Source organism: Arthrobacter sp. sptzw32 (genome assembly GCF_059089735.1).
In genome coordinates, this window is record NZ_JBNHEZ010000003.1 from 287,162 (window position 1) to 515,337 (window position 228,176).

At 64.6% G+C, this 228,176-nt stretch carries 206 protein-coding genes, 1 tRNA gene, 6 pseudogenes and 1 riboswitch (1 of these 214 cut by a window edge); of the genes and pseudogenes, 86 read left to right on the plus strand and 127 right to left on the minus strand.

The genetic code is table 11. From position 1 onward, the window contains the following. Positions 1-21 precede the first annotated feature (21 nt). Positions 22-375, minus strand: coding sequence for a hypothetical protein (locus tag AC5RVN_RS07845; RefSeq protein WP_494041047.1), 354 nt, complete (start codon positions 373-375; stop codon positions 22-24). Positions 376-472: 97 nt separating this feature from the next. Further along, a complete protein-coding gene (mca, locus tag AC5RVN_RS07850; RefSeq protein WP_494041048.1) occupies positions 473-1,378 on the minus strand; it encodes a mycothiol conjugate amidase Mca in 906 nt (301 codons plus the stop codon). A 133-nt stretch (positions 1,379-1,511) separates the two neighbouring features. Between mca and AC5RVN_RS07855 the strand changes: the two genes are divergently transcribed. Together AC5RVN_RS07855 and greA are read left to right on the plus strand one after the other, a co-directional pair. Then, a complete protein-coding gene (locus tag AC5RVN_RS07855; protein WP_494041049.1) occupies positions 1,512-1,979 on the plus strand; it encodes a DUF4307 domain-containing protein in 468 nt (155 codons plus the stop codon). A 142-nt stretch (positions 1,980-2,121) separates the two neighbouring features. After that, entirely contained in the window at positions 2,122-2,616 is a 495-nt protein-coding gene (gene greA / locus AC5RVN_RS07860; protein ID WP_494041050.1) for a transcription elongation factor GreA, read from the plus strand. 68 nt (positions 2,617-2,684) lie between these two features. Here the strand turns inward: greA and AC5RVN_RS07865 are convergent, their stop codons facing one another. Genes AC5RVN_RS07865 through AC5RVN_RS07880 form a run of 4 tightly spaced genes read right to left on the minus strand, consistent with a single transcriptional unit; the run spans position 2,685 to position 6,895 of the window. Continuing rightward, on the minus strand, positions 2,685-3,305 hold the full coding sequence (locus AC5RVN_RS07865; protein WP_494041051.1) for a rhomboid family intramembrane serine protease: 621 nt from the start codon (positions 3,303-3,305) through the stop codon (positions 2,685-2,687). A 7-nt stretch (positions 3,306-3,312) separates the two neighbouring features. Next, positions 3,313-4,551 carry a threonine ammonia-lyase gene (gene ilvA, locus AC5RVN_RS07870; protein WP_494041052.1) on the minus strand — a complete coding sequence of 413 codons (1,239 nt, stop codon included), beginning with the start codon at positions 4,549-4,551 and terminating at the stop codon, positions 3,313-3,315. Between the two features lie 3 nt (positions 4,552-4,554). Next, positions 4,555-5,898 carry an AI-2E family transporter gene (locus tag AC5RVN_RS07875; RefSeq protein ID WP_494041053.1) on the minus strand — a complete coding sequence of 448 codons (1,344 nt, stop codon included), beginning with the start codon at positions 5,896-5,898 and terminating at the stop codon, positions 4,555-4,557. Between the two features lie 37 nt (positions 5,899-5,935). After that, a complete protein-coding gene (locus tag AC5RVN_RS07880) occupies positions 5,936-6,895 on the minus strand; it encodes an aldose 1-epimerase family protein (protein WP_494041054.1) in 960 nt (319 codons plus the stop codon). Positions 6,896-7,027: 132 nt separating this feature from the next. Here AC5RVN_RS07880 and galT point away from each other — a divergent pair, with 132 nt between their 5' ends. Together galT and galK are read left to right on the plus strand one after the other, a co-directional pair. Continuing rightward, positions 7,028-8,188, plus strand: coding sequence for a galactose-1-phosphate uridylyltransferase (galT, locus tag AC5RVN_RS07885; RefSeq protein ID WP_494104609.1), 1,161 nt, complete (start codon positions 7,028-7,030; stop codon positions 8,186-8,188). Continuing rightward, positions 8,185-9,372 (plus strand): galactokinase, encoded by a 1,188-nt coding sequence (gene galK, locus AC5RVN_RS07890; protein ID WP_494137553.1) that lies wholly within the window; start codon positions 8,185-8,187, stop codon positions 9,370-9,372. Before galT ends, galK begins: the two co-directional genes overlap by 4 nt. Positions 9,373-9,470: 98 nt before the next feature. On the opposite strand, the gene AC5RVN_RS07895 is transcribed toward galK, so the two are convergent. Continuing rightward, positions 9,471-10,382, minus strand: coding sequence for a Bax inhibitor-1/YccA family protein (locus AC5RVN_RS07895; RefSeq protein WP_494137554.1), 912 nt, complete (start codon positions 10,380-10,382; stop codon positions 9,471-9,473). Positions 10,383-10,876: 494 nt separating this feature from the next. Between AC5RVN_RS07895 and AC5RVN_RS07900 the strand changes: the two genes are divergently transcribed. From AC5RVN_RS07900 to AC5RVN_RS07915, 4 genes are read left to right on the plus strand one after another with little or no spacing between them, the layout of a single operon-like run. Further along, entirely contained in the window at positions 10,877-12,160 is a 1,284-nt protein-coding gene (locus AC5RVN_RS07900) for a branched-chain amino acid ABC transporter permease (protein WP_494041058.1), read from the plus strand. A gap of 9 nt (positions 12,161-12,169) precedes the next feature. After that, entirely contained in the window at positions 12,170-13,138 is a 969-nt protein-coding gene (locus AC5RVN_RS07905) for a branched-chain amino acid ABC transporter permease (protein ID WP_494041059.1), read from the plus strand. Beyond that, positions 13,135-14,229 carry an ABC transporter ATP-binding protein gene (locus AC5RVN_RS07910; RefSeq protein WP_494137555.1) on the plus strand — a complete coding sequence of 365 codons (1,095 nt, stop codon included), beginning with the start codon at positions 13,135-13,137 and terminating at the stop codon, positions 14,227-14,229. Before AC5RVN_RS07905 ends, AC5RVN_RS07910 begins: the two co-directional genes overlap by 4 nt. Then, positions 14,226-14,999 (plus strand): ABC transporter ATP-binding protein, encoded by a 774-nt coding sequence (locus AC5RVN_RS07915; protein WP_494041061.1) that lies wholly within the window; start codon positions 14,226-14,228, stop codon positions 14,997-14,999. Before AC5RVN_RS07910 ends, AC5RVN_RS07915 begins: the two co-directional genes overlap by 4 nt. 65 nt (positions 15,000-15,064) lie before the next feature. Here AC5RVN_RS07915 and AC5RVN_RS07920 read toward each other — a convergent pair whose 3' ends face one another. From AC5RVN_RS07920 to AC5RVN_RS08035, 24 genes are all read right to left on the minus strand, one after another. Next, positions 15,065-16,417: an ABC transporter substrate-binding protein gene (locus AC5RVN_RS07920; RefSeq protein WP_494137556.1), complete on the minus strand. Its 1,353-nt coding sequence runs from the start codon at positions 16,415-16,417 to the stop codon at positions 15,065-15,067. Between the two features lie 217 nt (positions 16,418-16,634). Then, positions 16,635-16,708 (minus strand) — tRNA-Leu (locus AC5RVN_RS07925). A gap of 20 nt (positions 16,709-16,728) precedes the next feature. Continuing rightward, complete coding sequence (locus tag AC5RVN_RS07930; RefSeq protein WP_494041063.1) at positions 16,729-17,691, minus strand: N-acetyltransferase; 963 nt, start codon at positions 17,689-17,691, stop codon at positions 16,729-16,731. Between the two features lie 142 nt (positions 17,692-17,833). Next, complete coding sequence (locus AC5RVN_RS07935; protein WP_494137557.1) at positions 17,834-19,309, minus strand: NAD(P)/FAD-dependent oxidoreductase; 1,476 nt, start codon at positions 19,307-19,309, stop codon at positions 17,834-17,836. A 58-nt stretch (positions 19,310-19,367) separates the two neighbouring features. After that, positions 19,368-20,732, minus strand: coding sequence for a S8 family serine peptidase (locus AC5RVN_RS07940; RefSeq protein WP_494137558.1), 1,365 nt, complete (start codon positions 20,730-20,732; stop codon positions 19,368-19,370). Between the two features lie 27 nt (positions 20,733-20,759). After that, entirely contained in the window at positions 20,760-21,707 is a 948-nt protein-coding gene (locus AC5RVN_RS07945; protein ID WP_494137559.1) for a Ppx/GppA phosphatase family protein, read from the minus strand. After that, positions 21,704-22,375, minus strand: a complete 672-nt coding sequence (locus AC5RVN_RS07950; protein WP_494137560.1) for a DUF501 domain-containing protein — start codon at positions 22,373-22,375, stop codon at positions 21,704-21,706. Before AC5RVN_RS07950 ends, AC5RVN_RS07945 begins: the two co-directional genes overlap by 4 nt. A 28-nt stretch (positions 22,376-22,403) precedes the next feature. Further along, a complete protein-coding gene (locus AC5RVN_RS07955) occupies positions 22,404-23,102 on the minus strand; it encodes an FtsB family cell division protein (protein WP_494137561.1) in 699 nt (232 codons plus the stop codon). A 124-nt stretch (positions 23,103-23,226) separates the two neighbouring features. After that, entirely contained in the window at positions 23,227-24,507 is a 1,281-nt protein-coding gene (eno, locus tag AC5RVN_RS07960) for a phosphopyruvate hydratase (RefSeq protein WP_494137562.1), read from the minus strand. A 133-nt stretch (positions 24,508-24,640) separates the two neighbouring features. Further along, on the minus strand, positions 24,641-25,246 hold the full coding sequence (locus tag AC5RVN_RS07965; RefSeq protein ID WP_494137708.1) for a MazG nucleotide pyrophosphohydrolase domain-containing protein: 606 nt from the start codon (positions 25,244-25,246) through the stop codon (positions 24,641-24,643). Between the two features lie 88 nt (positions 25,247-25,334). Beyond that, positions 25,335-26,471 (minus strand): adenosine deaminase, encoded by a 1,137-nt coding sequence (locus tag AC5RVN_RS07970; protein WP_494137563.1) that lies wholly within the window; start codon positions 26,469-26,471, stop codon positions 25,335-25,337. Between the two features lie 40 nt (positions 26,472-26,511). After that, positions 26,512-27,240, minus strand: a complete 729-nt coding sequence (locus AC5RVN_RS07975; protein WP_494041070.1) for a DedA family protein — start codon at positions 27,238-27,240, stop codon at positions 26,512-26,514. A 126-nt stretch (positions 27,241-27,366) separates the two neighbouring features. After that, entirely contained in the window at positions 27,367-27,996 is a 630-nt protein-coding gene (locus AC5RVN_RS07980; RefSeq protein ID WP_494041071.1) for a DedA family protein, read from the minus strand. A gap of 6 nt (positions 27,997-28,002) precedes the next feature. Next, complete coding sequence (locus tag AC5RVN_RS07985; RefSeq protein WP_494041342.1) at positions 28,003-29,313, minus strand: thymidine phosphorylase; 1,311 nt, start codon at positions 29,311-29,313, stop codon at positions 28,003-28,005. A 17-nt stretch (positions 29,314-29,330) separates the two neighbouring features. Further along, positions 29,331-29,759, minus strand: a complete 429-nt coding sequence (locus tag AC5RVN_RS07990) for a cytidine deaminase (protein WP_494041072.1) — start codon at positions 29,757-29,759, stop codon at positions 29,331-29,333. Continuing rightward, positions 29,746-31,071, minus strand: a complete 1,326-nt coding sequence (locus AC5RVN_RS07995) for an ABC transporter permease (protein WP_494041073.1) — start codon at positions 31,069-31,071, stop codon at positions 29,746-29,748. Before AC5RVN_RS07995 ends, AC5RVN_RS07990 begins: the two co-directional genes overlap by 14 nt. After that, complete coding sequence (locus AC5RVN_RS08000; protein ID WP_494041074.1) at positions 31,068-32,441, minus strand: ABC transporter permease; 1,374 nt, start codon at positions 32,439-32,441, stop codon at positions 31,068-31,070. Before AC5RVN_RS08000 ends, AC5RVN_RS07995 begins: the two co-directional genes overlap by 4 nt. Continuing rightward, entirely contained in the window at positions 32,434-34,014 is a 1,581-nt protein-coding gene (locus tag AC5RVN_RS08005; RefSeq protein ID WP_494137564.1) for an ABC transporter ATP-binding protein, read from the minus strand. The genes AC5RVN_RS08000 and AC5RVN_RS08005 overlap by 8 nt, the downstream gene beginning before the upstream one ends. A 180-nt stretch (positions 34,015-34,194) precedes the next feature. After that, positions 34,195-35,301 carry a BMP family lipoprotein gene (locus tag AC5RVN_RS08010; RefSeq protein WP_494137565.1) on the minus strand — a complete coding sequence of 369 codons (1,107 nt, stop codon included), beginning with the start codon at positions 35,299-35,301 and terminating at the stop codon, positions 34,195-34,197. A gap of 249 nt (positions 35,302-35,550) precedes the next feature. After that, on the minus strand, positions 35,551-36,582 hold the full coding sequence (locus AC5RVN_RS08015) for an NADP-dependent oxidoreductase (protein WP_494137566.1): 1,032 nt from the start codon (positions 36,580-36,582) through the stop codon (positions 35,551-35,553). After that, the gene (locus tag AC5RVN_RS08020) at positions 36,579-37,007 is read right to left on the minus strand and encodes an organic hydroperoxide resistance protein (protein WP_494041078.1); all 429 of its coding nucleotides are present in this window, start codon (positions 37,005-37,007) and stop codon (positions 36,579-36,581) included. The genes AC5RVN_RS08015 and AC5RVN_RS08020 overlap by 4 nt, the downstream gene beginning before the upstream one ends. 48 nt (positions 37,008-37,055) lie before the next feature. After that, on the minus strand, positions 37,056-37,490 hold the full coding sequence (locus AC5RVN_RS08025; protein WP_494137567.1) for a MarR family winged helix-turn-helix transcriptional regulator: 435 nt from the start codon (positions 37,488-37,490) through the stop codon (positions 37,056-37,058). 119 nt (positions 37,491-37,609) lie between these two features. Beyond that, positions 37,610-38,809 carry an amidohydrolase gene (locus AC5RVN_RS08030; RefSeq protein WP_494137568.1) on the minus strand — a complete coding sequence of 400 codons (1,200 nt, stop codon included), beginning with the start codon at positions 38,807-38,809 and terminating at the stop codon, positions 37,610-37,612. Between the two features lie 86 nt (positions 38,810-38,895). Beyond that, positions 38,896-40,029, minus strand: coding sequence for a mannose-1-phosphate guanylyltransferase (locus AC5RVN_RS08035; protein ID WP_494041081.1), 1,134 nt, complete (start codon positions 40,027-40,029; stop codon positions 38,896-38,898). A 264-nt stretch (positions 40,030-40,293) separates the two neighbouring features. On the opposite strand from AC5RVN_RS08035, the gene sdhC reads away from it, so the two are divergent. From sdhC to AC5RVN_RS08060, 5 genes are all read left to right on the plus strand, one after another. Continuing rightward, positions 40,294-40,674, plus strand: coding sequence for a succinate dehydrogenase, cytochrome b556 subunit (sdhC, locus tag AC5RVN_RS08040; protein ID WP_015936418.1), 381 nt, complete (start codon positions 40,294-40,296; stop codon positions 40,672-40,674). Positions 40,675-40,677: 3 nt separating this feature from the next. Beyond that, positions 40,678-41,139, plus strand: a complete 462-nt coding sequence (locus AC5RVN_RS08045; protein ID WP_050055919.1) for a succinate dehydrogenase hydrophobic membrane anchor subunit — start codon at positions 40,678-40,680, stop codon at positions 41,137-41,139. 108 nt (positions 41,140-41,247) lie between these two features. Continuing rightward, positions 41,248-43,059, plus strand: a complete 1,812-nt coding sequence (gene sdhA, locus AC5RVN_RS08050; protein WP_494137569.1) for a succinate dehydrogenase flavoprotein subunit — start codon at positions 41,248-41,250, stop codon at positions 43,057-43,059. 1 nt (position 43,060) lies between these two features. Continuing rightward, positions 43,061-43,843, plus strand: coding sequence for a succinate dehydrogenase iron-sulfur subunit (locus AC5RVN_RS08055; RefSeq protein ID WP_494104592.1), 783 nt, complete (start codon positions 43,061-43,063; stop codon positions 43,841-43,843). A 153-nt stretch (positions 43,844-43,996) separates the two neighbouring features. Next, positions 43,997-44,767 carry an alpha/beta hydrolase family protein gene (locus AC5RVN_RS08060; protein ID WP_494041084.1) on the plus strand — a complete coding sequence of 257 codons (771 nt, stop codon included), beginning with the start codon at positions 43,997-43,999 and terminating at the stop codon, positions 44,765-44,767. Here the strand turns inward: AC5RVN_RS08060 and AC5RVN_RS08065 are convergent. The 10 genes from AC5RVN_RS08065 to glyA form a co-directional block, all read right to left on the minus strand. Further along, positions 44,724-45,794, minus strand: a complete 1,071-nt coding sequence (locus AC5RVN_RS08065; protein WP_494041343.1) for a YihY/virulence factor BrkB family protein — start codon at positions 45,792-45,794, stop codon at positions 44,724-44,726. The two genes, AC5RVN_RS08060 and AC5RVN_RS08065, sit on opposite strands and share 44 nt — an antisense overlap. A gap of 37 nt (positions 45,795-45,831) precedes the next feature. After that, positions 45,832-46,497 (minus strand): 2'-5' RNA ligase family protein, encoded by a 666-nt coding sequence (locus AC5RVN_RS08070; RefSeq protein ID WP_494137570.1) that lies wholly within the window; start codon positions 46,495-46,497, stop codon positions 45,832-45,834. Between the two features lie 61 nt (positions 46,498-46,558). Beyond that, positions 46,559-47,602, minus strand: a complete 1,044-nt coding sequence (trpS, locus tag AC5RVN_RS08075; RefSeq protein WP_494137571.1) for a tryptophan--tRNA ligase — start codon at positions 47,600-47,602, stop codon at positions 46,559-46,561. 19 nt (positions 47,603-47,621) lie between these two features. Next, positions 47,622-48,455: an exodeoxyribonuclease III gene (locus tag AC5RVN_RS08080; RefSeq protein WP_494041087.1), complete on the minus strand. Its 834-nt coding sequence runs from the start codon at positions 48,453-48,455 to the stop codon at positions 47,622-47,624. Positions 48,456-48,465: 10 nt separating this feature from the next. Beyond that, the gene (locus tag AC5RVN_RS08085) at positions 48,466-49,026 is read right to left on the minus strand and encodes a hypothetical protein (protein ID WP_494041088.1); all 561 of its coding nucleotides are present in this window, start codon (positions 49,024-49,026) and stop codon (positions 48,466-48,468) included. Positions 49,027-49,157: 131 nt separating this feature from the next. Next, positions 49,158-49,991 (minus strand): ABC transporter permease, encoded by an 834-nt coding sequence (locus AC5RVN_RS08090; RefSeq protein ID WP_494137572.1) that lies wholly within the window; start codon positions 49,989-49,991, stop codon positions 49,158-49,160. Further along, the gene (locus AC5RVN_RS08095) at positions 49,988-50,857 is read right to left on the minus strand and encodes an ABC transporter permease (protein WP_494137573.1); all 870 of its coding nucleotides are present in this window, start codon (positions 50,855-50,857) and stop codon (positions 49,988-49,990) included. Before AC5RVN_RS08095 ends, AC5RVN_RS08090 begins: the two co-directional genes overlap by 4 nt. Next, positions 50,850-51,851, minus strand: a complete 1,002-nt coding sequence (locus AC5RVN_RS08100; protein WP_494137574.1) for an ABC transporter ATP-binding protein — start codon at positions 51,849-51,851, stop codon at positions 50,850-50,852. Before AC5RVN_RS08100 ends, AC5RVN_RS08095 begins: the two co-directional genes overlap by 8 nt. A 124-nt stretch (positions 51,852-51,975) precedes the next feature. After that, positions 51,976-52,881, minus strand: coding sequence for a bifunctional methylenetetrahydrofolate dehydrogenase/methenyltetrahydrofolate cyclohydrolase (locus tag AC5RVN_RS08105; protein ID WP_494041092.1), 906 nt, complete (start codon positions 52,879-52,881; stop codon positions 51,976-51,978). Between the two features lie 4 nt (positions 52,882-52,885). After that, complete coding sequence (glyA, locus tag AC5RVN_RS08110; protein ID WP_494041093.1) at positions 52,886-54,184, minus strand: serine hydroxymethyltransferase; 1,299 nt, start codon at positions 54,182-54,184, stop codon at positions 52,886-52,888. A gap of 145 nt (positions 54,185-54,329) precedes the next feature. Next, positions 54,330-54,415, minus strand: a riboswitch (ZMP/ZTP riboswitch). A 43-nt stretch (positions 54,416-54,458) separates the two neighbouring features. Here glyA and purU point away from each other — a divergent pair. Further along, entirely contained in the window at positions 54,459-55,319 is an 861-nt protein-coding gene (gene purU, locus AC5RVN_RS08115) for a formyltetrahydrofolate deformylase (RefSeq protein WP_494137575.1), read from the plus strand. A 100-nt stretch (positions 55,320-55,419) separates the two neighbouring features. Continuing rightward, a complete protein-coding gene (locus AC5RVN_RS08120) occupies positions 55,420-55,938 on the plus strand; it encodes a gamma carbonic anhydrase family protein (RefSeq protein WP_494137576.1) in 519 nt (172 codons plus the stop codon). Position 55,939: 1 nt separating this feature from the next. Here AC5RVN_RS08120 and AC5RVN_RS08125 read toward each other — a convergent pair whose 3' ends face one another. Further along, positions 55,940-57,673 (minus strand): flavin monoamine oxidase family protein, encoded by a 1,734-nt coding sequence (locus AC5RVN_RS08125; RefSeq protein WP_494137577.1) that lies wholly within the window; start codon positions 57,671-57,673, stop codon positions 55,940-55,942. Beyond that, on the minus strand, positions 57,670-59,202 hold the full coding sequence (locus AC5RVN_RS08130; protein WP_494104583.1) for an amino acid permease: 1,533 nt from the start codon (positions 59,200-59,202) through the stop codon (positions 57,670-57,672). Before AC5RVN_RS08130 ends, AC5RVN_RS08125 begins: the two co-directional genes overlap by 4 nt. Before the next feature lie 110 nt (positions 59,203-59,312). On the opposite strand from AC5RVN_RS08130, the gene AC5RVN_RS08135 reads away from it, so the two are divergent. Then, on the plus strand, positions 59,313-60,950 hold the full coding sequence (locus AC5RVN_RS08135) for a PucR family transcriptional regulator (RefSeq protein ID WP_494137578.1): 1,638 nt from the start codon (positions 59,313-59,315) through the stop codon (positions 60,948-60,950). Here AC5RVN_RS08135 and AC5RVN_RS08140 read toward each other — a convergent pair. Next, positions 60,929-61,723, minus strand: coding sequence for a nitrilase-related carbon-nitrogen hydrolase (locus tag AC5RVN_RS08140; RefSeq protein WP_494137579.1), 795 nt, complete (start codon positions 61,721-61,723; stop codon positions 60,929-60,931). The genes AC5RVN_RS08135 and AC5RVN_RS08140 overlap by 22 nt on opposite strands. A gap of 203 nt (positions 61,724-61,926) precedes the next feature. Between AC5RVN_RS08140 and AC5RVN_RS08145 the strand changes: the two genes are divergently transcribed. The 7 genes from AC5RVN_RS08145 (at position 61,927) to AC5RVN_RS08175 (ending at position 70,449) form a co-directional block, all read left to right on the plus strand. Beyond that, entirely contained in the window at positions 61,927-63,117 is a 1,191-nt protein-coding gene (locus AC5RVN_RS08145) for an ROK family transcriptional regulator (RefSeq protein ID WP_494104580.1), read from the plus strand. A gap of 132 nt (positions 63,118-63,249) precedes the next feature. After that, positions 63,250-64,806, plus strand: coding sequence for a multiple monosaccharide ABC transporter ATP-binding protein (gene mmsA / locus AC5RVN_RS08150; protein ID WP_494104579.1), 1,557 nt, complete (start codon positions 63,250-63,252; stop codon positions 64,804-64,806). Positions 64,807-64,850: 44 nt separating this feature from the next. Beyond that, positions 64,851-66,137, plus strand: a complete 1,287-nt coding sequence (mmsB, locus tag AC5RVN_RS08155; RefSeq protein WP_494041102.1) for a multiple monosaccharide ABC transporter permease — start codon at positions 64,851-64,853, stop codon at positions 66,135-66,137. 46 nt (positions 66,138-66,183) lie between these two features. Beyond that, the gene (locus AC5RVN_RS08160; protein WP_494041103.1) at positions 66,184-67,281 is read left to right on the plus strand and encodes a substrate-binding domain-containing protein; all 1,098 of its coding nucleotides are present in this window, start codon (positions 66,184-66,186) and stop codon (positions 67,279-67,281) included. 106 nt (positions 67,282-67,387) lie between these two features. Continuing rightward, positions 67,388-68,482: a Gfo/Idh/MocA family protein gene (locus AC5RVN_RS08165; protein ID WP_494137580.1), complete on the plus strand. Its 1,095-nt coding sequence runs from the start codon at positions 67,388-67,390 to the stop codon at positions 68,480-68,482. A gap of 186 nt (positions 68,483-68,668) precedes the next feature. Then, a complete protein-coding gene (locus AC5RVN_RS08170; RefSeq protein WP_494137581.1) occupies positions 68,669-69,892 on the plus strand; it encodes a serine/threonine-protein kinase in 1,224 nt (407 codons plus the stop codon). Further along, complete coding sequence (locus tag AC5RVN_RS08175) at positions 69,889-70,449, plus strand: FIMAH domain-containing protein (RefSeq protein WP_494137582.1); 561 nt, start codon at positions 69,889-69,891, stop codon at positions 70,447-70,449. The genes AC5RVN_RS08170 and AC5RVN_RS08175 overlap by 4 nt, the downstream gene beginning before the upstream one ends. Before the next feature lie 151 nt (positions 70,450-70,600). Here AC5RVN_RS08175 and AC5RVN_RS08180 read toward each other — a convergent pair whose 3' ends face one another. Continuing rightward, a complete protein-coding gene (locus AC5RVN_RS08180) occupies positions 70,601-72,820 on the minus strand; it encodes an NADP-dependent isocitrate dehydrogenase (RefSeq protein ID WP_494137583.1) in 2,220 nt (739 codons plus the stop codon). 334 nt (positions 72,821-73,154) lie between these two features. Here AC5RVN_RS08180 and AC5RVN_RS08185 point away from each other — a divergent pair, with 334 nt between their 5' ends. After that, positions 73,155-74,156, plus strand: coding sequence for a trypsin-like serine peptidase (locus AC5RVN_RS08185; protein WP_494137584.1), 1,002 nt, complete (start codon positions 73,155-73,157; stop codon positions 74,154-74,156). 99 nt (positions 74,157-74,255) lie between these two features. Here the strand turns inward: AC5RVN_RS08185 and purH are convergent, their stop codons facing one another. Continuing rightward, complete coding sequence (gene purH, locus AC5RVN_RS08190; protein ID WP_494137585.1) at positions 74,256-75,956, minus strand: bifunctional phosphoribosylaminoimidazolecarboxamide formyltransferase/IMP cyclohydrolase; 1,701 nt, start codon at positions 75,954-75,956, stop codon at positions 74,256-74,258. Between the two features lie 152 nt (positions 75,957-76,108). On the opposite strand from purH, the gene AC5RVN_RS08195 reads away from it, so the two are divergent. Continuing rightward, positions 76,109-77,461, plus strand: coding sequence for an MFS transporter (locus AC5RVN_RS08195; protein WP_494137586.1), 1,353 nt, complete (start codon positions 76,109-76,111; stop codon positions 77,459-77,461). 83 nt (positions 77,462-77,544) lie between these two features. On the opposite strand, the gene AC5RVN_RS08200 is transcribed toward AC5RVN_RS08195, so the two are convergent. Both AC5RVN_RS08200 and purN read right to left on the minus strand, forming a co-directional pair. Beyond that, the gene (locus AC5RVN_RS08200) at positions 77,545-78,291 is read right to left on the minus strand and encodes a putative endonuclease domain-containing protein (RefSeq protein ID WP_494137587.1); all 747 of its coding nucleotides are present in this window, start codon (positions 78,289-78,291) and stop codon (positions 77,545-77,547) included. A gap of 320 nt (positions 78,292-78,611) precedes the next feature. Further along, positions 78,612-79,196: a phosphoribosylglycinamide formyltransferase gene (gene purN, locus AC5RVN_RS08205; RefSeq protein ID WP_494104572.1), complete on the minus strand. Its 585-nt coding sequence runs from the start codon at positions 79,194-79,196 to the stop codon at positions 78,612-78,614. A gap of 39 nt (positions 79,197-79,235) precedes the next feature. Between purN and AC5RVN_RS08210 the strand changes: the two genes are divergently transcribed. Then, the gene (locus tag AC5RVN_RS08210) at positions 79,236-79,667 is read left to right on the plus strand and encodes a hypothetical protein (RefSeq protein ID WP_494137588.1); all 432 of its coding nucleotides are present in this window, start codon (positions 79,236-79,238) and stop codon (positions 79,665-79,667) included. Between the two features lie 27 nt (positions 79,668-79,694). On the opposite strand, the gene AC5RVN_RS08215 is transcribed toward AC5RVN_RS08210, so the two are convergent. After that, positions 79,695-81,008, minus strand: a complete 1,314-nt coding sequence (locus AC5RVN_RS08215; RefSeq protein WP_494137709.1) for a cell division protein PerM — start codon at positions 81,006-81,008, stop codon at positions 79,695-79,697. Between the two features lie 155 nt (positions 81,009-81,163). Between AC5RVN_RS08215 and AC5RVN_RS08220 the strand changes: the two genes are divergently transcribed. Continuing rightward, positions 81,164-81,625 carry a DUF4383 domain-containing protein gene (locus AC5RVN_RS08220; protein ID WP_494104570.1) on the plus strand — a complete coding sequence of 154 codons (462 nt, stop codon included), beginning with the start codon at positions 81,164-81,166 and terminating at the stop codon, positions 81,623-81,625. Positions 81,626-81,904: 279 nt separating this feature from the next. Here AC5RVN_RS08220 and AC5RVN_RS08225 read toward each other — a convergent pair whose 3' ends face one another. From AC5RVN_RS08225 to AC5RVN_RS08250, 6 genes are all read right to left on the minus strand, one after another. Further along, complete coding sequence (locus AC5RVN_RS08225; protein WP_494041116.1) at positions 81,905-82,765, minus strand: DUF2382 domain-containing protein; 861 nt, start codon at positions 82,763-82,765, stop codon at positions 81,905-81,907. Between the two features lie 229 nt (positions 82,766-82,994). Beyond that, complete coding sequence (locus AC5RVN_RS08230; RefSeq protein WP_494104569.1) at positions 82,995-84,446, minus strand: arabinose isomerase; 1,452 nt, start codon at positions 84,444-84,446, stop codon at positions 82,995-82,997. Positions 84,447-84,540: 94 nt separating this feature from the next. Next, entirely contained in the window at positions 84,541-85,599 is a 1,059-nt protein-coding gene (rhaS, locus tag AC5RVN_RS08235; protein ID WP_494137589.1) for a rhamnose ABC transporter substrate-binding protein, read from the minus strand. Then, complete coding sequence (locus AC5RVN_RS08240) at positions 85,596-86,720, minus strand: ABC transporter permease (protein WP_494137590.1); 1,125 nt, start codon at positions 86,718-86,720, stop codon at positions 85,596-85,598. Before AC5RVN_RS08240 ends, rhaS begins: the two co-directional genes overlap by 4 nt. After that, positions 86,713-87,762 carry an ABC transporter permease gene (locus AC5RVN_RS08245; RefSeq protein WP_494041120.1) on the minus strand — a complete coding sequence of 350 codons (1,050 nt, stop codon included), beginning with the start codon at positions 87,760-87,762 and terminating at the stop codon, positions 86,713-86,715. Before AC5RVN_RS08245 ends, AC5RVN_RS08240 begins: the two co-directional genes overlap by 8 nt. After that, on the minus strand, positions 87,759-89,309 hold the full coding sequence (locus AC5RVN_RS08250; protein ID WP_494104565.1) for a sugar ABC transporter ATP-binding protein: 1,551 nt from the start codon (positions 89,307-89,309) through the stop codon (positions 87,759-87,761). The genes AC5RVN_RS08245 and AC5RVN_RS08250 overlap by 4 nt, the downstream gene beginning before the upstream one ends. A gap of 236 nt (positions 89,310-89,545) precedes the next feature. On the opposite strand from AC5RVN_RS08250, the gene AC5RVN_RS08255 reads away from it, so the two are divergent. After that, the gene (locus AC5RVN_RS08255; protein WP_494137591.1) at positions 89,546-90,718 is read left to right on the plus strand and encodes a glycosyltransferase family 4 protein; all 1,173 of its coding nucleotides are present in this window, start codon (positions 89,546-89,548) and stop codon (positions 90,716-90,718) included. Further along, positions 90,715-92,094, plus strand: a complete 1,380-nt coding sequence (locus AC5RVN_RS08260; RefSeq protein WP_494137592.1) for a UDP-glucose dehydrogenase family protein — start codon at positions 90,715-90,717, stop codon at positions 92,092-92,094. Before AC5RVN_RS08255 ends, AC5RVN_RS08260 begins: the two co-directional genes overlap by 4 nt. Before the next feature lie 70 nt (positions 92,095-92,164). Here AC5RVN_RS08260 and AC5RVN_RS08265 read toward each other — a convergent pair whose 3' ends face one another. Continuing rightward, positions 92,165-93,031: an HAD hydrolase family protein gene (locus AC5RVN_RS08265; RefSeq protein ID WP_494137593.1), complete on the minus strand. Its 867-nt coding sequence runs from the start codon at positions 93,029-93,031 to the stop codon at positions 92,165-92,167. Between the two features lie 225 nt (positions 93,032-93,256). Between AC5RVN_RS08265 and AC5RVN_RS08270 the strand changes: the two genes are divergently transcribed. Continuing rightward, positions 93,257-93,526 carry a GlsB/YeaQ/YmgE family stress response membrane protein gene (locus tag AC5RVN_RS08270; RefSeq protein ID WP_494041125.1) on the plus strand — a complete coding sequence of 90 codons (270 nt, stop codon included), beginning with the start codon at positions 93,257-93,259 and terminating at the stop codon, positions 93,524-93,526. A gap of 268 nt (positions 93,527-93,794) precedes the next feature. Here the strand turns inward: AC5RVN_RS08270 and AC5RVN_RS08275 are convergent, their stop codons facing one another. Further along, positions 93,795-94,253 (minus strand): hypothetical protein, encoded by a 459-nt coding sequence (locus AC5RVN_RS08275; protein WP_494137594.1) that lies wholly within the window; start codon positions 94,251-94,253, stop codon positions 93,795-93,797. 233 nt (positions 94,254-94,486) lie between these two features. Between AC5RVN_RS08275 and AC5RVN_RS08280 the strand changes: the two genes are divergently transcribed. Next, positions 94,487-95,038, plus strand: coding sequence for a dihydrofolate reductase family protein (locus tag AC5RVN_RS08280; RefSeq protein WP_494041127.1), 552 nt, complete (start codon positions 94,487-94,489; stop codon positions 95,036-95,038). On the opposite strand, the gene mmuM is transcribed toward AC5RVN_RS08280, so the two are convergent. Beyond that, positions 95,035-96,015 carry a homocysteine S-methyltransferase gene (mmuM, locus tag AC5RVN_RS08285; RefSeq protein ID WP_494137595.1) on the minus strand — a complete coding sequence of 327 codons (981 nt, stop codon included), beginning with the start codon at positions 96,013-96,015 and terminating at the stop codon, positions 95,035-95,037. The genes AC5RVN_RS08280 and mmuM overlap by 4 nt on opposite strands. 100 nt (positions 96,016-96,115) lie before the next feature. Between mmuM and AC5RVN_RS08290 the strand changes: the two genes are divergently transcribed. The 3 genes from AC5RVN_RS08290 to AC5RVN_RS08300 are packed head-to-tail and all read left to right on the plus strand — an operon-like array spanning position 96,116 to position 98,134. Continuing rightward, positions 96,116-96,559, plus strand: a complete 444-nt coding sequence (locus AC5RVN_RS08290) for a hypothetical protein (protein WP_494041129.1) — start codon at positions 96,116-96,118, stop codon at positions 96,557-96,559. Continuing rightward, entirely contained in the window at positions 96,556-97,311 is a 756-nt protein-coding gene (locus tag AC5RVN_RS08295) for a cyclase family protein (RefSeq protein ID WP_494137596.1), read from the plus strand. The genes AC5RVN_RS08290 and AC5RVN_RS08295 overlap by 4 nt, the downstream gene beginning before the upstream one ends. Positions 97,312-97,366: 55 nt before the next feature. Then, positions 97,367-98,134, plus strand: a complete 768-nt coding sequence (locus AC5RVN_RS08300; RefSeq protein ID WP_494137597.1) for an IclR family transcriptional regulator — start codon at positions 97,367-97,369, stop codon at positions 98,132-98,134. Here the strand turns inward: AC5RVN_RS08300 and AC5RVN_RS08305 are convergent. The 4 genes from AC5RVN_RS08305 to AC5RVN_RS08320 form a co-directional block, all read right to left on the minus strand. After that, complete coding sequence (locus tag AC5RVN_RS08305) at positions 98,131-98,895, minus strand: IclR family transcriptional regulator (RefSeq protein ID WP_494137710.1); 765 nt, start codon at positions 98,893-98,895, stop codon at positions 98,131-98,133. The genes AC5RVN_RS08300 and AC5RVN_RS08305 overlap by 4 nt on opposite strands. A gap of 143 nt (positions 98,896-99,038) precedes the next feature. After that, positions 99,039-100,478: an amino acid permease gene (locus AC5RVN_RS08310; protein ID WP_494137598.1), complete on the minus strand. Its 1,440-nt coding sequence runs from the start codon at positions 100,476-100,478 to the stop codon at positions 99,039-99,041. Between the two features lie 256 nt (positions 100,479-100,734). Further along, positions 100,735-101,355, minus strand: a complete 621-nt coding sequence (locus AC5RVN_RS08315) for an FMN-binding negative transcriptional regulator (RefSeq protein ID WP_494137599.1) — start codon at positions 101,353-101,355, stop codon at positions 100,735-100,737. Between the two features lie 17 nt (positions 101,356-101,372). Continuing rightward, positions 101,373-102,308 carry a DMT family transporter gene (locus AC5RVN_RS08320; protein ID WP_494137600.1) on the minus strand — a complete coding sequence of 312 codons (936 nt, stop codon included), beginning with the start codon at positions 102,306-102,308 and terminating at the stop codon, positions 101,373-101,375. Here AC5RVN_RS08320 and AC5RVN_RS08325 point away from each other — a divergent pair. Then, on the plus strand, positions 102,307-103,716 hold the full coding sequence (locus AC5RVN_RS08325; protein WP_494137601.1) for an aminotransferase-like domain-containing protein: 1,410 nt from the start codon (positions 102,307-102,309) through the stop codon (positions 103,714-103,716). The two genes, AC5RVN_RS08320 and AC5RVN_RS08325, sit on opposite strands and share 2 nt — an antisense overlap. Here the strand turns inward: AC5RVN_RS08325 and AC5RVN_RS08330 are convergent. Beyond that, positions 103,713-104,531 (minus strand): SDR family NAD(P)-dependent oxidoreductase, encoded by an 819-nt coding sequence (locus AC5RVN_RS08330; protein ID WP_494137602.1) that lies wholly within the window; start codon positions 104,529-104,531, stop codon positions 103,713-103,715. The genes AC5RVN_RS08325 and AC5RVN_RS08330 overlap by 4 nt on opposite strands. Before the next feature lie 176 nt (positions 104,532-104,707). On the opposite strand from AC5RVN_RS08330, the gene AC5RVN_RS08335 reads away from it, so the two are divergent. The 3 genes from AC5RVN_RS08335 to AC5RVN_RS08345 are packed head-to-tail and all read left to right on the plus strand — an operon-like array spanning position 104,708 to position 106,969. Then, positions 104,708-105,787 (plus strand): permease, encoded by a 1,080-nt coding sequence (locus tag AC5RVN_RS08335; protein WP_494137603.1) that lies wholly within the window; start codon positions 104,708-104,710, stop codon positions 105,785-105,787. Then, positions 105,780-106,532 carry a TIGR03943 family putative permease subunit gene (locus AC5RVN_RS08340; RefSeq protein WP_494137604.1) on the plus strand — a complete coding sequence of 251 codons (753 nt, stop codon included), beginning with the start codon at positions 105,780-105,782 and terminating at the stop codon, positions 106,530-106,532. The genes AC5RVN_RS08335 and AC5RVN_RS08340 overlap by 8 nt, the downstream gene beginning before the upstream one ends. A 50-nt stretch (positions 106,533-106,582) precedes the next feature. Continuing rightward, on the plus strand, positions 106,583-106,969 hold the full coding sequence (locus tag AC5RVN_RS08345; protein WP_494137605.1) for a TfoX/Sxy family protein: 387 nt from the start codon (positions 106,583-106,585) through the stop codon (positions 106,967-106,969). A 128-nt stretch (positions 106,970-107,097) separates the two neighbouring features. On the opposite strand, the gene AC5RVN_RS08350 is transcribed toward AC5RVN_RS08345, so the two are convergent. Continuing rightward, complete coding sequence (locus AC5RVN_RS08350; RefSeq protein ID WP_494137606.1) at positions 107,098-108,501, minus strand: GntP family permease; 1,404 nt, start codon at positions 108,499-108,501, stop codon at positions 107,098-107,100. 48 nt (positions 108,502-108,549) lie between these two features. Next, a complete protein-coding gene (locus AC5RVN_RS08355; protein ID WP_494137607.1) occupies positions 108,550-109,086 on the minus strand; it encodes a gluconokinase in 537 nt (178 codons plus the stop codon). A 189-nt stretch (positions 109,087-109,275) separates the two neighbouring features. On the opposite strand from AC5RVN_RS08355, the gene AC5RVN_RS08360 reads away from it, so the two are divergent. Beyond that, positions 109,276-110,010, plus strand: coding sequence for a FadR/GntR family transcriptional regulator (locus AC5RVN_RS08360; RefSeq protein WP_494137608.1), 735 nt, complete (start codon positions 109,276-109,278; stop codon positions 110,008-110,010). Between the two features lie 166 nt (positions 110,011-110,176). After that, positions 110,177-110,509: a hypothetical protein gene (locus AC5RVN_RS08365; protein WP_494137609.1), complete on the plus strand. Its 333-nt coding sequence runs from the start codon at positions 110,177-110,179 to the stop codon at positions 110,507-110,509. 76 nt (positions 110,510-110,585) lie between these two features. Here the strand turns inward: AC5RVN_RS08365 and AC5RVN_RS08370 are convergent, their stop codons facing one another. Continuing rightward, positions 110,586-110,789 (minus strand): cold-shock protein, encoded by a 204-nt coding sequence (locus AC5RVN_RS08370; protein WP_056738746.1) that lies wholly within the window; start codon positions 110,787-110,789, stop codon positions 110,586-110,588. Between the two features lie 185 nt (positions 110,790-110,974). Then, a complete protein-coding gene (locus tag AC5RVN_RS08375; RefSeq protein WP_494137610.1) occupies positions 110,975-111,799 on the minus strand; it encodes an alpha/beta fold hydrolase in 825 nt (274 codons plus the stop codon). A 210-nt stretch (positions 111,800-112,009) separates the two neighbouring features. Between AC5RVN_RS08375 and AC5RVN_RS08380 the strand changes: the two genes are divergently transcribed. The 3 genes and pseudogenes from AC5RVN_RS08380 to AC5RVN_RS08390 all read left to right on the plus strand — a co-directional run. Beyond that, entirely contained in the window at positions 112,010-113,143 is a 1,134-nt protein-coding gene (locus tag AC5RVN_RS08380; protein ID WP_494137611.1) for a hypothetical protein, read from the plus strand. 173 nt (positions 113,144-113,316) lie between these two features. Next, complete coding sequence (locus AC5RVN_RS08385) at positions 113,317-113,769, plus strand: DUF4383 domain-containing protein (RefSeq protein ID WP_494104541.1); 453 nt, start codon at positions 113,317-113,319, stop codon at positions 113,767-113,769. A gap of 287 nt (positions 113,770-114,056) precedes the next feature. Further along, positions 114,057-114,269 (plus strand): annotated as a pseudogene (locus AC5RVN_RS08390) (DeoR/GlpR family DNA-binding transcription regulator); the annotation flags it as partial. 71 nt (positions 114,270-114,340) lie between these two features. On the opposite strand, the gene AC5RVN_RS08395 reads toward AC5RVN_RS08390, so the two are convergent. The 3 genes from AC5RVN_RS08395 to AC5RVN_RS08405 form a co-directional block, all read right to left on the minus strand. Continuing rightward, on the minus strand, positions 114,341-116,557 hold the full coding sequence (locus tag AC5RVN_RS08395; protein ID WP_494137612.1) for a catalase: 2,217 nt from the start codon (positions 116,555-116,557) through the stop codon (positions 114,341-114,343). Positions 116,558-116,731: 174 nt separating this feature from the next. After that, positions 116,732-117,403, minus strand: a complete 672-nt coding sequence (locus AC5RVN_RS08400; RefSeq protein WP_494137613.1) for an aspartate/glutamate racemase family protein — start codon at positions 117,401-117,403, stop codon at positions 116,732-116,734. Positions 117,404-117,445: 42 nt separating this feature from the next. After that, positions 117,446-117,820, minus strand: coding sequence for a VOC family protein (locus AC5RVN_RS08405; RefSeq protein ID WP_494137614.1), 375 nt, complete (start codon positions 117,818-117,820; stop codon positions 117,446-117,448). 264 nt (positions 117,821-118,084) lie between these two features. On the opposite strand from AC5RVN_RS08405, the gene AC5RVN_RS08410 reads away from it, so the two are divergent. Continuing rightward, on the plus strand, positions 118,085-118,660 hold the full coding sequence (locus AC5RVN_RS08410) for an HNH endonuclease (protein ID WP_494137615.1): 576 nt from the start codon (positions 118,085-118,087) through the stop codon (positions 118,658-118,660). A gap of 97 nt (positions 118,661-118,757) precedes the next feature. Here AC5RVN_RS08410 and AC5RVN_RS08415 read toward each other — a convergent pair whose 3' ends face one another. Beyond that, a complete protein-coding gene (locus AC5RVN_RS08415; protein ID WP_494137616.1) occupies positions 118,758-119,450 on the minus strand; it encodes a hypothetical protein in 693 nt (230 codons plus the stop codon). A gap of 179 nt (positions 119,451-119,629) precedes the next feature. Further along, positions 119,630-120,871: a S8 family peptidase gene (locus AC5RVN_RS08420; RefSeq protein WP_494137617.1), complete on the minus strand. Its 1,242-nt coding sequence runs from the start codon at positions 120,869-120,871 to the stop codon at positions 119,630-119,632. A gap of 193 nt (positions 120,872-121,064) precedes the next feature. Between AC5RVN_RS08420 and AC5RVN_RS08425 the strand changes: the two genes are divergently transcribed. From AC5RVN_RS08425 to AC5RVN_RS08435, 3 genes are all read left to right on the plus strand, one after another. Beyond that, positions 121,065-121,790 (plus strand): hemerythrin domain-containing protein, encoded by a 726-nt coding sequence (locus AC5RVN_RS08425; protein WP_494137618.1) that lies wholly within the window; start codon positions 121,065-121,067, stop codon positions 121,788-121,790. Positions 121,791-121,850: 60 nt separating this feature from the next. Beyond that, on the plus strand, positions 121,851-122,618 hold the full coding sequence (locus AC5RVN_RS08430; RefSeq protein ID WP_494137619.1) for a VldE C-terminal domain-containing protein: 768 nt from the start codon (positions 121,851-121,853) through the stop codon (positions 122,616-122,618). 124 nt (positions 122,619-122,742) lie between these two features. Beyond that, positions 122,743-123,525 carry a GntR family transcriptional regulator gene (locus tag AC5RVN_RS08435; RefSeq protein ID WP_494137620.1) on the plus strand — a complete coding sequence of 261 codons (783 nt, stop codon included), beginning with the start codon at positions 122,743-122,745 and terminating at the stop codon, positions 123,523-123,525. A gap of 143 nt (positions 123,526-123,668) precedes the next feature. Here AC5RVN_RS08435 and AC5RVN_RS08440 read toward each other — a convergent pair whose 3' ends face one another. From AC5RVN_RS08440 to AC5RVN_RS08450, 3 genes are all read right to left on the minus strand, one after another. Then, positions 123,669-124,088: a hypothetical protein gene (locus AC5RVN_RS08440; RefSeq protein WP_494137621.1), complete on the minus strand. Its 420-nt coding sequence runs from the start codon at positions 124,086-124,088 to the stop codon at positions 123,669-123,671. A 102-nt stretch (positions 124,089-124,190) separates the two neighbouring features. After that, positions 124,191-125,174 carry a nucleoside hydrolase gene (locus AC5RVN_RS08445; protein WP_494137622.1) on the minus strand — a complete coding sequence of 328 codons (984 nt, stop codon included), beginning with the start codon at positions 125,172-125,174 and terminating at the stop codon, positions 124,191-124,193. Positions 125,175-125,200: 26 nt separating this feature from the next. Continuing rightward, positions 125,201-126,514, minus strand: a complete 1,314-nt coding sequence (locus tag AC5RVN_RS08450; protein WP_494137623.1) for an MFS transporter — start codon at positions 126,512-126,514, stop codon at positions 125,201-125,203. A 165-nt stretch (positions 126,515-126,679) separates the two neighbouring features. Between AC5RVN_RS08450 and AC5RVN_RS08455 the strand changes: the two are divergent. From AC5RVN_RS08455 to AC5RVN_RS08465, 3 genes and pseudogenes are all read left to right on the plus strand, one after another. Beyond that, positions 126,680-127,494 (plus strand): annotated as a pseudogene (locus AC5RVN_RS08455) (PfkB family carbohydrate kinase). Then, positions 127,491-127,856 (plus strand): GNAT family N-acetyltransferase, encoded by a 366-nt coding sequence (locus AC5RVN_RS08460; RefSeq protein ID WP_494137624.1) that lies wholly within the window; start codon positions 127,491-127,493, stop codon positions 127,854-127,856. Before AC5RVN_RS08455 ends, AC5RVN_RS08460 begins: the two are co-directional and overlap by 4 nt. A gap of 275 nt (positions 127,857-128,131) precedes the next feature. Beyond that, positions 128,132-128,379: pseudogene (locus AC5RVN_RS08465) on the plus strand (DeoR family transcriptional regulator); the annotation flags it as partial. Between the two features lie 214 nt (positions 128,380-128,593). Here the strand turns inward: AC5RVN_RS08465 and AC5RVN_RS08470 are convergent. From AC5RVN_RS08470 to AC5RVN_RS08490, 5 genes are all read right to left on the minus strand, one after another. Then, positions 128,594-129,577 (minus strand): SIR2 family protein, encoded by a 984-nt coding sequence (locus tag AC5RVN_RS08470; protein ID WP_494137625.1) that lies wholly within the window; start codon positions 129,575-129,577, stop codon positions 128,594-128,596. 64 nt (positions 129,578-129,641) lie between these two features. Further along, the gene (locus AC5RVN_RS08475; protein ID WP_494137626.1) at positions 129,642-132,779 is read right to left on the minus strand and encodes a type I restriction endonuclease subunit R; all 3,138 of its coding nucleotides are present in this window, start codon (positions 132,777-132,779) and stop codon (positions 129,642-129,644) included. Beyond that, on the minus strand, positions 132,776-133,864 hold the full coding sequence (locus AC5RVN_RS08480; protein ID WP_494137627.1) for a restriction endonuclease subunit S: 1,089 nt from the start codon (positions 133,862-133,864) through the stop codon (positions 132,776-132,778). Before AC5RVN_RS08480 ends, AC5RVN_RS08475 begins: the two co-directional genes overlap by 4 nt. Then, positions 133,851-135,455 carry a class I SAM-dependent DNA methyltransferase gene (locus AC5RVN_RS08485; protein WP_494137628.1) on the minus strand — a complete coding sequence of 535 codons (1,605 nt, stop codon included), beginning with the start codon at positions 135,453-135,455 and terminating at the stop codon, positions 133,851-133,853. Before AC5RVN_RS08485 ends, AC5RVN_RS08480 begins: the two co-directional genes overlap by 14 nt. 355 nt (positions 135,456-135,810) lie before the next feature. After that, positions 135,811-138,969 carry a DEAD/DEAH box helicase gene (locus tag AC5RVN_RS08490; protein ID WP_494137629.1) on the minus strand — a complete coding sequence of 1,053 codons (3,159 nt, stop codon included), beginning with the start codon at positions 138,967-138,969 and terminating at the stop codon, positions 135,811-135,813. Positions 138,970-139,174: 205 nt separating this feature from the next. Between AC5RVN_RS08490 and AC5RVN_RS08495 the strand changes: the two genes are divergently transcribed. Beyond that, the gene (locus tag AC5RVN_RS08495) at positions 139,175-139,399 is read left to right on the plus strand and encodes a restriction endonuclease (RefSeq protein ID WP_494137630.1); all 225 of its coding nucleotides are present in this window, start codon (positions 139,175-139,177) and stop codon (positions 139,397-139,399) included. Positions 139,400-139,597: 198 nt separating this feature from the next. Here the strand turns inward: AC5RVN_RS08495 and AC5RVN_RS08500 are convergent, their stop codons facing one another. Next, complete coding sequence (locus tag AC5RVN_RS08500) at positions 139,598-142,015, minus strand: hypothetical protein (RefSeq protein WP_494137631.1); 2,418 nt, start codon at positions 142,013-142,015, stop codon at positions 139,598-139,600. Between the two features lie 475 nt (positions 142,016-142,490). Beyond that, a complete protein-coding gene (locus AC5RVN_RS08505; RefSeq protein WP_494137632.1) occupies positions 142,491-143,942 on the minus strand; it encodes a Shedu anti-phage system protein SduA domain-containing protein in 1,452 nt (483 codons plus the stop codon). Between the two features lie 163 nt (positions 143,943-144,105). Between AC5RVN_RS08505 and AC5RVN_RS08510 the strand changes: the two genes are divergently transcribed. The 4 genes and pseudogenes from AC5RVN_RS08510 to AC5RVN_RS08525 form a co-directional block, all read left to right on the plus strand. Continuing rightward, positions 144,106-145,737, plus strand: a complete 1,632-nt coding sequence (locus AC5RVN_RS08510; RefSeq protein WP_494137633.1) for a competence protein CoiA family protein — start codon at positions 144,106-144,108, stop codon at positions 145,735-145,737. Between the two features lie 58 nt (positions 145,738-145,795). Beyond that, positions 145,796-146,269, plus strand: a complete 474-nt coding sequence (locus AC5RVN_RS08515) for an 8-oxoguanine DNA glycosylase OGG fold protein (RefSeq protein ID WP_494137634.1) — start codon at positions 145,796-145,798, stop codon at positions 146,267-146,269. Beyond that, positions 146,169-146,501 (plus strand): annotated as a pseudogene (locus AC5RVN_RS08520) (8-oxoguanine DNA glycosylase OGG fold protein); the annotation flags it as partial. The gene AC5RVN_RS08515 and the pseudogene AC5RVN_RS08520, both read left to right, overlap by 101 nt. A 622-nt stretch (positions 146,502-147,123) precedes the next feature. Next, positions 147,124-147,219: pseudogene (locus AC5RVN_RS08525) on the plus strand (DUF4357 domain-containing protein); the annotation flags it as partial. A 35-nt stretch (positions 147,220-147,254) separates the two neighbouring features. On the opposite strand, the pseudogene AC5RVN_RS08530 reads toward AC5RVN_RS08525, so the two are convergent. Together AC5RVN_RS08530 and AC5RVN_RS08535 are read right to left on the minus strand one after the other, a co-directional pair. Further along, positions 147,255-148,006 (minus strand): annotated as a pseudogene (locus AC5RVN_RS08530) (nitrilase-related carbon-nitrogen hydrolase). A gap of 79 nt (positions 148,007-148,085) precedes the next feature. Then, on the minus strand, positions 148,086-150,233 hold the full coding sequence (locus tag AC5RVN_RS08535; RefSeq protein WP_494137635.1) for a GmrSD restriction endonuclease domain-containing protein: 2,148 nt from the start codon (positions 150,231-150,233) through the stop codon (positions 148,086-148,088). 816 nt (positions 150,234-151,049) lie between these two features. Between AC5RVN_RS08535 and AC5RVN_RS08540 the strand changes: the two genes are divergently transcribed. Then, positions 151,050-151,814, plus strand: a complete 765-nt coding sequence (locus AC5RVN_RS08540; protein ID WP_494137636.1) for a hypothetical protein — start codon at positions 151,050-151,052, stop codon at positions 151,812-151,814. A 29-nt stretch (positions 151,815-151,843) separates the two neighbouring features. Here the strand turns inward: AC5RVN_RS08540 and AC5RVN_RS08545 are convergent, their stop codons facing one another. The 4 genes from AC5RVN_RS08545 to AC5RVN_RS08560 form a co-directional block, all read right to left on the minus strand. Next, positions 151,844-152,347, minus strand: a complete 504-nt coding sequence (locus AC5RVN_RS08545; protein ID WP_494137637.1) for an 8-oxoguanine DNA glycosylase OGG fold protein — start codon at positions 152,345-152,347, stop codon at positions 151,844-151,846. 361 nt (positions 152,348-152,708) lie between these two features. Further along, entirely contained in the window at positions 152,709-153,488 is a 780-nt protein-coding gene (locus AC5RVN_RS08550; RefSeq protein WP_494137638.1) for a carbon-nitrogen hydrolase family protein, read from the minus strand. Positions 153,489-153,537: 49 nt separating this feature from the next. Then, positions 153,538-154,887 (minus strand): APC family permease, encoded by a 1,350-nt coding sequence (locus AC5RVN_RS08555; protein ID WP_494137639.1) that lies wholly within the window; start codon positions 154,885-154,887, stop codon positions 153,538-153,540. 9 nt (positions 154,888-154,896) lie between these two features. Beyond that, positions 154,897-155,775 carry a carbon-nitrogen hydrolase family protein gene (locus AC5RVN_RS08560; RefSeq protein WP_494137640.1) on the minus strand — a complete coding sequence of 293 codons (879 nt, stop codon included), beginning with the start codon at positions 155,773-155,775 and terminating at the stop codon, positions 154,897-154,899. A gap of 96 nt (positions 155,776-155,871) precedes the next feature. Between AC5RVN_RS08560 and AC5RVN_RS08565 the strand changes: the two genes are divergently transcribed. Then, on the plus strand, positions 155,872-156,621 hold the full coding sequence (locus tag AC5RVN_RS08565) for a FadR/GntR family transcriptional regulator (protein ID WP_494137641.1): 750 nt from the start codon (positions 155,872-155,874) through the stop codon (positions 156,619-156,621). 107 nt (positions 156,622-156,728) lie between these two features. Continuing rightward, entirely contained in the window at positions 156,729-157,451 is a 723-nt protein-coding gene (locus tag AC5RVN_RS08570) for a hypothetical protein (protein ID WP_494137642.1), read from the plus strand. 105 nt (positions 157,452-157,556) lie between these two features. On the opposite strand, the gene AC5RVN_RS08575 is transcribed toward AC5RVN_RS08570, so the two are convergent. Next, positions 157,557-158,213 carry a DUF8548 family protein gene (locus AC5RVN_RS08575; protein ID WP_494137643.1) on the minus strand — a complete coding sequence of 219 codons (657 nt, stop codon included), beginning with the start codon at positions 158,211-158,213 and terminating at the stop codon, positions 157,557-157,559. 2 nt (positions 158,214-158,215) lie between these two features. Beyond that, positions 158,216-158,545 carry a DUF4234 domain-containing protein gene (locus AC5RVN_RS08580; protein WP_494137644.1) on the minus strand — a complete coding sequence of 110 codons (330 nt, stop codon included), beginning with the start codon at positions 158,543-158,545 and terminating at the stop codon, positions 158,216-158,218. Positions 158,546-158,908: 363 nt separating this feature from the next. Here AC5RVN_RS08580 and AC5RVN_RS08585 point away from each other — a divergent pair, with 363 nt between their 5' ends. The 4 genes from AC5RVN_RS08585 to AC5RVN_RS08600 all read left to right on the plus strand — a co-directional run bounded on the left by AC5RVN_RS08585 (position 158,909) and on the right by AC5RVN_RS08600 (position 162,628). Continuing rightward, positions 158,909-160,549: an AAA family ATPase gene (locus AC5RVN_RS08585; protein ID WP_494137645.1), complete on the plus strand. Its 1,641-nt coding sequence runs from the start codon at positions 158,909-158,911 to the stop codon at positions 160,547-160,549. Positions 160,550-160,552: 3 nt separating this feature from the next. Further along, the gene (locus AC5RVN_RS08590; RefSeq protein WP_494137646.1) at positions 160,553-160,981 is read left to right on the plus strand and encodes a hypothetical protein; all 429 of its coding nucleotides are present in this window, start codon (positions 160,553-160,555) and stop codon (positions 160,979-160,981) included. 217 nt (positions 160,982-161,198) lie between these two features. Next, on the plus strand, positions 161,199-162,005 hold the full coding sequence (locus AC5RVN_RS08595; protein ID WP_494137647.1) for a ComEA family DNA-binding protein: 807 nt from the start codon (positions 161,199-161,201) through the stop codon (positions 162,003-162,005). Beyond that, positions 162,002-162,628, plus strand: coding sequence for a 4Fe-4S single cluster domain-containing protein (locus AC5RVN_RS08600; RefSeq protein ID WP_494137648.1), 627 nt, complete (start codon positions 162,002-162,004; stop codon positions 162,626-162,628). The genes AC5RVN_RS08595 and AC5RVN_RS08600 overlap by 4 nt, the downstream gene beginning before the upstream one ends. A 105-nt stretch (positions 162,629-162,733) precedes the next feature. On the opposite strand, the gene AC5RVN_RS08605 is transcribed toward AC5RVN_RS08600, so the two are convergent. Together AC5RVN_RS08605 and hisC are read right to left on the minus strand one after the other, a co-directional pair. Then, a complete protein-coding gene (locus AC5RVN_RS08605; RefSeq protein WP_494137649.1) occupies positions 162,734-164,146 on the minus strand; it encodes an amino acid permease in 1,413 nt (470 codons plus the stop codon). A gap of 54 nt (positions 164,147-164,200) precedes the next feature. Further along, complete coding sequence (gene hisC / locus AC5RVN_RS08610) at positions 164,201-165,298, minus strand: histidinol-phosphate transaminase (RefSeq protein ID WP_494137650.1); 1,098 nt, start codon at positions 165,296-165,298, stop codon at positions 164,201-164,203. Positions 165,299-165,391: 93 nt separating this feature from the next. On the opposite strand from hisC, the gene AC5RVN_RS08615 reads away from it, so the two are divergent. Together AC5RVN_RS08615 and AC5RVN_RS08620 are read left to right on the plus strand one after the other, a co-directional pair. Then, positions 165,392-165,895, plus strand: coding sequence for an Lrp/AsnC family transcriptional regulator (locus AC5RVN_RS08615; protein ID WP_494137651.1), 504 nt, complete (start codon positions 165,392-165,394; stop codon positions 165,893-165,895). A 120-nt stretch (positions 165,896-166,015) separates the two neighbouring features. After that, on the plus strand, positions 166,016-167,674 hold the full coding sequence (locus AC5RVN_RS08620) for a thiamine pyrophosphate-binding protein (protein ID WP_494137652.1): 1,659 nt from the start codon (positions 166,016-166,018) through the stop codon (positions 167,672-167,674). Between the two features lie 100 nt (positions 167,675-167,774). Here AC5RVN_RS08620 and AC5RVN_RS08625 read toward each other — a convergent pair whose 3' ends face one another. Next, the gene (locus AC5RVN_RS08625) at positions 167,775-168,491 is read right to left on the minus strand and encodes an excalibur calcium-binding domain-containing protein (RefSeq protein ID WP_494137653.1); all 717 of its coding nucleotides are present in this window, start codon (positions 168,489-168,491) and stop codon (positions 167,775-167,777) included. Between the two features lie 67 nt (positions 168,492-168,558). Beyond that, positions 168,559-169,974 carry a GmrSD restriction endonuclease domain-containing protein gene (locus tag AC5RVN_RS08630; protein ID WP_494137654.1) on the minus strand — a complete coding sequence of 472 codons (1,416 nt, stop codon included), beginning with the start codon at positions 169,972-169,974 and terminating at the stop codon, positions 168,559-168,561. A gap of 273 nt (positions 169,975-170,247) precedes the next feature. On the opposite strand from AC5RVN_RS08630, the gene AC5RVN_RS08635 reads away from it, so the two are divergent. After that, complete coding sequence (locus AC5RVN_RS08635) at positions 170,248-171,177, plus strand: NADP-dependent oxidoreductase (protein ID WP_494137655.1); 930 nt, start codon at positions 170,248-170,250, stop codon at positions 171,175-171,177. Positions 171,178-171,270: 93 nt separating this feature from the next. Here AC5RVN_RS08635 and ppsA read toward each other — a convergent pair whose 3' ends face one another. From ppsA to AC5RVN_RS08655, 4 genes are all read right to left on the minus strand, one after another. Beyond that, positions 171,271-173,688, minus strand: coding sequence for a phosphoenolpyruvate synthase (gene ppsA / locus AC5RVN_RS08640; RefSeq protein ID WP_494137656.1), 2,418 nt, complete (start codon positions 173,686-173,688; stop codon positions 171,271-171,273). Between the two features lie 145 nt (positions 173,689-173,833). Next, positions 173,834-174,652, minus strand: a complete 819-nt coding sequence (locus AC5RVN_RS08645; RefSeq protein WP_494137657.1) for a pyruvate, water dikinase regulatory protein — start codon at positions 174,650-174,652, stop codon at positions 173,834-173,836. Positions 174,653-174,697: 45 nt separating this feature from the next. Then, positions 174,698-175,105 (minus strand): nuclear transport factor 2 family protein, encoded by a 408-nt coding sequence (locus AC5RVN_RS08650; RefSeq protein WP_494137658.1) that lies wholly within the window; start codon positions 175,103-175,105, stop codon positions 174,698-174,700. Then, on the minus strand, positions 175,105-175,770 hold the full coding sequence (locus tag AC5RVN_RS08655; protein ID WP_494137659.1) for a dihydrofolate reductase family protein: 666 nt from the start codon (positions 175,768-175,770) through the stop codon (positions 175,105-175,107). The genes AC5RVN_RS08650 and AC5RVN_RS08655 overlap by 1 nt, the downstream gene beginning before the upstream one ends. An 86-nt stretch (positions 175,771-175,856) precedes the next feature. Here AC5RVN_RS08655 and AC5RVN_RS08660 point away from each other — a divergent pair, with 86 nt between their 5' ends. Continuing rightward, positions 175,857-176,696 (plus strand): alpha/beta fold hydrolase, encoded by an 840-nt coding sequence (locus AC5RVN_RS08660; protein ID WP_494137660.1) that lies wholly within the window; start codon positions 175,857-175,859, stop codon positions 176,694-176,696. A gap of 42 nt (positions 176,697-176,738) precedes the next feature. On the opposite strand, the gene AC5RVN_RS08665 is transcribed toward AC5RVN_RS08660, so the two are convergent. The 6 genes from AC5RVN_RS08665 to map all read right to left on the minus strand — a co-directional run bounded on the left by AC5RVN_RS08665 (position 176,739) and on the right by map (position 183,393). After that, positions 176,739-176,873, minus strand: coding sequence for a hypothetical protein (locus tag AC5RVN_RS08665; RefSeq protein ID WP_494137661.1), 135 nt, complete (start codon positions 176,871-176,873; stop codon positions 176,739-176,741). Positions 176,874-176,916: 43 nt separating this feature from the next. Next, positions 176,917-177,687, minus strand: coding sequence for a type 1 glutamine amidotransferase domain-containing protein (locus AC5RVN_RS08670; RefSeq protein WP_494137662.1), 771 nt, complete (start codon positions 177,685-177,687; stop codon positions 176,917-176,919). A gap of 74 nt (positions 177,688-177,761) precedes the next feature. After that, on the minus strand, positions 177,762-178,745 hold the full coding sequence (locus AC5RVN_RS08675; RefSeq protein WP_494137663.1) for an NAD-dependent epimerase/dehydratase family protein: 984 nt from the start codon (positions 178,743-178,745) through the stop codon (positions 177,762-177,764). Continuing rightward, complete coding sequence (locus tag AC5RVN_RS08680; RefSeq protein ID WP_494137664.1) at positions 178,742-181,408, minus strand: alpha/beta fold hydrolase; 2,667 nt, start codon at positions 181,406-181,408, stop codon at positions 178,742-178,744. The genes AC5RVN_RS08675 and AC5RVN_RS08680 overlap by 4 nt, the downstream gene beginning before the upstream one ends. Then, complete coding sequence (locus tag AC5RVN_RS08685; RefSeq protein WP_494104723.1) at positions 181,402-182,424, minus strand: 3-oxoacyl-ACP synthase III; 1,023 nt, start codon at positions 182,422-182,424, stop codon at positions 181,402-181,404. The genes AC5RVN_RS08680 and AC5RVN_RS08685 overlap by 7 nt, the downstream gene beginning before the upstream one ends. Positions 182,425-182,610: 186 nt before the next feature. Then, positions 182,611-183,393 (minus strand): type I methionyl aminopeptidase, encoded by a 783-nt coding sequence (gene map, locus AC5RVN_RS08690; RefSeq protein ID WP_494137665.1) that lies wholly within the window; start codon positions 183,391-183,393, stop codon positions 182,611-182,613. Between the two features lie 43 nt (positions 183,394-183,436). Here map and AC5RVN_RS08695 point away from each other — a divergent pair, with 43 nt between their 5' ends. Together AC5RVN_RS08695 and AC5RVN_RS08700 are read left to right on the plus strand one after the other, a co-directional pair. Further along, positions 183,437-183,739 (plus strand): helix-turn-helix domain-containing protein, encoded by a 303-nt coding sequence (locus AC5RVN_RS08695; RefSeq protein ID WP_494137666.1) that lies wholly within the window; start codon positions 183,437-183,439, stop codon positions 183,737-183,739. Positions 183,740-183,760: 21 nt separating this feature from the next. Beyond that, positions 183,761-186,412 carry a PEP/pyruvate-binding domain-containing protein gene (locus tag AC5RVN_RS08700; protein ID WP_494137667.1) on the plus strand — a complete coding sequence of 884 codons (2,652 nt, stop codon included), beginning with the start codon at positions 183,761-183,763 and terminating at the stop codon, positions 186,410-186,412. A 10-nt stretch (positions 186,413-186,422) separates the two neighbouring features. On the opposite strand, the gene AC5RVN_RS08705 is transcribed toward AC5RVN_RS08700, so the two are convergent. Next, on the minus strand, positions 186,423-186,926 hold the full coding sequence (locus AC5RVN_RS08705) for a mycothiol transferase (protein WP_494137668.1): 504 nt from the start codon (positions 186,924-186,926) through the stop codon (positions 186,423-186,425). Positions 186,927-187,015: 89 nt separating this feature from the next. Here AC5RVN_RS08705 and AC5RVN_RS08710 point away from each other — a divergent pair, with 89 nt between their 5' ends. After that, complete coding sequence (locus AC5RVN_RS08710; RefSeq protein WP_494137669.1) at positions 187,016-188,020, plus strand: bile acid:sodium symporter family protein; 1,005 nt, start codon at positions 187,016-187,018, stop codon at positions 188,018-188,020. Between the two features lie 124 nt (positions 188,021-188,144). Continuing rightward, complete coding sequence (locus tag AC5RVN_RS08715) at positions 188,145-189,713, plus strand: serine hydrolase domain-containing protein (protein WP_494137670.1); 1,569 nt, start codon at positions 188,145-188,147, stop codon at positions 189,711-189,713. Positions 189,714-189,735: 22 nt separating this feature from the next. Here AC5RVN_RS08715 and AC5RVN_RS08720 read toward each other — a convergent pair whose 3' ends face one another. After that, entirely contained in the window at positions 189,736-190,002 is a 267-nt protein-coding gene (locus AC5RVN_RS08720; RefSeq protein ID WP_494041216.1) for a hypothetical protein, read from the minus strand. A gap of 193 nt (positions 190,003-190,195) precedes the next feature. On the opposite strand from AC5RVN_RS08720, the gene AC5RVN_RS08725 reads away from it, so the two are divergent. After that, entirely contained in the window at positions 190,196-191,434 is a 1,239-nt protein-coding gene (locus tag AC5RVN_RS08725; RefSeq protein ID WP_494137671.1) for an MFS transporter, read from the plus strand. A 138-nt stretch (positions 191,435-191,572) separates the two neighbouring features. Continuing rightward, positions 191,573-192,643: a glycerophosphodiester phosphodiesterase family protein gene (locus AC5RVN_RS08730; protein WP_494137672.1), complete on the plus strand. Its 1,071-nt coding sequence runs from the start codon at positions 191,573-191,575 to the stop codon at positions 192,641-192,643. Between the two features lie 65 nt (positions 192,644-192,708). On the opposite strand, the gene AC5RVN_RS08735 is transcribed toward AC5RVN_RS08730, so the two are convergent. After that, the gene (locus AC5RVN_RS08735; RefSeq protein WP_494137673.1) at positions 192,709-193,152 is read right to left on the minus strand and encodes a VOC family protein; all 444 of its coding nucleotides are present in this window, start codon (positions 193,150-193,152) and stop codon (positions 192,709-192,711) included. A gap of 40 nt (positions 193,153-193,192) precedes the next feature. Beyond that, a complete protein-coding gene (locus AC5RVN_RS08740) occupies positions 193,193-193,690 on the minus strand; it encodes a hypothetical protein (protein WP_494137674.1) in 498 nt (165 codons plus the stop codon). A 113-nt stretch (positions 193,691-193,803) separates the two neighbouring features. On the opposite strand from AC5RVN_RS08740, the gene AC5RVN_RS08745 reads away from it, so the two are divergent. Beyond that, positions 193,804-194,658 (plus strand): alpha/beta fold hydrolase, encoded by an 855-nt coding sequence (locus AC5RVN_RS08745; protein WP_494137675.1) that lies wholly within the window; start codon positions 193,804-193,806, stop codon positions 194,656-194,658. Between the two features lie 12 nt (positions 194,659-194,670). On the opposite strand, the gene AC5RVN_RS08750 is transcribed toward AC5RVN_RS08745, so the two are convergent. Next, the gene (locus AC5RVN_RS08750; RefSeq protein ID WP_494041221.1) at positions 194,671-195,849 is read right to left on the minus strand and encodes a Vgb family protein; all 1,179 of its coding nucleotides are present in this window, start codon (positions 195,847-195,849) and stop codon (positions 194,671-194,673) included. Between the two features lie 130 nt (positions 195,850-195,979). On the opposite strand from AC5RVN_RS08750, the gene AC5RVN_RS08755 reads away from it, so the two are divergent. After that, positions 195,980-197,296, plus strand: coding sequence for a hemolysin family protein (locus AC5RVN_RS08755; RefSeq protein WP_494137676.1), 1,317 nt, complete (start codon positions 195,980-195,982; stop codon positions 197,294-197,296). 24 nt (positions 197,297-197,320) lie between these two features. Here the strand turns inward: AC5RVN_RS08755 and AC5RVN_RS08760 are convergent, their stop codons facing one another. The 3 genes from AC5RVN_RS08760 to AC5RVN_RS08770 form a co-directional block, all read right to left on the minus strand. Continuing rightward, on the minus strand, positions 197,321-198,940 hold the full coding sequence (locus AC5RVN_RS08760; RefSeq protein WP_494137677.1) for an ABC transporter permease: 1,620 nt from the start codon (positions 198,938-198,940) through the stop codon (positions 197,321-197,323). Next, on the minus strand, positions 198,940-199,866 hold the full coding sequence (locus tag AC5RVN_RS08765; protein ID WP_494041224.1) for an ABC transporter ATP-binding protein: 927 nt from the start codon (positions 199,864-199,866) through the stop codon (positions 198,940-198,942). The genes AC5RVN_RS08760 and AC5RVN_RS08765 overlap by 1 nt, the downstream gene beginning before the upstream one ends. A gap of 191 nt (positions 199,867-200,057) precedes the next feature. Beyond that, entirely contained in the window at positions 200,058-201,107 is a 1,050-nt protein-coding gene (locus tag AC5RVN_RS08770; protein ID WP_494137678.1) for a helix-turn-helix transcriptional regulator, read from the minus strand. Positions 201,108-201,227: 120 nt separating this feature from the next. On the opposite strand from AC5RVN_RS08770, the gene AC5RVN_RS08775 reads away from it, so the two are divergent. Then, on the plus strand, positions 201,228-201,626 hold the full coding sequence (locus AC5RVN_RS08775; protein WP_494137679.1) for a DUF1304 domain-containing protein: 399 nt from the start codon (positions 201,228-201,230) through the stop codon (positions 201,624-201,626). Between the two features lie 148 nt (positions 201,627-201,774). Here AC5RVN_RS08775 and AC5RVN_RS08780 read toward each other — a convergent pair whose 3' ends face one another. Beyond that, complete coding sequence (locus tag AC5RVN_RS08780) at positions 201,775-202,155, minus strand: VOC family protein (protein ID WP_494137680.1); 381 nt, start codon at positions 202,153-202,155, stop codon at positions 201,775-201,777. A gap of 309 nt (positions 202,156-202,464) precedes the next feature. On the opposite strand from AC5RVN_RS08780, the gene AC5RVN_RS08785 reads away from it, so the two are divergent. Next, on the plus strand, positions 202,465-203,079 hold the full coding sequence (locus tag AC5RVN_RS08785; protein ID WP_494137681.1) for a TMEM175 family protein: 615 nt from the start codon (positions 202,465-202,467) through the stop codon (positions 203,077-203,079). Positions 203,080-203,156: 77 nt separating this feature from the next. Here the strand turns inward: AC5RVN_RS08785 and AC5RVN_RS08790 are convergent, their stop codons facing one another. From AC5RVN_RS08790 to AC5RVN_RS08800, 3 genes are all read right to left on the minus strand, one after another. Further along, positions 203,157-203,336: a hypothetical protein gene (locus AC5RVN_RS08790; RefSeq protein ID WP_494041229.1), complete on the minus strand. Its 180-nt coding sequence runs from the start codon at positions 203,334-203,336 to the stop codon at positions 203,157-203,159. Between the two features lie 136 nt (positions 203,337-203,472). Next, entirely contained in the window at positions 203,473-204,009 is a 537-nt protein-coding gene (locus AC5RVN_RS08795) for a proteasome activator (RefSeq protein ID WP_494137682.1), read from the minus strand. Positions 204,010-204,216: 207 nt separating this feature from the next. Continuing rightward, positions 204,217-204,561, minus strand: a complete 345-nt coding sequence (locus AC5RVN_RS08800) for an iron chaperone (protein WP_494137683.1) — start codon at positions 204,559-204,561, stop codon at positions 204,217-204,219. A gap of 145 nt (positions 204,562-204,706) precedes the next feature. Here AC5RVN_RS08800 and AC5RVN_RS08805 point away from each other — a divergent pair, with 145 nt between their 5' ends. The 3 genes from AC5RVN_RS08805 to AC5RVN_RS08815 all read left to right on the plus strand — a co-directional run bounded on the left by AC5RVN_RS08805 (position 204,707) and on the right by AC5RVN_RS08815 (position 206,985). Next, positions 204,707-205,102 carry a DUF1801 domain-containing protein gene (locus AC5RVN_RS08805; protein ID WP_494041232.1) on the plus strand — a complete coding sequence of 132 codons (396 nt, stop codon included), beginning with the start codon at positions 204,707-204,709 and terminating at the stop codon, positions 205,100-205,102. 249 nt (positions 205,103-205,351) lie between these two features. Continuing rightward, positions 205,352-205,729 carry a MarR family transcriptional regulator gene (locus tag AC5RVN_RS08810; protein ID WP_494137711.1) on the plus strand — a complete coding sequence of 126 codons (378 nt, stop codon included), beginning with the start codon at positions 205,352-205,354 and terminating at the stop codon, positions 205,727-205,729. Then, a complete protein-coding gene (locus tag AC5RVN_RS08815) occupies positions 205,726-206,985 on the plus strand; it encodes an MFS transporter (protein WP_494137684.1) in 1,260 nt (419 codons plus the stop codon). The genes AC5RVN_RS08810 and AC5RVN_RS08815 overlap by 4 nt, the downstream gene beginning before the upstream one ends. Positions 206,986-207,035: 50 nt before the next feature. Here AC5RVN_RS08815 and AC5RVN_RS08820 read toward each other — a convergent pair whose 3' ends face one another. Together AC5RVN_RS08820 and AC5RVN_RS08825 are read right to left on the minus strand one after the other, a co-directional pair. Then, on the minus strand, positions 207,036-207,359 hold the full coding sequence (locus AC5RVN_RS08820) for a hypothetical protein (RefSeq protein ID WP_494137685.1): 324 nt from the start codon (positions 207,357-207,359) through the stop codon (positions 207,036-207,038). Between the two features lie 59 nt (positions 207,360-207,418). Further along, positions 207,419-208,357, minus strand: coding sequence for a 2-hydroxyacid dehydrogenase (locus AC5RVN_RS08825; RefSeq protein WP_494137686.1), 939 nt, complete (start codon positions 208,355-208,357; stop codon positions 207,419-207,421). A 178-nt stretch (positions 208,358-208,535) separates the two neighbouring features. Between AC5RVN_RS08825 and AC5RVN_RS08830 the strand changes: the two genes are divergently transcribed. Further along, complete coding sequence (locus tag AC5RVN_RS08830; protein ID WP_494137687.1) at positions 208,536-209,771, plus strand: mechanosensitive ion channel family protein; 1,236 nt, start codon at positions 208,536-208,538, stop codon at positions 209,769-209,771. Positions 209,772-209,815: 44 nt separating this feature from the next. Beyond that, complete coding sequence (locus tag AC5RVN_RS08835; protein WP_494137688.1) at positions 209,816-210,568, plus strand: ArsR/SmtB family transcription factor; 753 nt, start codon at positions 209,816-209,818, stop codon at positions 210,566-210,568. 72 nt (positions 210,569-210,640) lie between these two features. Here the strand turns inward: AC5RVN_RS08835 and AC5RVN_RS08840 are convergent, their stop codons facing one another. The 5 genes from AC5RVN_RS08840 to fdhA form a co-directional block, all read right to left on the minus strand. After that, positions 210,641-210,826, minus strand: coding sequence for a hypothetical protein (locus AC5RVN_RS08840; protein WP_494104471.1), 186 nt, complete (start codon positions 210,824-210,826; stop codon positions 210,641-210,643). Positions 210,827-210,877: 51 nt separating this feature from the next. Continuing rightward, positions 210,878-212,239 (minus strand): MFS transporter, encoded by a 1,362-nt coding sequence (locus AC5RVN_RS08845; RefSeq protein WP_494137689.1) that lies wholly within the window; start codon positions 212,237-212,239, stop codon positions 210,878-210,880. Between the two features lie 57 nt (positions 212,240-212,296). Next, positions 212,297-213,205 carry a serine hydrolase gene (locus tag AC5RVN_RS08850; RefSeq protein ID WP_494041240.1) on the minus strand — a complete coding sequence of 303 codons (909 nt, stop codon included), beginning with the start codon at positions 213,203-213,205 and terminating at the stop codon, positions 212,297-212,299. A gap of 110 nt (positions 213,206-213,315) precedes the next feature. Next, positions 213,316-213,666, minus strand: a complete 351-nt coding sequence (locus tag AC5RVN_RS08855; RefSeq protein WP_494137690.1) for a GNAT family N-acetyltransferase — start codon at positions 213,664-213,666, stop codon at positions 213,316-213,318. A 110-nt stretch (positions 213,667-213,776) separates the two neighbouring features. Further along, entirely contained in the window at positions 213,777-214,994 is a 1,218-nt protein-coding gene (gene fdhA / locus AC5RVN_RS08860; RefSeq protein WP_494104468.1) for a formaldehyde dehydrogenase, glutathione-independent, read from the minus strand. Positions 214,995-215,307: 313 nt separating this feature from the next. On the opposite strand from fdhA, the gene AC5RVN_RS08865 reads away from it, so the two are divergent. Next, entirely contained in the window at positions 215,308-215,637 is a 330-nt protein-coding gene (locus tag AC5RVN_RS08865; RefSeq protein WP_494041243.1) for a DUF6457 domain-containing protein, read from the plus strand. Between the two features lie 22 nt (positions 215,638-215,659). On the opposite strand, the gene AC5RVN_RS08870 is transcribed toward AC5RVN_RS08865, so the two are convergent. Then, positions 215,660-217,987, minus strand: coding sequence for an FdhF/YdeP family oxidoreductase (locus AC5RVN_RS08870; protein WP_494137691.1), 2,328 nt, complete (start codon positions 217,985-217,987; stop codon positions 215,660-215,662). Between the two features lie 244 nt (positions 217,988-218,231). Between AC5RVN_RS08870 and AC5RVN_RS08875 the strand changes: the two genes are divergently transcribed. From AC5RVN_RS08875 to AC5RVN_RS08885, 3 genes are all read left to right on the plus strand, one after another. After that, positions 218,232-219,935: a RecQ family ATP-dependent DNA helicase gene (locus tag AC5RVN_RS08875; protein WP_494137692.1), complete on the plus strand. Its 1,704-nt coding sequence runs from the start codon at positions 218,232-218,234 to the stop codon at positions 219,933-219,935. A 53-nt stretch (positions 219,936-219,988) separates the two neighbouring features. After that, positions 219,989-221,188: a TerC family protein gene (locus AC5RVN_RS08880; protein WP_494137693.1), complete on the plus strand. Its 1,200-nt coding sequence runs from the start codon at positions 219,989-219,991 to the stop codon at positions 221,186-221,188. A 107-nt stretch (positions 221,189-221,295) separates the two neighbouring features. Beyond that, entirely contained in the window at positions 221,296-224,979 is a 3,684-nt protein-coding gene (locus AC5RVN_RS08885; RefSeq protein WP_494137694.1) for a TM0106 family RecB-like putative nuclease, read from the plus strand. On the opposite strand, the gene AC5RVN_RS08890 is transcribed toward AC5RVN_RS08885, so the two are convergent. The 3 genes from AC5RVN_RS08890 to AC5RVN_RS08900 all read right to left on the minus strand — a co-directional run bounded on the left by AC5RVN_RS08890 (position 224,966) and on the right by AC5RVN_RS08900 (position 227,638). Further along, positions 224,966-225,286, minus strand: coding sequence for an acylphosphatase (locus AC5RVN_RS08890; RefSeq protein ID WP_494041248.1), 321 nt, complete (start codon positions 225,284-225,286; stop codon positions 224,966-224,968). The two genes, AC5RVN_RS08885 and AC5RVN_RS08890, sit on opposite strands and share 14 nt — an antisense overlap. Positions 225,287-225,390: 104 nt before the next feature. Then, positions 225,391-226,314: a pullulanase X25 domain-containing protein gene (locus tag AC5RVN_RS08895; RefSeq protein ID WP_494041249.1), complete on the minus strand. Its 924-nt coding sequence runs from the start codon at positions 226,312-226,314 to the stop codon at positions 225,391-225,393. Between the two features lie 262 nt (positions 226,315-226,576). Continuing rightward, positions 226,577-227,638: an adenosine deaminase gene (locus AC5RVN_RS08900; RefSeq protein WP_494041250.1), complete on the minus strand. Its 1,062-nt coding sequence runs from the start codon at positions 227,636-227,638 to the stop codon at positions 226,577-226,579. Positions 227,639-227,686: 48 nt separating this feature from the next. Here AC5RVN_RS08900 and uvrA point away from each other — a divergent pair, with 48 nt between their 5' ends. After that, positions 227,687-228,176 carry the start of an excinuclease ABC subunit UvrA gene (uvrA, locus tag AC5RVN_RS08905; protein WP_494137695.1) on the plus strand. 2,078 nt of this gene lie beyond the right edge of the window, so only the first 490 of its 2,568 coding nucleotides appear in the window; it begins with the start codon at positions 227,687-227,689; its stop codon lies beyond the right edge, outside the window.

Here is a 228,176-nt window from a genome sequence, read left to right on the forward strand (position 1 = left end):
AGCGGGCAGCCCCTGCTGCCTCTAGTGCCGGCGTTTTCCCGGGTCGGCTTCCGCTCCGCCGTCGGTCGGGCCCGGGAAAGGCCCCCCTGCAGCAGGACCTGCCACCCCCGGGCCTGCCTCTGCGGCTTCGGCCGCTTCAACGTCAGCGGCGGCTGCTGCGGCAATGCGCTCCTCCTCCACCTGGGCCCGGTAGCGGACCCGCCTGATCCGGCGGACCATGTCCACAATCAGCAAAGCAGTGGCCACCACAAAAAACGCCGTCATGATGAATCCCAGCAGACCCGGTGTGACCTGGTCCTCGGAGATCCCCTCACGCAGGGAAGGTGTGGGCAGGGGCGAGGGGGTGGTAGCCAGGCTGAGGAGCAGACGTTGCACGTTGAAAACCTTCTGTGGAGCGATGTCAGCAGGCAGCAGATACGGCGGCCCGAATCCGGGCACCTCTTCTACGCGGCATAGAAATTGCCTGCCGGTTCTATCTTAGCCCTGCGAAGAGGTCCTTCTCGGGGAGCTCTGACGGCACCCTGGACTTGATCAGCGAGTAGTCCTCCCAAGGCCACGCCCGGCGCTGCATCTCAGGGGATACGGCAAAGAAGAACCCCAACGGGTCCACCTGCGTGCGGTGGGCCCGCAACGCGTCGTCGCGCACTTCAAAAAAGTCCCCGCAATCAATCTGCGTGGTGGTGGGATGGGGTGCCGGCGGCGGGGTGTGGCCCTCGGCGTCCGACTCCAGCCACGCGGCGAGCCGCTCGGCGTAAGGGGACTGCAGTCCCGCTTCCTCCAGGGCGAAGTGCAGGGCACGGAACCGCTCCGGGCTGAAAGCCCGGTCGTAGTACAGCTTGCCCGGTTCCCAGGGCTCGCCGGCTTCCGGATAACGCGCTGGATCACCGGCAGCCTCGAAGGCCTCAACGGCAACCCGGTGGGCCATGATGTGGTCCGGATGCGGATATCCGCCATTTTCGTCATAGCTGAGGATGACGTGTGGCTTGAAGGAGCGCACCAGCCGGACCAGCGGGGCGGCTGCCTGGTGAAGCGGCAGGGTGGCGAAGGACCCGGCCGGCAGCGGCGGGAGGGGTTCCCCTTCGGGCAGGCCCGAATCCACGAAGCCCAGCCACTGCTGCTTGATGCCCAAAATCCGGGCAGCGCTTTCCATTTCCAGGCGCCGGGCGCCGGCCATGTCCCGTTTGGGATGGGGCTCACCTTCCACTGCCGGGTTCTGGATGTCCCCCCGTGAACCGTCCGTGCAGGTGGCAACCATAACGTCCACCCCCGACGCTGCGTACATGGCCATGGTCGCGGCACCCTTGCTGGACTCGTCGTCGGGGTGGGCATGGACGGCGAGCAGCCGGAGCGGCGCGTGGGAGTTGCTGGACGCTGTCATTGAAAGGACGGCTCCTTATTCTTACTTGCGGCTTGATCGCTGCTGAACGGTTCACTGTACGGGCGGGCGCTTGGGATCCTGCTGCCCCGGTTGGCCGGGAAGGCTCCGGCGGAAGGGGCACTAAACTGGTCTGGTGACTTCTCCGGAACAGTCGGCCCATTCCGAGCCCGCGAACACTAGCCTAGCCAATCGTTATGGTGCTAAGAAGCGGCGGCTCTCCCCTGCCGCCAAGCGCATTGGCGGAGGCGTTGCACTGGCCGCCGGCATCGGTTTTATGGCCTGGGTTTCCACGTCGAATTCCTTGAATGACGTCAGCTTCAAGGACATCGGCTACGTCACCACGGACGCCACGCTCGCCGAAGTGGACTTCCAGGTGACCAGGGAACACGGGATATCCGTGAAGTGCGCCGTCAAGGCCCTGGATTCGAAATACGCCGTGGTGGGGTGGAAGGTCGTGGACATTCCTCCCTCGGAACCTGATGGAACAGCCGACGGCGGACGTACAGTTTCGCAGCGGGTGCCGGTCAGGACTGAGTCACTGTCCGTGTCCGGCGTGGTGGACAGCTGCTGGATTCCCGGGGAGTCCGGCGCGAAGATGTGATGCGCGCCGCTTGCTCGTTGGGATAAATCCACTGGGTTGACTACAATGGAGCAATACCTTTACCCCGCTGAGCTGGTTGCTGTTCCACAAGTGGCCACCGTGGCGGGGTCTTTTGCATGTAAGACCATTAGAGGAGAAGTCCGTGTCTACCACCAACAGCGCAGCAGCAGCCTGGCTTACCCGGGAAGCTTTTGACCGCCTGAAGGCAGAGCTGGACCACCTTTCCGGCGCTGGCCGGGCGGAGATCGTCCAGAAGATCGAGGCAGCCCGGCAAGAGGGTGACCTCAAGGAAAACGGCGGCTACCACGCGGCAAAGGAAGAGCAGGGCAAGATCGAGGCCCGCATCCGCCAGCTCACCGCCCTGCTTCGGGACGCCCACGTCGGCGAGGCCCCGGCCGACGACGGAATTGTGGAGCCCGGAATGATTGTTGTGGCCAGGATCGCCGGGGACGAAGAGACCTTCCTCCTCGGCTCCCGGGAAATCGCAGGCGATTCCGATCTCGATGTGTTCAGCGAGAAGTCGCCGCTGGGTGCGGCCATCCTGGGCCACAAGGAAGGCGACAGCCTGAGCTATACAGCACCTAACGGCAAGGACATCAAAGTCGAGATCCTTTCGGCCAAGCCATACGCCGCGTAGTCGTCAGCCTGACATGAATGCTGGCCGCCCCAAACGGGCGGCCAGCATTTTGTTTTAAGGCCCCGGCTTCAAGCCCGGCTGCCTGCTGATCCTTTGCGCGGTCTTAGCAGCAGGGCGGCCACCACCCCGCCGGCAGCACCGCCAAGGTGGGCCTGCCAGGAGACGTATCCCGCAACGAAGGGCAGCAGTCCCAACAGGATGCTGCCGTAGCCCATGAACAGGACAACGGCAAGCAGGATCTGCCGCCAGCTGTGGTTGAAGAACCCACGAACCAGCAGGAAGGCGAACAGTCCGAATACCAGGCCGGATGCCCCCACGGTGATGCCGCCGTTCCCGATCAGCCAGACCGTGACCCCGGACCCGAGCCAACTGAAGGCCAGTGCTGTCAGGAAGACCCGGAGCCCGGAAAGAAACACCAGGAAGCCGAAAATGATCAGCGGCAGGCTGTTGGACAGCAGGTGGTTCAGGTTGGCATGCAGGAGCGGGAACGTGAAGATGTCCAGCAGCCCGTCCGCGCTCCGTGGGCGCAGGCCGAACGTCCGGTTAAGCGAGCGCAGCATCAGAGCGTTGAACAGTTCGATGGCGAACAACAAGGCAACGAAGCCGCCGAGCACCAGCAAGCCGCCTTTTGCCCGGGCGGCAATGGTCTGCCGTTCCCCATAGCCTCCGCTGCCCATCAGTCCGGCCATGTTTCTCCTAATGCACCACGATGGGCTGGAAACCCTCGGCGCGGAGTGCGCTGAGGACCTGCTCCCCGTGCTGGTGGCCCTTAGTTTCCAGGTTCACGGTGATCGAGACGTCACCCATGCTGATGGACCCGCCCACCCGCGTGTGGTCCAGACCTGTGACGTTGGCGTCGTTCTCGGCAATGATCCGGGCAATGGTTGCAAGGGAACCCGGACGGTCGTCCAGCATCATGCGGACGGTCATGTAGCGCCCCGCAGCGGAGAGGCCACGCTGGATGACTTTGAGCATCAGCATCGGGTCGATGTTGCCGCCGGAGAGGACCACGGCGGTAGTCCCCGGATTTTCGATCTTGCCGTCCATGAGGGCAGCCACACCCACAGCGCCGGCAGGCTCAACCACCATCTTTGCCCGCTCCAGCAGGAAAATCAGCGCCCGTGCCAGGGAATCTTCGCTGACCGTGACGACGTCATCCACGAGCTCGCGGATGATGCTGAAGGGAAGCTGCCCCGGGCGGCCCACGGCAATGCCGTCGGCCATGGTGGACACCTTCTTCAACGGCACGAGCGCATCAGCAGCCAATGAGGGCGGGTACGCCGCGGCGTTCTCCGCCTGCACGCCGATGATGCGGATCTCCCGGCCCAGTTCCCTGGCCCGGGCTTTGATGGCGACGGCGACACCCGCCAGGAGTCCGCCGCCCCCAACGCCCATGAGGACGGTGTCAACGTTGGGCACCTGTTCCAGGATTTCGAGCCCCAGCGTGCCTTGGCCCGCGACGACGTCCACATTGTCGAACGGGTGGACGAAGACGGTGCCGGTCTCGTCGCTGTACCGCTGTGCTTCTGCGAGCGCTTCGTCGACGTTGTGCCCGTGCAGGATGACTTCTGCCCCGTGTCCGCGGGTGGCAGCGAGTTTGGGCAGTGCCACGCCCAGCGGCATGTAGATCCTGGCTTTGATGCCCAGGCTCTTGGCAGCTACGGCGACACCCTGGGCGTGGTTGCCTGCGGAGGCAGCCACAACGCCCCGCTTTTTTTCTTCCCCGGACAAACGAGCCATGCGCACGTAGGCGCCGCGGACCTTGAACGACCCTGCCCGCTGCAGGTTTTCGCACTTGAGGTAGACATCGCCGCCAATAATGGCGCCCAGTGCCCGGGATGATTCCACCGGCGTCCGCGCAATAATCCCATCGAGCAACTTCTGCGCCTCCAGGACATCGTCCAGCGTGACGGGAAGGGTTTCAAGGATGTTCACGGACTAATCTCCTCTGGATTTCGGTCCCGGCGCCGCGTCCTTGGGACGGGCGTCAGGTTGTTCTGCTTCGGTGCTGGCTGCGGCGTCCTTGCCGCCCTTAAGGGCGTCCGGCGGGTCAACACGCGTAATGGTGTTGTCCGGGCCGGCGCCGGCAGTCACCAGGCTTTCAGGCGTTGCCAGCACCTGTTCATGTTCCCACGTTCTGGCTGCTATGTAGCGAACGGCAGAATTTGCGACGGCGAGGACCGGCACTGAGAACAGCGCGCCAGGAATTCCTGCGAGGTAGGAGCCGGCCGCTACGGACAGGATCACAGCTACTGGATGCAAGGCAACGGCCTTGCCCATCACCAGGGGCTGGAGGATGTGGCTTTCCAGTTGCTGCACCAGCAGCACTATGCCGAGCATGATCAGGGCGTTGATGGGGCCGTTGGCGACCAAAGCCAGCAGTACTGCGATGGCGCCGGTAACCAGTGCACCCACGATGGGGATAAACGAACCGATGAACACCAGCACACTCAGGGGCAGGGCAAGGGGGACGCCGATGATGGCCGCACCCACGCCGATGCCCACTGCATCGACAAAGGCGACGAACATCTGGATGCGCGCATAGCTCACCATTGACGTCCAGCCCTTCCGCCCCGCACCGAAGGTCGCCGCCCGCGCCTTCCGCGGCAGCAGCCGGACGAGGAAGGCCCAGATCCGGTCGCCTTCGAGCAGGAAAAAGATGAGGACGAAGAGAGCGAGCACCAGTCCGGCCGCGAAATGCCCGGCGGTACTGCCAAAGGACAGGGCACCGCTGAGGATGCTGCTGGTGTTGTCCTGGAGAGCGGTACTGGCTTCCTGCAGGTACTTGTCGATCTGGTCGGCCGTCAGGTGGAGGGGTCCTTCGGACAACCAGTTCTGGATCTGCCTGATGCCGGTCAGCGCTTCGGACCAAAGCTCACCGAAGCCGGCAACGAGCTGCCTGCCCACCAGCGCCAGTGATCCGCCGATCAGGCCGAGGAAACCAACCACAGTGATGGCCACGGCAGCGCCGGCGGGCACTTTGCTCAGTTTCAGCCAGCTCACAACCGGGCTCAGGAGCCCGGCCAGGAGAGCGGCCACCATCACCGGGATGATGAGGAAACTGATCCCCCGCAGCAGCCATACCAGCACACCACCGACAAGGAGGATGAGCCCCACACGCCACGCCCAGGACGCGGCGATGCGCACCCCATAGGGAATGTCCTGGTCCAGTTCGCGGTCCGTGAGGACCCGCAGTGGCGTAGTTCCGGTTGCCGGTGCAGCAAGTGGTTGCCGCAGCGGGGTTTGAGGGTCGGGCGAAACGGGATCCTCGGCTGGCGTCATAGCCTAATAATTCACCAGCCGCGGGCTAATGGGAAACTTAGCCGCCGGCGGCCGGGCGGTAGTCGATGCCCCAGGACATAGTGAAGGATTCGCCCGGCTGAACCCAACGGAGGCCGTCGCCGGAGTTAAAGGCGTTGGCCGGACCGGTCATCGGTTCAACTGCCACCGCCCGCCTGCGCCCCGGGTACTGGGTGCTGACATAGATGTGGACGTACTGGCAGGACTCGTCCTGCCAGAGGCTCACCTCACGGCCATCGGGCGCCGCCAGGACATGCCGGGCCTTGCCGTCCTCGAAGCGCAGTCCGGTAAGGGCAACGTCCACGCTGAGCGGCGCAATGCGCCGGCCGTCCCGGAAATCGGTCTCGCCCTGGACGGGAGCGCTGCTGCGCGGAATGAGGCGCTCGTCGGCCAGCAGTTGCGTGTCAGCGGAGACGGTCAGCACCAACTCCTCGATATCGGCGTCCCCCAGCCGCAGGTACGGGTGTGCCCCCAGGACGAACGGCGCAGGTGCCTTGGCATCATTAGCCAGGGTCTGGCGGACCACCAGGCCGAGATCCTCGGTGAGAAAGTACTGCACACGGTGCCGCGCCAGGAACGGATAACCATGCTGGGGAAAAATGGTGGCTTCAAGGGTTACCGAATGCTCGGCCTCGTCAACCAGTGCATAGGAGGCGTTGCGAAGGAGGCCGTGGCTGGCGTTGTGGCGGGCCACTTCCGTGATGGCCAGCTGCTGCTTTTTGCCGTCAAGGAACCATTGCCCGTCTTCCACCCGGTTGGCCCAGGGAGCCAGCGTAATCCCGCATCCCCCGGGCGGGATCTCATAGTCGCCGTAAGACTCCGTGAGCTGGACCCCCGCCCTGCTGAACAGGCGAAGCCCGGCGGCCAGTTCGGTAACCACTGCGAGGGCGTCTCCCCGCCGGAGTTCATACTGCCGGCCGGTGGCATATGCCCGGTAGCCTGAAGCGGCACTGGTTTCGAGGGGTGATTCGGTAGTCATGTGCAATACCGTACAGCTCGTCCGTTGCTCCCGCACCCGCGAGAAATGTTCTGTTTTGTTTGCTTCTATTCTTTTTTGAGCGTCCTATGACAGAATGAAACCAGTTGCAGCTACGCCATAAGGACGGGATCCATGACGGGAATCACCAGCACCAGGCTCTCCGATGGGAGGGAGCTGATCTACTTTGACGACGCGCACGCTCCCAAAGCGCGGACCGCGGACACCATCATGGACCACCGCGGTCTGCCTCCGCGGGGCGAACCCGGCGAGGTCCGTTTCGATGCGCTCACCGGCGAATGGGTCGCGATTGCCGCCCACCGACAAAGCCGGACCCATTTGCCGCCCGCGGACCAGTGCCCGATTTGCCCCACAACCGCCGGCAATCCTTCGGAGATACCGGCTGACGACTACGACGTCGTGGTGTTTGAAAACCGTTTTCCATCGTTGGGCCCTGCTCTGGGGGCGGTCCCGGCGGAAGGGGCCTGGGGAACAACGGGACCGGCTTACGGCCGCTGCGAAGTGGTGGCGTTCACCCCGGCCCATGCCGGGTCCTTCAGCGGCCTGAGCGAAGCGCGCTCCCGCACTGTCATTGAGGCATGGGCGCAGCGCACTGAAGCCCTGAGCACGCTTCCCGGAATCAGACAGGTTTTCCCCTTCGAAAACCGGGGCGCCGACATCGGTGTAACCCTCCACCATCCCCACGGCCAAATTTATGCTTACCCGTTTGTCACTCCGCGCGCGGGTGTCCTGGGAGCCGCTGCCCGAAGGTTCTATGATGCGGCGGACGGCCGAAAGACCCTCACGGGCTCGCTGCTGCGCTCCGAACGCGAGGACGGCAGCCGGATGGTCGTGGAAGGAGAGAACTTCAGCGCCTACGTTCCCTTCGCTGCCCGCTGGCCGCTTGAAATCCATCTGGTTCCCCACCGCCAGGTGCCCGACCTGGCGGCGCTGAGCGGGGAGGAAAGGGATGAACTGGCCCACGTCTACCTTGACCTGCTCAAACGGCTGGACGCGCTGTACCCCACACCCACTCCCTACATTTCCGCGTGGCATCAGGCCCCGCTGGACTCACTGTTGCGTCCCGCCAGCTATCTTCACCTCCAGCTGACCTCGCCGCGGCGCGCCGCCGACAAGCTGAAGTTCCTCGCCGGTTCTGAGGCTGCCATGGGCGCCTTCATCAATGACACCACCCCGGAAAGCGTGGCCGAGCGCCTTCGCGGCGTTACTGTTCCAGCTTCACCACCCTCCCCCGCTGCCTTCCAGGCTGCCCTGCCCGAAGGAGCGTCCGCTTGAGCGCCGCATCTGACCCCTTGTCCACTCCGGAAGCCGCCGGAGCCGGGGAGCTGGCCACCCGTTTCGGCCGGGAGTTCGGCGGGGTTCCCGACGGCGTCTGGCAGGCGCCGGGACGCGTGAACCTGATCGGGGAGCATACGGACTACAACGAGGGGTTTGTCCTGCCCTTCGCGATTGACCGGACCGCCCGCGTGGCGGTCGCGGTCCGCCGCGACAGTTCCGTGCGTCTGTTGTCCACCTACGGCGACCAGGGCGTGGTGACCACCTCGCTGGATGCCCTGCAGCCCGGTTCGGCCAAGGGCTGGACCAAGTATCCGCTGGGCGTCATGTGGGCGCTTCGCCAGCGGGGCATCGATGTGCCCGGCGTTGACCTGCTGCTGGACTCAAATGTCCCGCTCGGCGCCGGACTGTCCTCCTCCCACGCGATCGAATGCGCCGTCATCTCTGCCCTGAACGACCTGACGGGGGCAGGGCTGCAGGCGGAGGACATGGTCCTGGCCACCCACCGGGCCGAGAACGACTTCGTTGGGGCGCCCACCGGGATCATGGACCAGTCCGCCTCGTTGCGCGGGTCGAAGGGCCACGCCGTCTTCCTGGACTGCAGGGACCAGACCGTCAGCCTGGTTCCGTTCGAGACGGAACCGGCGGACCTGGTCATGCTGGTCATCGACACCAAGGTGTCGCATTCGCACGCCGACGGCGGATACGCCTCGCGCCGTGCGTCCTGCGAGCTGGGCGCCGAGGCCCTCGGCGTCAAGGCGTTGCGCGACGTGCAGGTGGGCAGACTCGAGGAAGCAGCGGGACTTATGGACGAAGTGACGTTCCGCCGGGTGCGCCACGTGGTCACCGAGAATGACCGTGTCCTCCAGACTGTGGACCTCCTTTCGGACCAGGGGCCGGCGGCCATCGGATCCCTCCTGGACGCAAGCCACGCTTCAATGCGCGACGACTTCGAAATCTCCTGCCCCGAACTGGACCTGGCGGTAGAGGCCTCCCGCGCCAATGGGGCCCTTGGCGCCCGGATGACCGGCGGCGGGTTCGGCGGCGCTGCCATTGCCCTGACTCCGGCGGGGGCGGAACAAAAGGTGCGCGACGCCGTGGTCGAAGCCTTCGCTGGCGCCGGTTTCGCTGTGCCGGACATCTTCACGGTGACCCCGGCAGACGGCGCCCTGCGGATCGCTTAAACCTCGTACAAACAGTTGGGGGCCCTACCTTTCGGTAGGGCCCCCAACTGGTTTCGGGCTAATGCACCGGATCAAGCGGCAGATTGCCGCTTAGGCGGTTAGTCGTCCCCGCGGAGGATGGCCAGCAGGCGGATGATTTCCACATACAGCCACACGAGGGTGACGGTGAGGCCGAACGCGGCGGTCCAGGAGAAGCGCTGCGGGGCGCCGCTGCGGACGCCCGCCTCGATGCTGGTGAAGTCCATAACCAAAGAGAAGGCCGCGAGACCGATGGCCAGGATGCCGATGGCGATGCCGATGATGCCGCTTCGCAGCCCGAACGGTTCCGTGGTCAGACCCGTTACCATCATGACGAGGTTCACCACGGAGAACAGCGCGTAGCCAACGATTGCGATCATAAAGAACTTCATGGCCTTTGGCGTGGCCCGGACCTTGCCGCTCTTGAAAAGGAGGAGCGTCACGGTAAAGACGGACAGCGTGCCGAGCACAGCCTGAAGCCCCACACCCGGGTACATGGTGTCCAGGACGCGGGTGAGGCCGCCGAGGAAGAGTCCTTCAAGGCCGGCATAGGCAAGAATCAGTGCCGGAGAGGGCTGCTTCTTGAAGGTGTTGACCAGCGCCAGCACGAAGCCGCCCAGTGCGCCCACGATCATTAGGAGCGAAGCAAGGCCCATGCTCACGAACATGGTTACGGCTGCACCGACGAGCAGCACTCCGAGACAGGCCGCCGTCTTGACGATGACGTCGTCGAACGTCATCCGTCCGATATCCGCCGGACCCGCTGCAGGCTGGTTGTACATCTGCTGCAGCTGGGCGTCAGTCATGGGCTGCTGTCCGTAGCCCTGCTGGCCATAAGGAGCCTGGCCGTACGGCTGCTGGCCGTAGGGAACCTGGCCATACGGCTGCCGGCCGTAGGGGGCCTGGCCATAGGGAGCCTGCGGGACAGGCGGTGCCTGGGTGGCTCCACGGAAGCTTTTTCCGTTGAAGATCGGGTTGCCGCCAAGTGCCATTGCGGGATTCCTCCAATAGGGATGTGTTGTGAACCTTATGGTTTACGCTACCAATTTTCACGTGTTCGCACCGCTAAAAGTTCCCTAGGCCGGCGGGTGCAACCCAACTGTGACGTCATCCGCCGCCCATGGTGCCGCACCGGCGTGTTCTGCCTCCGTGCTGCCGGCAAGGAAACACCTCTGCTCAACAAAGGTTTTCCAACCCTTCCCCACCGCTCGGGCTCCCCAACCAAGCCCAGTTGTTACCTGATCGCTATCCTGACGCCGCTGATCACGGCATTTACAGGTACTTTCGGGCTGTAGCATAAGCCAAGCAGGGTGACGGACCTCACATACGTGACGGGTGCAAGGCCTTATGGCATCATCCCAGCCCTGCATCCGTTCGCAGCGGCTGCAATGGCGCAGCCGAGACCGCCCCCCAAGTGGAGGTTTTTAATTTGAGAAGTACATCCCAAGGCCTGCCCGGCCGAGGACGCCGCAGGTTGCTGAGACTGATGGGAGCCATCAGCGCATCCATCCTGGCAATCCTCCTCGTGGCGGCCCCGGCATCCCAGGCCACTTCCCCCTCGCCGACACCATCCCCGTCGAATCAAACCTTCCAAAACAACATCAGCGGCTTCCTCCGGGATGATACCCGCGCTCCCCTGGCTGACGTAACCATCACCGCCAAGAGCGGTGACTTCACCGGCACCGCCAAGTCGTCCGCGAACGGGTCCTGGAGCATCGGCGTGCCGGAGCAGGGCACCTACACCGTGGAACTGGACGAATCCACCCTGCCGGAGGGCATCACTCTTGCCGAGGGCCAGGAAAATCCCCGCGAGGTCACCTTCAGCCAGACTTCCAACCTCTCGGTGATCTTTGCGTTCGGCAAAGGCATTGTGGTCCAGGAGCAGGACTTCGGGCAGAACCTCCTCAACCGCCTCGTCGCCGGCCTGAGCTTTGGCCTGCTCCTGGCACTGGCATCCGTAGGACTGTCACTCATCTTCGGCACGACGGGCCTGACAAACTTCGCCCACGGTGAGATGGTCACCCTCGGCGCCGTGCTGGTGTTTGCCTTCAACGCAATCGGACTTCCCTTCTGGCTGGCCGTCATCCTCTCACTGCTGGGCGGCGCGTTGTTCGGCTATGTCCAGGACCGCGGCCTGTGGCGGCCGCTGCGCCGCCGTGGCACGAGCCTGGTGCCGATGATGATCGTCAGCATCGGTCTCGCCCTTGCTGTCCGGTACGTCATCCAGTTTTTCTTCGGCGGCGCCACCCAGCAGCTGCCGTACGCCCAAAGCCCGGAAATCCAGCTCGGCCCGGTGTCCATCTCGCCCAATAACCTGTGGTCTCTAGGGATTAGCGCCGTGGTGATCGCCTTGATCGGCATCGTCCTGCTGAAAACGCGGCTGGGCAAAGCCACCCGTGCAGTAGCGGACAACCCCGCCCTCGCAGCTGCTTCAGGCATCGACGTCGACGGCGTGATCCGGCTCGTCTGGATCACCGGCGGCATGCTTGCCGCTCTTGGCGGCATCCTCTGGGCCTACTACCGCCCGGGCGTCACTTTCGACATGGGCTCGGCGATCCTGCTGCTGATCTTCGCCGGCGTCACCCTCGGCGGCCTTGGGACCGTCTTTGGTGCCCTGATCGGTTCGATCATTGTGGGCATCTTCGTGGAGCTGACCACCGTGTTTGGCCTCGCTGCCGACCTCAAGTACGTGGGAGCCCTGTTCATTATGATCGTTGTCCTCTTGTTCCGGCCGCAGGGAATCCTGGGCCGACGCGAGCGCGTGGGTTAGGAGACAGCCATGGACTTTGGATTTATTCTTGCCAGCGCCGCCGCGGAGATTTTCAGCCCGACGACGGCGGCCTACGCCCTGGCCGCGCTCGGCCTCGCCGTCCACTTCGGCTACTCCGGGCTGCTTAACTTCGGCCAAGCGGGTTTCATGGCCGTCGGGGCCTACGGCTTCGCGATCTCAACCCTTACCTTTGGCGTCCCGTTTTTTGTGGGCCTGCTGATCGCCGTCGTCGCCTCCGCCATCTTCGCGCTGCTGCTGGGCATCCCCACGCTGCGGCTGCGGGCCGACTACCTCGCCATCGTCACCATTGCAGCGGCAGAAATTGTCCGGTACATCGTGACCACCAACCAGCTCACTTCGGTCACCGGGTCCGCCAACGGCCTGGCAGCCTTCGAAGGAGGGTTCTACTCCATGAACCCCTTCCCTGAAGGCTCCTATTTCGGGATGAACAGCCGCGACTTCTTCATCCGCGTGGTGGCATGGGCGCTGGTCATCCTGTGCTGCACGCTCGTATGGCTGCTCATGCGCAGCCCCTGGGGCCGGGTACTCAAAGGCATCCGCGAAGACGAAAACGCCGTACGCTCACTGGGCAAGAACGTTTACGCCTACAAGATGCAGGCCCTCATTATCGGTGGTGTGCTGGGCGCCCTCGCCGGCATGGTCTTCACCCTCCCCCGCGGATCGGTGCAGCCGGCAAACTACGGAACGGAACTGACGTTCTTCCTCTACACCTGCCTCCTGCTCGGCGGCATGGCCACCGTCCTCGGGCCCGTGATTGGCGCCATGATTTTCTGGGTGGTCCTTTCCCTGACCCAGGGCATCCTGTACGGCCTGATCGAGTCTGGAGCCGTCACGTGGCTGAACACTGTTCAGGCGGGCCAGCTGCGGTACATCCTGGTTGGCATAGCCCTCATGCTGTTGATGATCTTCAGGCCGCAGGGCGTCTTCGGAAACAAAAAGGAGCTGGCGTTCGCATGAGCAAGCACAGCGAAAAAACCACCACCACCGGTGCCGTCGAATATGACTACATGACCGATACCCGTCCCATAGCCGCCGGTGAAACCGGCCCCGGCTGCAAGAAGCGGGACCCTATCGTCGTCGCCGAGAACGTGACCCGGAGCTTTGGCGGCATCAATGCAGTGGACGTCGACTACCTGGAGATTCCCCGCCATAAGATCACGGCCCTGATCGGTCCCAACGGAGCCGGCAAGACCACTTTGTTCAACCTGCTGACCGGTTTCGATACGCCGAACAGCGGCAAATGGCAGTTCGAAGGCCAAAGCCTGGCCGGGGTGTCCCCCTACAAGGTTGCCCGGATGGGGATGGTGCGCACGTTCCAGCTCACCAAGGTCATGGGCAAGCTCACGGTCATGGAGAACATGCGGTTGGGAGCGGCGAACCAGCCCGGTGAGAGCCTCGCCAAGGCACTCTTCAAAGGCATCTGGGGCGGCCGGGAGAAACAGATCACCCAAGAGGCGAATGTCCTGCTGGAGAAATTCAAGCTCGACGCCAAGAAGGACGACTACGCCGCTTCCCTTTCCGGAGGCCAGCGCAAGCTCCTGGAGATGGCCCGGTCCCTAATGGTGCGGCCCAAACTGGTGATGCTTGATGAACCCATGGCAGGCGTCAACCCGGCGTTGACGCAGTCCCTGCTCGATCACATCAAGAACCTCAAAGCCGAGGGCATGACGGTATTGTTCGTTGAACACGACATGCACATGGTCCGGCACATTGCCGACTGGGTAGTGGTCATGGCCGAGGGCAAGGTGGTTGCGGAAGGACCGCCAGGGGAAGTGATGAAGAACCCCGCGGTCATCGACGCTTACCTCGGTGCGCACCATGACGTGGACCTGGGTGACTCCGAAGGCTTCAAGGAACTCGCGGCCGAACTGGTGGCCGACGAAGAATCCATTGTCGGAACAGAGAACGCGGGCATCATCTCCGTCGACGTTCTGGCCGCCGAGGGCAGCAACCCTGCCCGCAGCGGGGAAGGCCAGCCCCAGCGCGACGAACCCCACGGCCGCCACGGAAGCACCGAGACCGGCACCACAGAGAAGGACACCCAATGAGCAGCACCAGCGCGGCACCGGCCGCCCAGCCCGTGACGGAAGGCGACTCGGTGGTCAAGGTCACCGACCTGGTGGCCGGTTACCTCCCCGGGGTCAACATCCTGAACGGCTGCAGCATCGAGGCCCGCAAAGGCGAACTGATCGGCATCATCGGCCCCAACGGAGCCGGCAAGTCCACGCTGCTGAAAGCAATGTTTGGCCTGGTCAAGGTCCACTCGGGCACCGTGGTTGTCCGGGGCCAGGACATCACCGGGCTGAAGGCGAACAAGCTGGTGAGCCGTGGTGTAGGTTTCGTCCCGCAAACCAACAACGTGTTCGCCACCCTCACCATCGAGGAAAACCTGCAGATGGGCATGTTCCAGCGACCCAAGGACTTCGCCCAGCGGTTCGACTTCGTCACCAGCCTTTTTCCTGAGCTCGGGAAGCGCCGCGCCCAGCGCGCCGGATCCCTCTCAGGCGGCGAGCGGCAGATGGTGGCGATGGGACGGGCACTGATGATGGATCCGGCGGTGCTGTTGCTTGACGAGCCGTCCGCGGGACTTTCGCCCGTCAAGCAGGATGAAACCTTCCTGCGCGTCCACGAGATTAACCGGGCCGGCGTCTCGGTAATCATGGTGGAACAGAACGCCCGCCGTTGCCTTCAGATCTGCGACCGCGGCTACGTCCTGGACCAGGGCCGGGATGCCTACACCGGCACCGGCCGTGAACTGATGAAGGACCCGAAGGTCATCCAGCTCTACCTGGGCACGCTGGCCGATACCGTGGAGTAACGGCAAGCCAACAAAGAGCCCCTGTCCGGCAGGACAGGGGCTCTTTGTTGCTTACGAGTGGGGCATTACAGCTTGCCGAACTCCGACTGGAGGGGCTTGAGCTTGTTCTCATTGGTGTACTCGTAGATGCCGATGTAGGCCTCGGTGGGGTCACCGGCGTCCGAGAACGTTACGGGGCCGGACTGGCCGTCGTAATCGATATCCTTGCCTTCGCGAAGCAGGGTAACGCAGGAGGCGAAGCTGGTGCATTTCTCACCCGACTCCGAAACTGCCTTGAGCTGCTTGGAAATTTCAACACCACTGGTGCTGCCGGCTGCCTCGGATGCCAGTGCGATCAGGTTCACGGCGTCATAGGATTCGCCGCCGTAGGTGAAGTCCTTCAGCGCCGGATCGATTTCGAGCAGCTTCTTGGTGAAGCTTTCGTTGGCGAAGGTTCCCGGGAAGGTGCCATGGGCGCCTTCCATGGTGCCGGGCTGGAAGTCCTTGCTGTAGTCCGAGGTGTTGCCGTCCACCAGGAACATCTGGTTGGCCTTCACACCCTTGCCCGTCATTAGCGGCACGATGCTCTTGGCCTGGTCAAAGGTGATCAGGGCGATGGCATCCGGCTTTGCCGCAATAACTTTGTCCACCTGGCTGCTGAACTGGGTGTCGCCCTCGTTGAAGAGCTCCTCCGCCACCACCTTGCCGCCGGCCGACTCGAAAGCTGCCTTGATGTTGGTCGCCAGCCCTGTGCCGTAGGCGTCGTTCAGGACGATCATGCCCACGGTCTGGGCACCGCAGGTGGCCATGTAGTTGCCCAGGACCTTGCCTTGGAGGACATCCGAGGGTGCGGTGCGCCAGTACAGGCCCTTGTCGTCCCAGGTGGTGAAGTCCGGTGAAGTGTTGGCGGGTGAGAACTGGAGCACGCCGGCACCCGTGATCTGGTTTATGACCGTCTTGGAAACACCGGAGGAGGCTGCACCGATGATGGCGTTGACCCCTTGGCCGAGCAAGGCGGAGGTGGACTGGGTTGCGATATCCGTCTTGGTGTCGCCCGAGTCGCGGTGGATCACTTCCACAGGCTTGCCGAGGACGCCGCCGGCATCATTGACTTCCTTGACGCCGAGGTTGACACCGGCAATTTCAGGTGGGCCAAGGTACGCCAGCGAACCTGTGGTGGGCAGGAGGGAACCGAGTTTGAGTGGGGTTTCGGTTGTGCCTTTGGACGGCGGGACGGCGCCACCGGCGCCGGTCGCCTGGGCGGTGCTTCCGCCGGTGGAGCCGGGTGCCGGGCACGCAATTCCTGCCGCTGACCCGGTGGCGGTCTCGGACGCCGTGGGTGTGGACGAACCGCCGCAAGCCGTTGCCATAAAGGCGATGCCGATGCCAAGCGCTGTCAGCTTGGCAACGCGGGTTCCCGCCTGGGGGAATGAAGTCATTTACAAGCTCCTCGATCTAAAGGTGCGAACGGCCTTTGACACGAAAAATCAGGTGTTCCTGATTTAGTTTTCAAGCTAATGCATATGCACAGGGAAGATAAGTGAGAGAGGTCACATCCTTATAACAGTCGTTGCATATGTGGAATTAAACGGAAGAAGCCGCTCGCAGTGCGGACGGCTTCTTCTTCTGACGGCTGCTGCGGCCGGTTTCGCCACGTACCCCAGGTGGGACTCGAACCCACAACACGCGGATTTTAAGTCCGCTGCCTCTGCCAATTGGGCTACTGGGGCAACGGCTCAATGGTATCCCGTCAGAGGCGCGAGAACGGTGCGGCATACCGGAACGTCCCGCGGACGCCGCCCGGCCACAGTGCGAGCGGCAGCAACTGGAATTTGTCGCCCCATTCTTCCTCGGGCGGAAGCACGCCCAGCGATGCGGCCGGGACAAAGCCGAAGCGGGAGTAGTAGTCAGGGCTTCCGAGCAAGGCGATGCCGATCTCCCCCGCTGCGTTTGCCCTGGCGATGCTCTCCGTGATCAGGGCCGAACCAATGCCGTGCCTCTGGAGCCGCGGAGTGACTCCAATGGGGCCAAGGCCCAGGAGTTGCTGGCGGCCCACCCATCCGCGGGTGCTGATGACGTGCCCCACCACCTCGCCGTCAAGCACCGCCACCACACTGAGAGCCGGCAAGTACTCTTCGGCGTCAAAAAGCGCCCGGAGCACACTGACCTCCACCGGCTCCCCTTCCGCCGGCAGGCCGGTGGCAGGCGGGACGGCGAACGCCTCCGCTGTCAGTGCCAGGATCGCATCCCGGTCCTCCGGTGTCTCCCCGCGCAGCAGGAGTTCGGGACGCGGCATCTGCCCGCCCTCCCCCACCTGGGCGCTTTGCCCGGCGAGTTCCGACAGCACCTCAAGGGCACGGAGCGCATCGGCAACCGGCACGAGCAGGTGGTCATGGTGCAGGCCGGCAAGGACATTGCAGCTGATCCTGGCATCCGTGAGGGCCTTACTGACGGCCGCAGTGAGTCCCACGGCTTCCAGTGAGGAGTGGATCTGCAACGTGATCCAGGCGGCCACGAACCCGTAGGACAACCCTTCACGGTCCGCCAGCTCCCGGGGCAGAACCACGGCGAGGCCTTCAGCTTCCCGCACCGCAGCTTCGATCGCGGGCACGAGCGGCCGGTTGTGCGGCCACAGCACGTAGACGTACTCACCGGGGCGCTGGATTGGATGCATCCCGGACAACAGGGCCTGGAGGTTCTTCTCGCCAGTCATGCTGCCCAGTTTAGAAGCCCCACCCCCGGCGCTGCAGGCGTCCGCCGGGCTGGCGCTCAAGGCTGACGCTGCCGGGAAAACGCCAACGGCGGCCATCCCCCAAAGGGACAGCCGCCGTCGTGCGCGCTAGGGCAGGGCCGGCCTACTTGATGCTGGCCGGGACCGCTTCCGTCTTGGTGGTGGCGGTGGAACCCGAGCCGCGGGTTACCGGGGCAGGAGCGTCCGCAGCGGGCGCGGCAGCCGGCTTGGGGGCCGGGGTGGCCGCTGCCACGAAGGCACCGCGCGGGTTGTCCAGGTCCATCAGCTGTGTGGTGTCGCGGCCTGCGAAGAAGCTCAAAATCCAGTTAAGGATCACGCGGAACTTGCGCTCGAACGTGGGCATCGCCAGGCCGTGGTAGCCGCGGTGCGCCAGCCAGGCGAGACCGCCCTTGAGTCCGATGCTGCCAACAAGGTTGATGTTGGCAACACCCTTCCACTGACCGAAGCCTGCAACAGCACCGAGGTTCTTGTGCTTGTAGTCCTTCAGCGGCTTGTCCCAGCGGGAGGCCCACAGGTTCTTGGCGAGGCGCTTGGCCTGGCGGAGCGCGTGCTGGGCGTTGGGGACGCAGGTACCGTCCGGCAGGCCCTTGCCGGTGAGGTCCGGCACCGCGGCGATGTCGCCGGCTGCCCAGGCATTGTCGATGATGCCTTCATCGCCGGCCACGCGGAGGTCCGGGAGGACGCGGACGCGGCCGCGGGGCTCCAGCGGGAAGTCGGTGGAGCGGACAATGGGGTTGGCCTGCACGCCGGCGGTCCACACGAGGGTGTCCGTTTCGAACTCCTGGGCAGGGGTCTTGTCCGGCAGGTTGATGAGCTTAAGGCTGCCCTCGGCGTTGTCCAGGGAGGTGTTGAGGAGTACCTCGATGCCGCGGCTGCGGAGGTGCTCCACAACCCACTCCGCCTGCTTGGCGGTGACTTCGGGCATGATCCGGCCCATGGCTTCAACCAGGACGAAGCGGACTTCCTCCTGCTTGATGCGCGGGTTGTCCCGGACTGCGGCGCGGGCGAGGTCTTCCATCTCCGTGATGCACTCGATGCCGGCGAATCCGCCACCCACCACTACGAAGGTGAGGGCCTTGGCGCGGGCAGCGGGATCGGTCATGGTGGAGGCAACTTCAATGCGCTCCAGGACCTTGTTGCGGAGGGCAACAGCTTCCTCGATGGTCTTCAGGCCGATGCCCTTGTCCGCGAGGCCCTTGATGGGGAACGTACGGGTGATGGCACCTGCGGCCATGACGACGTCGAAGTAGGGCACCTCAAAGTGCGCGCCGCCGTCCGCGGGAGCCACCACGGCCGTGCGGTTGGTGTGGTCGATCGAGGTCACGCGGCCCTGGATCAGTTCGGTCTGCTTGAGGTGCTGGCGGTGGGAGACCACAGCGTGGCGCGCCTCGATGTTGCCGCCGGCCACCTCGGGCAGGAACGGCTGGTAGGTCATGTAGGGCAGTGGATCCACGAGGGTGACGATGCCACCGGCACTCGCGATCTTCTTCTGCAGTTTGAGTGCTACGTACAGGCCGACGTACCCGCCGCCGACGACGAGTACCCTGGGACGGTCCTGGAGCTCTGGGGTGGTTGCCATAGCACAAGGATACAGCAGTTTGTGAAAATCTTCACTAACTGCCCGGACGTTGCAATGTTCAGGTTTTCCGGCCGGAGTCCACCGTGTCCATCGCATCTGTGTCCGGTTCCTCCGCCGGCCCCGCCGGCCTTCCCGCCGCCCGGCGAAGCTGGATGACCGCCGCCGCGATGATCGCCACGAACAACAGGCTGAAACCGATCACGACGGCGCCGCCGAGTGCACTGTCCCGCCGGGAAGGCGGCTCGGCCGCAGGTACAGTTGCCTCCGGCAAGGTGGGCACTGCACTTGGTGCTTCAGTGGTGGGAAGCGGCGCGGGGGTGGCAAAGTTGCCACGCCGGTGGACACGGATCCATTCGGCGATGGAGCCGAGCGGGTTTGCCTCCGCCTCGGGCACGTCGTCCTTCAGGGCCGCCTCCGCGTTGAGCACCCCGTAGCCGTAGAGCGGGTCTCTGCCCGGAGCTCCGGCGTCCTTTGCGGTGGTAACAATCCGGTTGATGACCTGTTCGGCGCTCATAGCCGGCCATTTGGAACGGATCAGTGCCGCAACGCCGGCAACGATGGGCGTTGAGCCCGAGGTTCCCGCCCACTCGGCGTAGCTGCCTCCGGGCACCCCGCCCAGCAGGTTTTCCGCCGGCGCCGCGACGCCGATGCTGATGCCCTGGGAGGATGCGTCAACGCTGGCCGCACCCTTGCGGTCCAGGCCTGCGACCGTCAGGACGCCAGGGATGGTAGCCGGCGCGCCCACTTGAATGTTGCCGCCCACCCGGTTGCCGGCGGCGGCCACAATGACCACGTCTTTCTGCTCGGCGTAGAGGAAGGCCGCGTCCCAGCTTTGCGGCCACTGCGGAGTGGTGCTGCCCAGGGAGATGTTGATGACCCTCGCCCCGTTGTCTACCGCCCAGCGGACGGCTTCAGGGATCTGGTCCTGGTCGCTTTTGCCCGAAGGGTTCGGCGAGCCCAGCCAGGTGGAGACAGCGAGGATTTGGGCTTCGGGGGCCACACCCACGATTCCATCCGGGGGAAGGGCTGCGGGACCGGGCGACGGCGAGGCGGTGGCGTCGGCAGGCTGGTGGCCGCGTCCTGCAAGCATGGTGGCCACCAGTGTGCCGTGTTCCGTCTTGGAGCCCACGCCTTTCTGGCCGTTGGGCTGTCCGGAACCGGAGGCGTCATAGCCGCTAGCGACGGCTCCCTTGAGGTCCGGATGCTGGGCGTCAACCCCGCTGTCGATCACCGCCACCTTGACCCCGGCGCCCTTGGAGACCTCCCAGGCCTTGGTGATGCCGGACTCGGCGAGCCAGTACTGTTTGTCGCGCCATTCGTCGGCTTGTGCGGTTGGGGCAGTGGCGAGGCCAGCGGCGAGGCAACCGCCGGCAAGGACCAGGGCGAGCAGGGCTGCCCCGGCCCGTCCGAGCGGCAGCCTCATTACGGCAGTGTGGATCCGCATGGGCCGTCAGCCAATGCTCAGGGCTATGCCGTCGAGGATGTCGTGTTCGCTTGCTGTGGCTGTTGCAATGCGTCCGCCGGTTAGCCCGGCCAGCTGTTCGAGGATCCGGCCCCAAACCAGTCCCCCTGCGCCGATGACGTCCACCCGGCCCGGGTGCATGTAGGGCAGGGCGGCGCGGTCCGAACGCGTCATGGTCAGGAGGTCGGCCGCGGCCGCGCGGACGGTGTCCAGGGACAGCTCGGTGCCGTGGATGGCGTCCGGCGAATATTCCGGCAGGCGGAGGGCATGGGCGGTGATGGTGGTGATGGAACCGGCAACGCCGACGACGGCGGTGGCCCGTTCCAGGGGCACGTCCTGGCGGGCGCGGGCGATGGCTGCGTCCACGTCGGCTATCGCGGCGGCTATCTGTTCAGCGGTGGGCGGGTCCTGCCGCAGGTGCCGTTCGGTCAGGCGCACGCACCCGATGTCCACTGACCTGGCTGCGGTCACGCCGGCGGCCGTGCCGAGGACGAACTCGGTGCTTCCGCCGCCCAGGTCAATCACCAACACCTCCTGGCCATCAAGGACAGGCAGCACGCTGCTGGCTCCGGCAAAGGACAGCGCGGCTTCCTCGTCGCCGGAGATCACCTCAGGTTCCACGCCCAGCAGGTCCCGGACGCCGTCCACGAAGACGTCCCGGTTCTTCGCGTCCCGGCTCGCGGAGGTGGCAACAAAGCGCACCTTCCCGGCGCAGTGTTCCTGGATGAGGCGGGCGTAGTCAGCGGTGGCCGCAAACGTGCGTTCCAGGGCTTCCGGGGCCAACTCACCGGTGGCGTCCACCCCCTGGCCCAGCCGAACCACCCGCATCTCGCGCACGATGTCTTTGAGCCCGGCAGTTGGGTTGTTGCGGTCGATATCCGCGATCAGGAGGCGGATGGAGTTAGTACCGCAATCGATGGCGGCAACACGCGTCATTTCCCAGCTCCTGCGGTCCCGGAGGTCTTCCGGACGGGTGCGGGCCGGCCCACGATGTCCGGCAGGCCCTGCGGTCCGTGCCGGCTGAGGTCCCTGGACGGGGCTTCCCCGGTGGTGTCCCAGGCGCCGTCGCAGTAGCACCTGTCCGCGGTCCACCACTCGCTGATTGCACTGATGGCGCGGTCCCCCAGCGGATTCACTCCCGGACCGGCCGCGAGGGACTGGCCCACCAAAACATGCAGGCACTTGACGCGGGTGGGCATGCCGCCGGCGGAAATCCCGTCGATCTCGGGGACAGCTCCGATGCCGGAGCGTTCACCGATGGCCGCACGCGCAGCCAGGTAAGCCTCGTGGGCGGAGCGGTAGGCAGCGGCCAGGTCCTCGTCACCTGCCAGCTGCTCATTCATCTCGTTCATCACTCCGGCTGCTTCCAGCCGGGAAACCGCAGAGGTAATGACCGGATGGGTCAGATAGAAGGTGGTGGGAAACGGGGTCCCGTTGCCGAGCCGTGGAGCGGTGGCGGCCACCAGGGGGTTGCCGCAGACGCAGCGGGCGGGAATCTCGACGACGTCCCGGACCGGCCGGCCCAGCTGGCGGCTCAGTACTTCCAGGTCTCGTGCTGATGGCTGGCGGGATTCGTCCCGGGCGGCTGCCGTGTTAAGTTCCACTGTCGCGGGCCGTCCTTCCTTTTGCGGTTCAGTCTGTGGCCGCGCGCGTGATCGACTCCCACAGGGAATCCACCCACGGCAGATCGGCGGGGTCTTGTGCTGCTGCACCGGTCTGGCCGCTGTTGTCTCCGGCCGGCAAATCGCTGCCGAAGACCCAGTAGCCGGTTTCGCCCGGCATAACCATGTTAATGCGGTCGCGGGCCTGCTGTTTCACGTAGTTGGGGTCCTTCCAGCGGGAAACCTGCTGCCGCAGGCTGTCGCCTTCGGCCTCACGGGCGGCGATGTCCGCATTGAGGGCTTCGATTTCAGCCCTCTTGTCGAAGAAGATCTTGACGGTGGGCGCCAGCATGATGGTGATGGCAATCATGACCACTGCCAGCGCGAGCATCCGTCCGGAAAACGCCTTCGCTGGTACTGGCTGCTGGTTTTCACCTGTTTCAGTGCCGGCAGCCGGGGACTTGCTTCGGGCGCTGCTGCCCTTCCCGCTGCCGGCAGGCGCAGTTCCGCGGTGTGGCCCCGGGGCATCCCTGGAGCCGGATGTGTTGCCGCCCGCTGCCTTGCCTGGTCCAGGTGTTGCGGCTTTCGGCCCGGCGGCGCCGGTGGCGGGCATTTCCTTGGCGGAGCCGAAGGGCGCCCGAATGACGTCGGCGTCGGCCGTTTCCTGGCTCGACAGCGCTCCGGGACGGGAAGAGGCGACCTTTGGAACTTTGGGACGGCGGGTAGCCATGACACTCCTGAAACGCGCAGCCTGCCGGGGCCGCCACTAGCTGGGCTGAAACTAATACTGCCGAAACAACAACGGTGGCTATGGTCTTTCAACCATAGCCACCGCCTCGTCGGTTATGCGGCTACTAACCCTTGAAACGCGGGAAGGCGCTGCGGCCGGCGTAACGTGCGGCGTCATCGAGTTCCTCTTCGATGCGCAGCAGCTGGTTGTACTTGGCAACACGCTCGGAGCGGGCCGGGGCGCCGGTCTTGATCTGGCCGGCGTTGGTGGCCACCGAGATGTCGGCGATGGTGGTGTCCTCGGTTTCGCCGGAGCGGTGCGAGGTGATGGTGGTGTAGCCGGCGCGCTGGGCCAGGCTGACGGCGTCGAGCGTTTCGGTGAGCGAACCGATCTGGTTCACCTTGACCAGCAGGGAGTTGGCGGTCTTGGTGTCTATGCCGCGCTGCAGGATGGCCGGGTTGGTGACGAAGAGGTCATCACCCACCAGCTGGACCTTGTCGCCGATGGAGTCGGTGAGGGTCTTCCAGCCGTCCCAGTCGTTCTCGTCCAGCGGGTCTTCGATGGAAACCAGCGGGTAGTCGGACACGAGTTCCGTGTAGTAGGCGCTCATCTCGGCGGAGGTCAGTGCCTTGCCTTCGAACTGGTAGGCGCCGTCGGTGAAGAACTCGGAGGAGGCGACGTCCAGGGCCAGTGCGATGTCCTTGCCCGGGGTGTAGCCGGCGTTCTTGATGGCTTCCTGGATCAAGTCAAGTGCTGCCCGGTTGGAGGGCAGGTTCGGGGCGAAGCCGCCTTCGTCGCCCAGGCCGGTGGCGAGGCCCTTTTCCTTCAGGACGGCCTTGAGGGCGTGGTAGACCTCAACGCCCCACCGCAGGCCCTCGGAGAAGGTCTCGGCACCCAGCGGGACAACCATGAATTCCTGGATGTCGACGTCGGAGTCGGCGTGCGAGCCGCCGTTAAGGATGTTCATCAGCGGGACCGGAAGTACGTGCGCGTTCGGGCCGCCCAGGTACTTGTACAGCGGCAGGTCAGCGGAGGCGGCGGCTGCGTTGGCCACGGCGAGGGAAACGCCCAGGATGGCGTTGGCGCCCAGCTTGCCCTTGTTCGGCGTGCCGTCCAGGTCCAGCATGGCCTGGTCGATGCTGCGCTGGTCCGTGGCGTCGAAGCCGGTCAGGGCCGGTGCGATCTGGTCGATGATGGCGTCAACAGCCTTCTGGACGCCCTTGCCAAGGTAACGGCCCTTGTCGCCGTCACGCAGCTCAACGGCTTCGTGCTCGCCGGTGGAAGCACCGGAGGGGACTGCTGCGCGGCCGATCTGGCCGTCGGAGAGCAGTACTTCAACTTCTACTGTGGGGTTGCCGCGGGAATCGAGGATTTCGCGGGCGTGGATGGCATCGATAAGCGCCATGAATTTGCTCCTTATGGGCGATTAACGGGGAAAATACAGCTGAAAACTCGACGTACTCGTCACGGACCAGCGTAGTCGAGAGTGGTCCGGGTTACGGAAACCTATCCAGCCCCCGGACGTCATGATGGTGCGGTTATAACTCCTGCTGCTGCCCGGGGACGCGTTGCTGGTAGTTACGCACAGCACAGCGCAGGGCACGCTCGGCGTCCAACCCGCCGGCATGGGCGGACTGTACGACGGCGAGCAGCAGCTCGCCCAGCTCGTCCTCGGACGCGAAGGCGGGAACTTCCATGGATGGTTGAGCCTGTGGAAGCCCTGCCCTTGCAGCCCGGTTGATGGATTTTTGCGTCCGGGCCAGCGCGGGGAGCGCCAACGGGATGCCCTCGAACGGGTCATGCCGGCCCGGCCGCTCTGCCCGCTTCACCGCGTCCCACTTCTGCACGATCTCTTCAACCGTGGCCGGAAAGCTGTCCTGCAGGGAGCCGTCGGGGCGGAAGACATGCGGGTTCCGGCGGATCATCTTGGCGCTCAGGCCGCGTGCGACGTCCTCGAAGGTGAAGGATCCGCGCTCCTCGGCAAGCCGGGCGTGCAGCACCACCTGAAGCAGTACGTCGCCCAGCTCGCCGCGGAGTTCGGCGTCGTCAATGTCTTTGCCCGTCCCGGCCTCAATGGTTTCCGCCACCTCGTAGGCCTCCTCAAGGAGGTACTCCACCAGGGATTCATGGGTCAGCGCGCCCATCCACGGGCAGTGCTCGCGCAGGGCGGCAATCTGCCCCAGCAGCTCCCCCAGTGGCTCCCCGGTCGGGGCGCTGCCCGAATCCGGGCTGTCAGCCAAGGTTTGCGTAGGCGTCGTTGATGTACTCCACCAATGCTTCCTTTTCCTCAAGGGGCAGGAAGGATGCCTCGGCGGCGTTCAGGGTCAGCTCCAGCAGGTCATCGAGGTCGTAGTCGAAGGTTTCCACCAGGAGGTCGAACTCGTCGGTCAGGGTGACACCGCTCATCAGCCGGTTGTCGGTGTTGATGGTGACGTTGAAGCCGAGCTGGTAGAGCATGTCCAGCGGGTGGCTCTCGATGCCCTCGCCGAACCCGGCGATGGCACCGGTCTGAAGGTTGGACGACGGGCAGACCTCGAGGGCGATGCCACGGTCACGGACCCAGCTGGACAGGTCCCCGAGGGTCACCAGTCCGATGGTGTCCTCCGTCCCGTCATCGTCGTCGAACTCCACGGTGATGTCCTCGGCGATCCTGACGCCGTGGCCCAGCCGCAGCGCCCGGCCATCCACCAGGGCGGACTGGATGCTCTCCAGTCCGCCCGCCTCCCCGGCGTGCACCGTGGCCGGGAAGTTCTGCTGGGCGAGGTAGGTGAAGGCGTCCTTGAAGCGGGAGGGCAGGAAGCCGTCTTCGGCTCCGGCGATGTCGAAGCCCACTGCGCCCTTGTTGCGGTGGCGGACGGCGAGTTCGGCGATCTCCTGGCCACGGTCCGCGTGGCGCATGGCGGTGATCAGCTGGCCCACTTGGATTTCGCGGCCCGTCTCCCCCACGGCCTCGACTCCTGCCTCAAGGCCTTCCTGCACCGCTTCAACGGCTTCGTCCAGGGTGAGGCCCTTCTGCAGGTGCTGTTCGGGCGCCCACCGCACTTCGCCGTACACCACGCCGTCGTCAGCGAGGTCCTCGACGAACTCCTTGGCCACGCGGAAGAGCCCTTCAGCGGTCTGCATGACGGCAACAGTGTGGTCAAAGGTCTCTAGATAACGGACCAGGGATCCGGAGTCCGCGGACTCCCGGAACCATTGGCCGAGCGCGACGGGGTCAGTCGACGGGAGGGTGTGGCCGACTGCCTCGGCCAGTTCGATGATGGTGGCCGGACGGAGTCCTCCGTCCAGGTGGTCGTGAAGTGAAACCTTGGGCAGGTTCTTCAGGTCAAAATCGATGGCAGGGGCAGCGTCAACAATAGGCTCAGTCACGTACCCCACCTTAGGGTGGGCGGCAGTTCATTGCCAGCGGCTAGGTGGCCGCCGGTTCGCCCTCTCCTGCTGCCGGTGCCAGGGCGGCGGTGCCGCCGGCCTGGTTGTCCCGTGCCCCGTTGGGACCGCCGTCGAGCCACCCGTCCACTTCCTGGGCGTCGTTACGGGCGAGGTGCCTGTGCCACAACCTGAGCAGGTGGTCGATGAGGATCCCCAGCAGAATCGCGAACACCACCGCAATGCCCGCGCTGAGCAGGGGGTTGTGGTGCAGCCAGGGGAAGGAGCTGGCCAGCAGGCCGATGCCGATGGAATACCCAACCCAGGTGATGCAGGCAAAGGCGTCCAGCAGGAAGAAGCGGCGGTGGGAGAAGCCGGTGCTTCCGGCGACATAGTTGACGGCTACCCGGCCCCAGGGAATGTAACGGGCAGTGAAGACCAGCACGGCACCACGCTTGTCCAGCTCGTAGCGCGCCCAGCCGAAGGCCTTCTGCACCCTGGGCCGGCGCATCCACTTCCACCGGTTCAGCCCGATCTTGCGTCCGAGCATAAAGGCCATGTTGTCCCCGGCGATGGCGCCTATCAGTGCGGTGAGGCCGAGGATCCAGAGATTGGGTTCCCCGCTGTGCCGGGAGAATGCGGCGAGGGCCACGATGAGGGTCTCGCTGGGGACCACCATGGCGAAGCCGTCAACAAAGAAAAACAGGAGCAGGATTGGGTATATCCACCACTGACCAGCTGCATGGAGCACGGCCTCATTAATAAACTCCACGCGGTCTTGCTCCTATGCAAAATGGCACCGGCCGGAAGTGGCGCAGCCGAAGCGGAAATCGTTCCTAAGTGTCCCACGGCCGCGGCGCACTTCGCTACGCCCCGTCCTACCCGGACAACGGTTCAACTACGCTTCCGGTTCCTTCATCCGTTCCATCATGGGAGACCTGCGCCGGACCCTGTTGATGATGATGTCCACCACGATCCCGAGCGCCACCGCACAGATGATGGCGATGACGGCACCCAGGAGGTGGTTGTCTTCAAACCATTGGCCAAAGAACAGGCCGATTCCCACCGAATAGGCAGCCCAGAGGCTGGCCGACAGGACGGTCAGCCCCACGAAGCGCAGGTGCGGATAGCGTGTGACGCCGGCGGTGAGGTTTACCGCAACCCGCCCGATGGGGACGAACCGTGCCACGAGGATGAGCGAGGCGGGGCGCTTGCGCAGCTCCCGGCCCGCCCACCGGAAGGCACTTTGCATGCGGGGACCCCGCATCCAGGCCCAGCGCCGCGTGCCCACCCTGCGCCCGATCAGGTAGGCGATGTTGTCCCCCGAAAAGGCCCCCAGGGCAGCCACCATCATCAGGAGCCAGGGATTGGGAACATCTGCGGTGGCAGCGACCGCGGACAGGCCAACCACCACGGACTCGCTGGGGATGGGCGGGAAGAAGCCGTCAATGATGCAGCATGCCAGGACGAGGAGCAGCACCCAGGGCTGTCCGGCCGCGGCGAGAATGAAGTCATTGATGGCCTGCATGGGTCCCTATGCTATGCGGTCGATGATCAGGCGCTGTGCCGGCCGTGATCCCTCGGGCGCAATGACTACTGCGTTCTCCAGCGCTTCCTTGGCGCGGGCGAACCTTTCCGGGGTGTCGGTGAGCAGTGTCATCAGGGGCTCGCCCGCCCGGACCATGGCGCCCGGCTTGGCGTGCATCCGGACGCCGGCGCCTGCCTGCACCACGTCCTCCTTGCGGGCCCTCCCGGCGCCCAGGCGCCAGGCTGCCACGCCCACCGCAAGGGCATCGAGTTCCACCAGCACTCCGTCGGCCGGCGCGTAGACCACCTCGGATTCCCGGGCCACCGGAAGCTCGGCGCGGGGGTCGCCGCCCTGGGCCTCGATCATCCGGTTCCAGACGTCCATGGCGCGGCCGTCTTTCAGGGCAGCTGCGGGATCGGCGTCGTGGACCCCTGCAGCGGCGAGCATCTCCTCGGCGAGCCGGACCGTCAACTCCACCACGTCGTCGGGACCCCCGCCCGCCAGCACCTCGACGGACTCCTCCACCTCGATAGCGTTGCCCGCGGTCAGGCCCAGGGGGGAGCTCATGTTGGTGAGAAGGGCAACGGTGTTGACCCCTGCATCCTTGCCGAGCGCCACCATGGTTTCGGCAAGTTCGCGGGCAGTGGCCTCATCCTTCATAAAGGCGCCGCTTCCCACCTTCACGTCCAAAACCAGGGCTCCGGTCCCCTCGGCAATTTTTTTGCTCATGATGGACGAGGCGATGAGCGGGATGGCCTCAACGGTGCCGGTAACGTCGCGGAGGGCGTAAAGCTTCTTGTCCGCCGGGGCCAGGCCCGCGCCGGCCGCGCAGATGACGGCGCCCACGTCCTGCAGCTGGGCGAGCATTTCCTCATTGGTAAGCGAGGCCCGCCAGCCCGGGATGGCTTCCAGCTTGTCCAGCGTGCCGCCGGTGTGGCCGAGTCCGCGGCCGGAGAGCTGCGGGACGGCCACGCCGAAGACTGCCACCAGTGGCGCCAGGGGCAGGGTGATCTTGTCCCCGACGCCTCCGGTGGAATGCTTGTCGGAGGTGTACTTCAGCCCGCCGTCCGGGCGGCGCAGGCTGGAGAAGTCCATCCGCTCGCCTGAAGCGATCATTGCGGCCGTCCACCGCGCGATCTCACTGCGGTTCATGCCGTTGAGCAGGATGGCCATGTTGAGGGCGGCCATCTGCTCGTCCGCGATGACTCCCCGGGTGTAGGCGTCGATGGTCCAATCGATCTGTTCCGGGCTCAGTGCGCCCTTGTCCCGCTTTGTCCGGATGATGTCGACGGCGTCGAACGCCTCGGCCTTGTTGATCGCTGCGCGGTTGTCTGTCACCGGGTTTCCTCCAGGTGTTCGGGACCAAAGGCGTCTGGCAGCACCTGGTCCATGGTCTTGATGCCTTGGGTGGTCATGAGCTCCATGCCGGGGGCGCGGAATTCGTACAACAGCTGGCGGCAGCGCCCGCACGGCATCAGGACGTTGCCCCCGCCGTCCACACAATAGAAGGCGCGCAGCAGGCCGCCGCCGGTCATGTGCAGGTTGCCCACCAGCGCACATTCAGCGCAGAGCGTCAGCCCGTAGCTGGCGTTTTCCACGTTGCAGCCGCTGACGATCCTGCCGTCCTCGGTAAGGGCTGCCGCGCCCACCGGGAACTTCGAGTAAGGCGTGTACGCCTTGGCCATGGCGTCGACGGCGGCAGCCTCCAGTGCGGCCCAGTCCACGCCGCTTCCGGATCCCACGCCGCCGTCAACCCTTGACATAGGGAATACCGCTCGCTGCCGGGCCCCGGGATTTGCCTACCAGTCCGGCGACGGCGAGGACCGTTACCAGGTAGGGCAGCATGGCCATGAACTGGCTGGGCACCGGGGTGCCGATGATCGTGACGATACTCTGCAGGTTGTCTGCGAAGCCGAACAGGAGCGCGGCGAAGAACGCGCCGATGGGGTTCCACCGGCCAAAGATCAGCGCGGCCAGCGCGATGAAGCCGCGTCCGCCGGAGATTTCCTTGGTGAAGCTGTCGATCGCGACGAGGGTGAAGAAGGATCCGCCGATGCCGGCAATTGCCCCGCCAAGCGTGACGTTCCAGAAGCGGGTGGCATTTACGTTGATGCCCAGGGTGTCGGCCGCCTGTGGGTGCTCGCCCACAGCGCGGACCCGCAGGCCCCAGCGGGTCTTGAAGAGGCCTACCCAGACCACCAGGACCGCAACGTACATCAGGTATCCCACCACCGATTGGCGGAAAAGGATGGGCCCGATGATGGGGATGCTGGACAGGACGGGGATCTCGATGATGTCCAGCCCGGGAGGTGAGTTGAACTGCGCCTTGTTGGCCTGCATAACGGTGCTGAACAGGAAGCCCGTGACGCCGGAGACCAGGACGTTGAGCACCACGCCCACGATGATCTGGTTCACGAGGTACTTGATGCTGAACAGCGCCAGCACCATGGAAACCACTGCCCCGGCCACGGCGGCGGCAAGCAGCCCGATGAAGGGGTTCTGGGTCATGCTCGCCACGATGGCGGCAGTGAACGCGCCGCCCAGGAGCTGGCCCTCGATGGCGATGTTGACCACGCCCACCCGCTCACACAGGACGCCGGACAGGGAACCGAACACCAGCGGGACGGCGAGGGTGACGGACCCGGCGATGAGGCCTGCCAGCGAGATGCTCGGGGTACGCGCACCGCCCACCACCCAGATGAGGAAAGCGGCCACGAACAGGACGATGAAGGTGACGGTCAGCCAGCCGGGCGCGGGCCGGTCCTTGGTCTTGAGGTAGACCGCGTAGGCTGCCAGGCCCAGCAGGAGGACGGACAACACCATGCCGCCAGTGAACGCGTTCACCGCCAGGGCCGGCAGCTGGAAAAAGTCCTCGCCGGTGGAGATGCCGAAACTCGCGGTCTGGTTGGGCGCCATCAAACCGAAGAAAACCAGGGCGATCAGGCCGAAGACCGTGAGCAGGACGGGCGTCCTCCAGGTCACCGGTTTGGCGGAGACGGCGCTGGGGCCGGTGTCTTTCGGAGTGTGATCCGGCTGTGGTTGTCCCGGGCGGGGTGACGATACTTTTGTGCTCATGCGGCACCTCCGGTTGTGGCTGCCTGACGGGACTTGGCCGTGCGGGCAGGCTTCCTGCGGCGGGGGTTCAGGCCGAAGATTGCCCGGACCAGCGGCGGGGCCGCAATAAAGAGGACGATCAGGGACTGCACCACCAGGACGATGTCGATGGGGGTTCCGGTCTGGATCTGCATTTGGACCGCCCCGGCGCGGAAGGCGCCGAACAGCAGGCCGGCGGCAAAGGTTCCCCACGGCGTCGAACGCCCCAGGAGGGCCACCGTGATCGCGTCGAACCCATAGGTGGCGGCCACGCCGTCGGTGAGGACTTTTTCCGTTCCCGCCACCTGAGCGACGCCGGACATTCCCGCCAGTCCGCCCGCAATCGCCATCACCAGGATGGTGGAGCGGGAGACGTTGATGCCGGCCGTCTGGGCAGCCTTGGGGTTGGCGCCCACGGCACGGAACTCGAAGCCCACGGTGGACCGGTTCAGCAGCCACCACACCAGGACGGTGGCGGCGATGGCCAGGAGGAAACCAAGGTGCAGCCGGTACTGGGTGCCGAAAATCTGCGGGTATACGGCCGTGGGATCCAGGATGGGCGAGATGGGGTTTGTCTCCCCTGGCCGCTGGAAGGCCGGGGTGTTCAGCAGGTACCGCAGGAAGTACAGCGCGATGTAGTTGAACATGATGGTGAGAATGACCTCATGGGCGCCCGTCCGGGCTTTCAGCAGCCCCACCAGGCCTCCCCAGAAGGCACCGCCGATGATGCCGGCCACCAGGACCAGCAGCAGGTGCAGCCCCAGGGGCAGGTGCAGCGCGAAGCCCACCCAGGCGGCAAGGATGCCGGCCACAATGATCTGCCCCTGCCCGCCGATGTTGAAGAGTCCGGCACGGAACGCAAGTGCCACGCCAAGGCCGGCCGTGATGAGCGGCGTGGCAATGGTGAGTGTTTCCATGAACGGTGCGAACTGGGCCGCCACGCTGTTGCCGCGCGGGTTGAAGACCGAGCCCTGGAACAGGGCAATGTAGGAGCGGGTGGCAGCGTTCCACACGGCTGTCAGGAAGTCGGTGGGACGCGCGAAGAGGTAGGTGGACGTGGTGGCTACCTGTTTGTCAGTGCTGGCAATCAGGAGCCCGCCGATGATGAGCGCCAGCAGGACCGCGAGGACCGAAACCATGCCGCTGCCGGTAAAGATCTTCCGGAGCAGCGTCTCCGGACCGCCGGGAAGCTGTCCGCTTTGGGCAGTGGCCGGAACCGCCGAAGGTTCCATGGCGCCGCCCGCGGTATCAACGGATACGACGGCGGCTGTCTCCTCCTCAGCAGGGGTGGCCGGGTGGGCTTTGCTGCCGCCCGCTTCGGCAGCGTGTTTGGGGGGATGCTGCTCAGACAAGGTCGCCTCCTTCGGCGTCGGACGTGGAGGCCGTTGCGGCTGTGGGCGGGTGCCCCGCGGAGTGTGCGTGTTCCTCGGGCGGAATGCCTGCCATCATGAGGCCCAGGACATCCCGGCTGGTGCCGGCCGGGACCACGCCCACCAGCTTGCCCTTGTAGAGCACCGCGATGCGGTCCGCCAGTTCCATGACCTCGTCAAGCTCGGTGGAGATAATCATCACCGGTGTGCCCTGGTCCCGCTCGGCAACGATCCTGCGGTGGAGGAACTCGATGGAGCCCACGTCCACGCCGCGGGTGGGCTGCGAAGCGATGAACAGGCGCAGCGGCCGGGAGAGTTCGCGCGCCATCACCACTTTCTGCTGGTTGCCGCCGGAAAGCGTGCCTGCCGCGGCCGCGGCTGAGGGCGTCCGCACGTCGAACTCGCCGATGCGGGCCTTGGCGTTCTCCAGGATCTTCGCGGGGCTCATGCTAATGCCCTTGGCGAAGGGAGGCTTGTCGTAGAGGTCCAGGACCAGGTTTTCGGCCACCGAAAACGTGCCCACCAGTCCGTCCACCTTGCGGTCTTCCGGGACGAATCCGACGCCGGCGTGCAGGACTTCCTTGACGGACCTGCCCAGCAACTCCTTGCCGTCCAGCTTGATGGAGCCGAAGACCCGGTCCTGGAGGCCGAGGATGGCTTCGGTGAGTTCTGTCTGGCCGTTCCCCTGCACGCCTGCCACGGCCAGTATTTCCCCACGGGCAATGCTGAAGCTGAGCCCGTCCACCACGTGGTGGCCGTTGGGGGCGATGACCGTCAAATCCCGGACTTCGAAGGTCGTCTCCTTCGGCTGGGCGGGTGCCTTGTCCAGGTTCAGGCTGACGGCGCGTCCCACCATCATTGAGGCAAGCTCGGTTGTGGGGGCGGCGGGGTCCGCGGTCCCCACCACCTTGCCGCGCCTGATCACGGTGATGGTGTCCGAAACTTCCTTCACCTCCCGCAGCTTGTGGGAGATGAACACGATGGACGTGCCCGCGGCCCTGAGCTGGCGCATGATGTCCAGCAGTTCATCGGTCTCCTGGGGTGTCAGGACGGCAGTGGGTTCGTCGAGGATCAGGACCTTGGCGTTGCGGACCAGCGCCTTGATGATTTCGACGCGCTGCTGGACACCAACCGGCAGGTCCTCCACCAGGGCGTCCGGATCGACGTCAAAGCCGTACTGATCCGAGATTTCCTTGATCCGGCGGCGCGTCTCCTCCAGGTTGAGGAAGCCGGCAGCCTTGGTGGGTTCGGCACCGAGCGCCACGTTCTCGGCCACCGTGAAGACGGGGACCAGCATGAAGTGCTGGTGCACCATCCCGATCCCCGCCGCCATCGCATGGCCGGGTCCGCGGAAGGACACGGCCTTGTCATCAATGAGGATTTCGCCTTCGGACGGCTCATAAAGGCCGTACAGCACATTCATCAGCGTGGATTTTCCGGCCCCGTTTTCGCCCAGCAGACAGTGTATTTGTCCGGGTTCAACCACCACGTCGATGTGGTCGTTGGCGAGCAGGGTTCCGAAGCGTTTAGTGATCCCTCTGAGTTCAAGTTTCAAAACTCTGACCAATCTCGAAGCGTCCAGTGATTGACCGGACGGGATATGTGGCTGCAGCACCAGCCTAGTGGGTGCAGTCCTGGGATGAGCGGGCGGTGGCCCGAAAGCGGAAGGCCACAGCAAAAAGCGCCACCGCCCGGCCAGTCATTGACCAACCGGGGGTGGCGCTTCAGATGCGGGTCAGGCCTTGGGGCTGGCGGCGGACTCGACCTTCAGCTTGCCGTCAACGATGTCCTTCTTGATCTGGTCCAGCTCGCTCTTCAGCTCGGCGGGAACCTGGGATTCGAGGTCGTGGAACGGGGCCAGCTGCACACCTTCGTTGGCGAGGGTGCCCACGTACGGGGTGTTGTCGAAGTTGCCTTCCTTGTCCTCCTTGACCACGGTCTCCACGGCGTCGCCCATCTGCTTCATGACAGAGGACAGCATGATGTCCTTGTAGTCAGGGGCCGTGAGGTAGCCGTCGGAATCCACCCAGATCAGCTTGACGTCCTTGCCGGCGTCCTTGGCTTCCTTCAAGGCAGCACCGGCACCCTTGCCAACGGGCCCGGCCACCGGCATCACGATGTCGGCACCCTGGTCCAGGAAGTTCTGGGTGAGCTGCTTGCCCACATCCTGTTTCTCGAAGTCGCCGGTGAAGCTGCCGTCCTGGGCGTCCTTGTTCCAGCCAAGGAGCTTGACGTCCTTGCCCTTCTGCTCGTTGTAGTACTTCACGCCGTCGGCATAGCCGTCCATGAAGATGGTCACGGTGGGGATCTTGATGCCGCCGAAGGTGGCCACCGTTCCGGTCTTGGTGGTTCCGGCGGCAAGGTAGCCGGCGAGGAACGCAGCCTGGGCGGTGTCGTAGATGATTGGCTTGACGTTGGCAATCGGAGTCTCGTAGCCGAAGTCGACAATCGCGAAGTGGCTGTCCGGGTTGGCCTCAGCCTGCGCCTTTGTGGCGTCGCCGAGCAGGAAGCCAACGGTGACGGTGAGGTCGCATCCGGCCGTGACCATGGCGCGCAGGTTGGGCTCGAAGTCGTTGTTGGTCTTGGACTCCACCTGGTTGACCTTGATGCCGAGGTCGGTTTCAGCCTTCTTCAGGCCCTCGTAGGAGGACTGGTTGAAGGACTGGTCGTCGAAGCCACCGGAGTCGGAAACAATGCAGCCGGTGTAGTCGCTGGCGCCGGCCGTGGAGCCGCTGCCGGCTTCGGGGGGCGCGCCGCAGCCGGCCAGCACGAGCGCTGTGGCACCCACTGTAGCCAGGCCTGCAACGGAACCGCGCTTGAGGTGCGCACGCAGTGATGTCATCAAGATTCCTCCAGGATGAAGAGAGTGGCGCTACGGCTCGAATTCAATGAGTGTCCGTTTCTGCACTGAAATTCTGTTTTCACTGAGGTCCGCAGCACTGCGCCGGAGCGCACTGATGCCACTACTTTAGTGGCCTGCGCCACGTCCCAATAGCACAGCGGCTCCGGATCGAGGAGATTGTTGACAAGTTGTTACCAACCAGTAGGGGTGCCGCCTCCGGCGCGGCACCCCTTACTGAAGCCCGGCCTGTTACAGCGCGGGCTGGAGGCGGACCAGCATCTTGCCGGTGTTGGCCCCGTCAAGCAGGTCCATAAAGGCCTGCGGCGCATTTTCCAGCCCGTCAACGATGGTTTCGTCGTACTGCACGGTGCCGTCTGCCAGCCAGCCGGCCATCCTCCCGGCGAACTCAGCCGCGTGCTGGCGCTGGCCGCCCACCAGGAAGCCCTTGAGGGTGAGCTGCTTGCCGATGGCCAGCATCAGGTTGTGCGGAGCAGGAGTCGGCTTGGTTGAGTTGTACTGGGCGATGGCTCCGCACATTGCCACGCGGCCGCCAACGTTGAGGGCGGCCAAGGCTGCCTCAAGGTGCTCGCCGCCGACGTTATCGAAATAGACGTCGATGCCGCCGGGGCCGGCTGCTTCGTTCAACTGCCCTCGCACTGGGCCGTTGTGGTAATCGAAGGCGGCGTCAAAGCCGAGCTCAAGGAGCCGGGCCACTTTGGCTGGCGAGCCCGCGGATCCGATCACCCGCGAGGCACCCATCGCTTTGGCAATCTGGCCAACCAGTGAACCCACCGCTCCCGCGGCACCGGAGACGAACACCGCGTCACCCGCTTTGAATTCGGCCACCTTCAGCAGTCCGGCGTAGGCGGTCAGCCCTGTCATGCCCAGTGCACCGAGAAAGGCGGACGCCGGAGCAAGGGCTGTGCGGACCTGCTGTGCCGTACCTGCGTCCACCACTGCATACTCGCGCCAGCCCAGGTTGTGCACCACAACGTCCCCTTCCTGGTGTTCGGTGGAACGGGACGCGATCACCTCGCCTACGGCGCCGCCGTCGAGCGCTTTGTCCAGCGCGAAGGGCGCAGAGTAGGACTTAACGTCGTTCATGCGTCCCCGCATGTAGGGGTCGACGGACATGTAGAGATTCCGGACCAGGATCTGCCCCTCCTGGAGCCCGGGCAGCGGCGACTCGGCAAGCTCGAAGTTGCCGGCGTCGGGGCGGCCCACGGGACGGGAGGCCAGGCGGATTTCGCGGGTCTTTGCCGGAAGGGTTCCGAGGCTCATGCAGCGAATTCCATGATCCTGATGTCCACGCTGATGTTTCCCCGCGTGGCGTTGGAGTACGGGCAGATCTCATGGGCCTTGGCCACCAACGCCTCTGCGGTGGCAAGATCCAGCGCCGGCAGCGCAATCTCCAGCTCCGCGGCGAGGCCGAAGCCGGCGTCGTCCAGCTTGCCGAGGTGGACCTTGGCAGCCACCGCAGAGTCTGTCAGGTCGGCCCGTTCCTGGCGGCCCACCAGGCGGAGTGCGGAGTGGAAGCAGGCTGCGTAGCCGGCTGCGAAGAGTTGTTCGGGATTGGTGCCCTGGCCGTTTCCGCCCAGCTCCACGGGGCTGGACAGTGTGACGTCCAGCTTGCCGTCGTTGGTCCGCGCATTCCCGTCGCGCCCTTCGCCCGAGGCGAGTGCTTCTGCAGTGTAGAGAGGTTTCACGGTGATCCGTCCTGTCTTGGTGGTTGAAAAACGTGGCGGCTGATGCTGTCAGCGGCTGCGCTGGAGGGCGGCCGTCAAACGGCCCAGAGTGTTGTGGAGCTGATCCAGTTCCGCGGGCGTAAGACCTGCAGCCTCGGCCAGGCGCTTGGGGATGGCACCGGCCTTGCCGCTGAGCTCCCGCCCGGCGGCCGTCAGGTGGATGGCGACACGGCGCTCGTCTTCCCCGGACCTGTGGCGCTCCACCAGGCCCAGTGACTCCAGGCGCTTCAGCAGGGGCGAGAGAGTACCGGAATCCAGGCCGAGCTCCTGGCCCAGTTCCTTCACGCCGCGCGGTTCGTCCTCCCAGAGCACCAGCATGACCAGGTACTGGGGATAGGTCAGGCCGAGCTCTTCCAGGACGGGCCGGTAGACCGCGGTTGCTGCGCGGGACGCCGAGTAGAGCGCAAAGCACACTTGGCGGTCCAGCCGTGGAGCATCAGTCATGGAAGCAGCTTAGTGGGCAATTGAATTGTGCACAACTTAGTAGCGGGCGACATGGCAAGTGCCGGGCGGCCGGGCTGAGTGCGCGGATTGCGACTGCGCTTGCGCCTGCGCCTTGGTTTTTAGAGGTTGCGGATAGTGCGCAGCGCGGCAGCCGTGAGAACGCGGATGCCGAGGCCCAGCGCACGCTCGTCCAGGATGTAGTCGCCGCGGTGGAGGTCATATTCCTCGCCGCCGGGCGTCTTGGTGCCAAGGCGCATCATGGCGCCGGGCAGTTCGGCGAGGAACCAGGCGAAGTCCTCCCCGCCCATGGACTGCGGGGTAAGCACTACGGCGCTTTCGCCAATTTCCGCCCGCGCCGATGCTTCGATGATGGCCGTCTCGTGTTCGGAGTTGACTACCGGAGGCACTCCCCTGGTGTGCTCCAGGCGCACGTCAACACCGTAGGGGGCAGCTACCTGGTGCACCACCTCATCCAGCAGCTCCCCGGCGGCGTGCCACGCCTCGCGGTCCAGGCAGCGCATTGTCCCGGCCATATAGCCGGTCCCCGGGATGGCATTGGGCGCCGAGCCGGCGGAAATCTGGCCCCACACCACCGAGACCCCGCTCCGGACATCCACGCGGCGGGACAGGACGGCGGGAACATTGACGGCGATCTGGGCCAGGGCGAACACAAGGTCCTCGGTCAGGTGCGGACGGGACGTGTGGCCCCCGCGGCCGGAAAGTTCAATACGGATGGTGTCCGACGCCGAGGTGATGGCACCGATGCGGGTACCGATCTTGCCCGCTTCGATGCGGGGATCGCAGTGCAGGGCCAGGATCCTGGGTACGCCGTCCAGGACGCCCTGCTCGATGCACGAGTGGGCACCGCCGGGCATGGTTTCCTCCGCGGGCTGGAAGATGATGCGGACGGTGGCGCCCAGGGGCTCCTCCAGGTGCATCCGGTGCAGCACCAGGGCGATGCCCAGCATGGTGGTGGTGTGGACGTCATGGCCGCACGCGTGCGTGACGCCGTGGTTTTTCGAGGCAAAGGGCAGGCCGGTTTCCTCGATGATGGGCAAGGCATCGATATCGCCCCGCAGCGCGGTGGCGATTGGGCCTTCGCCCACGTCCACGGTGAGTCCGGTGCCCTCCAGGCGGCGCGGGTTCAGGCCGGCGGCCTCGAGCCGGTCTGCCAGCTTGTCCGTGGTCCGGAACTCCTTGAAGGACAGTTCCGGGTGCGCATGCAGGTCCCTGCGGAAGTCGATCAGTTCCGGCAGGAGCGGCTCAAGCCATGGAGCCACCAGTGCGGTGGGCTCGGCTTCCGTAGTGTAATTGCGCACTGGTTCACTCTAGCGAGGGACACCGGAATACGGGTTATCGCGGTCCCCGCGTTACATCCGGGAACCGCGATGCCGCAACAACCGCCTTAGAGAACGTCGGTATCCCCGCTGGCCTTGAGGGCGTCGACCGCCGCCTTGACCCGCTGCGAGTTGGCCATGGTGGTCACAAGCAGGGCATCCGGGGTGTCCACGATGACAACGTCCTCAATGCCGATGAGGGCAATCACGCGCTTAGTGTCGCTGACCACCACACCGCTGGAGTTCTCGGTGAAGACGCGGGCGCCCTCCCCCAGCACCGTGACATCGTCCACTTCCCGTGCGCTGTTCAGCCGGCCCACGGATGCAAAGTCACCGACGTCGTCCCAGCGGAAGGAACCGGGCACGACGGCGACGTCCCCGGCCTCGGCGGCAGGTTCGGCAACGGCGTAGTCAATGGCGATCTTGGGCAGCGTGGGCCACACGCGGGCCGTGACCTCATCCCGGGCAGGAGTGTCCCAGGCGCGCGCAATTTCCTGCAGTCCCTGGAACAGTTCGGGCTGGTTCGCTTCGAGGTGCTTGAGCAGCAAAGCAACCGGAGCGACGAACATGCCGGCATTCCATACGTAGTTGCCGCTGTCCACGTACTGCTGGGCCACTTCCTCGTTCGGCTTTTCAACGAACTCCACGACGTCCTGGGCGCTGGGTGCACCCTCGATGCGCAGGTCCTGGCCGGAGCGGATGTAGCCGAACCCGGTGGACGGGTGGGTGGGTTTGATGCCGATGGTCACAATCTTGCCTGCGGCGGCAGTGTGGATCGCCTCTTGCACCGCCTGCTGGAACAGGCTGTCCGGGCTGATCACCTGGTCCGCGGCAAAGGAGCCCATGATGGTGTCCGGATCGCGCTCATGGAGGATGGCAGCAGCAAGGCCGATCGCAGCCCCTGAATCCTTTGGCTCCGACTCCAGGACAAGGTCAGCATCCTGGACCTCGGGAAGCTGCCGGCATACCGCTTCGCGGTGGGCCTGGCCGGTAACAACCAGGACCCGGTGGCCCGCAAGCGGGTGCAGCCGGTCGTAGGTGGCGCGCAGCAGTGTGCTGCCTGAACCGGTGAGATCGTGCAGGAACTTGGGAGCTGCGGCTCGCGACAGGGGCCAAAGGCGGGTCCCCACTCCGCCTGCCGGGATCACCGCGATGAAGCGGTCAAGGGGTGAAACCGGGCTTGTCACTTTGTCTGTACTCATCAAGGCCTACTTTAGCCGACCCGCTTCCGGCGGCCCGTCCGGCTCCACAGCCCGCCCCACATAAGCACGGCGGGGAGATGAATGTGGTATTTGTCTCATAATTGGGGGGATTCCTTGCCGCCTGCGGGCACCAAGGCCTCCCTAAATTGAATAAGCTGGTGCCTGAGCCTAAATTTAGGCTCCGAGCTACGAGTGCTCTCGCAGCAGGCGTTCCCCCCGCGTGGATCCCATGCCAGCGCCGCTGTGTTGCAGGGAGGTTTATCAGTGCCGACAAAACCAGCTGGCACCTTGTACCGCGGCCGTGAAGGCATGTGGTCCTGGGTAGGACACCGAATCACCGGTGTAGTGATCTTTTTCTTCTTGTTGGTCCATGTCCTGGACACCTCCCTGGTGCGGGTGTCTCCGGAGGCCTACACCGCGGTGATCGGTGCTTACAAGAACCCGCTGATGGCCCTGGGTGAAACCGGCCTGGTTGCCGCCATCGTTTTCCACGCTTTCAACGGCCTGCGCATCATCGCGGTGGACTTCTGGAAGAAGGGCGCCAAGTACCAGCGCCAGATGCTTTGGGCAGTCCTTGGCCTTTGGGTAGTCACCATGGTCGCCTTCTCCATCCGCCACCTGTCCCTCGCGCTCGGAGGTCACTAAGCCATGTCCGCAACCATCGAGAGCCCGCGCAGCGGGCGCATTGCCCCCCAGTACCGCCGCACCGGTGGCAGCCGGGGCAACTTCGAAATGATCGCCTGGCTGTTCATGCGGCTCTCCGGGGTAGTGCTTGTAGTCCTCATCTTCGGCCACCTCTTCGTAAACCTCCTGGTGGGTGAAGGCATCCACGCCATCGACTTCGGTTTTGTTGCCGGCAAGTGGGCCGACCCGTTCTGGCAGTTCTGGGACCTCACCATGCTCTGGCTGGCCATGCTGCACGGCACCAACGGTGTCCGCACCATCATCAACGATTACGCGGAAAAGGATTCAACCCGCCGCTGGCTGAAGACCGTCCTCTACTCGGCCACTGTGGTCATCATCGTGCTGGGCACCCTGGTGATCTTCACCTTCGACCCGTGCCCCGTGGTTGACGGCGTTCCCCTGCCGGGCGGATTCTGCCCTGCCTAGTATCGGCGGCATCCCGGGCCCGCGGGTTTAACCGCGGGCCCTGTTTTGCGGAGCGGACAACGCCCGCCCCTTGTTTTATTGCGAATTTTGAGAGAAAGAGCGTCTGGTATGCAGGTCCATAAGTACGACGTCGTCATCGTCGGTGCCGGCGGCGCTGGCATGCGCGCCGCGATCGAATCCGGTCAACGCGCCCGCACAGCAGTACTGACCAAGCTCTACCCCACCCGCTCGCACACTGGTGCGGCGCAGGGTGGCATGTGTGCAGCCCTTGCAAATGTCGAGGAAGACAACTGGGAGTGGCACACGTTCGACACCGTCAAGGGCGGCGATTACCTGGTGGACCAGGACGCGGCAGAGGTCATGGCCAAGGAAGCCATCGACGCTGTGCTGGACCTGGAAAAGATGGGCCTGCCGTTCAACCGCACGCCGGAAGGACGGATCGACCAGCGCCGGTTCGGCGGCCACACCCGCGACCACGGCAAGGCCCCCGTCCGCAGGGCGTGCTACGCCGCGGACCGCACCGGCCACATGATCCTGCAGACGCTGTACCAAAACTGCGTCAAGCACAACGTCGAGTTCTACAACGAGTACTACGTCCTGGACCTGCTGACGGTGGAAGAGGACGCAGTCCGCGCGGACGGCACGCCGTACAAGCAGAAGCGCGTTGCCGGTGTGGTCTCCTACGACCTCGCATCAGGCGAGCTGCACGTCTTCCAGGCCAAGTCCGTGGTGTTCGCTTCCGGTGGCGCCGGCAAGGTCTTCAAGACCACCTCCAACGCCCACACCCTCACCGGTGACGGCATGGGCATCGCGTTCCGCCGCGGCATCCCCCTGGAGGACATGGAGTTTTTCCAGTTCCACCCGACCGGTCTCGCCGGCCTGGGCATCCTCCTGTCCGAAGCCGCCCGCGGTGAAGGGGCAATCCTGCGCAACTCCGAGGGTGAGCGCTTTATGGAGCGCTACGCCCCCACCATCAAGGACCTGGCGCCCCGTGACATCGTGGCCCGTTCCATGGCCAACGAGGTCCGCGAAGGCCGCGGCTGCGGCCCGAACAAGGACTACGTCCTCCTGGACCTCACGCACCTGGAACCGGCGCACATCGATGCCAAGCTTCCGGACATCACCGAGTTTGCCCGCACCTACCTCGGCGTGGAGCCCTACACGGAGCCAGTTCCCGTGTTCCCCACCGCGCACTACGCCATGGGCGGCATCCCCACCAACATCACCACCGAAGTCCTGCAGGACAACGACACCGTGGTTCCCGGCCTGTACGCAGCCGGCGAGGTTGCGTGCGTCTCCGTCCACGGCTCCAACCGGTTGGGCACCAACTCGCTGCTGGACATCAACGTGTTCGGCAAGCGTGCCGGTATCGCCGCGGCTGAGTACGCCAGGACGGCCGATTTTGTGGAACTGCCGGAGAACGCGGTGGCTTACACCACCGAACTGCTGGACATCGCCCGCAACGGCGTCGGCGAAGAAAAGGTGGCCGTGATCCGCAAGGAACTCCAGGACACCATGGACGCCAACATGCAGGTGTTCCGCACCGCGGAGACCCTGAACCAGGTGCTGCGCGACATCGCCTCCTTCGAGGAGCGGTACAAGCGCATTAACGTCCAGGACAAGGGCAAGCGCTTCAACCTTGACCTGCTTGAGGCCGTTGAACTCGGCTTCCTGCTGGAGCTTGCCAAGGTGATGACCGTGGCGGCCCTGCACCGCGAGGAGTCCCGCGGCGGACATTTCCGCGAGGACTTCCCGGAACGCAATGACGAGAAATTCATGAAGCACTCCATGGCGTACAAGGACGACCTCGCCCCGGCGGACGGAACGGTTGCAGCAGACGCTGCAGTAACGGCCGGCATCCGCCTGGACACCAAGCCGGTTGTCTTTACCCGCTACGAGCCGATGGTGAGGAAGTACTAAGATGACCGCTGAAACCGCTGAGCCAGCCTCAAAAATTGAACTGCCTGCCGGCGTTGGCGGTGGCGGGGAGATCCCTACGTTCGATGTGCACATGCGCGTGCGCCGCTACAACCCGGAAGTTTCCGGGGAAGCCACGTGGGATGACTTCCACCTCACCATGTACGGCACTGACCGAGTCCTCGACGCCCTGCACAAGGTCAAGTGGGAAATGGACGGCAGCCTGTCCTTCCGCCGCTCCTGCGCGCACGGCGTTTGCGGTTCGGATGCCATGCGCATCAACGGCCGCAACCGTCTCGCCTGCAAGACGCTCCTGAAGGACCTGGATACGTCCAAGCCCATCACCGTGGAGCCCATCAAGGGCTTGCCGGTTGAGAAGGACCTCATTGTGGACATGGAGCCGTTCTTCCAGTCCTACCGCGAGGTCATGCCGTTCCTCATCAACAAGGGCCACGAGCCCACCAAGGAACGCCTTCAGTCCGCCGAGGACCGTGAACGCTTCGATGACACCACCAAGTGCATCCTTTGCGCCGCGTGCACGTCCTCCTGTCCTGTGTTCTGGACCGACGGCCAGTACTTCGGACCGGCGGCGATTGTCAACGCGCACCGCTTCATCTTCGATTCACGCGACGACGCCGGCGACATGCGCCTTGAGATCCTCAATGACAAGGAAGGCGTGTGGCGCTGCCGCACCACCTTCAACTGCTCGGAAGCATGCCCCCGCGGCATCCAGGTGACCCAGGCCATCCAGGAAGTTAAGCAGGCCATCCTCTCCCGCAAGATCTGACTTAGGATCCAGCAGACGACGGCGCTGTCCCCCACCTGAGGGGTCAGCGCCGTCGTCGTTTCTCCCCACCCGCTCCCTGACCCCGCAAGCTCGGCCAGGGAACCCGGTGGCGTGGGCCCACAGCCATTCGTACCAAACCGAAAGGGGACGGGAGTGTCCCGCTCTGAAAAAGTTACCTTTGCAGGTTCCACCGGCGAAATGCTCTCCGGCATCATCGACGTCCCCGACGGACCGGTGAAAGGGTGGGGCGTCTTCTCCCACGGTTTCACGCTGGGCAAGGACGCGCCCTCCGCTTCACGAATGTGCAAGGCGCTGGCAGACAGCGGGGTGGGCATGCTGCGGTTCGACAACCTGGGCCTGGGCGGCTCGGCCGGCGAATGGTCCGCGGGTTCCTTCAGCCACAAGGTGGCCGACACGGTGAAGGCGGCGGAATTCATGCGCAGCGAGGGGAAGCAAATCTCCCTGCTGGTGGGGCACTCCTTTGGCGGCGCCGCCGTACTGGCTGCTGCGCGGGAAATCCCCGAGCTCGACGCCGTCGCTACCGTTGGCGCCCCCTTCTCGCCCAAGCACGTGGCGCACGTCTTCGACGCCGCCCTGGATAAGATCCTGAACGAAGGCAGCGCGGAAGTGGACCTCGGCGGGAAGCGCGTGGAGATCCGCAAGCATTTTGTGGATGACCTGGAGAACGCTGACCTGACCGACTGCATCAAGCAGCTTCACAAGCCGCTGATGGTGCTGCACTCCCCCACGGACAACACCGTGGGCATCGAAAATGCGAGCACCATCTTCCAGACGGCCCGGCACCCCCGGAACTTCGTGTCCCTTGAAGGCAGCGACCACCTCTTGACAGGGAAGGGACAGGCGGCACGGGCCGCCCGGATTATCGCTGCCTGGGCCGACCAGTACCTCGACGCCGGCCAGTAGCCGGGGCGGCACTGTCAGCCTGCACAAGTGCCTTGCCGGGCGAGACGGGCACCTTTCCGGGCTGGACCTGCCGGGATCCCCAGATGCCCTTCTCCTGCGCCGAAGGCTGGTGCCTGAGGTCGGCTTCCCGGACGGCGGCCCAGCCCGCCGAGACGAGGTAGACCTGGCTCACCAGGTTGAACCAGATCAGCAGGCCGATGATGATGGCGAACGGCGCCAGGATGGGATTGCGGCTGGCGCCGGCCAGCAGTTCGGTGCTGAAAATCTGAAGCACCCCGGTGCCGACTGCCGCCAGGATGGTCCCTTCCAGCAGCGCACGGCGTGAGAGCTTCAGTCCGGCGGCGAACCTGTACATGATGACAGCTGTTGCCCAGCTCAGCACCAGCGGCACGGAGATTTTGACAGACGTGGCCAGGGGCCCGGCCAAGGCGTCGCCGAGCCGCAGGACATCGGAGACCCATCCTGCAGCGGTTCCGAACACCAGGGAGGCGCCGGCACTGATCACCAGCGCCACCCCCAGCAACAGCAGCGTCCCTGCATCCCGCAGCTTCAGGAGGATGGGGTTGACCAGCAGCGGCGGCAGTTCCAGCACGCCGCGCAGGCCGTCACGGATACCGGAAATCCAGCGCAGCGAGGTGATAACGGTGACCAGCGAGCCGATTACCGCTGTCCAGCCCAGTCCGTCCGGATTCAGCATTTCCTGCGGATCCACCAGTCCCGGGCCGCCGTTCAGCTTCAGGAGCCCGGGAGCGCTGGAGGCGGCACTGCTGATGACGATGTCCAGGAGCGCGGGCTGTCCGCGCAGCACCAGTCCGGCAATGGAGAAGCCTGTGGTGAGAAGTCCGGTGATGGAAAAAAACATGTTGAAGCCGATGCCGGCGCTCATTAGCGGCCCGCGCTGCAGACTGTAGTGCCGGAACGCGCGCATCGGCCGGAGGGCGTTGAGCCTGGCTAGGATCCATTGGAACATGGCCATCAGTGCCGGGAAGGAGCCCCCGCCTGCCCTGCGGGCCTTGCCCCATTCCATCCGCTTCCGGATGACGGCGAGCTTCAGCCTGGCCTGTTCAGTGGGAAGTGGCTGTTCTTCCGCTTGCTTGGGCTGCTGCGCCCGGGGCGTCGTCCGCGGGTCCGGTGCCGGCGTCGTTGTCAGTTTCGGTCCCAAAGTCCAGCTCTTCCCGTAGCTGCCAGATGCCGTCAGCATCATGCTCGTAAAGTCCCATGCTAACTACGGGGAAGGTGGCCCTGTAGCTCTTCAGCACCGTTTCGGCTTCGTCGAGGCTTTCCGGGGCGACGTCGTGGGCGATGGTGACGTGCGGGTGGTAGGCGAAGGGCAGATCCCGCTGGAGCGGGCCCTGCTGGAGCTTTTCGTGCAGGTCCACGCAGTCCGAGAAACCGTCTTCCACGTTGATGTACACCACGGGTGAAACCGGACGGAACGACCCGGTGCCGGCGATGGTGACCATAAAGGGGCTTTGGTTCCGGGCCACTTCCCGGACATGCTCCCGCGTGGCTTCCCAGTCCTGCGTCGGAGTGGTGGTAACCAGCGTGATGTGGGCCGGGACCACGTCCGCGAGCGGGTCCCCGAAGGAGGCCCGCCAGCGCTGCAGCTCTTCAGCCACGTCCGGAGGGAAGCCCAGGATGACGCCCACGCTGACGTCTTCCGTGCGGTTGGTGGTGGCAATCCTCCCACCAGTGGCCTCCGCTGGGTCGCCTTGAGGGTTAGCGGACATTCCCGCCGCCTTTGCGGAGCGGGATCCTTCCCTTGCGGTGACTTTGCTGGACGGCATGGCGCTAGCGGACTCCTGCGAGGGAGAAGGACGGGAGGAAGCCCATGCGCTCGTAAACCTGGCCGAGGGTTACCGACGCAATTTCGCGGGCGCGCTCGGCGCCGAGCGCCAGCAGCCGGTCCAGTTCCGCCGGGTCTGACATCAGCTCGTTGGTCCGGTCACGGAGCGGGGTAACGAACTCCACCACCACCTCTGCGAGGTCTACCTTCAGGTGGCCGTACATCTTCCCCTGGTACTCGGTCTCGAGTTCCGCAACGGACTTGCCCGTCAGGGACGAGTAGATGGTCAGCAGGTTCGAGACACCGGGCTTTTCTTCGGTGTCGAACCGGATTTCCGTCCCGGCGTCGGTCACTGCGGACTTGATACGTTTGGCGGCGATCTTCGGATCCTCCAGCAGCTGGATTGCTCCGCTGGGCGACTCGCCGGTCTTGGACATCTTGGCGCTGGGGTTCTGGAGGTCGTAGATCTTGGCGCGTTCCTTGACGATCGTGGCCTCCGGCACTGTGAACGTGGGACCGAACCTTGTGTTGAAGCGCTGGGCCAGGTTCCGGGTCAGCTCCAGGTGCTGGCGCTGGTCCTCCCCCACCGGCACCAGGTCAGTCTGGTACAGCAGGATATCCGCGGCCATGAGGGTGGGATAGGCGAACAGTCCCAGGGTTGCGGCGTCGGCGCCGGACTTCTGCGTTTTGTCCTTGAACTGGGTCATGCGGGAGGCTTCACCGAAACCGGTGATGCAGTTCAACGCCCAGGCCAGCTGGGCGTGCTCGGGCACATGCGACTGGACAAAGAAGATGCTCTTGTCCGGATCAATGCCGGCGGCAATGTACTGGGCAGCGACAATGCGGGTGCGCCTGGCCAGCTCAGCGGGGTCGAAGTCCACGGTGATGGCGTGCAGGTCCGGGATGAAGAACACGGCGTCGTACTCCGCCTGCATGTCCACCCAGTTGCGGACCGCGCCGATGTAGTTGCCAAGATGCAGCGAATCCGCGGTGGGCTTGGCGCCGGAAAGGATGCGCTTTTTGGTTGCCGGGGAAGTCTGGCTAGTCATGGGGAGGAAACCTTCGGGCTCAGAGCTGGTAATCGACTACCAGCGGGGCATGGTCGGAGAAGCGGGTGTCCCACGAAGCGGCCCGGTCCACAACCGCCGAGATGGCGGCCGAAGCCAGTGCAGGGGTGGCCAGGTGGTAGTCGATGCGCCAGCCGGTGTCGTTGTCGAACGCCTTTCCGCGCTGCGACCACCAGGTATAGGGTCCGTCAACCTCGCCGGCCAGGTTGCGGTGGACGTCCTGCCAGCCGATCTCCTCGCCGAAGAACCGGTCAAAGTAGGCGCGTTCTTCGGGCAGGTGGCCCGCCTTCTTGACGTTGCCCTTGGAGTTCCGGATGTCCAAAGGCGTGTGGGCCACGTTGAGGTCCCCCACCACCAGGGCGTGGTCGCTGTGCTTGGTCAGTTCCGGCAAGCGGGTGCTCATGGCATCCAGGAACCGGAACTTGTCGTCCTGTTTGGCGGTGCCCACCTCGCCGGAGTGGACGTAGGCGCTGGCGACCGTGAGCTGGACCGGGCGCCCGGCGGCATCAGCGAACCGGAAGTCAGCCTCTACCCAGCGGCCGGCGGCGGCGAAATAGTCGTCACCGATGCCGTTCCGAGTGTCGAGGGGCTCTTCGCGGGAAGCGATTGCGACGCCGGCTCGGCCTTTGGCTTCAGCCTCGGCATGCAGGATGTGCCAACCGTCACCCAGCAGCTGCCGGACGATGGCGTCGGGCGCGCGGACTTCCTGCAGACAGAGGATGTCCACTTCGCGCGGCTCAAGCCACGCCGCCATGCCGTTTTTGTAAGCGGCACGAAGGCCGTTGACGTTAACGGATGCGATGCGAAGGTGGTCCTTCTTCAATGCCGAGATCACCCGCTCCACTCTAGTCGATGATGGTTCCGGTGACCGGCTCTCCGCCTCCGCCGGAGGACTTGATCATGTCCCTGGCATTCGTGGCTGTGATCTCAATGGTTTCAAGGGCCCGGTTGATGGTGTCCTGGTTGGCGGCCGCACCCTTGGCACGTTCCTCCTCCACCACGCGGATCTGCACCTGGACGATTTTGAAGGAGTGGTCCAGCTTGAGGTCCCGGACCTCTTCGGCCTGGCTCCGCTCGGCAACAACCCGGGTCCCGCCCTGGTCCACGTAGGAGGACGGTCCGCGTCCGGCGGCTGTGGTGAACGCGTTCTGGGCTTCGGTCAGCTTGGCTCCGGCTTTCTTGGCGGCCTTCTGGATACTGAAGACAACAAAGCATGCGAGCGCGAGCCAGAAGGCGGCGATGATGGCAACAACCCAGCCCACGACGTCGTTCTGGTTGGCGGCGAAGATCACTGCCACAACGAACGCGGTGACGAGGACCATCAGCCCCGGTCCGCTGATCCGGAACATGGAAAACCCGCCCCTGGCGGGTTTGGAGGATGATGTGGAGCTGCCCAGAGATTGCATGCACCCATTCTCTCAAACACCGGAGTATGCTTCCGCCGCCTTCCACCCCCGGCGAACACCCCCATCCAAGTAGCAGTAACTGTCGTTTTGAGGGCTAAAAACGACAGTTACTGCTACCTGGTTAGGCCCAGCTACTTCAGGAACAGCGCCCGCAGCCGCACGGTGGTCAGCAGCATTCCGACGGCGGTCATCACCAGGTAGTAGCCGATGTGGAAAGGCGTCGCCGGGGTGAAGATGCCAACGCTGATCTGGCGCAGCAGTTCCACCCCGTGCCACAGCGGCATGGCCTGGATCAGCCATTGGACCGCCTGCGGGTAGACGCTGAGCGGGTAGAACGTGGCGCTGAACAGGAACATGGGCAGCATGATGAAGTTGATCCAGTCCATCTGCTGGAACGTTTTCAGGAAGCTGGTGATCCCCATACCGATGCTGGCGAACCCGAAGGCGATCAGCACAGAGGCCGGAACCATCAGCAGCGCCCACGGCGTGGTGATCAACCCCATCACGCCCATCACCGCGGTGAACCCCATCGCGTAGAGAAGTCCGCGCAGAAGGGCCAGGAGAATCTCACCCAGTGCAACATCCAGCGGCCCCAGAGACGTGTACAGCATGCCCTGGTACAGCTTCGCGAAGTTCATCTTGAAAAAGACGTTCCAGGTTGAGTCGTAGACGGCGCCGTTCATGGCGGAGACTGCCAGCAGGGCCGGGGCAATGTACGCTGCGTAGCTGATCTGCCCGCCACCCGGACCCTGAACGGAACCCACAATGGCGCCCAGCCCCACTCCCATCGCGATCAGGAACAGGACCGGTTCAAAGAAGCCGGAAAGCATCACCAGCCAGTTGGTGCTCTTCGTAGCCAGCAGGCCGCGGGAAATCACCGCCCTGGCGTTGCGGGAATACAGCGGCCCGAACGTCCTGTTGCGGGCTATGTCCGCCGGGCTCTCCTTGTGCATGCCTGCGCTCATCGGCCCATCCTTGCCGCAAACTGCCGCCGCGTCAGGAACCAGCCAAGCACTGCCAGGCCCGCCAGCACCACGGCGTGCAGGAGAGTCAGCAGCGGCGGCTCCTGGTAACCGTAACTGAAGACACGGCCCAGCTCGGTGCCATGCCAGATTGGGGAGATCCAGCCAATCCACCGCACCATCACCGGGAGGCTGTCCAGCGGAAAGAAGGTGCCGGAGAACACGAAGAGCGGCATCACGATGAAACGCATCACCAGCGCGAACTGGCCCTTATCCTCGGTGATGGACGCCGCGTAGGCCATCAGCGGCAGCCCAAAGGAGAGCCCTGCCAGGGTGGCAACCAGGATGGTGGCCCAGCCCCAGCCGCCGGGCGCAGCACCGAAAAGGGCAACGGCCGCAAAATAGACGGCGGACTGCAGCAGGAACCGCAGGGTCACTGCCATGATGTGGCCGGCAGCTATCTGCTGGGGCGTCAGCGGCGAGGCGTGCGGGCCGTAGTACGTCCGGCGCCACTTGAAGCCGTCCATCACGGGAAAGGTGAATTCGTTCGCGGCCGTCATGACTGCTGCCGAGACTACAAGGGCCGGCGCCACGAACGTCACGTAACCCACACCCCCAAAGGCTCCCGCCCCCTGGGAGTCAACAAGTGTGGCCAGCCCCACGCCCATGGCAAACAGGTAGGCCACCGGGTGGCCCACGCTGTACATCATGATGGACCAGCTGTACCCCTTCATCACCCGGAGCACCTGTTCAGCGTAGTAGAAGGCGCCCCAGCGCCTCGCCTTCGCCGCCGCTGCCTCCGGGCTGTGCGCGCGGGCCGGCGCACCCGCCCGGCCTGCCCTTACCCCTGGCCCGGGCTTTTCACTCAACGAGGCTCCTGCCCGTGAGCCGGAGGAACACGTCTTCCAGCGATGACCTCCGGACCAGCGAGGTCAGCGGCCGCAGGCCGCGGGACGCTACCTGCTCGAGGGCGGCCTCGCCGTCGTGCGCGTAAATCAGCACCCGGTCCGGCAGCACCTCAAGCCGCTCCCCGATGCCGTCCAGCTCGGCGGAGATGGTGGCGTTCCGTTCGGATCCGAACCGCAGCTCAACCACCTCCCGGGTGGAGTGGCCGCGGATCAGCTGCGCCGGTGACCCCTCGGCCATGATCCGGCCCTTGTCCACCACGATGAGCCGGTCGCACAGCTGCTCGGCCTCATCCATGTAGTGGGTGGTGAGGATCAGCGTGACGCCCTGCTCCTTGAGCCGGAACAGCCGGTCCCAGAGGATGTGCCGGGCCTGCGGGTCCAGTCCGGTGGTGGGTTCGTCCAGCAGCAGGATCCGCGGTTCGTTAATCAGCGAGCGGGCGATGGTCAGCCGCCGCTTCATGCCTCCGGAAAGTGCATCCACCTTGGACTTTGCCTTGTCCGTCAGCTGGGCAAACTCCAGCAGCTCATCCGCCTTCGGTTTCAGGTAGCTCATGGGCAGCCCGAAGTAGCGCCCGTACACCAGCAGGTTGTCCCGGACGCGCAGTTCCTCGTCCAGGTTGTCCTGCTGCGGCACCACGCCCAGGTGCGCGCGTACTTCCGGCCCGTGGGAATCCGGATCCAGGCCCATGATGCGGAGGCTGCCGGAGGAGCGACGCGTGACCCCGCCGATCATCTTCATGGTGGTGGACTTGCCGGCGCCGTTGGGTCCCAGCAGGCCGAAGGACTCGCCCGCCGGGACGCTGAAGGAGATGCCGTCGACGGCGGTTACCTCGGCGTAGGTCTTGGTTAGGTTCTCCGCGGTGATGACGGTGCGGCGGGCTTCAGTGGGGTGTTCCGCGGCTGGTTCGACGGCGCCGGCGGCGGCGCTGGAGGAAACGCTGGCTTTGTTGTGCACCCTCCGCAGACTAGTAGAGCTGCCGGGCAGGTGAAAGGGGACTTTAACCTGCCCGGGTTAAAGTACGACGGCGGACCGCCCCCGGGTGCACAGGGAGCGGGCCGCCGTCGTTGAGAAGTCCGGACTACCCGGCGTTCGCTGCCTGGCGTTCCGCGGCTTCCACCACGTTGGTCATCAGCAGCGCCACGGTCATCGGGCCGACACCGCCGGGGTTGGGCGAGATCCAGCCCGCCACCTCGGCCGCGGCGGGCTCAATGTCGCCGTGGACCTTGCTCTTGCCCGTTTCGGGATCGGTTTCGCGGGTGACCCCGACGTCGAGCACTGCTGCGCCCGGCTTCACGTCCGCAGCCTTGACGACGTGCTTGGCACCCGCCGCGCCCACAATGACGTCGGCCTGCCGCAGCAGTTCCGAAAGGTTTTCCGTGCCGGTATGCGTCAGGGTCACGGTGGCGTTTACAGCGCGCCGCGTGAGCAGCAGGCCGATGGAACGCCCGATGGTGACTCCACGGCCCACCACCACCACATGCTTGCCGGCGAGGCTGTACCCGTTGCGTTCCAGCAGCTCGATGACGCCGCGGGGCGTGCACGGCAGCGGCGAGGTGATTTCGCCGTTGACGTTGAGCACCAGCCGGCCCAGGTTGGTGGGGTGCAGGCCGTCGGCATCCTTGGCGGGGTCGATGCGCTCAAGGATGGCGTCCGTGTCCAGGTGCTTGGGCAGCGGCAGCTGCACGATGTAACCGTGGCAGGCCGGGTCCGCATTGAGTTCGTCAATCAGGGTCTCAACCTGGGCCTGGGTGGCGTCCCCCGGAAGCTCACGCTGGATCGAGTTCATCCCGATCTCTTCGGACTGCTTGTGCTTCATCGACACATACAGCTGCGATGCCGGATCCGCGCCAACGAGCACGGTGGCGATGCCGGGTGTGACACCGCGGGACTTCAGGGCTGCGACGCGCTCGGTCAGCTCCGACTTGATGGCCGCCGCGGCTGCCTTGCCGTCAAGGATCCTCGCGGTCTGGGTGGTCTTAGTCATGGATTTACCACTCCTCGTGCGTCGGGTAGAGCGGGAAGTCGGCGGCCAGCTTGTCCACGCGGGACTGCAGGGCCTCGACGTCGGCACTGGTGCCGGCCTTCAGCGCGGTGGCGATGATTTCGGCCACCTCGGTGAACTCTGCAGCGCCGAAGCCCCTGGTGGCGAGGGCGGGGGTGCCGATCCGCAGGCCGGAGGTAACCATCGGCGGGCGGGGGTCGAACGGGACGGCGTTGCGGTTGACCGTGATGCCCACGGAGTGCAGGAGGTCTTCAGCCTGCTGGCCGTCCAGCTTTGAGTTGCGGAGGTCAACCAGGACCAGGTGCACGTCGGTGCCCCCGGTCAGGACGGAGACGCCGGCTTCAGCGACGTCGGCCTGGTTGAGGCGGTCGGCGATGATGCGGGCGCCTTCAAGGACGCGCTCCTGGCGCTCCTTGAATTCCTGGGTGCCGGCAATCTTGAAGGCGACTGCCTTGGCTGCGATGACGTGCATGAGCGGACCGCCCTGCTGGCCCGGGAAGACGTTGGAGTTGAGCTTCTTTGCCCACTCCTGCTTGGCCAGGATCACACCCGAGCGCGGACCGGCAAGGGTCTTGTGCACGGTGGAGGTGACGACGTCGGAGTAGGGCACCGGGCTCGGGTGCAGTCCGGCCGCAACGAGGCCGGCGAAGTGTGCCATGTCGGTCCAGAGCAGCGCGCCAACCTCATCGGCGATGGAGCGGAAGGCAGCGAAGTCAAGGTGGCGCGGGTAGGCGGACCAGCCGGCGATGATGACCTGGGGCTTCTCGGCGATGGCCTGCTCGCGGAGCTTGTCCATGTCCACGCGGAAGTTGTCTTCCTCCACCTGGTACGCAGCCACGTTGTAGAGCTTGCCGGAGAAGTTCAGCTTCATGCCATGGGTCAGGTGGCCGCCGTGGGCCAGTGACAAACCGAGGATCTTGTCGCCGGGGGTGATCATGGCGGACAGCGCGGCGGCGTTGGCCTGGGCGCCCGAGTGCGGCTGCACGTTGGCGTACTCGGCGCCGAAGAGGGCCTTGACCCTGTCGATGGCCAGCTGCTCGGCGACGTCGACGTACTCGCAGCCGCCGTAGTAGCGGCGGCCCGGGTAGCCCTCGGCGTACTTGTTGGTGAGTACCGAGCCCTGGGCTTCCATCACGGCGCGGGGGGCGAAGTTCTCGGAAGCAATCATCTCCAGGGTGCCGCGCTGGCGGCCGAGCTCCTGGTTCAGGACTGCTGCGATTTCGGGGTCGAGCTCAGCCAGCGGCTGGTTGCTCACGGCGGTTGTTGAGGTGGCTGTAGTAGTCACGAAGAACTCCTGGCTGGGGATACGGGCACTGCTTAGGTCAGGCTACCGGCTGGCGCACCTTCACAGTGCCTTATGACAGGGTGTGAAAGCGCGGGCATGGCGCTGCGGTACTGACGGGGTGCAGCCCCAATTCCGGCAAGACATGACCCTCGGCCCAGGCGTACGATCCGTGGTCTTCGTGATTGCCGCTCCCTGGTGGTTAGCCACCCAACGCCAGTTGCGACCCTTTCAGCGTACCAAATCCGGGCGCCACCGCGCGGGTAGGCTTGTAGGCGTGAGTGAAGAGCAGCTGAACCAAGCGTACGTAGTAACCCTGTCCTGCCCGGACCGCCCGGGAATCGTCCATGCGGTGACCGGCGCCCTGCTTGCGGCGGGGTGCAATATTACGGATTCGCAGCAGTACGGCAGCCCCGCCACGGGCAATTTCTTCATGCGGGTCGAGGTGACCACGGCGGTCCCCGCGTCAGAGCTTCGTGTTGCCTTGGAGCCGGTGGCAGAAACGTTCGGCATGCAGTGGAGCCTCAACACCGTGAGGCAAAAGGTCCGGACCCTGCTGATGGCCAGCACTGCGGCGCACTGCCTCAACGACCTCCTGTTCCAGCAGCGCTCCGGGACGCTGCCCATTGAGATTCCCGCCATCGTGTCCAATCATCAGGACTTGGCCGGGCTCGCCGGGTTTTACGGCATCCCGTTCCATCACATTCCTGTCACCAGGGACACCAAGGGCCAGGCGGAGGATAAGCTCCGGGCCATCATGGCTGAGCACGATATCGAACTCACGGTCCTGGCCCGCTACATGCAGATCCTCTCCGACGAGCTCTGCACGGACCTCACCGGCAAGGCCATCAACATCCACCACTCCTTCCTGCCGTCCTTCAAGGGCGCCAAGCCGTACCACCAGGCGCACGCCCGGGGTGTGAAGCTGATCGGCGCCACCGCCCACTACGTAACGGCTGCTTTGGACGAGGGCCCCATCATCGAGCAGGAAGTCATCCGGGTGGACCACGCCCGCACGCCGGAACAGTTCGTTCAGATGGGCCGCAACGTCGAGGGCCGCACTCTGGTCCAGGCAGTGCAGTGGCACGCAGAGCACCGGGTGCTGCTGGACGGCAACAGGACTGTCGTCTTCAACTGACGGCCGGGCCTCTGCGAGGTGTGCGCTGCGCCATTTGAACGCCCAAATCGACACATCGCACTACCCGGTTGGGCTGGGGCGGATGTCCTAGGCTTGGCGCATGGCTCCTCTTTACCCTTTCGCCGGCAATTCCCCGGCCATCCACGAATCCGCCTTCGTTGCCCCTACGGCCTCGATCATCGGCAACGCCACCCTGGCTGAGGATGCCAGCGCGTTCTACGGCGTTTCGGTCCGCGCCGACACCGCCGCGATCGCCGTCGGCGCGGGCAGCAACCTGCAGGACAACGTGGTGCTGCACGCGGACCCCGGCTTCCCCTGCACCGTGGGCGAACGCGTGAGCGTGGGGCACGCCGCCGTCGTGCATGGCTGCACGGTGGAAGACGACTGCCTGATTGGCATGGGCGCAACAGTGCTCAACGGGGCGGTGATCGGTTCCGGCTCGCTGGTGGCGGCCGGCGCCGTGGTGCTGGAGGGAACCGTCGTCCCGCCCCGCTCACTCGTGGCGGGCGTCCCGGGCAAGGTCCGGCGCGAACTTACGGATGAGGAGTACGACGGCGTCCGGGCCAACGCTGCCCGGTACGTCGAGCTCGCGGCGCAGCACCGGGAAATGCACGCTTGAATCAGTCCAGGCTGATGGGGCCGATCTCCTCGAGCAATTCGCCCGGCCCCGGATTGCCCGGCGCGGAGGAACCACCCAGATGGTTCACCACGCCCCATACGGCGTTGAGCCCGGTGGTCACAGCGCCTTCGGCCCAGCCTGCCGTGAACGAGACGTCGTCGCCTGCCAGGAAGATCCCCCGCTGGGATTCGGGCAGGGTGTCCTGTTTGAAGTGCGTGAACAGCCGCTGCTGGTAGCGGTAGTGCCCGGGCAGGTTGGCCTTGAACGCGCCCATGAAGTTCGGATCGGCCTCCCAGGAGACAGTGATCGGCTGGCCCACGATGTGCCCGGCGATGTCCACTCCCGGGTAGATCTGCTCCAGCGAGTGCAGCATCAGTTCAACGCGCTCGTCGGCGTCCAGCGCCAGCCACTTCAGGGCATCATCGTTCCAGGTGTAGGACAGCAGGATGACGGCAGGCTGGTCCGGTCCGTTGTCCAGGAGGTAGGTGGCGCGGTTGAGCCGGTCCGTGAGGGTCATGGAGAGTACCTCGTTGCCTGTGTCCGGATCGATGTCCTTCCAGAACGGCCGGTCCACCATGACAAAGGTTTTGGAGGACTGCATGTAGTGCGAGCGCTCGATGGCGGTCCAGAGTTCCGCTGGGAACAGGGCCTCCTCGGTGTGGATTCGGGTGGAGAGCAACCAGGACTGGCAAGTGGTCACCACTGCGGGGTAGCTGGCTTCACGGCCCCAGTGTTCACGGATCCGCAGGTTCCCGTCCGGGTCCCGGCTGATCCTGCCCACGGCGCCGCGCGGCGAGCCGGAGTGAAGTGACGCCAGCGAAGTGCCTTCCGGCCAGTGGGCCATGCCCGACGGCGCGTGCTGCCATAGTGCCTCAGGCAACCGCTGCGCTCCCCCGCGGATAAGCCGGTGCTGGTCGTCCGCGTCCGTGTACACCACCCGGAGGATTTCCAGGATGGAGTTGGGAAAGTCGGTGTCCCAGCCGCCGGTGCCGAAGCCCACCTGGCCAAAGGCCTCGCGGTGTGCGAAGCCGGCCTTTTTGAAGGACTCGCTGGCGGCGATGAAGCCGTAGAAGGTCTGCTCGTCCATCAGCGGCAGCAGCGCGTTCCACAGCTCCTTGATCCGTGCCGTGTCCCGGGAACGGATGGCCTGCTGCATCTCGGCAAACCGGGCGCCGTCATTTACGGCTGCCTTCCAGGCGTCCGCCACTTCGCGGAAGAACGGCGGAAGGTCACTCGGCTTTTCCGCATAGTGCTTTTGGCCGGCCAGCTCAATGACTGTGCTGGAGGTGGCCGGGGACAGCGGGTTGGGGAACTCTTCGGTTTCCAGGCCGAGCAGGTCCACGTAGTGGTAGAACGCCTTGCCGGATTCCGGGAAGCGCATGCCGCCGAGGTCGGCCACAACGCCGGGCGCGGCGGGAAAAGAAGCAGTGCGCAGGCGTCCGCCGATCCGGTCGGCCTCGTACACTACCGGCCGCAGCCCCAGCTTCATCAGCTCATACGCGGTGACCAGGCCGGAAAGGCCCGCTCCGATGACGGCCACTTCCGTGCCCAGCAGTTCGGGCGGCACGGAGCCCAGGCCCTCCGGGTGGGCCAGGTAGTGGTCGTAGCTGAACGGGAAGTCCGGGTTCAGCATGGTGATGGGTCCTGCGGGGGCGCCGCCGGGAGCGGGGGCTGCTGCCGGTGTGGCTGAGGTGCTGGACGGGTCTGAAGCCGGCAGTTCGGTGGCGATGGTCATGGAAGTTCCGCCTTGGTTGGTTCGGTGGTTGATTCTGTTGACAGCGCGCGGTACTCCTCGTTGCTGAGGGCAGCCACCCTTGAGTTCCGGCGTCCGTAACCGAAGTAGGCGGCCACGCCCACGAGCATCCAGAGGGCGAAGACAACCCAGGTGTCCGCGCCGAGGTTGGCCATGAGGTAGGCGCACATGGCAGCGCCCAGGATGGGTGTGAGCGGGAAGAGGGGCACGCGGAAGGTACGCTCCAGCTCCGGGCGCGCACGGCGCAGGTAGATGACGGCGACATTCACCAGGGCGAACGCAAACAAGGTGCCGATGCTGGTGGCATCCGCCAGCGCCCCCAGCGGTACGAGCCCGGCGGTCAGGGCGACGGCGGTTCCCACCAGGAGCGTCCCGGCCACGGGAGTGCCGGTGCGGCGGGAGACGCGGCTGAACACTTTTGGTATGAGCCCGTCACGGGACATCGACAGCAGGATGCGGGTTTGCCCGTAGAGCACTGTCAGGACAATGCTGGCGATGGCCAGCACGGCGCCCACCGCGAAGACCAGGGCAATCCAGGGCTGGCCGGTGGTCTCTTCGAGGATCTTCACCAGCGCGGCTTCTGTGCCGTCGAACCAGCCCCAGGGCCGGGCCCCGATGGCGGCAACCGCCACCAGGACGTAGATGGTGGTGACAATCAGCATGGACCACATGATGGCCCGGGGCAGGTCGCGCTTGGGGTTCCGCGCTTCCTCGCCCGCGGTGGACGCGGCATCGAAGCCGATGTAGGAGAAGAAGACGCGGGAAGCTGCGGCGGAGACACCGGCGGCGCCCATGGGCAGCAGCGGCTCAAAGTTGCCCGCATTGAAGGCTGTGAAAGCAACCGCGCAGAAGAACAGCAGGATGCCCACCTTCACCACCACGATGGAGGTGTTGATCCAGGCGCTTTCCTTGGCGCCGCGGACCAGAAGGATGGTTGCCAGCACCACAATGATCATGGCGGGGATGTTGACAACGCCGCCATCGCCGGGCGGCTGCGACACCGCATCCGGCAGGACGGAACCGAAGACAGCGAGGGTCTCGTTGACGTACTGTCCGGCGCCCACGGCGACGGCGGCCACTGACACGGCGTACTCCAGCACCAGGCACCAGCCGCAGATCCACGCCATCCCTTCGCCCATGGTGGCGTAGGTGTAGGAGTAGCTGGAACCGGCCACGGGCACCAGACCGGCCATCTCGGCGTAGGACACCGCGGACAGCAGCGCGGCCAGGCCTGCGATGGCGAACGAAATCCAAATAGCGGGGCCCGCGAGCGGAACCGATTCGCCCAGGATCACCAGGATGCCTGTACCCAGGGTTGCCCCGACGGAGATCATGGTCAGCTGCAGGACACCGAAGCTGCGGACCAGCCGCGGCCCACCGTCGTTGCTTTCGGCTTCGCTGACCATCTGCGCGATGGGCTTGCGGCGCAGCAGCTGGGCTCCCAGGGCGGGACGGGCCGCTGATCCGGGCGCGCCGCCCGGGGCCCGGCCGGAAAGTGTAGGCACAGTCATCGTTGACGTCCGTTCGTGTCGTTGGCTGGTTGAACTGGTTTTCCCCTCACCCAGACTAGGGGTGTGAGCCTCATCTCAAAGAGGTGCAAAGTGCCCTATAGTTTTCACCCATGAGACGTAATGCACCAGCCATCCATGGTAGCCCGGACCAGTTGGACGCCGTCACGCTGGGACAGTTCCTCGCAGCCCTGCCGGCAGCGGTGCGGGTGGTGCATGACGCCGGCAACGGCCAGGTGCCCCTGCGGTGGGTGGAACCAAGCGAGTTGGAGGACCCCACCCCGTACCTCCTGGACGGCGAGTTTGTCCTCACCGCCGGCCTGCCGTTCCGCGAAGGCGTCAACGCCGACGGCGGCTGGAGCCAAAGCACGGCCCGGGCGGAGGAGTATGTCCGCCGCCTGGTGAATGCCGGCGTCACAGCCCTGGGCTTCGGACTGGAGCCCTACTACGACGCGGTGCCGGACCACGTGGCGGCTGCCTGCCGGGAGCAGGGACTCACCCTGGTGGAGGTGCCTGCCAGCGTGCCCTTTGCCGCCCTGGGCCTGGAATTTTCCAAGCTCCTGGAGTCCGGCAACGCCCAGGTGTTCCGGCAGCTGGCGGAGACCAACCGCCACCTCATGCGGGCCGTACTTTCGGCCCGGCCGGAGCATGAGCTCCTGGCGGCACTGACCCAGCGCGTTCCCGTCTGGGCGGTCCTTTTTGGCGCCGACGGCCGCGTGCGCGCCAAAGCAGGTGCCGGCGTCGACCTCTCCCTGCTCCAGCCCCTGCTCAAAAAACTCCTCACCGGAAGCGGACCACGGGTGGAAACGGAAACGCTCGACTCCCCCGGCTCCGCACTGATTTTCGGCCATCCCCTCCGCAGCAGCAAGGATGCGACCTTGGGCAGCCTGATCCTGGGCGCGGACAAAGCACTGACCCCCGCACAAAACAGCGTGGTCTCGTCCGTCGTGGGGCTCCTGGAACTGCTGGTCCGCCAACGGACCAGCGGGTCCCTGGCACCCAGCCAGCTGGCCACTGCCCTGCTGCTGCACCCGGAGAGCCCGGGCGGGGGCAGCAGCCGGCAGCAGAACGTCTTGAAGGATCTGCTGGCGCAAAGCGTCTCGGGAACACGGTCCAGCCCGGTCCGGGTGGTCCAGGGCGTGCGGGTGGACAGCCTTCCGACGGCGGAGGACGGGCCCGTCCGGGAGCTGCTGCAGTGGCGCCGGATCTTCGACAGCAAAATGGTTGAGCTGACCGATTACGGCTTCGCGGCAGTTACGCGGCTGAAGGTGGATGACCAGCTGGTGGCCGAGGTGGAGCAGCTCGGCTGGCGCCTGGTGGTGGGTGAGCCCGCTGAGCTGTCCGGCCTGCCGGAGGCCTACCGCCGCGCCGCGTCGCTCCGGCCCCGGGTGCTGGCAACGGGCAAAAGCGTGCGAGTGGAGGAGGTCACCTGGTCCGTTGCCGGACTGCTGGGCAGGGAGGCCGGCAGCATGCTGGCTGCCCGGCTCCTGGCACCGATCCTTGAGTTGGAGCCTGAACGCCGGACGGCCCAGCTTCGGGTTCTGCGGTCCTGGCTTGCTGCCAACGGAAGCTGGGATGCCACGGCCAAGGACCTGGGACTGCACCGCAACAGCGTGCGGCGCCAAATTACCGCCATTGGGGAATTGCTGGACCTGGACCTCGGGCTTGCGCAGTCCCGGGCCGAGCTGTGGATTGCGCTGCAGTATGAGGACGATCCGGATCCCGGTTCTCAGGCACCCCAGGAACGGTAGACATCAGGGCGGCGTTCTTCAAGGTAGGGCACCTCGGTGCGTGCCTTTGCGGCAGCGCCTTCCTTCAACGCCGCGATAAGGAGCTGCGGCTCCCCGCCGGCCGCAGCCAGCAACCTGCCGTCCGGCCCGGTGATGACGCTGCCGCCAAGGAACCGGAAGCCTTCCTCCACCCCTGAATGGTTGGCGTAGGCAATGGTCATTTGGCTTTCCAGCGAGCGGGCCCGCAGCAACACTTGCGGGACGTCATCGAACCCGTGCCCCAGCGCAGTGGGCACGAGGAGCAGCTCGGCGCCGGCTACGGCCGCCGCCCGGACCGCTTCGGGGAATTCCACGTCGTAGCAGATGACCATCGAGGTGGGGATCCCGTTGAAGTCCACGACGGCGGGAGGCTGGGCGGCCGGGGTGAAGGCTGCACGCTCGTCAGGGCCAAAAAGGTGCACCTTTGCGTAACTGAGCAGGGTGCCGCCGTCGGCGTCCAGGAGGGTTGCACCTATGTGCCACTCCCCCTGCCCAGAGACTTCGGGAAGGCTGTAGACCAGTCCGATGCGGTGGCGGCGGGCGATGGCTTCGAATTGCCGGTGCAGGGCCGGCAGGCGGGCGGGGTCCAATTCACCGCGGACCCGGCGGGGCGCGTAGCCAACCGGGAAGAGCTCGGGGGTCACCAGCACTGCCGCGCCGGCAGCAGCAGCGGCCTCTGCGGCTGCCTCGATGGTGGCGCAGTTGGCGTCAACATCCATCACCACAGCATTGGCCTGCAGGAGTGCCAGCAACACGGCGCCGCCTTTCCATCGTCGGATCAGCCTCCACGGGAGGCCTTCGACTCCAGACTAGCTTCGACCTCAACCGGATTTGCGGGTCTTTTGCACCTCTTCGCACTCGATGGAGGGCAATTCGCCCAGCCGCCCCGGAGGCCACTCAAGCGCATCCATGCGTTAACTTCTTGACTACAAGAGTGCCATGAGGCAATCTTTCAAGCATGCCCGCAACTTCGCGCTCAACGAGGAGCAAGCCCAAAAATCCCGGCTCACAATCTGCCCTGCGGCAATTGAACCAGCAGCGGATCATCGAGTCGCTGATGGGCGGGCCTTCCACCCAGGCCGAACTGGCCCGGCAGACCGGGCTCTCCACCGCAACGGTGTCAAACATCGTCAGGATCATGCTCGATTCAGGCATGGCTTCAACTGAGCCCATCACCAGTTCCGGCCGCAGGGCACTCAACGTCAGGCTCAACAGCAATGGTGCAGTGGCAGTGGGAATCGACTTCGGGCGCAGGCATCTCCGGGTGGTGCTGGCTTCCCTGAGCTATCACGTCATTGCCGAGGAATCCGTCACGCTGCCGCTTGGCCACCAGGCCGAGGAAGGCATCCAGGCGGCAGTGGTCCTGCTCGACAAACTCCTGGACGAAAGCGGGGTGGCCCGGAACGCCGTGGTGGGTGCCGGCGTCGGAATTCCCGGACCAATCGACCGGCGCTCAGGCACAGTGGCCCAGGGCGCCATCCTTCCTGAGTGGGTGGGCATCAACATCCTCCAGCACCTGGAAGAACGGCTGAACATCCCCGTCTTCGTTGACAATGACGCCAATCTGGGCGCGTGGTCGGAGGTGACATGGGGCCAGCACACGGGGGTCAGCAACCTGCTGTTTTTGAAGATTGGCTCAGGCATTGGGGCAGGCCTCATCCTGAACGGCGCGCCCTACTACGGCAACGTCGGGATCACTGGCGAGATCGGCCATGCCACCATCCACGAACAGGGCCTGGTGTGCCGCTGCGGCAACCGCGGCTGCCTCGAGACAATAGCCTCCACCACCACCATGATCGAACTGCTGAGCCGCGGCGGGGACCGGCCACTGACGCCTGCAGATATCGTGCGCAAGGCCCTGGCCCGGGACTCGGCAACCCTCCGCGTCCTTGATGACGCAGGGCTCGCCGTCGGCCGTGCGCTCGGCAACGTCGCGAACCTGATCAACCCCGAAGTAATCGTGGTTGGCGGTCCGCTGGCAGGCCTGGGTGAGCTCTTCCTGGATCCCATCCGGAGGGGCCTGGTAAGGCATGCGGTTCCCGTCATCGGCGAGACAACAGCGCTGGCCATGTCCTCCCTGGGCGACCGTGCGGAGGCGCTCGGAGCGGCAGCGCTGGTGTTCCAGCACGCGGGAATCCGGAAGAACTAGACCGTTTCGTTATTCGGGATATGCGTTAAAGACTTGACGACAACCCGCGTGATCCAGTTTACTTTTGCATCAGACGGCCCTGCGCTTTGCCCGGCCGGACAAAGAAGTCATCGCATTGGAGGGTTAGGGCATATGACGTCCCAGACCACGCATTCGGACCCGATCATCCTCGAGATGCGGTCCATCACCAAGGAATTCCCCGGCGTTAAAGCGTTGGCCGATGTGAACCTGCGGGTGAAGGCCGGCGAGATCCACGCCATCTGCGGCGAGAACGGTGCAGGCAAGTCCACCCTGATGAAGGTTCTCTCGGGCGTATACCCCTACGGCAGCTACGACGGCGACATCGTCTACCAGGGCCAGGTGCAGCAGTTCCGCGACATCCGGGCCAGCGAGCACGCCGGCATCGTGATCATCCACCAGGAACTTGCGCTGATTCCGGAACTCTCCATCACGGAGAACATCTTCCTGGGCAACGAGCCCACCAAGCGCGGCGTCATCGACTGGGGCGAAGCCCGGCTGCGCTCCCTGGACCTGCTGGCCCGCGTCGGCCTACAGGAGGACCCGGACACCCCCATCAAGGAAATCGGCGTCGGCAAGCAGCAACTGGTAGAAATCGCCAAGGCCCTGAACAAGTCCGTCAAGATCCTCATCCTTGATGAACCCACGGCGGCCCTGAATGAGTCCGACTCCCAGCACCTGCTGGACCTGATGCTCGGCCTGAAGGCAAAGGGCATTACCAGCATCATCATCTCCCACAAGCTCAACGAGATTGAGCAGATCGCCGACTCCATCACCATCATCCGCGACGGCAAGTCGATCGAAACGCTGGACGTGAAAGCGGACGGCGTGGACGAGGATCGGATCATCAAGGGCATGGTGGGCCGGACCCTGGAATCCCGCTTCCCGGAGCACACCCCGAAAATCGGTGAGGTGTTCTTCGAGGTCAAGAACTGGACCGTGGGCCACCCGAACGTCCAGGACAGGCTGGTCTGCAAGAACTCAAGCTTCTTCGTCCGCCGCGGTGAGATCGTTGGCTTCGCCGGACTGATGGGCGCGGGCCGTACCGAACTTGCCAGGTCAGTGTTCGGCCGTTCCTACGGCCGGTTCATCAACGGCCAGATCTACAAGGACGGCCGTGAGATCACCCTGAAATCAGTCCGGCAGGCCATTGACGCCGGACTGGGATACGTCACCGAGGACCGCAAATCCCTGGGCCTGAACCTGCTGGACGACATCAAAACCACCACGGTGGCCGCCAACCTGCGGAAAATCAGCCACAACTCCGTGGTGGACCCGAACCAGGAGTTCACCGTGGCAGAGCAGTACCGCAAGTCACTGCGGACCAAGACCCCATCGGTGGAGGAAGGCGTAGCCAAACTCTCCGGCGGCAACCAGCAGAAAGTGGTCCTCGCCAAGTGGATGTTCACCGACCCCGACCTGCTGATCCTGGACGAACCGACCCGCGGCATTGACGTCGGCGCCAAATACGAGATCTACGGCATCATCCAGCAACTGGCCAACCAGGGGAAGGGAGTCATCGTCATTTCCTCGGAGCTGCCCGAGCTCCTGGGCCTTTCGGACCGTATCTACACAATTTTCGAAGGCGCCATCACCGGTGTCCTGGACAAAGACGAGGCCAGTCAGGAAAGCCTGATGAAACTGATGACCTCCGCCCGCAAAGCCGCCTGACCCCTGGACCAGCCCAGAACATTCCGGACACAAGGACTGACACAATGAACGCCCTCAAGAAGCTCTTTGGCGGAAACACCCGCCAATTCGGCATGATCTTCGCCCTCGTGGCACTGATCATCTTCTTCCAAATTGCCACCGACGGCCGGACCCTCACTCCCGGCAACGTCATCAACCTCTTCAACGGCAACTCCTACATCCTGATCCTGGCGATCGGTATGGTGCTGGTGATCATCGCCGGGCACATCGACCTTTCAGTCGGTTCCGTGGCCGCCTTTGTGGGAGTCACCGTGGCCCTGGCCATCCGTGACTGGGGAATCCCCTGGTACGCCGGCGTCCTCCTGGGCCTGGTGCTCGGTGCGGTGATCGGCGCCTGGCAGGGCTGGTGGACGGCCTACGTGGGCATACCGGCGTTTATCGTCACCCTTGCCGGCATGCTCCTGTTCCGCGGCTTCAACCAGTTCGTGGGCAAGTCCAACACCATTCCGGTCCCCAGCGACTTCCAGTACCTCGGCGCAGGCTACCTTCCCGAGGTGGGCCCGGACACCGGATTCAACAACCTGACCCTGCTGCTGGGCATCGCGGCCGCGGCATTCGTTGTATGGGGCGAACTGCGCTCCCGGGCCCGCGCAAAGGCACTGGGTGCTGAAGTTCCGGAAATGTGGGTCACCGCCCTGAAGCTGGTCCTGATCAGCGGCGCCATCCTTTACGCCACCTACCTGTTCGCCACCGGCCGCCCGGGCACTTCCTTCCCCATTCCCGGCCTGATCCTCGCGGTCCTGGTCCTGCTGTACGGTTTCATCTCCTCCCGCACCATCCTCGGCCGGCACGTCTACGCAGTGGGCGGCAACCGCCACGCTGCTGAACTCTCCGGTGTCCAGTCCAAGAAGGTCAACTTCCTGGTCATGATGAACATGTCCATCCTGGCCGGTTTGGCGGGCATGATCTTCGTGGGCCGTTCCACCGCCTCGGGCCCGTTCGACGGCGTGGGCTGGGAACTGGACGCCATCGCGGCCGTGTTCATCGGCGGCGCCGCAGTTACCGGCGGCGTGGGCACCGTGGTCGGGTCCATCATCGGTGGCCTGGTCATGGCCGTGCTGAACAACGGCCTGCAACTCCTCGGCGTCGGGGCGGACCTTACCCAGATCATCAAGGGCCTGGTGCTCCTGATTGCCGTCGCGTTCGATGTCTACAACAAGAGCCAGGGCAAGAAGTCGATCATCGGCATGCTGACGAGGAACTTCAACCGCCCCTCCGGCGGCGGCCCCAGCAACCCACTCCAGCCGGACGAGACCACCTCCACCAAGGAAGCGATCGCCAGGGAAGCCTGAGCGTTGGCCTGAACAGCGTTACACCAACACAGAAAGAGAACCAACAATGCGAATGATTGGTAAAGCAGGAAAGGCCGCAGCGGTTGCTGCCATCGCAGCACTGGCGCTGACGGGCTGCGGACGCTCCGAGCCCAGCACAGGCGGCGGAACCGAAGGCGCAGGAGGGTTCGAACAGAGCTCCTCCATCGGCGTCGCACTCCCCCAGAAGACCAGTGAAAACTGGGTCCTGGCGGAGAAGCTGTTCAATGACGGCCTCAACGGGGCGGGGTTCAAGGCTGACGTGCAGTTCGCCAACGGCGGCGTGTCCGAGCAGCAGAACCAGATCAGCGCCATGGTCACCAAGGGCGCCAAGGTCATCATCGTCGGCGCCATCGACGGCTCGCAGCTGGGCACCCAGCTGAAGCAGGCCAAGGATGCCGGCGCCACGGTCATCGCCTATGACCGCCTGCTGCTGAACACCGAGAACGTGGACTACTACGTGGCCTACGACAACTTCAAGGTGGGCGAGCTCCAGGGCCAGGCACTGCTGGACGGCCTCAAGGCCAAGAAGCCGGAGGGACCGTACAACATCGAACTGTTCGCCGGCTCCCCCGACGATGCCAACGCCAAGGTCTTCTTCGACGGCGCCATGAGTGTCCTGCAGCCGAAGATCGACGACGGCACCCTCAAGGTAGTGTCCGGGCAGACCAGCTTCGAACAGGCTGTGACCCAGGGCTGGAAGGCTGAGAACGCCCAGCGACGCGCTGATACGCTGCTCACCGGCAGCTACACCAACGAGTCACTGGACGGCGTCCTCTCCCCCAACGACACCCTGGCCCGCGCAGTCCTGACCTCGGTCAAGGCCGCCGGCAAGCCGACACCGGTCATCACCGGGCAGGACTCCGAAGTTGAGTCGGTCAAGTCCATCATGGCCGGCGAACAGTACTCCACCATCAACAAGGACACCCGGAAGCTCGTTGAGCACGCCATCACCATGGTGAAGGACCTCCAGGCCGGCAAGGAACTGGAGATCAACGACAAGGACTCCTACAACAACGGCGTCAAGACCGTTCCCGCATACCTGCTGGAGCCGGTCATCGTCACCGCTGAAAACGTGAAGACCGCCTACGCAGGCGACCCGGTCCTCGAACCGATCACCAAGTAAGCAGTTTGACCACTGAAAGGCCCGGTCCCGCGTTGCGGGGCCGGGCTTTTCGTTGCCTGCCCAACAACGCTCCCGGTTTCCAGCACCGCGGTGAGAGGATGGCACCATGAGTGCGCCTATCGCCAAGCCATGGTTGTCCACGCAGTCCGACCAGGATCCCCGTACCGCCACCGGGACTCCCCTCCGCTGGGGCGTTATCGCCACGGGCGGGATAGCAAGGTCGGTATCACAGGATCTTGCCTTGTTGACCGATGCCGAGCTCTATGCCGTCAGCTCGCGCGCGCAGGACACGGGCGACGCCTTCGCCGCCGCCTACGGGTTCGGCCGGGCATACGGGGACGACGCCGGGGCCCGCGGTTACGAACGCTTGCTCGCCGATGATGCGGTGGACGTGGTGTACGTGGCGACGCCGCACGCCCAGCACCATGAGATCGTGCTGGCTGCGCTCAACGCCGGCAAACACGTCCTCTGCGAAAAGGCCTTCACCATCAATGCCCGGGAGGCCGCCGAGCTGATCGAAGTGGCCCGAAGCCGGGACCTCTTCCTCATGGAGGCCGTGTGGAGCCGGTTTCTGCCGGCCATGCAGCGGGCCTTCGACATCGCAGCCTCCGGAGAAATCGGGGACATCCACTGGGTTACCGCGGACCTTGGCTTCCCCGCCCCCTACTCCCCCACCGCCAGGCTCTGGGCCAGGCAGGATGGCGGCGGCGCACTGCTCGACATCTCCGTTTACCCCCTGCTCTGGGCCCTGGGAACGCTCGGTTTTCCGCAGACAGTCAGCGCCACAGGACATGTAAATGACGACGGCGTAGACGCCCAGAATGCCTTGACCCTCGGCTACAACCACGGCGCACAGGTGCAGCTCACATCGTCGCTGCTCGCCCACGGCCCGCGCACAGCCACCGTCGCGGGCAGCAAAGGCTTCCTGCAGAGCATCGGATCCATCAACAATCCGCGGGAGCTGATCATTGGAACCGGCTGGGACGAACGCCGCGTTGAAACCTTCGATCCGGTGGGCCGCGGATACACCTACGAACTGCGCGAGGTAACGCGGTGCATCCAGCAGGGCCTCACCGAAAGCCCGGTGATGCCGCTGGAGGACACCTTGAACACCATGCGTCTGTTCGATGGAGTCCGGGCACAACTGGGGGTCAGCTACCCCAACGACGAACGGCTCGTGACCAAAGCGTCGTCAGCATAAAACGGCACCGCCGCCGATGAAGTGGCTCCGGACAGGCCGAATGCCCTGCCCCTGCCAACCTTTCCGGCATCAAGGCGGACCCCCGGCGTGTCGCAGAACATAAGCCGACAGCTAAGCGTCCGTTTACTCCACCGCCCGTATAATTTGATCTACGACAGTGCCGCAGCGCACCGGGAGGAACGGGTCATGGTGGCGGAATCGCCTAGCTCCATCAAGAATGAAGTGGTTGGCGGACGTTATCGGTTGGGCGAGGTTATTGGCCGCGGCGGGATGTCATCGGTTTACTGTGCCCGGGATGAAAACCTGGGACGCGACGTCGCCCTGAAGCTCTTTGCCCCGCAGGCTCCGGACGCCGATGAACTGAAGCGGCAGGAAGCGGAAATACAGCTTCTGGCCACGCTCAACCATCCCGGGCTCGTCACGCTTTTCGACGCCGGAATTGATGACCGGATCCCGGATGAGCCCAGGCCCTTCCTCACCATGGAACTCGTCGACGGGCAGGACCTGCGGGCCCGCATCCGGCACAGCCAGGTACCACTGGAGGAACTCGCAGTGATCGGCGCTGGTATCGCCGATGCGCTGGCGTATGTCCACGGCCTCGGGATCATCCACCGGGACATCAAGCCGGCCAATATCCTGCTGGTCCAGATCCGGCCCGGGGAGCCGCTGCGTCCCAAGCTCACAGATTTCGGCATTGCCCGGATCGCTGACTCCACCCGGCTGACGGCCACGGGAACAATGGTGGGCACTGCCGCCTACCTCAGCCCGGAACAAGCCCTGGGCCAGCCCCTGTCCTCCGCCTCTGACATCTACTCCTTTGGGCTTGTACTGCTTGAATGCATCAAGGGGACTGTGGAATACCCGGGCGGCGCCGTTGAATCTGCCGTGGCACGGCTGCACCGGGCGCCGGAGATCCCCGAGGACCTGCCGGCCGAGTGGGCTGACCTGATCCGCTCCATGACAGCCATCGAGCCACTTGAGCGCCCGGCCGCCGCGGACATCGAGACGTCCCTCAGGCAGGCACTGGTTTCGCCGGCGTCCACCCCGGGAGAGCTGATTCCCGAGACCACCAGGGTCCTGCCGGCAATGCCGTTCCACCCGCCCTCCATCACCGCTGAGGAGTCCGTGGATGAGCTCCGCGAGGCAGCCGGCCCCATAGAGCCGGCTCAAGCGGTCTCCCGCGCCGTCGGGGTTAACGGGAAACAGTCTAAGAAGGAGCGGACACCCGGGCCCCGGCGCGGACGGTTGTGGCTGGCAGTGCTCCTTGGCCTCGTGGTGGTGGCTGCAGCCGTAGCAGCAGCGCTCGCGAGCCTGTCCGCCCAGTCCGCGCCCGACGTCGTGCCCTATCCCACGGTGACCGGCGTCCTTGGCGAGCACCTGGAGGAACTCCAGAAGAGCGTGGAGCCGTGAGCTTGAAGCTGACGGCAAGGCATGTCCGGGTTGCCGCGGCGTGCACGGCGGCCGGGCTCCTGGCTGGCTGCAGTCCCAGCGACACCGGCCTGCAGGTTGCCGCTGCACGGCAACTCCAGGCACGGGTCCTGGAAGTGAGCGAGGCGTCCTCCAGGAATGATCCCGTAACCGCGGTCAAGGCACTGGAGGGCTTGGAAGCGGAGCTGGCCGCAGCCCACGGCAAGGGCCAAATTTCGGAGGAACGGCGCCAGACCATCACCACCGTCGCCGCGGCAGTCCGCGCCGACCTCGACGAGGCCATTGCGTCAGCGGCTAAGGCAGCGGAAGACGCGAAGATTACCGAGGACCTGGCGGCCGCCCCGGCTTCATCGCCGTCCCCCGGGACGCCCGCGCCGGCGCCGGCTCAGGCGCCCGAGCTTACCCAGGCCCCGGCGCCGGAACCGGCGCCCGAGCTTACCCAGGCCCCGGCGCCTGAGCCCGCTCCAGCCCCCGCGCCTGAAACCGGAAATGACAATGACAAAAAGGACAACGAGGGCAAGGGTAAAGACAAAGACTGATCGCTGGGCCTCTGCGCCCGACGGCGTCGCATGTGGTGCCGGCAACCGCCGGGCACACTGAGCCGCTGCCACACATGAAAGAGGCGGTGCACCGGGAACGAACCCCGGGGCACCGCCTCTTTTGTATTGGCAGTCCGTTGAAGCAGCCGCCCTAGCTCAGGGTGGCGAGAACCTTGTTCAGCGTCGCGGACGGGCGCATCACGGCGGAAGCCTTCGCGTCATCCGGGTTGTAGTAGCCCCCGATGTCCACCGGGGAGCCCTGGACCTCGGCCAGCTCGCCCACGATGGTTTCCTCCTTGGAGGAGAGCTCCTCGGCGACGGGGCCGAACGCGGCGGCCAGGTCGGCGTCGTCCGTCTGCTTGGCCAGTTCCTCGGCCCAGTAGCGGGCAAGGAAGTAGTGGCTGCCACGGTTGTCCAGTTCGCCTGCGCGGCGGCTGGGCGACTTGTTCTCCAACAGGAAAGTGCCGGTGGCACGGTCCAGGGTGTCGGCCAGGACCTGGGCCCGGGCGTTGCCCGTGGTGGTGGCCAGGTGTTCGAAGCTCACGGCCAGGGCCAGGAACTCACCCAGGCTGTCCCAGCGCAGGTGGTTTTCCTTGAGCAGCTGCTGGACGTGCTTCGGGGCGGATCCGCCGGCGCCGGTCTCGAAGAGCCCGCCGCCGTTCATCAGCGGAACAACGGAGAGCATTTTGGCGCTGGTGCCCAGCTCCAGGATGGGGAACAGGTCGGTGAGGTAATCGCGCAGGACGTTGCCGGAGACCGAGATGGTGTCCTCGCCCTTGCGGATGCGGTCCAGGGTGAACGCGATGGCCTTCACCGGGGACATGATCCGGATGTCCAGGCCCTCGGTGTCGTGCTCCTTCAGGTACTCGTTGACCTTGGTGATGAGGTTGGCGTCGTGCGGGCGTTCCTCGTCCAGCCAGAACACGGCCGGCGTCTGGGAGGCACGGGCACGGGTGACGGCCAGCTTGACCCAGTCTCGGATGGGCAGGTCCTTGGTCTGGCAGGCGCGCCAGATGTCACCCTCGGAAACCTGGTGTTCAATCAGGACGTTGCCGGAGCCGTCCACGATTTGAACGGTGCCGGCTTCCTGGATTTCGAAGGTCTTGTCGTGGCTGCCGTATTCCTCGGCTGCCTGGGCCATCAGACCCACGTTGGGTACGGTTCCCATGGTGGTGGGATCGTAGGCGCCGTTTGCACGGCAGTCGTCGAGGACCACCTGGTAGATGCCGGCGTAGGAGCTGTCCGGCAGCACCGCGAGGGTGTCCGCTTCCTTGCCGTCCGGGCCCCACATGTGGCCGGAGCTGCGGATCATGGCGGGCATGGAGGCGTCCACGATGACATCGCTGGGGACGTTGAGGGTGGTGATTCCCTTGTCCGAGTCCACCATGGCAAGGGCGGGACCCTCTTCGAGGCCCTTCTTGATGAGGGACTGGACGCCTTCACGGACGTCTTCCGGCAGGTCCTCAAGGCTGCTGAGGATGGCGGCCAGGCCGTTGTTCGGGCTGATTCCTGCGGCTGCGAGCTGCTTGCCGTAGGTATCAAAGAGCTCGGCGAAGTAGGCCTTGACCACGTGGCCGAAGATGATGGGGTCCGAGACCTTCATCATGGTGGCCTTGAGGTGGGCGGAGAACAGGATGCCCTCTTCCTTGGCGCGGGCAACCTGGGCCTTCAGGAACTCGTCCAGGGCGGCTGCGCGCATGACGGTACCGTCGATGACCTCGCCGGCCTGCACCGGGAAGGCCTTCTTCAGGACCTTGACCGGGCCGTCTTTCCGGACGAGCTGGATGGCGATGGTGCCCTCGGACTCGATGACAACGGACTTCTCGTTGGAGCGGAAGTCATCCTTGCCCATGGTGGCAACGTTGGTCTTCGAATCGGCGGTCCAGGCACCCATGGAGTGCGGGTTCTGGCGCGCGTAGTTCTTGACGGACAGGGGTGCGCGGCGGTCCGAGTTTCCCTCGCGCAGGACCGGGTTCACGGCGGAGCCCTTGATCTTGTCGTAGCGGGAGCGGACGGCAGTTTCCTCATCCGAGGACGGGTTGTCCGGGTAGTCCGGGAGGGCGTAGCCCTGGCCCTGCAGTTCGGCAATTGCTGCCTTCAATTGGGGGATGGAAGCGCTGATGTTGGGCAGCTTGATGATGTTGGCTTCCGGCGTCTTCGCCAGCTCACCGAGTTCAGCAAGGGCGTCACCGATCTGCTGCTCGGGCGTCAGGTAGTCACCGAAGACGGCGATGATGCGGCCGGCGAGCGAAATGTCGCGGGTCTCCACCTCCACACCTGCTGTCGAGGCGAACGCCTCGATGATGGGCAGGAACGAATAGGTAGCCAGCATCGGCGCTTCGTCGGTGTGGGTGTAGATGATCTTGGACATGCGCGGGCGTCTCCCTGTGGGTCGGCTTGGGTTGTGAAATTTGTTCAGTTTCACCATGTATAACCTACCCGAGGACAAGGGTTTGAACCCTACTGGAGCTTCTGGGTTACCCTGCCCGGGCGCAGGATTACAGCGATGGAAAACGTACGACGGCGTCCCGCACCCAGGTGCCCGCCCTGCCGAAATGTCCCAGCGCTTTCCCTCCCGCCGAAACCGGCCAGCCGGACCGCGTTGTGAGCTGGTCAAAGTACATTTACAAAAATTGACTGAGAGGATACATTCACATCGTCACTCTCGGCGCTTCCCACGTTTTCCCAGTTCAGACAGGACAACCATGACTCGCACAAGGTCCGCGGCCTTAGGCTTCCTGACCCTCTCGGCAGCCGCCGTTTTGGCACTCGGCGCAACGGGCGGAGCAAGCGCAGCACCTGCCGGTTCCGACAAAAAGGACACCACCGCCTCAGTGGGCGGGGCGCTTGAGAGCACGGGCGCTGCCGAGTACTGGACCGAAGAGCGGATGCGGAACGCGATCCCGGGTGAGGTGTTGGCAGCCAAGGCATTCGAACGCAGCAACCCCGCCAACCCCGATACTGTCGAAAAAGGCCAGGATAAGAAGCCGAAGCCGGCCAAGGGCAAGCTGACCATCGCTGTGCGTGAGGCCCCTGTTAAGCACGTTGGCAAGGTGTTTGTTTCCCTGGGCAGTGGCGACTACGTCTGCTCCGGCAACGCCCTGTCGTCAGCTAACGGAAGCGTTGTGGCCACTGCCGCGCACTGCCTCAGTGACGGTCCCAACTCGAAACCCACAAGGTTCGTCTTCGTCCCGGCATATGAGAACGGCCCGGCGCAGTACGGGGAATGGGTTGGAACGTCGTACCACCTGCCGAAAGAGTGGAACGAGACGGGCAGCATGAAGTACGACACCGGCTTCGTGGTGGTCACCCAGGACAAGAATCCTGAGCCCCTTACGGCGGTGGTGGGCGGTTCAGAGCCCCTCTTCGTCGGGCCCAGGGACGGCCTGACCATCAAGGCTTTCGGCTACCCGTCCTCCAAACCGTTCGACGGGCAGGCACTTTGGAGCTGTTCCGGAACCACCAGCCCGGATACCACCAACACCCAGTTTGAAAGCCGCGGCATTCCCTGCGACATGACCGGCGGCTCCTCCGGCGGGCCGTGGCTCGTCCAAGGCACCGACCCGTTTATAGCCGGGTACCAGAACTCAGTCAACAGCTACGGCTACAAGGGCGCCGGCGTTATGTACGGCCCGTACTGGGGGACGGAAATCCAGACGGCGTTCACCAGCGCCTCCCTTGCACCGGCCCTTGTTCCAGTCCCGTAGTACCTTCTCAAACAACGACGGCGCCTGGCCCCTTGGCGGGGACAGGCGCCGTCGTTGTTTATCCCACCGGGGCCCACGCCGTCATGGCGGCGGTGCGGCCTAGTGGAAGAAGTGTCGGGCTCCCGTGAAGTACATGGTGACGCCGGCCGCGTTCGCAGCAGCAATGACTTCCTCGTCGCGCACCGAACCGCCGGGCTGGACCACCGCGCGGACCCCGGCGTCGACCAGGATCTGCAGTCCGTCCGCAAACGGGAAGAAGGCGTCCGAGGCTGCAACGGCGCCGCGGGCTCGCTCGGGTGCTCCGCTCGCGCCTGAGCCTGCCGTCCCGACGTTGGTGGCACCGCCGGCTCCGTCGACGTCGGACTCCACCGTCACGCCCAGCGTGTTCGCCCGCTCGACGGCCAGGCGGCAGGAATCCAGGCGGTTGACCTGGCCCATGCCGATGCCCACGGCTGCGCCGTCCTGGGCCAGCAGGATGGCGTTGGACTTGGCGGCACGGCAGGCGGTCCAGGCGAAGGCAAGGTCTGCGAGGGTCTTCTCGTCCGCGGCTTCACCGGCGGCCAGGGTCCAGTTGGCGGGGTTGTCGCCGTCGGCATCCACCTTGTCAGTGACCTGGACCAGGACGCCGCCGGAAACCTGGCGGATCTCCGACGGGTAGCGGCCGTAACCTTCCGGCAGGGCAAGCAGGCGGATGTTCTTTTTCTTGGACAGGATCTCCACGGCTTCGGGTTCGAAACCAGGCGCAATGACAACCTCGGTGAAGATGTCCTTGACGGTGTTGGCCATGCCGGCGGTCACCGTGCGGTTGGCTGCGATGACGCCGCCGAACGCGGACACAGGGTCACAGGCGTGTGCTTTGGTGTGGGCATCGGCAATCGGATCAGCGGCATCCGCGGAACCGACGGCAACGCCGCAGGGGTTGGCGTGCTTGATGATGGCCACTGCCGGCTCGGCGAAATCGTAGGCGGCACGGAGGGCGGCGTCGGCGTCCACGAAGTTGTTGTAGCTCATGGCCTTGCCATGCAGCTGGTCAGCCTGCGCGATGCCCGCCGGAGCGGCCTTGTCCACGTAGAGCGCGGCCTGCTGGTGCGGGTTCTCGCCATAGCGAAGGACCTCGGAGCGTTCCAGGGAGAGGCCGGCGTAGGCGGGCCAATCAATCACTCCGTCGCCGTCTTCGTCCAGGAACTGGCTCGCGGTCCAGGTGGCCACGGCGTTGTCGTAGGAGGCCGTGTGGGCGAACGCCTTGGCGGCCAGCCGCCGTCGGGTGTTCAGGTCAAAGCCGCCCTCCGCGGCCGCGGTGACCACCTGGCCGTAGAAGGAAGGGTCCACCACGATGGCGACGGCAGCATGGTTCTTCGCCGCGGACCGCACCATGGCGGGGCCGCCGATATCGATCTGTTCGACCACGTCGTCCTGGGCAGCGCCGGATTTGACGGTTTCCACGAACGGGTAGAGGTTCACTACCACCAAATCGAAAGGCTCGATCTCCATGTTGACCAGCGTTTCCATGTGCGCCTCAACGCGGCGGTCGGCCAGGATGCCGCCGTGAACCCGCGGGTGCAGGGTCTTGACGCGGCCGTCCAGCATCTCCGGTGAACCGGTGACTTCCTCAACCTCCTGCACAGGGATGCCCGCGGCAGCAATCTTCTTGGCCGTGGACCCGGTGGATACCAGCTTCACTCCCGCGGCATGCAGGCCCTGGGCGAGCTCCTCCAGACCGGTCTTGTCGTAAACCGAGATCAGCGCCCGGCGGATGGGAACACGGTCAATGGATACGCGCTCATGCTGCGTGAAGCTCACAAATGTCTCCGTCTTATGTCGCGGAACAGTGCCGCGGTTGGTGGGGATAGGGCCAGTTTATCGCGAAGTGCACTTTGCCCCGCGTGAAGGCTCCGTGCACGCCGAAGTGTGAACGCCACCGGGCCCGGCTAGAGTTCTTTCAGGAGGCGGCGATGAATACTTACACCACTGTGCCGAGCGGCGAACAGGTGGTCCAGGAACTGCCCTGGCGATGGAAAGTCCAGGGCAGGATTTTTTTGATCGGGGGCCTCGGGTTCATGTTCGATGCCTGGGACGTGACCTTGAACGGCATCCTCATTCCGCTGCTTTCCAAGCACTGGGCACTCACCCCGGGCGAGGTGGCGTGGGTGGGGACGTCCAACCTGATCGGAATGGCTCTTGGCGCTTTCGTCTGGGGCACCATCGCGGACACCATCGGGCGGAAAAAGGCGTTTACTGCCACGCTGCTGATCTTTTCCCTCTTTACGGTGCTGGGCGCCTTCTCCCCCGACTTCATCTGGTTCTGCATTTTCCGGTTCATGGCCGGGTTCGGGTTGGGCGGCTGCATTCCGGTGGACTACGCCCTGGTGGGTGAGTTCACTCCCCGCAAACAGCGCGGCAAAGTGCTGACGGCCATGGACGGATGGTGGCCCGTAGGTGCCGCTTTGGCCGGCTTTGTGTCCGCCGGGCTCGTGGCCCTGTACGGCGACTGGCGGTTGACCATGCTGGTGATGGTGCTGCCGGCGCTCCTCGTCTTCTGGGTCCGCCGGAGCGTTCCGGAGTCCCCGCTGTTCCTGATCCGTAAGGGCCGGCGTGAGGAAGCGGCCAGGGTCATTGATGAGCTGGTGGCGGCTACCGGTGCGGAAGCCCGGGCCTACAGCCTCCCCGACGCCAAGGAGGTGCCGCGGCTTTCCGCCGGCAGCGCCTGGCACCAGCTGCGGCTCGTGTGGCAGTACAACTGGAAAATCACCGCTGCTGCCTGGTCACTGTTCTTCTCCATCCTGCTGGTGTACTACCTGTCCCTGACCTGGATGCCGCGCATTTTGATTGGTGCCGGCTTTGCCGAGTACAAGGCGTTCGTCACCACCGCGTCCATGGCCGCCGTCGGGCTCCTTGGCGTGATCGTGGCGGCCCTGCTGGTGGAGCGGGTGGGCCGCAAGTGGATCCTCGCCCTCACCGGGCCGCTGTCCGCACTGACCCTGGTGATCGTGGCCATCGTGGTGGACATCCCGACGGCGGCAGTGTTCTGGCTGCTGGTGTTCGGGTTCGTGGTGCAGGTGGCCATCCCGGTGCTCTACGCCTACGTCTCAGAGCTCTACCCCACTGAGCTGCGGGGAACGGGCTTTGGCTGGGCCTCCACGTTTTCGCGGCTCGGCGCGGGTTTTGGGCCGTTGATTTTCGCGAACTACTTCTGGCCGGAACTGGGCCTGGCCACATCCTTCGCCCTCGCGGGGGGCTTGGTGCTGCTGGCCGTTTTGTGGATGGCGTTCTTCTCCCCGGAAACCAAGCAGCGCCGCCTCGAATAACCCGCTCCCCTCCTCCCCCCTCCCCTCCCAACTGACTCGCAGTTGTTGTCGTTTTGAGCCCTGAAAACGACAGCAACTGCGAGCTACTTTTCCGGCCAGCCCCGGGCGACGAGTGCGCAGCGGACCTTGCGGACCGCGGCCTTCGCCTCGAGTTGCATGTGGCGCTTGGATATCCTCACCAGCAGCCAGCCGGCACGGCTGAAGTCCTCTTCGCGGGCAATGTCCCGGTCAATCTGCGCCGCCTCCGAGTGTCCCTCGCCGTCGTACTCCACTGCTACCTTCTGTTCCGGATAACTCAAGTCGCGTTGCCGTACGACGCCGGCACTCAGTTCCGTGGGTGTGTTCAGCAGGGGTTCGGGCAGGCTATTGTCCTCCAACGCAAGCCGGAGCCTCGTTTCCGGGGCGGAGTCTGAACCCACTTTCGCCTGGTCCAGCGCCACCCTGGCCTTCCTGATGCCCGGAGTTCCCTTGTGCCGGTCCAGCATGTCAGCCAGTTCTTCCCGGGTGGCGTATGGCTCCTTCCCGCCCTCAAAGTCGAGCCGCGGAATCCGGAGCAGGTGGTCCGCCACCACTGTCAGCTCCGTGATGCTCATTCGCCGCGAGCAGTCCAGCCAGGTTCGCAGCCTGCTGGTCACCAGCAGCCCGTTGACGGACACAATCTCGTCGTTGAAGAACTGTCCCACATGGCCCACTACGCCCCTGCGACGTGGAATGGCCATCGTGTCGGGCCGCGAGATGTGGATGAGCGGATCCGTTGCTGCGGGCAGAAACCCGGGAAACTGCCAGAACGTGAACGCTGTGGCATGGGACGCGGCTGAAAACTCCGTCACCCGCGAAAACGGACGGATGGCTTCCGGTGTGAACCGCTCAGCCGGAGCGGGTGTGTCATGAGGCTCCCGTATGCCACGGCTGGGTGAATACAGCGCCCGGTGCCGTAACGGCCTGAGGCTCACGCCGGCGTCGACTGCCTCCTGGAACGTGTGAAAGGTGCCAGGGCCAGCTGCTCGGGCAGGGGACGAGGGGTCTTCACCACTCAATGCTGGCACCCCTGCAGTGCCCTTCGGCGGTTGTCCACAGGCTAAAGCGTCACCCGGCCATCTGACTCGCAATACTTGTCGTTTTGCGGGCTCAAAACGACAACAAATGCGAGCTAGTTGGGGAGGCCGGAGCGGGGGGTTGCAGCGAAGGAGGCCAGGGTGGACACCAGCAGCCGGCGTTCCACCACCTTGATGCGCTCGTGCAGGCTTTCCTCGGTGTCTGACTCTTCGATGGCCACGGCCTCCTGGGCGATGATGGGGCCCGTGTCCACCCCGGCGTCCGCCCAATGCACGGTGCAGCCGGTCACCTTCACGCCATAGGCCATGGCGTCGCGCACGCCGTGGGCCCCGGGAAAGGACGGGAGAAGGGCGGGATGGGTGTTGAGGTATCTGCCGCCGAACGCGTCGATGAACCCCGGGCTCACAATCCGCATGAACCCCGAGGAAACCACCACATCGGGCTCGAACCCCGCGACGGCCTCGGTCAGGGCAGCGTTCCACTCAGCCCGGTCCGGGTAGGCTTTGAAGTCAACCACGAACGTCGGGATGCCGGCCGCCGCAGCCCGCTCCACCCCGAAAGTGCCTGGCCGGTCGGCACCGACGGCGGCGATCTCGATGTCCAGTTCCCCTGCCTTAACCGCGTCGATAACTGCCTGGAGGTTGGACCCGGTTCCGGAAACGAGGACGACGATACGCATGGCACTAGCTTATGGGCAGCCTCGCGTAGGCTGGAAAACATGAACAGCACACCGGAACCGGCTGGATGGCAGCGCACAAAACAGCCGCTCAGCGAGGCAGCGAAGGCCTCGCTTGCCAAGACTCATACTCTGTTCCGGATCTTCGTGGTGACGGTGCTGGGAGCGTTCTTCGTCTACCAGCTGGACGTCAACTACCTTTGGCTTACAGCACTCCTGACGGCCGCGAGCATTGCCCTTGGCGTGGTTCTGCTGGTCCGGGCAGCACGGTTGAAGGAGTCCCGGCTGGTCCTCATTGGTACGATTTCCGGCCTGGTGGTGTCCGCCATCATGGTGCTGCTGATTCTGGTCACATCGCTGTTCTTCAACGATATTAGTGAGTATCAGGCGTGTGTCGGACGGGCCCTGACGGATCAGGCGCAGTCGGCATGCCGCGTGCAGCTGGAAGAATCCTTGCCCTCGCAGCTCCCCTAGAGCCGCCTCCCTTGAAGGCAGCACGACCTATCGGACCAATTCAGCGTCCTGTTCCACTGCCGGTTGCTCACGTTCCAGCCAGGGTCCGGCCGCGTAGCCAATGACGACGCCGGCTCCCACCTCCGCCGCCACCCAGACTCCCGTCCATAAAGGGTCGGGTCCGATATCCGTGAGGCGTCCAATCCCCGCGGAGCCACGCGCCAGCCAGGCCAGAGCGGCAGTCAGCAACCCGGCCGCCAGTCCGCAAAGAATCCCGAGAACCAGGGTTGAAACGGCGGCCGTGAACCAGCGCACCCGGACCTTGATGGCAAGCCATTCGTCGAAGTGGTTCTCCCCTTCCCGGAGGAACCACCAGCCCGCCAGGACACCGGCCAGCACCGGGACGATCAAGGCAACAAACGCGTACTCCAGGGGACCGGACGGGATGGCGGCGAGCACCGGAATCGAAGGCAGCGGACCGACGGCGGTCCCCAGCGGGCCCACCTGGGAACCGGCGCCCATGGCAAAGCCGGAACCCGACGTCCAGGCCAGGGCAAAAACGACGAGGTTTGGCAGGAAGCCCAGCTGCGCGATGGTGAGTGCGGCACCTCCCACCGCGCCGGCGTCGAGCGCTTCGTACACCGCGACCACGAGGTTCCAGTGGATCAAAAGGTCAACGGCCAGCAGCACCGCGGCCAGTACCAGGGCAGAAAGCACCGCAACAAAACCGGCCTTCGCGGCCGAGGCGAGATAGGACCCGGCCCAGCGGGAGTGCTGGCTGGTGCGGGAAATCCAGTCCACCGCGTCGACGCCGATCAGCCGGCTCCAGGAGCCGGCCTCGCGCCGTGCGCCGACCACCATGCCCAGGGCGAAAGGAATAAGGGGGATGAACATTGCGTGCCACGCATTGATCCCGACGTCAGGCGTGCGGCAAATGAAGCCGGTCGCCGCTCCGAAGGCCGAGTACACCACCCAGGACCCGAGGAGTGCCTGCCACAGCTGGTCCGTATAGGAGGCACGGGCCAGCCGGCGGCCGGCGCGCCAGGCAAGCAGGAAAGGGATCAGGGTCAAACCAAGCGGAACGAGCGCGAGCAGTCCGGCACCGGAAGCGGCGGCGGACTCCGAACCAGCAGCAGTCAGTTCCAGGGGCACGCCATGGACCAGCAACCAGGACTGCCCGGCCAGGCGCGCCAGGAAATCGAAGGCTCCGTCCTGGAAACCGGCGGTAGCCCAGACAGCGAGGATTGGCGCCAGCACCACCAGTGCCGAGATGAAGGCTGCCTGGGCCGTTTCAACGGCGCCCTGCAGCCACAAGGGCATGGGAAGGCCACGGTTTCCGGTCTGATCAGCGCGCAGTTTCATCGATGTCCATGGTGTCACGGGCACGTGTCTTGGCCCGTGACCGACAGGCGCAACGCCGCGGCCGACTGGATGTTCAATGGGGCTCGTGCCGGCGCTTTTCGCAGTGGTCCGCCGTAAAATTGAAGCGTCCACTATTAGTGGTTGGAGGCAAGAAAATGACTACCGCATCCCACCATGCGCACGGCGTTCACTTTGGACGGGCAGACGTCCAGAACGTGGGCATGGGAGTGGGGATCGTTTTGATGCTGGTGGGCGTCCTGGGGTTCATCCCCGGCGTCACCACCCAGTACAGCGAACTGATGTTCCTCGGACCGGCTTCGCACGCCATGTTCCTCGGGCTGTTCCAGGTGTCCATGCTGCTCAACATTGTGCAGCTGGCCATCGGTGCAACCGGCTGGGCGATGTCCCGTACAGAACATGGAGCACGGAACTTCCTTCTGGGAGCGGGTGCGCTGTACATCGTCCTGGCCATTTTCGGGCTCATTGTCGGAGTCGATTCAGCGGCCAACTTCCTGTCGCTGAACGTGATGGACAACTGGACCCACCTGGTGCTGGGCGTTGCAATGATCGCTGCCGGCTGGCTGTTCTCGAGGAACATGACCGCCGACAGGAGGTAGCCCGGAATCCGTAACCCGGGAAACAGGAGCCGCGAATGAGAGAAGAACCCTAAGTTCTGAAGATATTCGTCCTACTGGCTGGTGCAGTCGCCGCTTTCCGGGCGGCTGCACCAGCATCTCCGCGGCCGGCAGGCACCAGCAGCAGGCCGACCCGGCACAAGAGAAATACCGCATGCACAACGACGCCGGAAGCCCCCAAGTGGACTCCCGGCGTCGTTTGCTGTGGCTGCCTGGCGCCGGTCCGTTCAGCGGCGCGTCAACAGTACTTTTATGCGGGGATCAGAGCCGCCGGTCGTCATCGCGGCGCAGGTCGCGGTCGATGCCGTCGCCGTCGGCTTCGATGTGCTCCTTGCGGACTTCCTCGTTGACCGTGACGTTCTCCTGGACAACGTCCTTGTCGAGGCGCACGCGCTCCACCGGGACCGTTTCCTTCTGAACCACGGGGCGTTCCTCGTGCAGGATCACTTCGTGTTCCTCTTCGCTGATGTCCGGGCCGTCGAGGGCCGCTCCGCGATTGGCGTCCGTGATGGGCTCGCGCTCCAGGCGGACTTCTTCACGCTGCACCGGGACGGTCGTGGTGACGTTTTCCGTGGTGACGTACTTCCGGAGCCTTGCCCTGCCGGCAGCCTGCCGCTCGGTGCCCACGCGGAGCTGTTCCTCTGAGCGGGTCATGGCGTCATCGGTGGTGGGGCCGGACGTGTCGTGGCCTACGGTGTCTCGGTCGGATGCGTAGCCTGCGGTCCCGGCGTTGGGAGTGCCGGCGTTCAGGTCTGCATCACCTTGCAGGTCCACATCGCCACGGGTGGTGTCCGAGTAGGTCCGGGCACCACGCTCGTAGTAGGTGTACAGCCGGTCCTCTTCCTCAGGGGTGAGGTGTCCGTCGACGTCGACGCGCGGGGCGTCCTTGACGTGTTCCTTGCTGTAGGGAACCACGAGGTCATCACCCTGGGTGTGGGCACCTTCAACGGGGACGAAGGACTGGGAAGTGCCGAAAAGTCCCGTCTTGACGGTGACCCATGTCGGCTCGCCCGTGTCGTCGTCCGCGTACAGCTGACCGATCGAGCCGATCTTCTCGCCGTCGGAACCGACGACGTTGCCGCCCTTGTGGAGCAGGCTTTCAATGTTTTCCCTGTTGAGCATGACGTCTCCTTGGATTTGTCGTTGCGCTGGGCATAGCTGGCCATGGATGTCCCGGCACCGGTTATCCCGGCACTCGGCCTCCGCCCTCTCTGCTGAAGGCTGTGCGCTAGCTGCCCCCCTACCGTAAGCATGCTTAGCATCAAAAGGGAAGTCTGCTTAGTAATTTATTTCGTGTTGGCCTCTGTAACCAGGACTGACCAGCACCTTTCCGGGCAAAAAGTCTGGCGCCTCATGGCAGCGACACATGCCGGTGTTCGAGTCCCAACAGCGAGGCCGCGGCCTTGATGTCCGCGGCCCGGTGCCCAAGGCACAGGGCCCAGTGGTGACCGATCCCGGTCTGGCTCCACCGGTCCACCCAGATCCCTGGATCCCCGCCGAAGTTCACGCGCGAAGTAGTGTTTCCGATGGCCAGCAGCGGACCCGGAACCACCGTCCCTTCCGACGTCACGAAAACGTACTTGCCATCCGGGTCCTGGCCCAGGCCGAGGGTGGTGACAGGACCGGGCTGGACGTCGAACTCGACCGAAACTCCCCACCCGCGCTTGCCGTGATAAACGCCCAGACCACGCAGGAGTGGATCCTTTGAGGAGACAGCCAGGTGTGCGGGGCCGTCATGCCCCATCTCCACCACGTTGTCGAAAAAGTTCAGGGCTTGGATCTCGGTGAAGGAACCGCCGGCGCCGATGGCTTGGGCAGCGAGCATGGCAATGGAGGTCCGCAGCTCGTACTCCCCTGCCATGGGAATTCCACGGGCCGTCAGGATCGAGGAGCCCAGGATCATGCCGGCGCCCAGCCGCTCATGCTGCTCCCCCGCGAGTCCGCGGTGGTAATAAGCAACAGAGTCCAGGTCAAAGTCTTCCACCAGCCGGTCCAGCCCGACTGAAACCCTGGCACCCCAGGCGAAGTCGTCGTCGTTGACGGACTCATCGAGGACGAACAGCTCACGGGCCAGGGAGAGCCGCTCGGACACCTCGGCGTCGGTCACGGCCTTCACCCGTTCCCGCAGGTCATCAAATTCGAGCACTTCCACGTGGGATCCGAAGCTCGTCGAGACGGTGGTGAGGTCGGTGGCGACGTCCAGCATGCCCGGATACAGGTGCCCCATCAATCCGTGCCGTGCGTTTCTGAGCCTGGCCCGGACGCCTGCTGCGTGGACCCACTGGTTGATCCGTTCCCAGGCCGAGTCCTGCTTCAAATGCCCCGAGACGGACCGAAAGTCGATCCCCGCCCGGCGGAAAACGTTAGCTACCTCAGGCACCGGGCATTGGCCGCAGTAGGCCAGCCATGCACCGGTGTCGAAATTTGCGTGGTCCATCGCTTCGGTGGGCTGAAGGTCGATGACCAGCACCGGGCTCCCGGAGCGCTGGGCTACGGGCAGAACCATGGAGGACGTCAGGTAGGTGGCGAGGAAGATGACGATCAGGTCGCAGTCAGCCTGCCGGAGCTTCTCCCCCGCCGTAACGGCCTGGGTGGCATCGGAGATGAAGCCCGCGTCCACCACCTCCGCGTCCAGCTCTCGAAAGCGGGAGGTGACGTACCGGGCTGAATCCTCAAGCTGGGGCAGGAGGTCCGGGAACTGGGGCCAGTACGCACCCAGTCCCCCGGATACCAGGCCGATCCGGGTGGGCCGCCGCCGGTGGGGCTCCAGCAGTTCCGCAGCGTTCCTTTTGGTGGGCGACATGGCAGCCTTCCCTTCCGGGGAATTTCTTGCTCAACACGAGGCCGCGGAACGCCGGGCGGGCCATGGGAGCCCGCCCGGTGTGCACCCCGCAGCGCTAGAAGTTGTACTGGTCGATGTTCTCGGTGTTGAAGACGGTTGGCGGGCCAACAATGACCACGCCGCCTTCTTCGATCGTCCGGTCGCCCAGTTCCCCGGCCGTGAACTTGTCGCCTGCGGCGCCGGTGATCTTCCCTTCCACGAGGGCCTTGCCGGCGAACGCCGCGACGTATCCGAGCTGGGCGGGATCCCAGAGGGCGAACTCCTTGACGGTGCCGTCCTTGACGAATGGTCGCATCTCGTTGGGCAGCCCCAGCCCGGTCAGCGCGACTTTGCCCTTGTAGGCCGAGGTGGAGAGGTACCTGGCCGTGGCGGCGATCCCCACGGTGGTGGGCGAAATGATGCCCTTCAGGTTCGGGTGTGCCTGCAGCAGGCCCTGGGCTTCCTGGAACGACTTGGTGTCGTCGTCATCGCCGTAAACCTTGGCCACCAGTTTGATGTCCTTGTAGGCAGGGTTCGATGCCAGGTCCTCCTCCATGAACTTGATCCACTCGTTCTGGTTGGTGGCGTTCGCCGTGGCGGAGAGGATGGCGATTTCGCCGGAGCCGCCAATCTGTTCGGCGATCAGCTTCGTTTGGATCAGGGCCACTTCCTTGGCTACCACCTGGCTGATGAAAACGTCACGGCAGTCAGGGTTGGCGTCCGAGTCGAAAGCGACAATCTTGGCACCGGCGGAACGGGCCTCGCCCAAGGCCGTACAGACGGCGTCGGGATCGTTGGCGGCGATAACGATGACGTTGGTGCCCGCCTGGGTTTCGGCGTTGATGAACGAGACCTGGCTGGACGCCGAGGCTTCCAGGGGACCCACCACCTGGGAGGAGGCGAAGCCCGCTTCCTGCGCGCCGTCCTTGCCGCCGCCGAGGACAACGTCCGTATATGGGTTGTTCAGCTGCTTGGGGATGAAGGTGATCTTTTGCTCCTCAACCGCGGCGGAGGTCTCCCCCGTGGTCCCCGTTCCGCCGCTGCATGCCGTCAGGGCCATGGCTGCCGCCGCCGTGACGGCCACCAGCGGGGCCAACCTCGGGCGGCTGCCTGTCTTTTTTCGGTTCAACATCATTGTTTTTCCTTTTCCCTTGTTTGGTCGTTGCTGGTGGCGGAGGTGCCCCGGCTGAAGCTCTGGCGGACCCGCCGGTTGTGCTGCCATTCCCGGACGGCGGAGCCTATGCTCGGCGCCACCACGGAGAAGATGAGCAGCAGGCCCGTCACGGTGATGAGGACGACGTCGGACACCCGCCCGAGCCGCAGTGCATAGTTCAGGCTGCCGATCAGCAGCACACCGGCGATCACGCCGGGTATGGTGCCCTTGCCACCGAAGATCGATACACCGCCGAGGAGCACGGCGGCGATGACGGCCAGTTCCAGCCCCGAGGCGTTGTCGCTCCGCGCACTGGTATAGCGCAGCGTCCAGTAGATTCCGGCCAGGGCTGAGACCGCACCGGAGGCCACGTACAGCCAGAATTTGCTGCGCGCCACGTTGATGCCCACGAAGTTGGCCGCTTCCTTGCTGTACCCCATGGCGTAGAGCCCCCGCCCAAAGGGCGTGAAGTGGAGCAGAACGCCGAAGATCACCATGATGAGTACGACGCCGATCATCACCGTGGGGATGCCGGTGGCACCGAGCTTGGAGGTGAAGAAGGCTGTCAGGGGGCGGGGGAAGTTGGCTACGGCATTGTCCCCGATGACTACCAGGGCAAGGCCGCGGAAGAGTGCCAGCGTGCCGATGGTGACCGCGAGCGAGGGCAGTCCCAGGACAGCGATCAGGAAGCCGTTGAACATTCCCGCGCCGATTCCGCCTAGCAGGCACAGCGCCAGCACCAGCCAGATGTCCAGTCCGGCCGCCCACAGCACGCCCATCAGGGCGCTCGTCAGCCCTGCGATGCTGGCCACCGAAAGGTCGATTTCGCCAGTGACGATGATGAGCGTCATGGGCATCGCGATCAGGAGGACGGGAATGACGTCCAGGAGCAGGAAGCCGGTGGTCACCGGTGAGGCGAAGCGCGGGATGGCGATTGCGGCGTATATCAGGAATGCCAGGAGTACGTAGATGGTGATGGCGTCACGGCTGGCAAGGATGCGGGCAGCGCCCGTTTTTCCCTTGGGTTCGGTGGCCAGCGGCTTGGTGCTGTCGGCAACGGGCGCAGCCGCAGTGGTGCTGCTGGGCGTAGTGGTCTCAGACATTCCGGGCCTCGCTTATCCGCAGTTTCCGGGCCGTCCGCAGGCTGGCCAGGCGGTCGATGACAATGGCCGTGAGGATCAGGATGCCCACGATGGCCTGCTGCCAGAACTTGTCCACCCGGAGCGCGGTCAGGGAGCTGGTGATGGTGGTCAGGAGCACGGCTCCGAGGGCCGCGCCGGCCACGGTTCCGCTGCCGCCGAAGATGGCCACGCCGCCCACCACCGCGGCTGCCACCACATCCAGTTCCATTCCCGTCCCGGTGGTTGCTCCGACGGAGTTGAAGCGGCTGGCGTAGAGCACTCCGGCCAGGCCGGCGAGCGCTCCGTTGGCGAGGAAGGCGAGGAATACGCGTTTGGACACCTTGATGCCGAGGACCTTCGCCGCTTCCGGGTCCGAGCCAATGGCGTAGAGGTCGCGGCCGGGACGGGTGCCGGCCATGTACACGGCCACCGCCGCCACCACTGCAATGGCAAGGAGGGTGATGATCGGAAAGCCGAGCACTGTGTCCACGGACAGTGCCCCGAATGCCTCCGGCCGGTCCCCGGCGAAGTACTGCTTGCCGCCGGCCCAGGCGTTGTTGAGCCCGCGGAACACGTAAAGGGTTCCCAGGGTGATCACCAGCGCCGGCACTTTGGCCACCGTGACCAGGAAGCCGTTGAACATGCCGAGCAGCGCGCCGAAGGCCATGCCCAGGAGCAGGACGGCCAGGATGGGAAGGTCCGGCATGGCGGCGAAAATTGAACCGGTGCCGAACGCCACCAGCCCCAGCATGGAGCCGACGGACAGGTCGATGTTCCGCGTGATGATGAGCAGGGTCTGTCCGGCTGCCAGGATGATGATGATGGTGGCGTTGAGCAGCAGGTCCTTGATTCCCTGCGGGGACAGGAACAGCGGGTTATTCAGGAAGGTGATAAGCACCAGCAGCGCCAGCGCAACCAGGACGGGGAGCTCACGCAGCCTCAGGAGCGGGCCGATCCCGCCGCTGCCGCCGCCGGTGCGGTCCGCCGTCGTGCCTTTCTCCTGGTGCTTGAGGGTTGAACTCATTCCGGAACTCCTGCCGTGGAGGTTGCCGCGTGCATTACCGATTCGGGGTCCGCATCTGCCCTGTCCAGCTGGGCGGTGATCCGGCCCTCCCGCATCACCAGGACGCGGTCTGCCATGCCAAGGACCTCGGGAAGCTCGGAGGAGATCATCAGGATGGCGATTCCGCGTCCGGCGAGATCGGAAATAAGCCGGTGGACTTCGCTTTTGGTGCCCACGTCGATGCCGCGGGTGGGCTCGTCGATGATGAGCAGCTTGGGATCGGTTGCCAGCCACTTGGCCAGCACCACCTTTTGCTGGTTGCCGCCGGAGAGTGTGGAGACGGCGTGCTCCTGGGAGCCGGCCTTGACCTGCAGGCGTTTGCTCCATTCCTTCGCCGCCGCACGTTCCTTGCCGCCGTTGATGAGCCCTGCCGTCGCGAACTTGTTCCGAAGGGTGAGCGTCACGTTCCGGGCAACCGACAGGTTCATCACCAGCCCCTGCTTGCGCCTGTCCTCCGGCACGAAGCCCAGCCCGGCGGCGATGGCCGCCTGGGGGTTGCGGGCCTTCAGCGGCTTGCCCTCCACAGAGACCTGTCCGGCGTCGTACGGGTCGATGCCGAACACCGCACGGGCCACCTCGGTCCGCCCGGCACCTACCAGGCCCGCCAGGGCAACGATTTCACCGGCCCGGACTTCGAAGCTGATGTCCCGGAATACCCCGGATCTGCTGAGGCCCTCGACTTTAAGTACTGTGTGTCCGATGTCCGCTTCGGCTTTGGGGAACAGCGTTCCGATGTCCCGGCCCACCATCTCGCGGACGATCTTTTCCACGGTGACCTCGGCAGTCCGGTGGGTTGCGATGTAGCGGCCGTCCCGCATCACGGTGATCCGGTCGCACAGGTCAAAAACCTCGTCAAAACGGTGTGAGATGAACAGGATGCCGGTTCCCTTGTCCCTCAGCCCGCGGGCCACTGCAAAGAGCCGGTCCACTTCCACCCCGCTGAGCGCCGCCGTGGGTTCGTCCATCACCAGCACCTTGGCCTCAAGCGAGATGGCCTTGGCAATTTCGATGATCTGCTGGTCCGCAATGGACAGCCCCTCCGCCACCCGGGAGGGATCGATGGGCACGCCCAACCGGTCGAACAGTTCGGCGGCCTGCCGCCGCATCTCGGCGCGGCTGATCAGCCGGGACCGCCCCTTGGGCTGCCGGCCGATGAAAATGTTTTCCGCCACGGTGAGGTCCGGGAACAGGGTGGGTTCCTGGTAGATGACGGAGATGCCGGCGGCCTTGCTCTCCGCCACGTTGCGGAAGTGGACAGGCTGACCGCTGAGCCGGAAATCCCCCGAGTCCGGATGGTAGAGGCCTGCGAGGATCTTCACCAGGGTGGACTTCCCGGCGCCGTTCTCGCCCACCAGCGCATGGATTTCCCCGGCGCGGATCTCCACTGTGCCGTCCGCGAGGGCCACGACTGGACCGAAGGTTTTGGCGGCGCCGGTCAGCGAGAGCACGGGTCCGCCTTGCTGGACGCCCGGTGCGTGCCCGGGAGGATTGCTGCGATCGTGCTGCATAAATTGAACCGCGTCTCTGAGGTCTTTGCTACAACAATGAATCGTTTCATAACGTTCAGGTGATTGAATCATAAAGCCGCTGAAACAGCACGGTCAATAGAGTTTGCCGCTGCCGCTGCATTCGTGACTCATCCGTGTTCCAACAGGTCCCCGGCGGTCCTGTTGTTTCCCCAACCTTTCCCGCGGCGTCACATCCGGTCCCCCGCGCGGCAACGCAGCCCGCCCACGGTGGAGGGGTGAGGATCGCGATAGTTGCTGAGTCATTCCTGCCGCTGATGAACGGCGTAACGCATTCCATCCTGCAGGTGCTGGAGCACCTCGAGGACCGGGGCGATGACGTCCTGGTCATCGCGCCCTCCACCCTGGACGGGGAAGCGCCGGCCCGTGTCCGGGGCGCCGAAATCCACCGGCTGCCGGCGGTTCCGCTGGCGGGCTATACGAACGTTCGGGTGGCGATGGGCGGTGTGTACCGGGTCAAGCGAATCCTTGCCGACTACGCACCGGACGTCGTCCACCTTGCCTCGCCGTTCGTCCTCGGCTGGCGGGCGGCACAGGCCGCGCGGCAGCTGGGCATCCCCACCGTTGCCATCTACCAAACCGAGGTTCCCAGCTATGCGGCGCGGTACGGGGTGCCGTTCCTGGAGAACTGGGCCTGGAACCGCGTGGAGAACATCCACCTGCTCGCCACCCGCACCCTGGTGCCCTCAACGTTCGCGCTGAACCAGTTGCGCGGCCGCGGCATCCCCAGGGTGGAGATGTGGCGCAGGGGCGTTGATACGGCGCGGTTTTCGCCGGAAAGGCGCGACGACGGCTGGCGGGCTTCCGTGGCCCCCGGCGGCGAGCGGATCATCGGCTACGTAGGGCGGCTGGCCGTGGAGAAGCAGGTGGAGGACCTGGCTGCCCTGGCCGGCATCCCCAACACGCTGCTGGTGGTTGTGGGCGACGGACCCCAGCGGGCGGCCCTGGAAGGCGCCTTGCCGGACGCCGTTTTCACCGGCTTCCTGGGCGGGGACGAATTGGCACGCGCTGTGGCGTCCTTCCACCTGTTCGTCCATCCCGGCGAATTGGAGACGTTCTGCCAGACCATCCAGGAGGCCATGGCATCGGGTGTGCCGGTGGTGGCCACGGGCCGCGGCGGGCCCTTGGACCTGGTGGAGAACTCCCGGACGGGCTGGCTCTACGAACCCGGGAACCTCGCCGGGATGCGCGCCCGTGTGGTGGACCTGATGGGCGACGACGCCAAGCGCCGCGCGTTCGCCGCGGCGGCCCACGCGTCGGTGCAGGACAAGACATGGCCGGCGCTTTGCGGACAGCTGGTCCGCCATTACGAGCAGGTCCTGGCGCTGGGACAACGCCCGCCAGGTTCCATAGCCGAGCCTGCGGCATCAGGGCGAGGGTGGGAATCATGAGAATATCCGTGATCGGCTGCGGCTACCTGGGCGCGGTGCACGCAGCCACGCTCGCATCAATGGGCCACACAGTGGTGGGCATCGACGTCGACCCCGGGAAGGTGGCGCAGCTGGCACGCGGCGCGGCACCGTTCCACGAACCCGGGCTGGACGAACTGCTGCAGGACGGCCTGGCCACCGGCCGGCTGACTTTCTCCACCGCAGCGGCCGCCGCAGGCGGCGCGCAGGTGCACTTCCTGTGTGTGGGTACTCCGCAGCACAAAACGTCCGACGCCGCTGACCTCACCTACCTGGTCTCCGCGGCGGAGGCGCTGCTCCCGCACCTGGCGGCAGGCGCCGTCGTCGTCGGAAAATCCACAGTGCCGGTGGGTACCGTGGACATGCTCCGCGGCATACTGGCCGCACGGCCGGACGTGCTGCTGGGCTGGAACCCCGAGTTCCTCCGGCAGGGCACCGCCGTGAAGGATTCACTGGTACCGGACCGGCTGGTCTACGGCGTGGACGGCGGCAGGGCCGGCGCGTTCAATGCCCGGACCGGGGCGCCCCTCGGCGTGACGGCCGCTCTGGACGCCGTCTACGAACCCCTGCTCGCCGCCGGGATCCCCCGCCTGGTCTGCAACTTCGCCACCGCGGAGCTGATTAAGTCGGCAGCGAACGCGTACCTGGCCACCAAAGTCAGCTTCATCAACGCCATGGCCGAACTCTGCGATGCATCGGGTGCGGACGTGGCGGAGCTGGGTGAGGCGATGGGCATGGACCCGCGGATCGGCGGGCGGTACCTGCATGCCGGGCTGGGGTTCGGCGGGGGCTGCCTGCCGAAGGACATCCGGAGCTTCCGTTCCCAGGCCTCGGCCCTCGGGGTTGCTGCCGTGGACGACTGGATGCGGCTGGTGGACAACGTGAACCTGGGCCAGCGGGAGCGGACTGCCAGCCTCGCTGCCGAGCTCTGCGGCGGAAGCCTGGCAGGGCGTTCCCTGACCGTGCTGGGCGCGTCATTCAAGCCGGACACGGACGACATCCGCGACTCCCCCGCCCTTGATGTTGCCGACCGCCTGGCAGCTGCCGGCGCACACGTGACCGTCACCGATCCCACGGCGGTCAACCAAGCCTGGCGGCGCTACCCGCGGCTCAGGTTTGAGGCTTCCACGGAGCGGGCGCTCGAGGGCGCCGAACTGGTGCTGCTCCTGACCGAATGGGACGAGTACCGGCGCCTGTCACCTGCCGTGGCGGGCAGGCTGGTACGACGCCGGGTGGTGCTGGATGCGCGGAATGCCTTGGACGCTGCCGCATGGCAGGCGGAAGGCTGGGTGCTGCGCGGACTGGGGACAGGAAGCGTGGAGGTGCCCGCTTTGGAGCGGGCCGTTCCCCAGCTTTAGCTCAGTAGCACAGCCCGGTTCAGGGGTCCCGGCGCAGGTCGTGAGGGCTGCCTGGCTTGGAGTTGTGAGCTCAGCCCAGGAGGCCGAGCTCGGCAAAGGCGAGCGCCACTCCGTTTCCGGACGGGCCGGGAGTAGTCCTGTCCGCCACTGCCAGCACGGCGGGATGGCCATCCTCGACGGCGATACCGGTTCCTGCGTACTCGAGCATCTCGATGTCATTGGCGCTGTCGCCGATGGCCACAATGTCCGCCCGGTCCAGGTCCAGGTGGGCTTCCACCGCCTGGATGCCCACCGCCTTGTGTGTGCCGGCCATGAAGATCTCGCCGGCGCGGTCGCCAAGCGCTGACAGGGAACCGGGGATCAGTCCCACGTCCGGGCCGAGACCGGCCATGAGTTCCGTCAGCGGCACGGGCGAGTCGAAGCACGAGATTTTGGCGAAGGACGCACCGCGCAGGTCGTCGCTGTACTGCATGGGCCCCAGGATGTCCTCGAGTGGATCAACGTCAGTACTCAGGACGCCATCGTGCCCGGACCGGCCAGCGAACACGGGGCCAAGCACCTGCCTGAGCCGCTGGTCCACGCCGGTGCGGCCGTACAGCGCCTCCGGTGCTTCCAGGATGTACGCTGCGTCCACGGCGTCGAGCGTTTGCACGATGAGGGCTGCCAGGCCGGGTTGAAACCGCGTGTCCTTGAGGACTTGCCCGTTGAGCTCCACCCGGGCGCCGGCGCCGGTGATGATGCCATCGAACCCAGTTTCCAGGATGTGGCCGGGGACCATGGACAGCGGCCGCCCGGTGCAGACGAAGACCAGATGGCCCAGCCCGCGTGCTGTGCGGACCGCCTCAACGTGTGCCTGGGGAGCCAATCCGTGGTCCGCGTAGGTGCCGTCGATATCGAGGAAGACGGCACGAGGCCGGAAGGACTGCTGCCTGGACATGCCGGAGCTCCTAGGTAGGTGGCGGGACAGTTCAACTCTATCGAAAGCCCGCCGGGTCCCCGACGGGCCGCTGGCCCCTCACCTGCTGAAACATGCATTCCCGCCAGCGAAACTGACAGCCATCCCGTGATATTTGAAGTCTTGAAGTGCAGTAGGCACACTGCTTGAATTATGGAACCGGAAATGGGGGCCCGGCACAACTTAACTAATTTAAGGAGTGACAACATGGGCATTCTAGGATTTCTCATTTTGGGCCTGATCGCCGGAGCTATTGCAAAGGCCATCCTCCCGGGCCGTCAGGGCGGAGGCTGGGTGATCACCCTGGTCCTCGGCGTCGTCGGCGCTATCCTGGGCGGTTGGATCGGCTCGCTGGTTTTCGGTGGCGGTCTGGCTGAATTCTTCGATATCCGCACCTGGCTCCTGGCAATTCTGGGGTCGATTATCGTCCTGCTGGTTTACGGGGCAGTCACCAACCGCAGCCACCGCCGCGTGTAACTTCCGAAACCAATTTTTTTCAAAGGGCCGGGCGCCGTTCTCCGCGTGCGGAGAACGGCGCTTTTGCTTGCCCTGGCGTCTGGAATGGCCTCCGGCACGAATACCGGCTGCAGGACCTGCCGGTGGACACGGTCACAATCGACAAGACCTTTGTGTCGATGGTCCGCACGGGCACGGAGAGGCTGCCTATCCTGCCCTGGGCAAATAGAGCCGGGCTTAGGCAAATAGAGCCGGGCTTAACAGGATGAAAGCGTCCCGGGAGCCCGGGCTAAGCTGCTTTCTTGGAGCCGGACTTCTTCTGGCCCGGGCTCTTCTGCATGGGCTTCTTGGCGGCGGGCTGCTGCTGGGCAGGCTGGTCCTGGACCGGCTGTTGCGGTGCAGTCTGGCGCTGTGCAGCGGGTTGGGCCGCGGCTTCAGCTACGTATTCCGGTTCCGCTGCCGGAGTTTGCTGACTGCCGGCTTCTGCCTGGACACCGGCTGCTTCCGCGGCCCGGTTGCGCTTCCACCGCCGGAGCAGGTCCGCGGCAGCCCAAGCGCCTGCCAGGGGGGTGAGGACCGCCGCGCCGTAGACGAAGAGTATCCAGGTGAGGGTTGTCAGCGGGGACTGGCTGTTGTTCAGGAGGGACAGGCCGCCCAGAAGCCCCACGGCCCAGAAAAGGACCACTGCGGTGAGCACCGCGGCGGCCGGGAAATACTGGTTGGACACGATTTTTTTCAGGGTTTCCATGCACTTCCTCCTGCCTGGCCGGGGCACGGCAAAAGCCGTTCAAAACCAGTATGGCGTTCCCCGGCCGGGAAACCCGGCAACACGCAGGGAGTGGTGACGAACCTAACGCCTGGCCGCCATACGCCTCCGCCCCGCGGCCCTCTTCCCTCCCGCCGGCGCACCTAATACGGTGGACCTGTCCGGCCACGCGGAGCCGGCGTGCCCGCACCATTGGTGCCATCCTGGAGGTCCTCATGCGCAAAGTCACTGCCGGTCTGTTCCACTCCGTGGACGGCGTGGTGTCCGATCCCTACAAGTTCCAGTTCGACAGCTTTGACGCCGAACTGGGTATTGGGATGACCCGGATGATGGAAACCGTGGACACTGTGGTGCTGGGCCGGGTGAGCTACCAGGAGTGGGCGGCCTACTGGCCGAACGCTTCGGTGGATGAGGACTTTGCGGCATTCATCAACCCCGTGGAAAAGTTCGTGGCATCCCGGACGCTGAAGGACCCGCTGGAATGGCAGAACTCGCAGCTGATGGACTCCCCGCTGGAGGAGTTCATAGCCAAGCTGAAGGAGCGCGACGGCGGCGAAATCGCCGTGTGCGGCAGCATCTCGGTGACGCGGCAGCTGTTGTTCGCCGGGCTGCTTGATTCCCTCACGCTGATGACCCACCCCGTGGTGGCCGGCAGTGGCCGCCGCCTCTTTGAGGACGGCGACCCCACCACGCGCCTTGTCCTTCAGGACCAGTACCGCACCAGCAAGGGCAACGTCATCAGCACCTACGGCCGGCTCGAAGGCTAAGCGGGCGGGATAGCAGCTGCGACAGCGACGATGTCGGCGGGCGTGGTCCGGCAGCAACCACCAATGATGCGGGCCCCGGCCTTCTGCCAGGCAGCAGTCCCCTCCGCCAGGGTGCGGGGCTGCGTCTTCTGGTCCGTTCCAGGACCCGATCCGGTGTTCCCGCTTGCTTCGGCAGGTCCCCAGGTCTTGGTCACGGGATCGTAGGCCTCCCCGGAGTTGGGATAGGCCACCAGCGGTTTGCCGGTGGCCTGGCCCAGCGCGGCCAGCGCGGGGCTGACCAGTCCCAGCGGCACGCAGTTCACGCCAATGGCTGCAATATGGGGCTGCGTGTCCAGGAGTCCGGCCACGGCTGCCAGCGGAGTGCCGTCACTGATGTGCGTCCCATCCTGCAGGGAGAAGGAAAACCAGGCTTCGACGTCGTATTCCTGGCTCAGGGCCAGGAGTGCCTCGGCTTCTGCGAACGAGGGCAGGGTTTCGCAGGCGAGGAAATCGACGCCTGCATCCACCAGCGCCGCTAAGCGGGGACGGTGGAAGTCCCGGAATTCGCGCGGTGTCAGGACATAGTCCCCGCGGTATTCCGAGCCGTCCGCGAGGTAGGCACCGTACGGGCCGACGGATCCGGCAATCAGCAAAGGTCCGTCTTCGGGGGCGGCGGCCAGATGCTCGCGGCTGGCCTCATCCGCCAACCTGACCGACAACGCCACCAGCTCCAACGCCTCCTGCTCCCCCATCCCCCGCCCGGCAAACCCCTGGGGCGTGGCCTGGTAGCTGGCCGTTGTCGCAATCCTGGCACCTGCTGCAAAGTAGTCGGCGTGGACGGCCTTGATCACTTGGGGTTGCTCAAGCAAAACCTTCGCCGACCACAAGGGATCGTCGAGGTTGCAGCCGCGGGCCTCCAGCTCGGTGGCCAGGGCGCCGTCGGCGGGCAGGTGCCTGCCTGATTCCAGCAGGGATGACAGCATCGCATTGACAGGCATGCAGTCATAATACGCATCTTCTTATGCTTGTAATGATTATTTCTTTCTGTCACGATGGCAGGCAACCGTCAGCCCGGCGGGAGGAAAAGAGGACAGGTTCTTGGACGTTCAACTTCATCCGGTACGCAAGCTGCGCGTGCATTGGCCCATCAGCGGCACCACCTTCGCGCAGCTCGCCAAAGGCAAAGCGAGCGCCTTCCGCGACGATCCCGGCATCGCGCATCTCCTTCAGGCTCTCGCGCAGTTCCAGGAGTTGGGCGACTTTGGCAGCTACAAGCATGTATTCGAATCCGGCCTGGGTTTCGAGGGCTTCACCACGTCCGAGGGCGCCAATCCGACATTAGGCCGCGTGGGCGAGCAGACCCTGTCTCCAACGTTTGTGTTCACTACCTACTTTGATGCCTCCCTGGAGGATGCCGCCGTGGAACGCTTCATGCGCCAGATCGTGGAGATCCACCCGTGGGAAGTACCCGTCATCGAACTCACCGGCCCGATCAGTGTGTCCAGCAGTGCACTGGCACCCCAGGGAGCTGCTGCATCATGACGGACACCACCATCACTGCTTCCCTGTGGGACAACCTGCAGCAGCTGCTCGCAGGCAGGCAGTTCGTCGACCTGACGCACGCCTTCCACCCCGGGCAGCCACACTTTGCCGCCTTCCCGGATGAGGAACGCGAAGCGCTCTTCGACCTGGAGAAGGGTGACGGGTTCACCGCGCACCGCTATTCGATCGTGGGCCAGTGGGGAACCCATGTGGACCCGCCCTCGCACTTCATCCGCGGCGGCAGGACCCTGGATCAAATCCCCGTCCGGGAGATGATCCTTCCGCTCGTGGTCCTGGACATCTCCGCGCGGGTGGCCGGCAACCCGGATGCCGTCCCTACCCTGAAGGACGTGCAGGACTGGGAAAACCGGAACGGCGCCATCCCCGCAGGCGCTTTTGTGGCCCTGCGCACCGGCTGGAGCAGCCGCTGGCCGGATCCGGACGCCATGGCCAACCGCGACAAGGACGGGTTGAGCCACACGCCAGGCTGGTCCTTTGAGGTGCTGTCCTTCCTGGTCAACGAGCGGTCGATTGCAGCCGTAGGCCATGAGCAGACGGACACAGACCCCGGCCTGGCCACCTCCCGGCAGGATTTCAGCCTGGAAACCTACGTCCTGGCACAGGACCGCTGGCAGATTGAACTGCTGGCCAACCTGGACGGGCTTCCGGAGTCCGGCGCCGCCATCATGGCAACCTGGGCCAAACCGCTGAGCGGCAGCGGCTTCCCGGCGCGTGTCATTGCCATCTGCTGAGTCCGCCCACCGCGGGCCGGCGGCGGGCCCGGACGCCCTCCACTAAACTCAGTCCATGCCTAAAACCTCCAGCATGGGCCGCGGAATCATGGCCGTCCTTGCTGTTGGCGCACGCCACGCAGCAGGACACCCCGGCGGGACAGTGGCAGACATCGCCGTGGACCTGGGCAAGGACCGCAGCCAAGTGTCTCGCAACCTGCGCAGCGCGGAGCAGGAGGGCTTCCTCACCCGCACCAGCCAGCGCACCTACACTCTGGACTGGTCCGTCCTCACCGATGCGCAACTGCTGACGGAACGCCGTTTACAGTCCGACGGCGGCAGTGCCCTGGAAGCGCTGGCCCGCCAAACTGACGAAGCATGCTTCCTCGGGGTCCTCAGTGGCGACAGCACGGTGACCATCGGCGAAAGCGTCCCGGCAAGCAGCAACCTGGTGGGCTCCTGGCTTGGCCGGCCCTACCCCGCCTACTGCAGCGACGCCGGGCAGGCAGTGCTGTGGGAAGCATCGGAGGCAGAGGTGCGGACTGTCTTCGCGGACGTCGACTTCGTGCGCCACGGCCCCAACACGCCCGCCGGCGTTGAAGACTTCCTGGCGCGCCGTGATGCCGCCATGGCACGGGGTTACACCATCGTGGACGAGGAGGCCGAACCGGGCCTCTACTCCCTGGCCGTCCCCATTCGGGATTTCAAGGGGGACGTGGTGGCGGCGCTGCAGATCGTGGGCATCAAGGAACGTCTGGAACCGCGCCGGGAGGCATGCGCGGCGGCTTTGGCCGCACAGGGACGGTGGCTCGAGAGCAGGCTCGGCCACCAGCCACAGGACTAGCCGGGCGCCGAAAAGGATCCGAGCCGTTCCGCTGCACTGGTGAGCGCCGCGCCGGCGTCGGTCCGGGAGCCGATCCTGGCCGGGCTTCCCAGCACGCTGAGCGAGGCCAGGATGGCACCGCCGGCGCCGCGGACGGGCACCGCGAATTCCACCACGTTGTGCTCGAATTCCTCCGCAGCCGAAATGTAGCCGGCGGCATGGTCCCGGACCATCCGGTCCCACACGCCAGAAGTGGAATGGGCAGCCCCCGGGCCACCGATGCCGACGTAATTGACGTCCTGGAGCAGGGCCTCCAGGGCGGGACGGTCATGGTCCCACAGCAGCGCCCGGCCGGCACCGGTGCACCATACCGGAGTCACCATGCCCGGCTTCACGAAGCTTCCGGGAACGGCATCGTTGCTTGAACTTCGAACCAGGATCACGCGGTAGCCGTCCCGGACCGAGAGCCGGGCCCGCAGCCCCAAAGAGGCCACCAGCGCCTCCAGCACTCTTTTCGCTTCCCTGACCCAGCCCGTATTCAGCGAGGCGGCGAGGGTGAAAAATCGTTGGCCGGTGCGGAACGGGCCGCGGTCCACGCGCTCGAGCAGCCCGAGGTCACACAACTCCTGGGTGAGCCGGGAGACGCGGCTTTGCTCCATGTCCAGCTCGGCCGCCAGCTGGGAAACCCCCAGCAGTTGCCGGCCCCGCTTCTCGCGGTCGGCCACCAGCCATACGATCCGGAGGCCCTGCGCCATTGACGACGCCTCAGCGGAAGGATCCACTCTCATTTGCCCTCCCCGCCGGAAACCTCGCCCTATTCTGCCACGGCAGCATCGTTCCAACAGGAACGCCGGAAAGAACGACGGCGGCCGGCGGGAAGGTGCCCATAGCCACCCGGCCCGGCAGCCGCCGTCGTCCGTTCCCCTTACTTGGCGGGCTGGGCCTTGCGTCCGTGCCGGAAGTGGAACCAGGCGTAACAGGCGGCCACGAAGGGGATGCCGAAGTAGAGCGCGGCGGCCTGGGTGGGGTCCAAAGCGATGCCTATTAGGGAGACGACGCACAGCGTGAAGGCGAGGATGGGTACCAGCGGGAACAGGGGGGCCTTGTAGGCGAGTGTGGCGACGTCCCCGCCGTTGCGGACGAAGGCGCGGCGATGGAAGAAGTGCGAGGCGGTGATGGACATCCATACCCCCACCACGGCGAAACCGGCCACTGACACCAGGACAAGGTAGACCGTCTCCGGGGCAACCACGCTGCTGATCAGCGAGGCGACGCCGCCCACCATGCTCACTGCGAGCGCGGTTAAGGGGATGCCGCGGCGCGTCAGCTTTTTGAAGGCGCGGGGCGCGTGGCCTTCGTCGGCGAGGGAGTAGAGCATACGGGCGCAGGAGAAAAGTCCGCTGTTTCCGGCGGAGAGGAGTGCGGTGATGATGACGAAGTTCATGATGTCGGCGGCGAACGGCAGGCCGATGGATGAAAAGACCGTCACGAACGGGCTCTCGTCCAGGCCCACCTCGGTGTACGGGATGGTGGCAGCAATAACGGCGATCGCGCCGACAAAGAAGATCAGCAGGCGGAGCACGGTAGTCCGCATGGCTTTGGGGATGCTGGTGGCGGGATCCTTGGTTTCCCCTGCTGCCACGCCGATGAGTTCGGAACCGGAAAAGGCGTAGAAGACGGCGAGGACGGTAACCAGGACGCCGGTGAAGCCGTTGGGGAACAGTCCTGCCTCCGTGGCGAAGTTCTCGAACAGGAACGGGTGCTCTCCCCCGCTGCTGAGCGGGCGGAAACCGAAGAGGGCTGCGCCGCCCAGTACGATGAGGCCGATGATGGCGGCCACTTTCACGATGGCGAACCAGAACTCGGACTCGCCGAAGAACTTTGAGGACACCGCGTTGAAGCCGAAGAGGATCGCGGCGAAAACCAGGCACCAGACCCAGACCTCGACGTCCGGGAACCACCGTTGCATGAGCAGCCCGGAAGCGGTGAACTCCGAACCGATGGCCACCGCCCAGCACAGCCAGTACAACCAGGCGGTAGCGAAACCGGTGGCAGGGCCGATGGAGCGGGCGGCGTAGATGTGGAACGCGCCGGAAACCGGGTAGGCGATGGCGAGTTCGCCCAGGCAGGCCATGACCAGGTACACCACGAACGCGCCCACCAGGTAGGCAATCACCGCGCCGAGCGGGCCAGCCTGGGAAATGGTGTAGCCGGAGCTGAGGAACAGGCCGGAGCCAATCACCCCGCCCATGGCGATCATCACCAGGTGGCGCGGGCCCATGGACCGGCGGAGCCCTGACTCCTGCCGTTGCCTTGCCAAACCGGCTGGCTGCTCATCCAGGGTTAGCGGAGCTGAGGGATCCACGGGCGTCTCCAATGCGGGGGTCGGGCGGTACGGGAGGGGGTGCGCGCAGTCCCCTGGTCCCGGCGCCGGGAAATGAAGGAATGCACGTTATCAGTGCTGAAAGTAGCACGAGCGCCGAATTTTTGGTCATCAGAGACATTGATTCATGCTTATATTGCACGCTGTTACTCCCAGCGACCGGCTTAGTGCATGCAGGACGGCGCCGCTCGCCCGCGATTCGGGGGCGGGCGAGCGGCGCCGCACTTCCCTACCGGGGTCAGCGGCGCACGCGTTCGACGGCTGCAGCGCTGGCTTCCTGGCCGCTCGCCCGAAGTCCTTCGACCACGCCCGCGACATCCAATGCGGAGCGGTTCTGGCTGAGCTTTTCCTTGGCCTCGATACGCGTGATCACCAGCTCGACGCCCACGATGGCGCGCAGCTGCCCTGCGATGAACGGCTCCGGGGCCTCGTCGACAGACCAGGGGTGTTCCCGGCCGTCCTCATGCAGCCGTGTCAGGCGGCGGACGTGGCGGCCCAGCCAGTCGACGTCGTCATGAATGATCAATTCGCCATAGACGTGGGCGGTTGAGTAGTTCCAGGTGGGCACCACGCGGCCGTGCTCGAGCTTGGAGGGGTACCACGACGGCGAGATGTAGCCATCCGTGCCCTCGATGATAGTGAGGGCTTCCCCCTTGGGCAGGCAGGAAAATTGCGGGTTGTTTCTCGCCGCGTGTGCGTGCAGTGCACCGCGCTCCCCCACGGAGGGCTCGTAGATGTAGGGCAGCATGGTCGCCAGCAGGCCCTGGTCCGTCATGGTGACCAGATTCGCCGCAGCGGGCCAGGTGAGGAGGTGCTGAACCGCGTCGGCGCCGGCTCCAAAGTGGGCGGGGATGTACATGATGTGGTCCTTTCGGTTCAGGAGATAGGGGCGGCCCGGCGGAACCGGACACGAACCGCGGCACCGGCGCACGCGATCACGGCCAGGCCGCCGAGGATGGTGGTCCAGGTCAGCGCCTCGCCCAGCAGGAGCGCGGCCCAGCAGATACTGAGAACGGGCTGGAGGAGCTGGATCTGGCTGACCCGTGCGATGGGTCCGATGGCGAGTCCGCGGTACCAGGCGAAGAAGCCGAGGAACATGCTGACGACGGCGAGGTAGGCGAACGCGGCCCACTCGGCAGGTGTGGCTGACGGCGGCTGGGCTGCAACCGAAAGGACGGCGAGGACCAGCATCAGCGGCAAGGCGAGGATGAGTGCCCAGGCGATTGTCTGCCAGGAGCCGAGTTCCCTGGCCAGCAGGCCGCCCTCGGCGTACCCGACGGCGGCGCAGATGACGGCGCCCAGCAGCAGCAGGTCTGCCCAGTGCAGGTGCCCGAACCCGCCGGACTGCAGGAACGCGAAGCTGATGGCTGCCAGCGAGCCGAGCATCATGACTGCCCAAAAAGCTGCGGGCGGGCGTTCCCGGGCGCGGAGCACGGCGGCCGTTGCCGTCGCAGCGGGCAGGAGTGCGATGACCACGGCGCCGTGCGCGGCTGAAACGGCAGTGAGGGCGTAGGAGGTGAGTAGCGGAAATCCGACGACGACGCCGCAGGCCACGAGTGCCAGCCTCGCCCAGGTGAAGGCGGACGGGAGTCCCTGCCGGGTCAACAAGAGGGCTGCGGCGGCGAGGGTTGCTGCGATGACAGCCCGGCCCGAGCCGATGAAAAGCGGGGATAGGCCGGCTACCGCCACGCGGGTGAAGGGCACCGTGAACGAGAAGGCCGCCACGCCCAGAAGTCCCCACCAGATTCCGGTCGGGGTGCTGGGCAGTATCACTGGCCGTTTTACGGCAGTAGCGCTACTCTGTTGTCTCATGAACAACGATAGCAGTTCCCGCATTGTTCTGGCATTAAGGCAGTGGATTTCCGCAGCCACCCCGGGTGCCCGGCTGCCGTCAACCCGGTCACTGGTGGCCGAGTACCAGGCGAGCCCCGTAACGGTGCAGAAGGCGCTACAAGCCTTGACGGTTCAGGGGCTGATTGAGAGCCGGCCCGGAGTGGGGACCTTCGTGCGGGCGGTCCGGACTGCCCGGCCGGCCGACTACGGCTGGCAGACGGCAGCTTTGGGGGCCCCGCCGTCGGCCCTGCCCTCCGCTTCCGGCACCATGCGGGATGTTCCCAACAGCGTCATCCCGTTCCACTCGGGATACCCTGACCGGGAGCTGCTGCCCGAGCGCCTTGTTCGCGCGGCCCTGGCGCGCGCCGCACGGGGTGATGCTGCGCTGTCGCGGCCGCCGGCGGCAGGCATGCCGGAACTGCAGCAGTGGTTCGCCCAGGAGCTGGGGTCGGCCACGCCGGTTGGGGTCTCTCCCCCGACGCCAAGCGACGTGATTGTGCTGCCGGGCAGCCAGAGCGGACTCAGTTCGATTTTCCGGGCGCTGGTGGGTGCGGGCCAGCCTCTGCTGATGGAGTCGCCCACGTACTGGGGCGCCATTTTGGCCGCGGCGCAGACGGGGGTCCGGGTTGTCCCGGTGCCCAGCGGGCCGGACGGCCCTGATCCTGTGGCTTTAGCCCGCGCCTTTGAGGAGACCGGCGCCCGGGCTTTCTACGCGCAGCCCAACTACGCGAATCCCACGGGAGCGCAGTGGGCTCCGGGGCGCGGCGAGGAGGTCCTCGAGGTGGTCCGCCGGCACGGCGCGTTCCTGGTGGAGGACGACTGGGCGCATGATTTCGGAATCACGTCCGATCCTGTCCCTGTGGCCACTCGGGACGACTCCGGGCATGTCATCTACGTCCGGTCCCTGACCAAGAGCGTTTCCACCGCCATCAGGATCGCCGCGGTCATTGCGCGCGGCCCGGCACGGGAACGGATCCTGGGCCAGCGGGCGGCGGAGTCGATGTACGTCAGCGGTCTGCTGCAGGCCGCGGCGCTGGACGTGGTGAGGCAGCCAGGGTGGCAGACCCACCTGCGGAGCCTCCGGCAGCAGCTGCAGTCGCGGCGGGACCTGCTGGTCACCAGCGTCCGGGAGCATGTTCCGCAGGCCCATGTCGAGCTGTTGCCCAAGGGCGGGCTGAACCTGTGGCTGCGGATGCCGGACGGGACGGACCTGCCGCGGCTGACGAGGGACTGTGAAGACGCAGGCGTGATGATTGCCGCCGGCACCGAATGGTTCCCGGCCGAGCCCGCCGGCCCGTTCGTGCGGCTGAACTACTCCGGCCCGAACCCTGGAGCGTATCCGGAGGGCGCCCGGATTATCGGTGAGGCGCTGGCCAAGCAGTCCTAAGCCTGCACCAGCTCTTCGCTCTTGTCCCACAGCCCGCGCGCCAGCTGGGCGTCGTATGCCTGCGGGTTGGCCTTGGCCAGGGCACGCTTGGTGTAGAAGGCGCCGGAGAACCAGTCCTTGCCGGGTGTGCCGTTGATGAGCCACAGCAGGGTGTCGGCGCCCTGGTCCGGGGTCAGCATGAACCGGTTGAGCACGGTCTTGTACGCGTGCCGGAAAGGGCTGGTGGACTCGGCCGCGAAGTTGGTGCGGACCACGCCCGGGTGGAACGCCGCCGTCGTAATGCCCTGGTTTCCGTAGCGGCGGTCCAGCTCTGCGGTGAACAGGATGTTGGCCAGTTTGCCCGTGCCGTAGGCGCGGTTGGTGGAGTAGCTGCGCTCCGCCGTCAGGTCGGACAGGTCGAGTCTGCCGAACCCGTTGGCGGCGCTGGAGGTGTTGATCACCTTGGCGTTGCTGGCCGTGAGCGTGTCCATCAGCAGCGTGGTGAGCAGGAACGGCGCGAGGTGGTTGATTTGAAACGTGGATTCGTTGCCGTCCACGGTGAGGGTGCGCCTGCCCATGATGCCGCCGGCGTTGTTGGCCAGGACGTCGATTCGGGGGTAGTCGGACTTCAGCTGGGCGGCCAGCGTGCGGACCTGCTCGAGCTCCGAGAAGTCGCTGACAAAGTAGTCCGCGTTAAGCTCCTTGGCGATGCTCCGGGTCTTCTCCTCGGACCGGCCGACGATCACCACCTGCTCCCCTGCCTCCACCAGCGTCCGGGCCGCTGCTGCGCCAATGCCGTCGCTGGCGCCGGTGATCACGATGGTGCGAGGAGTCAAGGGGTGTCCTTTGGTCGGGGAAGTTACAGGGCCCGGGGTGGAGCGACTGCCTTTGGCACAACGACGGCGGCACGCCCGGTGTTCCCTGCCCCACCTCGCCTGCCCGGGCAGGCTGCTTCCCCGTCATGTGAACCTTCCGTCTTGAATCCGGTAGGTGCGCCCACTAGCCTCGCTGCATGGGCCAGCCGCATCTTGGGCCAGAGAACTTGCCGGACCAGCTGGCACACCGGGGGCGTACGTCGTCGTCGGTGGAAGCCTTGCGCCTCGCCCAGGCAAAAACACGCCGCACGAACCTGGTACTGCTGGCCGTCATCCTGGTGACCGTGGCCTTCTTCTTCCGGACGCTGATGCCCTCCTCCACCGCCGGCATCGAAGGCGCGGCCCGGGACTTCTTCACGCTCTCCATCAGCGTGATCATCGAGTCGCTGCCGTTCCTCTTTCTCGGCATCCTGGTGTCCATCGTCGTCCAGGTCTGGCTGCCGGAAAACTTCCTGCTCCGCAGGCTTCCGGGGAACCCGATACTGCGCCGGGTCTGCCTCTCCGTCCTGGGCATGCTGATGCCGGTCTGCGAATGCGGCAACATCCCCATGGCCCGTGCCCTTATGACAAGGGGCCTGACGGTGGCTGAATCCATGACGTTCCTTTTCGCCGCACCCATCATCAACCCGGTCACGATCATCACCACCCACCAGGCGTTCGGCTGGGACAACAACATCCTCCTGGCCCGGATAGCGGGAGGCTTCCTCATCGCCAACCTCATCGGCTGGGTCTACAGCCGTCACCGCCGCCCCCAGGACCTGCTGACGCCGCGGTTCGAAGCCATGTGCGCCGCGGCGGACCACCACGAGCAGGGCGGAAAACTGGGCCGCAGCGTGACGCTGTTCGCCCGCGAGACCAACGCCATGATGCCCGCACTGTTCATCGGCGCCGGGCTCGCCGGCCTCATCCAGGTGGGTGCACCCCGCAACCTGCTGGTCGCTGTGGGGAATGATCCCGTATGGTCCGTGCTGGCGCTGATGCTGCTGGGTTTTGTGGTGGCCGTCTGTTCTACGGTGGACGCCTTCCTGATCCTTTCGTTCGGCTCCACGTTTATGCCCGGAGCCATCGTCGCGTTCCTCGTCTTCGGCCCCATGATCGACGTCCGGATGCTCGCTCTGCTGCGCACCACGTTCACGGCCAGAACGCTGCTGCAGCTCACCCTGCTGATAGCACTGTGCTCGGCAGTACTCGGATGGGCGGTGAACTTCCTTGCTTAGGGGCATCGCGGAACGGTCCGGCCTCACCCTGGGGGTCATTGGAATCACTTCCACCCTCTGGCTCGGGGCCACCGGCAAGCTCGAGCTTTACATCCATCCCCGCTACGTCGTCTTCACCATGGCCATGTCCCTCATTGCCGCGGTACTGGCAGTGGCGGCAATGGTCCTTCGGCGCGGCGGGCACTCCCATGACGACGGCGATGAGCACCTTCACGACGGCGGGCGGCGGCCCCTGCGTGTCGCCGGGAGCCTGTTCACGGTGTCCGCTGCCGTCGTCGGACTCCTGGTCCTGCCGCCATCGGCGCTGACCTCCGCCACGGCCAACCAGCGCGACCTCAACAGTTCGGGCACGCTCAGCCGCCACCAGACCACGCAGCTGATCAACGGTGATGAAAAGGACTTTGACGTCAGGGACTGGGCATCACTGCTCCGCCACGATGCAGAGCTCCAGTACCTCAACGGCAGGACCGCCAGCATCACCGGGTTCGTCACCATGGACAAAACCAATCCCGCTGCGGTGTTTTACGTGACGCGGTTTGTCACCACCTGCTGCACTGTGGACGCCCAGCCGGTGGGCGTTCCGGTGCACCGCCCCGGCTGGCAGAAGGACTACAAAACCGACACCTGGGTCACTGTCACGGGGACCTTCCGCCGCAACCCGGAACCGGACGCCAAGGTCCCCACCATCTTCGTCCCGGACGCCATCACCCCCACCAGCCAGCCGGACCGGCCTTACCTCCACTAGCCCGTCACGGCATATCCTGCACACACCAGCCAAGCCCGGGGAGGAACACCATGGAGATGCCAAAGGCTACGGACAAGGACAAGGAACGTTTCCGGTCATTGGTTCCGGACCACCCGGACGTCACCGTCAAGCCCATGTTCGGGAACCTGGGCGCCTTCGTGAACGGCAACATGTTCGCCGGGCTGTTCGGGCCCACCATCGGCATCAAGCTCTCCCCCGGGGACCGGGAGGAACTCGAAAGCGCCGAACGGACCGTCCCGTTCGGGCCCGCGGAGCGCCCCATGGACGGCTACACCGGCCTGCCGGAGATGTGGAACGAGGAAGGCGATGGTGATGACGCGCGGGCTAAAGCCTGGATCCACAAAGCGTTCGAGTACGTGGCGCAGCTTCCGCCGAAGGAGCCGAAGGTCTCAAAACCGCGGACAGCGGGCCGGTAGGGGCGAAGGACAGAAGGCGCACCGCCCGGAGTTGATTCCCGCGGCTGACTGCTTAAGACAAAACTCGCCGGTGACGTCCTGAAATAGCGTCTTTCAGGACGTCACCGGCGAGTCAGCGGCGGGGAAAGCTAGCCCGCCAGCCCGGCGAGCAGGAAGATCACCGCGGCGATGGCGAAGCCCATCACGCCGATGAGGGTTTCCATGACGGTCCAGGTCTTCAGCGTGGTCTTGACGTCCATGCCGAAGAAGCGGCCCACCAGCCAGAAGCCGGAGTCGTTGACGTGGGAGACCACCACGGAGCCGGCGGCCACCGCGATGACCAGGGAGGCCACCTGCATGCCGTTCAGTCCGGCCAAGGCCACGGCCGGGGCGATCAGGCCTGCGGTGGTGGTCAGTGCCACGGTGGCTGAACCCTGGGCGATGCGGAGGATGGCGGAAATGATGAAGCCGGCCAGGATGAGCGGGATGCCCAGGTTCCCCAGCACGTCAGCCAATGCCGCGCCGATGCCGGAGGTGCGGAGGACCCCGCCGAACATGCCGCCGGCGCCGGTGATCAGGATGACGGAGCAGACCGGGCCCAGGGACGATTCGAGCAGCTTCTCCAGCGCGCCGGCGTCTTTGCCGCGCTTGGCGCCCAGGACGAACATGGCCACGATCACGGCAATCAGCAGGGCCACCGGGGTTTCACCAATGGTGCGCAGCACCTGGTACCACTGCTCGTCCTTGACGCCTTCGGGCAGGACGTTGGACGAGGCCAACGTGTTCAGGCCGGTGTTCATGAAGATCAGGACCAGCGGCAGGAGCAGCAGTCCCACAATGGTGCGGAAGCGCGGCGGGTGCGATTCAGCGTCCGCGCTGGCGTGGCCCAGAATTTCCGGTACGGGCAGGACCAGCTTTCTGCCGGTGTAAAGGCCAAAAAGGTAGGCGGTGACGTACCAGGTGGGGATGGCAACGATGAGCCCGGCGATTGTTACCAGGCCAACGTTGGCGTCAAAGAACGCGGAGGCTGACACCGGGCCCGGGTGCGGCGGCAGGAAGATGTGCATGACGGAGAACGCGCCGGCAGCGGGCAGTCCATAGCGGAGCACTCCCCCGCCTAGGCGGTGGGCAACGGCGAAGACGACGGGCAGCATGACCACCAGGCCGGCGTCAAAGAAGATGGGGAATCCGAAGATCAGGGAGGCCAGGCCCAGTGCGAACGGGGCGCGTTTCTCGCCGAAGATGCCGATCAGGTAATCGGCCAGGACCTTGGCGCCCCCGCTGGTTTCGACGATGCGGCCCAGCATGGCACCGAGGCCCACGAGGAGAGCCACCGTGCCCAGCGTTGTGCCGAAGCCGTTGATCAGGACAGGCACCACCTGGTTGGCCGGGATGCCGGTGGCGAAGGCCGTGGCCAGGCTGACCACAATCAGGGCGAGCAGCGCGTGCATGCGCAGCTTGATGATCAGGAACAGCAGCACGGCGATCGCTGCCGCGGCGATGAGCAGCAGGGGCCCTGCGCCCATCGTTTGAGTCCATCCTTCGATGGTCATGATTCTCCTTTGAAACAGAACTTATGGGGTGTGAAAACTGGGAAAGTCTTAGGACGCGTCGTCTGCCGGGAGCTGCAGGGCGGCGGTGATGGTTTTGACCAGCTCTTCAGGGGACTTTGAGATGTCCAGCCGCAGGCTTCCGGCAGCCAGTTCGTCCTCGCTCAGCGGCTCGAGGGTGGCCAGCTGGCTGGGGAGGAGTGTGGGCGGCATGAAGTGGCCTTCCCGGCCCTGCATGCGCTGGCCAATAAGGTCCGCTTCGCCGTGCAAGTGGAGGAACAGGACGCGGCCTTCGGCTTTGGCCAGCAGTTGCCGGTAGCTTTGCTTCAGGGCGGAGCAGGTGAGGACGGTGCTCTGGCCGGCCTTCGCCTTGGCGGTCATCCAGTTCTGGATCTCCTGCAGCCACGGCCAGCGGTCTTCGTCCTGCAGCGGGGTGCCCTGGCTCATCTTCTGAATATTGGATTGCGGGTGGAATTCGTCCGCTTCCGCGCAGGCCCAGCCCAGTTGCCGGGACAGAGCTGCCGCGATGGTGGATTTGCCGGAACCGGCAACGCCCATCACCACCAGGTGCGTGGCGGGATACTGCATGTTTTACCTCCGAGAAGACGCCGTTGGCTTAGGAAAGCTGGTTAGCGCCATCCCATGGGAAGTGCGCGACTGGAGATAAGGTATCACCTTTTAGGGACATTGATACTACTTTTCAGTGTCACAAGTCATACCTTTGTCGGTCCTTCGGTATGCTGGTGGTGCGCCCAGGCGCAGAGAGAGGCAGGAAAGATGTCGACGGCGACACCCCAGGACGCGGATAACGCGCACGACGGCGGGGCCTCCCCCGCCATGCACGAACGCGTTCTGGAGGCTGTTGGCATAACCATCGCTTCCGGTGACCTTCCGCCAGGAGGCCGCCTCACGTTGGAGGGCCTTCAGCAGGAATACGGCATCTCCCGTACCGTCGCCAGGGACACCATGAAGGTCCTCGAATCCATGAACCTGGTTTATTCTCGCCGGCGAGTGGGCATCGTGGTGCAGGAGCGCCGGTTCTGGAACGTCTTTGATCCGAAGCTGGTGCGCTGGCGGCTTGCCTCTGACCGGCGCGAGCTGCAGTACAGCAGCCTCACTGAGCTGCGCATCGCCGTCGAACCCATTGCAGCAGCCGGCGCCGCACGCCGGGCGAGCGCGGCGGAACGGGCAAAGCTGACGTCCCTGGCCGCTGACTTGCGCCGCCTGGGTGAGGCCGGCGAGCTGGAGGCGTTCCTGGCGGCGGACATCGAGTTCCACTGCCTGCTGCTGGGGAGCTGTGGCAACGAGATGTTCCTGGCCCTGGAAGGCATGGTGGCCGAGGTGCTTACCAGCCGAACCAAGCAAGGGCTGATGCCGTTCAAACCACGGGATGAGGCCCTCCAGGCCCATGAAGACGTTGCTGCCGCAGTGGCCGGCGGGGACGCGGTCGCGGCTGAAAACGCAATGCACCATATTCTCGATGAGGTGCGGAACGCCATGGGACTGCGGTAGGCCCCGCCCAGCCAGGACCTTGTGCCTTCTTGCCCATATCTTGAGCGGGCTCCCAACCTATTTCCAGGCCCGCGCAACTAAAATCAAGCGACCCGGTGAGAGCAGTAAACCTCAAAAGTAGCGCCTGTGCTGCCGGCGATATTTAGGGGTGATCTGGATGCGATGGATGAAGGCAGCACAATCCTGGCTGTGGCTGGCGCTGACCTCCGCCTTCCTGCTCGGCTCGGTCTTTCTCACGCAGTTCTCGGCCGCTTCGGGCAGGGACCTCGATGAGGTGTGTGAGGCTGCTGGGCGCGTGTTGGACCGTAACTTCCGGCTGCTGCATCCCTATGACGGGAGCATGTACTTCCCGCTGCACAACAGATGCGACGCCGCGTACGACATCGTTCCTGCCTGGGTCAACCCTTCGATGTCGGCCCTGGCAGCCGTCGTGGCGCTGTCGTTGGCGGGTGCACTTCTCAGCCGGAGTATGCACGCCAGGAACGCACAGCCGGGTTAAACAAAAGCAGGACCGGTAGTGACCGGCCCTGCTTTACAAAACTTTCGAACCCGGAGGCCCCAGTTTCTCTAGGGAATTAGAGAGCCTGGATGTTGGTGGCCTGGGGACCCTTGGGGCCCTGCTCGGTTTCGAAGGAAACCTTCTGGTTCTCTTCGAGGGAGCGGAAGCCGGAGGAGTTGATCGCAGAGTAGTGTGCGAAAACGTCCTGTGAGGAGTCATCGGGGGAAATGAAGCCGAAGCCCTTTTCAGCGTTAAACCATTTGACGGTACCAGTAGCCATTATTTTTGTCCTTCGTGAAGGTGGAGGAAAAGTCCCGACTTTCGGGTCCTCCGGTGTGGGGTGTTCAAACCGCTACTTCAGAAGAACGCGGACTTTCGACCGCGCGTACTGCCTGAACTACCAACTGCATAAACACAACAACAGGATCAACACTACAGGAGATTTCGGACACCGATGACCACAGCTCAAGACTCCTGCTGCGGCCAGAACTCCAGGACGTTCCGAATGACCTCGCGGGGCGCTGTCAGGAGCGGGGCAACGTGACCGGCGCCGGTTACCTCTGCGAACCTGCCACCGGGCACAGACTGTGCTGCACGCTCCACTTCGGTGCGGTCCAGCAACGCGTCGTCGCGGCCGGCCAGCATGAGGACAGGTACCGTCAGCCGGGGCAGCACCGGGCGGAGGTCAGGCCGGTGCATCATCACCGACTGCATGGCCCAGTATTTCCCGCGCCTGTCACCGCGGTCGAAGGCTTTCCTCACCGCATCGGCAGCGGAGGGATTGGTCCTGGCAACGCCTTCACCGACGAGCGCCTCCACGAGGATCCTGCTGAACGGCCGCGGACCCACCGCCCGGTAGAGGTAGACGAGGAGCGCGTTCTGCCTGCGCTCGGACGTGGTCAGTGGATACGGCGGAGTACCGACGGTGGTCAGCGTCCGGCAGCGGGCCGGGAACGCATCGGCGAACACTATCCCCACGTGCCCGCCCCAGGCGTTACCCACCCAATCAACCGGGCCCGTGACGCGGAGCGCATTGAGCACCTGTGACGCCGCGGTGGCGCAGTCCTCGAGCGTGTACCGCCTGCGCGGGCCGGGGCTGTCGCCGTGGCCCGGGCCGTCGATGAGGAACAGTTCTCGCTGCGCGCCCAGGTCCTCCACCACGGCCTCGAACGTGCTGGAGTCGACGAACAGGCTGTGCCACAGGACTGCAGGAGGCCCGCCGCCCCTTCGCCGCACCGCAAGGGGCCCGAGGACGGTTTCAACAGTGACCGGGGAATCGTTGGTAACCATAACGGCCTCCAGGTCTTGCGCCGCTTCAACGTTGCGCTCCATACAGAAGCACTGTGCGATACAGACTCCTCCCGGCGCCTGTGGCCGTCAAGAAGGATTTGCCGCTTGCGGCTGAACCACCTTGCCGGTGAAGATGGCTTAGCGCACGAGGCGCGACCGGCCACGGGTGGGGGTTCCCTTTGCCGGCGTTGGCGCCCCAGAAAGCCTTCGTTGCTTCATTTTCCTTCCGCCAATTCGGCGGCGCACCGTCCGTCCCCGCGCGATGTCGCAAAGCTGGGTGAACTGCTGGACGACGACGTGTGGGCGTTCAGCAATTGCCGGGTGGATGCACCCGGCAGGCCGGTGGCCGAGATCGACTGGTTCTTCTACAACACCCGGTTGGGGACTCTGATGGTCAGCGAGTGGAAGGGCTTCCCCCAACGTGTGGCCTCGGCGACCGACACTGGGACCCGGTGGCTGCTTGAGGGCGGGCTGATGGTGGCCAACCCCATCGAGCAGGTATCAAAACAGCTCGACGCGTTGCGGACCGCCCTCCGCCTCGGCATCCTCCCCCAGCACTTTCCTGCCTTTGCTCCCCAGGAACTGAGGTTGATGCAGAGCGTTTATTCGCCACAAATTGATGATCAGACGGCGGTAGAGCGGATCCGGTGGGGGAAAGTTTATGGCGGCCTTCCGGAACTGGCGGCCGCAGTCTCGAACTGGACCAGCCCGGCACCCCTGCTCCTGCCAGACCCTGACGCGCAGCTTGGCCTGGCGAACGCGCTTTGCGCGCTGTTCCGCACCAGCATGCCTGCCGACGTGAAAACCAAACTCAGCCTTTCGAGGAAAAAGCCCGCTGCCGACGTCGTACGCCGAATCAGTGAGATCCATCGCGAGATCGCGGCGCTGCATGCCGAACTGGCCGACCTGACGCTGGAGGCAGCAACAGCCGTCAACTCCCGGCCAGCAGAACCAACACCGCAACCATGGGCACCGCCCCCAGCCGCAAAGCCTGCTGCCTCGAAGACAATGACCACGAAGGCGCCTGCCCTGACTGAGCACCAGCGGATGAACGCCCATCTGACCCGCAGCTTTCGGGACGTGAACGGAAGTGCAGAGGCTGCCGCAAAGGCGCTCGAACAAGCCTGGATCTCAGTGCTCAATGACCCGCTGCTGCATGGCGCGCCGGGGATCAGCGTCAGTATGTTCGGCTCCCTGGGCACGCCACTGGTAAAGCAGCACCACGGTTCGCTGTCGAAGGTGCTGGGAATGCAGCTGCGGAAATGGTGCGTCCTTCAGGCTGAAGCGGCTGGGATGAAGCCAAGGGACGTTGCCGGTAAGCCGTCCAACATTCGAGTGCGCTGAAGCATATGAATGCGGCAGCGGCCTCAAACACAGTGCAGACCAGCCATGAATCAAAAATTGTTTTAGCAAAGCAACCCATCCGATATGGGATGGGCCCCGAATAGCTGGCATGACCCCTTGGGTCGGAGGCATTCAGCCGATCCATAAATCCATAACGCATTCAGGAGATCACTATGGCAACACACACGAACACCGGCATGGCAACCCGCACCAACGTGCAAAAGGCGTCAATGGCTGTTGGGGCAGTGTTCCTGCTGGTCGGCATCCTGGGCTTCGTCCCGGGAATCACGGGCAACTACGACCAGCTGCACTTCGCCGGCCACCACTCCGAGGCCATGCTGCTGGGCATCTTCCAGGTTTCCGCCTTGCACAACATCGTCCACCTGCTCTTCGGCGTGGCCGGCATCGCTCTTGCCAAAACCGCGTCCGGAGCCCGTTCCTTCCTCCTCTACGGCGGCATCATCTACCTGGTCCTCTTCATCTACGGCCTGGTCATCCCGCAGGACACCGCCGGCAACTTCGTCCCGGTGAACGGGGCCGACAACATCCTGCACCTGCTGCTCGGCGTCGGCATGGTAGCCCTGGCCCTGATCCTCACCAAGGGCCACGCCAAAGCACGCGCTTAAGGCTCTCCCTTGGCGCTAACCCCGCCGAATAACCAGTGGCCCCGATCGGCAGCTTCCGCTGTCGATCGGGGCCACTGTCATGCTGCTGCCTCTCGCCGCGTAGCCCTGCCCCCTGGGTTCGCGGCAGACCTAAGAACCTCTGGTCCGGGTGCGGTCGCAGAGACGTCCGCACCCGGCGTAGGGTTCTCCGACGGCGGGTGCGGCATAAAGGAAACCCTCACCAGGTTCCGTCAACTCGGCCTGGCGCCCTGACCCTCCTACTCGCCGCGGGCAGTGGCCAAGTGGTTCGGCTCAAGGAGCTTATGGCCCGCCGCGGCCGAGAGGTCTATGTGCTGGCCGACTCGTCCAAGCTCGGCCTGCGGCCGTTTCATGCCTGGGCCCGCTTGGCCCTTCCTTGGACCCTGGTGACGGACGACGGCGCCGACCCCGAGCAGGTGCAAAAGTTCCGGGACGCCGGTGTAAAGGTTGAGGTGGCGCAGGTCGGCGGAGCGGCTGACTGACCGGAACACCGCGCCAGCTGCGCCGATGGGGAGGGTTCACCCCTGCCCATCGGCGCCTGTGCAGGTAGCCTCTAGGCTGAGGCTGCCGGGAACCGCTCCCACACCCGGTGTGCTGCCAGCAGCCCGGTCAATTCCCGGACCAGGGATTCAGGCTCCTTGCCCGAGACGATGCCCGGAGCATCAAGGGGCAGGCCCGCCGCCGCCAAAACCGCGGAATCGGCGCCCAGGGAGGCAATGGACTTGGCATGGCGGAATGCTTCAGTCAGCAGCAATACGGCCCGCGGGTCCAATGCATCCCCGGGGGCACCGGCTTTGGCGTCGAGCCCTGGTGCGGCGTCGGGAGCCGGAGCGGCAGCAGCAGCAACGATGACGGCGTCGAACTCGGTGGAGCGGGCGGTGAGGTAGGTCCGCTGCACAGGGACCCCGCCGTCGTCCTCTGATCCAAGGAAACCGCCCGCGGGGGCGATGACCAGGGGGACGATGCCCTCGGCGTCCAAGGCCTTCCGTGCTGCGTTTACGGCAGCAAGGTCGCTGTTCTCATCGGCCAGAATCCCGACAATCCGGCCGGCGACCGGCCAGCTCCCACCCACCTGCGACAAGGCAGGGCTGGGCTCGGACTCCGGGACCTGCTCAGTAGCCTGCGGAGCCGGAAGGCCCAGGCCTTTGGCCACCGCTGCGCACAGGCCCGCGTCCACATTGGCCAAAGCTGCCAACTGCCGCTCGCGGATGGACTTTTCGTAGCACTTGCCCAGCTCGAAGGTGTAGGCCTGGATCACGTGATCCTGCTCCACCGGGCTCAGGCTGCGGAAGAAGAGGCCCACCTGGCTGTAGTGGTCATCGAAGGATGCCGGGTTCTTCCGCTCCTTAATGGAGGTAGCCACTTCCTCCGGCACGTCGATGAAGGCGCCAAGATCCTGTCCCGCGAGGAACGGGCAGCCGCCGTCGAGCGAGTTCGGCTGGTAGGGAGCCACTCCCCCATGGACCGCCTGCTGGTGCATCCCGTCCCTCAGCATGTCGTTGACCGGGGCCTGCGGACGGTTGATGGGAATCTGGCCGAAGTTGGGTCCGCCCAGCCGGGAGATCTGGGTATCAAGGTAGGAGAAGAGGCGTACCTGGAGCAAAGGATCGTTGGTGACGTCGATTCCTGGGACGAGGTGGCCGGGGTGGAACGCCACCTGTTCGGTTTCGGCGAAGAAGTTGGTGGGGTTGGCGTTCAGGGTCATCACGCCGATGGGCTGGACCGGAGCGAGTTCTTCCGGTACGAACTTGGTGGGATCGAGCAGGTCGATCCCTTCGAACATTTGGTCCTCGGTGTCCGGGAACGTCTGCACGCCGAGCTCCCACTCGGGATAGGCGCCTGCTTCGATGGCGTCGGCCAGGTCCCGGCGGTGGAAGTCTGGATCCATGCCGTTGATGATTTGCGCTTCCTCCCACACCAACGAGTGGACGCCCTGCTTTGGCTTCCAGTGGAACTTCACCAACGTGGTTTGGCCTTCCGCGTTGATGAACCGGAAGGTGTGCACGCCGAAGCCTTCCATGGTCCGGTAGGAACGCGGGATGCCCCGGTCGGACATGTTCCACATCGTGTGCGCCTGGGCCTCGGTGTGCAGGGAAACGAAGTCCCAGAACGTGTCATGGGCGCTCTGCGCCTGGGGAATTTCCCGGTCCGGGTGCGGCTTGGCGGCGTGCACGATGTCCGGGAACTTGATGCCGTCCTGGACGAAGAAGACCGGGATGTTGTTGCCCACCAGGTCGTACGTGCCCTCGTCGGTGTAGAACTTGGTGGAAAAGCCCCTCGTGTCCCGGACGGTGTCGGCGGAGCCGCGGGAACCCAGCACTGTGGAGAAGCGCACGAAGACGGGCGTCTCCACGTCCTTGGCCAGGAAGCCTGCGCGGGTGATGTTGGCTGCAGTGCCGTAGGAGCGGAACACTCCATGGGCTCCTGCGCCGCGGGCGTGGACTACGCGCTCGGGAATGCGCTCGTGGTCAAAGTGCGTGATCTTTTCCCGCAGGTGGTGGTCCTGCAACAGAATAGGCCCGCGCGAACCAGCTTTCAGGGAGTGGTCCGTGTCCCGAAGGCGAAGCCCCTGGGCAGTGGTCAGGTACTGACCGGACTGGGCCCGCGCCGTGGCCGGTGCCCCGGTGGGGCTTCCCGTGGGAGAGACCGCCTCAGGTCCTCGCTGGTCCGGCTTTGGGGGCAGCGGCTCGCGTGGGGTTGTCGGTTCTTCCAGGCTGGCGGGCTCGCTTGCGGGGACTCCGGGGATCTGGATGTTGCTCTCTTCTGGCACGAATTTTTCTCCTCAGGATGGGCAAAACTGGCAGTCCTCGGGCAATGATCGAAAATACTAAGCGTGCTTAGCATGCTCTGCCAGCCTAGGAAAGGTTGCCCAGCACCACAAATTAGCCCGGGATTCGGACTACAGGCTCAGGGGTGAACGGATCACCCTTGCAGCGCCTCGCGCCTACCGAAGGGGTATGGCCGCCGCGAGCGCTACGACGGCGGAGCGGGGACTGGTCAGGACGGGAATCCCGAGGCCCTCAAGGAGGGCAGCAGCAGGTTCCATGCTTGCCTGCGCCAGGACGACGACGTCGGAGCGGCCTGCGAGCGCACGCGCACCTTCGGCGATTCTTAAGTGATAGGCCTCCGCCTCGCCTGCCATAAACGCTTCCCAGGCCCCGTCCACGACGCTTACCTCCACTGCCACCTCGGTTTCGGCGGCCGCGGCCTCCTGGCCGAGGACCCTGGTGGTCGGCTCCACGGTGCTGCTCAATGCCACGAGGACCCCGATCCGGGGGCCGAGGGTAACGGCCTGGCGAAGCATCGGCCGGTCGATCCTGAGCACTGCCAGGTTAGGGCCGGACAGACCTTCGGCGATCTCCCCAAGCGTGGAGCAGGTGCAGAGGACTACCGTGCAGCCGGCGTCGCGGAGCTGCGCAAGGTGGGCGGCCACGACGGCACGGACACCCTCCCCTGTCCCATCCGTCTTGGCAAGCTCCAGGGCGTCCGGGTCCACGCGGTGCACTGCACGCGCGGACGGCATAAGCTCGCGGGACAGGGCCTCGAACGTCGCCACGTGCACCTGCGACGTGTGGAGGAACCCCACGGGACCAGAAGCAGTTTGGGTTTCGGTCATGGAGCCCGACATTAACAGAACCTCGTCAGGGTTCGGCGATGGTCAGGGCTCAAGCCGCTTGCGCAGGAGGCAGAATTCGTTGCCTTCGGGATCGGACAGGACGTGCCACTGCTCGTTTCCTGTCTGCCCCACATCCGCCGGCCGGGCTCCCAGGGCAAGCAGGCGTTCCAGCTCGGCGTCCTGGTCCCGGTCCACCGGGTTGACATCGATGTGCAGGGGCAGCCGTCCGGCCCGCGGGTTGCTGCTGGGACTCAGGATGATGGTCGGCTGGAGGCCGCCGAACCCGGCGGGCGGGCCGATCTCGATCGCACCGTCCTCCCGGTCAAGCTCCACGTAGCCGAGGACGCCGCACCAAAACTGTGCGAGCAGTTCCGGATGGGTGCAGTTCAGGACCAGTTCACTGATGCGCGAAACCATGGGACCCAGTGTACGAAGGGCAGTGGCGGCGGGGAACCCGCGGAGAACAACGGCGGCGGCCCCTTCCGGAAGGGCCACCGGACGCGGTGGTGGAAACCACGACGGCGGGACTACCTTCCCCCGTCGTCTTCCTTTTGCTGGGGCACCGGAAAGCTCGGTAAAAACTGAGCAAAACCTGGGGCGGCAGCATGCTCCCGGCGGATACGCTTCCCCCTGGATATCCGGAGCCGCGCGCTTCCGGCGCACAGAAAATTGGGGGAATCAATGCAGGGACTAAGCCGTATTTACTGGACACGGCAGGGGCTTCGGCTGGCGTACGCGGCGGTGATGGTGTGGCTCGCCATCTCGGTGATGACCGCATTCATGCCCAAGGCAGCACCTGCCGCCGGCATACGGCCATCCTCCCCCGCGGAGGTATTGCGCGGCCTGGTCGAGGGCGTCGCCGCCGCGGTCACGCTCCCCGGTCTGGCCCTCGTCGTGATGTTCATCGTCGCCGCCGTCATCACCAGGCAGGACGTCCGGCGGCGGGACCCGGTACGGCGCTTTACCCGCGAACAGCGCCGCGAAGGGATGGCCAGGGCCGGCGGACGGTGCGAATTGGAGGCCGGGTTCGGGCGGCGCTGCGCCCGCCCCGCCGAGCATGGCGACCACTTCTACCCGTGGTCCAAGGGCGGCTCCACCAGCCTGCAGAACTTCGTCGCAGCCTGCGCCAGGTGCAACCGCGCCAAGCGTGCCAATATACCGTCGCCCAGCCAGCAGCAGCGGATGGAACGACGACGGCGGGACTACCTCCCGCCGTCGTCCTCCGTCAGCGTCGGCGAGCGGCAGCCGCTGCCCTGACAGGCTCACGACCGGCTAGGCCTGCCGGGTCGATGTGGGCGCCCCGGCTCCTCCGCCGCCGTGGATGGCTCGGCGGCCTGAGCAATCCGGACGACCCCTAGCCGGGGCTGGGCCCGGGGGTATGTGCTTTGTGCTGCCGGCCCTGGCGGGCGAAGTACGCGTAGACCACCAGGGCCACTCCCATCAGGACCATGACGGCCGGTATGACGAAGTCCAAGGGGATGAGCTGTGCCATGGACTGGAGCGCGAAGATGACTCCCAGCACCGCCAGGACGGCAGCCGGAATGAACGGCCACTTCATTCGCTCCATCCGGTCCGAGGTCCGCACCGGAAGCCTGGTCAGCACCCCAAAGGTTGCAGCCAGCCCCAGAAACAGGACGGCGGCAATTGCCGTGCCCTGCAAGACCTCGGAAAGGCTCACGACAACCGCCAGCGTGAACATGACACCGCACGGTATCAGCGCCCACCAGTTGGTCCGCTCGCGCAGGTAGATGGCCGCGAAACCTGCTCCCATGAAGAGGAACAGGAATGCTCCCACCGCGCTGCTGCCCGTGACCTGCGCCGCGGTTACCACCGCTGCAAGACCCAGGAACACCGAGCCCGGGATGGCGGCCCACCAGTTCTCCCGGTGGCGGGCGAATACAGTCAGGAATAAGGCCCCCACGGCGGCGAAGAGCAGCGCTGCGAAGAATGCGGCGCCTTCACCGAGGCCGAGCCGGTCCAGCAGCAACAGCACACCCAGCGCCATCAGGCCGATTCCTACGATGATGTTTGGATTTGCCGATTTCACCGTCTGCCTCCCGGAGTCCGGCAGGCGGCCCGTTCGCCGCCGTGCTTATTAAGGCTAGTCCCGGACCGGAACCTGAAATAGGGCGGAAAGCCCCCTCATTCTGACTCCACCAGATCCGTTGGATTGAGCCGGTTGGATTCGGGGGCGGGCCCTGGCCGCTCAGCTGCCGAGTCCTGGCACTACCGCAGGGCGTTGTTGGTGTTCACCCGGCCGTTGGCCCAGAAGGTGCCGGTCCCGGGAATCTGGTCGGCGGTCGATTGCACCTTTGCACGAACGGAGGTTGCCGTAGCACCAGGATTGACGCTCCAGACAAGGGCCGCTGTAGCGGACACGATCGCCGCGGACACGGAGGTTCCGTTGCCGACGTCGTATTTCTGTGACCGGTTGTTTGGCTTCTCCAACGTGAACGGGTGGTTCGGGAACGTGGAGTAGACGTTGACCCCGGGTGCTGCGATGTCCACCCAGCTGGCCCCGTAGGTTGAAAAGGCCGCTTTGGCATCCTTGTTGTCGGTGGCGGCGACCGCAATGACATTGGGGTAGCCGGCCGGGTAGATCTGCGCCTGGTTGCCACCGTTGCCGGCCGCTGCCACGAGCACCACGCCTTTGCTCCAGGCGTTGTTGACGGCAGCCTCGAGGGTCCGCGACGCCCGCACTCCGAGGCTCATGTTGATGACCTTCGCGCCGTTGCTGACCGCCCAGTTGATGCCGTTCGCCAGGCCGGAGCTGGAGCCCACGCCGCTGTCGTTGAGCACCTTGCCGGCCAGGATAGTGCATCCCGGACACACGCCGGCCACGCCGATGCCGTTGTTGGCAATGGCGGCCACTGTGCCTGTCATGTGCGTGCCGTGGCCGTAGATGTCGTCCGCACTCGTGGCTCCGCTGAAGTTCGCCCGGCCAACCACCTTGGAGGAGATGTCCTCGTGGTCAAGGTCCACGCCGGAGTCAAGGACGGCCACCTTGATGCCACTGCCCGTGGTGGCGGCCCATGCCTCCACAGCGTCGACATCAGCGTCCGGAGTGCCCGCTGCTATCGGGATATCACCCCGGGTATTGGTGAACGCCTGGCCATTGTTCTGCAGGGTGTACTGGCGGGGAAAATACTCGTCGGTCGTGGAGGTCGTGACCATGTGGTCCGGCTCGGCGTACTCCACCGCCGGGTTTCGGCTCAGGGCGTCGATCAGCTGGGGTTCCTTGCCGGCCGGTACTTTGATCAAGCGGGCGCCGGTGCTTCCGATGTCCGGGCCGTCGCTGAGGCCATGCTGGCGGAGGACTCCGGCTGCCCCGCCGTGGTCACGGAACTTGACCATGACCTGGCCGGCAGCCGGCGAAGGTTCAGGCGCGGCATTTCCGGGGCCTGCGAGAGTGACTGTGCCGAAACCGAGGATTGCCGCAGTGAAACCGGCAAGGAAGAGTCGTTTCATAGGGGCTATCTTCCGCGCACCCATACCCCCTGGATAGGGGTAAGAAACCCCCAAATTGTCGCTGGCCGATGTACCGGCGGCGAGCCCCGCCGTCGTAATTCCGGCGCCATTGTGCGGCTTTCGGCACAACGGTACGATTCTGGCGGGGAGAGGTCCTGGTCTGGAATGACGAGTGTTAGGGGCGGCCCTTCCGATGACTGACTTTTTCACCATGCAGCCCGGCGAAACCGCCGCTCCCCTGCCGCCGGGGCCTGTCCTGTGCACCGCGTCGGCGTCCATGCGGCGCATCCACCGCGTTTTCCTGTGGGCGTACGACGAGGCGCCGGGCCTGGTGCGCTCGGCCGCTGCGGGCGACACCGCCCGCGCCGCGTACGTGGGTGAAGTGCTGGGGAACTTCGACAAGCTGCTCCACATCCACCATGAGAGCGAGGACCTACTCATGTACCCGCAGCTGGCGGAGCGGGCACCGGGATGCGCCCTGCACATAGGCCAGATGCTCGAGCAGCACCGGCAGGTCACCCGGCGGCTCGAGGTCATCGCGCCGTTGCGGCTGCGCTGGATGACGACGGCGGACGGGGAGCAGGGCGCGGAACTCGCCGCGCTCTATGAAGACCTCGCGGCCGTCCTCAACGTGCACCTGCGCCGGGAGGTCACCGAGGTGATGCCCGCCGTCGAGAGGGTGATGACGGAGAGCGAAATGAAGGCAGCTGCGGAGCACGGGAGCAACCAGGTCAGCAACAAGTTCCTGGTGGGCTACCTCGGGATGGTGCTGGCAACGAACCCGCCCGAGGACCGGAAGGAACTGTTCAAGGAGATCCCCGCGCCGGCCCGCCTTGCCTACCGCCTGATCGGGCGCAGGATGTACCGGAAGCAGTACTCCGCGCTGTTCCCAGGACGCCCGGTCCCCGAGACCCTCTAGCTGAGCGGTGGTTTGAAATAATGGACGAGCCAGCATGTAGCAACCGAAGGGCACGTCACCATGACCCACCAGCAAAGACGTCGGGGCCAGCACCGTGCCCGCCGGCTGTTCTTGGGTCTTGTCCTGCTCGGAGCGCTCGCGTCCGTGGTGGCATTCCTCGGTCCCGGCTTACTTAATGGGTTGCGCACTGCAGACGGCTCGCTGGTGTTACGCCCGGAGTGCGTGGTCGAAACCTCTGAGGGCGAGGTGGGACTCGATCGTGACCAAGCGCAACGGGCCACCACAGCGGTGGCGCTCCTCTCCCGCGGAATGGCAGCCCCGGATACCACCGGCATCGACGCGGCGGTCTTACAGCGGTTGGCCGACGGGCCGCCCGGAGACGCCGGCCCTGTTCTGGCCTGCCGCGGGTCCGCGGCCAGTGATCTCCAGGAACAGCAGGCGAGTGCCACCGGTTTGACACCGCGTGCCGAGCAGTTGCGCGGGGCCATGACAGAAGTGTTCGGCGAGCAAAGCCTGGGCGGGTTCGCCCCGGGAGGCGTGGATCAGGGGCATGGAGCTGACTCGACGCACTACGATGGCCGGGCGATCGACATCTTCTTCCGCCCCGTCACCGAGGACAACCGGCGAGAGGGGTGGATACTCGCGCACTGGCTCGTTGCTCACGCCGAGGACCTGGACGTCCAGTACGTCATCTTCGACGACCGGTTCTGGAGCGCCCACAGCTCGAGTGAGCAATGGGGAGACTACGACGCACCCAAACCCGGCAACGAGATCCTCCGTCACCTCGACCACGTCCACGTGGATGTGCTGGGCGGAAGGACCGCCTAAGGGAGCTCGCTCGTGGCGGTTTGCAGCGCCCGCCAGGGTAAACGGGCGGCTTGTCCAACAAACGCATCAGACGTTGCACTAGGCTGGAAATCCCCGTACCAACCACCAACAAGCGAGGCTTAACGTGCACCAGGACGCCACCCGGTTCCTGTCCCAGCCGGTGGCCGCCCAGCCCGGCGCACCCCTCCGCGTCGCGGTTTACTCCCGGATTGCCGAAGCCATCCGCAACGGTCTCCTCACGCCCGGCTCCATGATCCCCACCGAAACCGAACTCGGCGCCGACATGAAAGTCAGCCGCACCGTGGTCCGGGAAGCCCTCATGCTGCTCGAGGAGGACGGCCTCATCAGGGCGCGGCGCGGCGTCGGGCGCTTCGTCTCGGACACGCTCCCCCGCATCGGCATCGAACGCATCCGCCCATTCGAGGAAGTGCTCGGCAGCCCCGGCCAGCAGCTCGAGGTCAAGCGCATCCAGGTGGTGCGCCAGCCCGCTTCCGAATTCGCCGCCCCCGGCGTCGGCGTCGAGCCCGGCACCGACTGCTGGCTCTGGGAATCAGTCCTGATCCGCGACGGCGAGGCTATCGCCCACCTGCAGGAAAACATCTCCACTCAACCCGTCAGCCTGGGCAAAACCGCCGCCGCGCCCCTGGAGATTAAGGACGACGGCGGTACCACCTTGCTTGCCGCGCTCAACACCCAGATGGGCCGGCTGCCCGGGCCGGGCGAGTGCCAGATCAGCCTCAGCCAGGTGGGCCCCAGCCGTGCGAAGCTGCTGGACCTGCGCCCGTCCGATCCCGTGCTGGTCCTCACCCAGTACGTTCGATACGGCAACCAGCCCTTCTACCTGGCCAAGTGCCTCATCGCAGCCCGTGCCGGGCACCTCTCGGTGATGCAGTCGCTGCAGTCCTAGAGTCCTACACATCGACGGCGTCCCTTGCATTGACCCTGGCTTTTGCCCAATAGGACTCTTGGCCGTTGTCATCTCGGCGGTTGATTCAACCTCTCCCCAGTTCTTCCGCGGCTGCGGAAGAACCACACCGCTTGGCCCAGAGGTCAATTGGTAGTGCCGATGTCCCTCTTGCGTCCACCCAACCCCAGCATGGCCATGGCAACAGACAGGACTAAGCCGGAGGCTATCAACGGGGTGGTTTCCTTGTTCGGGTGCCGGAAGGACTCCAGCGTGATCCGCTCCCATAGGATGCCAAGGCTGTAGAGGGCGCCCAGCCACCCGATCGCCTTTCGTACCCAACGCCGCGGCCTGGCAAGAAGCAGAACGATGCTTGCCGCATGGACCGCCAGCGTGTGCCATGGCGCTGCCAGCCCGCTGCCGGTGCCCCACATGTCACGAGCGACGTTCTCGGGCTTTCCCCGCCCAAAGGGAATGTCGTAAGGGATTTTGTCCCGGATCGCCTTCCGCGCGGCAACGAGTTGCACAATCAGCTGCACCAGCGAAACAGAGGCGAGGATTTTCATGACTGATCCTTCCAAGTTGCAGCCGGGAGGAAGAGCGTACCCCCGCCCCAAGGCCGAGGGCAACGCTTCTAGACGGTGTAAACCGGGCCGGTTTCGGCGGGCTCAACCACCAACAAGCTCGCCCACCGGCTGCATAGTCAGCAGCGTCTCCACCAGGTGCGGGGCGAAGTCCTCCTCGAGGGAAAGCACCACACGGCACCGCGCCCCCGCCACCGGAGGGTAACCCGCATACAGTCCCCGGAGGTCGCAGATGGTCTGGCCGCGGCCCGGCCCGTCAGAGGTGTCGACGGCGGCACGCACCACGGGGGCAACAGCAGCCTTAACAGCGCCAACAGCGAACGCCGCCGCCAAGGGATCGTGCATCGCGGAGCAGGGCCGGCCGTAAATGTCCTCGTAAAACCGGAAGTAGTAGCCCAGCATCTCCCCCAGCGCCTGGGCCACAAGCGAAGATGACGCCAGCAGCGCCTGCCGGTGCGTCTCCTCCAGGACAGACGTCATGGTCACGTCCAGCGGCACCAGGGTCACGTCCCAGTCGGCGGCCAGCACCAGGGCGGCGGCCTCGGGGTCGTTGAAGATGTTGGCCTCGGCCACCGGCGTGATGTTCCCCGGAGCCAAAGCAGCCCCGCCCATCACGGTCACCGACTCCACCAAGGACGGCAACGCAGGCTCCAGCCGGAGGGCCTCGGCGATGTTGGTCAGCGGCCCGATCGCGAGCACCTTCAAAGAACCAGGGTACGTACGCGCCAGCCGCACCAGCATCTCAGCCGCACTCTCGGACGCAACGGAAGCAGCCGCCGTCGTAAGCGTTACCCCGCCGATCCCGTTCTCGCCGTGCACCCACGGCGCCCCGCCGCCGAAGGAACCGGCAAGAGGGTCATGCGCACCAAGGGCCACCGGCACATCATCGGAGCCGGCAAGCGCCAGCAGGTCCAGGGTGTTGCGGGCACCAACGGCGGCACTGACGTTGCCGCTGACGGTCCCGATGCCCTTCACGCAAGCAAGAGGGGAGGCCAGCAGGTAGGCCAGGGCGAGGGCGTCGTCGATCCCGGTGTCGCAGTCCAGGTAGAACGGGGAGGGCGTGGTCATGGTGGTTCTCCTACAGTAGAAAGGGGTCAGACGTTCTCGCCCTTGGGGGCGGCTACGAAGAGGCTGACGAGGAACGCGGCGGCCGTGATGGCCACCGAGATCCAGAGGGCGGTGGCGTACCCGGCGGCGGTGGCCTGGGCGGCGAACGGCGCCACGAGGACGACGCCGAGGCTTGCCCCGATGCCGAAGGAGGCACCGTTGATGCCGGGCAGGGCGGCCGGGGCTTCCTTGGGTGAGAGGAGTACCGAGAGCCCGTTGATGGCGGTGAGGAAGAAGCCGTTGTAGAAGATGCCCAGGGCCGCGACGGCGATCAGCACCGCCGCCTGGTTGTCCGAGAAGGTGGCGGCGGCGATGGCGCAGGCCAAGCTTAGCCCCGTGCCGAACCGGAGGGTTTTGATCCAGCCGCGGTGGTCGGCCAGCCAGCCGGCCAGCGGGGCGGCGAAGACGCCGATGAGCGCGGCGGGGGTGAGGAACAGCAGCGCGGAGATAGAGGCGGTAAGCCCGAAGCCGCCGTCGGGGTCCTGGCTGAGCAGCACCACGGTGAAGTTGATGATGGCGAAAATGCCGGCCAGGGTGAGGACGGTGGTGGCGATGACTGGCCACACCTGGCGGGAGCGCAGGTGGTGGACGGCGATCAGCGGATGGCTGCGGCGTTTCTCGATAATCCAGAAGGCGGCGAAGGATGCGATGGTGCCGGCCAGCAGGGCGAGGGTGCTGGGTGCGGTCCAGCCGGCGGCCGAGCCGCCGGAGACGAAGTACGTGATGAAGATCAGGAACACGGACAGGGACCCGGCGCCCCACCAGTCCATGGCGCCGCGCACGCCCTGCGGCCGTCCGGCCGGGACGATTTTGATGATGCAGGCGGCGGCGATGGCGGTGAGGACCAGGACGACGACGAAGATGGACCGGAAGCCGAGGGTCTCGGCCATGAGCCCGCCCACGTAGCCGTCCACACCGCCCACTCCCCCGTTGATGGCGGCGATGATGCCCACGGAGGTGCCGAAGACTTTGGCGTGCAGGTTTTCGCTGAGCACGATGTAAGCAAGGGCGAAGACGGCGCTGGAGACGCCCTGCAGGAACCGGCCGGTGACCAGCAGCGGCAGGGTGGGGGCGGTGATGCAGAGGACGGTGCCGGCGCCCATGATCCCCAGGACCAGGAGCAGGGCGGCGCGGCGGCCGATGAAGTCGCTCCACCGGCCGATCACGGGCCCGGCGATGGCACCGGCCAGGAAGAACATGGACTGGACGGGGGCGGCGCTCTCGGCACCCTGGCCGAAGTCGGCGGCGATCTGCGGCAGTGCAGGGGTGACCATGCTGGCGTTGAGCTGGAAGGACAGCACGCCGAGCAGCAGGGTGGAGATCAGCAGGGCGGCGCGGCGGCCGGCAAATCTTGTTTCTTCGGGAAGTACGACGGCGGAGGCGGCTTCCGCGGAAGGCGCGGCGGCCGCCGGGGTTGGGGTGTCACATCAAACTCCTTTGTTCTGCAGGCTGGTCCTGCGCTTGGGATGTGCGCCACCGCCGAACGGCTCCCGACCGCGGGCGAAACCATTGGCGCAGCGGTGCTGTCCGAGCAGCCCGGCGGCAAGGGTGCGAACCAGGCCGCGGCCGCGGCAAGGCTGGGCGGCAGTGCCCGGATGATCGGCGCCGTGGGCGATGACGCACACGGGCAGCGGATGCTTGACGCGCTGGCGGCTGCCGGCGTGGACACCGCTGACGTGGCCGTCCTGCCGGAGCCGACCGGGACGGCGCTGATCGTGGTGGACCGCGACGGCGAGAACCAGATCGTGGTGTGCCCGGGCGCCAACTCGAACCTTTCCATGGACGGGGTGGAGTTCGGCCCCGAGGAGACGGTGCTGTGCCAGCTGGAGGTGGGCCTGCCCGTGGTGATGGAGGCCGCTCGGCGGCACACCGGCTTCTTTGTGCTGAACGTGGCGCCGGCCATGGACCTGCCGGCCGAGCTGCTGGAGCGCTGCAACCTGGTGATTGTCAACGAGAGCGAGTACGCCCTGATCCCCGCTTTGGCCTCGGCCAAGCTGGTGGCGGTGACGTACGGCGGGGACGGCTCGGCGATGTTCGAGCACGGACGGAAGGTGGCCGAAACTCCGTCTGCCGCGGTCACGGTGGCGAACACCGTAGGCGCCGGGATGCCTTCTGCGCCGCCCTGGTCCTGGCGCTGCAGCAGGGGCTGGACTACGCACGGGCGCTGGCAGTGGCCAACGCGGTTGGGGCGGATGCGGTGGGCGATCCATCATCGCAGCCGGATTTGGCACAGCTCGGTTACTACGTCGAGCGGACCGCTCTAACTGAGGGAGCGCGATGAGCATCTCGTTCAGGCGGGCGTCTCGGACGGACTTTCCGGAGGTCCGTCGCATTACGCGAGATGCCTACCTGCGGGCCGGGCACTTCACTGCGGACCATCCCTACATGAGCGTCTTGGAGGATGTGGAACACCGGGCCGAGCATGCGCAGGTGTGGGTGGCGGAGACTGCCGGGCGGGTGGTGGCAGCCGTGACCCTGACGTTCGCCGGCCAGCCGTACAGCGAAATCGCGGTGGACGGCGAGCTGGAGTTCCGGATGCTGGCGGTGGACCCCTTGCACCAGGGCAGCGGCCTGGGCTCTACGGTAGTCAGCCGGATAGTGGATCACGCCCGGTCCCTGCCTGGCATTAAAGCGATCCGGTGAGACTTTCACCGGTTTCAACCCGTAAAATCAGGGCCGCCGATGATGTGCTGACTGAGTTGATGTGGATGCCCTCGACACCGAGCAGCGCATCCGCGCGCATGCACCAGCGACCGCGGGAACACGACATAGAGGTATTCATGTCAGGGTCTCTTTTGTTATTGGTTTGCTTGGTCGCTACCAATTCAAAGAGGCCCTGACCTCTCTCCCACGGCACCACGCCGCACCTAAAAACCAGACGGCCACGGCGTCGACATCAGTCCGCCCTAACCACGCTCATCTGCGAAGGGCCCGAAATCTACCACCTCGCCGTGACCCCAGGCCTGGCCTCCGTGGAGGAACTCTCTCCGAGTTCGAGGTGACGGCGTCCACCATCCGCCGCGACCTGGCGCTGCTGAATTCGCAGGGCCGGCTGGCCCGCACCTATGGCGGGGCGATAGCCATGGGCGCGCACCCGGAAGCGTCACTGCGGCAGCGCACCGGCGAGGCAATCATCCTGCTCGACGCCGGCTCCACGGCAGGTGCAGATCTATGTCAGCTTCCCCGGAACAGCGCGTGAGGCGCTCGGTTTGCCGGAGAGGGGGCCGACGACGACCGGGTCTTCTACTGGAGACTGAGGTCAACCTGCACGGCATCAAGGGACTCAGATGGAGCATCTCCGTCCCCCGTCACCGGTTTCATGGTGGCGTTGGCAATCGACTTGGTTATATCAGTCGTGATAGCAGCGCTCTCACCGTGCCTTACTGAGCCGTCACAGATTCAGACACCCACCACATGATGTCGGCTAACAGTTCATGGGAACCGCTCTCGTTTGAGTACCAAATTGGGAAAATTCCGCGTTCATTCAGAAACAGTTCCCTTTCAGTCCTCCATTCCGGACCGACTCCCCCCGGCTCAGCGAGGAAGGCGGAGTGCCTCGGCATGGCTTCGCCTTTGTTTTGTTTGACTTCCCTGGCGATTTCCATCGTGCGGTCGGGACCGAGGCTGCACCCGAGAAACACAATCATGCTAGAAGAAAAAATATCAACGAGGTCACGGCGGACATCACCGGACACACCGTAATGCTGGTCGTACTCCTGCCGCAACAAGACCCTGAAGTTTGGTCGCGAATAGTGTCCGTGCAATTTGAGCAGCAGTCTCTCACGACCGGAATTACCCTCATGCGCCCATCCGGCCCAGCTTCCGCACCCCTCAATTACGCGAGCCCTTGAATCCAGCTGCCGCAGGCTCAAATCGGCGAGACTATCGAAATTAGTCGTGACGAGGCTTTCGGGAAAAACCGCTGTGACTAGAGAGAGTAGCTCTGACGGCGCCGTCAAGGCATCAAAGACATCAAGAGCCTCGTTGAAAGCACTGTCGCCTCGAACCTCCCGGATGTCCTCGGCAAGGTTCTCAAAGTCGTAGGCGGCGAGACGTCTCTCAATCTCAGATTCCCCGATATATCCCTGGGCTTCCTTCCGCAGGAAGTCAGCCCACGTGGGCGCACCACTGGCAGCGGACAGACCTGCCCCAATGAAGGGGACCACGCCTCCCTTAGAGATCCGGCTCACAAGATTGTTGAGACGGCGAATTGACGTATCAGACAGTTCTTGCACGATGCGCTGGTAGACCTCGTCGAGGTAACTGCCTCTCAATTCTTTGTAAATTTCTGGATCCAGACGAACTACTTCGCTCGGATCGAACGAATAGCCTCCCACCGTTACCCAGTCCTCGCGGTCCCTCACCCGACCTTCAAAGTACGAGTCCCTCGTATCCACCTGAGGCAATCCGCTAAGTGTCCTTGAGAAGTCAGCCAACTGATTCCGCCGCCATAGATTCGGCTTGTGCAAGGACTAACTGTGTCGCTCGTTCTTCCTGGTCCGGTGGGTAACCATGGCGCAAGAGCAACCGCTTGATAGTCGATCGCAGCTTCGCACGAATCTGCTCTTTCACAGCCCAGTCAGTCTTGGCATCCCGATGCACAATTTCAACTAGGTCGTGAGCGATCTTCTTGAGTGTGTCGTCACCGATTTCTAGCAGAGCACTGCGATTCGTACGGATAGCGTCATAGAAGGCAACCTCGTCCTCGTTCAAGCCGAGCTTCGTCCCGCGATCAGCTTCCTGCTTGAGTTTGTTAGCCAGCTCAACAAGTTCTGCCACAACCTGAGCCGCATCGAGGGTCCGATTTTGGTACCGGATCACTGACTCAGCAAGCATTTCGGAAAAGTATTTGCCGGCAACGATGTTACGTTGGCCAACCCGCCTAATCTCCTCATTCAAAAGCCGGCGGAGCATTTCCAGTTGAAGATTCGGACGGGATGACTTATGAAAGCTTTCGGTGAAACTGTCGTCGATCATGGAGAGGTCAGGTTTCGCAATCCCGATTTCCGAGTAAATATCGATGACGCCCGTCCCAGACATCGCCTCCGAAACAATTTGACGGATGGCAGTGTCAAGTTCGGCGCTCCCACCGCGCTCCGCATCTGGACCTTCGATTTTGGCGATCTGCCCGCGCACCGCCTCGAAGAAGGCCACGTCGTCGCGAATGCTAAGCGCCTCGTCGGAGGGCACGCACATGGTAAAGAAGCGCGTGAGACGGGAGGCCTGACTAAGAAAGCGATGCTTGGGGCACGGTGTATCTTTTGTGCACACTCCACCCGTACCAGGGTGTGATTCGAGTAGGTGTTCAACGGTTGCCGTTAGTGCGTTCAGGAACGAACGAGGTCCCCCTGCGGTCAGCTGAGCGCGCCAGTCGAATGTGTGCAAGATAGAAGTGACCACTTCATGCGCCTCGAACATGCCCGGGATCGCATGCACGTGCAAGTCCTGACCAAGGTCCTGGTTCTCGCGGTCGCGCGACGTGTAATCCGCCAGCGCAGACTTCAGATCGTCAGCTATTCCGAGATAGTCGACAACCAGACCCGAGGGCTTGTCCTTATAGGTGCGGTTCACACGGGCGATGGCTTGCATCAAGTTTGCGCCGCGCATGGGCCTATCAACATACATGGTGTGCATCGACGGCGAATCAAACCCAGTCAGCCACATATCACGCACAATTACAAGTTCGAGTTCATCGGCCGGATTTTTGGCCCTAGCTTTTAGCGTTCGGAGGGCCTCCTTAGTGCGGATGTGCTTCTGCAGGAGTTCGTCGTCGGCCGCCGATCCGGTGATAATGACCTTGATCTTTCCCGACGCATCGTCATCGCTAACCCAGCCGGGCCGGAGGCGAGCGATTTCCTCGTACAAAGCGGCTGCGATTCGGCGCGACATCGTTACGATTATCGCCTTGCCCACAAGAGATTCACTGCGGGCATCCCAATGCTGCAAAATATCAGCGGCGAGCTCACGGATTCGATTCTCCGAACCGACGATCGCCTCAACCCTCGCCCAACGCGACTTTAGTTTCTCTTGAGCGTATTCCTCGGTACTGGACGTCGCCAAGGCGAATGCGTCATCGAGTTCACCAAGTGCGTCTCGAGGCAATTCCACCTTGGCTAATCTTGGTTCGTAGAACACCTTGACCGTGGCACCGTCGGTTACGGCCTGGGTGAGATCATACACATCAATGTAGTCACCGAAGACCTGCTTCGTTGATCGGTCCGCGGACTCAATAGGCGTACCTGTGAAGCCGATGTATGTCGCATTCGGGAGTCCGTCGCGGAGATGCCTAGCGAATCCGTCGACAAAGTCATAGTTGGACCGGTGGGCTTCGTCTACCATAACCACTACGTTGACTCGATCTGACAGCAGTGGGAACGAGAGACCGGCAGCCTTGTCCTCCGGCGATAACCCAAACTTTTGGATTGTAGTGAACACAATGCCACCCGAAGCACGTTTGCTTAGGAGCGCCTGGAGCTCCACCCGGCTGGTCGCCTGTACAGGAATTTCTGGAAGCGGCGCACCCGGCCGCGATGCAGCGAATGTGTCATCAAAGAGCTGATCGTCTAGATCATTACGGTCCGTTAGGACCACAATGGTGGGGTTATCCATATTGGGATGACGCATAACTTTGCCGGCATACCACGCCATTTCCAGGCTTTTCCCCGAGCCCTGAGTATGCCAAACCACACCCGCACGACCGTCGCCCTCAACCGCCTCGATGGTAGATGACACAGCCTCGTTCACGGCCCAAAACTGGTGATACTTCGCCACTTTTTTTACCAGTGAACCGGCCTCACCGGCATACACGACAAAGTTGCGAACAAGGTCGAGGAGTCGTCCTGGGTTAAGCATCCCGCGGACAAGTATTTCGATCTGAGGACTCGTCCCGGGCGCCACGGGCGCACCAAGGATGGTCTTCCAGGGCGCGTAGTGTTCCCAGGGTGCTGCGAACGTGCCAGCCCTCGCTTCAGTTCCATCGCTGATTACAGTGACCTGGTTCCACGTGAAAAGGTCGGGAAGTTGCGCTACGTAGGTACGGATCTGGTTAAAAGCCCCCCGGACTGTCGCGTTCTCTTCCCCCGGCCGCTTTAGCTCCAAGACAACGAGCGGTAATCCGTTGACAAAGAGCACAATATCTGGCCGCCTGTCGGTCGTTCCCCGGACCGTCATTTGGTTAACGGCAAGGAGGTCGTTTGCAAGTGGATTCTCCCAATCCACAAGCTTCGCCCGGACCGTGCGAAGTGCCCCCGACGCCTCACGGTACTCGGCGGAGACCCCTTGTGTCAGCAGCTGATAAGCACGCCAGTTCTCAGCCATCACTAGCTGTGACTCGGGACGCAGAACTGTCTTGACGACCTCCTCAACGACATCCGCCGGCAGATCAGGGTTCAAACGGATGATTGCCGCTCTCAGCCGTCCGTGCAGAACGACGTCACGCTGGTCACTACGTTCAGCCCCCGCATGTCCAGGCGCAATGTACGGCCCGAACGCGGTCGCCCACCCCTCTTCCTCGAGGAACTGCAGAACGAGCTCCTCGAGCTCAGCTTCTTTCAAGAACGCGCTCACGCCGTTCCTTCCAAGTCACCAACGCGGACTTTGCCCGACAGAAGATTAGGGATGAGGTCGTCCCGAGTTCGACGCAGTTCGCGGATGTTAGCGCGCGATGACGCCGCTTCCCGAACCAGTCTTCGCACTGCAGAGCGTTCTGCATCGGGCAGTTGGAGAACATTAGGGACACTCAGTGTAAGTAGCACCGACTTTTCCACCCGCTGGTGGCTGCCGGTCGTTCCTGTGACGTGCGACGTCATCTGATCGCAAAAGGCGGGACCCGACGAAACGGCGTAGATTTCCTCAACCGTGGCCTGGCCTGCGGTGATCGGGACGAACTCAGTCGACGCCAAACTCTGCCTGCCCGGAGCCGGATAGACCATCCAGACTCGCGGAATGTGAGGATTCAAGCGGGACACGAGAACAGCTGGTTCTCCCAAGTAGTTCTTCGCACTCTTGATAATGGATCCATCAGTCTGTTCGGGCAGCTGGTCCAAATCAAAGGCCGGCAATGAATATAGCTCGACCTCTCCCATTGGTTTGATCTGGGGAGACCTTGACCACGTGGCGAGATCCGATAATTGCACCATGGTGGGCGCGGTAGTCACGAGTGCCCGAGCAACTTCGTCACACTCCCAGCTGACACGACGGTTGAGCTCAATTAGATCATCCAGGGCACTCAGCACGCCGGCTATACGCCGCTGCTCGGCGGTTTCGGGACGTTTTACAGGGATTCGGGATAGGAAGTTCCTATTGAGCGAAGGTTGCGCACTACCTGAGTTAAATGATGAAAAATCGATTGAATGCAGCAGCCAATAAACCCACTTTGGATCATTTCCCTTGAAATCTCTGACGTAGAGAGCCGTGTTGAGGGGCCAATAGTCGGAATCTGTATACGCGGCGGTTCCTATTGATGCCCCGCTTCGTCCGATTGTCACACCGGGCCCACTGGCTTTGGCGGTGTCATGCCAGCCAGTAATCCCGAAGGAGCCCAGAATTGGTACACTCCCGGGCCGTCGCTGCCCGGAAGGGAGATCATGGCCTCGTTGCAAGGTCATGACTTCGGAGAGCCGGGTCTCCGACCATTGGCTACTCGTTTTCATTACTGGACAGACTTTCTAGTGCAGTTAGCACTCGGTTTTGCATGGCAGAGCGTTCAATAAAGCTTGTCCGCAGGTTGCGAGTCAAGCGTGAAATCTTGACGTCACTTGGTTCACTGTCGTCCTCGACTGCTCCAGCACCGACGTAACGGCCTGGGGTCAGGACGTACCCTCGTTCGGCAATTTGCTCCAGTGTTACGCTCGCGCAAAAACCAGGGACATCTGCGTATTCACCACCTTCACCACGCCATTTATGGAAAGTATCCGTAATAAGCTCTATGTCCGACTCAGTCAATTCTTTGTTAGTCCGAGATACCATGGCGCCGAGTTGGCGACCGTCGATAAAAAGCACCTCGCCCCTGCGGCTGCGCTGACTGCGGTGCGATACCACGGAGCGACCAGTCTTGTCTTTTGTCAGGAACCAGAGACACACAGGGATCTGGGTAGTGAAAAATAGCTGCCCGGGCATCGCGACTATGCACTCAACGAGGTCTTTGTCGACGAGAGCTTTGCGAATCTCACCTTCGCCGCCACTCTGCGACGAAAGTGAGCCGTTGGCGAGAACCGTTGCCATTGTGCCAGTTGGCTTGAGGTGGTGCAGCATGTGCTGGATCCAGGCAAAATTCGCGTTGTTTATAGGCGGGGTTCCGTATTGCCAGCGTAAATCGTCGCGGAGCGTCTCACCGCCCCAATTCTTAATATTGAACGGAGGATTCGCTATCACGAAGTCTGCACGCAGGTCAGGGTGAATATCGTTCACGAATGAGTCGCCCCATTGAGGGCCTAGGTTCGCATCAATACCACGCAGGGCCAGATTCATTTTCGCCAGCCGCCACGTGGTCGGATTTTGCTCCTGTCCAAACACGCTGATGTCGTTACGAACACCGCCGTGAGCTTTCACGAAGCGGTCGGCCTGCACAAACATGCCCCCAGATCCGCAGGCGGGATCGTAGACGCGGCCATTGAAGGGTTCGAGCATGTCGACCAAGAGCGTAACGACGCAGCGCGGAGTAAAAAACTCCCCACCGAGCTTCCCCTCGGCGCTTGCGAACTGACTTAGCATGTACTCGAACACTCGACCCAGGACGTCCAAGTCTTGGTGTTCTTCAGCGGCAAGGTCTTCATTCGAGAACGTGTCGATGAGCCCGCCCAAGGTGGCGGGGCTAAGCTCACGGCGGCCATAGTTCTTGGGAAGCACGCCCTTGAGCGTCGGGTTTTCCTTTTCAATAGCATCCATGGCTGCGTCGATACGAGGTCCAATGTCGGTCTGCTTCGCCGCAGTTCGTAAATCATCCCAACGGTGTCCCTCGGGGATCCAGAAGACTCCCTCCGCGGTGTATTCATCTCGATCCTCGAGGATAGATTGTTTGGCAGCGTCCGTCGGCATAAAGTAGTCCGATTCCTCGTCGTCGACAAGGCGTTCCAGGGAAGACCGTCGCTTCGTGAACACATCTGAGACGTATTTGAGGAATATAAGTCCGAGCACCACGTGTTTGTACTCTGCAGCATCCATGTTGGATCGCAGCTGATTGGCAGCATCCCAAAGGGACGCCTCCAGACTTGCTGCTGCGGACTTGTTAGACTTGCCAGCCATACTGTTCCTTTCAGAACCGGATTCCATGCCATCGCGGCCTGAACCAGACCGGTCTCTACTGTCTCGGGGCAGTGAGCTGAGCGCTTTCGCAATAGGCCTTCAACGGGCGAAAATTTCATCGCTAATACGCTCTGCAGGCAGGCCAGATCACTCAAACCCTTGGAGTGTATCAACTCGTTTGTATACATGGCACAAGCATGGATGTGTGTGCAACATGGCTAGGACGTCAATTTTTCCACTCGAATGATCTCCGCGGTCTTTCACTACTTCGAAGCGGTGGTGCATCTGCTTTTGGGTCACCTGGCGCGACACAGCTCTTGCGAGACGGTCACTCAAGGAGGCTGCATGATGGACCTCATTGCGCCACCGCAGCCGCCGTCGCAAACACATCCGCCGGCATTGGCCGATTAAGCTTCCAAGTGATCGCAATCGGCTTCTCTCCAGAGTGCTGGACGTAATCGACCGGACCGAGGCAGGTGTACGGCTCTGTCAGGCCAGTCTCGTCATCGGCAGTGTCTCGGGTGAAGAGAAGGATATGAGATTCGTGTTTCAGCCGGTCCAGGTACCGCCGGCCAGTTGGGCTGGTAGATGAGGTCGCATTTTGAGATTCCCAGTGAAACAACTCGGGGCTGATGGCGTAGTCCTTGTACATCGTGGTTGCCGAGTGCTTCTTGTCATCTTTGTTGAGCGTCACAAAGAATGCGTCCGTGGAAGTTGCCGGGCACCACGCAACGCCCTCGCGGTGCTGGACGTTCTTGCCCTGCTCGAGGGAGCCGTACTGCAGCGCCGCCAGAACCTCTTCCCGCCGGTAGGTGGTATGCGACAGCAGCGGGATGTACTGCAGGCCTGCGCCAAGGCTCTTGGCTGAGTGTTTGGACGCCGCTACTCCCAGCTTCACGACCTGGCGTATCTCGCGGCACACAAACTGGTAGCCGCGCAGGTGGTCCAGGCCGTCGTCGTACGCTGTGAACCCTCCGCCGTCATCCCACAGCGTGTAAAAAAGCATTCGAGCGAAAGCCTGCCCACGCATGCCAAGCTCCGCGTAACGGGGTGCGTCAGGAGCGACCAGCATGGAATAAGCGGCAGCACGTTCCGGATCATCCACGTGAATCAGCGCAGCCATGCGGCCCAACAGCTTCTTTTCCTCTGCGTCCGACAGCTCGTCGATCTTCCCACGGAGGACGGTCTCCAGAGGTGACAACCCCTCGATCAGCCCTGCCTGCCGGAGGTAGCCGGTCCATGAGTCCCTGGTGGAGCGGTAGATCGTCTTCACGTCATTCCCCGACCGCTCCAGATAGGCCTCCAGCTCAGTCTCCGCGTACGAGGCGATGTCCCGGACCAGCTGTGCCCGGTTGAACCGCAGCTGTGCCTTGATGTTGTCCAGCACCGCCTTCTGCGCCACCCGGTCCAGCACGATCTGCGAGCCGGACGGCAGGTACGGGAACTCGTCCTCGACAGCCTTCTCCAGCTCCTTTCGGCCGTAGCCGGTCAGCGCCCGGTAGCGCAGATCAAAGCGGAACTCCCGGCGCTGCTGGCCGATAAAGTCCAGGACCGTCAGCACCGCTTTGCCCTCAGCACGCCGCAGCCCGCGTCCCAGCTGCTGGATGAAGACCGTGGCACTCTGCGTGGGCCGGAGCAGCAGGATGGTGTCCGCCTGCGGCAGGTCCAAGCCTTCGTTGAAGAGGTCGACGGCGAAGATGCAGTTGATCTCCCGCTGCCCCAGGCGCCTGAGGGCTTCCTCGCGGTCAGCATTGTCAGTGGTGCTGTCGACGGCGACGGAGGCAATACCGGCACGGTTGAACACCTCGGCCATGTAGCGGGCGTGCTGCACGGAGACGCAGAAGCCGATGGCCCGCATCTGGCCCGTGCTAGTGACCTTGTCCCTGAGCTCGCGGATCACCTTGGCGGCGCGGGCGTCGTTTCCTGTGTAGAGCGCGCTCAGCTGGTTAGTGTCGTAATTGCCGCGCTTCCATTCCAACTGGCTCAGGTCGACGTCGTCCGAGACGCCGAAGTAGTGGAACGGGACCAGCAGGTCAGCGTCCAGAGCGTCCCAGAGCCTAAGCTCACTGGCGGTCCGGCCATCGAAGAACTGCTTGGCGACGTCGACGCCGTCGCCCCGTTCCGGGGTCGCCGTGAGTCCGAGGAGCTGCTGCGGTTTCAGATGGTCCAGCAGGCGGCGGTACGTGGGCGCCATGGCATGGTGGAACTCATCGATGACAACGACGTCGAAGAAGCCCGGCTCCAGCTGCTCGATGCCGAGCGAGGAGAGCGACTGCACTGAGGCGAAGATACGCTTCCACTCTCGCGGCTTGTGGTCCCCCACGTAGAGCTCACCGAAGGCGCCGTCCTGCATGACATCACGGTAGGTGCGCATCGCCTGCTTGAGAATCTCCTGACGATGGGCGACGAAGAGTAGTTTGAGGTCGCGGCCGGCATCTTCGGACAGCCGTTTGTAGTCCAGGGCGGCGATGACAGTCTTGCCGGTCCCGGTGGCCGCGACCAGGAGGTTGTGATTGAAGCCCTTGAGCCGCTCGGCTTCCAGGTCCTCCAGCATCTCCTCCTGGTGAAGGAACGGCTGAACCTCAAGACCGGTAGTTGCGTCCGGCGCCGCTGTGCGGCGGCCGCCATTGCGTTCCAGTGCGGCATCCAGCTTTTCGCCGTCGCGCTCCGGGTCGTAGCTCTGGAAGGCCCGCTGCTCCCAATAGCTGTCGAAGGTGACCTCGAACTTTTGAAGGAGGGCGGGCGTTGCGACGGAACTGAGGCGGACGTTCCATTCAAGACCATCGAGGAGGGCAGCCTGACTGAGGTTGGAGCTACCAACGTATGCAGTGTCGAATCCGGTGTTGCGGCGGAACAGCCAGGCTTTGGCATGCAGCCGGGTTGCTTGGGTTTCGTAGTTGATCTTCACTTCGGCCCCGTACCGGGTGACCAACTCGTCGATGGCCCGCCGTTCCGTGGCACCCATGTAGGTGGTTGTGATGACTCGGAGTCTGGCACCGCGTTCTTTCAGCTGCTCGAGGGCCGGTTCGAGCAGACGAAGACCAGTCCAGCGGACGAAGGCGCAAAGCAGGTCGACGGTGTTGGCAGACTCGATCTCGGCCCGGAGTTCCGCGGCGAGATTCGGCTCGTCCTTGCTATTGGTCAGCAGTGCGGAGTCGCTCAGTTTAGTCGTGGGGCGGCGAAGTTGACGGCGCTTGAGAACGTCCACGCGGTGTAGTGACTGGAGCTCAGTGGGACCAGCAGTGATGCGGTCTGGCGCATTGAGTTCTGCAAGGAGGCGGTTCGCCAGTTCAACGCGATCCGCGGGTTTGGCCATGGCGAGGGCGTCGCGAACTGCATCGGCAACATGCCGAGAGAGGATCTCTGGTGTGTCTTCGTCGTCTATCTCGCTGAAGACTGACTGCAAATCCACTGCCTTGTTCAGGCGTGTGCTGAGTCGATCGGTGCTCAAAAGCTCGTACAAGCCCTCCGGTAGCTGCTGTGCTGCTACCTGCCCCCCACTGAGGTTAGTCATTGCGTCAGGCTATTGGATTCAAGGGGGTGATTCCCACCCCAACGCGCGTTGATTACCGAAAAGCAGACTTTCGTCATAGACGGACAAGCTAAAAGGCCTGCAATGGGGCCCAAATTGCGAGTTGTGTCAATATGCGAGGTAAACCAGCATTGCTATTCATGGTTAAGGCACGGCGCAAACACTTCTGAACTGACTGCATGGGCTGGTGACGCACATCAGCAGCTTCACCCGGTCTGCAAAGCTACCTCGCGGCTTTTTCATCCCCACTCCGGTTGGTGACTATAACCCTGACTGGGCCATAACGTTCCAAGAAGGCGTAGTGAGACACGTCTACTTGGTCGCGGAAACCAAGGGCTCATTGTCGTTTATGCAGCTTCGAAGGTGGAGGAAGCCAAGATTGAATGCGCCCTCAACTTCTTTGCCGATCTGAACCACGAGCACGATGAAACAGAGAACCATGATGTCATGACTGACTACAGTCACCTCCTACAGCCAGTCACCGGAGATGAGGCGAACCCTAGTATCGCTACCGCGTGAATTGTCGGAGGAGCGACGTCTACCTATCTGTTTGCAAAAGAGCATCTGATCCAAGGCGCCTCAGTGCCAGCGTAGTTAGTTGCTCTTCGGTCTAACGCTTCTTATTCTTCTTGGGCTTCAGGCGAACGGTGGAACGACGGGCCGAAGGCGGAACCGCCTTTGGCATACGTGCAGGAGCAACGAGTTTTGACTCTCTAAGACGCTGGTCCATGTAGTCGGACTGCACGTAGGGATCGTTGAGGTATCGCACGGAAACGATTTGGTATTTGGTGTCAAAGAGTAGTTCAAGGCTTCTATCAGCTTGGAGCTGGTACTTCTTGAGTGTCCCGTATGCCGCCAGACGTTCCACGTCTTGCTGCAACGGCCAGCGCTCCGGTTTAGAAGCCATGAACAGCACGGGGTGGCCCCAGGGCCCTGGGTAATTTTCTACGGAACTGTGAAATTCGCCGTCATCGCGTGTCGTGGTGACCAGCCTCTTTACTTGGTTTCCGATGCCCTGCTGGGCGACTCCCGAAAGGCCGGCTAGGTCGGCACCAAATCTGAGCCATCCCGGCTTGTGTTCTGCCTGCAGAAAGTCCAGAAGCCCGCTGACAAATTCCGAGTGTTTTCGAAGGGGCTTCTCAGCTGGAATGCCGGTTTGTCCGGTGGCGTAATACATCCATGCGTCGAGGGAATCGGTCAGAGTGCTGACCCTTGTGGGTACGTTGCTTTCTGCGAACCGTCGGCGGTCGGCGGCAGTGGGAGGGGACATCATCGGGTGCTGCTCGTGGATTTGGTCTGGGTCTGGCTCGATGTACATGTCGCCATTGATGTACCACATCACCAGGTCCAGTTCGTCGGCCGCCACGATAAGGCGGGAGCTGACAGGATCAGTCCGTCTCCTGAGATAGGTGAGAAAATCCGCCGGGTGGTGGAAAAGAAGCTTGATGACCTCAAGATCGTGGAGGGAAACCAGCCAGGGAATCGATGAGTCTGTAATGAAGCCGGCCCGAACAAGAGCATCGGTGGCGATGGCCAGTGGCCCCCAATCGTCCAGGCACACAACTACTGAGTGAATTTCCCGCACACCTGCGAGGTCAAGCCACTTCCCATTGGGTTGCCAGAGACCGCCGTTCTGCCGGATGAGTCCTTCGAGTCGGGATGCTTGTTCGGCTGCTTCGCCGATTGTTTTCCGGAGATCCGTTTCCACACGCCGAACATTTCCTGTCCGGGCCTTGTCTGTGATTGAACCTGCCTTTACTTCGACACAGACTGCAACGTCATCAATCACGAAGAGGGCGTCAGCCTCCGTGTCATGGGTATCAAGCTTAGGGTCCTCGGATTCTGGTGACAGGTCTGCCGAGCTGGCTTTATTGGGGGCGCGGTACTTCAAAGACGAGAACGTCGGCGAATCGACGCCCAAAAGGTTTGCAAGTGCAGAGGCAGCTGTGTCCTCTGCCCAGCCGTCACGGTGGCGCTTGTAACGCTCCCAGTCCTTGGCTGATTTCCCGGGCGCAGGCTTTAGGAGTGATTCCATCACTGGACGTACGTAATCGTGCGGGATCGGATCCCCAAAGAGCATGAAGGTATCTTCGTCCCGAATCATTCCCTTTCCGGCTAGAAGGTTTTCCCCATCGACGAATTTTGCGCAGGCGTCATATGCAGACGTGGATATCTCAGCGATGCTAAATGCATTCAAAATGCTACGGACCGCCACTTCGTTGACTCCGGACTCCGCCGAGATATCGGAGGGCGTGAACGTCAATCCCCTCCCTGGAGCCTGGCGCAGCGTGTGAGCGATTTGCCGTCCTTCCGCAGTCACAATTGGCGACTGGCGCTTGCCAGCAGCCCACTCCCGCGCAATCTGATCCATCCGTTCGATACGGGCTTCATGCACGTTGTTACGGAACCGCTGAATCCCATCCCACACCCTAAGGACGTCTTCGTGCATGTATCCGACCTTCTCCCGTACGATTTTTTCGAGGTGAGGGGCGCCGAAGATCGAACTCACTACGCTGCGCGACATGGAAAGGTAGTTTCGCCCGCGTACCGTGACTCCATGGCCCCGAAGTATGCCCGTTAGCTCTGCCGCCTTACCCAGATGAACATCCTCGGAAGAGGCGAAAGCCACCAACTGGGCAAGTTGAACAACCTGATATCCAGCTGCGTGGATCTTTTGGACTGACTCGTTAAATTGTCGAGGTGTCCTGAGTCCCTGGTCCGGCTGCTGTCGCCAGCCGGGGGCCTGCGCAAGGCCTACTAGCGCGACCACTTCGACTACGACCGGAAGATTAGTGTTTTCACTTTCCCTGTACGTGCCCAGATCCGAGGGCGAGGTGATTTGCCGTATCGCTTCCAGGACATCCCAGAAATCCAGTCCAGCGAGCTCGTGCGTAATCGCATCTACGCATGCGTGAATGATGCCGGGTACCTGCTGCCGTAATTCGTCCCAGGATTCTGCCGGTGAGAGACCAGCAGTTGCTTGTTCCACGTTCTGCATCAGTGCGTCCAGTGCCTCGTCGCCGTCCACGACCAGGCGACCTACCACGTCGCCGTTCCCACTTCGCAAAGGATTCTCCCCACGCTTGTTGCTTCACGCTTAGGAGCGGAAGCGCAACGGTGCCGTTCGGACGAATCCGTTAGGCGATGTACCGAAGGTCCACCTTCGGTCCTTGAAGGCTACAGCCAAGCCCCGGCATTGGTATTGCGCTTGATGCGCCCGTTTAGCCGCTGGACAAAATGATCGTCCCCGGCCTTATAAGGCGGGGAACTGCTTTCGTTCTTGGACAAACTAAAGCCAGGATGTCTGTGCAGCTTCTGAAGGGCTGTGCACAACTCACCAAGATCGAGTAGCGAAAGCGATCAAAGATTTTTCTTCGATGGTGGAAGCAACATGTTCTGCGAACCCGGTTCCTTTAAACGCGATCGGCATGGAGATCCTTCTTGCCGCGGCCACACCCAAGAGCGTTGCTTAGCCTCGTCTACTGCGTCTAACCCCGCAGTTCTCATCCGCCGTCTCCTAATGCTTCGGATGACGGCGGGGAACTCAGCGCTGTGTACAGAGCCTTCAGCCGTTCCAGGACTTCGTCGTAGCCAAGCACGGTCACGTTTGAAAGGCCTGCGCGGTATCGCAAGAAGGACTCCCGCTGCTGTGGATCGAGGCTAGATATGCGTCCGGTAATGACAGCCCCGCGCGGGTCATTCCACGGGTCGAGGTCGAGATCGGGGGTAAGACGTGACGCGAGGCTACTGGGGACGGCTGCCATTTGAGACTGCACCTGAGTGATCGGTCCGCTGAGATCAGTATGGGGTGGGTAAACGGCAGCGTGCGTTCCCTTGCCGCGGTATGGGGTCGAACTCATTAGGATGGCGCCTGGGGTCTTTATCTCGACGATAAGGACGGTACGCGTGACAGAGTTAGCGCAGAGGAAGTCTGTGATGCGTGCTCCACGTCCATTGATGTCCCCCGCTTGAACCGTGGCGTGCTGGTGTTCCACGACGATGGGCGTAGAGAAGATTAGCTGGAGTGCGAAGTGGTTCGCCTGGAAGAACTTCTGCCAATGAGCTTCATCGCGCGAGTGGGAGCCCTCAAGGTCCTTTTCGAACCGGTTGATTAAAGCTTCGAGTGTAACCAACTCGATGTCTTCGCGAAGTCGGACCAGCCGTTCGGGGGCCTCTTGAGCGATAGCTGGAGCAGCGGCCGTTATCTCATCAGCCAAGAGGGAGCGATCGGTGGCGTCGGTTACGTGTCCGGTTGACACCTCTTCCGTCAGCGCACGAATGACTGGATTCTTGGTGTATTTCGGTTGTACACGCTTCAGACCAAATAAATCAGCGATGGCGTTGTGAGAGTCGGCGTCAATCACCCGCCGTACGGCGGTTTGGCCCCTGCTACGACTGCGATCAACCGCAGTGCGGTAGTTGTCGAACCGCTCCAGGGACACCCGGAAGATCGTGCCTTCTGCGTTGGCGCCCTCCATGCCCGACGTCACGAAGCGCACGACTGTGCACTCGGTGTATTTCTCAATTCCGCGCACCAGGTCGGTGTAGTCGCGCTTGATGCTCAGGCCGAACTCGTAAATGGAGCTGAAGCTCTTGGGGAGACCGCGCACGTATAGCAGGCCGTACTGCCTGTGTTCTGCCGAATGGTTATGGGGGTCCCATCCGGGGCTTTCAATTTGTAGTTCAGTGACTCGTGCGAACTGATTTTCAAGCTGCCCGTGCTGGGTGGCCTTCGGAGAGAAGCGCAGCAGTTTCCGGACGCGGTCGAACCGCAGCACCTCGAAACTCTTTTCAGTCTTGTGCCGGGGAACACGCGTTAGAACCAATTCATCGCCGTCGTCGTGCTGCTCGATCACTCCGAGTCGGTCATCGAGCTCGATATCGTCGTCCCCATCCATGTCGAGGTCGTCGAAGTCGTCACCCTCCATGTCGAAGTCATGCTCGTCGAGACTCATGGGTTGGTCCCTCAAATGCTCCTCCAGAGATGTAGCGTGCCGCCCGGATGACGCGCGCTCAGGCAAGAGTCTGCCACCTCAATCCGTCAATCCGCGAACCTTCGACTGGCACATTTATTTGCCAGAGGCCTGTGCATCGGCCATGCGGCACACTCACCAGTCGATGTCGCTCAACGCTCGCTCCTGTTGTGGCGCACAGGGTAGATTGACCGCCAAGCATGTACAGCTGAAAAGGGGGCTTTCTGTGCAGTTGGTGGCGTACCTGGACGGTGAGCGGATCGACGCAACGGAAATGGCTCACGCCCCTTGGCGGGATCTGGTGAACGATCCGCTCTACGCGACCCTTGTGCTGCTGGAATGCGGACTGCGGGCAAGTAGAGTCACGCGCAAGGGCCGGCAGTTTTTCAAGCACTACCCCGAGGTCGAATGCGACATTGAACATAAGTCGGAGTCCGACCAGCATCTGGCGATGAAGCGGGCTTTGAAGGACAGGATCGACGCAGCGCCGGGCTGGCACGCGGAGGTGGAACACGCACACCCGGAACGGGCATGGATTGCCGACGTCATGGCTACTCATATCTCCGGCAAGAGGCTTGCATTCGAGGTCCAACTGTCGGCGCAGAGCGAGGATGAGTACATCTTTCGATCCGAGCGCTACTTGCATGATGGCGTCGGTCCCGTCTGGATAGTTCCCGACCACCTCGACTGGTTGCGCGTAAAGCTGCCGATGATCGTCACGGGCTTCGGGAAGAGCAGCCCACTACCCGCGATGCCGGCGGAACTCATGAACACGCTTACGTACCAGCCGCTGGCCTGCAACATGGCGCAGGTCGGCGTCGTCGTTGACCATGTCCTGCATCCGTCGTTTTACTGGGCGCATGGGACGCCAAGGCAGCAAAAAGAGGAACTTGTCCGCCAGGCAATGCAGCGGGCAAAGGATACAGCTGCCGCGGCCTTGAAAGCTAGCTCCGACGTCGAGGCAAAGCGGCTTGCCGATGAAGAGAGCGTCCGCCGGAATGCTGAGCGCGACGCATTGTTCGTGGAGCACGCCGCCGCCCCCGACATCAACGAGGCGCCAGCCGTTGCCGCCGGAATGAATATCTGGGCGAGCGTTGTCCAGTGCGTCGGGTCTGGCCATCCGATGCTGATCTGGCGATTGCTTGAGCCGCCGATTCGGATCGACCTCCGCCCTTACAGGCCGGGTCCGGAAAATTTCCCGCACGTCCGCGCGTCAGTGACCGCATGGTTGGAAGCTGAAGGCCGTGAACTGGCCGAGGCAGACATAGTGCGCCTTCAAGGTACCGAAAGCCGGCAGGGGTTCGCCTGTCCGGATTGCAGGGAGGTTATTCAGGGACGGTGGGTGGCCGAACTCCCACACGCGAAATGGGCCCTAATAGCGGCGGGCAGTGCCAGCCTCTCGAGCCGAATTCTGCCGGCCTTGGACGTGCATCACCGAAAGCAAGCAACCAGGGCGGGAGTAACAACGCAAAAGCCTCCTCCCGCGGGGCGACTTCAGTTTAGTTACGACGAGGCCGATCCCCGGTTCATCGGGCCAAAGCGCAAACCATTCTGGATATCGGAGGCCCGGGACGCAAAGGAGATTGCGGAGCGACAGGCGGCCAAAGACGCACTTACGGCTCTCCTCCAAGCGATTAGGGACAACCCGCGCTACCGCGCCAGCCCCAATGGGTTCCGCTTCGAATGCTTAGACTGCGGCGGAATGTTCGAGGACGACAAGGAAGGCATACACGCCCGCGGGGGCTGCCGCATTCCTGGTGCCCGGGCATTTAGCTAGGCGACAACTACAAAGGTGTCCTGCAAGCGGAGTCAGCAGGCCCCCGTAGAGTCAGTCCATGATCAACGAAGATGCACCGCTGCCCGATGACATTTTCGCGAAATTGCCAGGTTCCTCCGCAGTGCTGAACCACGAAGTATCAGTGGATAGCGACCGCTGGAAACGCGAGCTTACCGCACGTGAGCTACCACCCGCTCAGGGAAAACTCGCAGGCGCTGGACGTACATCTGAGACGCGGAAGGAAGTGTCCGACCTTGGCGATCAGACCCCGACAGTCGAAAACGCCTTCCAGTTGCTCTACTACTCGCTAGCCTGGGGTTGCGTACACGTGCCCCGGCTCCACCAGCGACTAGACGGACTAAACGCTCACCAAAAGAAGGCAGGACAACGTCTCGTAACAGCCTGGACATTGGTTCAAGACGGGGCACCTCCACGAGGCCTACCGCACCCTGACCACCGACAAAGGCGCTGGACGAATCCCCAAATTTGGACCCGCACTTTCGACCAAATTTTTCTACTTCGCCCAAGGTAGTGCGGTCCACCCACAACACGTCATCCTCGATCGGGTCGTCTCAAAAAATCTTCGTTCGGACGCGTGGCCGCAGGCGCCCACTGCAGGTTGGTGGCCAGAGACATACGACCGATACTGCGGGCTGCTTGGGCGTTGGGCCGAGCAAGCAAGCGAACGGCTCAACGGAAGACGGAGCGTCCGAGCCGACGAGATAGAGCTAACCCTCTTCAGGCGCCATCGGTCGAGTACTTAGAGGCAACACTGGACTTCCAGCACCATGCTTGGAGGCAGCCTCTCCGCCTGGCCTAACTGTCCAATCAGACATAGACAAGGAACCATCAACGGGCCGATGCATGAATAGAACGAACGATAGCGAGCTGGAGGGGCAGACTTCGATCAAGGAATTCCTTGAGGGAGCGGTCGGCGTCGCCTTTGTCCAGATGGTATTGCCTCTCCATGTTCAGCTCGCAGAAGGGGCAATAGGCGTTTGTAGTCTCAATGCAGGTCTTCGATAAACCGCAGCGCGATACTATTTTGATGCTGACTGCAGTGAATATCTGGACGCGATTTCAGTACTTCTCGCAACGCTAGGTTTCCGACAATGGAGCCTATTCAGAAAAAAGAACCTGACGTTGCTTCCGAGATGTAGATCTATGCTGCAACCCAGCACCTTTCATTTTCCCGTCAGGGATGCGGAAGGAGGGGAACTTTGACCGCGGAAGGCCTGATAGTCGCGGCAGGTTCGTACGGTCGACCCACTTAATCGGAAAGCTGCCCCACATGGATTGTGAATCTGTGGTGCAAGCTTGCAGAAAGTGAGGTCATCGAGGTCAAAAACAAGAGGCTGATGCTCGTGAAGGACCTACCTCTTCAACAGTCCAAGTGTTGCGGCTGCAGCGCTCGTAGGCCGATCAATAAATGGAAGCACTTGCTGGAAGAATGCCCTGCACGAAAGACATTGGATGAGTTAGAGCGGACGCGCCTCGAAACGGTCGAAGTCATCGCTTCAGAAGCACTTTCGTAGGATGGAGCACGAGAAGGAGCGGGAGCCATGGCCGGTCCGCCTACATCCGCCGCTGCCGGAACATCGGGAACGACTTTCGGACCCGGTCCACCGTTTCCAGCGAACCTCAACCGCCCGCGCCCCGGGCTCCAGCCCCAGGTCAGCCTCAACCACCCCCATCGGGTCCACGGACACGGGCGGGGCCTGGCACACCCCCGCCACGTACACGCTGTTCTCGATCGCCCGGGCCGCGTTCAGCGCCAGCCACTGCTCCGCCTTGTGGCTTCCCGGCACCCAGGACGAGCAGACCAGCAGGACTTGCGCGCCGGCGTCGGCCAGCGATCTGGCCAGCTCCGGGAACCGCAGGTCGTAGCAGGTCATCAGCCCGAACCTCACTCCCCCGTGCTCGAACACCACCGGGGCCGTGGACGGGCCGGGCTTGATGAATGTGGATTCCCCTGCGCGTCGAAAAGGTGGATCTTCCGGTAGAAAGCCAGCCGGCCGCCGTCGGGCCCGAACGCCACCAGCGTGTTGTAGGCTCTGCCCGGCTCGTCCGAGGTTTCCACCACGCCCGCCACCAGCGCGATGACATGGCTTCGGGCGATGTCAGCCAGTTCCCGGCAGACGGGGCCGTCCAGCGGCTCGGCCACCGCGGGAAACGTCACGTCCACCTTCTTCTTCTCATAGGTGGCGTACTCCGGGAAGGCAACCAGCGCGGCGCCGTCGGCCGCTGCCTCGGCAGCGAACCGGTGTATCCGGCCAGGTTGGCACGGATGTCAGCGCCCGACTCCAGCTGCGGCTTTATTCTCAGGCAGCACCAACTGAGAGGAGCAGCTACGGAGCATCTACGAGCTCGCCTCCGATTGCCAAGGCCTCAACAAACTCCTGCCGTACATCACTCATTGACTTGTCTCCCTCGACATCGACGAGCCAGAACCACCAACCAGCCTCTGACTGGGATCCCGTGATAGCTCTCGCTGCCGCGCTTAGAGTGTCGTAACGGCGGTCGCCGACGTACAGTGATCCATCTTCGCTGACCTGGCATGGCTTCCCCCGGTGGGCCTGGACTCGCGCAAAAAGCGATTGACCCGGATGAATTAGGCCTGCGCTGACCAAGTCCGCGACTTCCACGCGAGGAGTGGCACGTTCGACAGAGGCTGCTATTTTGCCGCTGTGTCCTACCGGTACGGGCCAAATCTCGAGAATGTCGTCGATCATGCGCTCTGTTCGTTCCGTGATGAAGTCTTCAGTCCAGCCGTGCACGCCGAGCTCTACCACTTCCCGGGTCAAAAGAAGAGAGGTGTTCTTACGTAGCTCTGCGTGCTTACCTTTGGCTCCCTGCCACGGCCCATTGGAGACCCTGCTGTTGAGGGACTGAGTAAGGAGCGTTAGGTTGCCGAGCGTTTGAACCAAGGCGTCGCGCTGTCTGGAGCGGTCTTCCCCATCGGCTCCTGGCCAGTTGAGTGACCATTCTTGAGGCATGATGTGTTCTATCGTCGTTGTGCCTCGAATGACGGGCTGTTCGTGCATTGGCCGCTGAGTAGTCCAACCGCGTCGATAGTCTTCGATTGCTTCGAGGAGCATCCGCAAACGTCCGCGCCGAAAGCGCTTGTAGATGGGCATGTCTGTAAGTTCACGGCGAACTTCAACATCTCCGGGCCAATAATCGTTGGGACCGTCCTGCTGCAGAAAGTATTTTTCAGTGAAGTCACCAACAGTTTCACGTGGCTTCTGGCTTAGATAATTGAGCAAGTCAACGAAGATCCGGTTGTATGCCTTCGTGCTGGCACGAACACACGTCCTCCGGATAAGCCAACTCTCAACCGTCGCCAAGCATTTCTCCCGCTGTTCGGATGGAACAGTCGCCCGATCCGGATCCTCAAGCCAGAGGACTAGAGGCTTTACCACCTCGGATTCGAGCGTCGAGGTGCGGTAAATGAAGAGCTCGAGCCGACTAAGGATGTTGGTGGAACTCCATGCTCTTTCGGTGAACGAGCGATAGATCTCTGCGTTCCTCCTAATTTTGGGCAACAACGCATCAATCGGTTCGTTGCTGTCCGCCACATGACGTTTGAATTGCCCAAAGACCTCCTTCGCCGTCACATCCTTTAAGGACTGCGCAATAAGCCATTGATTCAGGAAAAGCGAGCTCCGACTGTATGTGACGCGGCCAGATGCAATTTCCGTTTCCCAGAATGGAGTCTCAAATGCCTCCCAATAGTCGTGATATGCCTTTTCCGCTTGGGTCGGTGCTACATCGAGTCGCTGAAAGACGAAGTTTTTGATTAGGTCAGCTGCGGTGAGGGGTGTACCACGAGCGTTCAGAGTCTCAAATATCTCCTGCGCATCCTCGTCCGCCTGAAGCTCGATGACAACAATTTGAAGCTGATTGCTGACTGTTTCAACGAGCGCGTGTGCACGCTTCTCTTTGTCAGGACCTGCCAGCCATTCTTCGGCCGACCTAGAGAAAAATTGGTGGGCGGCGACCATTCGGGTGCCGGCGTTGGTCAATTTTCCATGTTCAAAAGGTGCAACCGCCGACATCACCTCGTTAAAGGCGGGACGGTCACGGTTGGTTGGCCATACCTTGAACCGGTCCTCTGGGTGACCGGTGAAGTGCTCGGGGTTCTCGACCAGGTCCTGAACTTGCCGAGCGATACTTTCAAAACCTACAAGGCGTACTTGTTCATATACGGCACTCAGCATGAGCTGCATTGTCGTTAGTCGCTGCTGCCCGTCAATGATCGTACGAATGGGGAGCGTTCCAATCGAACCCATCTGCTGCTGCATCACGACTGCCCCTAAAAAGTGCGGCGCTTGCAGCTCAAAGTTGCACCGCCGCTCAGCGAGCCTTTGAACGTCGTCCCATAGTGGAGCCCACTGCCCTTCCTTGCTCCAGACGTAAGGGCGCTGGAATAACGGGACCATCAGCCGCTGTGGCTGGTAGAAGACGTCACGAGGTGTCTTAACCTGTGTAATCACGCGCGGTGTCCTTTCATGGCATGTATGTCGTGCAGCGGCATGGGGTCGAGTCTAAATGCACCGGCTAGTCTTCTGGATCACATCACCTTTATGTCGTCGCGCCTGTGTGTGGCTAGCATGAGCACCAGACTGACAATAGGCGATTCGCATGTGATCAAGAGGACTCTCTCCATGGCTGTTGCAGCTGCTCCTAATTGCCGCGTTAGCCCTTCTGGTAGCTCAAGGACATTCGGCCCCCCATCTAAAAGCCAGGAGTGCCCGAAAAACCTGAGGCAGTCGTGCGACAACACCCTTGGACTCATTCCAACTCCATGAAACGAGTGCCCCTTCCAACCGGGAAAAGACCGCTAACTAACGTTCAGCAGGCAACGCCGCAGGCTGAGAAAGTGAGTTCATCAATTCCTTCGCATTTGACGTCAATTTTTCCTGCAAGTAATTTATGCGCGCAGAGCCGCGGTGCCGCAAGCGTGGATCACAGTTCAAACAAGACGGTTTTTATGCTTAGCTGAATCATCCTGAGGCAGTGAACTCCCCTTCGGGAACAACCGGAGATCATAAAGCCGAACCATACTCTCCACACGAAGACCACCGGGCTGTTGGACGGGCGGGACTTGAATGAAGTCACTTGCCCAACCCCTACGCGTATAAACGGTGAATCTCCCGATGGAAGCCAGCCGGCCGCCGTCGGGACCGAAAGGCACCAGGGCGTTGTAGACCCTGCCCTTCTCATCACCTGTTTCCCCCTCGGCACTATCGCAATTGTGGCGCTTGGCAGGTGCGAGCGAGATCCACCGTCCCCGGTGTCTACCATGAGGTATGGATCCTGCCCTTCTCGCAGCCGTCATCACTGCCTCCGGCGCCTGCGTAGCTTCCACCATTGCCGCTTTCATTAGCTGGACAACCCAGCGTGGCCAGGCCAGAAATGGCCGCGAACTTATTCAGCTGAAGAACGAACTTGAGACGGACACCCGGAATCAGGAACGGGAGATAAGTGCGCGGGCCAAATTGGACAATTTGCGGGAGCCCTTGTTAGCGGCAGCAAGGGACCTGCAGCAACGAATCTGGAATATCCGGAAGAATGAGTTCACCTTGTACATCAGGAATGGAGACACCCATCGGGGTGAAGTGGCACTCCTCGGGACTTTATACAGGTTCGCCAAATATTGGGCGCTGCAAGAATTGCTGCATAGCCAAGACAACCTACTTCGCTTTGAGTCTGACGCCGACACTCACGATGTCGTTGAGCTGATCGATAGCATCAGACGCACGTTCGCATCTGATAGTACGGGCGGGCCTCATCTCATTTTTTGGCGGGAAGAACAGCGTGCGGTGGCTGAGTTGATGGCCGACTCCAGCGCTCCGCTTCCCTCCATTACTGGCTTCGCTACATTCAGGATCCGCTATATGGAAGACGCTCGAAGGGAGCAGCCACAAGATCTTGCCCTTTGGTTTAAAGATTTTGCTCGTGATCTTCAATTCCCAGCCATCACTGAAAGTGACCGCTTGAGGCTTCTTGACGAACGCCTCTCGGCTTTGGTGAGGCTGCTGGAAAACGGTAGGAACATTGCGCCGAACCAGTGAACGCTCCCGAAAATCGTCTATTGCCGAGGTCAGCCGCGTCCTGTCGCTAGCCTAAAGATCGCGGATTCAACTTGAACTGCGGTAAGACCATACTTCTTGCCCCAACAGCCCAGTAAGTCCAAGTACGCGGCGTAGGATGCCGTCTTTGCCCGGTCGAACTTCAGTGGCGTTTCCTCGTTCAGCCAATCCGTGATCGTGTCGTCCAGAATGGGTGCGGCAGCAGGGTCGTCAGGCCCAGCCATTGCAGACGAAAAGTAGAGCCACTTGGTGAAGTACGAAGATCCCAGATGCTTGATGTGGCCGCCGTTGTTCATCAGCCTGAACGCCTCAACCGCGCCCTCTTTGCGGACTATCTCGGCCCCCGCCTGCAAACGCTCGCTAACCGACGGCAGCACAGGCTCTTCAACAGCCCGTTTTTCACCGATACCTGTCAATACCCACCTTGTTCGAAGGGCTCCTAGGCCAGACGTGGTACCCCAACCCCAGACCATGGCAGGAACAAAAGCGCTCAGCACGCCCCGCTTGAAGTTCATCCTGAACTACCCGGCCAATCAGCTTGCGATCGACACGGTCAGGTAGCCGCTTTAGCGTCTCGAGTACCTCCGGCAAATCGTGCATCTGCAACTGCCACGACTCTCGACCCCATGGAAAGGAGGCCTGCGGAACTTGTTCGGCGCTTAAAGAGGGTTCAAGGGCAGCAGGAACGTCTATGGTCATAAGGCCATGGTGCCCTATCGAGATCGGAGCGCGTGTCAGCGCCACGAGTAGCGCCTCTCCATTGCAGACACTTCTAACTTGCGTTTCGGCGTTCCGTAATGCCTGCTGGCGGAGAATCAGTCCCGCTGCACTTGACGAATACCAGTGGCATCAGAGGTTCAGGTAGCCCAGCCAGCCTTACAACCTGCGCTGCCGGAACATGGGGAATGACTCCCGCACCCGGTCCACCGTCTCCAGCGAAACCTCCACCGCCCGCACTTCGGGTTCCAGCCCAAGGTCGGCCTCGACAACCCCCATCGGGTCCACCAGCACGCTCCGGCCCACGGACACCGGGGGTGCCTGGCACACCCCCGCAACGTAAACGCTGTTCTCGATAGCACGGGCGGCGTTCAGCGCCAGCCACTGCTCCGTCTTGTGCTCGCCCGGCACCCAGGACGAGCAGACAAGCAAAACCTGCGCGCCGCCGTCGGCCAGGGACCTGGCAAGCTCCGGGAACCGCAGGTCGTAGCAGGTCATCAGCCCGAACCGCACTCCCCCGTGTTCGAACACCACCGGCTCGGTGGACGGTCCGGGCTTGATGAACTCGGACTCCCCAAAGCCCTGCGCGTCGAAAAGGTGGATCTTCCGGTAGGAAGCCAGCCGGCCGCCGTCGGGCCCGAACGACACCAGCGTGTTGTACGCCCTGCCCGGCTCGTCCGAGGTTTCCACCACGCCCGCCACCAGCGCGATGCGGTGGCGGCGGGCAATGGTGGCGAGTTCCCGGCAGACGGGCCCGTCCAGCGGCTCGGCCACCGACGGGAACGTTGCGTCCACCTTCTTCTTCTCGTACGTGGCGTACTCCGGGAAGGCGACCAGCGCGGCGCCGTCGCGCGCTGCCTCGGCGGCGAACCGGTCGATCGCGGCGAGGTTGGCCCGGATGTCGGCGCCCGACTCCAGCTGCCCCAGCGCTATCCTCACGGCTGTTCCTTCCCTTGGCCCGCCGGCCAAACTACCAAAGCTGGCAGGGTCAGGCGGCCGCCTCGACCGTCGCCTTTTCCGTGGCCGTCATCTCCGGCGGCGAGGCCTTGAACCCGTGCGTGATCAGAGCCAGGACCACCACGCCCAGCACCAGCCAGGACACCCCCAGCGTAATGGCGTTGCTGTCCAGCCGGGAGAGCAGGTACGCGCAGATGAAGGCGCCGATCACCGGGACCACCACGTAGGACACCGGGTTCAGCTGCTGCCCGGCCCGGCGCTGGCGCACGTAGTGGAACACCACCGAGGCGTTCACCAGCGTGAAGGCGGTGAAGGCACCAAAATTGATGAACGACGTCGACGTTGCCACGTCCAGGAAGATCGCGATCAAGCCCACGATCCCGGTGACCACCAGGTTCGCCACCGGGGTGTGGAACTTCTCGCTGAGCCGGCCGAAGACCGCCTTGGGCAGGACGGAGTCGCGGCCCATCGCGTACAGAAGGCGGGAGGCGCTGGCCTGCGCGGCGAGGCCGGAGGCGAACTGCGCCACCACCAGGCCGGCCAGGAACACGGCGCCGAACAGCTGCCCGCCGATCTGCAGGGCGATGGAGCTGGCCGCCGAAGCCGAGTCCTCGAACACACCGCCGGGGTGGACCAGCTGGGTCACGTACGACACCGCCACGAAGATGCCGCCGCCGATCAGGGCCACGAGCATGATGGCGCGCGGCACCGTCCGGCGGGGGTTGATGGTTTCCTCGGTGAGGGTGGTGACGGCGTCGAACCCCAGGAACGAGTACGCGGCGATGGCCGCCCCGGCGGAAATGGTGGCGAAGCTGGCGGTGTTATTGAGGAACGGCTGCCCGCTGGCCAGTCCCCCGGCGCCGTTGGCGGACACCACGCTGCCGATGGCCAGCGCCACAAAGAACACGAGGACCAGCAGCTGGAACGCCATCAGCACGTAGTTGGCCTTGTCCGCCACCTTGATGCCCAGGATGTTCAGCAGCGTCGTGATCACGATGAAGCCCACGATCCAGACGCCGATGGGGATGCCGGGGAACTGGGCGCTCAGGTAGGAGCCGCCGATGAGCCAGATGACCATGGGCAGGAACAGGTAGTCCAGCAGCACGGCCCAACCCACCAGGAACCCCACCCGGGAATCGATGGACCGGCGGACGTAGGTGTAGGCGGAGCCGGCCACGGGGTGGGCGATGGCCATCCGGCCGTAGCTGTGTGCGGTGAACAGCATGGCCACGAGCGCCACGAGGTATGCGGCGGGCGCGGCGCCGCCGGTGGTTTCGGCGATGATGCCGAAGATCCCCAGGACGATGATGGGGGTCAGGTACGCCAGCCCGAACAGGACCAGCGAGGGTAGCTTCAGCGTGCGGGTGAGGGTTGTTGTCACGGTGTTTCCTTACGGCTTGTAGGACGGCGGTGTCCAGGTGGCCGGGTTGATCCGGCCTTGGTAGACGGAAAGTTCGACGGCGGGCTCCCCCTCGCGGAACTGCGACCAGGGGCGGTTGAGGTTCTCCGTGCCGTGCGTGCGGACACGCTCGACGGCGGCAAGGTCCAGTTCCGCGGCGAGCAGCAGCGGTTGGTCGTCGGGTGCCTCGGCGAGGGTGTTGCCTTCCGGGTCGACGATGATGCTTCTGCCCTGGCCGGTGGGGCCGGCGCAGTTGACGCTGACCATAAAGACCTGGTTGACGATGGCGTTGGCCTTGGCGAGGATCAGTTCCTGCTTGCGGTCCGGGGTGGTGGTCTTGACGACGTTGAGGATCACGTCGGCGCCCATCCAGGCGAGCTGGCGGGACACCTCCGGATACCAGGCGTCGTAGCAGATGTTCAGGCCCACCCTGCCGATGCTCGGCAGGTCCACGGTGGTGAACTTGTCGCCGGGGTCGTAGGGCTCGAACGGGCGCCAGGGGAAGATCTTCCGGTAGTAGCCGGCGAGCTCCCCTTCCGGGGAGAGGACCAGCTGGGTGTTGAAGAGCTGGCCTTCCGGGCCGCGTTCGCAGACGCTGCCGGGAACCAGCCAGATGTTGAGGTCTTTCGCGAGCTGTTTGAGCTCTTTGACCCGTGGTCCGTCCAGCGGTTCGGCGGACGCCTGGAGCATTTCGGTGCGCTGCAGGTCCGGGTTGTCGTCGCCGAAAAGGTGCAGTTCGGGGAAGACGACCAGCTTGCTGTGCGGCTGGGCTTCGAGGGCTTCTTTGACCTCGTCGGCGAAGGCCGAGACAGGTTCGCCGATGAGCCGCGGCCGGGCCTGGGCAGCGATAAGGGGAAGGATGCGTTGCATGGGTTTTTCTCCGCGTTGGGGTGTGATCCGGGTTATATTAGATCAGAATGATCCAATAAAGGGAAGGGGCCCGACGTGGGCCGTAAAGTAGCGGATATGACCCATCAGCTGGAGGACACCGTCGAGCCCGCGCGCCTCGGTGCCGGAGTGCGCGGCATGGAGCGCCGGAGTGCGATGGACGCGGTGCGGATGCGGATCGGGATGGCGATTTCGCTCGGGCTGCTGAAGCCGGGCGAGCGGCTGCCGGACCAGGAGGACGTGGCACTGGGTCTGTCGGTCAGCCCGATTACAGCGCGGCGAGCGTTGGCGAGCCTCGCGGAGCAGGGCGTGGTGGTGCGCCGGCGCGGGCGTGCCGGGGGAACGTTCGTGGCGGACTCGCCGCCTTCGGATGTTTTGGCGGAACTCTCGGCGTCACCGGCAGAGTCCCAGGCCGTGAACCGGCTGGTGGACCGGCGGCTGCTGTTCGAGTGCGCGGTCACCCACTATGCGGCGGTCAACGCAACGACTGAACAGCTGGACGAGCTGGAGCGGCTGACCGGGGCCATGGCAGAGGCCACTGACTGGTCCGCCTACCATCAGGCCGACGAGCGGTTCCATCAATTGGTGGGAACGGCGTCAGGAATGGGTAGCGCCGTCGAGGTCTATCAAGAGACTCTCGCCGAGCTCTATGACTACTTCATTCCCTACCCCATCGAGAAGCTGCACAAGTCCAACCACGACCACATCGCGCTGGCGGCAGCCCTCCGCGCCGGTCGCGTTGAGGAAGCCGTAGAGGTCGCCCGGAAGCACGTGGACATCCTCCACCGGACCATGTTTATGGGGCTGGCGGTGGGCGGACGGCCGTAGTCCCCGGGGGAAGAATGAAGTAACTTCTAGCGCTTGGCCTGCCTTATGCGTCAGAGGGTCCCCCGAGCCTCGCTTTAGAAAGCAAGTATGTACGGCAGGATTGAACCGTGGACGACTTCATAATCAGCGCTGAAGAAGCCGCTGCCAATATCGGGATGAATCCGAAAATGTTACGACAAAGGCTTCGTGATGAACGGCCTCCAGGCGCCCGACAGTTCCCTCCGCAGCGTGGAGGAAACTGGTTTCTCAGCCCGATTTACGTAGAACAACTGGCCACCGAGCGGGGACGGCGTATTCCGAAACCGCCGGCACCTCCCGCTATCCCACCCGTCCCAACCCATCTGCCGACAGTTGAACAGCCCAGTCTTCGCCCTGTTCCCGTCCGTGCAGTCGCCAACCCCAGTCATGGAACGTGGTCCGAGTGGATCCCCTCTGACGATGCCCTTAAAGTCGCGCCGCCATTCCCCGGCGTTTACATGTTCCGGATTGCAACGGAACCTCATCGCGGCCCTGTATACATAGGCATGGCAGGAGAAAGGAAGGGCAATGGGCTCCGTGGCCGGCTGGCAATCTACGCAAGCGGCAAGGGAGCCGGCTCCGGGTTGGGAGAGCATGCTTTCGACAGGGCATTGGAAGACCCGAAGTGGCTCCAAGCACGGCTGGACGAAGCTCATGCAGGCACTCCCATGAGGGCGAAGGAAGCAGCGCGTTCAGCGATTGACCATGCAGGACTGGAAGTTCGCTGGCAGACGCTTGAGACCAGAGCCCAGGCCCTTCAGGTGGAAGCTCAACTGATCAACGAATACAAGCATCAGCTCTGGAACCGCTGACGTGCACGTTCAGCTATTCAGGATAGCGAGATCGCGTCGACAGCCCGGATACGCAGTTCGGTCCAGGCCGTCGCTCTCCTTCGTCGCGGGTTTACCAGCGGCGGCTCACTCTTGATCCACCGGTCTTCCGGCGCGTTCCGTCAGCCAAATAGCGTGATCCATATGCGTGACAGTTTTTCCTAGTTTCGTTATGTCATGAGCCTTAGTGACTACAGTTCTCGCCAGCTTTGGCTTGACTACAAGCCCTAGGTTTTCAGCATCTGCCACCCGCTGAACGGCGCGGACGATCCATGTATCCGGCTTCGTGTCGGGATAGCCGAGCAACATCCCGAAGTAGTTGTGGGTGACAGGGCCCAATCCGTGAACTGTAAGGTAAGCACTTCTGTGGGAAGGGTTCAGATGGTCGTACTGTTCGTGGGTATAGACCTCAGCACCGACAAGCTTTTCAGCTGCCTCCAGCACTGCTGACGCTTTCGTCCTTCCATTGGTCACCCCATTGCCCAGGATGTCTTGGAGCTCCGACTCAGACAGTTTGAGTAACTCCCGGAGGTCTGAACGTGCCAGCACATGTTTGCCATGGAAGGCCAGCAACCGCGGGAGGAGACCCTTGCCCCGTTTTGTCCTATATTGCGTTTGCTTGGAATAGACGGCATCGAGTAGGGCCATACCGATTTGCCCTTCCCAGCCATTTCGGTAGATTTCGAACCGCTCCCCAGGGATCTGTTTGACATCGTGCACGAACGCGTCGACGAGAGCATCCATGATCAGGCCGAGACAGGAACGTTTACCGTGGCTGGGGCAACCTTCCGGTTGAACTCGTGCTGCACGATTGCTGGGCCGATGGTACCGAGAAGGAGTATCAACCAAAACGCGGCGTGACGCCCGAGGCCTCGACTCGTGAAGACTTCGACTCCCACGGAGTACTTCCATAGCCAAACGATGTTGGCAATAGGCACGATCAGCAACCAAGCGGTGGGGATTTCCGTGCCGTACTTATTCATTTCGTTCTTCGTCTTGACACTCCAAACCAAGGAGTAGATACCGAAAGTGACGAGAGGCAAAAGTAGCGGCGCTGCGATGCTGCGATATTTCATAATTCTCCTAGGTACGTTTCATGGAACTTCGGAGTCATAACTTCGGCGCAACACAGCGTCGTAGATTTCCCCCGAATGAACGTATCCGAGCCCCCATGGCGGACGGCCAACCTGCGCCAATCTTGAGGTGATCCTGCGGGAAACGTCATATCCGCGAGCCGCCGTGACTTTTTCCTGCAGGGACTAGCAACCGCTCCGTCTGCTCCTCAGCCCCGAAGCCCGGAGAAGTTTGCATTCAACTCCCCCTTCGGCGCATATATTTGGCGCCTGTCATTATGTCAGCCGCAACTTCTACCTCCACTAGGGCGGAAGTTGGTGGGATATGCTTCCTCCAGTTGTGACAGAAGTTACGTGGGGGCATATATGAATTCCAAGACACCGCTGAAGTTCGGGGCCACGCTGGTGGAGTTGATCCGGGCCAGGCACCCGATCCTTCTCGTCGAGACCCACGAAGGTGACAGGGTAGTCGCTGCAGCGGAAGCCGTCGCCGTCAGCCCAGACATACGTCGTCAGCGGAGGGTCATCACTTACACCGTTTCGAGGGGACTGCACGCCCCCGGTCAAACGACGGGAAAGCCCACCGCTCCCGACGCTGCCCTGGCAGAAGCGATAAAGACTCAAGAGCCGACCATCTTCGTCTTCTTCGATTTGCACCACTTCCTAGGATCGCAGGGACGCCCAGCCGAGCCCACCATGGTGCGTGCAGTACAGGACGCAGCGACTGCGTTTCGCACGGGAGAGGTCCCGCATACCCTCATCATCGTTTCTCCGGGCATGACACTTCCGCCTGACCTGGAAAAGGAAGTCACTGTTGTTGACCTTCCTTTACCTACAGCAGGGGAAATCGAGGGTGTTCTCGATGAGATAGTCAACGCGAACGCGGCATCGATCGTCGTTGATCTGAGCACGGATGAACGTCAGAGGCTCATCCAAGCAGCACAGGGCCTCACGCTTGGCGAGGCAGAAAATGCCTTTGCACGCGCCATCGCTTCGGACCGTCGACTGGACGCTTCTGACATCGCTCTGGTCCTTGACGAAAAGCGCCAGACCATCAGGAAATCAGGACTGCTGGAGTTCATCACGCCTGAAGGGTCGATGAACGACGTCGGAGGCTTGGAAAATCTGAAGAAATGGCTGGAAAAGCGGAACGGCTCGTGGCTGCCCGAAGCCCAGCGCTGGTCCATCCCGGCGCCGAAAGGTGTCCTCATCACCGGCATCCCCGGCTGCGGCAAGAGCCTGACCGCGACATGCATGGCGACGCTCTGGGGTCTGCCCCTACTCCGCCTAGATGTCGGCCGAGTCTTCTCCGGCCTCGTAGGATCCAGCGAGCAGAATATGCGGGGAGCGCTCAGGCTGGCTGAGGCTGTCTCGCCGTCCATCTTGTGGATAGATGAAATTGAAAAGGGTTTTGGTTCCAGCGGCAGTGGTGACTCGGGCACCAGCCAGCGGGTCTTCGGTACATTTTTGACCTGGATGCAGGAGAAAAAGAATCCGGTCTTTGTCATCGCCACCGCGAATAAGATCGATACCCTTCCGCCGGAGTTCCTCCGTAAGGGCCGCTTCGACGAGATCTTCTTCGTGGACTTGCCAACCAGAGAGGAACGCGTCCACATCTGGCGCATCCAGCTTGAGAGGAGACTCACCGCCGGGTCTGCGGCGAGTGGTGATTTCGAGATCAACAGCGACTCCCTGGGCTTCCTTGCTGAACATACAGAAGGTTTCTCAGGTGCAGAAATTGCCGAAGCGGCCGTCAGTGCCTGCTTCGAGGCTTATTCAGAACGCCGGCGGTTGAACGAAAAAGACCTCCGCCGGGCGATCACCAACACTGTCCCTTTGTCGGTCACCCAAGCCGAGCAGATCAAGGGAGTCCGAGATTGGGCTTCACAGCGTGCCGTGGCAGCAACGTCGACGAGTTCCAGGGGTGATTACTCCACCAGCGGGTCAGCAGCGCCAGCAGACGTTAACTCTTGGCGTGGTGGTCGGCAGATTGACTTCGGGGACTAGGCCATGAGTCTCGAAGTCCTCCTCATCCCCCTTGGGATTGCCGCCATCGCCGCTATCCGCGAAGCGCGTAGCACTGATCTCTGCGAGAAGTGCAAGACCACTCGGATCAAGGACCAGCAACTGCTGCACGACGCGCTCCTTGCAATGGGCGCCACCAGCCTCAGCGTCGCAGAAGGGCGCATTACCGGCGACAGCCCTTACGGCCGGATCACTTTTCAACGGATCGGTGAACTGTTCCTCGGGCGTGTCGATCGCGCCGACGACCAGGTCACTGACAAAATGCTGGCTGCCTTGGACATGACCGTTGGTGCCGTGCTGCAGCAAAGAACGATCGCTTCCTTGCACGCCCGGGCCGCGGAGATGGGGATGACCTTGGTCTCCCAGACGGCAGCAAACGGAGAAGTTCAACTCGTTTTCGAACAGGCCACATGATGCAAAAGAAGACCATAACTATTACAGTTTCAGCCTCCGGATCCATCACTGCTGAGGCCAATGGTCCCGGCCCAGCCTGCGTAGATGAGCTGGCAGCGATTCAGGCCCTCCTGCCCGACGCGGTCATTGCGGATTCACGCCTGACACCTGCCTACTTTCAACCCGCCACACAAATAGTGGCTAATCACCAACTTCAGCATGAGGGGGACAACGGACGATGACGCCCGAAGAAAAACTGTGTTCACGAAGATGGCGGTTGCGGAACAGTGCCGGAGTCTTGTGGACTATCCTCTCCTTCGGCTTCCTTACAGGCGTGGGAATTCTCATCCGCGGGGTGAAAGCCAAGAACAAGCTGTGGATCCAAATGGGCATTGGGTTCCTCGTCCTGGGAGTCGGCCTCATGGTGGCGACCGGAACGTATGACTCCGGCACAAAGGAAGCACCCATCCGTTCCACGGCGAGCACCGTCTGGGGATGGATATGGTTCCTCACCTTCATCGGTGGACTCGTGGCAACCTTCTTCACCAACCGGAAATGGCTGGTGTGGAAAGCGCACGCTGGCGACACCAAGTGGTATGCCCAAGCCGGCAGTTCCGCACCCTCGATTAGTACCAACCCTGCCGCAGGCTACGATCCCAACGCCGCGTCCGCCGCATTCAGGTCGGTCGTTCCTCCACCTCCGGCACCTCCTGTGCAATATGCTCCGCCGGCCCAAACTTTTTCGGGTCATAGTGCCCAGTCGGCCGCCATTGACGTGAATGCGGCAGCCACCCACGACTTCGTTGCTGCCCTCGGAATCGATCACGCCGTTGCCGAACGTATCGTGCAGGCGCGTCAAAGCCAAGGACGGTTCACCTCCTTCGAGCAACTCATGGCCAGGGCCCAGGTACAACCGCACCTTCTCATTCCACACCGTCACAGGCTTGTCTTCGGTAACCCAAACAGTGGGGCCATGCCGGCCCCCGACCAGCCACAGCCATCGCGGCGCAGCGCGAATCAAGCAGCCCGTAGACTCGACCTTTGACCAGGGAAGCTCTGCGCATCGCGCGAGTCCTTCATGGGACGACAGCCGAAGGCCCTGGGCTGCGCACAGCCGTCTGGTTCCAGGGATGCAGCATCCGCTGCACGGGCTGCATAAATCCGCATCTTTTCAGCCCGAGCGGCGGAAGCGACATGACGGTCAGCGACATCGTTCTGGGTGCCCTAGCCGGGAGAGTCGAGGGCCTCACGCTCATCGGAGGTGAGCCCTTTGACCAGCCTTTCGCTGGGGCGAAGCTTGCCCGAGAAGCGCAGGAACGGGGGCTAGGTGTCATAGCATTCTCCGGCTACGAGTACGAGACGCTGCGTGACAAGGACGAAGACACGAAGAGGTTCCTTGCCGGAATTGATCTGCTCGTCGACGGCCCCTATCAAGCGTGGAACCAGGAAACAGACCGAGCATTGGTCGGTTCCACCAATCAACGCTTCATCCACATCTCCGAGCGGTATAGCTCCTATCGGCCTGAAATTGCCGCCAATCGTGTTGACATACGTGTCCTGCCTGATGGCTCAGTCGAGGTTGCCGGTTTTCTGGACACGAACAGTTTGCAGAACCTGGCCGAGGCCACCGGAACGAGCAGGAAGGCGCGGAGAACTCCCGCTCTGTAACGGCACGACACGAGAGCCGACAACCGCATTGCGAAGGGCGCGCCCGGCCAAAGCCGGACGCGCCCTTCGTGTGCCCTGAACCCCCAATTGGTCAGGGCACGTGGTTCAGTCGATGAGGACCGGCTGCTTGTCACCCTCCGAAGATTCGACACCCGGCCGAGCATCGCGCTTCCGCTGGTTCAGCCAGTTCGCCACAGCCAGGAGCGCCACGAGTCCGAAGGTGCTCAGGAGCTGGGGACGGGAATCCTCGCCTATGAAGCCCACGGTGAAGATCGCCGCGAGGATGAGCAGGCCAAAGCATGTGAGCCACGGGAAGCCAGGCATACGCAAGGGAAGCTCTGTTCCCTCACGGTCGGCACGGAGGCGCAGCGCGAGCTGGGCCAGGAGCGCAGACGTCCAAACCAGCAGGCAGGTCGAGCCAACAATATTGAGCAGAACGCCAAGGACCATCTCGGGGAACGCCAGCTCCAGCACCACCGTGACAACGCCGAACGCGACGCTGGCCAGGACTGCGACAACCGGGACCCGCGCCTTGGACACCGAGGCAAGCAACCGTGGTGCTTCACCCCGCTCCGCAAGGGAGTACGCCATCCGTGAGGCACCGTAGAGGTTGGCGTTGAGCGCGGAAAGCAGTGCCGCGACGGCCACCAAAGTGATGGCAGTGGCCGCACCGGGCATCCCGGCGGCTTCCAACACCGCGGCGAACGGGCTCTTCAGCCCCTCCGAACCCACCGGGACCACAGCCGCGATAATGAAGATGGCACCGATGTAGAACACCAGGATGCGCCACAGCACCGTCCTGACTGCTTTCTTCACACTGCGGGCCGGCTCGGCGGTCTCAGCTGCCGCCACGGACACAATCTCGGTTCCGCCAAACGCGAACGCCACCACGAAGAGCGCCGTGGCAATACCGGCGAAGCCGCTCGGCGCGAAGCCGTCGCCCATGAAGTTGGACAGGCCCGGCGACTGGACGCCCGGCAACCAGCCGAAGAGCAAGGCAGCGCCCACCGCCAGGAACGCGACAATTGCCGCCACCTTGAGCAGGGCGAACCAGAACTCGAACTCGCCGAAGTTCTTCACACTGGTCAGGTTCACGGCGGTAAGCACCACGATGAACACAAAGGCCATCAGCCATACCGGCAGGGCCGGGAAGATGGTGGCCAGCAGGCCTGCCGCACCGAGCGCTTCGGCCGCGATGACCACCACCAGCTGAATCCACCACAGCCAGCCGACGGTGGCGCCGGCCACCGGCCCGTACGCTTTGGCGGTGTAGACGGAGAAGGCGCCGCTGTCCGGGTTGGCGGCCGCCATCTCACCGAGGGCCCACATCACCAAGATGATGAGCGTGCCGGCCACAAGGTAGGAGACCAGCACGGCCGGACCAGCCGCCTGAATACCCGCGCCGGAGCCGATGAAGAGACCCGCGCCGATGGCGCTTCCGAGGCCCATCATTGTGAGCTGGCGTGGTTTGAGGGCCGCACCGAGGGCGCGGGCAGACGTCTTTGTCTGTTGTTCCATGGGGATTCCTCTAGTTAGTAGGTGGAACGGATTGGGGTTGAGGTTCAATGAGTTTCAGGACGGGTGGGCTTCGAGGAGCCGGAGCACGCGGTCGTTGGAAGCGGCGTCAGCAACGGTGATCCGCACGCCGTCGCCCTGGTACGCCCGGACCAGGATGCCGGCGCCGTCGAACGCCTCCATCAGCCGCGTCCGGAGCTCATCGTCGGCACGGATCCACAGGAAATTGCCCTGGCTCGGCTCCAGCTTCCAGCCCCGGGCTGCCAGCTCCCGAGACATCCGTGCACGCTCCTGCTTGACGACGGCGACGCGCGCCTCCATCTCCTCCCCCGCGTCCAGCGACGCAATCGCCGCCTTCTGGGCCAGCGCGCTCACCGAGAAGGGAAGCGCGGTCCGGCGCAGCCCCTCAGCGATGTCCGGCGCCGCCACGGCATAGCCCACGCGCAGGCCGGCCAGTCCGTAGGCCTTCGAGAAGGTCCGCAGGACGCAGACGTTCGGGTACTCGCGGTAGAGCGCGAGGGAATCGGGGCCGCTGCCCGCCTCGGCGTACTCCACGTAGGCCTCGTCGATCACCACGAGGACGTCGGAGCGGACGGCGCGCAGGAAAACCTCGATGCGGTCATGGCCGATCGGGACGCCGGTGGGATTGTTGGGGGTGCAGAGCAGGATCACCTTGGTGCGCTCGGTGACCGCCGCCGCCATGGCATCGAGGTCGTGGCCCTCCAGGTGGTCTAGCGGGACGCGGACCGGCCGGGCGCCCGCAAGCTCCACCAGGATGGGGTAGGCCTCGAACGAGCGCCACGCGAAGATCACTTCATCCCCGGCGTCGCACAATCCGGTGATGATCTGCTGGAGGACACCCACGCTGCCGGGTCCCACCGCCACCTCTCCGGCGGTGACGCCGAGGTGGGTGGCAAGCCGTCCGCGGAGTTCGACGGCGGCCGAGTCCGGGTAGCGGTTCATGGCACCGACCGCTGCGGCCACCGCAGCCGTGGCTGCGGGCAGGGGCTCGTAGTGGCTTTCGTTGCTGGCGAGGGCTGCGATGTCCATGCCGGCGCTGCGCCGGCCCGGGACGTAAGACGGAAGGCCGGTCACCGCGTCACGAAGGGTGGGGCGCGCAGTGTCCGGTGCAGTCCGGGATTGAGTGAGGGTCATGAGCACCGATCATGATTGTGATCCGGCCCACATTGCAAGATACCCTCATGCCATTGGGACTTCTGCTCAACTTCTAGTAGCTCTGGTGAAAATATGACCATCTCGAATGCTCGCACCCTCGATTCGCTCGACGGCCGGATCATCCTGGCCCTCGACAAGAACCCCGAAGCCAGCGCCCTGGCACTTTCCCGGACACTCGGCGTCGCACGCAACACCGTCCATGCCCGGCTGGCACGGCTGGAGCGCAGCGGCGCACTCCGCTCCTTCAGCCGGCGGCTGGACCCCGCAGCGCTCGGCTACGAGCTCATGGCCTTCCTCTCCCTGGAAATCAGCCAGACGCGGTTCGGCTCCGTGGAGAGCGGCCTCGCAGCGATCCCGGAAGTCATCGAGGTGCACGCCACCACCGGCGACGCGGACCTCATGGCCAAGGTGGTGGCCCGCGGCACCGCCGACCTCTACCGCATCACCAACCAGATCCTGGAAATCGACGGGATCCAGCGGACCAGCACCGCCATCTCCGTCATGGAACTCATGCCGCCCCGGTACGACGGGCTCATCAGCCGCCTGTCCGAGCAGGAAGGCCGGCCCTCCGACTAGAAACAGGTGACGCTGGCCACAACTTGGGCAGATTGTCACTTGCTGCTTCTTCTACTGCCAAAAGTCCCAGCAGTATCGAGCGGTATTGCAAACGTGAGACGCAGGCCACACGATTCCTGCATGACTTCACTTACCGTCTCCGGCCGTGTGGCACAGGTTCTCAGCAGCTACCTCAGCGATGTCTTCGGCGTTATGGGCAACGGAAACGTCTACTTCCTGGACGCCGCCGAAAAGCTGGGCCTCCGCTTTTCCCCGGTCCGCCACGAAGGCGCCGCCATCGCTGCGGCCGACGCCTACTACCGCACGTCGGGACGGCTCGCAGCGGGAACCACCACCTACGGCCCCGGCTACACCAATGCCCTCACCGCCCTCGCCGAGGCGGTCCAGGCGCAGATCCCCGTCGTGCTGGTTACCGGCGACGCCCCGAGCAGCGGCGCCCGTCCGCAGGACGTGGACCAGGCGGCAATCGCCGCCGGCCTCGGCGCTGCCACCTTCACCGTCACCCGCGACGCCGCCGACTCCATCACACAGCAGGCGGTGCAGTACGCACTCACCCAGCGCACCGCCGTCGTCATTGCCATCCCCTACGACCTCGCGGCACTCGAGGCTGAGGATGAGGAACTTCCGCCGGCGGCCACACCCCAGGCAACGCACGACGGCGGCACCGACCTTGGGCAGGTAGCCCGCCTGCTCGCCGAGGCCAAGCGGCCGCTGATCCTCGCCGGCCGCGGCGCGCACCTCGCCGGCGCCGGCCCGGAACTCCGCGAACTCGCCGACCGGCTCGGCGCACTAACCGCCGGAACCGCCCTCGCGCTCAACCTCCTCAATGGCGAGGGGTACCTGGGCGTGGCGGGCGGTTTCGGCACTGACTCCGCGGCGGGCCTCATGGGTGAAGCCGACGTGGTTCTGGTGGCAGGGGCGAGCCTGAGCCCCTTCACGATGCGGTTCGGGCACCTGCTCGGGCCGGACAGCACCGTCATCCAGATCGACACCGCCCTCCAGCCGACCAACCAGCGGGTGGACCTCTTCGTCAGCGCGGACGTGAAGTCCGCCGCGGACCGTCTCCTGTCATTGCTCGATAATGAGGCTGCGGCGGAGGGCTGGCGGGCGGAAGCCCTCCGGCGCGTGGCCTCAGGACCCGGCCACGATGCCGGCGCCGAGGTGACCGAGGACGGCCGGCTCGATCCGCGCTCCCTCGCCACGGCGCTGGATGCCGTGCTGCCGGAGCGCCGCACAGTGGTGCAGGACGGCGGGCACTTCATCGGCTGGGCACCCATGTATTGGAACATCCCGCGGCCGCAGGACCTGGTGATGGTGGGAACCGCGTTCCAGTCCATCGGGCTGGGTCTTGCGAGCGCCGTCGGGGCAGCCCGTGCGTTGGAGGACGGCCGCACCCTGGTGCTGGCGTCCGGCGACGGTGGCTTCCTGATGGGCCTGTCCGACCTCGAATCGCTAATTGGTACGGCAAGCAGCGCCGTCGTCGTGATCTACAACGATGCCGCCTACGGCGCCGAAATTCACCAGTACGGTTCGCAGGGCCTGACCGAAAAGCCGATGCTGATCCCCGAGGTGGACTTCAGCGGCATCGCCCGGGCTTTGGGTGCCGAGGCGGCAGTGATCCGAACGCTGTCCGACCTGGCCGCCCTGAAGGACTGGATCGACGCCGGCGCACGGGGAACCTTCGTGGCCGACTGCCGGATCACGTCAAGCGTACGGGCCCCGTGGCTGAGCGAGTGGATGGCGGCTTCGCAGGCGGCGAAGGCTGCCGTGGCGGGATAGCTCAATGCCTCGCCTCAGTTCCAGCGGTATTGCTTTGAGACAGGAGTGCCGTGGATACCTTTGACGGCATCCACGGCACTTGTTTTTGGCTTGGTTTGGCCTATTTATCGCAGCCGATACCGTCGCCGTCCCTATCCAAGTGCTTACCGTAGCCGGGCGTTCCGGCGTAAACCGGGGCTGCACCTGCTGCTCGGGCTGCAGTGCAGTTGGCGAACGGAGCGGCGGCGGGGGCTGGTGCCGGTACGGCGGGGGCCGGTGCAACAGGTGCCGGTGCCGCAGGTGCCGGCGCGGCGGGTACCTGGGGGGCGGGCTTTGCTGCCGCATCCCGGGCCGCCTGCTCTGCAGCAGCTTGCGCAGCTGCAGCTTGTTCCGCTGCAGCCTTCTCAGCGGCGGCCTTCGCCGCAGCTGCTGCTTCTGCTGCGGCTTTTTCAGCCACTGCCTTGTCGGCGGCAACTTTCTCAGCCGCCAGAACATCAAGGGACTTGACGCCCAGCCTAACCACGGAGCCTTTATCCGCGCTCTTGCCTTCCGTGGGGTCCTGGGAAATCACCTGCCAGTTCTTTGGCGCCATGATCGTTTTGCCGTCGACAATGTCCACTGCCTCGACCTCGAATGCAAGATCTTCCAGCTGCTGTGTAGCCTTATCCAGGGTCATGCCCACCACACCGGGCACCGTCACCGACACTGCAGCCGTCTCCACAGCTGTAGCTGCAGCGGCGGGCTCTACTTCTGCTTGCTTGCCGCCACATCCCGTCAGCATCAGGCCGGCCAGAACGGCCAGCGCCAGTGATTTCTTCAGGTTTCCAATTTTTTTCATTTTTTCCCCATAGGAATGTTGTTGTGTTGTTGATGCATGTAAGTGCAGGCCCCCGAAAAGCTGAGCGTTACTCGCAGGCCACGCCGTCCGAGTCGCGGTCCAGCGCGGGCCGGTAGCCAGCCTGCCCTGCGAAGAGCGGTGCGGCACCGGCAGCGCGGGCAGCAGCACAGTTGGCGTAGTAGGCGGCAGCGGGAGCAGGGGCGGGGACTGCAGGAGCAGGGGCGGGCGCTGCAGGAGCCGGTGCTACGGGAGCAGGCGCCGGCGCAACCGGAGCCGGCGCAGGCGCGACGGGTGCAGGCGCGGCAGGCGCAGGAGCAACGGGGGCGGCGGGCGCAGGGGCAACGGGCGCAGGGGCAACGGGCGCAGGAGCAGGTTCAGCCACAACAGGTGCGGGTGCTTGAGCGTTGGTAGGTGCCAACTGCCCGGAGCAGTCGCTTAGAACCCGCGCCATTGCATCGTGCTCGGCCTGAGTTACCCACAGCATGTACGTCGCCTTCACTGAAATCTGCCGGGCGACGTACTCGCACCGGAACCCCTTGTTCGGCGGCAGCCAGGTGGCGGCGTCGCCGTCGCCCTTCTTCATGTTTGTGGGACCGTCCGTCGCCTGCAGGTTCAGCGGGTCGTTGGCAAACGCCGTCCGCTGCTCCGTAGTCAACTGCTGCGCGCCTTTCTGCCAGGCATCGCTGAGTGCGACCACGTGGTCGATCTGGACCGCGGTACTGGTGGCCTGCCGGCGCAGGAAATTGATGCTCGTACCCGTGTACGGGTCTGCCAACGTTCCCGACTTCACCTTGCACGGCACACTGTTGACGTAGGTGATGGCAGTAAGGTCGCGGTTGAGCATGTCGTTGCGCGTGTCGCAGCCGTTGCGGTCCACATCCGCCCACGCCTGTCCGAACAGCGCCCGGTCATACCCCGTCTTGGGAGCCCTGCCCTTGATGGGAAGGGTTGCCAGCAGGTCCAGCGCCTTCGTGGCGTAGGAAGGCTGCTTGTTTGGTGCCGACACCAAGGTGCCTTGGGCCACTACAACCGTTGTTTCGGGATCCAGCGGCGCGCCGGTTTCGTTCGCTGTGGGAGCGGCCGACGGCGTGGCGCTGGCTGAAGCGGTTGGGCTGGAACTGACGGTCGCCGCTGACACGATGCTGTCTGACGCGGCAGCTTCCAGGTCCGCTGTAGCCACCCGGGGCAGCGCGAGGCCGCCGGCGATGAAAAGGGCAAATGAGGTTGCGAGGGCGACGGCACCGGCCCTTCGCTTGGCTGGCAACATGGCCCAGGAGCGGCGCCCGGTCGCCAGGACGTAGAATCCCGTCAGCGCGCCGGAAATGGCCAGGAAAACCAGCGCCATTCCAATTCCACTGCTGAGTGCCCCCAGAATCATGAGAAGTGCCGTGATACCTCCGATGATGAGGGTGGAGGTACGTGGCTTACGCGGCGGCTTCGGTGCAGGCGCGGATGGACCCGAAAGGGTGCGGTAGTTTGGCAATTCTTTCCCCCATAAAGCTGGCCAGACAGGCCTGACTCGCTGCTAGTACAGCGAATGTATGTCGTCAAGCCTATTTCGAGGCCAGGTGCATAACCCCAGGTTGCCATCATCCTGTGGCAACGTTGAGCTGCTCTTGATGGAACCTTGAGCTGGTTTGTCGCACTCGGCCTTACGCGCTTAACAATCCGCGCGGCCGGACTACCTGCCCGTGCGATATGCCACTTCGTGGCCGGGCCCGGAATACTGAGATCCGGCCACGAGGTTGTGGAAGGCATGAAGGCAATCACCTACAGCACATACGGAAACCCGGACGTCCTCGAATACAGCGATCAGCCGATGCCGAAAGTCGGGCCGGGAATGGTCCTGGTCAAGGTCAAGGCAGCAGCAGTGAACCCGGTGGATTGGAAAATCATGGCCGGGTACCTGGATCCCATCATGGACCTGCAGTTTCCCGCCATCCCCGGCTGGGATGTGGCAGGGGTTGTGGAGTCGGTGGGAATTGACGCCCGGCAGTTCCAGCCCGGCGACGAGGTCATCGCCTATGGCCGCAAGGACTACGTCCACGGTGGCAGCTTTGCCGAGTACATCGCGCTCCCGGAGCGGGTCGTGGCCCGGAAGCCTGCCTCGCTCGGGTGGAACGAATCGGCGGGCCTGCCGCTGGCCGGCCTGACCGCCTACCAGGTCCTCAACCGGCTGGGCCTGAAGGCCGGCGAGACTGTCCTGATCCACGGCGGTTCCGGAGGCGTGGGCTCCCTTGGCATCCAGATCGCCGTTGCCCTGGGCGCCAGCGTCATTGCCACAGCGTCCGAGAAGAACCACGGGTTCCTCCGCTCCCTGGGAGCTGAGGCGGTTGAATACAGGGACGGACTCGCTGAGCGCGTTCGCGCGCTGCGTCCTAACGGCGTGGACGTTGTTGCCGATTTCGTCGGCGGAAACCTAGAGGCGACGCTGGCCGTGCTGGCCGAAGGAGGCCGGCATGCCTCGATCGCCGACAGTGAAGTGGAAGAGCACGGCGGCGACTGGATGTGGGTCAATCCCGTGGGAGCAGACCTGCAGGAACTCGCCGACCTGGCGGACAGCCGGAAGATCCGCGTGGAAGTTGCCGAGGTCTTTCCGCTGGAAAAAGCCGCTGATGCCTTCCGCAGCAACATGGAGGGCCATACCCGCGGCAAGATCGTGGTCGCAGTAGACCAGGATTCCTGATCCAGACAGCTGGCAACTTAGGTTCCGCTCCTACGAAGCTGGCGTGCCGCCGTCGGAAACTTCCGACGGCGGCACGTCACTCAGGCAAGTAGGTCAGCGCGCTCCCACCAGAGCGGCGCCCTCGGCGGAAGTGCCCGCCGCGACATCCGCGAGCCGAAGCCAGGTGTCCACCACCGTGTCCGGGTTCAGGGAGACGGACTCGATGCCCTGCTCCACCAGCCACTCGGCGAGGTCCGGGTGGTCGCTGGGGCCCTGCCCGCAGATGCCCACGTACTTGCCGCGTTCGCGGCAGGCCTTAATGGCCATGCTGAGGAGCTTCTTGACGGCAGGATCGCGCTCATCAAACCCTGCGGACACAATGGCCGAGTCCCGGTCCAGGCCCAAAGCCAGCTGGGTCAAGTCGTTGGAGCCGATGGAGAAGCCGTCAAAGTAGTCCAGGAACTCGTCGGCAAGCAGCGCGTTGGACGGCAGCTCGCACATCATGACCACTTCCAGGCCGTTCTCCCCGCGGCGCAAGCCGTTCTCTGCCAGCAGCTCGATGACGCCGCGGGCCTCGTCCAGGGTCCGCACGAACGGGATCATGAGCTTGACGTTGGTCAAACCCATCTCGTTGCGGACAAAGGACAGGGCCTCGCACTCCAGGTCGAAGCAATCCCGGAAGGACGGCTCCAGGTAGCGGGAGGCGCCGCGGAAGCCGAGCATCGGGTTTTCCTCGTGCGGCTCGTAGGCCGGCCCGCCCAGGAGGTTGGCGTACTCGTTGGACTTAAAGTCGGACATGCGAACGATCACCGGTTCCGGCGCGAACGCGGCGGCGATGGTGGCCACGCCTTCGGCCAGGCGCTTGATGTAGTACTCGCGCGGGCTGCTGTACGCGGCGATCCGCTCCCGGATTTTCGCCTGCACGTCCTCCGGCTGGCTGTCCAGGTTCAGCAGGGCCTTGGGGTGGATGCCGATCTGGCGGTTGATGATGAACTCGAGCCGGGCCAGCCCCACGCCGTGGTTGGGCAGCTGGGCGAAGGTGAACGCCTGCTCCGGGGTGCCCACGTTCATCATCACCTTCACGGGAGCATCGGGCATCTTGGTGATCCCGGTGTCCTCCACCGTGAAGTCCAGCAGGCCCTGGTAGATGGTGCCGGTCTCGCCGTCGGCGCAGGAGACGGTGACCTCCTGCCCGTCGGACAGTGCGTCCGTGCCGTGGCCGGTTCCGACGACGGCGGGGATCCCCAGTTCCCGGGCGATGATGGCCGCGTGGCAGGTCCTTCCGCCGCGGTTGGTGACGATCGCGGAGGCGCGCTTCATGATCGGTTCCCAGTCCGGGTCCGTCATGTCCGCCACCAGGACGTCGCCGGTCTGGAAGGCGGCCATCTGGTCGATGGCGGTGAGGATGCGGACGCTGCCGGCGCCGATGCGCTGGCCGATGGCGCGGCCCTCGGCCAGGACCGGGCCGGTTTCGTTGAGGCGGAAGCGGGTCTGGCTGCCGGGGGCGCGGCGGGACTGCACGGTTTCCGGGCGGGCCTGCAGGATGTACAGGCCGCCGTCGATCCCGTCCTTGCCCCACTCGATGTCCATGGGACGGCCGTAGTGGTTCTCGATGGCCACGGCGTGCCGGGCGAGCTGCTCCACGTCCTCGTCGCTGAGGCTGAAGCGGTTCCGCAGGGACGCCTCCACCGGGACGAAGTCGATGGTGCGGCCGATCTCCTGGCTGCTGGTGTAGGTCATCTGCAGGGCTTTTTCGCCCAGGCCGCGCTTGAGGATGGCGGGGCGCCCGGCCTGCAGCGCCGGCTTGTACACGTAGAACTCGTCCGGGTTCACCGCACCCTGGACCACGGCCTCGCCGAGGCCATAGGAGGAGGTGACGAACACGGCGTCCTGGAAGCCTGATTCGGTGTCCATGGTGAACATGACCCCGGAGGCGCCGACGTCGGAGCGGACCATCCGCTGGATGCCCGCCGAGAGCGCCACGTCCGCGTGTTCGAACTTGTGGTGCACACGGTAGGCGATGGCGCGGTCGTTGTAGAGCGACGCGAATACGTCCTTGATGGCGGCCAGGATGTTCTCGATCCCGCGGACGTTCAGGAAGGTTTCCTGCTGCCCGGCGAAGGACGCGTCGGGCAGGTCTTCCGCCGTCGCGCTGGACCGCACGGCCCAGGACAGGTCATCGGATCCGCCGTGCTTCTCCACCAGCTCCCGGTATGCGTTCCGGAGCTGGTTCTCGAAATCGGGCAGGAAGGGCGTCTCGCGGATCAGGGTCCGGATCTCCTGGCCGGCAGCGGCCAGGGCGGTCACATCATCGGTGTCCAGGCCCACGAGCCGGTCGACGATCTGCTGGTCCAGGCCGGACTCGGCCAGGAAGTTGCGGTAGGCATCCGCAGTGGTGGCGAACCCGTCAGGAACCTGGACGCCGGCGGAGGTCAGGTTCTGCACCATCTCGCCCAGGGAGGCGTTCTTGCCGCCTACCCGGTCCAGATCCTTCAGTCCGAGTTCTGAAAACCACAGGATGTCTGTCGCCATAATTACTGCTCCTTCGCAGAGGGTGAAATGCCAAGGCCCGGCTCCCGGCGGTGGCCGGGTAGGGGCAAAAGTCTTCTCCACCTTGGCAGGGCTTCCAGAACGGCGCCATATGATGTGTGCCACACCACATTTGTGAATCTTTTCCCTAGTGCTTGAGGTTCATCTTCTGCAGGATGGTGGCGGCCATCTCCTCCACGGACACGCTGGCCGAGTTGAGGTACGGAATCCCGTGGAATTCGTACAGGCGCTCGGCGCTGCGCAGCTCGAACCCGCACTGGCGCAGCGAGGCGTAGGAGGACCCGCGGCGGCGTTCGGTGCGTACCTGGCTCAGGCGCAGCGGGTTGGTGGTCAGGCCGAAACATTTCGACACGAAGGGCTTGAGCGACTTGGGCAGCCCTTCCTGGGCAAAATCCTCCTCCACCAGCGGGAAGTTCGCGGCGAAGATCCCGTGCTGCAGCGCCAGGTACATGGTGGTGGGCGTCTTCCCGCACCGGGACGGCGCCACCAGGATCACCTGGGCCTTTTCCAGCGCACGCAGGCTCTGGCCGTCGTCGTGCTCCATGGCATACTCGACGGCGGCCATCCGCGACTGGTAGCGCGCAGCGTTTCCCAGGCCGTGCGCCCGGCCTGGCTCCCCGCTGGCATGGCTGCCCAGCGCCTGCTCCAGCTGTTCGACGTACGTGCCGATGAGGTCCACGATGATTCCCCGGCAGGTAGAGAGAGTTTGGCGGATTTCGCTGCTGACCGCGGTGGAAAAGACCAGCGGGGCCGGTCCGGCGGCGGCCGCGGCGTCGATGATTTTGACGACGGACCGTGCCTGCTCAACGGTGGTGATGAAGGGGATAGTGATGCGGTCGAAATTGTTCCCGGGAAACTGCGTCAGCAGCGTGTTGCCCAGCGTTTCCGCGGTGATGCCGGTGCTGTCTGAAAGGAAATAGACAGGCCGTAGAGCGTCAGTGGTCATGGAATGACCCTAGCGGTCCATCGCCTGACGCGCGCTTAGATGAAGCTAAGGAGCAGGCGGCGGGGGGTCCGCAGGCTGCTCCGCGCGCCAAGGGGTTCGCCACTCCGGAGCCTCCCACCCATCCATGATGTAGATCCGCTCGTGCGCCACCCGGTCATCCCGGAACTCGAGAAGGCTGACCGTGTACATCCAGGGCGCACGGTCGTAACTGATCAGGTTCTCTACCACCACCAGGTCTTCACGGTGCGTGATCCGCCGGGTGTAAAACTTGAGCTCCGCCGGATACTGCCGCCGCCATTCGCGAAAATTCTCCACACCTTCGAACCGTTCGCCGGACTGGGGAAACTCGAGCACGGCGTCGTCATGGTAGATCTCGTGGGCGATGTCCTCGTCCTTGCCGGAGTACTCCCAGTGCCGGCGGAGGGCATGCAAAAGATCTGTCTCGTTGAGCATCACTTACCCCCGGCCGGGCGACGGGTAAAGACCAGGTGGACCACCCCTTGGGGAGAAGGGGTCGCTTCAATGTCGAAGCGTTCCTCGAGTCCCTCCAGTCCGTCCCAGAGCCGTTCGCCCCGGCCCAGGACGATCGGCACCAGGACGATGTGCATGTGGTCAATCAGGTCGGCCTCGAGGAACTGCCGCACCGTGCTGGCCCCGCCGCCGATCCTCACATCCAGGCCGCCGGCGAGGGCACGGGCCTGTTCCAGCGCGGAGACGGGGTCCGCGTCAACAAAATGGAAGGTTGTTCCACCTTCCATTTCGAGGACCGGCCGGGGATGGTGTGTCAGGACAACCACAGGGGTGTGGAACACGGGGTTATCGCCCCACCACCCCTTCCAGTCCTCGTTTTCCCAGGGACCCCGTTGAGGGCCGAACTTGTTGCGCCCCATGATTTCGACGCCGACCCCGGTTCCCCACTGGCTGGCGAACGCCTCGTCGACGCCGAAGGATCCTTCCGATTCCCCATGGATGCCCATTGCGCGAAAGGTCCGCGTCTCGAAGGCCCACTCCAGCAGGCGCGTGCCTGCGTGGCCGAACGGAGCGTCCAGGTGCTGGCCCTCGCCGGTACCGAAGCCGTCGAGGGAGATTGAGAAGTTGTGTACGCGGACAAGGGACATGCGGTCTCCTGAAGTGTCGTAAGCAGTCACTGTAAGGCGAATAATCACCACCGCTCAAGGCCTTGTGCCGGGCGTACCCTGAAGCTATGGACTCCGAAGTCCTGGATCTCCGGCTTCGCACCGGCATCACGGTGCCGTGCCTGGCCCAAAACAACGGCCAGGACGACGGCGGCCCGCCCCCACTCCTGCTGCTGCACGCCTGGGGCGAGTCCCGCCACAGCTTCGACCGGCTGATCCCCCTGCTGACCGGCTGCCGGGTTTACGCACCGGACCTGCGCGGGCAGGGTGAGGCGGACAAACCCGCAGGCGGCTACTCCCTTGCGGAGCAGGCCGAGGACGCCGCCGCGATCCTGGACGCGCTGGACGTGCCGCGGGCCGCCGTCGCCGGTTCCTCCAGCGGCGGCTACGTGGCCCAGCAGCTCGCCGTCAATTACCCCGCAAAGGTGACGGCGCTGGTATTGGTGGGGGCTCCCCTGAGCCTGCACGGCCGGCCCGCCTTCGCGGACGAAGTGGATGAGCTCACCGACCCTGTGGACGAGGACTGGGTCCGGGACTCGCTGTCCTGGTTCCCCCTGCTCCACGACGTCCCGGACTGGTACCTCGAGGACCGCGTCCATGACGGACTAAGGATGCCCGCCCACGCGTGGAAGAGCATCCTGCACGGGCTGTGCGAAGCCAGCCCACCCACAGAATCCCGAACAATCCAGGCGCCAACGCTCATCCTGTGGGGAGCCGAAGACAACCTGCTGCCCCGCAGCAGCCAGGAATCCCTGGCTGCCCGGATACCCGGGGCGGTCCTGAAGGTCTACGCTGACGTGGCGCACATGGTCCTGTGGGAGTGCCCTGCACGGATTGCCGAGGACACGGTGGCATTCCTCCGCACAGCTGCGCCTACCCGGAGAAACGGGGCACCGGGGGCACGGTGACTCCGGTCAGGTCCCGCGATACCCCGGGTGCTGAAGCGGCCGCTAGCGCGAAGGCTTCCCGTCGATGTCAGTCCGTGCCTCACGCTCATCTGTGGCTGGCTTGTCGTGAACCTTTTTCGGGATCTTACCCTCGACGTCAGCGGGCACAGGAGGATCCTTCTCATCGTCAGTAGACATAGGCCAAGCCTAAGCTGCAGCCTATCCATCACCGTACGTAGAGTTATTGCTCCCCTTCTGCGGCGGCAGCAGCCTTTTCGGCGTCCTTCTCAGCGCGCAGGGTCTCCGACTCGTGGCGTTCCTCGGCTTTTTCCTGCTGGATGACCTCTGCGAAGAGCTTTTCCATCTCCTTGGCCACGCCGGCAGCTGAGGCCGGGTTCTGGCCGGTCACCAGCCGCTCGTCAACCACTACCTTCTCTTCGAAGACATCAGCAAAGACGTGCGTCGCACCTTGTTCCTCCAGCCGGTCTGCCAGGAAAAACGGGATGACCTTGTCCTTCCCCGCGGCTACCTCTTCGTCGTTGGTAAAGGCAGCCACCTTCCGGCCCTCGACGAGGCGGAACCCGTTCTCCAGTTCCACGTTCAGCAGGCCGGCCGGCCCGTGGCAGACCGCACCCACCAAGCCGCCGTTGTTGTAAACGCTGGCAACGAGATTCTGCAGGCCTTCGCTGTCGGGGAAGTCCCACATGGTCCCGTGGCCGCCCACCAGGTAGACGGCGTCGTACTGGCCTGGATCAACCACATCCACGCGGGCCGTGTTGTAGAGGCCGGCGCGCGTGGTCTCATCCTCCGTGAAGGCCACCTGGATGGGATCTTTCGTGTCCACCTCGTCGCGCGGGGGCTGGCCGCCTTGGATGGACGCAAAGTCGACGAAGTGTCCGGAATCCTTGAACACCTTCCAGGGATGGGCAGCCTCGGCCACGTTGTAGCCGGTCTTCTCTCCCGTATCGCCGATCTCGGAAACGCTGGTCAGTACCATGAGGATTTTCTTCATGAAGTGCTCCTTTCGTCCAACTCCCACCCTACGCGCAGCGCCGTCCCGGCCCTCCCCGTCTTCGTTGGTGGCAGTTAGCCGCGCAGCCGCCGGGAACCATAGTGCTGGGCCAGCCTCGCCAATCCCTCATCGAGCGAGACGGCGGGTTTCCAGTCGAGGAGTTCCCGGGTCTGGCGCTGGTCGAACCAGTGGGCGGTGGAGAGTTGCTCGGCGAGGAACCTGGTCATTGGCGGCTCCTCTTGCCGCCCGGCCCAGGTCCACAGCTTTTCCACCACCGCTCCCGCCGCACGCGCCACCCCGCCCGGCACGGACCACGACGGCGCGGGGACACCTCCCGCAGCACAGATACCGGCCAGCAGCTCGCCCACCGGACGGGGCTCGCCGTTGCTTACCACCAGCGCTCTGCCGTGCACCTGATCCATGCGGTGCAGCGCGGCGACGATGGCCGCTGCGGCGTTGTCAACGTATGTGGTGTCGATCAGGGCTGCGCCGGCGTCGAGCAGCGGCAGCCGGCCCTGGCGCGCGCGTGCCAGGACCCGTTCCACCAACTGGGTGTCCCCCGGGCCCCAGACAATATGGGGCCGCACTGCCGCGACCCGGAAATCCGGAGCGTCGGCAGACAGCGCCAGCAGCTCCGCCTCGGCCTTGGTGCGGGAGTAGTCACCGTGCGCATGCTCCGGGTCCGCCGGGTTCGCGCCCAGCCCGGCAATGGCGGCGCCGGAGTTGGCCACGGACGGGGAGGACACAAACACCACGTCTTGTACCCCCGCCTCGCGGGCGCACTGCAGCAGGCGTCGGGTCCCTTCGACGTTCACCTCATCAAATTCCGCCGCCCGGCCCGTGAAAGAGACCTTGGCGGCCAGGTGGATGACTCCTTCCGCGCCCTCGACTGCTTCCCGGAGCACCTCCTCGTCGGCCAGTGAGCCGCGGAAGTCAGCAGCGCCGTCGACCTCTGACGGACGGCGCTGGAACGTCGCTACATCATGGCCCTGCCGCACCAGGAGCCGGGCAACTTCTCCCCCGAGCAGCCCGCTGGCGCCGGTGACCAGGACCCTCACGGCTTCCCCGGACGGCCGCCCGCCAGCACCCGCGCAGCCCAGCGGGACAGCCGGGTCCTGTCAATCTTGGCGTTGTGCCGGATGTCAGTGGGCTGTGCGGGGACGGCGAGCACAGCGGAAACCTGCACGCCAGCGGTGCGGGCCGCTCCACGGACGAGTCCGGCGAGCTGCGGCTCAGCGAGGCCGGCCCTGCGGGCGGGAGGGACGGTCTCGACGACGGCGACCACGGCCTGGGTGCCGGCCGGTCCCACCCCCGCGAGGGCCGCGAGCCGGACGGACTTCAGGCGTTCGATGGCCTGTTCGGCACCTACCGGAGTCACCACGGCGCCGGGGGCCGTCACCACATGCGCGAGGCGTCCTTCCACCCACAGCCGGCCGGCGGCGTCGAAGTGCCCCACATCGCCGGTGCGGTGCCATCCCGGGATGCTGGTGCTCTCCCCCTGGGTCAGCCAAAGCCTGTCGTACGCTTCCTTGACGTGCGGGGCGCTGACCAGGATCTCACCGGTCACGCCGGCTTCGGTCACGGGCTGAGACCCGGGTGCGGTGCCGTCAGCCGCCAGCGGGATGACCGCCACGCGGGCGCCGTGCACCGGCTTTCCCACGCACACGCCGTTACCTGCTCCCGGCACGGCGCCGGCGGCAGCATCGGCGTCGGCCGCCTGGATCTGCTCGAGGCTGATGTCGGTGACCGGCAGTGCCTCCGTCATTCCGTACGGGGTGTGGAGGGTGGCACGGGGCAGCAGCCGCTGCACCTCGGCCAGCAGCGGCTCGGGGACGGGCGCGCCGGCAGACAGCAGCAACTCGACGCTTCCCAGCGCTTGGTGCCCGGCGTCGCTCAGGCCTTCCTTGGTGGCGAGGACGTTCCGCAGCGCGGCCGGAGAGGCGAACACCACCGTGGCGTCGATGGCCGCGGCGGCGTCGGCGAGCGCTGTTGCCGTGAGGGTGCGGGGCGCGGTGACGTCCATGGCCGGCGTTACCGATACTGCTCCGAGCGCCGGCCCCAGCAGGGCGAACGGGGCGAAGCCTGCCACCAGCCGGGCACCGGAACGGATTCCGAAGGTTGCGGCCAGCGTGTCCCGCATCGCGGCCAGCTGCCGGTGCGTATACAGAACGCCTTTGGCGGGGCCGGTGGAACCGGAGGTGAAGAGGACGGCGGCCGGAGCATCGGGATTCGCGCTTTCGTTCAGCTGCGAACCGCGGCCGGCGCCGGCCCGGGCCAGGGATGCGAGGGAGGTCTCGACTCCCAGGAGCCGACGGCGGGCGGCGGGGAGGTCCTGCACGCTGATCCGCCGTCCCGGCCAGCCGAGCACCGATGCGGCAGCGAGCGCCTTGTCGATGCCGATGAGGAAATCGGGGGTGGCGCCCTTCACGGCGCGGCTCAGGCCCTTGGTTCCCAGCCCGGCGTCGGCCACCACCACCACGGCGCCCAGCCGCAGGCAGGCGTAGAGGGCCACGGTCAGGTCCACCCCGGGCGGAACCATCAGGCTCACCCGGCTGCCGCTTGCCACACCGGCGTCCCGCAGCCCGGCCGCGAGGTCCAGGATGTTCCGGTCCAGCTGCTGCCAGCTGAGCGAACGGGCTGTGGTGCCGTCCGGCGCCATTTCCGCGACGGCGGTGTCCCCTCCCGCCGGCCCTGAGGCCTGTTCATTGAGCAGGTCCCACAGCGGGGTGAAGGGCGCGGGCTCCGGCCCGGCCGGTGCACCTTCAGCGCTCGGGGCTGTGCTTTCGCCGGTACCGATGTTTCCCGCGAGCCACTGGAAGACGGGCGCGGCAATGTTCCGGTCCTCAGCCACGAGGTGGCCTGCGCCTTCAAACCGATGCACGTGGGCGTGCGGAAGCCGGGTGAGAAGGTCTTTCAGGTACCGGTCAGAGAAGATGGGATCCCGGGGGCCCCAGAGCATCAGCGCCGGGACCTTCAATTCGCGCAGCCCTTCGGCTACGCCGGTGAGTGCGGGGAAGCTCGGGTGGGACGCGTCCACGGGAATATCTGCCACAAAATTCCCCACCCCGGCCCGGCGGTCGGCGCTCCGGTAGGGGGCCATGTACGCCTTGCGGATGTCGGCGGGCAGCGGCGGGTGTGCCAGGGAGTGCGTCACCCGGAGAAAGGCGTCCGACGTCGTGGTCCCCCACTGGTGCACGGCAGGGTGCAGGGCAAGCCGCAGGGCCGGCGGGATGGCCGAACCGGACGGCTGGTGGACGGCGGTGTTGGTGAGGACCACCCCGGCGAGCTGCTGCGGGTGCGCCAGGGCCCAGCCCAGGCTGATCACGCCGCCCCAGTCGTGGCCCACCGTCACTACCGGACCGTCCAGGTCCAGAGTGTCGGTGAGGTCACGGAGGTCGTTGATCCGGTCGGCCAGGCGGCGGAAGGTGCCGGTGCGCTCCGAGAAGCCCATGTCCAGCTGGTCCACCGCGATAACGCGCCACGGGTGGACCGGATCTGATCCGGCTGCCAGCAGTGACCGCCACAGGTAGGACCAGGTGGGGTTGCCGTGGACGCACAGCAGGGTTCCGGCCGGGGTCAGGCCGAGGCGGGCCAGTTCTTCGCCGTTGTCCAGCAGGTGCCAGCGGCGCGCCGTGCCTGGCGCGTCGGCGGCAGAGGTGGAAGGCACGTCAATGTCGCGCGACCATTCCCTGCGGACACCGGGCCAGCCGGCGGCTACCAAACGATTTCCAGCATCGCGGTATTCAGCCCGGAGCCCACGCCCATGCACAGGACCCGGTCCCCCGCTTCAAGGGACTGCGCTTCGGCGGCGAGGGTCATGGGGAGGGAGGCCGGGCCCACGTTGCCCCAGTGCGGGAATGTGATGGGCACCTTGTCCGGATCCAGGTCGATCGCGTCGATGATGGCCTTCGTGTAGGCGTTGCTCACCTGGTGCGTGACGTACCGGTCCATGGCGGCCCAGTCCCACTCAGGCTGGGCTTCGTGCCAGGCCTCGACGACGAGCTGCAGGCCGCCGTCGAGCAGTCCTTTTGTGTCGGTGGCCATGCCGTCGATGCCACCCACGCACAACTCGTGGTGTTCGGTGCCGGCGCGCATGACTCCGCCGACGATCCGGTGCGAGCCGGGGTGCTGGTCCGCGGGGCCGAGGACGGCGGCAGCAGCTCCGGAGCCCAGGGTGAGGGTGGCGAATTCCCGGTTGAAGTCCTCGCGCGTGGTCTCGGGCCGCTCCAGCCGGGCCAGCGTGGCCTCTTGCGTGGACTCGGCGTCCTCGCCGTTGACGATCACCGCGTACTTGATCTGGCCGGAGTCGATCATGCTGGCGGCCAGGGTCAGGCCGTTGACGAACCCCAGGCAGGCGTTGGCGAGGTCGAAGTTCATGGCCGACGACGGCAGGCCCAGTCCGTGATGGATCTTCACCGCGACGGACGGTTCCAGGTTGCGCCGCGTCACCGAGGTGTTGATCAGCAGGCCGACGTCGGACGCTTCCACGCCTGCCTCGGCCAGGGCCTTCGCGCCTGCTTCCGCGGCAGCGTCATCAAAGGACGTCCCTGCTGCCCACCAGCGGCGGTGCGTCACGCCGGCAACGCGCTCCAGCAGCCGGGGCGGGAACTTCAAACGCTGCAGTGTGGACGCCAACCGGTGGTCGAAATCGGTGGAACTCACGATCCTCGGAGCCTCGACACTGCTCACCGAAAGAAGCGCGGTGTTGCTGTGCCTGAAGGTTGCATTCCCTGCCAAATCAAGCCCCTGTTCGTTTCCGTCCTGCCTGCACACGGTGGCTGTACCCATCTGCGCAAGTTCAAAGCTTAACCGGGATGTTGCCCGCCCCGCTCAATTCCGCCCCCGAACCCAGGCCCATGAGGTCAGCGAACCCGTCCGAAACCGGAATCGTAAGCAGGCTTAGCATACGTTATGGCCGCAACATCACGGGAGAACTTGGGTGGGCAGGGTGAGGATTTCCGCTCCATCTTCGGTGATGGCAATGGTGTGTTCGCTGTGTGCAGTCAGGCAGCCTGTCGCGCTTCGCAGCGTCCAGCCGTCAGGATCGGTGATCAGTTCCGCGGTATCTGCCATTACCCAGGGCTCCAGCGCCAGCAGCAGCCCGGGGCGCAACGTGTAGCCCCGGCCGGGACGCCCGGTATTGGGAACGTGCGGGTCCTGGTGCATGGTCGAGCCGATGCCGTGGCCGCCGAACTGTGTGTTGACCGGGTAGCCTGCCTCGCCGAGGACGGAGCCGATGGCATGGGAAATATCACCGATGCGGGCACCCGGACCGGCCGCGGCTATCCCTGCAGACAGTGCCCGCTCCGTGGCGTCGATCAGGCTGATGCTCTCGGGCGGTTTCGACTCCCCCACCACAAAACTGATGGCAGAGTCTGCGGCCACACCGCCCTTGAGGACGGCGAGGTCGAGGGTCAGCAGGTCGCCGTCGGCAAGCTGGTAATCGTGCGGCAATCCATGCAGCACCGCATCGTTGACGCCGGTGCAGATGTAATGGCCGAACGGGCCGCGCCCAAAGGACGGCGCGTAGTCCACGTAGCAGGATTCTGCTCCAGCCTCGAGGATCATCGCTTTGGCCCACCGGTCAATGTCCAGGAGATTGGTACCCACCGTGCTCCGGCTTCTCAGTGTCTGCAGAATGTTCGCGACCAGGGCGCCCGCCTCTTTTGCCCGTGCCAGTTCAGTGGAGTTCAGGATCTCAATCATCCAATAACTATACCGGCCAAATTATCCCGGTATAGTTGTACCCATGGTTAGATTGCCGCTCACATTCGAAGAGGTGGAGCGCGGACAGCGCCTCGGCGCCCTGCTGCGCACCGCCAGGGGCGGGCGCTCCATGCTTGAGGTCGCACTCGATGCGCAGGTGTCACCGGAGACCCTCCGCAAAATCGAGACGGGCCGCGTGGCCACCCCTGCCTTCCCCACCATCGCCGCCATCGCGGACGTCCTCGGGCTCTCCCTCGATGTGGTGTGGACAGAGATCAGCACGCCCGCCAGCGGCGCTGCCCCCAACACGTCAGGTTCCAAGGCCAGCGAGTGTCTGGCCTCGTAAACCACCAAAGGACGCGCCGTGATGACCTTTGTCGAGAATTTAAGCGATGTGGGGCGCGGCGACCTCGCCGTGGCCGGCGGCAAGGCGGTGGGGCTGGGCGGCGTCATCCAGGCCGGGCTGCCGGTGCCGCCGGGGTTCGTCCTGACCACCGCCGCCTACTCACAGTTCACCCTCGACAACCACTTCGCGGCGGAGATCCGGGAACTGGCCGCGCTCCCACCGGAAGCGCCGCCGCAGGACTACGAGCATGCCGCGGAACGGATCCGGGCCCTGTTCGGCAGCGGCACCATGCCCGCCGACATCGCAGCCGAACTCAGCGAGGCCTACAGACAGCTCGGCGGCGGTGACACCCCAGTGGCGGTCCGGTCCTCCGCTACGGCCGAGGACCTTGCCTCGGCCAGTTTCGCCGGGCAGCAGGAAACCTCCCTGAACATCCGCGGCCCGGAGGCATTGTCCGCCGCGGTGATTGATTGCTGGGCTTCCCTCTGGACCGCGCGCGCCATGGCCTACCGTGCCCGGGAAGGCGTGGCGCCGGACGAGGTGCGCCTCGCCGTCGTCGTCCAGCAGATGGTGGAGGCCGATGCGGCCGGGGTGATGTTCACCGCCAACCCGTCCAACGGGCGGCGCGGCCAGACGGTGATCAGTGCCGCGTGGGGACTGGGCGAGTCGGTGGTCAGCGGGACGGTCACCACCGATGACCTGACAGTCGACGCCGGGACAGGCGCGGTGGCGTCCCGGCAGACAGCCGACAAGGAAGTCATGACTGTCTACGCGGAGCACGGCACCCGGGAGGAGCCGGTAGCGGCAGCCCGCCGTCGTGCGCCTGTTCTTGATGACCGTGCAGCTGCTGAGCTGGCCGGGTACGGGAAGCGGATCGAGAGCCACTTCGGCGCGCCGCAGGACATCGAGTGGGCGCGGGCCGGCGGCCGGTTCTTCATCCTGCAGTCCCGGCCCATCACGGCACTGCCCGAGCCGGCGGCCGACACCCCTGACACCTGGCCCCTGCCGTATCCGAAGGGGCTCTACTTCCGGGCCAGCATCGTGGAACAGCTCCCCGACCCGCTCACCCCGCTGTTTGCCGACCTCATCGACGGCTCGGTGGCACGGTCGCTGACAGCCCTGCTGGCCGAAGCCCTGGGCAAGAACGTCATCCGCTACGGCGACGTGCGGATGCCCACCATCAACGGCTACGCCTACTACTATTACCGCCGCGCGGGCATGTGGCGGATGATGGGCAAGACGCTTCCGGCGGTGCGCGCGCTGGCCCGCGGCAAGGCCCATATGGGAGTTGCCGGCTGGCGGGACTTCTCGCACCCCCGCTACGAACGGGTAATCAAGGAGTGGTCAGCAAAGCCCCCGGCGGAGCTTCCCGGCGAGGAACTGCTCGCGGGAGCGCAGGCACTTTTGGATGCCGGCACTGTGTACTACACGGCCGTGCAGTCGATCATTCCGCTGGCCGCCACCAGCGAACTTTCCTTCCGGGCGTACTACGACAAGCTGGTCCGGCGTGACGGCGACCCGCCCGCCCAGACCTTCCTTTTGGGCTTTGACAGCGAACCCATCCGGGCCGAGAAGTCACTGTACGATCTGGCCGGCTGGGCCCGGAGCGATCCGGCGCTGACGGCTGCCTTGGTGGAGCGTCCGACGGCGGTGCTCGCCGAATGCCTGCGCACCGGTGTGCCGCCGGAAGGGGTGGACGACGTCCTGTGGCAGGAATGGCGTTTCGCCTTCCGGGAGCATCTGGGCCTGTACGGCCATGCGGTCTACAACCTGGACTTTGCCAGCCCGGTGGCAGCCGACAATCCGTCCGCCCTGCTGGAGACGGTCAAGTTCTATCTCCGGGGGCAGGGCACCGACCCGCATGAGCGGCAGCGGCAGCTGACCGAGCGGCGGGAGTCGCTCACTGAACAGACAGTAGCCCGGCTGGGCCCGCGCCGCCGCGCCGTGTTCCTGCGGCTGCTGCGGTGGGCGCAGGAGACAGCGCCCCTCCGCGAGGACGCGCTGGCCGACGTCGGACTCGCCTGGCCGCTGCTGCGGCAGATGCTGCTCGAACTCGGGCACCGGCTGGTCGCCTCGGGCGTCATCGCCTCCCCGGACGATGTGTTCTGGCTCCGGCACCAGGAACTGCAGAGCGCCGTCGAGTTCGGCCTGACATCGCAAGGGGCACGCGCAGTCACCATCACCGGGGCGGACCGGCCCGCCCGCGCCGCCGCCGTCGAGGACCGCAGGATGCTGTGGCGGGGGCAGGTGAAGGCCGCTGCCCCACAGATGCTGCCCGAGAACCGGTGGATGGAAAAGGCGTTCGGGTCGATGATGCCCGCCGGTTCGCAGCGCCAGCGCGGCGACGTCATCAAAGGCGCCGGTGCCAGTGCCGGCCGGGTCACCGCACCCGCCCGCGTGCTGGCCGGGCCGCAGGACTTCGGCCAGATGGAGCCCGGGGACGTCCTGGTGGCCCGCACCACCACCCCCGCCTGGACGTCGCTGTTCGGGATGGCCTCCGCGGTGGTGACGGACATCGGCGGCCCGCTGAGCCACAGCTCCATCGTGGCGCGCGAGTACGGAATCCCGGCCGTCCTGGGCACGGGCGTGGCCACGCAGCGGATTGTCACTGGCCAGCAGATCAGCGTGGACGGCGACGCCGGGACGGTCACGTTGGAGCGTCCGGCCGGTTAGGAGCGGCCTGCTACGTGTCTCCGAGGCCCTTCGCATAGGCGGCCTGCCCCACATGCTGGAGGCAGTCGGCAAGGGTGCTGACCAGCCGGACGCCGAGCGTGACGGGCGGATCCCAGCGCCGGTCCACGATCCGGTCCAAATCCTCGTCCCGAAGTCCTGCCAGGAAACCCACGGTCTGCCGGTGCACGGCGTCGTAGTACTCAAGCAGCAACTCCGGTGCGGCCTGGACTGCGTCCACCTGGTCCGTCGAATGCCCGTAGCCGGTGTCCCGCTCCGGCAGCGGCAGGCCGAAACGGCCTGCGAAACCCTGCGACGTCCACACCTGCTCCAGCCCGGCCGCGGCGGCCACCTGCGCATCCTCCACCCGGCCTAGGTGCCAGATCAGCCAGGCGATCGAGTTCCCGGTGCCGCCCGGGCGGCGGGTGAGGGCGCCGCCGTCGAGCCCTTCCAGCGTGTCCTCCACCGTCTCCCGGATCCGCCCGAACGCGTCCCGCAGCAGCTCATCCGTCTTCACTTTGTTCCCTTCCTTCCCTGCAGGCACGGCTGCGTCATCAACCGGCACCAATTCCGGGACCCAACCCGCGCTGTGATAATCCGGTAGGTATGTCTCTTTTACCCGAATCCTCCACCACGGCGTCAGCCGCCGAAGAACGCAGCGCCCGCGTCGCCGTCACCCTGTTTCCCCTGCTTATCCTGGCGGGCGGAGCCGTGGCGCTCGCCGCTCCCTCAGCTTTCACCGGACTGGCCCCGTGGATCAACCCCCTGCTGGGGGTCATCATGTTCGGGATGGGGCTGACCCTCACTCCCCCGGACTTTGCCGTGATTGCCAAACGGCCCGTCCCCGTGGTGATCGGAGTGGTGGCACAGTACGCGATCATGCCGTTCCTGGGATGGCTGGTTGCGGCTGCCCTGGGCCTTCCGCCTGCACTTGCTGCCGGCGTCATCCTGGTGGGTTGCTGCCCCGGCGGCACCGCATCGAACGTGGTGTCCTACCTCGCCAAGGGTGATGTGGCACTGTCCGTTGCCATGACCACCGTTTCCACGCTGATCGCTCCGCTGATGACCCCGGCGCTGGCATTGTGGCTGGCCGGCCAGTACATGCCGGTGGACGCCGGTTCCATGGCGTGGTCCATTGTCCAGGTTGTGCTGTTCCCTGTTCTGCTGGGACTCATCATCCGGGTCTTCCTGCCGCGCCTGGTCAACAAGGCGCTGCCGGCCCTGCCCTGGATTTCGGTGCTCGCCATTACCGTTGTGGTGGTTGCGGTGGTCTCCGGAAGCGCAAAGGCCATCTTCGCCGCCGGGCTGCTGGTTCTTGCGGCAGTCATCCTGCACAACGGCCTCGGTTATGCCCTTGGTTACGCTGCTGCCCGTCTTTTCAGGCTGCCCATCCCCTCCCGCCGCACCACTGCAATTGAAGTCGGCATGCAGAATTCAGGCCTCGCAGCAGGGCTCGCGCGGCAGTACCTGACACCTGAAGCGGCACTGCCCGGAGCAATCTTCTCCGTCTGGCACAACGTTTCCGGCGCCGTCCTGGCGGCCTACTGGCGCCGCCGCAGCTCAGCTGCTTCACAGAACGCTGAGCGGGTTCCGGCAGCTGTTACGGAGTAAACCTCCTTCAGCTGTTGGCCCTGCAGGCCCCTCAATTCGGTACCACCGCCGGCTTGCCCATGCGTTGCCTTCCGCTTGGCCAGGCCCTACCGCGAAGTGACGGACAGCCGAAGCAGGTGCAGCCATGCGGACAATGCGGTGGTCAGCGCGTTGCCTGCTGCTGTGCTTCCTGGTGGCCGGGTTCCTCGTTGCTGCCGCGCCCCCGCCAACGGCAGCCCTTACCGAAATTACGGCCAGGGAATCCGCCGATTCTGGGCAGACCTACGCGGCCGTGGACTCCTACCTGCGAGGGCAGCTCGAAAGCCTCGGCATTCCCGGTGCCGCAGTCGCCGTCGTCCGTAACGGCGTCCAGGTGCACTCCGCAACTCTTGGCAAGGCAGACGCCTCGAGACGGCCGATGACGGCGCAAACGCCGGTGCTGCTCGCCTCCACCAGCAAGTCGCTAACTGCCATCGCGGTGATGCAGCAGGTGGAGGCCGGGCGGCTGCGGCTGGACGAGCCGGTGCAAACGTACCTGCCCTGGTTCACCCTTGACGATCCCCGGTCGCCCGCCATCACGGTGCGCCACCTGCTTCACCAGACCAGCGGCATGAGCGCCAGGGACACCGCCTTCGAAGCCTCCCGCGACCAGCACACGGACGCCCTGGAAGCAGCCGTCCGCGACCTGGCGAACTCTCCCCTTGCGGGGGAACCGGGCCGGAACTTCCACTACGCCAGCGCCAACTACAACGTACTGGGCGTCCTGGTGCAGGCGGTCTCCGGCCAGCCCTTCGCGGACTACTTGGAGCAACACGTGTTCGGGCCGTTGGACATGGTGCACAGCCATCCCACCCGGGCAGCTGCCCGACAGGACAACCTCGCCGCCGGCCATTCCCGGTGGTTCAGCTCCTTCTGGCTCCAGACGGACGTCCCCGCGCCCGCCGCCGGGATGCCGTCCAGCACCCTTTACTCCTCGGCCGAGGACCTGGGCCACGTGCTGGCGGCGCTTCTCGACGGCGGCCGGCACGGCGACGCGCGGATCCTCCAGCCCCAGAGCGTGGCAGCGATGTTCGAGCCGGGCAGCTCTGTGGACCAGGCCAAGGGTTACGGCATGGGCTGGTACACCCGGCCGCTGGTTGAATCCGTTGACCCCTGGATGCCGGTGCCGCCTGGGGAGTTGCCGCTGCTGCTGGAACACCAGGGGGAATGGGGCAACAGCCACACGTACCTGGCCATGGTCCCCAACTCCGGCCTCGGCGTTGCCCTGGTGATCAACGGCAACGATACTGCCGCCCCGTCGCGGCTCAAGGCCATCGATACCAACATCCTGCGGATCCTCCACGGACAGTCCCCGATACCGGCGGTGGTCTTCGAGGACTGGCTGCAGCGCTACAGCTGGGCGGTGTCCCTGGCGTTGCTGCTGATGGAGCTGCTGAGCCTGTGGCTGGCGCTGTCGGTCCTGCTCCATAAGCGCTTCGCAGGCAGTGGACGGTGGGCTCGTTTGGCCTGGGCCGCAGCCACCCTCGCGCTGGACGTGTTCGCCCTATGGCTGTGCCTGTTCTACGCACCCGCCCGGTTCGATACCGACCTGCCGGTCATCATCCGCCAGTTCCCGGACGTCGGGGTTCCGCTGGTGATGGTGCTCGGGCTCGCGATTATTTGGCCCATCCCGCGGACCATGTGGCTGCTCCTGAGGATGCGGCCAGCACCTTAAGCACTTGGAGCAAGGGCCCCGGCTACTCCTCCATGCCGGGGTGCACGGGAACAAAGTCGACCTTGTTGCCGGAGTTCGTCCGGCCGGCAGGCGTCCTGGAGAAGCCCCGCGCGTCGAGGCCGTTCTTCGCGCGGAATTCGGCGAGCGCGGCGTCGTAGGCGCTGTTGAGGGCCCGGCCGGAAAACTCGCCGGTGCTGCCGTCATTGAAGGCGATCCTGATCCGGACGCTGGCGGGGTAGTGCCGGTTCATCCGGATGAAGCCTTCTGCGTCCTGCTGGAGAGTAATCAAGGAAATCTGCTTTCGTTGGTTGGGCCGGACTCCAGTCTGGCGCAGATCGGCTCTGGCAGGTACCAACAGGGCCCCTCAGACCGGATCTTATGGCACCGGGGTGGTTAGTTCAGAGTGTAAACTTGTTGGAGGAATTGTTCAGGCCAGCAGCGCCGGGTTCCGCTCCCCTCCCCCTTGAATGGAATCCTCCTTAATGTCTTCCGCGATTTCCGCGCCGGCGCCCCAGCGTTTTCCGCTGGCCGCCATGATGGTCCTGGCCACCATCGCCTTTACCGCCATCACTACCGAACTGCTCCCGTCCGGACTGCTCCCCCAGATCAGCGAGGCCCTGAAGGTGTCCGAGCCAGTGGCCGGTTACCTCGCCGCCGCCTACGCCGCGGTCATCGTAGTCACGGTGGTGCCGGCCGCGCGGCTGCTGGCGAACATACCGAAGCGGCCCCTGCTGGTGGCCCTGGTCCTGACGTTCGCGCTCAGCAACGCCCTGGTGGGCATCGCCCCCGACTTCACCTTCGCGATGGTGGCTCGCCTGGTGGGCGGCCTGGCGCACGGACTGCTCTGGACCACCATGGCACCGTATGTCTCGCGCGTGGTACCGGCCGACAAAGTGGGCAAGGCCCTGGCCATTGTCTTCAGCGGCAACAGCCTCGGCCTGGCGATCGGCGCACCGGTGGGCACGGCACTTGGCACGGTCCTCGGCTGGCGGTCGGCGTTCCTGGCCCTCGCCGGCTTCGGCGTGCTCCTCGCCATCCTGGGCTTCCTGTTCCTCCCGTCGGTGCGCCGCGGCGCCGGCGAGGTACGCCCTTCCATGCGTTCGGCCATCGCCCAGCCCGGCGTGAAATCCGTAGCCATCGCCTGGCCCCTGCTGGTCCTGGCCCACTTCGCGCTTTTCACCTACATCGCCCCGTATATCCGCGACGCCGGGCTGCCCGACTACGCCATCAGCCTCTCCCTCACGGTCCTGGGCGTCTCGGGCCTGCTCGGCATCTGGATCGCCGGGCTCACGGTGGATTCGCACCCGCGCCGTTCGCTTTTGATCACGACGGCGGCAATCGCCGCCTCAATGCTGGCGTTGCCTTTCGTGGGTGGCAGCCTGTTCCTCGCCCTGGCGTTGATGACGGTGTGGGGCGCGGGCCTCGGCGCCATCGGCATCTACAACCAGTCGGCCATCCTCCGGGCCGGCCGTGAGAACAAGGACGCCGCGAACGGGCTCACGGTCCTCACCATCCAGCTGGGCATCACCATCGGTGCCCTCTACGGCTCGGCCGCCCTGGTGGTAGCCGGACCTTTGCTGGTGCCCGCCGCCGCGGCCCTCCCGGTCATCGCGGCACTGGTGATCACGTACGCCGGTAAAACGGCGGCCTATCCGCCGGGCCCGCGCGAGTCCACGTGGAAGCGGCCCCGGCCGGTCAAGGAACCTGAAAACACGCACTAGCGAGGCGGCGTTTTCGGAAGACTCTCTCCCGTTAACCTCAGCTCCAACTCTGCGCACCAAGCACGCAACCTGCCCTCCCTAGCGTTGACGGGTCAGCGGCCTGCCGGCCGCTTCCCTGTCTCACTGGAGGAACCACCCATGCGCCAAGTCCTGACTGCCGCGGCTGCCGCCGCCCTGATCGCCGCCATGGCGGGCCCCGCCGCGGCAAGCCCGCAGAACGAAGCCGGCACGCCGTCGTCGAACGATGCCAGAACGGCGCCAACAAGCGCCATCAAGACGAATGAGCGGAACGGCTCCTTCGACCTGCAGAGCCACCGCGGCGGCCGCGGGGAGTGGACCGAGGAGTCCCTGGCCGCGTTCACCAACTCCCTGGCGCTGGGCGTGACCACCCTGGAGCTGGACACCCACCTGACCCAGGACGGCAAGGTGATCGTTTGGCATGACGGCACCATCCAGGCCGGCAAGTGCAAGGACACCGAAGCCGCCACTGCCGGGGACCCCGAGTTCCCGTACGTGGGCGACCGCGTGGCCGAGCTTTCCCTGGCACAAATCAAGACGCTCGACTGCGGCTTCCAGCCGCTGGCCGGCTACCCTGAGCAGGACGTCATCGAGGGCAACCGCATCGCTGAACTCAAGGACGTCTACCAGCTGGTCCGCGACACCAACGCCGCGAAGGTCCGCTTCAACGTGGAGACCAAGGTGGAGAGCAGCGAGATCGGCGGCGCCGGCATGGAGTCCCTGACCCGCGCCGTGGTGGCCGAGATCAACGCCTCCGGCATGGCCGACCGCACCACGCTCCAGTCCTTCGACTGGTCCTCGCTGAACCTCACCAAGGAGATCGCCACGGAGCTGCCGCTGGTGGCACTCTCCAGCGGCAACGCCTGGATGGGCGTGGGACAGCCCGGCGCCAGCCGCAACCTCGGCGGCATCGACATCGACGACTACAACGGTTCCCTGCCGAAGGCGGCAGCAGCCCAGGGGTACGACGTCGTCTCCCCCACGTTCAGCTCCGTCACCCCGGCGATGATCGCCGAAGCCCACGAACTGGGTTTGCCCGTCATCCCGTGGACCGTGAACACCACCGCGGACATGGAGCGCCTGATGGACCTGGGTGTGGACGGCATCATCACCGACTACCCCACCCGCCTGCGCACCCTCATGGAAGAGCGGGGCCTGAAGCTGCCGAAGGCGTACGAAGTGAAGGGCTAAGCCTTCCGGCCAGTGCAAGGCCCGGCAGCAGCCTGATCCAGCTGGTGCCGGGCCTTTTTACCTGGTCAGCCGATCCGCTCTGCCAGGGACACGATGATTCCCTCCGGACCGCGGACGTAGGCCATCCGCCACATCTGCTCGTACTGGCCGATCCCGCCCACCAGCCCGTAGCCGTCTGCGGCCAACTGCTCCACCGTGGCCTGGAGGTTGTCCACCTCAAAGGACACGTTGCGCAACCCCAGCTCGTTGGCCATCGCGTGCGGCGACCCGGGCTGGTGTTCCGGCCGGACAAAGCTCGAGAGCTCCAGCCGGGTGCCGCCGTCGGGCGGGCGCAGCGTGACGATCCGGCTTTGCGAGCCGGGAATGCCAATCACCGTATCCACGAACTCACCCTCCATGAACATCGGCCCGCCCTCAATCTCCAGGCCCAGCCCGACGAAGAACGCCGTCACCAATTCCAGGTCCGCAACGGTGATGCCGATATGGTCGAAGCGTTTTACAGGTGACATCCGGTCTCCGTCCTCGTGCTGTCCCTGGATCCTTTCGGGGTCAGCGCAGAATTTCCACGAGTGCAACCCAGGAGAAAAGGACGGCGCCTATCAATGCCACGATCGTGGCAAGGGCCACCACGAGCAGTCCTGTGGGGACCGACAGTACGAGCAGCACACCGCCCACCAAGTAGATGACGAGCGGGAGGACGAAGGACGCGATGTGCTGCCTATCCCAGTTCCGCGGCCGGCCCGGGCTGTCATCCTGAATGATCGCCCGAGCCGCCAGGGCAGCGATAACCCCTCCCACCAGGGTGCCGATCAGGACCTCGGTGCCGAACGCCCATAGCGGCTGGCCAGGGATCAGCGCAGCACACGCCAGGACAACACCAAGGATCAGCGCAGACACCGCGCCGCCTGCGCGGGCGGCGAGGCCCCGCGACTCAGCGATCTGCTTGATGTTCACCGACAGCGCCACGATGAGCAACCCGCCCAAAGCCGCACCGGCTCCGGCGATTGCCACGTTGAACTCCCCCCAAGAGGCAAGCACCGTTTCCATGGGTTCAGGGTAACGACACCTCAACGGCTGGTGGAAGACCTATTCGGGGCTGCGGATCGCGGGCGCGCCGGATTCCTGCCGGAGTGACTGGTGGAGAGTTATAGGCTGTGCCGATGGACACGTGGAAGGAACGGCGGCGAACAGTTCCGTCCCACGGGGCTGAGCTGGCAGTTTTTGAATATGGCCCGGAACCGGCACCTGAAGTTCCTTCCCTGCTCCTGGTCCACGGCTACCCGGACGACCACGGCGTGTTCCTTCCGCTCATCCGCGAACTCGCGGGAACATTCCACGTGATCGCTTACGACACCCGCAACGCCGGATCCTCATCTGCCCCCGGAGGGAAAGACAGCTTTCTGCTGCAGGCTTTGGTGGACGATCTGTACGCCGTGCTGGCCGCAACGAATACCTCGTCCGTTCATGTTGTGGGCCACGACTGGGGGTCCATCCAGGGGTGGGCAGCTGTCCAGAACCCCCGCGCCGCCGGGAGGATCAGCCGCTTCACGAGCGTGTCCGGGCCGGACCTGGGGCATGTCTCCTGGTGGATGCATCAGCGCTTGCGGCACCCGCGCAGCTGGTTCCAGTTGGTGGGACAGCTCCTGCGCAGCCAGTATGTTGCCGTGTTCCAGATTCCGCTGCTGCCCGAGGCGCTCTGGCGTTTCTTCCTCACCGGCTCCTATGAAAGGGCTGCCGGACGGCCGATTGGCGACAACCCTGTCCGCGGGCTGGCCCTCTACCGGGCAAACTTTCCCGGCAGGCACGAGCCCCCGGTCCGGGTTTCGATTCCGGTCCAGGTGGTGGTTCCCGTCAAGGACCCGTTCGTTTCGTCCAGCCTTACGGAGGGCCTGGAGAACTGGGTGCCAGACCTTACTGTGACAAGGGTGGACGGCGGGCACTGGTGGCCGGAAACCCACGCTTCGGACTTCGCGAAGGTGTTGCAGGCAGCACACCCCAACGCCCGGAAAACTTAGCCAGACCCGGCACTAGTCGAAGGTCAAGGCTGTCACCGTGGCTGCCGCCTCGACCGTCCTGCGCCTTCGAAACACCACGATGAGCGCGGCCGCGCCGGCCAGCACCAGTCCGGCGGCTCCCACCGCGACCGCGGGAAGCGCAGCCGCGGAAGCACCCCCGGAAGGAGTGGCTGCATCAGGCAGTGGCGACGTCCCGCCGTCGGCATCTACCCCTGACCCTCCGCCGTCGATAACGGTGAGGGACTTGCCGCCCCGGTTGACCACCACCACCGAGCCGTCCGCCGCAACAGCCAGGCGGCCCGGGTCCTCCCCTACCGGCACCGTCTCCGCCACTGCATCCGCGCCTGGCGGTAAGACCGAGACCGTGTTGTCCGCACTGTTGGTCACGTACACCGTGCCGTCCGGAGAGGTGGCCACCTCCTGCGGCTCGCGGCCCACCCGGATCCGCCGCGCCACTGTGGTCCCGCCCGGCTCAATGACAGCGACGTCGTTGGACAGGACGTTGGCCACGTAAACAGTCCCGTCAGGGGCGGCCGCAATCCCGTGGGGAGCGGACGTCCTGCCGAGGTCGATGGTGTGCGAGGGACTGGCGGCGCCGCCCGGAATGACGCTGACGGTGCCTGCGTCCTGGTTGGCGGCATAGGCGGTGCCGTCCTTTGCCACGGCAACCTCCACAGGATGATGGCCGGCGTCCACAACCCGGTCCACCCGCCTCCCGCCAGGCATAACCACTGACACAGTGCCTTCGCTGCGGCTGGCAACGTACAGTGCCCCGTCCGGCCCCGCCGTCAGCCAGTGTGTCCCCTGCGGCAGCGGGATGGTGAAGGACACGTCTGAGGCGCCGGGGGCAACCACGCCCAGCTCGGTCTGCATCTCCTCCGTAGTCTGGACCACGTAGAGCGACCCGTCCGGCGTCATGGCCAAGGAAGTAGAAAACCTCCCAACGCTGATGTGCCGGGAAGCGCTCGTCTCCCCCGGCTCGTAGACGCTGATACCGCCTGTCCAGTTGTAGTCGCTGACATAGACAGCGCCGTCCGGACCTGCCGCCACTCCCAGGGGCTGTCCGGTGACGGAAATCGTTTGTGGGTCATCGGCAGACGCCGGAGCAGCTATGACGGCGGACGCGAGCAGGAGCGCGGCAGCGCCGGCCACGGAGGCCCTAGCGGTGCGCTTTATCGGACCGACGTTCACGTACTTCCCCCAAAACTGTGGCCGACCCCCGCGGCAACCCTCCGATCCTACCGGCACTGCCTGTTCCGGTATTTCGCCCCTGCCTAACACCCGTCCACACCAGGGCCCGGCTGTTCGGTAGTGTCTGTCCATGGACGGCGATACCCTGCTGAATTTTCTGTTGGTCCTCTTTTTTGTGCTGCTGGGCGGGGTGTTCGCCGGCACGGAAATGGCGCTGGTATCCCTGCGCGAGAGCCAGGTGCGCCGGATGGAGAAGTCAGGCAAACGCGGTGCCCGGATCGCGGCGCTGGCCGGGAACCCCAACAGGTTCCTGTCCACGGTGCAGATCGGCGTGACGCTGTCCGGCTTTTTCTCGGCCGCCTATGGCGCCTCCACCATCGCCCCGGATGTCGAACCCCTTCTGGCCGGCGTCGGTTTCGGCGCCGCGGCCGAACCTGTCTCCTTTATCGGGATGACGCTGCTGGTGGCCTATCTCTCCCTGGTTCTTGGCGAACTCGTGCCCAAGCGGCTGGCCATGCAGAGCGCCGTCGGCTTCACCAGAGTCCTCGCCCCTCCCCTGGGCGTGCTGTCCGAAATCATGCGGCCCGCCGTCTGGCTGCTGTCCGTCTCAACGGACGCCGTCGTTCGGCTGTTCGGCGGTGACCCGAACGCCAGGCAGGAGAGCGTCAGCTCTGAAGAATTATGGGACATGGTGGCCGAGAGCGACATGCTGGAAGAGGACAGCCGCAGCATCCTCTCAGACGTCTTCGCCGCCGCGGACCGCTCCCTCCAGGAAGTCATGCGCCCACGCACCGACGTGACGTTCATCAACGGCAACCTCACCATCGCCGAGGCGTTCAGCATGGTCAGGGACGGGCCGTTCTCACGCTATCCGGTGATCGACAAGACGCCCGACGACGTCCTCGGCTTCATCCACGTCCGTGACCTCGTACCGCTCAACGGTAAGCACGACGACGGCCAGGTGCGGGACATCGTCCGGGAGATCCTTCCGCTGCCGGGCACCAACAAGGTGCTGCCGTCACTGCAGCGCATGCGCAGGCTGGGCCAGCACATCGCCCTGGTGGTGGACGAATACGGCGGCACGGACGGGATCGTCACGCTGGAGGACCTGGTGGAAGAGCTGGTGGGTGAGATTTACGACGAGTACGACGCCGGCTCGGCTGCGGAGAACCGTGTCACCAAGGCCGACGGCTCGGTGGACGTCGACGGCGGGTTGATTCTTAAGGAGTTCGCCTCTGCCTCCGGAGTCGAGCTGGCCGAGGGGCACTACGAGACGGTGGCCGGGTTTGTGATTGACCGGCTGGGGCGCCTTCCCCGCATTGGTGACAGCGTGGAAGCGGACGGCCATGTGCTGACGGTGACGGCGATGGACCGGCTGCGCGTTTCCCGGATTCGCGTGACGCCCCGTTCCGTGGAACCTGGTGCTCCGGGTCCGCCGAAGTCCTGATCCGTTGGCCTACCGGCTCCGGGATCAGGCGGTGATGTCCCGCCGGCGAAGGGAGTAGGCGGCGATGGCGGCGCCTGCGGCGGCAACGACAACCAGCCCCAGCGCCCCTGCCTGGTTAAAGGCTTCCACAGGCATGGCGGACGAGTGCCGGAACGGGCTCAGGTCCTGCAGCCATACCGGCAGGGCGAACAACTCACCGAACTCGCCCACAATGATCCCCGCCGCAAGCATCCCCCACCCGAGCAGGATGGCGAGCCGGGGTGCAACCGCAAACGAAACCGACGCGGCCGCCAGGAACACCAGTGCTGCGGGAACATGCGCCAGCGCCGCCGGAACCAGAGACCAGACCGGACCGTCCGAGGTGCCGGACAGCGCCAGGCCGACGGCGGCAGCGACACCAGCGGTTGTGGTGACGGCCGCTGCGGACAAGGCAGCGATGACCAGGTTCGCGCCAAGCCAGCGGACCCGGGTGACCGGCGCGGAGAGCAGGAGCTCCGCCCGGCCTTCGGCCTCCTCCGCGCGCAGCCGCAGCACCGCCTGGATGCCCGCGGCCGCCGCAAACACCCCTGCCACGCCAAGCAGGGCGGTGACGAAAATGTCGATCAGCCCTGCCCGGCCGCCGGGAACAAGCCGGGCAATGAGGTCCCTCAGGGGCGCCAGGCCGGACACGGTCTCGGAGACAGCCGGTCCAAGGGCACCTGCCACTGCCCCCAGGACCGCCGCCCCAACGCACCAGCCGGCCACTACTCCCCGTTGCAGGCGCCAGGCGAGGCCAAAGAATGAGGTGCCGCCCACCCCTGCCCGTTCCCTGCCCGGGAGCTCGGGCAGCATGCTCGCCCCCAGGTCCCGCCGTCGTCGGATGAGCACCGCAGCAGCCCCCAGAGCCAATCCGGCAGCAAGCGGCACCAGCAGCGCGGACAGGTCCGGGGCAGTGAACGGCCGGGAGCGCTGGCCCCAGCCAATGGGCGACAGGAGCGACGGCCAGGCACTGGTCACGTGCAGCAGATCCGCCGCTGGAGTGCCCAACGCGTCCCCGACGCCGCGGAGCAGATAGGCCACACCCACAAGGCCCGCGGCGGCCCCGTTTGCGCTCCTGCCCGAGGGCAGGACCTGGGCAACCACGGCGGCGAGACCAACAAAGAAAACGCCGACAACCCCGACGGCGGCAGCGGCGGCCACGGCACCGGCAGCCGGCAGCCCGGCCGCGACGAAAGCAGCCGCAACAAAGGCGGCCAGCAGCAGATTCGCGGCCGCACCCAACAGAAGCGTCGCCGCCAAGGGTGCCGTTCGCGGCACCGGAACCGCCCCGAGGAGTTCGGCCCGTCCGAGCTCCTCGTCTGCGCGGGTGTGCCGCACCACCAGGAAAGTGCTCATCAGTCCGGCCAGGACCGCCGTGAAGGCGTAACCCTGGAAGAACACCACGGCACCAACGCCGGTCCCGTCCGGCAGGCCGCGCAGGAAGAGGAAGGCCGGGTTCGATGCCGCCAGGGCCAGGATCGCGGCCTGCGCCGCCTCGTCCCCGAACTGCGTGGCGACAGCCTTTGACGTGGCAAAACTGAGCAGCGAGATGCCCAGGATCCAGACCGGCAACGTAACCCTGTCCCGGTGCGCCTGGGACAGGACCAGCCGCAGCATGCCGCCCATCACTTGACCTCGCTGTCCACACGGTCCTTGCCGCCGTCACCGTAGTGGCGCAGGAACAGGGATTCAAGGGACGGCGGGGCCACCGACAGGCCGCTGACTCCCGGCTCCGCGATGCCGGCCAGGACGGACCCGAGGTCCCCGGCGTCGGCATCAAACTCCGCTGCTCCATCAGCGATGCTGACCCCATGCGTGCCAGGCAACGCCGCCAGCCGTGCCGGATCAGCGAGACCCGTCACGCGGAAGTGTGTGCGCTGCAGGTGCCGCAATTCGCCGAGCGTCCCGGTTTCCACGGTGGCTCCAGACCGGATGATGGTCACGCGGTCGCAGAGCTGTTCCACCTCGCTGAGGATGTGGCTGGACAGCAGCACAGTGGCCCCGTCCCTGCTGACTCTTTCGATCTGGCGGCGGAACACCGCGTCCATCACCGGGTCCAGTCCCGCGCTGGGCTCATCCAGCAGATACACGCGCGCGGGCCGGGCGAACGCTGCAATGAGAGCCACCTTTTGCCGGTTGCCCCGTGAGTAGGTCCGCGTTTTCTTCCGCGGATCAAACTCGAACTCCTCGATCAGGTCGCGGCGCAGCTTCCCCTCTGCGCCGCCGCGGAGGCCGGTGACCAGATCGATGACTTCCCCGCCCGACAGGTTGGGCCACAGGCTTATATCACCCGGGACGTAGGCGATCTCCCTATGCACCGCGACAGGGTCCGCCCAGGGTTCTATCCCATGGACCCGCGCTGTTCCCGCAGTAGGGCGGATAAGCCCCAAGAGGATCCTCAGCGTAGTGGATTTGCCGGCGCCGTTGGGGCCGAGGAAGCCGTGGACCTCGCCCGGGTTCACGATCAGGTTCAGGCCATTCAGGGCCCGGGTCCTGCCGAAGTTCTTGACCAGTTCCCGCACTTCTACGACGGGTTGTGCTGCTGAATCCATCTGCGTCCGCTCCTCAGGTCGTCATACGAACGCCCGAGGCGGCGCCGGGGCGTTCCGCAGGCATCGCCTACGGGCCGACCAGGCTTCCCGGCTCTCCGATCCACAGCATACAAGCGCAGGAACGGGCTAGGAAGACCGCAACATCCTGTTAGCCGCCAGTCCGCCCGCAAGCCGTCCGGGGCCGCCGGCTGTCATGCCACAAGCTTGGCCACCAACTCCCCGCGGCTGCCCACGCCCACCTTCCCGTACAGCGATTTCAGGTGGTCATGCACGGTGTGCGGGGAGATGAACAGGTGCCGGGCGATGTCCGCTGTCGGGTTCCCGGCCAGCACCTCCAGGCAGACCTCGCGCTCGCGGGCGGTGACCCCGTAAGCCATCAGCAGCAGGCCGGCCAGGTCGTGGGTGGTGGCCGGCTCCACTGTGACCACCATCTGCCCGGGATCGTCACCGGTGATTAGGCGGCTGGCCTGCAACACTACCCAGTTGTTCCCGGCGTCCCGCATCCTGGCCCGGGCCGTTCCAGACGCGGCGGCGTGCGCCTGCGCCATCACCGAGTACAATGTCATGCTGAACCGGCCGGGCGCCGCCTCCTCCACTTCGGCCAGCCATTCTGCGGCGGCGGTGGTGGCCGCCCGCAGCTCGCCGTGCTGCCCGGCCAGGACGATCACCGGCCCGACGGCGGCTGGCCCCGTCTGGTGCCGTACCCGGACAGCGATCCTGGTTGCCGCTGCCAGGGTTGCCGCCACTGCGCGCAGGAACTCCACCTCGCGGTCCGTGAAGTCGTGGCCGGCGTCCCGGAAGATGCTTCCGACTCCCCAGCACGCGTCGTCTATCCGGAATGCTGCGCGCAGCTCGTGTTCCAGCCCTTGCGGCTTCAGCAGTTCGTTGATCCGGACGCTGCGGACCACGTCCCGGTGCGGGGCGTCCGAGATCCTCGCGACGGGCTGGGGGCGCCGCAGCAGCTCAACGAACCTGTTCGGTTCCTGGCCGGTGTACTCGGTCTCGGCGAAGCGGAGGGCGTACTCCTCGTACTCGGCCTCGCCCACGGGCCACGGCCGCCAGTTGGTTACGGAGGTCATCACCAGGGTCTCGGGGTCGACGGCGGCCCAGCAGCCCTGCTCGAACGGCACCTCCCGCTGTACGACGGCGAGAGCCGAGGCGTGCAGGTCGGCCGGGTTCATTCCGCTGGCGGCGAGGGCGGCGATGTCCCGCCGGGCATGCTCAGCGCGCTCCTCCCACATAGCTCCAGTATCCGCCCACGGGGTGGCAGTGCAATCCCCTAATTTGGGGGTTCCTCACGCACCCCGGAACCCCCGGCGCGGGGATCGCGGCCGGTCGCGCCGGCGTCGTACTTTTTCTTTATGAACGCCGTCTCCCAGATTTTCGCGGTACTCGCCGCCGTGATCTACATCGTGGTGTTCCCGCTGGAAAGCTTCCTGATGCACCGGCCGGGGGCGCAGAAGTTCCTGAGCACGCCGCCGCAGAATGTTCCGGCCGTGATGATGTGGGCCATCCCCACAGGGTTCCGCAACCTGGTAATCGGCCTGGGGGTCCTCGCCGGGGTGGTGGCGGTGAACACCGGTTATGTGGTGGTGGGCTACACCCTGGTGATCTATTGCTGCCTGAACATGGTGCTGACCGCTCCGGCCATGTTCTTGGCGGACATGCAGGGCCACTACCCCCGGAAGGGCGACAGCATTCCGGGTACCCTCGGCGCCACTGTACCGGCCCTCATCGCACTGATTACATTGCCGCTCTGACCTGGCCCTGCCTGCTACGCCACCGACGCCGTGGACACTCTCGGAACAGAATATCCACGGCTTTTTCAAGTTGCCGGTGACTGGCACTCGCAGGCGACGCCATCGAAGTCACCATCCAGTCCCGCCCCGATGGCTGGTGGGCAAAGGCTTAAGTGCGCTGGGACAGGTTGAGGATGTTGCCCTCACTGTCCAGGAACCAGGCGGACTTTCCCCAGTCGTCGGTGGCAAGGCCGTTCTCTGTCTTCAAGCCGGGCTGGTCGTAATCCTCAAACACAACACCCCGGCTCCGCAGTTCCTCCATCTCCCGTTCGATGTTGTCCGTCTCCCAGCCCATCTGGGTGTTTTTTGCTGTCCCTGCGTTGTCTGTCTGATAAATGAGGAAGCCCGTTCCATTGCCGCAGCGGTACAGGAGGCTGTACTCCTCCATGGCTTCCGAGGACTCAAGTCCCAGCTTGGCGCGGTAGAAATCCCTCGCCCGGTTGATGTCCTTCGCGGGCAGGACAGCCATGATTGCAGAATCCTTGAGCATGATGATCCCTTTGTGCATTTATTCGCGTTGGCGGCGTTGCTCTCCCCCGTTCGCGGTTCCGGAACAACAGAAACGGACCCGCGTAGCCGTCCGTCCGCCGAGTGTCAGGGCGGCCACCTGGGACTCTGAAGCGCCCCGCCAGCCGTCATCGGCGCGAGGGTCCCCGAAGCTTACGTGCCCATTATGGAACTGTTCGAGAGCGACGGAAATAGGGTTTTGTCCTCTTTCCCGCTGCTGCTGCCAGCCTTAGAGTTTCGACAGGCCCACCTGCCGGACCTATTACCGGAGCACCTTGGGAAAGGAATTGCGGTGGACAAGTCAGTCCCGCTGGAGCGCATGGTGTTCTTCAGTGACGCGGTCTTTGCCATCGCGTTGACCCTGCTGGCCCTGGACCTGAAACTGCCGGTGGGAATCCCGCCGGAGCGCCTGAACGTTGAACTGGTAGGCGCCCTCCCGGAGCTGTTCGCCTTTGTGCTGTCCTTCATCATCATCGCCCGGGTGTGGATGTCCCACCACACCGACTTCTTCCGCATCCGGGAATTCAGTTCAAGGCTGGCCTGGCTGAACATGCTGCTGCTGTTCTTCATCGTGATGCTGCCCGCCACCACGTCGGTGCTGAGCGACTACGGCGGCAATCCGAGTCCGTGGCCGAGCGTGCTCTACGCGGCCACAATCTCCGGCGTCTACTTCACCCTGGCCGGTATGTGGAGTTACGCCTGGCGCAAGGGCCTGACAGATGACACGGTGGATGACCACGAGCACCGGCGGGTGTTCCGGGCCCGGATGACGGCGCCGGCGGTGTTCCTGCTCAGCATCCCGGCCGCGTTTTTCCTCACCAGCAACACACCGTATTTGTGGTTCCTGATTGTGCCCGCCGCCCTCATCTCCCGGCGTCTGTCCCGCCGCAAGGCAAACCTGGGGTAATAACCGCGGACACTCTGGAAGAGTTCGTATGCTGGCCGCTGAGTCCCGCCGTCGGGATCCCTTGCCCGTCCGTTCCCTTAGGCCTTGTCGCGGGCTTCCCGCAGATGCTGCTCAAGTTTGGCCTCCGCGTCCCGCCGCCGGTAGCCGATGGAGCGGGCCTGTTCAGCCGTGGGATGGCGGTGCTCCCGCTCCCAGGCGTGGTCATTTACCCCGGTTACAGGCACGGCGTCATTGTCCAGTTGGTTGTTATCACCCATACCGGATGGTCTCACACACGCGGGCGCGCGAACAGGCCAGCACGCAGTCGCCGCAGACATTAGGGGGAACGGGCGGCGCGACTGCCACCGGCCCCGGCTGCCGCCTTCCGCCGGATATCGGCCGGCTTCGGCTGTGTCAGAGGTACTGGCCGGGAAGCTCGACGTCGTCTCCCGGGTTTGGTTCCCCGCTCGCGCTCTGCCCGGGAGTGCCGCCCTCCAGCAGGACAGCCGGCAGGCTACCGGGTGGATCAGGGAGGGGAAGCTGCAGGGGTGCCAGCATCTGCTGCGTTGCTGCCTGCCTCGCCTCAAGGCTCGACTGGATGTCCTGCACAAGACCGTCAATCCACCCGGAGAGCTGCGCCTGTCCGATCCGCAGTTCTTCCTGCGACACGGAAGATCCACTGGTCAGCGGCTGCCACAGCCGCTGCAGTTCAGCTGCCGGGCCCGGCGCCAGGCCGTCCCGGAGTTCCTCCACGGAGCGCTGGTGAACGTGCGCCAGCCTTAACCTTGCGTTGTCATTCAGCGGTCCGGTGCGCACTTCGTCCAGGAGCCGGATGAGGCTGGTCCCGACACGCACCACCTTCGCCGGGTCTTCGGCCAGGCCTCCGAGCAAGCTGCCGGCAAGGCCGTCGCCGCCGTGATCATGGGGCGCGCTTTCGGGTCCGGTACTCATGGTGCTTCCTCTCAGTCCGCCTGACCGTTTCCGGATGGGGTTGGTACGGCTCAGCAACGCCACGAATGCGGACGCATCAAGGTAAGCCTACTTACTATCGGTCTCTTGGCCGCATTGTTGCGCCGAAGCCCCTACGCGGCCTCGGCAGTTCACGACGTGTCAGACGGCGGGCGCCAGGTTTCTCTGAACCCTTGGCGCCCCTGGTGGCTACTTTCGGATTTCCGCCACCCGCAGCCGGACCATCTCCGCCACTACGTCATCAGGTACGGGGTAGTCGGGCGTGAACCGGACGGTTCCCTTGGACAGCGAGTATCCACCGAGCTGAGACGCGACTGCCTCCACCACTGCGGGCGAGAACGGGAAGATGGACAGGTGCCTGGCTGCCGCCACCACACTGATCAGGGGCTTGCCGTCCAGCTTCAGGGCCGGCATCCCGTAGCTCATACCCTCCTCGGTGTCCGGAGCGATGCCCCGAGCAACGTCTATGACGCGCTGAAGGCAGCTTTTGTCCGGCTCGGACGTAGCTGCGAGGGAATCATCAACAGCACCCATGCGGTCATCATAGCGCCGCCAAGCGCGGACGGCGGCGGACGTCTCCGCCTGCTCCCGGCCCCTTCCCCTCCCGGCTTCACCACGGAATCATAGGCTGTGAATTCGCCTTCGTTGTGCAAAGGCGCCCCGCGGAAGGAATTCAAGGATGAGCTACGAAACGGACCCCCGGGTGGACGACTACATCAACCCCCTCCCGCCCTGGCAGCAGGATATTTGCCGGAAGGTGCGCGACCTTGTCCACGCTGCAGATCCGGGCGTTGAGGAAACCATCAAACGGACTGTTCAGCCGTACTTCGTCCTGCAGGGCAACATCTGTGCGCTGCTCGCGGCCAAGGACCATGTGAACGTTTTCCTGTACGACGGCGGAATCGCCCCCGACCCGCATCACATCATCACCGCCGGCCACGGCAACAAGACCGGCCGGACAATCTCCTACCACGAGGGCGAACCCATCAACGAGGAAGCCCTGCTGGAGATGTTCCGGGCGATCATAGCCAACAACCGCGCCGGCGGCTGGCGGAAAATTAAGGCGGAGCAGTAGGCGCCCCGGTTCGTCCCCTGAATAGAGCAGGGAATACCCGAGGGACTTTCCTGCCGGGGGGTGACGCACGTCAAGGTTCCGGTCCTTGTGGCCCCGCCAACAAGGCAGCATGCTTATTAGCAGAACTAATTAGCATTGCTAAACATCTTCGGGAGGCGCATCGCGGGCGTGAACACCAAAATCAAGGACACAAAAGCTGAACAATCAGCCAGCGCCGACAACCTGGCGATAGACCTTCGTACGGCCGTGATGCGCACATCCCGCAGGCTCCGCGTGGAAGCAACCGGCGATGTCATCACCCCCGGCCAGTACACGGTGCTGGCCCAGTTGAACGCCAACGGGGCGCAGACCCTCCGCGCACTCGCCGACCGGGAGCACGTGCAGGCCCCCTCCATGACACGGATAGTCAACGCGCTCGCAGAGCAGGGCTTCGTGTCCAGGTCCGCAAATCCCGACGACGGCAGGCAGGTCCGCGTGGAGATCACCGATGCGGGCCGTGCAGTACTGGCCGAAGCCAGGAACCAGCGGACAGCGTGGCTGGCCCAGCGGGTGGCGGGCCTGAGCGAAGAGGACCGGATGGTCCTCAGCCGCGCGGCGCACCTCATGCAGGAGATGAGTGGCAAATGAGCGCCATGTTCGGGGCTTTGGAAAACCGCAACTACCGGATCTGGGCCGGCGGGGCGCTGGTATCCAATGTGGGTACTTGGATGCAGCGGGTGGCGCAGGACTGGCTGGTGCTCACGGTCCTCACGAACCACTCGGGGGCTGCAGTGGGCATCACCACTGCCCTTCAATTCCTTCCCATGCTGCTGCTCGGCCCGTACGGCGGAGTGCTGGCGGACCGGTACCGGAAGCGGAAAATCCTGCTGTGGACGCAGGTTGCCATGGGACTCACCGGCTTGGCGTTGGGACTCCTGGTGGTGACCGGCACCGCCCAGCTGTGGCACGCCTACCTGGCAGCCCTCTGCCTTGGAATCGCCGGTGCCATTGATGCACCGTCCCGCCAGGCGTTCGTTTCGGAGCTTGTGGGACAGGACAAGATCTCCAACGCGGTGGCATTGAACTCCGCTTCGTTCAACACCGCGCGCCTCACCGGCCCCGCCATCGCCGGTTTGCTGATCGCCTGGGTGGGCACCGGCCCGGTGTTCCTGATCAACGCCACCAGCTTCGCCGCCGTCATCATTTCGCTGTTCCGGATCCGCACTCCGGAACTGGCCCCCGCTGCCCAAGCCAGCCGCGGGAAACACCAGGTCGCCGAAGGCGTGCGCTACGTCCGCCGAAGGCCCGATCTCGTCCTGATCATGGTCCTGGTGGGTATCCTTGGGGCCTTCGGCATGAACTTTCCCATCATCAACGCGCTGATGGCGACCGTCGAGTTCGGGATGGGCCCCGGCGAGTTCGGGCTCCTCGGCTCCATCATGGCGGTGGGCACACTGGCCGGCGCGCTGCTCGCCGCCCGCAGGGCGGGGCCGCGGCTGCGGTACCTGCTCGGCGGGGCACTCGGGCTCGGGTTGTTTACACTCCTGGGGAGCGTGTCGCCGTCGTTCTGGTTGTATGCGGCGGTGCTGATCCCTGTGGGCTTGGCGTCCATCACATTTTTGAACAGCTGCAACACCAGCATCCAGCTCTCGGTGGAACCCCAGTTCCGGGGGCGTGTACTGGCCCTGTACCTGGCGGTTTTGCAGGGCGGAACAGCCGTGGGGGCGCCGCTGATGGGCTGGATCGGCTCGGAGTTCGGCGCGCGCTGGTCCGTGGCGGCCGGCGGTGCGGTGGTTCTGGTGACTGCGCTCTTCGCCGTGATCGTGGTCAGCCGCCGGAGCAGCATGAGCCTCCGGGACAATCTCCGGATTGTGTTCCGGAGGCGGCGCCAGCCCGCCCTCTAAGAGCGGCGTGCTGTCGGGCGCGTTCGTTGGCGGGGAAAGAGAACTGCCCTTTATTTCCCTGCTGCGGCGATGGCCCGGCGGACTGCCCTGCCGGCCACGGAGACCAACGGCACCAGGCACACCAACGTGGCAATCGTGTTCGGTTCGAACACAGCTCTTCCCTTGACGGTGCGGTAAACACCGAGCGGGAGCACTGCTCCCCCACCGCCGCCGCCGGACGGGCCGCCTTCGGATTCGCTGCCGCCGCCGAAACCAAACCAGACAAGCGCCACCGGGATGATCTCCTCCCCGCCCACGTTGAGAGGATCCCCGTAAGCCTTGGAAACACTCATATTCCTGAAGGTCTCCGCGAGGGAGGCCAAGGTATCAGCCATGGACTGATTTTACCGCCGGCGCAATGGCGCGCCCATGACGCACTCTGCGGCTCACCGGATTATCGGCCGGCGCGCTGAGGCTGGCCCAGCACCACATTCACCGGTTCCTTACCTTCCAGCATCAGCCCGATCTGCTGCCTGATCAGCCGGACCATCCGCGGGAACATCGCCGAGCTGGCCCCGCCCACGTGAGGCGTGATCAGCACGCCCGGGGCAGTCCAAAGCGGGTGTCCGGCCGGCAGCGGTTCCGGGTCCGTGACGTCAAGAGCAGCCCGCAAACGGCCCGACGAGGTCTCCGCCAGCAACGCCTCCGTGTCCGCCACCGGGCCGCGGGCAACGTTCACCAGCAGGGCGCCGTCGGGCATGGCAGCCAGGAACTTCCGGTCCACCAACTGCCGGGTCTGCTCGCTCAGGGGAACGCTGACCACCACGATCTCGTGCAGGGGCAGCTGCTCGTACAGGGAGTCGATCCCGAAAATTTTTCCACCGGAGTCCTCGCGCTCGCGGCTGCCCATCCGGGTGACCTCGGTTTCGAAAGGAAGCAGCCGCGCCTCGATGGCCTTGCCCACTCCCCCGTAGCCCACCAGCAGCACGCGCCGGTCGGCCAGGCTGGGCCGCTGGCTGTTGTCCCACGTCCCGCTGGCCTGGTTCCGCACAAAGTCCGACATTCCGCGCTGGCTGGCGATCATCATCCCGACGGCAAGCTCCGCCGTCGACGTCTCATGGACGCTCGCCGCGTTGGCAAAAACGGAACCGCTGGGCAAAACGTCCTCGACGCCGTCGTACCCGATGGACTGGCTCTGGATCAGGCCAATCGCCACAGACTCCAACGCAGACAGCACCTCCGGCCCCCGCATATAGGGCGGCACCACGATGTCAAACCTCTCTGCGGGAGCAGGGCCGGCGAAGTCCCACAACAGGAACTCGACGCCGGCAACCGGCTCAAGCGCCTCCAGCAGTTTCTGGTCGGGCACAGAGACCCGCAGCGGGGCCGTCACGCTGCCAACCTCTGTTTACCGTCGGCGGCCACCACTACCTGCTCAGCTGGATTCATAAGGGCGAGTTTAGTACCGGGCTGCGTTCCAGACCCTCCCGACCAGCACGCTGGACCTACACACCCCGCCGGGCTCCGAGTCAACTTCGACCCCTCCGCCGTAAGTTGGTAGAGGTTAAGGGATGCATGACCTTCTGAATCCCGCTCTGCCCTTCATTGCCGTCACGCTTGCTGTGGCCGCAGGTTTGGTCCTGTCCTGGCTGCTCCGCAAGCTTGTCCTTCGCCTCAACCGCAAGCGTCCGGAGCTGCAGGCCACCTCCCGGGTGGCCCGGCAGCCGTTACGCCTGGCCCTCTGTCTCATCGGCGTCCGGACCGCGCTGGGACTGACGGCCGGAGGTGAAGGCTGGCTTCCCGCCGTCAACCACCTGCTGGTAATAGCCCTGATTGGTTCGCTGGCGTGGCTGGCCGTGGCGGTACTGCTGATCATCGAAGCGGTGGTGCTGGGCCGTTACAGCGTGGACGTGGCGGACAACCGGCGGGCCCGCCGGCTTCGGACCCAGATGATCCTGGCCAGGCGGATCGGCGTGGCACTGGTGGTGGTCCTCGCCGTCGGGTCAGTCATGCTCACTTTCCCGGCCATCCAGGCACTGGGGGCCGGGCTGCTGGCCTCCGCCGGCGTGATCTCGATCGTGGCCGGCCTCGCCGCACAGACCTCGCTGGTGAACGTCTTCGCCGGCATGCAGCTGGCTTTCACGGACGCCATTCGCGTGGACGATGTGGTGGTGGTCCAAAAGGAATGGGGCCGGATCGAAGAAATCACCCTCACCTACGTGGTGGTGCACATTTGGGACGACCGGCGCCTCATCCTGCCCTCCACCTACTTCACCACTACACCTTTCGAGAACTGGACCCGCCGCCAGTCGGAGGTGATGGGCACCGTGGAGTTCGACCTCGACTGGCGCGCCCCGGTTGAGGACATGCGCACGGAACTGCGCACGGTCCTGGCCGGAACGGACCTGTGGGACCAGCGCGTGGGCATCCTGCAGATCACTGATGCCACGGGCGGGTTTGTCCGGGTGCGAATCCTGGTCAGCGCAGCGGACAGTGCAGCGCTCTTCGACCTGCGTTGCCTCGTCCGCGAAGCCATGGTCGCTTTCCTGCAGCAGGGCCATCCGGAGGCGCTCCCCCAGCAGCGCTGGACAGAGGCGGCGTCCGACGGCGGTTCCTCCTCCCGCCGTCAGCAGCCGCTGCGCGGACTGGGAACCTCCGCCCGGGACGGTTCGCGCGCTCCGGCAGATCCGCACGAATCGCAGCTCTTCACGGGTTCGATCGAGGCTGTGCAGCGCTCCCGCGCCTTCACCGGCCCGGGCGAGGACGTCTTCCAGGACCGGGACCAGACGATGGCGTCGAGGAATTGAAAGACCCTTGATAGGTGACCGGATGGTCACCTATCATTGTTTCCATGGATGCCGTGTTCAAGGCACTCTCCGACCCCACCCGCCGGGATCTGCTCGACGAGCTCTTCCGGGAAGACGGGCAAAGCCTCGGTGCCCTCGAGGGCCGCTTCGAAATGACCCGCTTCGGGATCGCCAAGCACCTCAAGATCCTGGAAGAGGCCGGCCTGGTGGTGACCCGCCGTCGGGGGCGTGAAAAGCTGCATTTCCTGAACCCGGTTCCCATCCGGCTCGTCCACGACCGCTGGGTGAGCAAATATGCAGAACCATGGGCCGCTGGCCTCAGCGACCTCAAATCCAGATTGGAAAGTCCCATGGAAAAAATCTTCGAGATCTATATCAAGACCACGCCCGAACGGCTCTGGCAAGCCATTACGGACAGCGAGATCCGCAGCAAGTACCAGTTCGGGAACACCATCGAGGCGGACTGGACGCCCGGCGGGCGCTTCACCATGAACAACACCAAAGCCGACGCGCCGCTGGGCGAAGGCGAGAACCTTGAGGTGGACCCGTCCCGCCGGCTGGTCCAGACCATGCGCGCACTGTGGGGTGAGGACGTGAAAGCTGAGGGAACCTCAAAAGTCACTTGGGACATCGAGCCCGTGGGCGATTCCTGCCGCCTGACGGTCACCCACAGCGACCTCCGGGAAGGCGCCAATGAGCAGCTCTACGGCGGCTGGCCGATGATCCTTTCCGGCCTGAAGACCTGGCTGGAAACCGGGGAGAAGCTCACCACGCCCGGGTCACTGCTGTACACCTGAGCTCACTGATGCACACCTCAAAACGGGCGACGGCGGGGGGCGCTAACCGGCCGGTGGCCGGTTGGTGCCGTCCTATCCCCTCCTCCGCAGGTCGCGCGTGGCCACCAGCGAGCCGCCGATGAACAGCACGCCCAGGACCACGATCCCGACGCCCGCGTAGAACCATCCGCCGCGGCCGAAGATCATCAGCGCCGCGCCAAGAATGCACAGGCCCTTAGCGGTGATATCCAGGTACAGCTGCGCCTTTGGAGAAGCCATAGCTCCACGATAAGCCCCGCGGACGCACCTCCGCACGGGCCGTGGAAGTCGCTACGCCTCGCGCTGCCGCCACAACAGGCAGACCCCGAACGTCACCACGCAGAGGACCAGCATGGCAAGCACCATCCGGGCCCAGCTTTCCTGGTCCACGCCGGCCGCCGCGAAGACGCCGATCATCACGGTGGCGGCGATCGTGCCAACGTAACGGCAGGTTTGGTAGATGCCCGCCGCCACGCCCCGTTCCTGCGGCCGGGTGGAAACAAACATGCCCTGGTTCGTAGCGATGCTGACCGTTCCATACGGGACACCCATCAGTGCTGTCAGGACCACCACCAGCGGGATCACCAGGGTTCCGGTCAGCAGCCACATCAAGGCGGCCACGACGGTGAGGAGGACGACGCCGGCTATCAGCACCCGCCGCACCCCGAACCTTCCCATCGCCTTGACCGCCCACGGCGTGGCGATCACTGACATCGCAGCCAGCGGCAGCATCAACAGGCCAACCACGCCGGGATCGTACCCGCCCGCTTCCTGCAGCAGCTGGGGCAGACCGAAGAAGACGAAATAGTAGACGCTGCTGAACAGCGCGAAACCCAGGTACACCAGCATCAGCGGCCGGTTGCGGCCCAGCAGCCTCAAATCCAGGAACGGCCGGTTAAAGCGCAGCTCGCGCCAGGCGAACAGCGCGGCGATCGCTGTTCCGGCGGCCAGCATCCACCAGCGGTAGGCCGGTGCGACATTCAGCGCCGCCATCATCACCAGCAGCAGGGCCGCCACGAAGCAGAAGATCCCGGGGATGTCCGAATCCCTGACCAGCTCCGCCAGGCTGCCCCGTTCCCGGGCTTCATCCTTTGGGGCAGCCTGCCGGACGATCAGCAGCGCTGCGAGCGCAAGCGGAACGTTGATGAGGAACAGTGCCTCCCACCCAACGAAACTGACCAGCAGGCCGCCCACCACAGGCCCCACTGCTGCCGCGGACGTGTTGGCCATCTGGAGCCGGCCCAGCGGGCGGGCGGAGTCAACATTGGCTCGGTGCGCGATGGCTCCCACCATCACAACTGCGCTGGGATAAGCGGTGGCGGTGCCCAGCGCCATCACCGCCCTGGCCACGCAGAGCAGGGCAAAGTCCGGCGCGAGCGGTGCCAGGGCGCAGGTGACGGCCACCAGTGCCATGCCCAGCATGAACATCCGCCGCGGTCCGAACCGGTCGGCAAGCCTGCCCATCACCGGCTGGCCGGCTGCGGAGGCGAGGTAGAAGGATGTGACCACCCAGGTGACGGCGGCGACGTCCAGCCCAAAATCTCCGCGGAGCACTACCAGCGCCACGGCGATCATCGAGGAGTTGAGGGGATTCAGTGCCGTGCCCAGGCTCAGGCCGGCGACGGCCAGGGCAGTCCGCGGATTGTTGCTCACGGAAACAGTCTGGTGCACGCCGCCGCGCCGGCACGACTTTGGTGAACCGAGGGGGCTTTACTCACCAACCTGAACGGGCGGGAACAGTGATTGTTCCACAACTCCGGTGAGCTCGCGGATCACGTCCGCCTGCCCCGGCTCTTCCGTCCCCTCGGGGTTCTCCGTGTAGATGACCAGCACAAACGAGGAGCCCCGATAGCTCAGCACTGCTGCGTCGTGGAGTTCCCCGGCGAACTCGCCGTACTTATGGAACACCTTCACCCCGGCCTGCGACCCGGCGGGAATCAGTTCCTCGTTGTTGGTGTCCTGCATGTAGCCGAGCAACTGGGCAGTGTGGTCCGGGTTCAGCAGGTCCCCGGCATACAACTGCTTTAGGACCAATGCCATTTCGGCGGCCGTCAGCAGATTTTCCTGCGGATCGTAGGCGACGCCGATGGAGGCGGCGTACTCCGTTAACTGCGGGTAGCCCACCGCATCCATCAACAGCAGCCACGAATCGTTGTTGCTCTTGTTCACCATGGACTTGAGCTGGAACGAAGCGTCGTAGTCCCCCAGCGGCTCGTCCAGGGCCGCCTCACCGGTCTCGACGAGGTGGTAGTACGCCGCCGCAATAATGATCTTCGCGGTGCTGGCGGCCGTGAAGGCGTCCTGGTTACCGAAAGTCCTTGCGGCATCGCCGGACACGTCCGCCAGGGCAATCCCAACCCTGTACTCGTCATTCTCATCCAGGACGGACTGGATGCGGTCCTCCAGGGAAGCTGGAGCCACGGCAACAGGGGCTTCGGGGACAGCTGCGGGGACGGGGCCAGCCGGGCCGGAACCGGACCTAACGGCCGCAAACACCACGGCTGCGGTGATCAACAGGGCGGCAAAAGAGAACAACAGCGCCAGCGGCAAAGCCCGGAGTCCCTTCCGGGGGGTACGGAAGTGGCGTCCTGCCGCACGCAGCACTGGGTCGGCCGACATAGAACTCCTGCAAACTCGAGCAACGAAAAAAGGCATCGGGCGCCCAGCGCACACCGATGCTAAGGATGCTGATTAAAGCACAGTAGGTTGGGAGCCGCCTGAGAGCTTGGTTAGCGGGTGCGGGCAGCCAACGCGGTCTCCAGGAATTCCAGGTGGGCGGGGACGGTGCGGACCGTATTCGCCGCGTATTGCGGGTGCTTTGTCAGGAACTTCTTGATGTAGGGGCACACCGGAACAATTCCGAATCCGGCACTTACCGTCTCGTCCAGGGCAACGGTGGCGAGCTGGCCCGCCAAACCTTGCCCGCCGTACTCCTCGTTGATCACAGTGTGGTAGAAAATCCGCTGGGGCGAGCCGGCGCCGTCGTAATCCTTGTAGGCTGCCTTGCCGATCACGGTCCCGGTGTCGAGGATTTCAAAGCGCTGACGGTCAGGGTTGTGGCGGACGGTGATCTGGCTCAAGGGGATCTCCTTCAATGCGGTGGTGTTGCTGCCCGTGCAAAGCCTAACCCGGGCCAGGCAGCCGTTATTTCCGCACCGGGGTCACCATGACCACCGTCCGCCGATCCGCCTCAGCTCAGGTACCCGTTCGGGTTGAGGACGTACTTGGTGGCCGCGCCGGCGTCGAACTCTGCGTAGCCCTTTGGTGCGTCTTCCAGCGTGATGGCCTTGGCGTTGACGTTCTTGGCGATGCTGACCCGGTCATGCAGGATGGCCATCATCAACTGGCGGTTGTACTTCATCACCGGGCACTGGCCTGTGGTGAAGCTCAGCGACTTGGCCCAACCGGTTCCCAGGCTCAGGCTTAGCGCACCCTTCTTGGCGGCTTCGTCAATCCCGCCCGGGTCGCCCGTGACGTACAGTCCCGGGATGCCGAGGGCACCGCCGGCAGCGGTGATGTCCATCAGGGAGTTCAACACCGTAGCAGGTGCTTCCTCCGCTTCCTTCCCGTGGCCGTGCCCGCGCGCTTCAAAACCCACGGCGTCCACGCCACAGTCCACTTCCGGTACGCCGAGGATCTGTTCAATTTGCTCCGCAGGTCCCCCCTTGGTCAGGTCCACAGTTTCACAGCCGAAGCTGCGTGCCTGCGCCAGCCGGTCCTCGTTAAGGTCGCCCACAATTACGACGGCGGCGCCCAGCAGGTGCGCGCTCGTCGCCGCTGCCAGGCCCACGGGTCCGGCGCCGGCAACATAGACAGTGGACCCCACGCCGACTCCGGCGGTGACGGCGCCGTGGTAACCCGTGGGGAAGATGTCCGACAGCATGGCCAGGTCCAGGATCTTCTCCATGGCCCGGTCCTTGTCCGGGAACTTCAGCAGGTTCCAGTCGGCGTACGGCACCAGCACGTAGTTCGCCTGTCCGCCTACCCAACCACCCATGTCCACGTAGCCGTAGGCGCTTCCTGGCCGGTCCGGGTTCACGTTCAGGCAGATGCCGGTCTTGCGTTCCTTGCAGTTCCGGCAGCGCCCGCAGGCGATGTTGAACGGGACCGAACAGAGGTCTCCGACCTTGATGAACTCGACATCGCGGCCCACCTCCACCACTTCGCCGGTGATCTCGTGGCCCAGCACCAGGTTTGGCGGGGCTGTGGTGCGTCCGCGCACCATGTGCTGGTCCGATCCGCAGATGTTGGTGGCCACGGTCTTGAGGATTACCCCGTGGTTAACGGGGCGGCCCACGTTCGCGGGGTTAACGCCGGGCCCGTCCTTGAGCTCGAAGGTGGGATAGTCAATGTCGATCAGTTCGACTTTCCCAGGCGCTTTGTAGGCAACGGCTTTGTTCCCTGTCATCTGTATCTCCTGTTGTCAGGCTTGCCGGGTGGGGCAGCCATGATTGAGTCGTGATGTACCCCTGCAGGCAGTGCACGGCGCCGATCTAATGGCGCTTCCTTGTTGCCGGGGATCAGGTGCGAACGCTCCTGGGCTGGGGTCTGCCCAGTCTAGGTGCGGTCAGGGAAGCTGATCCAGAGTCATAAGCGAGGGGCCTCTACCCTTTTTTCGATTAGGGGTTTTGGGAACCCGATGACTTCAGCCGCGAAGCCTTGTAGTGTCGGCCACGGGAACGCAGCAAACAGTCAAACCAACTCATAACGGGGAGCAAACCATGGCAGTCAGTGACGAAGAAGCACAAGTATTGGACCAGTGGAGCAACCGGCTTGCCCAGGCTCTGCAAATCCTGGACATGGACGTGGACAATGAACTGCTTCTGGACCTGGCCCGGAAGTCCGCGGAATCTGTCATCCACCCGGCGGCGCCGGTCACCACCTTCTTGGTGGGCTATGCGGCTGGACTGGATGCGGGCACTGGCAGCGCGGGCACGCGGGAAGCCTCGCGCGCCTCTGTGGAGAAGGCGGCCCGCGTTGCTTTCCAGCTTTGTGAAGACGGCCAGGACGGCGGCCCGGCCAGTAAGGGATGGGCGGACACCGCCCAATAACCGCCGGGCCCGGCCGGGTGCGCTATCCCGCTGCGGTGGGCTCCTCTTCAAGTACCTGCACGGGCTCAAGCCGCACGACCACAGCCTTGGACACGGGCGTCTGGCTGCCTTCTGCCACACTCTCCAGCGGCACCAGGACGTTGGCTTCCGGATAATAGGCCGCAGCGCATCCCCGCGCTGACGGGTAGGACACCAGACGATAGTTCCGCAGTACCCGCTCAACGTTGTCCGGATACACGCCGCGGACATCCACATGCTGCCCGTCCTCGAGCCCCAGTTCGGCCAGGTCCGCCGGGTTCACGAACACCACTTCGCGGCCCTTTTTGATGCCCCGGTACCGGTCGTTGTGGCCGTAGATGGTGGTGTTGAACTGGTCGTGCGAGCGCATGCTCTGCAGGATCAGAGTGCCTGCAGGCCGTTCCACATGCTCGAGTTCGTTCACGGTGAGCATGGCCTTGCCGGTGGGCGTGTGGAAGGTGCGCGAGTCCCGGGGTCCATTGGGCAGGATGAACCCGCCGTCCTGCCGGATTTTCCGGTTGTAGTCCTCGCAGCCAACCACCACGTGGGAGATATGGTCCCGGATCAGGTCGTAGTTCTTTTCGAAACCGCCCCAGTCAGCGGAGAGCTTGTTGCCGAGCACCCGCTGAGCAAGCCGGCAGACGATCGCAACCTCGGAAAGCAGCCCCGGCGCTACTGGCTCAACAGTGCCGTGGGAGGCGTGCACCGCACAGACAGTGTCCTCCACTGAGACGAACTGGGGCCCGGACTCCTGCCGGTCGATCTCCGTGCGTCCCAGCGTCGGCAGAATCAAGGCCTCGGTCCCCGTCACGGCGTGGGAATGATTGAGCTTGGTGGAGATCTGGACCGAAAGATCCGTGTTTTCCATCGCCCTTTCAGCCTCATGGGTGTCTGACATGGCGCCCACGAAATTGCCGCCCATGGCTATGAACACTTTCATGCCGCCGTCGCGCATCTGCCGGATGGTTTCCACCGCATCCGCGCCATGGTCCCGCGGTGGTTTAAAGTTGAATTCCTTACCCAGGGCGTCCAGGAACGCCGGCGGCATCTGCTCCCAGATGCCCATGGTGCGGTCCCCCTGGACGTTGCTGTGTCCGCGGATGGGTGAGGCCCCGGCGCCGGGCTTGCCGATGTTTCCGCGCAGCAGCAACAGGTTGATGATCTCCTTGATGGTGGCGACGCCCTTTTTCTGCTGGGTAATTCCCATGGCCCAGGTGATGATCACCTTCTCCGCGCGGAGGTACCGGTCAGCCAGTTCGTCGATCTCCTCGGCACGCAGCCCCGTAGCCTCAAGGACGGCTGACTCGTCCAGTTCAGCAAGGTGCGCCCGGAGCTCCTCAAGCCCCTGGCAGTGTTCCTCAAGGAACTGATGGTCCAGCACGGTACCCGGATTCGCAGCCTCGGCATCAAGCACGCGCTTGGACACCGCCTGCAGCAACGCCATATCGCCGCCGATGCGGACCTGCAGGAACTGGTCGGCCAAATCCGTGCCGCGGCCTATGATTCCCTTGACCTTCTGCGGGTTCTTGTAGCGCATCAGGCCGGCTTCCGGCAGCGGATTGACCGCCACGATGTTTGCACCCGCTTCCTTGGCTTCTTCCAGGGCGGTGAGCATCCGAGGATGGTTCGTTCCGGGGTTCTGCCCCATGATGATGATCAGGTCGGCTTTGGCGAAGTCGTCGTAAGATACCGTGGCCTTGCCCACGCCGATGGTCTGGCCCATGCCCCAGCCGGAGGACTCGTGGCACATGTTGGAGCAGTCCGGCAGGTTGTTGGTGCCATACCCGCGGATAAACAGCTGGAACAGGAAAGCGGCCTCGTTGGATGTGCGGCCACTGGTGTAAAAAGTTGCCTCATGCGGGCTGGACAGTGACGTCAGCTTGTCTGCCATAATTTCGAAAGCCCGGTCCCAGCTGACGGGCCGGTAGTGGTCCTCACCGGCCGCTTTGTACACGGGTTCGGTGAGCCGGCCCTGCATGCCCAGCCAGTACTCGGACCGCTTCCGCAGTTCGCTGACAGGGTGCTCCGCCCAGAACTCCCGCGCGACAACAACGGGGGTGGCCTCCCACGTCACTGCCTTGGCACCGTTTTCGCAGAATTCGAACGTCTTGCGGTGGCCGGGGTCCGGCCAGGCGCAGCTCATGCAGTCGAACCCTTCCTTCTGGTTCAGCGCCAGCAGCGTCTTCGCGGACCTTTCCAGGCCCATGTGCTTAATTGCCGGCTGCATGGAGTGGTAAACGCCGGGCACTCCCGCCGCCCACGACTTAGGGTGTCCGGTCACCTCAAGCTCGGACTCGTCGGCTTCTTCGACCTTCGGGTTTTTGCGCGTCACGGTGCACTCTCCTTGGCTGTCCCGGCCCCAAATGCCACAGCTTCTGCCGGCAGACCGGTTTCCTCCACAGTTGTTCAGGGTGGCCCGGAAGTCAAGGAGGGCGACGGGGAGCGGACGACAAGGAGGGGTGGTGGTCTGTCCACATAGCGGTGACGGGGACGACGGCGCTGCCCGGCCCGCGCTAGGCTGGGTACCTCGGCTGAAGCAAGCGGCCGCAGGAACCACTGTGCGGAGCCGCTCCCTAATGTCCGACGATCTTGCCCTCAGCGCCCTTGCGGCGTCCTCCTTTTCCCTGCCCCACCTGCACGATGGCCAGCTCGATGGCATCCGTGCCCTCGCGGACGGTCGTGATGTCCTGGCCGTGATGCCCACCGGGTACGGCAAATCAGCCATCTATCAGGTCGCTGGCCGGTACCTGCACAGCACAACGGGACGCCCCGCCGTCGTGGTTTCCCCGCTTATTGCCCTGCAGGAGGACCAGCTGGACGGCCTGGCCGCGGAACTGGGCGAAGGGGCCGCCGTCGCCGTCAACTCCTCCCGCACCGACTCCGAGGTTGATGCTGCCTGGCAGGCGGCAGAATCCGGCGAGGCAACCTTCCTCTTCCTGGCACCGGAGCAGCTGGCCAAGCAGGAAACCGTGGACCGCATCGCCAAGCTGGACATCTCCATGTTTGTAGTGGACGAGGCACACTGCGTCTCCTCCTGGGGCCACGACTTCCGGCCCGACTACCTCAACCTCGGCAGTGTCCGGGAACGCTTGGGCAACCCGCCGGTAGCAGCGCTGACGGCCACCGCGTCACCGCCCGTGCGCGATGAAATCTGTGAGCGGCTGGGCATGAAGGACCCGCTGGTCCTGGTCCACGGCTTCGACCGGCCCAACATTTCCCTCGACGTGGTCCGCCACCAGGAGGACAAGGGCAAGCGCAAGGCTGTGCTGGAGCAGGTTGCGGCGCTGGCCCGGGAACAGGGTCAAGGGCTGCTCTACGCCGCCACCCGTAAGGACACGGAAAAGTACGCGGCCAAGTTCGAGGACGAGGGGCTCCGGGCGGAGGCGTACCACGCTGGCCGTTCCGCGGCAGACCGCGAGCGCATCCACGAGTTGTTCCTGGACGACCAGCTGGACGTGGTGGTTGCCACCACCGCTTTCGGCATGGGTATCGATAAACCCAATGTGCGGTTCGTGGTGCACGCGGACATCCCGGAATCCCTGGACTCCTACTACCAGGAAATCGGCCGGGCAGGCCGTGACGGCGAACCCGCGTCGGCTGTGCTGCACTACCGTGCCGAGGATTTGGGACTGCGCAAGTTCTTCGGCACCCACTCCCCCGATCCTGACTCTCTACTGGAGGTGCTGAAGGTCCTCAAATCCGCGGGCGCACCGGTGCCCAAGACCTCCCTGGCGGAGCTCAGCGGCTTCCCCGCCCGGCGGGTCACGGGCCTTGTGAACCAGCTCGAGGAGACGGGCGGCGTCACCACCGGCAAGCGGGGCATCCGGCTCACCTCCAAAGCCAAGCTGCCAACCTTGGTGGAGCGCGCCGTCGACATGGCCGAAGCCAGGCAACGGGTGGACCAGTCCCGGCTCACCATGATGCGCGCGTTCGCGGAGACGGACAGCTGCCGGCGGCAGTTCCTGCTCGGCTACTTCGGCGAAGACCTGCCGGAGCCGTGCGGCAACTGCGACGCCTGCGCCGAGGCTGCCAACCGCGCAGATGCGCCTGACGCGGGAGCACAAACCCACGACGGCGGCGCTCCAGGGTCCGCGGAACAGGCCGCTTCGGGCGCCGGGGAACCCTTCCCGCTGCAGTCCGCTGTGGTCCACAAGGAGTGGGGTCCGGGGCTGGTGATGCGGCACGAGGACGACGTGATTACCGTCCTGTTCGAACAGGAGGGGTACAAGACTCTGTCCCGCAGCGCCGTCGTGGAGCATGAACTCCTCAAGCCTGCTTAGCCGCCGCCCGCACGGGTAGGCTGGAAGGACACTGACGACGAAAGGCCCGCCGCGTGGAAGTACCCTCCTATGTCTGGACCCTGACCATCGCAGGAATTGTTGGCCTGCTTGCCTTCGATTTCTTCTTCCATGTGCGCAAGGCCCACACGCCCACGCTCAAGGAATCCGCCATCTGGTCCGGCATCTATGTGGGTATCGCGCTGCTCTTCGGACTGGGGGTGCTGTTTTTCGGCGGGCCCACGATGGGCACCGAATACTTTGCGGGGTACGTCACTGAGAAGGCACTGTCCGTGGACAACCTCTTTGTGTTCCTCATCATTATGGCCAGCTTCAGGGTGCCCCGCGCGGACCAGCAGAAGGTGCTGCTGTTCGGCATCGTTTTCTCGCTCATCGCCCGCACCGCGTTCATCTTCCTTGGCGCCGCGCTGATCAACAGTTTTGCCTGGGTGTTCTACATTTTCGGCCTCATTCTGCTCGTCACTGCCGGCAACCTGCTCCGCCCGAACTCCCACGACGACGAGTCTGAAGGCCTCGTGGTCCGGCTCGCCAAGAAGTTCCTTCCGGCGTCGGAACACTACGACGGCGACAAGCTCTTCACCATGGAAAACGGCAAGCGCGTCCTCACCCCGATGCTGCTGGTAATGGTGGCCATTGGCGGCACGGACATCCTCTTTGCGCTTGATTCCATTCCCGCAATCTTTGGCCTGACCCAGAACGTGTTCATCGTTTTCACTGCCACCGCGTTCTCCCTGATGGGTTTGCGGCAACTGTTTTTCCTGATCGACGGGCTGCTGGACCGGCTGATCTTCCTCTCCTACGGCCTGGCAGCAATCCTCGGCTTCATCGGCGTGAAGCTCATCCTGCACGCACTCCACGAGAACACTTTGCCGTTCATCAACGACGGCGAACACGTCAACGTGGTGGAAGTCAGCACCCAGGTTTCCCTGAGCGTGATCCTCGGCGTCCTCGTGGTGACCGTTCTTGCCTCCATCTTCAGCCCCAAGGGCAAGGCCAAGAACGCCGTGTCCGGAGCGCGGCGGCACGCCAACGAATACCTGGATCTCAACTACGAGACGGACATGGTGGAGCGCGACAAGATCTTCGCACGTATGTGCCGCGAGGAGGACCAGATCCGACAGCTGCCCGAGAAGTACAAGAGGCTCGTCCGCAACGAGACAGAGTTCCTGGACCTGCTGCGCCGCGCCCACGCGGAGCACGACAAGGCCCAGGTGCGGGCGGCCGCAGACAGCTGACCTTTGCCGGGCGGGATGCCGGGCGCCGTATTGTCAGTGCCTCTTGCTAGGTTGGATCCAGGGCCAGGGGAACCGTCTTCCGGCCCGGCTGTCGATGGGGAGGCCCCGTGTTTTTGCTCGAAGCTGCAGCGGCCGGCGCGCCACCGGACCTGGTGTTTTCCGCCAGCGATCTTGTGGCCGCCAGCGAGTGTGAGTACCGGACGCTCCGGATCCTGGACGAGAAGCTGGGGCGCTCCCCTAAAGCTGTCTTTGAGGCTGACGAGATGCAGGTCCGGGCCGGCGAGCTGGGTGACAAGCACGAACAAACGGTCCTCGCCAGCCTGGTCGCCAAGTACGGTGAGTGGGATGCCAGCCGGGGTGCGGGCGTCTATTCCTTGGAACGCGGCCAGAACCTGCGCGGGGAGCTGCAGGCCAGGCACGCGGAAACGGAGCTCGCCCTCCGCTCCGGCGCCGACGTCGTTTTCCAGGCCACGTTTTTCGACGGCGAATTCCTCGGCTACGCGGACTTCCTTGTCAACGAGGCTGCCGGCACGGGCAGCTCCGGGCGCTACGAAGTCTGGGACACCAAGCTCGCCCGGCACGCCAAGGTGGGTGCTTTGCTGCAGCTGGCGGCGTACGGGGACCAGCTTCTCGGCATGGGTCTTGACCCCTCCCCCACCGTGACCCTGGTACTGGGTACCCGCGTGGATGACGACTGGCTCCGCAGCAGCCACTCCCTCCCGGACCTGCTGCCTGTTTTTCGGGAACGGCGCCGGCGCTTCCGGGAGCTGACAGCGCAGCACCGGTCCGCTGATGCGACCGTGCGGTGGCAGCAGCCGGAAATTGTCCACTGCGGCCGGTGCGACTACTGCGCAGAACAAGTACAGGCCCACCGGGACCTGCTGATGGTGGCAGGGATGTCCGTGGTGCAGCGCAGGAAGCTGCGTGCTGCCGGCATCACCACCATTGATGAGCTTGCTGCCATGCCAGTTGGGGACGCCAAAAATTCAGTGATCCGGCTGCGGGTGCAGGCCCGGATGCAGCTGGGCCTCGATACCCCGGCCGGATCACGTACCTTCACAAAAGACGGCCAGCCGCACACCGTCTCGTTCACCGTACTGCCGGAGAACACCATAGGGGCGCTCCCCCTGCCCAGCCCGGGAGACATCTTCTTCGACTTCGAGGGCGACCCCCTGTGGCAGGACCCTGCCACCGGAGCCTGGGGCATCGAGTATCTGTTCGGTGTGGTCGAGGCGCCGGGTGCCGGCCACGCCGGCGATCCCATTTTCCGCCCGTTCTGGGCCCATTCCCGGTCCGGGGAACGCCGTGCCTTCCTTGAGTTCCTGGATTATGTAGAGGAACGCCGGGCCCGGTATCCGGACATGCACGTCTACCACTACGCCGCGTACGAGAAGACTGCCCTGCGGAACCTCTCCCTTGCGCATCAGGCTGGCGAGGACACGGTGGACACTTGGCTCAGGGAGGGCCTGCTCGTGGACCTCTACGCCACGGTGCGGCAGTCGCTGCGCATCTCCGAAGCGTCGTACTCCATCAAGAAGCTCGAACCGCTGTACATGGGCGACAACCTGCGCTCCGGGGATGTCAAGGACGCCGGCGCCTCCGTCGTCGCCTACGCCGCGTACTGTGCGGCCCGGGACGCCGGGAACATTGTGGAGGCGGAGAAGATCCTGGCATCAATCTCTGACTACAACCACTATGACTGCCTCTCCACCCTCCGGTTGCGCGACTGGCTCCTGGACATTGCCGGGCAGGGAGTTACGGAAGCAAAAGAACTCACTTCGGAAGCAAAGCCTGCCCGCCCCGCGGCGTCCCGGGAACACCCGGCACAAGAGGAAAGCCCCGAGGAATCCAGGCTGCGCGAGTACCTCGCCGGCCTGCCGGACAGCCGCCCTTGGACGGATGATGAACGCGCCATCGCGATGGTGGCCGCCGCTACCGGATATCACCGCCGCGAACGCAAGCAGTTCTGGTGGCAGCACTTCGACCGCGTGGAAGCACCTATCGAGAACTGGTCCGACCAGCGGAACGTCTTTGTGGTGGAATCGGCAGAGGTGACATCAGACTGGGCCCTCGCCAAACCGCGGGAACGGATGCGCACACGGATACTGCGCCTCCGCGGCACCATGACGGAGGGATCGGACTTCCGGCCGGATTCCAGCTGGTGCCGCCTCTACGATGCCCCGCCTCCTGACGGCATGGCCGCGCCTGACGCTGCTCCTGGAGCCAGGGCTTTCACGTTCGGGACCAGGATCAGTGAGTTGTCAGCGGCACCCGACAAACCGGAACATACCATCATCACCGTCGCCGAGCGTGAGTCCGGCAAGGTTGCCGCCTACCCGCACCTGCCCGTTGCCCTCACCGAGGACCAGCCCCTAGCTACGGCCAGCATCGAAGCTGCCATCGCGGAAATTGCCGCCACAGTTGGCGCCTCCGTGCCGGACCTGCCGGCCCAGCCGGGCCTGGACATCCTGCGCAAGCAACCCCCGCGGTTCCGCTCCCTCCGGCATCCGGTGGACGTCCCGCACGGGCCGGACGGTTCCCCTGCCTACGCCGCTGCAATCACCCCTTCCGTCCGCGACCTTGACCGTTCCTACCTCGCTGTCCAGGGACCCCCGGGCACGGGAAAGACGTTCGTTGGTGCCCACGTGATCGCCAGGCTTGTCGCCGAAGGCTGGAAGATCGGCGTCGTGGGCCAGTCGCACAACGTCGTCGAAAACCTGCTCTGCTGTGCCATCAGGACCGGCGGCGTAGATCCCGCTGTAGTAGCCAAGAAATTGGCGGCGCCGCACGACGTCCCGTGGAGGCAGACCGCCGATGGCGACGTCGCCGCGTTGTTGGCTTCAGCGGGCGGCTGCCTGGTAGGCGGCACGGCCTGGACCATGACCGGCAAGGACGTCCCCCGCGGTTCGCTGGACCTGCTGGTCATTGACGAAGCCGGACAGTTCTCGCTCGCGAACACGCTGGCCGTCTCCCGGGCGGCGAAGCGGCTTCTCCTGCTGGGCGATCCCCAGCAACTGCCGCAGGTCACGCAGGGCGCACACCCCGAACCCGTGGATGAATCAGCGCTGGGCTGGCTCGCTGCAGGACACGCCACCCTGCCCGCCAACCTTGGGTATTTCCTCGCGGACAGCTGGCGGATGCACCCGGAGCTGTGCCGGGCAGTCTCCCGGCTGAGCTACGAAGGCAAGCTCCACGCGGCGCCTGCGGCTTCCGAACGGGAGCTTGAGGGACTCCCGCCAGGGGTTGAAACCGCTTTCGTCAACCATAGCGGCAACACCACGGCGTCGACGGAAGAAGCTGCCGAGGTGGTCCGTCAGGTGCGGCGGCACCTCGGGCTCAAGTGGACTTCCGGTGCGGGAACGGAGTCCCGGCCCCTGGGGCTCGAAGACGTTTTGGTGGTTGCCGCGTACAACGCGCAGGTCCATGTGATCCGGCAAGCCCTCGGGGAGGCGGGCCTGCCCGGCGTCCGGGTCGGGACGGTGGATAAGTTCCAAGGCCAGGAAGCGCCGGTGGTCCTGGTGTCGATGGCATGTTCGGCAGTGGGCGAGGCCCCACGCGGGGCGGAGTTCCTGCTGAACAGGAACCGAATCAACGTGGCAGTATCGCGTGGGCAGTGGCGGGCGGTCATTATCCGCTCGCCCGAACTCACCAGCTACATGCCGCGTCGGCCCATGGCCCTGGAGGAGCTCGGAGCGTTTCTCGGCCTCAGCCCACTGGACCAGGGATCCCCTAAACCCGGCAGATCCACCGGGCACGGAGGCACCCCGCGGAGCAGGGTCAGCGGGTCCTGAAGCCGTTGAAGTTGCCCTCAGCCGGGGAGATCGAGTCCTCCACCTGTTCCACCCGGCCTGGCGTGGCGTCGGAGTTCAGCCATGCGCGCAGCTCGTGGATTTTCCACTGCGGCCCTTCAGCCACGAGGGCGACCGAGCCGTCGTCGAGGTTTTTCACCTCACCGGTGAGACCCAGCTCCTCCGCCTTGCCCATGGTCCAATAACGGAAGCCGACACCCTGCACCACGCCAGATACACGGGCAGTCAAACGCACCGCTTCAGCATCAGTGGCAGACGGGTCGGAAGACGAATCTTCGTTCCTGGCCATGGTGCCTCCCCTCAGTCAGCGCTTCCTGCCCAACCAGGTAGCGCCAAGAGCCGTTTTGACGCTTCGCAACGGAACCTGGCGCAACCCGGTTGGATCCGGGGCGCCTAGTTGATGGTGATGTCGCGGGTGCTGTGGTTGTAGCGGATGGTGACAGTTCCGCCGTCGTGGTACAGCTCGTGGTTGGGGCCGTCGAAGGTACCGAATGCTCCGTAGTTCTCGTCCCAGGACCGGTTCAGGGCAATCTTGAAGGTGTAGTGGCCCGCCGGAAGTTCGGCGCTCTTTTTCCACAGCTGGTCCAGGAAGTCGAACTCCATCTGGGCCTCGTCGTACTGGGGCGCCCAGTTCTCAGGAGCGCCGAGGATGGTGTTGAAGTCGCCTGCAACAGCCACCGCTTCCGGCTGCGGGTGAGTCTCAACGTCCGCGTCCTCAACCGGTTCAACAACAGTTTCGGTCGACGCCTTGGCCGGAGCCTTGCCCTTGACGGCGTTGACCACGGGTTCGACTGCGTCCTCGATGGCCTTTGCTGCCTTGCCCACGGCTGCAGCGGCCTTCTTCGCTGGAGTCTTCTTCGCGGCCGGCTTCTTGGTCTCCGTCTTGGCCGCGGCCTGCGCCGGTACTGCGGCTGCGGGAACCGCGGTCGTCTTACGGACGAAGCCGGCCGGTGCCGTGGGAACCGGGGTGTCGGCAGGAACGGGGGTGCCGGCGTCGAGCGCGGTGGCGAAGGACACCGGGTCCGGGAACGCTACCGTTGCCCGCATGCCTTCTTCGGTGATAGTCCAGCCGGTGCGGCCCTTAACCAGCCAGCCGGCCTTAACGAGCTTGGCCGTGGCGGAGGTCAGCGTTTTGTGGCCGCGGGGAATGCCGCCGCTGAGCAGCTCACGCTCGTGCTCGTTGAACGGCACGCGTGCCGTGGCCTCCGCGAGGACCTCGCCTGCGTTCAGTGCATCGCCGGACCACACGCCTTCGGTCAGGACATCCAGCACGGTCTTGAGTCGAAGGAAGGTGTTTTCTGCGGTGGACTTGGCCATGATTCCCCTTTATAAAAGCGATCGGTCTTAGGCATCATGCCAACTGCCCGTAACATCGCGCGACTTGAAATGGTTAACTCTGCGTGTCGTGACCGACTGTGAAGCGTACGTTTCAACAAGTGGGTCTGGAGTATCGGGTTATAGGGCTGGCTGCACAACCCGGAGCGCTGACATGGGTGCCGCACTGCACTTCCCCAGACACGCCTGCGGCACCAAGTTTAGCGGTAACCGGGGACGGACGTTGCGTGGGACACAGCAGGCGTCAGTGCGTTACTTCGCCGCTGTTCAGTTCGTCCAGCAATTCCGCCTTCCGCTCCTCCGAAGCAAAGGACGAATGGATGGAGTTTGCCGCCAGCCTGGCCTTGTCGAAATCGGAGAGTTCGAAGGCTGCTTCCAGCTGGGTGAAATTGTCATCCACATAGCCGCCGAAATAGGCGGGGTCGTCCGAATTGACAGACACATTGAGCCCGGCTGCGAGCATGGCGGGCAGCGGGTGGTCCGCCAGGGTATCGACGGCGCGCAGCCGGACGTTGGACAACGGGCACACCGTCAGCGGGATCCGCGCGTCCACGAGACGCTCCACCAGGTCCGGATCGTCCATGCAGCGGATGCCGTGGTCGATGCGCTCCACACCGAGGATGTCCAGGGCTTCAACGATGTACGACGCCGGCCCTTCCTCGCCTGCGTGGGCGGTCAGCCGCAGGCCCGCTTCGCGCGCCTTGGCGTAAAGCCGCTCAAACTTCGACGGCGGGTTGCCCACCTCCGCCGAGTCCAGCCCGATGGCTCCGATGGGTGCGTTCATGGCCAGCAGCCCGTCGAGGACTTCCAGTGCGGACTCCTCGGGAAGATCCCGCAGGAACGCCGCGATCAGCATCGTGGAGATCCCAAAGTCCTCCTCGGACGTCACCAGGACCGAGGCGACACCGTTGACGCAGGTTTCCAGGGAAATGCCGCGGGCGAGGTGCGCCTGCGGGTCCATCATGATCTCGGCATGCCGGACCCCGGCTGCAGCGGCCCTTTCCAGATAAGCGTGGGTCATCGCCGCAAAGTCCTCTTCAGTCTGCAGAACGGCCATGTTGGCGTAGTACAGATCAAGGAAGGACTGCAGGTCGGTGAACTCGTACCGGGCCCGAAGCTCTTCAATCCCGCTGTAGGGCAATGCAATGCCGTTGCGTTCGGCCAGCGCAAAGATCAACTCCGGCTGCAGGGTCCCCTCAATATGGAGGTGCAGCTCCGCCACCGGGAGGAGCCTGGTAGGGACCTCTGGCTCCCCTGGAAAAGGTTCGGTTTCAGGCACGGCAGTACCGCCAGCAAAGTTATCCATCCGGTCAGGATAATGCCCTCCGCCGGTTTCACCACTAGAGTCGAGCCAATGCAGAATGCCAAGCACGCTGATGACCTGCAGTATCCAGCTCCTGCCCATGCAACCGACGGCTTTGTCCGGGTGCGCGGAGCGCGCGAAAACAACCTCCGCAACGTGGACGTTGACATTCCGCGGGATGCGATCGTGGCCTTTACCGGGGTTTCCGGCTCCGGCAAGTCCTCCCTGGCCTTCGGCACGATCTACGCCGAGGCGCAGCGCCGCTACTTCGAGTCCGTGGCCCCATATGCCCGCCGCCTTATCCAGCAGGGGCACAATCCAAAGGTGGAGCTGATCAGCGGCCTCCCACCCGCCGTCGCGCTTCAACAGCGCCGCGGCGCACCCAGCAGCCGGTCAACGGTAGGAACAGTCACCACGCTCTCCAATTCCCTGCGTATGCTCTTCTCCCGCGCGGGAACCTACCCAGCCGGCAGCAGCCAGCTGGACTCGGACGCCTTCTCCCCCAACACGGCTGTCGGGGCATGCACGGAATGCCACGGCC

Excerpts from the sequence above, each read along its gene's own strand:
- mca (WP_494041048.1), bottom strand. The coding sequence starts at position 1,378 with ATGACAGCGTCCAGCAACTCCCACGCGCCGCTCCGGCTGCTCGCCGTC.
- AC5RVN_RS07865 (WP_494041051.1), bottom strand. The coding sequence starts at position 3,305 with ATGGCCGGACTGATGGGCAGCGGAGGCTATGGGGAACGGCAGACCATT.
- AC5RVN_RS07875 (WP_494041053.1), bottom strand. The coding sequence starts at position 5,898 with ATGACGCCAGCCGAGGATCCCGTTTCGCCCGACCCTCAAACCCCGCTG.
- AC5RVN_RS07880 (WP_494041054.1), bottom strand. The coding sequence starts at position 6,895 with ATGACTACCGAATCACCCCTCGAAACCAGTGCCGCTTCAGGCTACCGG.
- galT (WP_494104609.1), top strand. The coding sequence starts at position 7,028 with ATGACGGGAATCACCAGCACCAGGCTCTCCGATGGGAGGGAGCTGATC.
- AC5RVN_RS07895 (WP_494137554.1), bottom strand. The coding sequence starts at position 10,382 with ATGGCACTTGGCGGCAACCCGATCTTCAACGGAAAAAGCTTCCGTGGA.
- AC5RVN_RS07900 (WP_494041058.1), top strand. The coding sequence starts at position 10,877 with ATGGGAGCCATCAGCGCATCCATCCTGGCAATCCTCCTCGTGGCGGCC.
- AC5RVN_RS07905 (WP_494041059.1), top strand. The coding sequence starts at position 12,170 with ATGGACTTTGGATTTATTCTTGCCAGCGCCGCCGCGGAGATTTTCAGC.
- AC5RVN_RS07910 (WP_494137555.1), top strand. The coding sequence starts at position 13,135 with ATGAGCAAGCACAGCGAAAAAACCACCACCACCGGTGCCGTCGAATAT.
- AC5RVN_RS07915 (WP_494041061.1), top strand. The coding sequence starts at position 14,226 with ATGAGCAGCACCAGCGCGGCACCGGCCGCCCAGCCCGTGACGGAAGGC.
- AC5RVN_RS07920 (WP_494137556.1), bottom strand. The coding sequence starts at position 16,417 with ATGACTTCATTCCCCCAGGCGGGAACCCGCGTTGCCAAGCTGACAGCG.
- AC5RVN_RS07930 (WP_494041063.1), bottom strand. The coding sequence starts at position 17,691 with ATGACTGGCGAGAAGAACCTCCAGGCCCTGTTGTCCGGGATGCATCCA.
- AC5RVN_RS07935 (WP_494137557.1), bottom strand. The coding sequence starts at position 19,309 with ATGGCAACCACCCCAGAGCTCCAGGACCGTCCCAGGGTACTCGTCGTC.
- AC5RVN_RS07940 (WP_494137558.1), bottom strand. The coding sequence starts at position 20,732 with ATGAGGCTGCCGCTCGGACGGGCCGGGGCAGCCCTGCTCGCCCTGGTC.
- AC5RVN_RS07945 (WP_494137559.1), bottom strand. The coding sequence starts at position 21,707 with ATGACGCGTGTTGCCGCCATCGATTGCGGTACTAACTCCATCCGCCTC.
- AC5RVN_RS07955 (WP_494137561.1), bottom strand. The coding sequence starts at position 23,102 with ATGGCTACCCGCCGTCCCAAAGTTCCAAAGGTCGCCTCTTCCCGTCCC.
- eno (WP_494137562.1), bottom strand. The coding sequence starts at position 24,507 with ATGGCGCTTATCGATGCCATCCACGCCCGCGAAATCCTCGATTCCCGC.
- AC5RVN_RS07965 (WP_494137708.1), bottom strand. The coding sequence starts at position 25,246 with ATGGGCGCGCTGACCCATGAATCCCTGGTGGAGTACCTCCTTGAGGAG.
- AC5RVN_RS07980 (WP_494041071.1), bottom strand. The coding sequence starts at position 27,996 with ATGCAGGCCATCAATGACTTCATTCTCGCCGCGGCCGGACAGCCCTGG.
- AC5RVN_RS07990 (WP_494041072.1), bottom strand. The coding sequence starts at position 29,759 with ATGTCAAGGGTTGACGGCGGCGTGGGATCCGGAAGCGGCGTGGACTGG.
- AC5RVN_RS07995 (WP_494041073.1), bottom strand. The coding sequence starts at position 31,071 with ATGAGCACAAAAGTATCGTCACCCCGCCCGGGACAACCACAGCCGGAT.
- AC5RVN_RS08010 (WP_494137565.1), bottom strand. The coding sequence starts at position 35,301 with ATGACATCACTGCGTGCGCACCTCAAGCGCGGTTCCGTTGCAGGCCTG.
- AC5RVN_RS08015 (WP_494137566.1), bottom strand. The coding sequence starts at position 36,582 with ATGAGCCTCGGAACCCTTCCGGCAAAGACCCGCGAAATCCGCCTGGCC.
- AC5RVN_RS08025 (WP_494137567.1), bottom strand. The coding sequence starts at position 37,490 with ATGACTGATGCTCCACGGCTGGACCGCCAAGTGTGCTTTGCGCTCTAC.
- AC5RVN_RS08035 (WP_494041081.1), bottom strand. The coding sequence starts at position 40,029 with ATGAGTACAGACAAAGTGACAAGCCCGGTTTCACCCCTTGACCGCTTC.
- AC5RVN_RS08045 (WP_050055919.1), top strand. The coding sequence starts at position 40,678 with ATGTCCGCAACCATCGAGAGCCCGCGCAGCGGGCGCATTGCCCCCCAG.
- sdhA (WP_494137569.1), top strand. The coding sequence starts at position 41,248 with ATGCAGGTCCATAAGTACGACGTCGTCATCGTCGGTGCCGGCGGCGCT.
- AC5RVN_RS08055 (WP_494104592.1), top strand. The coding sequence starts at position 43,061 with ATGACCGCTGAAACCGCTGAGCCAGCCTCAAAAATTGAACTGCCTGCC.
- AC5RVN_RS08065 (WP_494041343.1), bottom strand. The coding sequence starts at position 45,794 with ATGGAATGGGGCAAGGCCCGCAGGGCAGGCGGGGGCTCCTTCCCGGCA.
- AC5RVN_RS08070 (WP_494137570.1), bottom strand. The coding sequence starts at position 46,497 with ATGTCCGCTAACCCTCAAGGCGACCCAGCGGAGGCCACTGGTGGGAGG.
- trpS (WP_494137571.1), bottom strand. The coding sequence starts at position 47,602 with ATGACTAGCCAGACTTCCCCGGCAACCAAAAAGCGCATCCTTTCCGGC.
- AC5RVN_RS08085 (WP_494041088.1), bottom strand. The coding sequence starts at position 49,026 with ATGCAATCTCTGGGCAGCTCCACATCATCCTCCAAACCCGCCAGGGGC.
- AC5RVN_RS08090 (WP_494137572.1), bottom strand. The coding sequence starts at position 49,991 with ATGAGCGCAGGCATGCACAAGGAGAGCCCGGCGGACATAGCCCGCAAC.
- AC5RVN_RS08105 (WP_494041092.1), bottom strand. The coding sequence starts at position 52,881 with ATGACTAAGACCACCCAGACCGCGAGGATCCTTGACGGCAAGGCAGCC.
- AC5RVN_RS08120 (WP_494137576.1), top strand. The coding sequence starts at position 55,420 with ATGGCTCCTCTTTACCCTTTCGCCGGCAATTCCCCGGCCATCCACGAA.
- AC5RVN_RS08125 (WP_494137577.1), bottom strand. The coding sequence starts at position 57,673 with ATGACCATCGCCACCGAACTGCCGGCTTCAGACCCGTCCAGCACCTCA.
- AC5RVN_RS08130 (WP_494104583.1), bottom strand. The coding sequence starts at position 59,202 with ATGACTGTGCCTACACTTTCCGGCCGGGCCCCGGGCGGCGCGCCCGGA.
- AC5RVN_RS08135 (WP_494137578.1), top strand. The coding sequence starts at position 59,313 with ATGAGACGTAATGCACCAGCCATCCATGGTAGCCCGGACCAGTTGGAC.
- AC5RVN_RS08145 (WP_494104580.1), top strand. The coding sequence starts at position 61,927 with ATGCCCGCAACTTCGCGCTCAACGAGGAGCAAGCCCAAAAATCCCGGC.
- mmsA (WP_494104579.1), top strand. The coding sequence starts at position 63,250 with ATGACGTCCCAGACCACGCATTCGGACCCGATCATCCTCGAGATGCGG.
- mmsB (WP_494041102.1), top strand. The coding sequence starts at position 64,851 with ATGAACGCCCTCAAGAAGCTCTTTGGCGGAAACACCCGCCAATTCGGC.
- AC5RVN_RS08160 (WP_494041103.1), top strand. The coding sequence starts at position 66,184 with ATGCGAATGATTGGTAAAGCAGGAAAGGCCGCAGCGGTTGCTGCCATC.
- AC5RVN_RS08165 (WP_494137580.1), top strand. The coding sequence starts at position 67,388 with ATGAGTGCGCCTATCGCCAAGCCATGGTTGTCCACGCAGTCCGACCAG.
- AC5RVN_RS08170 (WP_494137581.1), top strand. The coding sequence starts at position 68,669 with ATGGTGGCGGAATCGCCTAGCTCCATCAAGAATGAAGTGGTTGGCGGA.
- AC5RVN_RS08180 (WP_494137583.1), bottom strand. The coding sequence starts at position 72,820 with ATGTCCAAGATCATCTACACCCACACCGACGAAGCGCCGATGCTGGCT.
- AC5RVN_RS08185 (WP_494137584.1), top strand. The coding sequence starts at position 73,155 with ATGACTCGCACAAGGTCCGCGGCCTTAGGCTTCCTGACCCTCTCGGCA.
- AC5RVN_RS08195 (WP_494137586.1), top strand. The coding sequence starts at position 76,109 with ATGAATACTTACACCACTGTGCCGAGCGGCGAACAGGTGGTCCAGGAA.
- purN (WP_494104572.1), bottom strand. The coding sequence starts at position 79,196 with ATGCGTATCGTCGTCCTCGTTTCCGGAACCGGGTCCAACCTCCAGGCA.
- AC5RVN_RS08210 (WP_494137588.1), top strand. The coding sequence starts at position 79,236 with ATGAACAGCACACCGGAACCGGCTGGATGGCAGCGCACAAAACAGCCG.
- AC5RVN_RS08215 (WP_494137709.1), bottom strand. The coding sequence starts at position 81,008 with ATGAAACTGCGCGCTGATCAGACCGGAAACCGTGGCCTTCCCATGCCC.
- AC5RVN_RS08220 (WP_494104570.1), top strand. The coding sequence starts at position 81,164 with ATGACTACCGCATCCCACCATGCGCACGGCGTTCACTTTGGACGGGCA.
- AC5RVN_RS08225 (WP_494041116.1), bottom strand. The coding sequence starts at position 82,765 with ATGCTCAACAGGGAAAACATTGAAAGCCTGCTCCACAAGGGCGGCAAC.
- AC5RVN_RS08230 (WP_494104569.1), bottom strand. The coding sequence starts at position 84,446 with ATGTCGCCCACCAAAAGGAACGCTGCGGAACTGCTGGAGCCCCACCGG.
- rhaS (WP_494137589.1), bottom strand. The coding sequence starts at position 85,599 with ATGATGTTGAACCGAAAAAAGACAGGCAGCCGCCCGAGGTTGGCCCCG.
- AC5RVN_RS08240 (WP_494137590.1), bottom strand. The coding sequence starts at position 86,720 with ATGTCTGAGACCACTACGCCCAGCAGCACCACTGCGGCTGCGCCCGTT.
- AC5RVN_RS08245 (WP_494041120.1), bottom strand. The coding sequence starts at position 87,762 with ATGAGTTCAACCCTCAAGCACCAGGAGAAAGGCACGACGGCGGACCGC.
- AC5RVN_RS08250 (WP_494104565.1), bottom strand. The coding sequence starts at position 89,309 with ATGCAGCACGATCGCAGCAATCCTCCCGGGCACGCACCGGGCGTCCAG.
- AC5RVN_RS08260 (WP_494137592.1), top strand. The coding sequence starts at position 90,715 with ATGAGAATATCCGTGATCGGCTGCGGCTACCTGGGCGCGGTGCACGCA.
- AC5RVN_RS08265 (WP_494137593.1), bottom strand. The coding sequence starts at position 93,031 with ATGTCCAGGCAGCAGTCCTTCCGGCCTCGTGCCGTCTTCCTCGATATC.
- AC5RVN_RS08270 (WP_494041125.1), top strand. The coding sequence starts at position 93,257 with ATGGGCATTCTAGGATTTCTCATTTTGGGCCTGATCGCCGGAGCTATT.
- AC5RVN_RS08275 (WP_494137594.1), bottom strand. The coding sequence starts at position 94,253 with ATGGAAACCCTGAAAAAAATCGTGTCCAACCAGTATTTCCCGGCCGCC.
- AC5RVN_RS08280 (WP_494041127.1), top strand. The coding sequence starts at position 94,487 with ATGCGCAAAGTCACTGCCGGTCTGTTCCACTCCGTGGACGGCGTGGTG.
- mmuM (WP_494137595.1), bottom strand. The coding sequence starts at position 96,015 with ATGCCTGTCAATGCGATGCTGTCATCCCTGCTGGAATCAGGCAGGCAC.
- AC5RVN_RS08295 (WP_494137596.1), top strand. The coding sequence starts at position 96,556 with ATGACGGACACCACCATCACTGCTTCCCTGTGGGACAACCTGCAGCAG.
- AC5RVN_RS08300 (WP_494137597.1), top strand. The coding sequence starts at position 97,367 with ATGCCTAAAACCTCCAGCATGGGCCGCGGAATCATGGCCGTCCTTGCT.
- AC5RVN_RS08315 (WP_494137599.1), bottom strand. The coding sequence starts at position 101,355 with ATGTACATCCCCGCCCACTTTGGAGCCGGCGCCGACGCGGTTCAGCAC.
- AC5RVN_RS08325 (WP_494137601.1), top strand. The coding sequence starts at position 102,307 with ATGAACAACGATAGCAGTTCCCGCATTGTTCTGGCATTAAGGCAGTGG.
- AC5RVN_RS08320 (WP_494137600.1), bottom strand. The coding sequence starts at position 102,308 with ATGAGACAACAGAGTAGCGCTACTGCCGTAAAACGGCCAGTGATACTG.
- AC5RVN_RS08335 (WP_494137603.1), top strand. The coding sequence starts at position 104,708 with ATGGGCCAGCCGCATCTTGGGCCAGAGAACTTGCCGGACCAGCTGGCA.
- AC5RVN_RS08345 (WP_494137605.1), top strand. The coding sequence starts at position 106,583 with ATGGAGATGCCAAAGGCTACGGACAAGGACAAGGAACGTTTCCGGTCA.
- AC5RVN_RS08350 (WP_494137606.1), bottom strand. The coding sequence starts at position 108,501 with ATGACCATCGAAGGATGGACTCAAACGATGGGCGCAGGGCCCCTGCTG.
- AC5RVN_RS08355 (WP_494137607.1), bottom strand. The coding sequence starts at position 109,086 with ATGCAGTATCCCGCCACGCACCTGGTGGTGATGGGCGTTGCCGGTTCC.
- AC5RVN_RS08360 (WP_494137608.1), top strand. The coding sequence starts at position 109,276 with ATGTCGACGGCGACACCCCAGGACGCGGATAACGCGCACGACGGCGGG.
- AC5RVN_RS08365 (WP_494137609.1), top strand. The coding sequence starts at position 110,177 with ATGAAGGCAGCACAATCCTGGCTGTGGCTGGCGCTGACCTCCGCCTTC.
- AC5RVN_RS08370 (WP_056738746.1), bottom strand. The coding sequence starts at position 110,789 with ATGGCTACTGGTACCGTCAAATGGTTTAACGCTGAAAAGGGCTTCGGC.
- AC5RVN_RS08375 (WP_494137610.1), bottom strand. The coding sequence starts at position 111,799 with ATGGTTACCAACGATTCCCCGGTCACTGTTGAAACCGTCCTCGGGCCC.
- AC5RVN_RS08385 (WP_494104541.1), top strand. The coding sequence starts at position 113,317 with ATGGCAACACACACGAACACCGGCATGGCAACCCGCACCAACGTGCAA.
- AC5RVN_RS08400 (WP_494137613.1), bottom strand. The coding sequence starts at position 117,403 with ATGACCGAAACCCAAACTGCTTCTGGTCCCGTGGGGTTCCTCCACACG.
- AC5RVN_RS08405 (WP_494137614.1), bottom strand. The coding sequence starts at position 117,820 with ATGGTTTCGCGCATCAGTGAACTGGTCCTGAACTGCACCCATCCGGAA.
- AC5RVN_RS08410 (WP_494137615.1), top strand. The coding sequence starts at position 118,085 with ATGCAGGGACTAAGCCGTATTTACTGGACACGGCAGGGGCTTCGGCTG.
- AC5RVN_RS08420 (WP_494137617.1), bottom strand. The coding sequence starts at position 120,871 with ATGAAACGACTCTTCCTTGCCGGTTTCACTGCGGCAATCCTCGGTTTC.
- AC5RVN_RS08425 (WP_494137618.1), top strand. The coding sequence starts at position 121,065 with ATGACTGACTTTTTCACCATGCAGCCCGGCGAAACCGCCGCTCCCCTG.
- AC5RVN_RS08430 (WP_494137619.1), top strand. The coding sequence starts at position 121,851 with ATGACCCACCAGCAAAGACGTCGGGGCCAGCACCGTGCCCGCCGGCTG.
- AC5RVN_RS08440 (WP_494137621.1), bottom strand. The coding sequence starts at position 124,088 with ATGAAAATCCTCGCCTCTGTTTCGCTGGTGCAGCTGATTGTGCAACTC.
- AC5RVN_RS08445 (WP_494137622.1), bottom strand. The coding sequence starts at position 125,174 with ATGACCACGCCCTCCCCGTTCTACCTGGACTGCGACACCGGGATCGAC.
- AC5RVN_RS08460 (WP_494137624.1), top strand. The coding sequence starts at position 127,491 with ATGAGCATCTCGTTCAGGCGGGCGTCTCGGACGGACTTTCCGGAGGTC.
- AC5RVN_RS08480 (WP_494137627.1), bottom strand. The coding sequence starts at position 133,864 with ATGAAAACGAGTAGCCAATGGTCGGAGACCCGGCTCTCCGAAGTCATG.
- AC5RVN_RS08485 (WP_494137628.1), bottom strand. The coding sequence starts at position 135,455 with ATGGCTGGCAAGTCTAACAAGTCCGCAGCAGCAAGTCTGGAGGCGTCC.
- AC5RVN_RS08490 (WP_494137629.1), bottom strand. The coding sequence starts at position 138,969 with ATGACTAACCTCAGTGGGGGGCAGGTAGCAGCACAGCAGCTACCGGAG.
- AC5RVN_RS08505 (WP_494137632.1), bottom strand. The coding sequence starts at position 143,942 with ATGAGTCTCGACGAGCATGACTTCGACATGGAGGGTGACGACTTCGAC.
- AC5RVN_RS08510 (WP_494137633.1), top strand. The coding sequence starts at position 144,106 with ATGTCGCTCAACGCTCGCTCCTGTTGTGGCGCACAGGGTAGATTGACC.
- AC5RVN_RS08515 (WP_494137634.1), top strand. The coding sequence starts at position 145,796 with ATGATCAACGAAGATGCACCGCTGCCCGATGACATTTTCGCGAAATTG.
- AC5RVN_RS08540 (WP_494137636.1), top strand. The coding sequence starts at position 151,050 with ATGGATCCTGCCCTTCTCGCAGCCGTCATCACTGCCTCCGGCGCCTGC.
- AC5RVN_RS08545 (WP_494137637.1), bottom strand. The coding sequence starts at position 152,347 with ATGAACTTCAAGCGGGGCGTGCTGAGCGCTTTTGTTCCTGCCATGGTC.
- AC5RVN_RS08560 (WP_494137640.1), bottom strand. The coding sequence starts at position 155,775 with ATGCAACGCATCCTTCCCCTTATCGCTGCCCAGGCCCGGCCGCGGCTC.
- AC5RVN_RS08565 (WP_494137641.1), top strand. The coding sequence starts at position 155,872 with ATGACCCATCAGCTGGAGGACACCGTCGAGCCCGCGCGCCTCGGTGCC.
- AC5RVN_RS08575 (WP_494137643.1), bottom strand. The coding sequence starts at position 158,213 with ATGGATGCTCTCGTCGACGCGTTCGTGCACGATGTCAAACAGATCCCT.
- AC5RVN_RS08580 (WP_494137644.1), bottom strand. The coding sequence starts at position 158,545 with ATGAAATATCGCAGCATCGCAGCGCCGCTACTTTTGCCTCTCGTCACT.
- AC5RVN_RS08585 (WP_494137645.1), top strand. The coding sequence starts at position 158,909 with ATGAATTCCAAGACACCGCTGAAGTTCGGGGCCACGCTGGTGGAGTTG.
- AC5RVN_RS08590 (WP_494137646.1), top strand. The coding sequence starts at position 160,553 with ATGAGTCTCGAAGTCCTCCTCATCCCCCTTGGGATTGCCGCCATCGCC.
- AC5RVN_RS08595 (WP_494137647.1), top strand. The coding sequence starts at position 161,199 with ATGACGCCCGAAGAAAAACTGTGTTCACGAAGATGGCGGTTGCGGAAC.
- AC5RVN_RS08605 (WP_494137649.1), bottom strand. The coding sequence starts at position 164,146 with ATGGAACAACAGACAAAGACGTCTGCCCGCGCCCTCGGTGCGGCCCTC.
- hisC (WP_494137650.1), bottom strand. The coding sequence starts at position 165,298 with ATGACCCTCACTCAATCCCGGACTGCACCGGACACTGCGCGCCCCACC.
- AC5RVN_RS08615 (WP_494137651.1), top strand. The coding sequence starts at position 165,392 with ATGACCATCTCGAATGCTCGCACCCTCGATTCGCTCGACGGCCGGATC.
- AC5RVN_RS08620 (WP_494137652.1), top strand. The coding sequence starts at position 166,016 with ATGACTTCACTTACCGTCTCCGGCCGTGTGGCACAGGTTCTCAGCAGC.
- AC5RVN_RS08625 (WP_494137653.1), bottom strand. The coding sequence starts at position 168,491 with ATGAAAAAAATTGGAAACCTGAAGAAATCACTGGCGCTGGCCGTTCTG.
- AC5RVN_RS08635 (WP_494137655.1), top strand. The coding sequence starts at position 170,248 with ATGAAGGCAATCACCTACAGCACATACGGAAACCCGGACGTCCTCGAA.
- ppsA (WP_494137656.1), bottom strand. The coding sequence starts at position 173,688 with ATGGCGACAGACATCCTGTGGTTTTCAGAACTCGGACTGAAGGATCTG.
- AC5RVN_RS08645 (WP_494137657.1), bottom strand. The coding sequence starts at position 174,652 with ATGACCACTGACGCTCTACGGCCTGTCTATTTCCTTTCAGACAGCACC.
- AC5RVN_RS08650 (WP_494137658.1), bottom strand. The coding sequence starts at position 175,105 with ATGCTCAACGAGACAGATCTTTTGCATGCCCTCCGCCGGCACTGGGAG.
- AC5RVN_RS08655 (WP_494137659.1), bottom strand. The coding sequence starts at position 175,770 with ATGTCCCTTGTCCGCGTACACAACTTCTCAATCTCCCTCGACGGCTTC.
- AC5RVN_RS08660 (WP_494137660.1), top strand. The coding sequence starts at position 175,857 with ATGGACTCCGAAGTCCTGGATCTCCGGCTTCGCACCGGCATCACGGTG.
- AC5RVN_RS08665 (WP_494137661.1), bottom strand. The coding sequence starts at position 176,873 with ATGTCTACTGACGATGAGAAGGATCCTCCTGTGCCCGCTGACGTCGAG.
- AC5RVN_RS08670 (WP_494137662.1), bottom strand. The coding sequence starts at position 177,687 with ATGAAGAAAATCCTCATGGTACTGACCAGCGTTTCCGAGATCGGCGAT.
- map (WP_494137665.1), bottom strand. The coding sequence starts at position 183,393 with ATGATTGAGATCCTGAACTCCACTGAACTGGCACGGGCAAAAGAGGCG.
- AC5RVN_RS08695 (WP_494137666.1), top strand. The coding sequence starts at position 183,437 with ATGGTTAGATTGCCGCTCACATTCGAAGAGGTGGAGCGCGGACAGCGC.
- AC5RVN_RS08700 (WP_494137667.1), top strand. The coding sequence starts at position 183,761 with ATGACCTTTGTCGAGAATTTAAGCGATGTGGGGCGCGGCGACCTCGCC.
- AC5RVN_RS08710 (WP_494137669.1), top strand. The coding sequence starts at position 187,016 with ATGTCTCTTTTACCCGAATCCTCCACCACGGCGTCAGCCGCCGAAGAA.
- AC5RVN_RS08715 (WP_494137670.1), top strand. The coding sequence starts at position 188,145 with ATGCGGACAATGCGGTGGTCAGCGCGTTGCCTGCTGCTGTGCTTCCTG.
- AC5RVN_RS08725 (WP_494137671.1), top strand. The coding sequence starts at position 190,196 with ATGTCTTCCGCGATTTCCGCGCCGGCGCCCCAGCGTTTTCCGCTGGCC.
- AC5RVN_RS08730 (WP_494137672.1), top strand. The coding sequence starts at position 191,573 with ATGCGCCAAGTCCTGACTGCCGCGGCTGCCGCCGCCCTGATCGCCGCC.
- AC5RVN_RS08735 (WP_494137673.1), bottom strand. The coding sequence starts at position 193,152 with ATGTCACCTGTAAAACGCTTCGACCATATCGGCATCACCGTTGCGGAC.
- AC5RVN_RS08740 (WP_494137674.1), bottom strand. The coding sequence starts at position 193,690 with ATGGAAACGGTGCTTGCCTCTTGGGGGGAGTTCAACGTGGCAATCGCC.
- AC5RVN_RS08745 (WP_494137675.1), top strand. The coding sequence starts at position 193,804 with ATGGACACGTGGAAGGAACGGCGGCGAACAGTTCCGTCCCACGGGGCT.
- AC5RVN_RS08755 (WP_494137676.1), top strand. The coding sequence starts at position 195,980 with ATGGACGGCGATACCCTGCTGAATTTTCTGTTGGTCCTCTTTTTTGTG.
- AC5RVN_RS08760 (WP_494137677.1), bottom strand. The coding sequence starts at position 198,940 with ATGGGCGGCATGCTGCGGCTGGTCCTGTCCCAGGCGCACCGGGACAGG.
- AC5RVN_RS08765 (WP_494041224.1), bottom strand. The coding sequence starts at position 199,866 with ATGGATTCAGCAGCACAACCCGTCGTAGAAGTGCGGGAACTGGTCAAG.
- AC5RVN_RS08770 (WP_494137678.1), bottom strand. The coding sequence starts at position 201,107 with ATGTGGGAGGAGCGCGCTGAGCATGCCCGGCGGGACATCGCCGCCCTC.
- AC5RVN_RS08775 (WP_494137679.1), top strand. The coding sequence starts at position 201,228 with ATGAACGCCGTCTCCCAGATTTTCGCGGTACTCGCCGCCGTGATCTAC.
- AC5RVN_RS08780 (WP_494137680.1), bottom strand. The coding sequence starts at position 202,155 with ATGCTCAAGGATTCTGCAATCATGGCTGTCCTGCCCGCGAAGGACATC.
- AC5RVN_RS08790 (WP_494041229.1), bottom strand. The coding sequence starts at position 203,336 with ATGGGTGATAACAACCAACTGGACAATGACGCCGTGCCTGTAACCGGG.
- AC5RVN_RS08795 (WP_494137682.1), bottom strand. The coding sequence starts at position 204,009 with ATGAGTACCGGACCCGAAAGCGCGCCCCATGATCACGGCGGCGACGGC.
- AC5RVN_RS08800 (WP_494137683.1), bottom strand. The coding sequence starts at position 204,561 with ATGGGTGCTGTTGATGATTCCCTCGCAGCTACGTCCGAGCCGGACAAA.
- AC5RVN_RS08805 (WP_494041232.1), top strand. The coding sequence starts at position 204,707 with ATGAGCTACGAAACGGACCCCCGGGTGGACGACTACATCAACCCCCTC.
- AC5RVN_RS08810 (WP_494137711.1), top strand. The coding sequence starts at position 205,352 with ATGCGCACATCCCGCAGGCTCCGCGTGGAAGCAACCGGCGATGTCATC.
- AC5RVN_RS08815 (WP_494137684.1), top strand. The coding sequence starts at position 205,726 with ATGAGCGCCATGTTCGGGGCTTTGGAAAACCGCAACTACCGGATCTGG.
- AC5RVN_RS08820 (WP_494137685.1), bottom strand. The coding sequence starts at position 207,359 with ATGGCTGATACCTTGGCCTCCCTCGCGGAGACCTTCAGGAATATGAGT.
- AC5RVN_RS08830 (WP_494137687.1), top strand. The coding sequence starts at position 208,536 with ATGCATGACCTTCTGAATCCCGCTCTGCCCTTCATTGCCGTCACGCTT.
- AC5RVN_RS08835 (WP_494137688.1), top strand. The coding sequence starts at position 209,816 with ATGGATGCCGTGTTCAAGGCACTCTCCGACCCCACCCGCCGGGATCTG.
- AC5RVN_RS08840 (WP_494104471.1), bottom strand. The coding sequence starts at position 210,826 with ATGGCTTCTCCAAAGGCGCAGCTGTACCTGGATATCACCGCTAAGGGC.
- AC5RVN_RS08850 (WP_494041240.1), bottom strand. The coding sequence starts at position 213,205 with ATGTCGGCCGACCCAGTGCTGCGTGCGGCAGGACGCCACTTCCGTACC.
- fdhA (WP_494104468.1), bottom strand. The coding sequence starts at position 214,994 with ATGACAGGGAACAAAGCCGTTGCCTACAAAGCGCCTGGGAAAGTCGAA.
- AC5RVN_RS08865 (WP_494041243.1), top strand. The coding sequence starts at position 215,308 with ATGGCAGTCAGTGACGAAGAAGCACAAGTATTGGACCAGTGGAGCAAC.
- AC5RVN_RS08875 (WP_494137692.1), top strand. The coding sequence starts at position 218,232 with ATGTCCGACGATCTTGCCCTCAGCGCCCTTGCGGCGTCCTCCTTTTCC.
- AC5RVN_RS08890 (WP_494041248.1), bottom strand. The coding sequence starts at position 225,286 with ATGGCCAGGAACGAAGATTCGTCTTCCGACCCGTCTGCCACTGATGCT.
- AC5RVN_RS08895 (WP_494041249.1), bottom strand. The coding sequence starts at position 226,314 with ATGGCCAAGTCCACCGCAGAAAACACCTTCCTTCGACTCAAGACCGTG.
- AC5RVN_RS08900 (WP_494041250.1), bottom strand. The coding sequence starts at position 227,638 with ATGGATAACTTTGCTGGCGGTACTGCCGTGCCTGAAACCGAACCTTTT.